Annotated in this window: 193 protein-coding genes, 1 tRNA gene and 10 pseudogenes (2 of these 204 only partly in view); 109 read left to right on the forward strand and 95 right to left on the reverse strand. The window is 58.3% G+C overall.

The window, feature by feature from the left end; all coding sequences use genetic code 11:
* The 6 genes from J3D54_RS25450 to pedF form a co-directional block, all read right to left on the reverse strand.
* Positions 1–503, reverse strand: partial view of an aldehyde dehydrogenase family protein gene (locus J3D54_RS25450; RefSeq protein ID WP_019579394.1) — the start only. The gene continues 1,018 nt to the left of window position 1, outside the view; 503 of the gene's 1,521 nt are visible here — the first part of the coding sequence; its start codon is at positions 501–503; its stop codon lies beyond the left edge, outside the window.
* Between the two features lie 248 nt (positions 504–751).
* Complete coding sequence (locus tag J3D54_RS25455) at positions 752–2,527, reverse strand: PQQ-dependent methanol/ethanol family dehydrogenase (protein WP_253424290.1); 1,776 nt, start codon at positions 2,525–2,527, stop codon at positions 752–754.
* A gap of 273 nt (positions 2,528–2,800) precedes the next feature.
* Positions 2,801–3,739: a quinoprotein relay system zinc metallohydrolase 1 gene (locus J3D54_RS25460; RefSeq protein WP_253424292.1), complete on the reverse strand. Its 939-nt coding sequence runs from the start codon at positions 3,737–3,739 to the stop codon at positions 2,801–2,803.
* A 15-nt stretch (positions 3,740–3,754) separates the two neighbouring features.
* Positions 3,755–4,504: a quinoprotein dehydrogenase-associated SoxYZ-like carrier gene (locus J3D54_RS25465; RefSeq protein WP_253424294.1), complete on the reverse strand. Its 750-nt coding sequence runs from the start codon at positions 4,502–4,504 to the stop codon at positions 3,755–3,757.
* Complete coding sequence (locus J3D54_RS25470) at positions 4,501–5,379, reverse strand: ABC transporter substrate-binding protein (RefSeq protein ID WP_253424297.1); 879 nt, start codon at positions 5,377–5,379, stop codon at positions 4,501–4,503. Before J3D54_RS25470 ends, J3D54_RS25465 begins: the two co-directional genes overlap by 4 nt.
* Positions 5,380–5,382: 3 nt before the next feature.
* Positions 5,383–5,844 carry a cytochrome c-550 PedF gene (pedF, locus tag J3D54_RS25475; protein ID WP_018929707.1) on the reverse strand — a complete coding sequence of 154 codons (462 nt, stop codon included), beginning with the start codon at positions 5,842–5,844 and terminating at the stop codon, positions 5,383–5,385.
* 250 nt (positions 5,845–6,094) lie between these two features.
* On the opposite strand from pedF, the gene J3D54_RS25480 reads away from it, so the two are divergent.
* The 6 genes from J3D54_RS25480 to J3D54_RS25505 all read left to right on the forward strand — a co-directional run bounded on the left by J3D54_RS25480 (position 6,095) and on the right by J3D54_RS25505 (position 11,321).
* On the forward strand, positions 6,095–7,279 hold the full coding sequence (locus J3D54_RS25480; protein WP_253424300.1) for an ABC transporter substrate-binding protein: 1,185 nt from the start codon (positions 6,095–6,097) through the stop codon (positions 7,277–7,279).
* A gap of 33 nt (positions 7,280–7,312) precedes the next feature.
* The gene (locus J3D54_RS25485) at positions 7,313–8,272 is read left to right on the forward strand and encodes a YVTN family beta-propeller repeat protein (protein WP_253424303.1); all 960 of its coding nucleotides are present in this window, start codon (positions 7,313–7,315) and stop codon (positions 8,270–8,272) included.
* On the forward strand, positions 8,269–9,012 hold the full coding sequence (locus J3D54_RS25490; protein ID WP_253424305.1) for an ABC transporter ATP-binding protein: 744 nt from the start codon (positions 8,269–8,271) through the stop codon (positions 9,010–9,012). Before J3D54_RS25485 ends, J3D54_RS25490 begins: the two co-directional genes overlap by 4 nt.
* Positions 9,009–9,800 carry an ABC transporter permease gene (locus J3D54_RS25495; RefSeq protein ID WP_253424309.1) on the forward strand — a complete coding sequence of 264 codons (792 nt, stop codon included), beginning with the start codon at positions 9,009–9,011 and terminating at the stop codon, positions 9,798–9,800. The genes J3D54_RS25490 and J3D54_RS25495 overlap by 4 nt, the downstream gene beginning before the upstream one ends.
* A gap of 238 nt (positions 9,801–10,038) precedes the next feature.
* The gene (locus J3D54_RS25500; protein WP_253424312.1) at positions 10,039–10,596 is read left to right on the forward strand and encodes a PQQ-dependent catabolism-associated CXXCW motif protein; all 558 of its coding nucleotides are present in this window, start codon (positions 10,039–10,041) and stop codon (positions 10,594–10,596) included.
* Positions 10,597–10,655: 59 nt separating this feature from the next.
* A complete protein-coding gene (locus J3D54_RS25505) occupies positions 10,656–11,321 on the forward strand; it encodes a response regulator transcription factor (RefSeq protein WP_253424316.1) in 666 nt (221 codons plus the stop codon).
* Positions 11,322–11,483: 162 nt separating this feature from the next.
* On the opposite strand, the gene nahK is transcribed toward J3D54_RS25505, so the two are convergent.
* The 3 genes from nahK to J3D54_RS25520 form a co-directional block, all read right to left on the reverse strand.
* A complete protein-coding gene (gene nahK, locus J3D54_RS25510; protein WP_253424320.1) occupies positions 11,484–14,117 on the reverse strand; it encodes a hybrid sensor histidine kinase/response regulator NahK/ErcS' in 2,634 nt (877 codons plus the stop codon).
* Positions 14,047–15,210 (reverse strand): nitric oxide-sensing protein NosP, encoded by a 1,164-nt coding sequence (nosP, locus tag J3D54_RS25515; RefSeq protein ID WP_253426766.1) that lies wholly within the window; start codon positions 15,208–15,210, stop codon positions 14,047–14,049. The genes nahK and nosP overlap by 71 nt, the downstream gene beginning before the upstream one ends.
* A gap of 152 nt (positions 15,211–15,362) precedes the next feature.
* A complete protein-coding gene (locus J3D54_RS25520; RefSeq protein ID WP_253424323.1) occupies positions 15,363–16,547 on the reverse strand; it encodes a porin in 1,185 nt (394 codons plus the stop codon).
* Positions 16,548–16,954: 407 nt separating this feature from the next.
* Between J3D54_RS25520 and proS the strand changes: the two genes are divergently transcribed.
* On the forward strand, positions 16,955–18,445 hold the full coding sequence (gene proS / locus J3D54_RS25525; protein ID WP_253424326.1) for a proline--tRNA ligase: 1,491 nt from the start codon (positions 16,955–16,957) through the stop codon (positions 18,443–18,445).
* Here the strand turns inward: proS and J3D54_RS25530 are convergent.
* From J3D54_RS25530 to J3D54_RS25570, 9 genes are all read right to left on the reverse strand, one after another.
* The gene (locus J3D54_RS25530) at positions 18,437–19,684 is read right to left on the reverse strand and encodes an MFS transporter (RefSeq protein WP_253424329.1); all 1,248 of its coding nucleotides are present in this window, start codon (positions 19,682–19,684) and stop codon (positions 18,437–18,439) included. The genes proS and J3D54_RS25530 overlap by 9 nt on opposite strands.
* Positions 19,671–20,429: a class I SAM-dependent methyltransferase gene (locus J3D54_RS25535; RefSeq protein WP_253424332.1), complete on the reverse strand. Its 759-nt coding sequence runs from the start codon at positions 20,427–20,429 to the stop codon at positions 19,671–19,673. The genes J3D54_RS25530 and J3D54_RS25535 overlap by 14 nt, the downstream gene beginning before the upstream one ends.
* A gap of 1 nt (position 20,430) precedes the next feature.
* Positions 20,431–21,348 carry a serine hydrolase gene (locus J3D54_RS25540; RefSeq protein WP_253424335.1) on the reverse strand — a complete coding sequence of 306 codons (918 nt, stop codon included), beginning with the start codon at positions 21,346–21,348 and terminating at the stop codon, positions 20,431–20,433.
* Complete coding sequence (locus J3D54_RS25545) at positions 21,338–22,066, reverse strand: thioesterase II family protein (protein ID WP_253424338.1); 729 nt, start codon at positions 22,064–22,066, stop codon at positions 21,338–21,340. The genes J3D54_RS25540 and J3D54_RS25545 overlap by 11 nt, the downstream gene beginning before the upstream one ends.
* Positions 22,056–27,821 carry a type I polyketide synthase gene (locus J3D54_RS25550; protein WP_253424341.1) on the reverse strand — a complete coding sequence of 1,922 codons (5,766 nt, stop codon included), beginning with the start codon at positions 27,819–27,821 and terminating at the stop codon, positions 22,056–22,058. Before J3D54_RS25550 ends, J3D54_RS25545 begins: the two co-directional genes overlap by 11 nt.
* A 1-nt stretch (position 27,822) precedes the next feature.
* Positions 27,823–29,679 (reverse strand): non-ribosomal peptide synthetase, encoded by a 1,857-nt coding sequence (locus J3D54_RS25555; RefSeq protein WP_253424344.1) that lies wholly within the window; start codon positions 29,677–29,679, stop codon positions 27,823–27,825.
* Positions 29,680–29,683: 4 nt separating this feature from the next.
* Positions 29,684–30,262: a zinc-binding dehydrogenase gene (locus J3D54_RS25560; protein WP_253424347.1), complete on the reverse strand. Its 579-nt coding sequence runs from the start codon at positions 30,260–30,262 to the stop codon at positions 29,684–29,686.
* Positions 30,214–30,891 (reverse strand): alcohol dehydrogenase catalytic domain-containing protein, encoded by a 678-nt coding sequence (locus tag J3D54_RS25565; protein WP_253424350.1) that lies wholly within the window; start codon positions 30,889–30,891, stop codon positions 30,214–30,216. The genes J3D54_RS25560 and J3D54_RS25565 overlap by 49 nt, the downstream gene beginning before the upstream one ends.
* Positions 30,892–31,476: 585 nt before the next feature.
* Entirely contained in the window at positions 31,477–32,277 is an 801-nt protein-coding gene (locus J3D54_RS25570) for a sulfite exporter TauE/SafE family protein (protein WP_253424353.1), read from the reverse strand.
* Between the two features lie 163 nt (positions 32,278–32,440).
* Between J3D54_RS25570 and J3D54_RS25575 the strand changes: the two genes are divergently transcribed.
* On the forward strand, positions 32,441–33,304 hold the full coding sequence (locus tag J3D54_RS25575; RefSeq protein ID WP_253424355.1) for an MBL fold metallo-hydrolase: 864 nt from the start codon (positions 32,441–32,443) through the stop codon (positions 33,302–33,304).
* 34 nt (positions 33,305–33,338) lie between these two features.
* On the opposite strand, the gene bkdR is transcribed toward J3D54_RS25575, so the two are convergent.
* Positions 33,339–33,827 (reverse strand): Bkd operon transcriptional regulator BkdR, encoded by a 489-nt coding sequence (gene bkdR / locus J3D54_RS25580; protein WP_017339472.1) that lies wholly within the window; start codon positions 33,825–33,827, stop codon positions 33,339–33,341.
* Between the two features lie 185 nt (positions 33,828–34,012).
* Here bkdR and J3D54_RS25585 point away from each other — a divergent pair, with 185 nt between their 5' ends.
* The 5 genes from J3D54_RS25585 to J3D54_RS25605 all read left to right on the forward strand — a co-directional run bounded on the left by J3D54_RS25585 (position 34,013) and on the right by J3D54_RS25605 (position 40,243).
* Positions 34,013–35,248, forward strand: a complete 1,236-nt coding sequence (locus tag J3D54_RS25585; RefSeq protein ID WP_253424357.1) for a 3-methyl-2-oxobutanoate dehydrogenase (2-methylpropanoyl-transferring) subunit alpha — start codon at positions 34,013–34,015, stop codon at positions 35,246–35,248.
* Between the two features lies 1 nt (position 35,249).
* The gene (locus J3D54_RS25590; protein WP_018929724.1) at positions 35,250–36,308 is read left to right on the forward strand and encodes an alpha-ketoacid dehydrogenase subunit beta; all 1,059 of its coding nucleotides are present in this window, start codon (positions 35,250–35,252) and stop codon (positions 36,306–36,308) included.
* Positions 36,309–37,580 (forward strand): dihydrolipoamide acetyltransferase family protein, encoded by a 1,272-nt coding sequence (locus J3D54_RS25595; RefSeq protein WP_253424360.1) that lies wholly within the window; start codon positions 36,309–36,311, stop codon positions 37,578–37,580.
* A gap of 3 nt (positions 37,581–37,583) precedes the next feature.
* Complete coding sequence (gene lpdA, locus J3D54_RS25600) at positions 37,584–38,969, forward strand: dihydrolipoyl dehydrogenase (RefSeq protein WP_253424363.1); 1,386 nt, start codon at positions 37,584–37,586, stop codon at positions 38,967–38,969.
* Positions 38,970–39,223: 254 nt separating this feature from the next.
* Entirely contained in the window at positions 39,224–40,243 is a 1,020-nt protein-coding gene (locus J3D54_RS25605; RefSeq protein ID WP_253424366.1) for a branched-chain amino acid aminotransferase, read from the forward strand.
* 213 nt (positions 40,244–40,456) lie between these two features.
* Here the strand turns inward: J3D54_RS25605 and J3D54_RS25610 are convergent, their stop codons facing one another.
* Positions 40,457–41,383: a LysR substrate-binding domain-containing protein gene (locus J3D54_RS25610; protein ID WP_253424368.1), complete on the reverse strand. Its 927-nt coding sequence runs from the start codon at positions 41,381–41,383 to the stop codon at positions 40,457–40,459.
* A 105-nt stretch (positions 41,384–41,488) separates the two neighbouring features.
* Between J3D54_RS25610 and J3D54_RS25615 the strand changes: the two genes are divergently transcribed.
* On the forward strand, positions 41,489–42,097 hold the full coding sequence (locus J3D54_RS25615; RefSeq protein ID WP_253424371.1) for a LysE family translocator: 609 nt from the start codon (positions 41,489–41,491) through the stop codon (positions 42,095–42,097).
* Here the strand turns inward: J3D54_RS25615 and J3D54_RS25620 are convergent.
* Entirely contained in the window at positions 42,094–42,858 is a 765-nt protein-coding gene (locus tag J3D54_RS25620) for a helix-turn-helix transcriptional regulator (RefSeq protein WP_253424374.1), read from the reverse strand. The two genes, J3D54_RS25615 and J3D54_RS25620, sit on opposite strands and share 4 nt — an antisense overlap.
* Positions 42,859–42,939: 81 nt before the next feature.
* Between J3D54_RS25620 and J3D54_RS25625 the strand changes: the two genes are divergently transcribed.
* Positions 42,940–44,046, forward strand: coding sequence for a cytochrome P450 (locus J3D54_RS25625; protein WP_253424377.1), 1,107 nt, complete (start codon positions 42,940–42,942; stop codon positions 44,044–44,046).
* An 8-nt stretch (positions 44,047–44,054) separates the two neighbouring features.
* Here the strand turns inward: J3D54_RS25625 and dmeF are convergent, their stop codons facing one another.
* Together dmeF and J3D54_RS25635 are read right to left on the reverse strand one after the other, a co-directional pair.
* Positions 44,055–44,981, reverse strand: coding sequence for a CDF family Co(II)/Ni(II) efflux transporter DmeF (gene dmeF, locus J3D54_RS25630; protein ID WP_253424381.1), 927 nt, complete (start codon positions 44,979–44,981; stop codon positions 44,055–44,057).
* An 11-nt stretch (positions 44,982–44,992) separates the two neighbouring features.
* Positions 44,993–45,268 (reverse strand): metal/formaldehyde-sensitive transcriptional repressor, encoded by a 276-nt coding sequence (locus J3D54_RS25635; RefSeq protein WP_230172454.1) that lies wholly within the window; start codon positions 45,266–45,268, stop codon positions 44,993–44,995.
* Between the two features lie 264 nt (positions 45,269–45,532).
* Here J3D54_RS25635 and J3D54_RS25640 point away from each other — a divergent pair, with 264 nt between their 5' ends.
* From J3D54_RS25640 to J3D54_RS25650, 3 genes are read left to right on the forward strand one after another with little or no spacing between them, the layout of a single operon-like run.
* A complete protein-coding gene (locus J3D54_RS25640; RefSeq protein WP_253424384.1) occupies positions 45,533–46,750 on the forward strand; it encodes a colicin E3/pyocin S6 family cytotoxin in 1,218 nt (405 codons plus the stop codon).
* Positions 46,751–46,765: 15 nt separating this feature from the next.
* Positions 46,766–47,005 (forward strand): pyocin S6 family toxin immunity protein, encoded by a 240-nt coding sequence (locus J3D54_RS25645; RefSeq protein WP_253424387.1) that lies wholly within the window; start codon positions 46,766–46,768, stop codon positions 47,003–47,005.
* Between the two features lie 52 nt (positions 47,006–47,057).
* Entirely contained in the window at positions 47,058–47,366 is a 309-nt protein-coding gene (locus tag J3D54_RS25650) for a hypothetical protein (RefSeq protein ID WP_253424390.1), read from the forward strand.
* 264 nt (positions 47,367–47,630) lie between these two features.
* On the opposite strand, the gene J3D54_RS25655 is transcribed toward J3D54_RS25650, so the two are convergent.
* Positions 47,631–47,969, reverse strand: coding sequence for an FKBP-type peptidyl-prolyl cis-trans isomerase (locus J3D54_RS25655; RefSeq protein WP_253424393.1), 339 nt, complete (start codon positions 47,967–47,969; stop codon positions 47,631–47,633).
* Between the two features lie 272 nt (positions 47,970–48,241).
* Between J3D54_RS25655 and J3D54_RS25660 the strand changes: the two genes are divergently transcribed.
* The 4 genes from J3D54_RS25660 (at position 48,242) to J3D54_RS25675 (ending at position 52,265) form a co-directional block, all read left to right on the forward strand.
* Positions 48,242–48,703, forward strand: coding sequence for a hypothetical protein (locus J3D54_RS25660; RefSeq protein WP_007895102.1), 462 nt, complete (start codon positions 48,242–48,244; stop codon positions 48,701–48,703).
* Positions 48,704–48,918: 215 nt separating this feature from the next.
* Positions 48,919–49,992 (forward strand): sensor domain-containing diguanylate cyclase, encoded by a 1,074-nt coding sequence (locus tag J3D54_RS25665; protein ID WP_253424396.1) that lies wholly within the window; start codon positions 48,919–48,921, stop codon positions 49,990–49,992.
* A gap of 171 nt (positions 49,993–50,163) precedes the next feature.
* On the forward strand, positions 50,164–51,456 hold the full coding sequence (locus tag J3D54_RS25670) for an MFS transporter (protein ID WP_253424399.1): 1,293 nt from the start codon (positions 50,164–50,166) through the stop codon (positions 51,454–51,456).
* 32 nt (positions 51,457–51,488) lie between these two features.
* Positions 51,489–52,265, forward strand: coding sequence for a substrate-binding domain-containing protein (locus J3D54_RS25675; RefSeq protein ID WP_253424402.1), 777 nt, complete (start codon positions 51,489–51,491; stop codon positions 52,263–52,265).
* On the opposite strand, the gene J3D54_RS25680 is transcribed toward J3D54_RS25675, so the two are convergent.
* Positions 52,255–53,169, reverse strand: coding sequence for a LysR family transcriptional regulator (locus J3D54_RS25680; RefSeq protein ID WP_253424405.1), 915 nt, complete (start codon positions 53,167–53,169; stop codon positions 52,255–52,257). The two genes, J3D54_RS25675 and J3D54_RS25680, sit on opposite strands and share 11 nt — an antisense overlap.
* A gap of 278 nt (positions 53,170–53,447) precedes the next feature.
* On the opposite strand from J3D54_RS25680, the gene J3D54_RS25685 reads away from it, so the two are divergent.
* On the forward strand, positions 53,448–55,256 hold the full coding sequence (locus J3D54_RS25685; protein WP_253424408.1) for a monovalent cation:proton antiporter-2 (CPA2) family protein: 1,809 nt from the start codon (positions 53,448–53,450) through the stop codon (positions 55,254–55,256).
* 155 nt (positions 55,257–55,411) lie between these two features.
* Here the strand turns inward: J3D54_RS25685 and J3D54_RS25690 are convergent, their stop codons facing one another.
* Positions 55,412–55,984 (reverse strand): cytochrome b, encoded by a 573-nt coding sequence (locus J3D54_RS25690; RefSeq protein ID WP_253424411.1) that lies wholly within the window; start codon positions 55,982–55,984, stop codon positions 55,412–55,414.
* A 186-nt stretch (positions 55,985–56,170) separates the two neighbouring features.
* On the opposite strand from J3D54_RS25690, the gene J3D54_RS25695 reads away from it, so the two are divergent.
* The 10 genes from J3D54_RS25695 to J3D54_RS25740 all read left to right on the forward strand — a co-directional run bounded on the left by J3D54_RS25695 (position 56,171) and on the right by J3D54_RS25740 (position 65,866).
* Entirely contained in the window at positions 56,171–56,848 is a 678-nt protein-coding gene (locus J3D54_RS25695) for a thermostable hemolysin (RefSeq protein ID WP_253424414.1), read from the forward strand.
* Positions 56,838–58,319, forward strand: a complete 1,482-nt coding sequence (locus J3D54_RS25700) for an AMP-binding protein (RefSeq protein ID WP_253424417.1) — start codon at positions 56,838–56,840, stop codon at positions 58,317–58,319. Before J3D54_RS25695 ends, J3D54_RS25700 begins: the two co-directional genes overlap by 11 nt.
* On the forward strand, positions 58,316–58,987 hold the full coding sequence (locus tag J3D54_RS25705) for a TenA family transcriptional regulator (RefSeq protein ID WP_253424420.1): 672 nt from the start codon (positions 58,316–58,318) through the stop codon (positions 58,985–58,987). The genes J3D54_RS25700 and J3D54_RS25705 overlap by 4 nt, the downstream gene beginning before the upstream one ends.
* Complete coding sequence (locus J3D54_RS25710; RefSeq protein WP_253424422.1) at positions 58,974–59,783, forward strand: SDR family oxidoreductase; 810 nt, start codon at positions 58,974–58,976, stop codon at positions 59,781–59,783. The genes J3D54_RS25705 and J3D54_RS25710 overlap by 14 nt, the downstream gene beginning before the upstream one ends.
* Positions 59,780–60,424 (forward strand): tetratricopeptide repeat protein, encoded by a 645-nt coding sequence (locus J3D54_RS25715; protein WP_253424426.1) that lies wholly within the window; start codon positions 59,780–59,782, stop codon positions 60,422–60,424. The genes J3D54_RS25710 and J3D54_RS25715 overlap by 4 nt, the downstream gene beginning before the upstream one ends.
* An 11-nt stretch (positions 60,425–60,435) precedes the next feature.
* Positions 60,436–61,098 (forward strand): response regulator, encoded by a 663-nt coding sequence (locus J3D54_RS25720; RefSeq protein WP_253424428.1) that lies wholly within the window; start codon positions 60,436–60,438, stop codon positions 61,096–61,098.
* The gene (locus tag J3D54_RS25725; protein ID WP_253424431.1) at positions 61,095–62,513 is read left to right on the forward strand and encodes an ATP-binding protein; all 1,419 of its coding nucleotides are present in this window, start codon (positions 61,095–61,097) and stop codon (positions 62,511–62,513) included. Before J3D54_RS25720 ends, J3D54_RS25725 begins: the two co-directional genes overlap by 4 nt.
* 144 nt (positions 62,514–62,657) lie before the next feature.
* Complete coding sequence (locus J3D54_RS25730; RefSeq protein WP_007941771.1) at positions 62,658–63,521, forward strand: LysR family transcriptional regulator; 864 nt, start codon at positions 62,658–62,660, stop codon at positions 63,519–63,521.
* A gap of 114 nt (positions 63,522–63,635) precedes the next feature.
* Entirely contained in the window at positions 63,636–64,781 is a 1,146-nt protein-coding gene (locus J3D54_RS25735) for an SRPBCC family protein (protein WP_253424434.1), read from the forward strand.
* Entirely contained in the window at positions 64,778–65,866 is a 1,089-nt protein-coding gene (locus J3D54_RS25740) for an SMP-30/gluconolactonase/LRE family protein (RefSeq protein ID WP_253424437.1), read from the forward strand. The genes J3D54_RS25735 and J3D54_RS25740 overlap by 4 nt, the downstream gene beginning before the upstream one ends.
* A 244-nt stretch (positions 65,867–66,110) precedes the next feature.
* Here J3D54_RS25740 and J3D54_RS25745 read toward each other — a convergent pair whose 3' ends face one another.
* A complete protein-coding gene (locus J3D54_RS25745) occupies positions 66,111–66,353 on the reverse strand; it encodes a hypothetical protein (RefSeq protein WP_253424440.1) in 243 nt (80 codons plus the stop codon).
* 218 nt (positions 66,354–66,571) lie between these two features.
* On the opposite strand from J3D54_RS25745, the gene J3D54_RS25750 reads away from it, so the two are divergent.
* Positions 66,572–67,093 carry a DUF4142 domain-containing protein gene (locus J3D54_RS25750; protein ID WP_253424443.1) on the forward strand — a complete coding sequence of 174 codons (522 nt, stop codon included), beginning with the start codon at positions 66,572–66,574 and terminating at the stop codon, positions 67,091–67,093.
* Positions 67,094–67,288: 195 nt separating this feature from the next.
* Here the strand turns inward: J3D54_RS25750 and J3D54_RS25755 are convergent, their stop codons facing one another.
* From J3D54_RS25755 to J3D54_RS25780, 6 genes are all read right to left on the reverse strand, one after another.
* Positions 67,289–69,400, reverse strand: coding sequence for a PAS domain-containing sensor histidine kinase (locus tag J3D54_RS25755; protein ID WP_253424446.1), 2,112 nt, complete (start codon positions 69,398–69,400; stop codon positions 67,289–67,291).
* Positions 69,401–69,595: 195 nt separating this feature from the next.
* Positions 69,596–72,673, reverse strand: a complete 3,078-nt coding sequence (locus J3D54_RS25760) for an error-prone DNA polymerase (RefSeq protein ID WP_253424449.1) — start codon at positions 72,671–72,673, stop codon at positions 69,596–69,598.
* On the reverse strand, positions 72,670–74,085 hold the full coding sequence (locus J3D54_RS25765) for a DNA polymerase Y family protein (RefSeq protein WP_253424452.1): 1,416 nt from the start codon (positions 74,083–74,085) through the stop codon (positions 72,670–72,672). The genes J3D54_RS25760 and J3D54_RS25765 overlap by 4 nt, the downstream gene beginning before the upstream one ends.
* A gap of 7 nt (positions 74,086–74,092) precedes the next feature.
* The gene (gene imuA, locus J3D54_RS25770; RefSeq protein WP_253424455.1) at positions 74,093–74,710 is read right to left on the reverse strand and encodes a translesion DNA synthesis-associated protein ImuA; all 618 of its coding nucleotides are present in this window, start codon (positions 74,708–74,710) and stop codon (positions 74,093–74,095) included.
* The gene (lexA, locus tag J3D54_RS25775) at positions 74,710–75,327 is read right to left on the reverse strand and encodes a transcriptional repressor LexA (RefSeq protein ID WP_253424458.1); all 618 of its coding nucleotides are present in this window, start codon (positions 75,325–75,327) and stop codon (positions 74,710–74,712) included. The genes imuA and lexA overlap by 1 nt, the downstream gene beginning before the upstream one ends.
* 86 nt (positions 75,328–75,413) lie before the next feature.
* Entirely contained in the window at positions 75,414–76,301 is an 888-nt protein-coding gene (locus tag J3D54_RS25780) for a Dyp-type peroxidase (protein ID WP_253424461.1), read from the reverse strand.
* A gap of 214 nt (positions 76,302–76,515) precedes the next feature.
* On the opposite strand from J3D54_RS25780, the gene J3D54_RS25785 reads away from it, so the two are divergent.
* Both J3D54_RS25785 and J3D54_RS25790 read left to right on the forward strand, forming a co-directional pair.
* Positions 76,516–78,141: an NADP-dependent glyceraldehyde-3-phosphate dehydrogenase gene (locus tag J3D54_RS25785; protein WP_253424464.1), complete on the forward strand. Its 1,626-nt coding sequence runs from the start codon at positions 76,516–76,518 to the stop codon at positions 78,139–78,141.
* Positions 78,142–78,209: 68 nt separating this feature from the next.
* Entirely contained in the window at positions 78,210–79,229 is a 1,020-nt protein-coding gene (locus J3D54_RS25790; RefSeq protein ID WP_253426768.1) for an FUSC family protein, read from the forward strand.
* A gap of 9 nt (positions 79,230–79,238) precedes the next feature.
* Here the strand turns inward: J3D54_RS25790 and J3D54_RS25795 are convergent, their stop codons facing one another.
* Complete coding sequence (locus J3D54_RS25795; protein WP_253424467.1) at positions 79,239–80,132, reverse strand: DMT family transporter; 894 nt, start codon at positions 80,130–80,132, stop codon at positions 79,239–79,241.
* A gap of 135 nt (positions 80,133–80,267) precedes the next feature.
* Here J3D54_RS25795 and J3D54_RS25800 point away from each other — a divergent pair, with 135 nt between their 5' ends.
* Together J3D54_RS25800 and J3D54_RS25805 are read left to right on the forward strand one after the other, a co-directional pair.
* On the forward strand, positions 80,268–80,705 hold the full coding sequence (locus J3D54_RS25800; RefSeq protein WP_253424470.1) for an Lrp/AsnC family transcriptional regulator: 438 nt from the start codon (positions 80,268–80,270) through the stop codon (positions 80,703–80,705).
* A 57-nt stretch (positions 80,706–80,762) separates the two neighbouring features.
* Entirely contained in the window at positions 80,763–81,095 is a 333-nt protein-coding gene (locus tag J3D54_RS25805; RefSeq protein WP_253424473.1) for a YceK/YidQ family lipoprotein, read from the forward strand.
* Positions 81,096–81,162: 67 nt separating this feature from the next.
* Here J3D54_RS25805 and J3D54_RS25810 read toward each other — a convergent pair whose 3' ends face one another.
* Positions 81,163–81,834 (reverse strand): Bax inhibitor-1/YccA family protein, encoded by a 672-nt coding sequence (locus J3D54_RS25810; RefSeq protein ID WP_018927616.1) that lies wholly within the window; start codon positions 81,832–81,834, stop codon positions 81,163–81,165.
* A 123-nt stretch (positions 81,835–81,957) separates the two neighbouring features.
* Between J3D54_RS25810 and J3D54_RS25815 the strand changes: the two genes are divergently transcribed.
* Together J3D54_RS25815 and J3D54_RS25820 are read left to right on the forward strand one after the other, a co-directional pair.
* Positions 81,958–82,045 (forward strand) — tRNA-Ser (locus J3D54_RS25815).
* Between the two features lie 276 nt (positions 82,046–82,321).
* The gene (locus J3D54_RS25820; protein WP_253424476.1) at positions 82,322–83,752 is read left to right on the forward strand and encodes an IS1182 family transposase; all 1,431 of its coding nucleotides are present in this window, start codon (positions 82,322–82,324) and stop codon (positions 83,750–83,752) included.
* A 260-nt stretch (positions 83,753–84,012) separates the two neighbouring features.
* On the opposite strand, the gene J3D54_RS25825 is transcribed toward J3D54_RS25820, so the two are convergent.
* Positions 84,013–84,867: an SDR family oxidoreductase gene (locus J3D54_RS25825; RefSeq protein ID WP_253424478.1), complete on the reverse strand. Its 855-nt coding sequence runs from the start codon at positions 84,865–84,867 to the stop codon at positions 84,013–84,015.
* Positions 84,868–84,954: 87 nt separating this feature from the next.
* Here J3D54_RS25825 and J3D54_RS25830 point away from each other — a divergent pair, with 87 nt between their 5' ends.
* Positions 84,955–85,362, forward strand: coding sequence for a helix-turn-helix domain-containing protein (locus tag J3D54_RS25830; RefSeq protein ID WP_253424481.1), 408 nt, complete (start codon positions 84,955–84,957; stop codon positions 85,360–85,362).
* Between the two features lie 108 nt (positions 85,363–85,470).
* Here the strand turns inward: J3D54_RS25830 and J3D54_RS30440 are convergent.
* Positions 85,471–85,584: pseudogene (locus tag J3D54_RS30440) on the reverse strand (N-acetyltransferase); the annotation flags it as partial.
* A gap of 194 nt (positions 85,585–85,778) precedes the next feature.
* Positions 85,779–86,291 carry a MarR family winged helix-turn-helix transcriptional regulator gene (locus tag J3D54_RS25835; protein WP_253424485.1) on the reverse strand — a complete coding sequence of 171 codons (513 nt, stop codon included), beginning with the start codon at positions 86,289–86,291 and terminating at the stop codon, positions 85,779–85,781.
* An 80-nt stretch (positions 86,292–86,371) separates the two neighbouring features.
* On the opposite strand from J3D54_RS25835, the gene J3D54_RS25840 reads away from it, so the two are divergent.
* Together J3D54_RS25840 and J3D54_RS25845 are read left to right on the forward strand one after the other, a co-directional pair.
* Positions 86,372–87,307, forward strand: coding sequence for an EamA family transporter (locus J3D54_RS25840; RefSeq protein ID WP_253424488.1), 936 nt, complete (start codon positions 86,372–86,374; stop codon positions 87,305–87,307).
* The gene (locus J3D54_RS25845; protein WP_253424491.1) at positions 87,304–87,921 is read left to right on the forward strand and encodes a nitroreductase family protein; all 618 of its coding nucleotides are present in this window, start codon (positions 87,304–87,306) and stop codon (positions 87,919–87,921) included. Before J3D54_RS25840 ends, J3D54_RS25845 begins: the two co-directional genes overlap by 4 nt.
* Here the strand turns inward: J3D54_RS25845 and J3D54_RS25850 are convergent.
* The 8 genes and pseudogenes from J3D54_RS25850 to J3D54_RS25885 all read right to left on the reverse strand — a co-directional run.
* Positions 87,918–88,260: pseudogene (locus J3D54_RS25850) on the reverse strand (transposase); the annotation flags it as partial. The gene J3D54_RS25845 and the pseudogene J3D54_RS25850 sit on opposite strands and share 4 nt — an antisense overlap.
* A pseudogene (locus tag J3D54_RS25855) lies at positions 88,252–88,602 on the reverse strand (transposase); the annotation flags it as partial. The pseudogenes J3D54_RS25850 and J3D54_RS25855, both read right to left, overlap by 9 nt.
* Positions 88,603–88,784: 182 nt before the next feature.
* Entirely contained in the window at positions 88,785–89,543 is a 759-nt protein-coding gene (locus J3D54_RS25860; RefSeq protein ID WP_253424494.1) for a hypothetical protein, read from the reverse strand.
* A 602-nt stretch (positions 89,544–90,145) separates the two neighbouring features.
* Positions 90,146–90,430 (reverse strand): hypothetical protein, encoded by a 285-nt coding sequence (locus J3D54_RS25865; RefSeq protein ID WP_253424497.1) that lies wholly within the window; start codon positions 90,428–90,430, stop codon positions 90,146–90,148.
* A gap of 1,120 nt (positions 90,431–91,550) precedes the next feature.
* On the reverse strand, positions 91,551–92,975 hold the full coding sequence (locus J3D54_RS25870) for an IS1182 family transposase (protein ID WP_253426770.1): 1,425 nt from the start codon (positions 92,973–92,975) through the stop codon (positions 91,551–91,553).
* Positions 92,976–93,157: 182 nt separating this feature from the next.
* Complete coding sequence (locus J3D54_RS25875) at positions 93,158–93,493, reverse strand: YegP family protein (protein WP_253424500.1); 336 nt, start codon at positions 93,491–93,493, stop codon at positions 93,158–93,160.
* Positions 93,494–93,901: 408 nt separating this feature from the next.
* Entirely contained in the window at positions 93,902–94,309 is a 408-nt protein-coding gene (locus tag J3D54_RS25880) for a hypothetical protein (protein ID WP_253424503.1), read from the reverse strand.
* A 128-nt stretch (positions 94,310–94,437) separates the two neighbouring features.
* Positions 94,438–96,045, reverse strand: coding sequence for a tyrosinase family protein (locus tag J3D54_RS25885; protein ID WP_253424505.1), 1,608 nt, complete (start codon positions 96,043–96,045; stop codon positions 94,438–94,440).
* A 505-nt stretch (positions 96,046–96,550) separates the two neighbouring features.
* Here J3D54_RS25885 and J3D54_RS25890 point away from each other — a divergent pair.
* From J3D54_RS25890 to J3D54_RS25910, 5 genes are all read left to right on the forward strand, one after another.
* Positions 96,551–97,300 carry a DJ-1/PfpI family protein gene (locus tag J3D54_RS25890; RefSeq protein ID WP_253424508.1) on the forward strand — a complete coding sequence of 250 codons (750 nt, stop codon included), beginning with the start codon at positions 96,551–96,553 and terminating at the stop codon, positions 97,298–97,300.
* A 113-nt stretch (positions 97,301–97,413) separates the two neighbouring features.
* On the forward strand, positions 97,414–99,594 hold the full coding sequence (locus J3D54_RS25895) for a multicopper oxidase family protein (protein ID WP_253424511.1): 2,181 nt from the start codon (positions 97,414–97,416) through the stop codon (positions 99,592–99,594).
* A 16-nt stretch (positions 99,595–99,610) separates the two neighbouring features.
* On the forward strand, positions 99,611–100,036 hold the full coding sequence (locus J3D54_RS25900) for a hypothetical protein (protein ID WP_253424514.1): 426 nt from the start codon (positions 99,611–99,613) through the stop codon (positions 100,034–100,036).
* 133 nt (positions 100,037–100,169) lie between these two features.
* Complete coding sequence (locus J3D54_RS25905; RefSeq protein ID WP_253424517.1) at positions 100,170–100,436, forward strand: hypothetical protein; 267 nt, start codon at positions 100,170–100,172, stop codon at positions 100,434–100,436.
* Positions 100,427–101,203: a DUF2182 domain-containing protein gene (locus J3D54_RS25910; protein WP_301293485.1), complete on the forward strand. Its 777-nt coding sequence runs from the start codon at positions 100,427–100,429 to the stop codon at positions 101,201–101,203. The genes J3D54_RS25905 and J3D54_RS25910 overlap by 10 nt, the downstream gene beginning before the upstream one ends.
* Before the next feature lie 195 nt (positions 101,204–101,398).
* Here J3D54_RS25910 and J3D54_RS30445 read toward each other — a convergent pair whose 3' ends face one another.
* The 3 genes and pseudogenes from J3D54_RS30445 to J3D54_RS30455 all read right to left on the reverse strand — a co-directional run bounded on the left by J3D54_RS30445 (position 101,399) and on the right by J3D54_RS30455 (position 102,948).
* Positions 101,399–101,461, reverse strand: a complete 63-nt coding sequence (locus tag J3D54_RS30445) for a hypothetical protein (protein WP_367399654.1) — start codon at positions 101,459–101,461, stop codon at positions 101,399–101,401.
* 445 nt (positions 101,462–101,906) lie between these two features.
* Positions 101,907–102,050, reverse strand: a pseudogene (locus tag J3D54_RS30450) (ATP-binding domain-containing protein); the annotation flags it as partial.
* 721 nt (positions 102,051–102,771) lie between these two features.
* On the reverse strand, positions 102,772–102,948 hold the full coding sequence (locus J3D54_RS30455; RefSeq protein WP_367399655.1) for a LysR family transcriptional regulator: 177 nt from the start codon (positions 102,946–102,948) through the stop codon (positions 102,772–102,774).
* 556 nt (positions 102,949–103,504) lie between these two features.
* Between J3D54_RS30455 and J3D54_RS25920 the strand changes: the two genes are divergently transcribed.
* Positions 103,505–105,076 carry a methyl-accepting chemotaxis protein gene (locus J3D54_RS25920; protein WP_253424523.1) on the forward strand — a complete coding sequence of 524 codons (1,572 nt, stop codon included), beginning with the start codon at positions 103,505–103,507 and terminating at the stop codon, positions 105,074–105,076.
* A 141-nt stretch (positions 105,077–105,217) separates the two neighbouring features.
* Entirely contained in the window at positions 105,218–107,482 is a 2,265-nt protein-coding gene (locus tag J3D54_RS25925) for a bifunctional diguanylate cyclase/phosphodiesterase (RefSeq protein ID WP_253424527.1), read from the forward strand.
* A 168-nt stretch (positions 107,483–107,650) separates the two neighbouring features.
* On the opposite strand, the gene J3D54_RS25930 is transcribed toward J3D54_RS25925, so the two are convergent.
* The gene (locus J3D54_RS25930) at positions 107,651–109,234 is read right to left on the reverse strand and encodes a sensor domain-containing diguanylate cyclase (protein ID WP_253424531.1); all 1,584 of its coding nucleotides are present in this window, start codon (positions 109,232–109,234) and stop codon (positions 107,651–107,653) included.
* Positions 109,235–109,865: 631 nt separating this feature from the next.
* Between J3D54_RS25930 and bcsR the strand changes: the two genes are divergently transcribed.
* The 5 genes from bcsR to J3D54_RS25950 all read left to right on the forward strand — a co-directional run bounded on the left by bcsR (position 109,866) and on the right by J3D54_RS25950 (position 118,930).
* Positions 109,866–110,072, forward strand: a complete 207-nt coding sequence (gene bcsR / locus J3D54_RS30460; protein WP_367399633.1) for a BcsR/BcsP family cellulose biosynthesis protein — start codon at positions 109,866–109,868, stop codon at positions 110,070–110,072.
* A 121-nt stretch (positions 110,073–110,193) separates the two neighbouring features.
* On the forward strand, positions 110,194–112,383 hold the full coding sequence (gene bcsA, locus J3D54_RS25935) for a UDP-forming cellulose synthase catalytic subunit (protein ID WP_301293486.1): 2,190 nt from the start codon (positions 110,194–110,196) through the stop codon (positions 112,381–112,383).
* A complete protein-coding gene (bcsB, locus tag J3D54_RS25940) occupies positions 112,380–114,641 on the forward strand; it encodes a cellulose biosynthesis cyclic di-GMP-binding regulatory protein BcsB (protein ID WP_253424534.1) in 2,262 nt (753 codons plus the stop codon). The genes bcsA and bcsB overlap by 4 nt, the downstream gene beginning before the upstream one ends.
* A gap of 93 nt (positions 114,642–114,734) precedes the next feature.
* Positions 114,735–115,883 (forward strand): cellulose synthase complex periplasmic endoglucanase BcsZ, encoded by a 1,149-nt coding sequence (bcsZ, locus tag J3D54_RS25945; RefSeq protein ID WP_253424537.1) that lies wholly within the window; start codon positions 114,735–114,737, stop codon positions 115,881–115,883.
* The gene (locus tag J3D54_RS25950) at positions 115,859–118,930 is read left to right on the forward strand and encodes a cellulose biosynthesis protein BcsC (RefSeq protein WP_253424540.1); all 3,072 of its coding nucleotides are present in this window, start codon (positions 115,859–115,861) and stop codon (positions 118,928–118,930) included. Before bcsZ ends, J3D54_RS25950 begins: the two co-directional genes overlap by 25 nt.
* Positions 118,931–119,101: 171 nt before the next feature.
* Here the strand turns inward: J3D54_RS25950 and J3D54_RS25955 are convergent, their stop codons facing one another.
* The 5 genes from J3D54_RS25955 to J3D54_RS25980 form a co-directional block, all read right to left on the reverse strand.
* Entirely contained in the window at positions 119,102–119,326 is a 225-nt protein-coding gene (locus J3D54_RS25955) for a hypothetical protein (RefSeq protein ID WP_253424543.1), read from the reverse strand.
* 379 nt (positions 119,327–119,705) lie between these two features.
* Positions 119,706–121,295 carry an EAL domain-containing protein gene (locus J3D54_RS30465; RefSeq protein WP_367399634.1) on the reverse strand — a complete coding sequence of 530 codons (1,590 nt, stop codon included), beginning with the start codon at positions 121,293–121,295 and terminating at the stop codon, positions 119,706–119,708.
* Between the two features lie 211 nt (positions 121,296–121,506).
* Positions 121,507–121,728: a hypothetical protein gene (locus J3D54_RS25970; protein ID WP_253424546.1), complete on the reverse strand. Its 222-nt coding sequence runs from the start codon at positions 121,726–121,728 to the stop codon at positions 121,507–121,509.
* An 18-nt stretch (positions 121,729–121,746) separates the two neighbouring features.
* Complete coding sequence (locus tag J3D54_RS25975) at positions 121,747–122,676, reverse strand: FecR domain-containing protein (protein ID WP_253426778.1); 930 nt, start codon at positions 122,674–122,676, stop codon at positions 121,747–121,749.
* A gap of 826 nt (positions 122,677–123,502) precedes the next feature.
* Positions 123,503–140,212: an Ig-like domain-containing protein gene (locus tag J3D54_RS25980; protein WP_253424549.1), complete on the reverse strand. Its 16,710-nt coding sequence runs from the start codon at positions 140,210–140,212 to the stop codon at positions 123,503–123,505.
* 812 nt (positions 140,213–141,024) lie between these two features.
* On the opposite strand from J3D54_RS25980, the gene J3D54_RS25985 reads away from it, so the two are divergent.
* The 4 genes from J3D54_RS25985 (at position 141,025) to J3D54_RS30370 (ending at position 145,984) form a co-directional block, all read left to right on the forward strand.
* Positions 141,025–142,341, forward strand: a complete 1,317-nt coding sequence (locus tag J3D54_RS25985) for a TolC family outer membrane protein (RefSeq protein ID WP_253424553.1) — start codon at positions 141,025–141,027, stop codon at positions 142,339–142,341.
* Positions 142,338–144,449: a type I secretion system permease/ATPase gene (locus J3D54_RS25990; RefSeq protein ID WP_253424557.1), complete on the forward strand. Its 2,112-nt coding sequence runs from the start codon at positions 142,338–142,340 to the stop codon at positions 144,447–144,449. Before J3D54_RS25985 ends, J3D54_RS25990 begins: the two co-directional genes overlap by 4 nt.
* Positions 144,450–144,499: 50 nt before the next feature.
* Positions 144,500–145,738, forward strand: coding sequence for an HlyD family efflux transporter periplasmic adaptor subunit (locus J3D54_RS25995; RefSeq protein ID WP_253424560.1), 1,239 nt, complete (start codon positions 144,500–144,502; stop codon positions 145,736–145,738).
* Between the two features lie 117 nt (positions 145,739–145,855).
* A complete protein-coding gene (locus J3D54_RS30370; protein WP_301293488.1) occupies positions 145,856–145,984 on the forward strand; it encodes a hypothetical protein in 129 nt (42 codons plus the stop codon).
* 19 nt (positions 145,985–146,003) lie between these two features.
* Here the strand turns inward: J3D54_RS30370 and J3D54_RS26000 are convergent, their stop codons facing one another.
* Positions 146,004–146,732, reverse strand: a complete 729-nt coding sequence (locus J3D54_RS26000) for a response regulator transcription factor (RefSeq protein ID WP_253424563.1) — start codon at positions 146,730–146,732, stop codon at positions 146,004–146,006.
* A 262-nt stretch (positions 146,733–146,994) separates the two neighbouring features.
* Between J3D54_RS26000 and J3D54_RS26005 the strand changes: the two genes are divergently transcribed.
* On the forward strand, positions 146,995–147,486 hold the full coding sequence (locus tag J3D54_RS26005) for a hypothetical protein (RefSeq protein WP_253424566.1): 492 nt from the start codon (positions 146,995–146,997) through the stop codon (positions 147,484–147,486).
* Between the two features lie 61 nt (positions 147,487–147,547).
* Here J3D54_RS26005 and J3D54_RS26010 read toward each other — a convergent pair whose 3' ends face one another.
* Positions 147,548–149,914 carry a CHASE2 domain-containing protein gene (locus J3D54_RS26010; protein WP_253424569.1) on the reverse strand — a complete coding sequence of 789 codons (2,367 nt, stop codon included), beginning with the start codon at positions 149,912–149,914 and terminating at the stop codon, positions 147,548–147,550.
* A 501-nt stretch (positions 149,915–150,415) separates the two neighbouring features.
* Here J3D54_RS26010 and J3D54_RS26015 point away from each other — a divergent pair.
* The gene (locus J3D54_RS26015; protein ID WP_301293489.1) at positions 150,416–151,315 is read left to right on the forward strand and encodes a LysR family transcriptional regulator; all 900 of its coding nucleotides are present in this window, start codon (positions 150,416–150,418) and stop codon (positions 151,313–151,315) included.
* Between the two features lie 196 nt (positions 151,316–151,511).
* Here the strand turns inward: J3D54_RS26015 and aqpZ are convergent, their stop codons facing one another.
* Positions 151,512–152,201 (reverse strand): aquaporin Z, encoded by a 690-nt coding sequence (aqpZ, locus tag J3D54_RS26020; RefSeq protein WP_253424575.1) that lies wholly within the window; start codon positions 152,199–152,201, stop codon positions 151,512–151,514.
* A gap of 1,111 nt (positions 152,202–153,312) precedes the next feature.
* Here aqpZ and J3D54_RS26025 point away from each other — a divergent pair.
* A pseudogene (locus tag J3D54_RS26025) lies at positions 153,313–153,601 on the forward strand (transposase domain-containing protein); the annotation flags it as partial.
* Between the two features lie 126 nt (positions 153,602–153,727).
* Here the strand turns inward: J3D54_RS26025 and J3D54_RS26030 are convergent.
* Positions 153,728–153,985 carry a hypothetical protein gene (locus J3D54_RS26030; RefSeq protein ID WP_253424578.1) on the reverse strand — a complete coding sequence of 86 codons (258 nt, stop codon included), beginning with the start codon at positions 153,983–153,985 and terminating at the stop codon, positions 153,728–153,730.
* Between the two features lie 674 nt (positions 153,986–154,659).
* Positions 154,660–154,995: a YegP family protein gene (locus J3D54_RS26035; RefSeq protein ID WP_253424581.1), complete on the reverse strand. Its 336-nt coding sequence runs from the start codon at positions 154,993–154,995 to the stop codon at positions 154,660–154,662.
* A 460-nt stretch (positions 154,996–155,455) separates the two neighbouring features.
* Between J3D54_RS26035 and J3D54_RS26040 the strand changes: the two genes are divergently transcribed.
* The gene (locus J3D54_RS26040) at positions 155,456–155,761 is read left to right on the forward strand and encodes a hypothetical protein (RefSeq protein ID WP_253424585.1); all 306 of its coding nucleotides are present in this window, start codon (positions 155,456–155,458) and stop codon (positions 155,759–155,761) included.
* A 9-nt stretch (positions 155,762–155,770) separates the two neighbouring features.
* On the opposite strand, the gene J3D54_RS26045 is transcribed toward J3D54_RS26040, so the two are convergent.
* The 30 genes and pseudogenes from J3D54_RS26045 to J3D54_RS26185 form a co-directional block, all read right to left on the reverse strand.
* The gene (locus J3D54_RS26045) at positions 155,771–156,211 is read right to left on the reverse strand and encodes a hypothetical protein (RefSeq protein ID WP_253424588.1); all 441 of its coding nucleotides are present in this window, start codon (positions 156,209–156,211) and stop codon (positions 155,771–155,773) included.
* Positions 156,199–157,053, reverse strand: coding sequence for a type VI secretion system ImpA family N-terminal domain-containing protein (locus J3D54_RS26050; protein ID WP_253426781.1), 855 nt, complete (start codon positions 157,051–157,053; stop codon positions 156,199–156,201). The genes J3D54_RS26045 and J3D54_RS26050 overlap by 13 nt, the downstream gene beginning before the upstream one ends.
* Positions 157,054–157,093: 40 nt before the next feature.
* A complete protein-coding gene (tssE, locus tag J3D54_RS26055) occupies positions 157,094–157,534 on the reverse strand; it encodes a type VI secretion system baseplate subunit TssE (RefSeq protein ID WP_253424591.1) in 441 nt (146 codons plus the stop codon).
* A 3-nt stretch (positions 157,535–157,537) separates the two neighbouring features.
* Entirely contained in the window at positions 157,538–158,074 is a 537-nt protein-coding gene (gene tssJ / locus J3D54_RS26060; protein WP_253424594.1) for a type VI secretion system lipoprotein TssJ, read from the reverse strand.
* Positions 158,055–159,152 (reverse strand): type VI secretion system baseplate subunit TssG, encoded by a 1,098-nt coding sequence (gene tssG, locus J3D54_RS26065; RefSeq protein ID WP_253424597.1) that lies wholly within the window; start codon positions 159,150–159,152, stop codon positions 158,055–158,057. The genes tssJ and tssG overlap by 20 nt, the downstream gene beginning before the upstream one ends.
* The gene (gene tssF / locus J3D54_RS26070) at positions 159,116–160,885 is read right to left on the reverse strand and encodes a type VI secretion system baseplate subunit TssF (RefSeq protein ID WP_253424601.1); all 1,770 of its coding nucleotides are present in this window, start codon (positions 160,883–160,885) and stop codon (positions 159,116–159,118) included. Before tssF ends, tssG begins: the two co-directional genes overlap by 37 nt.
* Positions 160,886–160,909: 24 nt before the next feature.
* A complete protein-coding gene (gene tssA / locus J3D54_RS26075) occupies positions 160,910–162,496 on the reverse strand; it encodes a type VI secretion system protein TssA (RefSeq protein ID WP_253424604.1) in 1,587 nt (528 codons plus the stop codon).
* Positions 162,493–165,795: an ImcF-related family protein gene (locus J3D54_RS26080; RefSeq protein WP_253424609.1), complete on the reverse strand. Its 3,303-nt coding sequence runs from the start codon at positions 165,793–165,795 to the stop codon at positions 162,493–162,495. Before J3D54_RS26080 ends, tssA begins: the two co-directional genes overlap by 4 nt.
* A gap of 56 nt (positions 165,796–165,851) precedes the next feature.
* Positions 165,852–167,012, reverse strand: a complete 1,161-nt coding sequence (locus tag J3D54_RS26085; protein ID WP_253424613.1) for a hypothetical protein — start codon at positions 167,010–167,012, stop codon at positions 165,852–165,854.
* Positions 167,013–167,015: 3 nt separating this feature from the next.
* Positions 167,016–167,282, reverse strand: coding sequence for a PAAR domain-containing protein (locus J3D54_RS26090; protein ID WP_253424616.1), 267 nt, complete (start codon positions 167,280–167,282; stop codon positions 167,016–167,018).
* A 112-nt stretch (positions 167,283–167,394) separates the two neighbouring features.
* Positions 167,395–168,165: a hypothetical protein gene (locus tag J3D54_RS26095; RefSeq protein ID WP_253424618.1), complete on the reverse strand. Its 771-nt coding sequence runs from the start codon at positions 168,163–168,165 to the stop codon at positions 167,395–167,397.
* Positions 168,162–168,935 carry a hypothetical protein gene (locus tag J3D54_RS26100; RefSeq protein ID WP_253424620.1) on the reverse strand — a complete coding sequence of 258 codons (774 nt, stop codon included), beginning with the start codon at positions 168,933–168,935 and terminating at the stop codon, positions 168,162–168,164. Before J3D54_RS26100 ends, J3D54_RS26095 begins: the two co-directional genes overlap by 4 nt.
* 28 nt (positions 168,936–168,963) lie before the next feature.
* On the reverse strand, positions 168,964–171,006 hold the full coding sequence (locus tag J3D54_RS26105) for a lipase family protein (protein ID WP_253424622.1): 2,043 nt from the start codon (positions 171,004–171,006) through the stop codon (positions 168,964–168,966).
* A 620-nt stretch (positions 171,007–171,626) separates the two neighbouring features.
* A complete protein-coding gene (locus tag J3D54_RS26110; protein ID WP_253424624.1) occupies positions 171,627–172,400 on the reverse strand; it encodes a hypothetical protein in 774 nt (257 codons plus the stop codon).
* Positions 172,401–172,403: 3 nt separating this feature from the next.
* Positions 172,404–175,136 carry a type VI secretion system Vgr family protein gene (locus tag J3D54_RS26115; protein WP_253424627.1) on the reverse strand — a complete coding sequence of 911 codons (2,733 nt, stop codon included), beginning with the start codon at positions 175,134–175,136 and terminating at the stop codon, positions 172,404–172,406.
* A 2-nt stretch (positions 175,137–175,138) separates the two neighbouring features.
* Positions 175,139–177,799: a type VI secretion system ATPase TssH gene (tssH, locus tag J3D54_RS26120; protein ID WP_253424630.1), complete on the reverse strand. Its 2,661-nt coding sequence runs from the start codon at positions 177,797–177,799 to the stop codon at positions 175,139–175,141.
* Between the two features lie 155 nt (positions 177,800–177,954).
* Complete coding sequence (locus tag J3D54_RS26125) at positions 177,955–178,446, reverse strand: Hcp family type VI secretion system effector (RefSeq protein WP_253424633.1); 492 nt, start codon at positions 178,444–178,446, stop codon at positions 177,955–177,957.
* Between the two features lie 15 nt (positions 178,447–178,461).
* Complete coding sequence (locus J3D54_RS26130) at positions 178,462–180,198, reverse strand: OmpA family protein (RefSeq protein ID WP_253424636.1); 1,737 nt, start codon at positions 180,196–180,198, stop codon at positions 178,462–178,464.
* Between the two features lie 10 nt (positions 180,199–180,208).
* Positions 180,209–180,892 (reverse strand): type VI secretion system protein TssL, short form, encoded by a 684-nt coding sequence (gene tssL, locus J3D54_RS26135; protein WP_253424639.1) that lies wholly within the window; start codon positions 180,890–180,892, stop codon positions 180,209–180,211.
* Complete coding sequence (gene tssK, locus J3D54_RS26140) at positions 180,889–182,244, reverse strand: type VI secretion system baseplate subunit TssK (RefSeq protein WP_253424642.1); 1,356 nt, start codon at positions 182,242–182,244, stop codon at positions 180,889–180,891. Before tssK ends, tssL begins: the two co-directional genes overlap by 4 nt.
* Positions 182,245–182,267: 23 nt before the next feature.
* Entirely contained in the window at positions 182,268–183,806 is a 1,539-nt protein-coding gene (gene tssC / locus J3D54_RS26145; protein ID WP_253424646.1) for a type VI secretion system contractile sheath large subunit, read from the reverse strand.
* A gap of 33 nt (positions 183,807–183,839) precedes the next feature.
* Positions 183,840–184,343 (reverse strand): type VI secretion system contractile sheath small subunit, encoded by a 504-nt coding sequence (gene tssB / locus J3D54_RS26150; RefSeq protein ID WP_253424649.1) that lies wholly within the window; start codon positions 184,341–184,343, stop codon positions 183,840–183,842.
* A 1,321-nt stretch (positions 184,344–185,664) separates the two neighbouring features.
* Positions 185,665–185,915: pseudogene (locus tag J3D54_RS26155) on the reverse strand (integrase core domain-containing protein); the annotation flags it as partial.
* Between the two features lie 83 nt (positions 185,916–185,998).
* Positions 185,999–186,259, reverse strand: coding sequence for a transposase (locus tag J3D54_RS30470; protein ID WP_367399635.1), 261 nt, complete (start codon positions 186,257–186,259; stop codon positions 185,999–186,001).
* Between the two features lie 152 nt (positions 186,260–186,411).
* Positions 186,412–186,990: an IS110 family transposase gene (locus J3D54_RS26160; RefSeq protein ID WP_253424651.1), complete on the reverse strand. Its 579-nt coding sequence runs from the start codon at positions 186,988–186,990 to the stop codon at positions 186,412–186,414.
* A 214-nt stretch (positions 186,991–187,204) separates the two neighbouring features.
* Positions 187,205–187,405, reverse strand: a pseudogene (locus J3D54_RS26165) (DDE-type integrase/transposase/recombinase); the annotation flags it as partial.
* A 3-nt stretch (positions 187,406–187,408) separates the two neighbouring features.
* Entirely contained in the window at positions 187,409–188,362 is a 954-nt protein-coding gene (locus tag J3D54_RS26170; RefSeq protein WP_253424654.1) for a diguanylate cyclase, read from the reverse strand.
* Positions 188,363–188,365: 3 nt separating this feature from the next.
* Positions 188,366–189,364 (reverse strand): response regulator, encoded by a 999-nt coding sequence (locus J3D54_RS26175; RefSeq protein ID WP_367399636.1) that lies wholly within the window; start codon positions 189,362–189,364, stop codon positions 188,366–188,368.
* Between the two features lie 552 nt (positions 189,365–189,916).
* On the reverse strand, positions 189,917–190,690 hold the full coding sequence (locus J3D54_RS26180) for a YkgJ family cysteine cluster protein (RefSeq protein WP_253424661.1): 774 nt from the start codon (positions 190,688–190,690) through the stop codon (positions 189,917–189,919).
* A gap of 519 nt (positions 190,691–191,209) precedes the next feature.
* On the reverse strand, positions 191,210–192,328 hold the full coding sequence (locus J3D54_RS26185) for an NADH:flavin oxidoreductase (protein ID WP_253424663.1): 1,119 nt from the start codon (positions 192,326–192,328) through the stop codon (positions 191,210–191,212).
* A gap of 102 nt (positions 192,329–192,430) precedes the next feature.
* Here J3D54_RS26185 and J3D54_RS26190 point away from each other — a divergent pair, with 102 nt between their 5' ends.
* From J3D54_RS26190 to J3D54_RS26255, 15 genes are all read left to right on the forward strand, one after another.
* Entirely contained in the window at positions 192,431–192,814 is a 384-nt protein-coding gene (locus tag J3D54_RS26190; protein WP_253424666.1) for a helix-turn-helix domain-containing protein, read from the forward strand.
* A 269-nt stretch (positions 192,815–193,083) separates the two neighbouring features.
* A complete protein-coding gene (locus J3D54_RS26195) occupies positions 193,084–194,511 on the forward strand; it encodes an aldehyde dehydrogenase family protein (protein ID WP_253424669.1) in 1,428 nt (475 codons plus the stop codon).
* A 487-nt stretch (positions 194,512–194,998) separates the two neighbouring features.
* Complete coding sequence (locus tag J3D54_RS26200) at positions 194,999–195,463, forward strand: MFS transporter (RefSeq protein ID WP_253424672.1); 465 nt, start codon at positions 194,999–195,001, stop codon at positions 195,461–195,463.
* A gap of 329 nt (positions 195,464–195,792) precedes the next feature.
* Entirely contained in the window at positions 195,793–196,719 is a 927-nt protein-coding gene (locus tag J3D54_RS26205) for a shikimate dehydrogenase (RefSeq protein ID WP_253424675.1), read from the forward strand.
* A 158-nt stretch (positions 196,720–196,877) separates the two neighbouring features.
* The gene (locus J3D54_RS26210; protein ID WP_253424677.1) at positions 196,878–197,897 is read left to right on the forward strand and encodes a Gfo/Idh/MocA family protein; all 1,020 of its coding nucleotides are present in this window, start codon (positions 196,878–196,880) and stop codon (positions 197,895–197,897) included.
* A gap of 696 nt (positions 197,898–198,593) precedes the next feature.
* Positions 198,594–199,349 (forward strand): hypothetical protein, encoded by a 756-nt coding sequence (locus J3D54_RS26215; RefSeq protein WP_253424680.1) that lies wholly within the window; start codon positions 198,594–198,596, stop codon positions 199,347–199,349.
* A gap of 110 nt (positions 199,350–199,459) precedes the next feature.
* Positions 199,460–199,690, forward strand: coding sequence for an AlpA family phage regulatory protein (locus J3D54_RS26220; RefSeq protein WP_253424683.1), 231 nt, complete (start codon positions 199,460–199,462; stop codon positions 199,688–199,690).
* A 4-nt stretch (positions 199,691–199,694) separates the two neighbouring features.
* Complete coding sequence (locus J3D54_RS26225) at positions 199,695–200,537, forward strand: ParA family protein (RefSeq protein ID WP_253424686.1); 843 nt, start codon at positions 199,695–199,697, stop codon at positions 200,535–200,537.
* A gap of 85 nt (positions 200,538–200,622) precedes the next feature.
* Positions 200,623–200,832 (forward strand): hypothetical protein, encoded by a 210-nt coding sequence (locus J3D54_RS30475; protein ID WP_367399637.1) that lies wholly within the window; start codon positions 200,623–200,625, stop codon positions 200,830–200,832.
* A 14-nt stretch (positions 200,833–200,846) separates the two neighbouring features.
* On the forward strand, positions 200,847–202,433 hold the full coding sequence (locus J3D54_RS26230) for a ParB family protein (RefSeq protein WP_253424689.1): 1,587 nt from the start codon (positions 200,847–200,849) through the stop codon (positions 202,431–202,433).
* Positions 202,430–202,978 carry a DUF2857 domain-containing protein gene (locus J3D54_RS26235; RefSeq protein WP_253424693.1) on the forward strand — a complete coding sequence of 183 codons (549 nt, stop codon included), beginning with the start codon at positions 202,430–202,432 and terminating at the stop codon, positions 202,976–202,978. Before J3D54_RS26230 ends, J3D54_RS26235 begins: the two co-directional genes overlap by 4 nt.
* Positions 202,975–204,165 (forward strand): STY4528 family pathogenicity island replication protein, encoded by a 1,191-nt coding sequence (locus tag J3D54_RS26240; protein ID WP_253424696.1) that lies wholly within the window; start codon positions 202,975–202,977, stop codon positions 204,163–204,165. Before J3D54_RS26235 ends, J3D54_RS26240 begins: the two co-directional genes overlap by 4 nt.
* A gap of 236 nt (positions 204,166–204,401) precedes the next feature.
* Complete coding sequence (locus tag J3D54_RS26245; RefSeq protein ID WP_253424699.1) at positions 204,402–205,157, forward strand: PFL_4669 family integrating conjugative element protein; 756 nt, start codon at positions 204,402–204,404, stop codon at positions 205,155–205,157.
* Positions 205,154–205,669, forward strand: coding sequence for a DUF3158 family protein (locus tag J3D54_RS26250; protein WP_253424701.1), 516 nt, complete (start codon positions 205,154–205,156; stop codon positions 205,667–205,669). Before J3D54_RS26245 ends, J3D54_RS26250 begins: the two co-directional genes overlap by 4 nt.
* Positions 205,669–206,139: a single-stranded DNA-binding protein gene (locus tag J3D54_RS26255; RefSeq protein WP_253424704.1), complete on the forward strand. Its 471-nt coding sequence runs from the start codon at positions 205,669–205,671 to the stop codon at positions 206,137–206,139. The genes J3D54_RS26250 and J3D54_RS26255 overlap by 1 nt, the downstream gene beginning before the upstream one ends.
* A gap of 341 nt (positions 206,140–206,480) precedes the next feature.
* Here J3D54_RS26255 and J3D54_RS26260 read toward each other — a convergent pair.
* A pseudogene (locus J3D54_RS26260) lies at positions 206,481–206,665 on the reverse strand (DUF2274 domain-containing protein); the annotation flags it as partial.
* Between the two features lie 145 nt (positions 206,666–206,810).
* The gene (locus tag J3D54_RS26265) at positions 206,811–207,296 is read right to left on the reverse strand and encodes a helix-turn-helix domain-containing protein (RefSeq protein WP_253424707.1); all 486 of its coding nucleotides are present in this window, start codon (positions 207,294–207,296) and stop codon (positions 206,811–206,813) included.
* Positions 207,297–207,602: 306 nt separating this feature from the next.
* Here J3D54_RS26265 and J3D54_RS26270 point away from each other — a divergent pair, with 306 nt between their 5' ends.
* The 6 genes from J3D54_RS26270 to J3D54_RS30380 all read left to right on the forward strand — a co-directional run bounded on the left by J3D54_RS26270 (position 207,603) and on the right by J3D54_RS30380 (position 211,030).
* The gene (locus J3D54_RS26270) at positions 207,603–207,998 is read left to right on the forward strand and encodes a nuclear transport factor 2 family protein (protein WP_192343066.1); all 396 of its coding nucleotides are present in this window, start codon (positions 207,603–207,605) and stop codon (positions 207,996–207,998) included.
* A gap of 54 nt (positions 207,999–208,052) precedes the next feature.
* The gene (locus tag J3D54_RS26275) at positions 208,053–208,520 is read left to right on the forward strand and encodes a nuclear transport factor 2 family protein (protein ID WP_253424709.1); all 468 of its coding nucleotides are present in this window, start codon (positions 208,053–208,055) and stop codon (positions 208,518–208,520) included.
* An 87-nt stretch (positions 208,521–208,607) separates the two neighbouring features.
* Positions 208,608–209,021: a tautomerase family protein gene (locus J3D54_RS26280; RefSeq protein ID WP_123585015.1), complete on the forward strand. Its 414-nt coding sequence runs from the start codon at positions 208,608–208,610 to the stop codon at positions 209,019–209,021.
* A gap of 231 nt (positions 209,022–209,252) precedes the next feature.
* A complete protein-coding gene (locus J3D54_RS26285; protein ID WP_253424712.1) occupies positions 209,253–209,873 on the forward strand; it encodes a flavin reductase family protein in 621 nt (206 codons plus the stop codon).
* 101 nt (positions 209,874–209,974) lie between these two features.
* Positions 209,975–210,871, forward strand: a complete 897-nt coding sequence (locus tag J3D54_RS26290; RefSeq protein ID WP_123585013.1) for an alpha/beta hydrolase — start codon at positions 209,975–209,977, stop codon at positions 210,869–210,871.
* 30 nt (positions 210,872–210,901) lie between these two features.
* Positions 210,902–211,030 (forward strand): hypothetical protein, encoded by a 129-nt coding sequence (locus J3D54_RS30380; protein WP_301293490.1) that lies wholly within the window; start codon positions 210,902–210,904, stop codon positions 211,028–211,030.
* A gap of 56 nt (positions 211,031–211,086) precedes the next feature.
* On the opposite strand, the gene J3D54_RS26295 is transcribed toward J3D54_RS30380, so the two are convergent.
* Positions 211,087–211,281, reverse strand: a complete 195-nt coding sequence (locus J3D54_RS26295) for a hypothetical protein (RefSeq protein WP_253424715.1) — start codon at positions 211,279–211,281, stop codon at positions 211,087–211,089.
* Between J3D54_RS26295 and J3D54_RS30480 the strand changes: the two genes are divergently transcribed.
* The 3 genes and pseudogenes from J3D54_RS30480 to J3D54_RS26305 all read left to right on the forward strand — a co-directional run bounded on the left by J3D54_RS30480 (position 211,192) and on the right by J3D54_RS26305 (position 214,222).
* Entirely contained in the window at positions 211,192–211,446 is a 255-nt protein-coding gene (locus J3D54_RS30480) for a hypothetical protein (RefSeq protein WP_367399656.1), read from the forward strand. The two genes, J3D54_RS26295 and J3D54_RS30480, sit on opposite strands and share 90 nt — an antisense overlap.
* Positions 211,328–211,690 (forward strand): annotated as a pseudogene (locus J3D54_RS26300) (enoyl-CoA hydratase/isomerase family protein); the annotation flags it as partial. The gene J3D54_RS30480 and the pseudogene J3D54_RS26300, both read left to right, overlap by 119 nt.
* A gap of 564 nt (positions 211,691–212,254) precedes the next feature.
* Positions 212,255–214,222 carry a DNA topoisomerase III gene (locus J3D54_RS26305; protein WP_253424720.1) on the forward strand — a complete coding sequence of 656 codons (1,968 nt, stop codon included), beginning with the start codon at positions 212,255–212,257 and terminating at the stop codon, positions 214,220–214,222.
* Between the two features lie 44 nt (positions 214,223–214,266).
* Here the strand turns inward: J3D54_RS26305 and J3D54_RS26310 are convergent, their stop codons facing one another.
* Positions 214,267–214,524, reverse strand: coding sequence for a hypothetical protein (locus J3D54_RS26310; RefSeq protein WP_253424723.1), 258 nt, complete (start codon positions 214,522–214,524; stop codon positions 214,267–214,269).
* 209 nt (positions 214,525–214,733) lie between these two features.
* On the opposite strand from J3D54_RS26310, the gene J3D54_RS26315 reads away from it, so the two are divergent.
* The 13 genes and pseudogenes from J3D54_RS26315 (at position 214,734) to J3D54_RS26375 (ending at position 224,299) form a co-directional block, all read left to right on the forward strand.
* Positions 214,734–215,075 (forward strand): helix-turn-helix domain-containing protein, encoded by a 342-nt coding sequence (locus tag J3D54_RS26315; protein ID WP_253424726.1) that lies wholly within the window; start codon positions 214,734–214,736, stop codon positions 215,073–215,075.
* 905 nt (positions 215,076–215,980) lie between these two features.
* On the forward strand, positions 215,981–216,562 hold the full coding sequence (locus tag J3D54_RS26320; protein ID WP_253424730.1) for an STY4534 family ICE replication protein: 582 nt from the start codon (positions 215,981–215,983) through the stop codon (positions 216,560–216,562).
* 71 nt (positions 216,563–216,633) lie between these two features.
* The gene (locus J3D54_RS26325) at positions 216,634–216,891 is read left to right on the forward strand and encodes a hypothetical protein (RefSeq protein ID WP_253424733.1); all 258 of its coding nucleotides are present in this window, start codon (positions 216,634–216,636) and stop codon (positions 216,889–216,891) included.
* A 100-nt stretch (positions 216,892–216,991) separates the two neighbouring features.
* Positions 216,992–217,168, forward strand: a complete 177-nt coding sequence (locus tag J3D54_RS26330) for a hypothetical protein (protein WP_253424736.1) — start codon at positions 216,992–216,994, stop codon at positions 217,166–217,168.
* Positions 217,158–217,475, forward strand: a pseudogene (locus tag J3D54_RS26335) (JAB domain-containing protein); the annotation flags it as partial. The gene J3D54_RS26330 and the pseudogene J3D54_RS26335, both read left to right, overlap by 11 nt.
* Before the next feature lie 52 nt (positions 217,476–217,527).
* The gene (locus tag J3D54_RS26340; protein ID WP_253424740.1) at positions 217,528–218,274 is read left to right on the forward strand and encodes an ABC transporter substrate-binding protein; all 747 of its coding nucleotides are present in this window, start codon (positions 217,528–217,530) and stop codon (positions 218,272–218,274) included.
* Positions 218,275–218,380: 106 nt separating this feature from the next.
* Positions 218,381–218,923: a PilL N-terminal domain-containing protein gene (locus J3D54_RS26345; RefSeq protein WP_253424744.1), complete on the forward strand. Its 543-nt coding sequence runs from the start codon at positions 218,381–218,383 to the stop codon at positions 218,921–218,923.
* The gene (locus J3D54_RS26350; RefSeq protein WP_253424747.1) at positions 218,920–219,591 is read left to right on the forward strand and encodes a chemotaxis protein; all 672 of its coding nucleotides are present in this window, start codon (positions 218,920–218,922) and stop codon (positions 219,589–219,591) included. The genes J3D54_RS26345 and J3D54_RS26350 overlap by 4 nt, the downstream gene beginning before the upstream one ends.
* A gap of 9 nt (positions 219,592–219,600) precedes the next feature.
* On the forward strand, positions 219,601–220,320 hold the full coding sequence (locus J3D54_RS26355; protein WP_253424750.1) for a TIGR03759 family integrating conjugative element protein: 720 nt from the start codon (positions 219,601–219,603) through the stop codon (positions 220,318–220,320).
* On the forward strand, positions 220,302–220,850 hold the full coding sequence (locus J3D54_RS26360) for a lytic transglycosylase (RefSeq protein WP_253424753.1): 549 nt from the start codon (positions 220,302–220,304) through the stop codon (positions 220,848–220,850). The genes J3D54_RS26355 and J3D54_RS26360 overlap by 19 nt, the downstream gene beginning before the upstream one ends.
* On the forward strand, positions 220,847–221,362 hold the full coding sequence (locus J3D54_RS26365) for an integrating conjugative element protein (RefSeq protein WP_253424757.1): 516 nt from the start codon (positions 220,847–220,849) through the stop codon (positions 221,360–221,362). Before J3D54_RS26360 ends, J3D54_RS26365 begins: the two co-directional genes overlap by 4 nt.
* A gap of 9 nt (positions 221,363–221,371) precedes the next feature.
* On the forward strand, positions 221,372–223,477 hold the full coding sequence (gene traD, locus J3D54_RS26370; protein WP_253424759.1) for a type IV conjugative transfer system coupling protein TraD: 2,106 nt from the start codon (positions 221,372–221,374) through the stop codon (positions 223,475–223,477).
* Between the two features lie 90 nt (positions 223,478–223,567).
* A complete protein-coding gene (locus tag J3D54_RS26375) occupies positions 223,568–224,299 on the forward strand; it encodes a TIGR03747 family integrating conjugative element membrane protein (protein WP_253424762.1) in 732 nt (243 codons plus the stop codon).
* 270 nt (positions 224,300–224,569) lie between these two features.
* Here the strand turns inward: J3D54_RS26375 and J3D54_RS26380 are convergent, their stop codons facing one another.
* Entirely contained in the window at positions 224,570–224,941 is a 372-nt protein-coding gene (locus tag J3D54_RS26380) for a histone-like nucleoid-structuring protein, MvaT/MvaU family (protein WP_253424766.1), read from the reverse strand.
* Between the two features lie 304 nt (positions 224,942–225,245).
* Here J3D54_RS26380 and J3D54_RS26385 point away from each other — a divergent pair, with 304 nt between their 5' ends.
* The 9 genes in view from J3D54_RS26385 to J3D54_RS26425 are tightly spaced (at most 17 nt apart) and all read left to right on the forward strand, a layout consistent with a single transcriptional unit that may run on beyond the window.
* Complete coding sequence (locus J3D54_RS26385; RefSeq protein WP_253424770.1) at positions 225,246–225,578, forward strand: RAQPRD family integrative conjugative element protein; 333 nt, start codon at positions 225,246–225,248, stop codon at positions 225,576–225,578.
* Positions 225,575–225,814: a TIGR03758 family integrating conjugative element protein gene (locus J3D54_RS26390; RefSeq protein WP_012723194.1), complete on the forward strand. Its 240-nt coding sequence runs from the start codon at positions 225,575–225,577 to the stop codon at positions 225,812–225,814. The genes J3D54_RS26385 and J3D54_RS26390 overlap by 4 nt, the downstream gene beginning before the upstream one ends.
* A 17-nt stretch (positions 225,815–225,831) precedes the next feature.
* Positions 225,832–226,203, forward strand: coding sequence for a TIGR03745 family integrating conjugative element membrane protein (locus J3D54_RS26395; RefSeq protein ID WP_095973829.1), 372 nt, complete (start codon positions 225,832–225,834; stop codon positions 226,201–226,203).
* A gap of 7 nt (positions 226,204–226,210) precedes the next feature.
* Positions 226,211–226,624, forward strand: a complete 414-nt coding sequence (locus J3D54_RS26400) for a TIGR03750 family conjugal transfer protein (RefSeq protein ID WP_253424773.1) — start codon at positions 226,211–226,213, stop codon at positions 226,622–226,624.
* Positions 226,621–227,262, forward strand: coding sequence for a PFL_4703 family integrating conjugative element protein (locus J3D54_RS26405; protein WP_253424777.1), 642 nt, complete (start codon positions 226,621–226,623; stop codon positions 227,260–227,262). The genes J3D54_RS26400 and J3D54_RS26405 overlap by 4 nt, the downstream gene beginning before the upstream one ends.
* Positions 227,259–228,071, forward strand: a complete 813-nt coding sequence (locus tag J3D54_RS26410) for a TIGR03749 family integrating conjugative element protein (protein ID WP_253424780.1) — start codon at positions 227,259–227,261, stop codon at positions 228,069–228,071. Before J3D54_RS26405 ends, J3D54_RS26410 begins: the two co-directional genes overlap by 4 nt.
* Positions 228,061–229,578: a TIGR03752 family integrating conjugative element protein gene (locus J3D54_RS26415; protein WP_253424784.1), complete on the forward strand. Its 1,518-nt coding sequence runs from the start codon at positions 228,061–228,063 to the stop codon at positions 229,576–229,578. The genes J3D54_RS26410 and J3D54_RS26415 overlap by 11 nt, the downstream gene beginning before the upstream one ends.
* Complete coding sequence (locus tag J3D54_RS26420) at positions 229,541–229,957, forward strand: TIGR03751 family conjugal transfer lipoprotein (protein ID WP_253424787.1); 417 nt, start codon at positions 229,541–229,543, stop codon at positions 229,955–229,957. Before J3D54_RS26415 ends, J3D54_RS26420 begins: the two co-directional genes overlap by 38 nt.
* On the forward strand, positions 229,957–230,686 hold the beginning of the coding sequence (locus J3D54_RS26425) for a conjugative transfer ATPase (RefSeq protein WP_253424790.1). It continues 2,024 nt past the right edge of the window; the window shows 730 of its 2,754 coding nt (coding positions 1–730); its start codon is at positions 229,957–229,959; its stop codon lies beyond the right edge, outside the window. The genes J3D54_RS26420 and J3D54_RS26425 overlap by 1 nt, the downstream gene beginning before the upstream one ends.

A 230,686-nucleotide genomic window follows, 5' to 3' on the forward strand; every position in this document is an offset into this window, starting at 1 on the left:
AGCGGGAAGTTCCACGGAATGATCTGCCCGACCACGCCCAGCGGCTCGTGGAAATGATAGGCGGTGGTCAGTTCGTTGATCTCGGCGGCGCCGCCTTCCTGGGCGCGGATGCAACCGGCGAAGTAACGGAAGTGGTCGGCGGCCAGCGGCACGTCGGCATTCAGGGTTTCGCGCACGGCTTTGCCGTTGTCCCAGGTTTCGGTGACGGCGAGGATTTCCAGGTTCTGTTCGATGCGGTCGGCGATTTTCAGCAGCACCAGCGAACGGTCCTGCGCCGAGGTTTTGCCCCAGGCATCGGCGGCGGCATGGGCGGCGTCGAGGGCCTTGTCGATGTCGGCGGCGCTGGAGCGCGGGAACTCGGCGATCACTTCACCGGTGACCGGTGAGGTGTTGGTGAAGTACTCGCCATTGACTGGGGCGACGAACTCGCCGCCGATAAAATTGCCGTAGCGCGGTTTGAAGGAAACGATGGCGCCGGGTGTTCCAGGTTGTGCGTAGATCATGATGGGCCTCTGTCTGGGTCGATGCCTGTCAGGCCAACAGGCGATGAACCGATAGTAGAGAGCCCCGCGTGCCAGACGAATGCGCCGTTGGCAGGGGGGACTCTCGTTATTTGGTAGTAGGTTTCACACAAACCAATGTGGGAGCGAGCCTGCTCGCGATGGCGCCAGTACATTCAACAATGATGTTAACTGTCAGGCCGCTATCGCGAGCAGGCTCGCTCCCACAGGGTTATGCGGTGGATTTTGAGTTAGTGCTTGGCAACGAGATCCTTCGGCAGCTTGAAGGTCCACAGCATGCCGCCCTGGTTGAAGTCCTTGATGCGCTTGGCCACTTCGCCGCCCCAGAGCGGTACCGCGCCGCCCCAGCCGGAGAGCACCGAGACGTATTGTTCGCCGTCCATTTCCCAGGTGATGGGCGAGCCGAGCACGCCGGAGCCGGTCTGGAATTCCCAGACTTTCTCGCCGGTCTTGGCATTGAACGCCTGCAGGAAGCCTTCCGGCGTACCGGTGAACACCAGGTTGCCCTTGGTGGTCAGCACCCCGCCCCACAGCGGCGCGAAGTTCTTGTGGCGCCAGACTTCCTTGCCGGTTTTCGGGTCGATGGCGCGCAGCACGCCGATGTAGTCTTCGTTCAACGGTTTGATGGTGAAACCGGCGCCGAGGAACGCCGCGCCTTTCTTGTAGGCAATGCCTTCGTTCCAGATGTCCATGCCCCACTCGTTGGACGGCACATAGAACAGCCCGGTGTCGCGGTTGTAGGCCATCGGCATCCAGTTTTTCGCCCCCAGGAACGCGGGCGCTACAAACACCGAACTGCCTTTGGCCTCGGAGCCCGGTGCACCCGGACGGCTGTCTTCGTTGTAGATCGGCCGACCGTTTTTATCCAGGCCGCTGGCCCAGGTGATCTTGTCCACGAACGGGAAGCCGCGGATGAATTTGCCGTTGGTGCGATCCAGCACGTAGAAGAAACCGTTACGGTCCGCGGTGGCCGCGGCTTTGATTTCCTTGCCGCCTTCGTTGTAGTTGAACGACACCAGTTCGTTCACACCGTCATAGTCCCAGCCATCGTGCGGGGTGCTCTGGAAGTGCCACTTGATCGTGCCGTCATCCGGGTTCAGCGCCAGGCGCGAGGACGAGTAAAGGTTGTCGCCCGGGCGCAGGTGCGAGTTCCACGGTGCCGGGTTGCCGGTGCCGAACAGCAGCAGATTGGTTTCCGGGTCGTAGTAGCCGCCCAGCCAAGGCGCCGCACCGCCGGTTTTCCACAGATCGCCCGGCCAGGTCTTGCCCGCTTCGCCACCGGAGATGCCGTTCTCTACCGCCTTGCCGTCCTTGTAGACGTAGCCCATGTGGCCTTCGACCGTTGGCCGGGTCCACAGCAGGTCGCCGTTTTTCGGGTCGTAGGCTTCGATCTTGCCCACCACCCCGAACTCGCCACCGGCCACGCCGGTGATCAGTTTGCCGTTGATGACCAATGGCGCGGCGCTGATGGAATAGCCTTCCTTGTGGTCGGCGACTTTCTTGCTCCACACCACTTTGCCGGTGTCCTTGTTCAGGGCCACAAGCTTGGCGTCGAGGGTGCCGAAGATCACCAGGTCGCCATATAGCGCGACACCACGGTTGATCACGTCGCAGCACGGACGGATGTCATCGGGCAGACGTGCGTCGTATTGCCAGAGCTTGCGGCCGGTGCGCGCATCCACGGCGAACACCCGCGAGTAAGAGCCGGTCATGTACATCACGCCGTCCTTGATCATCGGCTGCGCCTGTTGACCGCGCTGCTTTTCACCGCCGAACGAAAAGGCCCAGACCGGGCGCAGGTCCTTCACGTTGTCGACATTGAGGGTGTCCAGCGGGCTGTAGCGCTGACCCTGGACGCCCAGACCGTTGGTGACGACCTGCTCCGGGTTCTTGGGGTCCTGGAGAATGTCTTGATCGGTGACACCGGCCAGTGCGGTGCCTGACAACAGCATGGCACTGAGCAGCACGCTCAAGACGAAGGGTTGGCGACGTGCGGGTTGGGTCATGACGGCTACCTCTGCGGTTTTTGTTATACCCGGGAAATTTTCCCGGTCTGGTGCAGATTCTTGGGCGCCGCCGCCCTCGCAACAATTGCCCGCAATGCGGAGATTTCTAGTTCCTTGGTACAGGGTCGAATGAGAAAGTCACCGGATTTCATGATCGATGCTGCCCCCTGTGGGAGCGGGCTTGCCCGCGATGGGGCCAGAACATTCAACATTGATGTCGGCTGTCAGACTGCTATCGCGGGCAAGCCCGCTCCCACAGGGGGCCGGTGTTGCTCACAAATCTTTGGCGGAATCGACTCGGGTCATCTGCGCGCGCTCATAGCGCGGGTACAAATGGCTGACGCTGCGGATCAGCTCATAACGGCTCAGGTTGATCCCGGCGAAACGTTCAGGAATGGGACTGCGGATCATCTCGGCCATGTCGCTGCCGTTCGCCGCACCGTCGCGCATGAGTTGATCGAGCCAGGAGAGGTAATCGCGCATCTGCTCGAAGGGTTTGCTGTCCGTGGCCACCGGCCCATGGCCGGGGACGATCAGCGTCCACGGCAACCCCTGAAGCGTGGCGATATCCGCCAGCCACACCGACAACCCCGGGCTGTTCGGGGTGGTCAGGGCCCGCTGATAAAACACCAGATCCCCGGCAAACAGCACGCCGGTTTTCTGGTCGAGAATAGCCAGATCCGCGCCGGTGTGCCCACCCAGACTCAGCAGCCGCAAATCGTGGTTCCCAAAACTTTGCACGCCAGGCGTCAGCGTCTGCGTCGGCAACACCACTTCGGTGCCGCGCATCCAGTCGCCCACCAGCCGATACATGTTTTCCGCCATCGCATTACCCTGTTGATGCAACAGCTCAGTGGTGCCGGCCAGAGCACCGATCGGCACGTCGATGAAGGCCTGATTACCCAGCACATGGTCGGGATGGTGATGGGTCAGCAGCACCTGAATCACCGGTTTATCGGTGGTTGCGGCAATCGCTTTACGCAGGGCCTCGCCGTAGCGCTTCGATGGCCCGGTGTCGATCACCACCACCCCTTGCCCGGTGACGATGAATGCAGTGTTGACGATGTTGCCGCCGTTGTTCTTGGCGAAGTTATCGGTGCTGCCCTCCAGCAGCCAGGTGTCTTCGGCAATCTGCCGGGGCTTGAGGGCGTAATCGGGATCGGCCAGGGACGGCAGGCTCACACAGATGAACAACAACAGCATCCAGCGCATCACACGCTCCTTGGGTCAGGGTATGGCCGCATCGAATTGATTGCCGCTGTTATCGCGCAGCATTAGGCGCGTCTGCCCTGCGCCTTCGATGTCAAAGGCCAGGTTGGGGTTTTCGCTGACCGCCGGGAACAACTCCAGACGCGCCAGCAACTGATCGTTTTGATCCCGCAGCTCGGCCTGGTTGATGAAGAATTCCGGGATGCCACTGACCATGCCGTTGTCCATCGGATGCGCCACTTGCAAACGCACGCGGCTGAATTCGCCACGGGGATAACGACCGCCAAGCACTTCGCCGATGTGTTCTTCCCAACCCGGCTGGGTGCGCACTACGCTTGGCGCCGTGCAGCCACCGCCCGCCGCGTCGATCAGGGTCGAGCCGACATGCCACAGCCCGTCGCGGGTCAACACCGCCGCACGCAATGGTGTGGCCTGTTCGACGCGGATGCGGATCGACAGCCAGGGCAGTACACCGGTCAAGGGCTTGAAGTCGACGATTTTCGGCAGCGGATTGAGTTCGGCCCAGGCGAGGATTCGCACCACTTCGCCCTTGAACGCCCGGGCATCGATTTCCAGCGGCACTTGCCGGGCGTCTTCGGCGAACGGCGGTGCCAGCAGCTTGACCCGCTCGTCAAACACGAACGGCGCGTCGCCAAGCATCTGCTTGTGATAGAACGCCCACATCACCGAGGGCACCGGATCGACCTCAACCGCCTGCGCGGCCAAGGGCAACCAACAGGCCAACAGCCAACGCGCGCGCCAGTTCATTGTTGATACATCTCGGGTACGTCATAGCGCAGGCCGTAATGGGCATAAATGTTTTTGACCGTGCCCTCGCGAATCAACGCTTCCAGCGCCTCTTCCACGGCATAGGCCAGTTGCCGGTTGCTTTCATGCACCGCCATGCCGATCTCCCAGCGTTGCTTGCCCATGTTCGGGTAGGCGTTTTCCGCCAGCGCCACTTGCGGGTCGCCGGCCTGATGAACCTGCCAGTCGATCTCGCCGCGCATGGCCATCACCGCGTCGACTTCACCGGCCTTCATCGCGGCAAATGCCTGGGGCACGCCGGGGTAATGGTGGGTGTTGGCGGCAAGCATGCCGTTGAACACCGAGGTCAGGTAAAACGACGGCACGCTGTCGACTTCGACGCCGATCGGGTGCTGCTGGAACACCGCGACGCTGGCCACCGAATCCAGCCGGCGACGGTCATAAGCCACTTGCCATTGTTCGGTCTGGTACGGCCCGAACATCACCACGTGGCCGTTTTCCAGTTCGCCCAGTTCATTGCGTTTTTGTGAGTAATCGCGGTCGTAGGGCACGCGCATCATCAGGTCGGCCAGTTGCTGATTGTGCAACTGACTGGCCCGCCAGATGTAATCGCGCAGGTCATCGTCGAGCTTCTCCCCGGCGGGTGCCCAGATCAGTTTCAGGCGTACCCCCATGGTTTTGGCCAGAGCCTCGGCCAATTCGACATCGACCCCGCGAGGCTGGCCGGCGTCTTCGAAACTGTAGGGGGCGAAATCCTTGTAGACCGCGACTTTCAGCTCGGCGGCGGCGATCATTTCGTCATAGGTCCGGACCTGTGCCTGCGCTGCCTGGCAGCACAACCACACAGCGCTGATCAACACCGCGAGCAGGCGCATGGGTCACTCCTCGACGTGCACGGAGTCCAGGTAGGTACGTACCGCCCACAAGGCTTCCTGACTCAAGTAGTCGGCCATCTTCGGCATGTACACCCGGCCATCACGCACGGCGCCATGGCGCACCCGTTCGACGAACCACTCGTCACCGGCTTCGGCGACGTCGAGCTTGCGCAAGTCAGGGGCAATGCCGCCGGACTTGGCTTCCAGGCCATGACAGGCCGCGCAGTTCTGGTTGTAGGCCGAAGAACCGATTTCCAACGCTTTATCGTGCTCCGGGGAGGAACGATACGGGTTCACCGCCGCCCAACCATCGGCATCTACCTGCACACCGGCATCCTTGATCGGGGTCAGCCCCTTGGTTTCGACGGCCTGGGGTACCACGTTGCCGTGAGCCCAGACGGAACCTGCGCTGATGAAACCGGCCAGCAGTCCGGCAACGAGCAAGGCGTTGCGTTTTGTTGTCATTGTTATGCCCTCAAGATTGCACGCAAAACCTCTTTGAAGAGGCTATGGCAGCCATCTTAGGAACGGCTTTGCAGCAACCCCATGCTGCTTTGGTGGCCGCGGCCTACTCCCTTGGTAGTAGGGCTTGTGGTGAGCCGCCCAGGTATTTCGCTCGCTGTTACTACCTTGGTACTGGCCCATCGATACTTTCTGCATATTTCCCCACCCGTCCAGGGTTCCTATGCTGACGCAACCTGTGATGGAGTGCCTTATGCGCCAGCTCGCCCCTTATGCCTTGATCTACCTGCTGGCGATTGCCTGCGCCGCCGGGGTGGCGACCCAGAGTCAGGCGGCGGATGCGCCGTTGCAGGTGCGCATCGGCTACCTGGGGTATCGACCCGATCCCGGACCATTGCTGTCGAACGTTATTCCTGAACCGACCGATGCCGGCCTGCGGGGTGCTGAACTGGCGATCATCGACAGCAACAGCACCGGGCGTTTCCTCAATCACAGCTACAGCCTGGTCAGCGCCAACGTCGACAATCCGGAGGCGCTGATCGAAGCGGCCAAAGCCCAACACGAACAAGGCCTGCGCCTGTTTGTGGTGAATGCACCGGTGCAAACCCTGCGCCGACTCAGCGCCGTGCTGCCCGACAGCCTGCTGTTCAATGCCGGCAGCCCCGATGACAGTCTGCGCACTACCGACTGCCTGCCGAACGTGCTGCACAGCCTGCCAAGCCGCGCGATGCTGGCCGATGCGCTGGCGCAATTTCTGGTGCTGCGCAAATGGCAACGGGCGCTGCTGATCGTCGGCCCCACCGCCGACGATCAAGCCTATGCCGCCGCCCTGCGGCGGGCGGCGAAACGCTTCGGCCTGCAACTGTTGGCGGAAAAAACCTGGAGCTTCGATAACGATCAACGGCGCAGCGCCCAGGCCGACATGCCGCTGTTCACCCAGACCGCCGAATACGACGTGGTGCTGGTGGCCGATGAACGCGGCGACTTTGGCGAGTACGTGCCCTACCAGACCTGGTACCCACGCCCGGTCGCCGGCACTCAGGGCCTGACCCCGGTGGGCTGGCACAAGACCGTGGAAACCTACGGCGCCGCGCAGTTGCAAAAACGCTTCGAAGCCCTGGCCGGGCGCTGGATGAACGATCGGGATTTCGCCGCGTGGATGGCCGTACGCAGCATCGCCAGCGCGGTGGGCAAACTGCGTCAGGTCGATGCGATGGCGATCCGTACGCTTGAAATCAGCGATCAATTGCCGCTGGACGGCTTCAAGGGTCGCAAGCTCAGTTATCGGCCGTGGAACGGTCAGTTGCGCCAACCGATCCCCATCGTACAGCCCCGGGCGTTGGTCAGTACGTCGCCGCAAGACGGTTTCTTGCACCCCTTCAACGAAATGGACAGCTTGGGTTACGACAAAGCCGAGGTCAGCTGCCGCTTTCCCTGAAAGCTCTACCACCACAACAATAAGGAATCTGCCATGCGCCGCACCCTGCTTTCATGCGCTCTACTGCTCGCCGCCGGGCATGCGGCGGCCAGCACTGCCTGGGTCTCCAACGAAAAGGACAACAGCCTGAGCCTGATCGACATGCAGACCCTGCAAGTCACCGACACCCTGCCCGTCGGCCAGCGCCCGCGCGGCCTGTTGCTGTCCCACGACAACAAGCTGCTGTACATCTGCGCCAGCGATTCGGACCGGGTCCAGGTGATGGACGTCGCCACGCGCAAGATCATCAAGGAACTGCCCTCGGGCAAAGACCCCGAACAATTCGCCCTGCACCCCAATAATCGCTGGTTGTACGTCTCCAACGAGGACGATGCACTGGTGACGGTGATCGACACTGAAACCTCCAAAGTGCTCGGCCAGATCAACGTCGGTGTCGAACCCGAAGGCATGGCCGTCAGCCCCGACGGTAAATGGGCGGTGAACACCAGCGAAACCACCAACATGCTGCACTGGATCGACACCGGCACCCAGACCCTGGCCGACAATACGCTGGTGGATCAGCGGCCGCGTTTTGTCGAGTTCAATCCCGATGGCTCGCAGCTCTGGGCCTCGGCGGAGATCGGCGGCACGGTGACGATTCTCGATGTCGCCAGCCGCAAGATCCTCAAGACCCTGAGTTTCCAGATCAAAGGCGTGCACCCGGACAAAGTCCAGCCTGTCGGCATCAAACTCAGCGCCGACGGCAAGTACGGCTTCGTCGCCCTCGGCCCGGCCAACCATGTGGCGGTGATCGACGCCAAGACCTTCGACATTGTTGATTACCTGCTGGTGGGCCGACGGGTCTGGCAGATGGCATTCACCCCGGATCAACGGCAATTGTTGGCCACCAACGGCGTCAGTGGCGACGTGTCGGTGATCGATGTCGATACCCTCAAGGTCAGCAAATCGGTGAAGGTCGGGCGCTATCCGTGGGGCGTGGTGGTGACGCCATGAACGCCCTTGAAGTCAGCAACCTGAGTTTCGCTTACGGCCCGCGCGAGGCCTTGCGCCAGGTGGGTTTCAGCCTGGCACCGGGGCGTTTTGCGGCGTTGCTGGGGCCCAACGGCGCGGGCAAATCAACTCTGATCGCCCTGCTCACCCGACTCTATGATCTGCAACGCGGCGATATCCGGGTCGGCGGCCATTCCTTGCACAACGCGGCACGCCCGGCGTTAAAGCAGTTGGGGGTGGTGTTTCAGCAAAGCACCCTGGATCTGGACCTCAGCGTCGAGCAGAACCTGCGCTATCACGCCGCGCTGCATGGTCTGTCCCGACGCCAGACCGGGTTGCGGGTCGACGCGGAGCTGGCACGGCAGGCCTTGACCGAGCGCCGGCGCGAGCGGGTCCGCGAACTCAATGGCGGCCATCGCCGGCGGGTGGAAATCGCCCGTGCGTTGCTGCATGAACCACGCCTGCTGCTGCTCGACGAGGCCAGCGTCGGTCTCGACCCGGCCAGTCGCCTGGCGCTCAATCAGCACATCCGCAGCCTATGCCGCGAGCAAACCATCAGCGTGCTCTGGACCACTCATTTGCTGGATGAAGTGCAGCCCAGCGATGACTTGCTGATCCTGCATCAAGGCCGTTTGGTCGCCAGCGGACAGGCTGATGCGCTGAGCCTGGAACATGGCGGCGACCTCGGTTCGGCCTTCGCCCGCCTGACCACCTCGGCCCCTTCAGGAGCAATCGCCGGATGAACGCTTACTGGCAATGTTTCAGCGGTATCGTGCTGCGTGAATGGCTGCGCTTCGTGTTGCAGCGCACACGGTTTCTCAGTGCGCTGGTGCGGCCGTTGCTGTGGCTGCTGGTGTTCGCTGCCGGTTTTCGCGCGGCACTGGGCATCGCCATCATCGAGCCCTACGACACCTACATTCCCTATGAGGTTTACATCATCCCGGGCCTTGCCTGCATGATCTTGCTGTTCAACGGCATGCAAGGTTCGCTGTCGATGGTGTATGACCGGGAGATGGGCAGCATGCGCGTGCTGCTGACCAGCCCCCTGCCCCGCACCTTTCTGCTGTGCAGCAAATTGCTGGCGACGTCGCTGATTTCGCTGTTGCAGGTGTACCCCTTCCTGGCGATTGCCTGGCTGTACGGCGTACAACCGCCGGCCATGGGCCTGTTGCTGGCGTTGCCGGCGTTGCTGCTGGTGGCGTTGATGCTCAGTGCGCTGGGCCTGTTGCTGTCCAACGCCATCCGCCAACTGGAGAACTTTGCCGGGGTGATGAATTTTGTGATCTTCCCGCTGTTTTTCCTGTCGTCGGCGCTGTATCCGTTGTGGAAAATGCGCGATTCCAGCGAGTGGTTGTATTGGCTGTGCGCCTTGAATCCGTTCACCCATGCGGTGGAACTGGTGCGGTTTGCGCTGTACGAACGCTTCAACCCGTTGGCGCTGGCGGTGTGCGTGGGGCTGACGCTGGTGTTCGCCCTGCTTGCCGTGTTCACCTTTAACCCGCAACACGCGGCCCTGCGCAAAACCAGCTAACACCACTAATCCCTGTGGGAGCGGCGGTGCGGCGATCCGACTTGCCCGCGATGGCGATGTGTCAGTCAATATCAATGCTGGTGTGATAGCCCCATCGCGGGCAAGCCCGCTCCCACAGGAGATTTGTGTTGAACAGGACAAAATTACTACTTTGGTACTGGTTTACCTGTCTATCGTCGCATTCACAACGCACCGCTACTGGCATGTAATGGGTTCACAACTATAAGGACTGAACCCCATGCCGCGTGCCCGACGTGTTTTGCTGCGCCCTTCTCTCGCCGCGCTGTCGCTGAGCTTGGTGCTGGTCGCTGCGCAAGCCGAAACTGCGCTGTTCTCCACCGAAGGTTATCGCATCGGCCTGTACCGCAGCCCGACCCCGACTCAGCTCCAGGACGCGAGCATCATCGACACCCCCGCCCTGCAAAACCTGCTCAAGCAGACGCCCCATCCACTGCTGATCGATGTCTATCGTCGGCAATGGCTGCAAGGACGTTTCATCGAAGACCAGCCCCACGAAAACCTGCCCGGCAGCCATTGGCTGGCCAATACCGGAGACGGTGACCTGACGCCCCCGTGGCAGGACTATTTCGCGCATCATCTGCGGCAATTGACGGCGGGCGATTTGACTCGACCGTTGGTCTTCTACTGCCGCTCCGATTGCTGGTTGAGCTGGAACGCGGTAAAACGCGCTGCTTCCATGGGCTATAAAACACTGTATTGGTACCGCGACGGTCTGGATGCCTGGCAAGCGGCGAATCTGCCTGTGATACCGGCCCAGCCCGAGCCCTTTCCCTGACCCGAACGCCTGCGTGTTGTTGCCACACCCTGATCAAAAAAATAATGAGGTGAAAGGCCATGTACAAAATTCTGATTGCCGACGATCACCCGCTGTTTCGCGAAGCCATTCATAACGTCATCAGCGACGGTTTCCCCGGCAGCGAGGTCATGGAAACCGCCGACCTCGACAGCGCCCTGGCCCTGACCCAGGAACACGATGACCTGGACCTGATCCTGCTCGACCTGAACATGCCCGGCATGCACGGCCTCAATGGCCTGATCAACCTGCGCAACGAGGCACCGACCATTCCGGTGGTGATCGTCTCGGCCGAACAGGACAAGCAGATCGTGCTGCAAGCCATCACCTATGGCGCAGTGGGGTTCATCACCAAGTCGTCGCCACGGGTGCAGATGACCGAGGCCATCCAGCAGATTCTCAATGGCAATGTGTACCTGCCGCCGGACATCATCCGCACGCAAAAAAGCGGCGCAAGCCGGCGCATGAACGAGACCCCCAGCTTCCCGCCAGAGCTGCTCCAGGCGCTGACCCGCAAACAGTTGCTGGTGCTGGAGCGCATGACCAAGGGCGAATCGAACAAACAGATCGCCTACACCCTGGAAATCGCCGAAACCACGGTCAAGGCCCACGTCTCGGCGATCTTGCGCAAACTCAATGTGCACAACCGGGTGCAGGCGATCTTGAGTGCCGGGGATATTGATTTCGGGTCGTATCTTCGGCGCTGACTCTGGAGGCAACAGTTAGACCGAATCGCCCCTATCGCGGGCAAGCCCGCTCCCACAGTATTAATGGTGCTCACAGACTTTGTGTACGACACCGACACTGTGGGAGCGGCGGTGCGGCGATCCGACTTGCCCGCGATGGCGCCAGTGACTACACCGGAAGACTCAAGGCCGGCCAAGCAAATGACTCATCGCCGTCTTGAGCTTCATCGGCCGCACCGGTTTGTGCATCAGCGTATGGCCCAGTTCGCGGATTTGCTGTTTGAGTTCATTGCTGTAGTTGGCGGTGATCATCATCGCCGGAATCGCCGAGGCGCGACGGGCGTTGATACGGGCCACGGCGTCGACACCGTTCTGCTCGTCATCCAGGTGATAGTCGGCGATCAGCAGGTCGGCTTCGGCGTGATAGTTGTCCACTTGCCGCGCCAGGTCTTCCTCCGACAGCGCCGTGACCACCCGGCACCCCCAACCTTCGAGCAAGGTGCGCATCCCGGCGCAAATCGCCGCGTCGTTGTCCAGCACCCACACTCGTGCACCGCGCAGGCGCTCGAGCATCGGTTCACTCATCAACAAATTCGGCAACGCCTTAGGCGCCGTGGCGCTCAATGGCACTTCGACGGAAAACATCGAGCCCTTGCCCGGCCATGAACGCACATGAATGCGGTGGCCAAGAATACGGGCGATTTTCTCCACAATCGCCAGGCCCAATCCCAAGCCGCGGTCCTGATCCGGGCGTTGCACGTCGCCGCGTTTGAACTCCTGAAAAATCTCCTCCAGGCGGTTTTCGGCAATGCCCATGCCGCTGTCCCAGACTTCAATGGTCAGCCGCTGATGATGACGTCGGCAGCCGAGCACCACCCGCCCGCTGTAGGTGTAACGAATGGCATTGCTTAGCAGGTTACGCAGGATTCGCGCGAGCAATTGAATGTCGCTGCGTACCAGCGCCGAACACGGAACGAAATGCAGCTCAAGGCCTTCACTGCGGGCCACCTGGGTGTATTCGGCGGCAAGGTTTTCCAGCAGTTCGCTGAGGGCGAACGGCGCAATGTCGGCCTTGATCACCCCGGCATCCAGTTTGGAAATGTCCACCAGCGTGCCCAGCAGGTTTTCCACGTCTTCCAGGGAATTGCTGACGTTGCGCACCAGATTTTCGTTGGCCACTGGCTCCCGGCGCTCCAGCAACGCGCTGGTAAACAGTCGCGCGGCGTTGAGCGGTTGCAGCAGATCGTGACTGACGGCGGCGAGAAATTTGGTCTTCGACAGGTTGGCCTGCTCGGCCTCGAGCTTGGCCTCGCGCAAGCGTGATTCCACGCGGCGGCGCTCGTCGATTTCGCGCAGCAATTGGTCATTGAGGGTGGTCAGTTCGGTGGTGCGTTCACGCACCCGCAACTCAAGGTTCTGATAGGCCTGATGCAGCGCCTCGGCGGTGCGGCGGCGCTCGGTGATGTCGCGGATCAACACGAAAATCCCCACCACTTCCCCGCTGGCCAGGCGATTGGGCACGTAGGAGCGCAGCATGTAGCGCTCCTGATTGTTGATGTTGGTTTCGGCGAACTCGAACGTCACGCTTTCGCCAGCCAGGGCACGGGCCACGTAGGCCTCCAGGCGCTGATAGTGCTGTTCGCTGTGCACTTCGCGCAGGCTCTGCCCGAGCATTACGCCCCGGGGCCAGCAGTACCATTCTTCGTAGACTTTGTTGGTGAATTCGTAGACCAGATCGGCATTCAGGTAGGCGATCAGCGCCGGCACATGGTCGGTAATCAAGCGAATCCAGCGCTCGCTTTCGCTGAGGGCTTCGGCGTGCTGGTAGCGTTCGGTGATGTCGGTGAAGGTGTTGACGAAACCGCCGGTGGGCAATGGATGGGTGCGGATTTCCAGGACCCGGCCATCGTAGAGACGTTGCTCGCATTCCTGCACGTACCGCCCGTTGGCATCGCGACTGGCTGGAGTCAGCAGGTTCAGTTCGCTGTCGGCGATCACTTCAGCGAACGGCCGATGAGCCGCCACCGGGGCCAAGCCACTGAGTTCCAGGAAGCGCCGGTTCCACAACTCCAGAATGCCCTCGGCGTTGACCATCGCCACCCCTTGGGACAGGTTGTCGACCGCCCGTTGCAACAGGTGCGATTTCTGCGCCACCGCCTGCTCGCGGCGCAGGGTTTCGCTGAGTTTGACGTCGGTAATGTCGGTGAACAGGATCACCCGCCCGCCTTCCTGGGTCGGCCGTTCACTGACTTGCAGCCAGCGGCCATTGTGCAGGCGATAAAGCAGGCTTTCGTCGACATGCGACCGGGGTTCTTCGCTGAACAGCCCGGTCGAGGTCATCAACCGCTTGACCTCGCGCAGGCGCATCCCGGCGTTGATCCGCACCCGGCTGTTGCTCCAGAACGCCTTGAAACGGCTGTTGAACAGCACAATCCGCTGCTCGGCATCGAACAGCACAAAGGCGTCGGAGATGCTTTCGATGGCGTCGATCAAGTGTTGATGGGCGGTTTCGGCCCGTAGCCGCGCTTCGCTGAGTAAATGGTTGCCAGCCTTGAGTTCGGCCATGGCCTGGTTCAGGGCGTCGGTGCGCTCACGCACCTGTTCGGCCAGCACTACCGAATGCTGGAACGCCGCATACGGGTCGTTGCCCCGGGTGATGCCGGACTCGATGCGCTCGATCAGCGCGCCATTGATGCGCTGCAGTTTGTGGTTTTCGTGGCGCAGGCTGGCGATCTGCGCCTGAAGGTCAGCGCTGTCCAGGGGCGCGGCCTCGGGCAATGGCAACCCCGGTGAAGGTCTGGTTGATGTGCATGCCATTGAACTGTTCTCCGTAGGTATTGAAACCCATCACCCGTTGCTCCCGCAGGAACGCGCCGATCTGCTCGAGACTGCCGGCATCTTCCAGTTCCAGGCGCCGGAGAAAACAGTCGCAGCCGATGGTCAGCAACAAGTCCCCGAGACGTTCCTGCAAACCGTCGAACAGGTTTTGCAGGTTCGGCAGCATGGGGCCGGGGCGCATCACGGTAAGGACGATGCCGTTTTCCACCGCGCAGTAGAAACTCAGGCTCAGGTCCGGATGAACCTGCTGGATCGCCCGCACGTAATACTGATCGTTGATCCGCACCGCCAACGGGTGCGCGGCAAAGACTCGGTAATCGAGGTCTGCCACCGCCACCCCGATGTGCCGGGCGTACTCTTCGGCGGCCGGTTCGGCGTTGAGTTCGAACACCCGGCGCGAGGCGCTGTCGGCGGCGGTGACCACCAGCTTTTCGGCCCTGGGCAGGATGTGGTGGGTGGTGAACACTTCGAAGTCCAGCCAGGTATTGACCAGCACCACCACCGCCGCGCCGCTGTGAAACTCGCCGCCGAAATACACGTGGGTGTGGGTCAGGTAGTTGTCGTCGCCGGCCGAACCGCCGAAGTGCGGAATGTCGCCCAATGCCGCGCTCAAGGCGGCGAGCACCATCTCCTCACGGCTGGACAAACCATCGAGCAAAGTCAGAGCAAAGCTGTTGCCCTTGATCGGCGCCAGGGTGTTACTGCGACAACCGCTGACCAGGCGCTCGACCATTTGCTGGGCATCGATCAGGCTGAAATGCTCCATCTCATCGATCAGTTCGATGGCGATGGAAAAGTGCCGATGATCGAAGCCCACCGCCGTCACGCAGCTGCGGCCATAACCTTGAGGGGTGATTTCGCCGGCGCTGGTGCAGCCCACCAGCCGAATCCCGCCGAAGCTCTGTTGCAACGCCCGTCCCAGCGCCTGCAAGTCGTACTCGGCGGAACAGAAGAACAGCACGAAGCCCAAATGCGGGTGCAAGAGTTGTCGCGCCAGGTCCTGGGCCGCTTGCTGGGCATCGGTGGCCTGGGACATGGCACTGACCACACCGTCGTTGTGAACCTGCTGCATCATTGCCCCCGCCGGTGCGCCTGTTATGAGGCTCGAGTGTACGAAGTCAGCGGGTTGCGACGAATGCTACTTGGGTAGCGGGTGGGTGGTTCGATGGGATGAGAATGGCTTTGCACAATTGCGTGGCTGGAGCTTTTGTGGTTAGTCAGCCCCTACCAGGTCAGCACCGCCCCCACCGCAAACGTATCGGTGTTTTCATTCTGGGCGCTGGTGTCGTGGCCATTGATTTCGAACTGGTTGTACTCGGCCACCAATTTCAGGTTGTCGTTGACGTCATGGAACAGCGCAATCCCGCGAGTCTCGTAATCGGCACCGCTGCCCACCACGCCGTTGCCGTCGTCCTTGGTCTTGCCATAGGACAAGGCCAGACGGTTCTTGCCCAGTTTGTAGGAGCCCTGCAACAGGTAGCCGTCGCTGTCGACATTGCGCAGGGTCGGCTCGCCGGCGTTGTTGGTAAAGAATGGGTTGATGCCCTTGGCCTGGAAACCGGAACCGGTCAGCGACAGCCCGCCCATCTTCGCCTGCACACCGTAGCCGACGCCTTTGGAGGTGACGGACCCGACGCTGGAGTCGGTATTGTCCGACGTCTGGTAGCTGCCGTTGAGCCAGCTGTAAATCTTCGCCCCGCCGAGGTCGAACTGATAAGTGATTTCGCTCTCGGTGCGCGGGTTCTTCTGGTATGCCTTGCCGGTTGCGCTGCTGTCGTTGGTGTCAACCGGGTCCATGATCCCCACCGCCACCCGCAAGCCGTCCATCATCGGGGTGCGATAGGTAATCTGCGAGGTCGGGAACGGGTACGGATAACCGCTGCCGATGTTGCCGAACGACACACCGCCGCCGTCCACCAGGCCCAACGTATCGCTGACCTGACCATAACCAGAGAGCAGTTCGTCGAGCAGGATGTTGGAACGGGCAAACAGGCCGAAGTCCTTGCCGATCAGCACCTCGCCCCACTCCGGGTTGGCCACCGTGCCGTAGAACTGCCGCACGTCGATGGCGGTGTTGGTGCCGTTGGTTTCGCTGTCGTTGATGGTCACCCAGAACGAGGCCCGGGCGCCGAGCTTGAGGTCATCGACCTGCTTGCCCATGTTGAAGCCCAGGTAATTGGGCAGAAACCCCATCTTCACCCGCGCCTGGCGCCGGTCGTACTGATCGCCGGCCCGGTCCACGTTGCTGTTGACGTAGAAGGCGTTGATGTAGCCATCGGTGGAGAATGTGGTCTGGTCCTTGTCGTACAGCATGATCTCGGCCTGGGCCATTGAGCTCAGGCCCAGGGATGACAGACTCACGATGAAAGCCGGCAAGAAACGATGCTTGAAATTCTTATTGTTGTGCATGACGCGCTCCGCTACGGGGACTTGATGTCGGAGGCGATTATCGAAAGCGGACCGGCGGCGTCATACGCTGCCTTGGGGGCGGTTGTCAGGTGCTTTGGGCTGGCCGGTAGCGCGCGGCAAATTCGGTGTAAGACTGGCCGTCGGCCAAGCCCGGAACTTAGGGTGTAAGCCTGTGGGCTACACAGGCGTCCACAGGAACCGGTGCGCGCTAGGCGAGCGCTCTAAACAGCATGTAAGCGGCGAGAAAACGAAAAAACGTTACAAAAAAACAGATCTGCCTGAAAGAATTTTCCGAAAGATCAAATAAGAAATATGAGTTCTTGAAATTCCAAACCTCAAAAAATATACATACACCTACACAACACCAATCTCAAAATCACACGCTGTCTTTTTAAAGCTGGGGCATTATGAAAAACGCAATATCACCTACAAGAAGTGAAAACTTTTCCGAATGGTTTCAACAAGTCATCAGCCAGTCCGAACTGGCTGAAAACTCTCCCGTTAGAGGTTGCATGGTCATCCGCCCTTGGGGCTATGGCATATGGGAGCAAATTCAACGAGAGCTCGATCAAAAATTCAAGGATACAGACCATGTGAACGCATATTTCCCGCTTTTGATCCCATTATCCTTTCTTCAAAAAGAAGCAGAACATGTCGATGGTTTTGCCAAGGAGTGCGCAGTCGTAACCCATCACCGTCTGGAACAGACAGCAGATGGAAAACTCACTCCCGCAGGCGAACTGGAAGAGCCTTTGATCATCAGGCCTACCAGCGAAACGGTGATTGGTGCCTCCTTTTCACGATGGGTGCAAAGTTATCGGGATTTGCCGCTACTCATCAACCAGTGGGCCAACGTCCTGCGCTGGGAAATGCGTCCAAGGATCTTCCTGCGCACCTCAGAGTTCCTGTGGCAGGAAGGCCACACCGTTCACGGCTCCAGTGAAGAGGCCTTGGACGAGACGCTGAAGATGCTGGATATCTATGAGCGGTTTGCTGTCGAGCACCTGGCCATACCAGTAATCAAGGGCGAAAAGTGCTCATGGGAACGTTTCCCGGGCGCCGTCAGCACCTACACCATCGAGGCAATGATGCAGGACGGCAAGGCCCTGCAGGCGGGAACTTCACACTTTCTGGGACAGAACTTTGCCCAAGCTTCAGACATTCGCTTCGTGAACAAAGAAGGGGTAAAAGAGCTGGCCTGGACCACTTCATGGGGGGTTTCCACGCGTTTGATTGGTGCCATGATCATGGCCCATGGCGATGATGACGGATTGGTGATCCCACCGCTGGTGGCACCGACGCAAGTCATCATTGTTCCGATCGTACGCAGTGAACAGGATGCCGAAGCCATCCACGCCTACTGCGATAAGTTGCAAAGGCAGATCTCCCGGAAAAGACTGAAGGGGCAAAACCTGCGTGCCAGCGTTGATAAGCGGGACATGAATGGCGGCGAAAAAAAGTGGTATCACATCAAGCGCGGTGTGCCTGTTCGGGTCGAAGTCGGGATAAAGGAATTGGAACAGAACATGGTTTCTTATTCCTGCAGAGACAACAGCAAGAACACGTTAAAAATAGAGATGAATAGCTTCGTTAAAGACTTGCCAAAAACCCTGCAGGCTATTCAGACAGGCATGCTTGAAAATGCCCGAAAAAAACTGTCGAGCAACACCAAAACAGTTACTACGCTTGAGAACTTCAAACAAGCCTTTCAACACAAGGACAAACTCAATACATTCGTTATCGCCCCCTTCATTGATGACGAGAATGTTGAGAAAACCATTAGCGAACTGGGTGTAACCGTTCGATGCATTCCACTCGCTCAACCCAAGGTTGCAGCCACTTGTTTATTTACAGGGCAACCCACCCAATCCTGGGCACTGTATGCAAAGTCATATTGATCCCTGATCACCAACAGCCCCGTTTACCAGGGGCTTTTTTGTTTCCGGCTGGATTAACTTTCCTCCTTCTACATAGAGAATCACCCCACCCACCATCAGCAACACCAGCAAGTACAACAAAAAATACAGGGGATTGAAGCCGGCGAGAATGAAACCACACACCACCGGCGTCGACGCTGCCCCCAGATAAGTGAGGTTTTGCGAACTGTAGTAAGCCCCTGCCATGTGCGCCGGTGCTATCCGGGTGATGTAGAAAAACTCAAGTGGCTGAATGATGATTTCCCCCACAGTAAAAATGGCAGTGAAGAAGACCCAAGCATAGAAGGTGCTGGAGAACGCAAACCCTATCAACCCGATCATGAACGCCACAATGCAGGCACAGATCCAATATCTGAAGCGTTCAGCTGCCACCCTTCGGCCGATCAGGTATTGCAACAGGATCGAGGTCAGCGCATTGGTGACAAACACCACATTGATGATCTCGTACATTTGCGCGGTGGAATGGGTCGTGATCAGGTATTGGCCCACGTACATGTGAAACTGACCGAACACACCGGCCAACAATACACTGGCCACCGAGAACTTCAGCAGATTGCGATCCTTGGCCATGATTGCCAGCGAACCGAACCACCCTTCGCCTTCGACGTTTTGCCGATCGACCACGCTCGGCAATGTAAACGGACTGACGATAACCACAATAAAGATCAACGCCGAAACGCTGCAGAACAGCAATGGTGAAACGCCTTGGCGATTCAGCCAAAGTCCGATCAGCGGACCCAATGCATACGCGGCATTGGTGAAGGTGTATTTGAGCGACAGCACCGACGCGGTTTCCTGGGGGGCAAACAATCGAGCGATGCACATGCGCACAGCCGTCTCCAGGGACAGGTAGGCCAGATTGAGCAACAGACACAGGATAAAGACCAGGGCCAATGAGTTGAACATGAACAAGCTCAGGTACACCGCCGACTGGATGATGGACGAGGTCAGCATCAAGGCCTTGATACTCAGCCTGTCGAGCACCGAGCCGAAGACCAGGCTGGACACTGAGCTCAGGAGAATAAACCCGCCGACAAACAGCCCGATCTGATCCACCGAAAGGTCGAAGCGCTCCTTCAGAAAAATCAGGAAGTAGGACAGAAAAGCCGCCCGTGCCAATGTCGGGAAAAACGACAAAGGAACCACTAGAGCCGAGCCGCTGAACAGCCGACTCATGCCCATACGGTTAAATACGTCCATAGACCACGCGCGTTTGATAGTTGAGTGAGACAAAACCGTTTTGTTGGTATTGCTGATGCAAGTTGTTCAAAGCGTAACTGGCCTCACGATATTCGAGTGTTCCTGGATGCGCCGCATAGGAACAGGACATGGTTCTTTCTAGCAGGCCCGACGCGCTCAATTGCTGACTGTTGTGAAAAATGCGCTCCTCGAAGGGGCCGGTAAAAAACTGCTGGATCCGGCTTTCCAGGGCTTCGTCGATCTGCAACGTTTCTGCATAACGCTCGAAGACGTCATTTAGCAGTTGTTCGTAAGCACGGTGAAAAACGTTGCAGTCGGGGCTACGAATATTCCAGATGAGGATCACTGGATTATCGGTCGCCAGCACTCGTCGGAATTCAGCCTGGGTCTTGCCTGGTTCGAACCAGTGAAAAGACTGCCCGCACACCAGCGCCGCTATCGAGCGCGGCGCAGCACCCAGTTGCTCGGCCGTTCCGGAACGGTAGTTCGCGTTTGGCTGCCCGGTGTTTGCTCTGGCCTTGGCCAGCATGTTTGCGTCAGGTTCTATTCCAATCATAGGCATGCCGGTAGCCGCCAATTGCCGGGTCAGTATCCCGGTTCCCGATCCGACATCCAGCACTGGCAATCCCAGCGATAAATCGAGCTGACGCTGGATGAACAGGATGGCCTCTTGCGGATAGGAAGGTCTGGCACTGTCATAAATTTCGGATTTGTTGGCGTAGGCGGCAGACAGGGGACGGGCCATATCAAAGCTCCTTGGAGGGGTATTCAAGCCTGGTGTAGTCATTCAGCAAACGGGAAAACAGGGCGATGAAATCCCTGGCGTGAGCGAAGGCCGGCATGGGGCTTTCAATGCGATGCAGGTCGTCAACGATGATCGAAAAAATGATTCTTACAGCGCCGCCATGGGCCAGGTATGCGACGTTGTTGTAGTTGCGATAGCCGATGCCGTGTTTGTCGCCTACCTGGTCCAGATCGGTCAGCCAGCTCCTGACCGCAGTGGTATCTTGCTGCGCGCGCATGCTGTTCAGGCCGAACTCGCACAACTCCCGGCGGATAAAAGCCCCGCCCGCAGGCAAGCGATTGTTTGCACCTTCGACCAATATCGACAGGGCCGTCACCAGGTCCGACGCCGTAGTGGTATTGACTGCGCTCAACGGGTGATTGGCAGTCAACGCCTGACTCGGCACCGCCGATAAATGCCAAGTCCCGGCCAACCCAAGTACAGTCGACAACGTATTCAAGCGTTCAAGACGGAGCATATCCACAAGATAGAAGGTGGCGACGTTGTCGCTTAGTCCCATCATCAACTTGAGCAGTTCCGCCACGGTGAATACCCGGGGGCTGTCCAGCAACCAAAGACCGCCACAGGTTTGAACGCCTGCTTTCTGGTTATCCACCACGACGCTGTCGCTCAGTGCCAGCTCCCCATGTTCAATCAGCAGCAGCACCGCCACCAGGATGTAAAGCTTGCGGGTACTTGAGGCGGGAACACGGGCGTGCTCATTGAACGCATGACGAGTGCCGCGAACCACATCGTATATGCACCAGCGGTAGGAGCAGGCCGGCTCATGCTGTGCCCGTTCGATCATCCGCTGCCCGATAACATGCAATGGCCAACCACCGCTGTCCAACCAATCCTGTACCTCAGGTTCAACCCTCATTCAATACAAACTCCTGCAGTTTTTCCCCCACCAGCCTGGCGACCGATATTGCTTGGGAACGAATAAAAAAATGATCCCCCTCAATGACTGACACCTGGCATCCACAGGAGGTATGACGTGTCCAGCCTGGATAGTCTTCGAAGAGTCTGGTGACCTTGTCCCGGCTGCCCAGCAACAGATCGATAGGCACGGAAACAGGAGTGACGGCGCTTTTCGAAAGGTCGATAGCCAGCTGAAAATCGGCCCTGATCATAGGTAGTGCCACGTCCATCAGTGCCGGATTGGCCATCAATTCCGGTGGTGTTCCCCCCAGATCTGCCAGCACCCGCAATAAGGTTAAATCGCTCAGATCCCGCTCGCGGATACGCATGGCTTCGGCAAACCGTTCAGGTGCCAGGCATCCGCTTACGAACAACCGCACAGCTTTGAGCCCCCGCGTTTGTTCCAGCACCCACTGGAACTCAAACGCGATACGCCCGCCCAGACTGTGTCCGAAGAGTGCAAAGGGAGGGACGCACCATCGAGCGTAGTGGGTTAGCAAGTAGTCGATCAGTCCGTCGCGGGTGACCAACGCAGATGTGTCCTGTGCCCGACCCCGTCCCGGAATGTCGACCGGAATTACCCTGACGTGCGGCAACACACGACGCCAGCGCGCGTAGAACCCAGCGCTGCCACCCGCGTACGAGAAGCACAGCAGCGTCAGCGGTTCAGCACTCATCGGTTGTCCTCGCAAGGCTAAGTAGTTGCTTCAGGTGCTGCACCATGCGATACCCCCAGCCTTCAACTTCGGCGGTCGAGAAACGCTGGGTGTGGAACCAGAAGTTGAAGCGCAAATCATCGCCGTTGATTTCGACCACCAGATGCAGGCCCGGTACTCGCCGCATGTCTTCGACGTTGGCCCCTGACAGCAACCCCTCCGATACAGGACCGAGGATCTCCACTCCTTCGATCCGAACCTTTCCCGGGGCCTCAGCGGTGTGGCGATAGTTGAGGAAGTTGATGCCCACGTCCGAAAAGTAGGTGTCATGTGCCATCCCGGAAAACGCCGACACTTCACCGATCAACATGGACGGGTGCATGAGTGGATAACCCTGAATGGCCTCCAGCGTGCGTGCGACCATTGAGATGCCACTCAACCAGTCGTGATGCACCGTGATCGGTACCGGCAACGGAGAGGTGAACGGACCGATCACGTTGTTGACTTCACTCAATCCACGCCCGCTGTTGATCGCACTGATAATCAGCTGATTGCAACCGATGACGTCGGCCATAGTCGTCGCATAAACATACAAAATTGCATTGAACACGCTAAACCCGTGGCGCTCGGCCAGCTCGCTCAAAATTCGGTTAACACCGGCGACTTCGACGCTATACCGGGATGACGAACAAGCGGAAATAGATGTGAAACCCGGGTGTGCGGGCAAAACGGTAGGGCCTTCAAAGGCGTTGTATAGTCCCTTGAAGAAGCCGGCATCGGTAGCCCATTGCTGGTTCAGGTACTGCTGTTGGAGTCGTGCATAGTCGGCATAGTCAACGTCGTGATCGATACAAGTCAGCAGCTGATGCTCAGCGAGGCGATGCAGGCACTCGCCAAACCGATCAAACAACAGGGTCAGGGATTTGCCGTCGAACTCCAGATGTTGAACCCCTAGCAGCGCGATGAAAAATGGCTCCCCGACATCGATAAAGTGTATCGCCCAGGTCACATTATCCTCAGGCTTGGGCAACGCCTGCGCCATGGCCTGCACACGGGCCGCAATATGCTGCGTTTTGTCCGCAGCCGTTTGTGAAGACAAATCCGTAAACAGCGCCCCAAAGTCCTGGAGGACCTCAGCAGTGGTTCTGACTGTTGGCCGCCCTTGCGGGAAAAACGTTCGCAACAACCGATGCTCATCCACCACCTGGAACAACGCCTTCCGGCAGTGCTCAGCGTTGAAGCGACAGTAAATCAAATAGGGAATGACGCGCAGACCATAGTCCTTGCCAATAAGCGAAATCCACCGCATCTGTTGCAATGAAACCGCTGTGCCCTGCATATCCATATCAACAGAACCGTAGCGCTCTCTATGGGCTGCACGCCATGCCGGCTGACTGACGTGAGACACAAGGGCAGCATGCAGCTCACTTAACGCCTGTATGGAGTTAAAGTGTTTGACGGTCCACTGCAGGTCAAACTGCGTGACAAGTGCATTCTTCAGTTGCACCAACGCCAATGAGTCAAAGCCCAAGGCCTTGAAGCCAGACTCTTTGATCATGTCGTAGCGTCCACAGCTCGACACCTCCAGACCGACCAGCGAATCAATCGTTGCTACGAGCCAGGTCTCAAGCACGCTACCCACCTGGGTTTCATCGGCACACTCGAGAAGGCGAGCCGAAACGCTGACTGGTCTGGTCCTGTCTTTATTGCAGTCATCAGTCACCAACTGCTCAAGGAACTGTGCACAAACCCAAGATCTGTCGCACAGGACCTTGGCGTCAATGTTCATGAACCCAACAATACGGGATGGACCGACTAGTAACTGACGGATAAAAAGCAAGCCCTGTTCACTGCTGTGGCTGTTCAAGCCACTGGCTTTGAGCACCTGCATTCGCTGGTAGTTATCGCGCAGTTTTCCGGCATCACCCCACACCCCCCAATTTACTGTCAGTACCCTGGACGCTAAGGGAAACAATGCCTCATGGGCGGCGTCAAGAAAGGCACTGGCCGCACCATAGGTCGACTGTCCGCCATTACCCAGAATCGAAGTGGCCGAAGAGAAATTGAAAACACAATCGATCGCCCGTCCCTGGTCACATAACAGTTGGTAAAGGGTCAGGACACTCGTACATTTGGCCTCGAACGAACGCTGCAGATCCGCAATCTGAACCTCGCTGGATAACTGGTCATGGAGATCGACGGCCAGATTGAAAATGGTGACCTTGCCAATCGCTGCACTTTGCAGCCACTTCGCACACTCGTCGCGCCCCAGATCGGACGAAAGGTCAAACCCCAGATACCGGACGCTCGGGTAACGTATCATCAGGGCTTGCATCGCTTCACCAGGCAGTGCCGAGCGTCCGATAACATGAATGCAGCGGATCTGATCAGCGCAAAGGCTTTCGATCAACTGCCTGCCGATGCCGCCAGCACCGCCGATCAGAAGGTAACTGTGATCGGCAGGGAAGCTGAAGCGGGCGTCATGGCTGTCCATTGTCCTTTCCAGCCGGGGCACGAAGGCTTGCGCCTGTCTGACTGTGACGACGAGCTCGTCGGTTAACGGCAACAACACGATCGGGCTGGCATCCTCGATACCCGTTGGCGACTGCTCTCTGATGAAGTTGAGGACAGTCACCTTCCAGTCAGGCTCTTCGATCAACACCGAGCGAAGCATGCCCACGACGCTATTTGCCACCGGGTTGAGGCTCATGCCCTCATCGCGGTTGGCCGCCGTGGCAAACAACAGACAAAATTGTGGTCGCCGGTCATAACCGTCAGGTACGGAGCGCAACAGGTTCAAGACTCGCGCACAGATGCTGACTGCCGTGGATGCGTCATTTTTCCGCAACCACCGCAGGTCGAGATACACCCTGTCTACGCCGTCGGCGTACTCCTTCCACATCCCGTCAAAATCCTGCGCTGCAATGACATCCAGAGCTTCACGAGACGATGCGTCAATGCCCATGAAGCAATTCAACGCAACGCAGTGAAACTGGCCGAAGGTGTTTTCCAGGTATCGGGTTTCAGCCTCGCTGACTACCTCCTTCGGCGCGAGAAACAAAGCTTTTTGTCCGGAAGCCGAGTGGCTGTCCATCCGCTCTACCGTCAAAGACTGCCAGACCGTTTTATAGGTGTGTTCGGCCAGGGCGTGAACCGGCTCAGACGTTTCAATCCAACAGCGAACGCGCTGAAAAGGATAAGTCGGCAAACCTGCCAGTACCGGCACTCGCCCTTGTTGGACGGGGATGTAAACATCGGCGCCCGCCTGGAACAACTCACCCAACACCGTCAAATACTGTCGATGATCCTTTGGCCCGCCCCGCGCCATGGGCAGCATACTCAAACGGTCTCCGGCCTCACCGAGCACCAGACCTGACAGCGTGGCTTTCGGCCCGATCTCGACCAGGTGAGTGCAACCCAGTTCAAGTGCAGCGGCAACGCTCGCTCGGAAATTCACGGCTTCACGCAACTGACGACGCCAATAATGCGAGGTCGCCACCTCATCGCCAGCCAGTCTTCCCGTTACAGTGGAAATGAACGGACGAACAGGTGGGCTCAGTTCGACGCTGTCCAGATAGGCTTCAAATCGGCCCAGTAACGGGTCTAACAAAGAGGAGTGCCCAGGGCGTGAAATCTTCAATCGCGTTGCGCTCACCCCGGCGGCGTCCGCGTTTTTTAGGAGCAGCTCAACCGCTTCCAGCGTTCCAGATACCGCAGTGTTATTTACCGCGTTCAAAGCGGCAATCGACAGCGCGCCTGGCGTTCTCTCAATCAATCTCAACGCGCACTCGTGATCGCCCCCAAGGACTACCATGGCCCCGATGTCTCCCAGCGAATCCAGCAATCGGCTGCGCTGCACAAGCATCCGGAAACCCTGCTCGGCAGTGAACACACCCGCGACGCAGGCTGCCGCATACTCACCCAGGCTGTGCCCGAATAGTTTCACGGGGCCGATGCCACTACTGAGGAACAGGCGTGCCATCGCCACTTGCAGTGCAAATGTCATGGGCTGCGAGCGAGCAATATCCTCCTCGATTTCCCCGTTGATTAGAGGATCGAATAACAGATCTGCGGCAGAGGCACCGAAGACGTCCTGGCAGATCGGGTCGAACGCATCCAGTTCGGCTTTGAACAGCGCTTCATGGGTATAGAGCTCTCGCCCCATGTCCCGATGTTCGCCGCCTTGACCGGAAAACATCAGGCCAACCCGTGGCACGGTCGCCGCCGGCGGCCGAGCGTCGAAGGTCAACCCAGTCAGTTCGTCGATGGCTTCCCTGCGATGGCTGGCGATGACGTACGTGCGCTGCTCGAACAATGATCTGGAATGCAGAAGATTGGAGACGAATAGCGGGAAACTGTCGTCCGTTTGAGCCTCGAGAAACTGTCGGTACCCGGCGCACAGCTGCTGTAGGCCGTCGCGTTCTCTGGCCGAGACGGGAATCAGGCATAACCGCTCATGATCGATTGATGAACTGTCAACCTTCGGTGCCGGCGCTGTCTCGACAATCAAGTGCGAGTTATTGCCACCCAGGCCGAAACTGCTGACCCCGACGATGACATGAGGCGTCGTGATGACCACTTGTTGCCGGTTGACGGTAAAGGGGGTTTCCTCAATGTACAGCTGCGGGTTGTACTGTTCGAAGTTGAGGGTCGGCGGAATAACCTTGTGCCGAGCGATCAGGACTGCCTTGATCAGACCGGCCATCCCGGCCGCCCATCCCAAGTGCCCGATATTGCCTTTGACACTCCCCAGGTAACAGGTGTGTTCGCGGTCACGGTCGGCAAAGGCATTGGCCAGGGCCTTGATTTCGATGGGGTCGCCAATGGGGGTCGCAGTGCCATGGGCCTCGACGTAGCTGATCTGCTCGGGACCGACACCGGCGATATCGAGTGCCTCGCGAATGACCCGAGCCTGCCCGGCCACAGAAGGCGCCGACATGCCCGCTCGATGAGCACCATCGTTGTTGGTGGCAACCGAGCGAATCACCGCATGGATCTGATCACCGTCGGCCAGAGCGTCACCGAGCCTCTTCAGTCCAACTACCGCTGCACCCGAACCGAACACTGTTCCGCTGGCCTTGACATCGAACTGACGACAATGCCCATCGGCGCTGAATGGCATGCCGGGCTCGAAATAGTAGGGGATTGATTGCGGAACAGAGACCGCGGCGGCACCGACCAGTGCCGCATCGCACTCCCTCAGCAATAGCGCCTGAATGGCGGCCTGAATACCGAACATCGACGTCGCACAGGCAGCCTGAACGTTTACTGCTGGACCGCAACAGTTGAGTTTGTAAGCGATGCGACTGGCGAGGAACTCTTTGTCCGAGGCCATGAACTGCGCCAGAGCCTCGGAGGATTGATACAAGCCGCAGGCGCTGTCGCGGGCACGCAGACCGTGAACGTTGTTGATGAAATAGGAACTGGGGCCAGCACCGCAGAACACGCCAACAGAACCAGTCTGCGCGTGCAACGATGCATCCTCCAGCACCTCCCACGCGCACTCGAGCAAGACCCTGTGCTGGGGATCCAGCAACTGGGCCTCCTTGTAGCTGAACCCAAAAAAACCGTAATCGAAGTCTTCTATACCCGGAAGTTCGGCGCGGGCCAGAATTTGCCCGTCCGCGTAGGTCTCGATATGAATGCTTTCAACACCGTTCAACAGGTTTTGCCAGTATTGGTGAATCGATGTTGCCCCTGGAAAACGGCAAGACATACCGACAATCGCGATGCCACTCTCATCCGACGGTCGTTGATACTCCTCATGATCGTGCATGTCAGCCCCCCTTTCTTTCATGAAAACGTTGAATGGCGGCCAATCTCTTTTTTCGGCTGCAGGTAGGTGCAACCGCCGGGGCAACCTGTTGCGTCGTATCCAGCGAGCACTGGTAAAAAGCACACAACAGCCTGGGCGTCGGGTACTCGAACAGATCAGTCTGGCGAAAGGCATGGGCCAGCACGTAACGCAGTTCGGCCAACAGGGAAATCAGGGTGATAGAGTTCGCACCGACGTCCATGAAGTTATCGTTGGCACCGAGCCGGTCCAAACCAAAACAGGACGCCGCCAGCTCGCACACCATCGTTTCAAGCTCACCATGCGGCTCAAAGTAACTCGTTGAAATGTGAGATCGCAGCCCACCGACTTGAGGCAGTTTTTGCAGATCGACCTTGCCGTTTTGCGTCAATGGAATGGCCGTAATTTTTTTGTAGAAGGACGGCAGCATGTAATCGGGCAGTCTTGCCGCCAGATGCGTATGCAGTCTCATACTGAGATCTTGATCACGTTCCTGCGCCGTGAAGTACAGGACCAGCGTCGTAGTCCGGCCGGACTGTCGGGCCACGACGAGGCAATCGTCGACCAGCTCGGAATCAGTGGCGACAGTCTCGATTTCTTTCAACTCGACCCGGTAGCCGCGAACCTTGTACTGCCGGTCGCGCCGCCCCTTGTACTCGAACAACGCCTGTTCGTTCAGGACGCAGATGTCGCCGGTGTTGTACATCCGCTCGAGTGTCTGGGGATGCGTCACGAACTTCTCTGCCGTTTGCGCGGACATACCGTAGTAACCCAGCGCCAGAGAGCGTCCGGCAATGTAGAGCTGTCCATTGGTACCCGGTATGACTGGCTGCAACTGGTCATCGAGCAGGTAAGCGGTGCTGGCCTGGGTGACTTGGCCGATGGGCGGCAGATCCGGCCAATCTTCTGGCTCGCCACCGAGTCGATGCTCCATTACCACATGCGTTTCGGCCGGACCGTAGTGATTGATCAGCAGACATTGGGGATGAGCCTTGAACCATTGCCTGACAACAGGGCTAATCTTCAACTGCTCACCGGCACAGATCACTTCCTGCAGATCAGCCAACACTTGCGAGTCGTGAAGATTGAATGTAACGAAAGGGATCAGCATTGAGGTCGGCAGAAACAGGCGCGTGACGGCCGCAGAAACCATCTCTTGAGTGAGCGCGTGCAAATCTTTCTTTTGCTCGTCCGTAATGACCAGCAGACGATCCCCTTGGCACAACGAGCTATAGATCTCCTGAAATGAGACATCAAAACCCTGGGCCGCGTACAACAACGTGGTGCCAGCCTGACCCGGAGCTTTCACCATCCAGTCGATCAGGGTGCTCAGCGATCGATACGGCACCATGACCGGTTTGGGCTGCCCGGTAGTCCCGGAAGTAAAAACCACGTAAGCCGGCACTTCATCCAGTGTCTCGGGCGTAATCTCGATACTGCCGACACCTACCGATGGCGCGGTGGGTTCATCAATACGCAGCGAGCGAGTCCGCTCGTCCAGCATCACGGTCAACTCGACGCTCCCCTGCTCATTCAGCAGGCATAGCGACAAGTCGATGAAAGTGATCATTTGTCGTAATCGCTCAACCGGGTAACTCCTGTCCAGTGGTACGACTGTTCGCCCCAATAAATGAATAGCCAGTATCGAAACGATGTAATCGACACTTTTCTCCATCAACACACCGATCATCGAGCCCGAACTTGTCGAAGCGATAACCTCGGCCAAAGGTTGCGCCCGATCATACAACTCGCCGTATGAAAGCTTCGACGACACATCAACAATGGCCGGCACTTCGGGGAGCGCACGAGCACAATCGACAAACTTTTGAATAAACAACATTCGCTCAATCCTCCCGACGACTATCGATTCGAATGGCAAAGTTACCCAAAAGCTCCCTGTTCTCGAACATGATCTGATGCGCTTCCGGCAAATCTTTAAAATCGAAAACCCTAGTTAACCAAGGATTTACCAGCCCCTGACAAACCAACTTATTGAATTCGCTGCATTGAGCCAGATTGGCGAAGTGAGAGCCCTGAAATCTTTTTTGTCGCATCCACTGATAGCGAATATCGAAGGTGCCCTTGTATCCACTGGTGCCGGCACAAATAACCACCATTCCGCCGGGCGCGCACACAAAGGAGGATGTCGGAAATGTATCTTCGCCAGGATGTTCAATGACAATACTGGGGTTCTTCTTATCCCCTACCAAACGCCATATTTCATGCTGAAAACGCCTGGCCTCACTCAGCCATTGGGCATATTCAACCGGATTTTCTATATCGTCGAGTACGCCCCAATGTGCATACTTCTGACGATTGATCGTGCCTTTGGCACCAATCTGTCGACAGTAATCCGCTTTTTCGTCGCTGCTCACTACAGCAATGGGGATAGCTCCAGCGGCGTTGACCAATTGAATAGCCATTGAGCCCATTCCGCCGCTGCCCCCCATATAAGGACCACATCACCCGGTTTAACCGTATGCGGGGCAAAGCCATGCAGCATGCGGTAGGCCGTCGCCCCGCAGAGCATGTAAGACGCAGCCTGCTCCCAGTTCAAGTGCGCGGGCTTGGGCAGAATCGCCTGCCGCTTGACCCGTGTGTACTCCGCGAAGGCTCCAAAGTTGATTTCGTAACCCCAGATTTTTGCCGATTTATCCATGATCTCATCGGCCACTGCATCGCAATCCCACCAACCACAGTGCAGCACCACTTCATCACCGATAGCGATGTCGTGCACATCCTTGCCTACCGCTACGACGATTCCGGAAGCATCGGATCCGGCAATATGAAAGTCATGTTTCTCACCGCGGGACCTTTGAAGATCAATGACATCGACTGGATATCCTCGTGCAGCCCAAACGCCATTGTGATTGACACCAGCAGCCATGACCTTGACTAAGCACTCATCGGATTGAAAGCAAGGCACGGGTACCGATTCAAGAGCAAATGCGCTCAAAGGCTGGCCATACCTTTCAGATCTAATAGTTTGCGCCAACATCATCTCAGGAACATTGAGATTTGTAGGATCAAGCATCACGCCTACTGTGTTCATATCTTGAGCATCCTTGTACTTTTGATTACTTAAGTTAGAAATCCTTCCTCTACACACTTCACTACCAGCCACCGCGAACAGCAGGCCAATCACTCAAAAAAAACACGACAAAGCAGACCGACAGATCAATTAATTACAGATCGCCAGCAAACCGAAACTAGTACAATTAAAAAATTCACGCAAAGGAAACACCTAAATTTCAGATGTTACTTACAACCAGCGAACTACCATTCCCAATTCAACCTCAGAAATCTCTCGAAACAGCGTAACCTTTTTCCTACAACCACAAAAAACATACAAACATCGCCTTATTAGCTGTGTGCAAGACCCGGTATTAACCGAAACATTCCGAGCAAGACATTTTTTCTTGTTATGAAAAGTACGCAATTCGGAGGAAAAACTATCCAAGGCGCATCACCTGTGACTCAAAATTTTGGGTCAAAAAAACCCGCAGCTTTCGCAGCGGGGCTATGGGTATTAGCGCTTGGGGCTTGCCCACTCGCCACAAATATTTTCAGCTCTTCCACCTCAAGCAGGAACTGGATTTGAGCCTGCGCTACCAGCCGCTGTAACCGCCTCTCGAGCTTATGCCCTGAGCAACATATAACCCGCCACTACCATGCAAATACTGGCAAAGCCGATCTGCAGCCCTCGGGCCGGCACCCGCGAGCAGAGTTTTCGGCCGAGGATCATTCCGACGATGCTGGCGACAATGAACGACAGGCCCAAACCATCGATCCGCACCCCGGCGTGCAACGCGCCAATCACCCCGATGATCGAAATCAGACTGATCACCATCAACGACGTGGCGACGATGCCGCGCATCTGCACATCGGTCAGTTGCTTAAAGGCAGGCACTATCAGAAAACCGCCACCGACCCCCAGCAGCCCCGAAACGACGCCGGTCACCGCGCCGAGCGCGGCAAGAGTCGCGGTGCATTTGGCGGTCCAGGAAAAACGCCCGGTCTGGTGATCGAGCATGCAGTTTTTCTGGCCCCAGTTGGCATGGCCGTGATCGCTGGGGCCGTCATCGTGCTTTTCCGGGCGCAGCATCCGCCAGGCCACCATGACCATCAGCAGGCTGAACAGAATCATCAAGATCTTTTCCGGCAACTGATGGGCGAAGTAGATACCCACCGGCGAAAACACCGCGCCGAGCAAAGCAATCAACAACGCCGCGCGATAGCGCACCAGGCCATGGCGCAAACCGTCGATCGCCCCGACCGCCGCTGCGCTGCCCACCGCGAACAAGGCGACGGGCGCCGCTTGGGTCATGGTCAGACCCAGCCCCAGCACCAGGGCCGGCACCGCAAGAATACCGCCACCGGCGCCAGTCAAGCCGAGCACCAGGCCCATGACCAGGCCAAAAAAACTTGCCAACAACATAAAACACTCATGATCCGCGAAAAAAGGCCGGGGACGCCCGGTATCGATTGAGTGACAGGATAGAGCCCGCACAGTTTTTTTCATTAATTGAATTGATGCGGGGCTGGTCAACGCAGGGAAAATGAAACTACCCTCAAGGCTTGTCCAAACAGAAACGGCCACCATGCCCGCCTTGATTGAAGCCTTCCTCGACCCCGCATCGTCGACCTACAGCTACGTGATCTACGAGCACGATGGCGGGGACTGCGCGATTGTCGACCCGGTGCTCGATTACAACGCCGCCGCCGGGCGTACCTCGACCGTCCAGGCCGACAAGATCATCGCCTTCGTTCGCCAACACCAGTTGCAGGTGCAATGGCTGCTGGAAACCCATGCCCATGCCGATCATCTGTCGGCCGCGCCGTATCTGCGTCGGGAACTGGGGGGCAAGATTGCGATAGGTGAGTCGATCAGTAAGGTTCAGGGGGTGTTCAAGGCACTGTTCAACCTCGAACCGGGCTTTAGCGTCAATGGTTCACAGTTCGATCACCTGTTCGCCCCGGACGAGTCATTCCGCATTGGCAACCTCAAGGCCACGGCCCTGCATGTGCCCGGGCATACCCCGGCGGACATGGCTTATTTGATCGACGGCGATGTGATTCTGGTGGGCGATACGCTGTTCATGCCGGACGTCGGCACCGCGCGCTGCGACTTCCCCGGCGGCAACGCCCACCAGATGTTTGCCTCGATCCGCAAACTGCTGGCCTTCCCCGCCAGCGTGCGCCTCTTCGTCTGCCACGATTACCCGCCCGAGGGCCGTGCCCCGCAATGCCAGAGTACGGTTGGCGAGCAGCGTAAAAGCAACATTCATATTCACGACGGCGTCGACGAAGCCTCTTTCGTGGCCATGCGCACCCAACGTGACGCCGGTTTGTGCATGCCGACGCTGTTGCTACCGGCGATTCAGGTGAATGTGCGGGCGGGGAATTTTCCGCCGGCGGAAGATAATGGCGTGACTTACCTGAAGATTCCCCTGAACCAACTCTGATCTTTGATCGTTCCCATGTTCCGCGTGGGAACGATCAGTTGGCCAGGGTCAAGCCGTTGGCCGGCAACGGCAGCGCCGTCTTGTAGCGCACTTGCTTGAGCGCAAAGCTTGAACGAATGTTCGCCACCCCCGGCACCTTGGTCAGGAAGTCCATCATGAAGCGCTCCAGCGACTGGATGGTCGGCACCAACACACGGATCAAATAGTCCGGGTCGCCGGCCATCAAATAGCACTCCATCACTTCAGGGCGATCCGAAATCGCCTCTTCGAAATGCTGCAACGCCTCTTCCACCTGTTTCTCCAGGCTGACGTGAATGAACACATTCACATGCAACCCCAACAGATCGGCATCCAGCAGGGTCACCTGCTCACGAATCAGTCCTAATTCTTCCATCGCCTTGACCCGATTGAAGCACGGCGTCGGCGACAAGTTCACCGAGCGTGCGAGGTCGGCGTTGGTGATGCGCGCGTTCTCCTGAAGGCTGTTGAGAATGCCGATGTCGGTACGGTCCAGTTTGCGCATGAGACAAAACCACCTGTTTTTTATGTTTATGCAGATTTTTTATCCTCAAATGACCTCCAGCGCAACGAAACACAGAGAAATATTCTTCTTGGCCCGGCCTATGATTGTTGTAGGACAAGAATTCTTTTACCGAAGAATGATTGCCAGCTCACTACAAGAAATTCACAAGATCGAGCGTAGAAGCCATGAACCAAGCGTACGAACCGCTGCGCCTGCACGTTCCCGAACCCTCGGGCCGCCCGGGGTGCAAAACCGACTTCTCCTACCTGCATCTGACTGACGCAGGCTTGGTGCGCAAACCCCCAATCGACGTAGAACCGGCTGACACCGCTGATCTGGCCAGAGGCCTGATTCGCGTGCTCGACGACCAGGGCAATGCCCTGGGCCCATGGGCTGAAGGCGTACCCGTCGAGATCCTGCGTAAAGGCATGCGCGCCATGCTCAAGACGCGGATCTACGACAACCGCATGGTGGTCGCCCAGCGCCAGAAAAAAATGTCGTTCTACATGCAGAGCCTCGGCGAAGAAGCCATCGGCAGTGCCCAGGCCCTGGCCTTGAACATCGACGACATGTGCTTTCCCACCTACCGTCAGCAAAGCATCCTGATGGCCCGCGAAGTGCCGCTGGTGGACCTGATCTGCCAACTGCTGTCCAACGAGCGCGATCCGCTCAAGGGCCGTCAGTTGCCGATCATGTACTCGGTCAAGGAGGCCGGTTTCTTCACCATTTCCGGCAACCTGGCCACCCAATTCATCCAGGCGGTGGGCTGGGGCATGGCCTCGGCGATCAAAGGCGACACCAAAATCGCCTCGGCCTGGATCGGCGACGGTGCCACGGCTGAATCGGACTTCCACACTGCCCTCACCTTCGCCCACGTGTACCGTGCGCCGGTGATCCTCAATGTGGTCAACAACCAGTGGGCGATCTCGACATTCCAGGCGATTGCCGGCGGTGAAGCCACCACCTTTGCCGGACGCGGCGTCGGTTGCGGCATCGCCTCCCTGCGGGTCGATGGCAACGATTTCATCGCGGTGTATGCCGCCTCTGCCTGGGCTGCCGAACGCGCGCGCCGCAACCTCGGCCCGACCATGATCGAATGGGTCACCTACCGCGCCGGCCCGCACTCGACCTCCGATGACCCGTCCAAATACCGTCCTGCCGACGACTGGAGTCACTTCCCGTTGGGCGACCCGATTGTGCGGCTCAAGCAGCACCTGATCAAAATCGGTCAGTGGTCCGAAGAGGAACACGCCACTGTCAGTGCCGAACTGGAAGCCGAAGTGATCGCCGCGCAGAAAGAAGCCGAGCAGTACGGCACCCTCGCCGGCGGCCAGATTCCGAGCGCCGCGACCATGTTCGAAGACGTCTACAAAGAGATGCCGGAGCACTTGAAGCGCCAGCGTCAGGAGTTGGGGATCTGACATGAACGATCACAACAATAATATTCAGTTGGAAACCGCCATGACCACGACCACCATGACCATGATCCAGGCCCTGCGCTCGGCCATGGATGTGATGCTTGAGCGTGACGACAACGTCGTGGTGTTCGGCCAGGACGTGGGCTACTTCGGCGGCGTATTCCGTTGCACCGAAGGCCTGCAGAACAAGTACGGCACCTCCCGGGTGTTCGATGCACCGATTTCCGAAAGCGGCATCGTCGGTGTCGCCGTGGGCATGGGCGCTTACGGTTTGCGGCCAGTGGCCGAGATCCAGTTCGCCGACTACGTGTACCCGGCGTCGGACCAGATCATTTCCGAAGCCGCCCGCCTGCGCTATCGCTCGGCCGGCGAGTTCACCGCGCCGATGACCTTGCGCATGCCTTGCGGCGGCGGCATCTACGGCGGCCAGACCCACAGCCAGAGCATCGAGGCGATGTTCACCCAGGTCTGCGGTTTGCGCACCGTCATGCCGTCCAACCCTTACGACGCCAAAGGCCTGTTGATCGCCTCCATCGAAAACGATGACCCGGTGATCTTCCTCGAGCCGAAACGCCTGTACAACGGCCCGTTCGACGGTCACCACGAGCGCCCGGTAACCCCATGGTCCAAGCACCCGGCCGCGCAAGTACCGGACGGTTACTACACCGTGCCGCTGGACGTGGCCGCCATCACCCGCCCGGGCAAGGACGTGACCATCCTGACCTACGGCACCACGGTTTATGTGTCGCAAGTCGCCGCTGAAGAAACCGGCATCGACGCCGAAGTCATCGATCTGCGCAGCCTGTGGCCACTGGACCTGGAAACCATCGTCAAGTCGGTAAAGAAAACCGGACGCTGCGTGGTTGTTCACGAAGCGACCCGCACCTGCGGTTTCGGCGCCGAGCTGGTCGCACTGGTGCAAGAGCATTGCTTCCACTACCTGGAAGCGCCGATCGAGCGCGTCACTGGCTGGGACACTCCCTACCCGCACGCGCAAGAGTGGGCGTATTTCCCTGGTCCGTCCCGTGTGGGCGCGGCTTTGCATCGGGTTATGGAGGTCTGAATGGGCACGCACGTTATTAAAATGCCGGACATTGGCGAAGGCATTGCAGAAGTTGAATTGTCGGTGTGGCACGTCAAGGTCGGCGACATGGTCGTCGAAGATCAGGTACTCGCCGATGTGATGACCGACAAGGCGATGGTCGATATTCCATCCCCGGTGCACGGCAAGGTGATTGCGCTGGGCGGTCAGCCGGGCGAAGTCATGGCGGTAGGCAGCGAGTTGATCCGCATTGAAGTCGAAGGCTCGGGCAACGTTAAAGAGTCGGCTGAGCCGGTGGTTGCCGTGAAAGAAGCGCCGGTGGCGCCTGCAAAAGTTGAAACCGTTGTTGAAAGCAAACCGGCTGCGACTCCGCGTCCGGCCGCCGTTTGCCAAGGCCCAATGGTCGCCCGCGAAGCCGATGAACGTCCGCTGGCCTCCCCGGCCGTGCGCAAGCATGCGCTGGACCTCGGCATTCAATTGCGTCTGGTGCGTGGCACTGGCCCTGCCGGGCGCATTTTGCACGAAGACCTCGACGCCTGGCTGGCTCAGGGTCAGTCGAACGCATCGACTGCCACCGCCGCTTACGCCCAGCGCAACGACGAACAGCAAATCCCGGTGATCGGCATGCGCCGCAAGATCGCCCAGCGCATGCAGGACGCCACCCAGCGTGCCGCCCACTTCAGTTACGTCGAAGAAGTTGACGTTACCGCCGTGGAAGAACTGCGCGCACACCTGAACGAAAAACACGGCGCGACCCGCGGCAAGCTGACGTTACTGCCGTTCCTGGTGCGCGCTCTGGTCGTGGCCCTGCGCGACTTCCCGCAGATCAACGCCCGTTACGACGACGAAGCCCAAATCATCACCCGCCTCGGCGCGGTGCATGTGGGCGTCGCCACGCAAGCCGACATCGGTTTGATGGTGCCGGTGGTGCGTCATGCCGAAGCCCGCAGCCTGTGGGACAACGCTGCGGAAATCTCCCGTTTGGCCACGGCTGCACGCACTGGCAAGGCCAGCCGTGATGAATTGTCCGGCTCGACCATCACCCTGACCAGCCTCGGCGCCTTGGGCGGCATTGTCAGCACGCCAGTGCTGAACCTGCCGGAAGTGGCGATCGTCGGCGTGAACAAAATCGTCGAACGGCCAATGGTAGTCAAAGGCCAGATCGTGATCCGCAAGATGATGAACCTCTCCAGTTCCTTCGATCACCGCGTGGTCGATGGCATGGACGCGGCGCTCTTCATCCAGGCCCTGCGCAGCCTGCTCGAACAACCCGCTACCCTGTTTGTGGAGTAGGTCATGAAACAGACTCTGAACACCACGCTGCTCATCATCGGCGGTGGCCCTGGCGGCTATGTGACGGCGATCCGTGCCGGTCAGTTGGGCATTTCGACCATTCTGGTGGAAGGCCAATCGCTGGGTGGCACCTGCCTGAACATCGGCTGCATTCCGTCCAAGGCGTTGATCCACGTCGCCGAACAGTTCCATCAGACACAACACCACAGCCAATACTCGGCGCTGGGTATCAGCGTGTCGGCGCCGACCCTGGACATCGGCAAGAGCGTCGAGTGGAAGGACGCCATTGTTGATCGCCTGACCACCGGCGTCTCGGCACTGTTGAAGAAACACAAGGTCCAGGTCATTCAAGGCTGGGCGAAAGTGATCGACGGCAAAACCGTGGAAGTCGGCGACACGCGGATTCAGTGCGAGCACCTGGTGCTGGCCACCGGTTCGAAAAGCGTCAACCTGCCGATGTTGCCGATTGGCGGGCCGATCATTTCCTCCACCGAAGCCCTGGCGCCGAAAAGCGTGCCGAAACGGCTGGTCGTGGTCGGTGGCGGTTACATCGGCCTGGAGCTGGGGATTGCTTATCGTAAGCTCGGCGCCGAGGTCAGCGTGGTCGAGGCGCAGGATCGTATTCTGCCGGCTTACGATGCCGAACTGACCCATCCGGTGCACGAAGCACTCAAACAACTCGACGTGAAGCTTTACTTGAAGCACAGCGTTGAAGGCTTTGATTCACAAAGAAATTCTTTGCAAGTTCGCGACCCGAATGGCGACATCCTGAATCTTGCAACCGATCAGGTGCTGGTGGCCGTCGGTCGCAAGCCAAACACCCAGGGCTGGAACCTAGAAGCCTTGAATCTGGACATGAACGGTTCGGCGATCAAGATCGATAACCGTTGCCAGACCAGCATGCGTAACGTCTACGCCATCGGCGACCTGAGCGGCGAACCGATGCTCGCCCACCGTGCCATGGCTCAGGGCGAGATGGTCGCCGAACTGATCAGCGGCAAACACCGCGAGTTCAACCCGACCGCCATCGCCGCCGTGTGCTTCACTGACCCGGAACTGGTGGTGGTCGGCAAGACCCCGGACGAGGCCAAGGCTGCGGGGCTGGACTGCATTGTTTCCAGCTTCCCGTTCGCCGCCAATGGCCGAGCGATGACGCTGGAGTCGAAAAGCGGCTTCGTACGCGTTGTAGCGCGGCGTGACAATCATGTGATTGTTGGCTGGCAAGCGGTCGGTGTGGGCGTATCGGAGTTGTCGACGGCGTTCGGTCAAAGCCTGGAAATGGGCGCCCGGCTGGAAGACATCGCCGGCACCATCCACGCGCATCCGACGCTCGGCGAGGCGGTGCAGGAAGCAGCGCTGCGCGCCTTGGGCCATGCCCTGCATTTGTAACCGCTCAACTGTGGCGAGGGAGCTTGCTCCGGTTTTACCAGTGCTGCGCACTGGAACGGGAGCAAGCTCCCTCGCCACAGGGTTTCGAATTATGAAGGATCGGCGGCAAGTTTCATGAGCAGGCTAAGAAATCTGCCAATCACCCGATAGTCCGGGCTGCGAAATGGGCCAGGAATGAAGTATTGTTGTCCCCATCCAGAAAAATGTCAGAAGCCTTGAACCGCTTCGGCGGTTGTTAAGTGATAGAGGGTGTCATGGGTAACGAAAGCATCAATTGGGACAAGCTGGGTTTTGACTACATCAAGACAGACAAGCGCTATCTGTCGCACTGGCGTAATGGCGAGTGGGACAAAGGCACCCTGACCGAAGATAACGTGCTGCACATCAGCGAAGGCTCCACTGCCCTTCACTATGGCCAGCAGTGCTTCGAAGGCCTGAAGGCCTACCGTTGCAAGGACGGTTCGATCAACCTGTTCCGCCCGGACCAGAACGCCGCACGCATGCAACGCAGCTGCGCGCGCCTGCTGATGCCGCAGGTGTCCACCGAACAGTTCATCGAAGCGTGCAAAGACGTGGTCCGCGCCAACGAGCGTTTCATCCCGCCTTACGGCACCGGCGGCGCGCTGTACCTGCGCCCGTTCGTGATCGGCGTGGGTGACAACATCGGCGTGCGTACCGCGCCCGAGTTCATCTTCTCGATCTTCGCCATCCCGGTCGGCGCCTACTTCAAGGGCGGCCTGACCCCGCACAATTTCCTGATCTCCAGCTACGACCGTGCCGCCCCACAAGGCACCGGTGCGGCCAAGGTCGGTGGCAACTACGCCGCCAGCCTGATGCCAGGCTCCCAGGCCAAGAAGGCGCACTTCGCCGACTGCATCTACCTGGACCCGATGACCCACACCAAAATCGAAGAAGTCGGCTCGGCCAACTTCTTCGGGATCACCCACGACAACAAGTTCGTCACCCCGAATTCCCCTTCGGTGTTGCCGGGCATCACCCGTCTGTCGTTGATCGAACTGGCCAAGACCCGTCTGGGCCTGGAAGTGGTCGAAGGTGACGTGTTCATCGACAAGCTGTCCGACTTCAAGGAAGCCGGTGCTTGCGGTACTGCTGCGGTGATCACCCCGATCGGCGGCATCAGCTACAACGACAAGCTGCACGTGTTCCACAGCGAAACCGAAGTCGGCCCGGTCACCCAGAAGCTCTACAAAGAGCTGACCGGTGTACAGACCGGCGAGATCGAAGCGCCAGCGGGCTGGATCGTCAAGGTCTGATCTGACGCGACTGTCCGTTTGAACAAAAAAGCCCGGTCTTCACGTTGAAGACCGGGCTTTTTTTCGTCCGCGTTTCGCGCAAAACGTCACTAGACTTGCCACGTGCAACCCCAATCAACAGGTGCCGGCTGGAGTATCACAGGGCATTCCAGATCATCCTGGGTCTGGTTTACCTGGTGCTAGCGGTGCGGGTGGTGGAGATCGTCTGGGATTTCAGGGCGTAGCGGTCACGGCACGAGGTGTGTGCCAACTCAACTCATCCTGAGCAATCCGGGCAAACAACCACTCCACAAAGATCCGTGTGTGCGTCGTCACGTCCGGCGCAACACCGTAGTAATAGCGCGGCAACGGCATGCGCAACTCGGGCAACGGGCAGATCAGGTGCCCGCTCGAAAGATGGGTGCCCAGCAAAGAGGTCGGGCACAAGGCAATGCCCTGCCCCTCCACGGCGGCCTGAAGCACCAGGTGCATGTGATCAAACTGCCGGGTGACCTGAGTGGCTGACTGGCTTTGACCAAAGAGCATGGCCCAATGGTGCCAGTCTTCGCGGCGTGCCTTGGCGGTCAGCAACGTGTGTCGGCGCAGGGAAGCGAGGTCTTCAAGCGGCAGGCGCTCGATCAGCGATGGCGCCGCGACCAGCAATAGTTCGTCTTCGAACAGCACTCGCGCCTCAATCGCCGCTGCCCAATCGTCACGACCGCGGCGAATGACGATGTCGAACCCGTCGCGTGCCTGATCGGGTGCCTGGGTTTGAGTGATCACCTGCGGCTTGATACCTGGGTGCTGCGCAACGAAATCCGCCAGCCTGGGCGTCAGCCAAAGCATGGCAAAGGACGGACGCACATTGATTTTCACGGTCGGCAGCGCGGCATGTTGCTTGAGCGCAGTGGCAGCATTGGCGATCTGCGCCAGCCCGGCGCTGACCTGCTCATAAAAGCGCTGGCCGGCCGGCGTCAGCACCGATTGACGGACACGCCGCTCGAACAGCAGCACCCCCAGGTATTCCTCAAGCAATTTGACGTGCCGGCTGACGGCACTGTGGCTGACATGCAGCTCTTCGGCGGCCAGGCTGAAACTCTGATGACGAGCAGCAACGGCGAAGGCGCGAACAGCATTAAGCGGTGGTAGTGGATTTATCATGCGTCTAATTTAGTCACCTATGCGCGGTAATTAAAGCGTTTGTCACACTCCCGTCATCACGCCAATCTGCCAGCACGCAGCCAATGCCACCCGACGGAGCACGCCATGAACAGCTACGGACTCTTTGTACTTTTCGCCACCCTGACCATTTTGAGCCCGGGGCCTGGCGTGGTCCTGACCCTGTCCAACGCGGTACGCCACGGCTGGACGGGGGCCGTGCCGGGCATTCTGGGGATCGCCTCGGGGGCGTTTGTCGTCGCCGCCGTCAGCGCCACCAGTGTCGGCCTGATACTCAGCACCTCCGCGAACGCCTTTACCGCATTGAAATACGCAGGGGCCGCCTATTTGCTGTACCTGGGCTACAAAAGCTGGCGCTCGGATCGTTTCAGCGCGCTGCTTGAAACGCGGCCCTCAAGCCCCGGCTATCGCTTCCTTGAAGCGGCTTCGTTGCAGTTTCTGAACCCCAAGGCGGTGTTTTTCTTTCTTGCGGTGTTCCCGCAATTCATCGACACCTCGGCGCACTTCTACGCCCAGTTCTTCAAACTGGTCGCCTCTTACGCCATTCTGGTGATTCTGGTACATGGCAGCTATGCCTTGCTCGCCAATGCCGCCAAAGGCTGGTTGTCGAGCCCCAAGGGTTCCTGGCTGGCCGCGAAAGTTTCGGGTGTGACCTTCGCCGGCTTTGGCGTGCTCATGGCCTCGGCCAGTCGCTAAGTCGCAGGACTGGCAATCGCGCGGCGCCTGTTCTCGGTGGACGTGAGTGGCGCTGTCGTTCCCTGAATCGGCAGTTCAACGGCGAACCGGCGACCGAGCTCCTTTCGCCCCACTGCCGTCAACGCCAACGCCCGACTGTCCAGGTCCTGCGTCACCCATTGGCGTTTGATCGCCGTTTGCAGCAATGCCGCGCCCAAGGCACCGCCCAAGTGCGGCCGGCGCATGCTCCAGTCCAGGCACGGGCAGGCGAAACGGCGGCGTAAGGTGCCGAGGTCTTTGACATCGATGCCCAACCCTTCGAACAACGCTTCACCGCTGTCGCTCAGTCGATAAGCCTGCGCATCGGTTTCCAGCAACCACCCCTCTTCGATCATCCGGTCATGCAGCACCACTGCCAGCGTGCCGGCCATGTGGTCGTAGCAGGTGCGGGCGAATTGCAGGCGGTCCGGGGTGCGCGGGTTGAACGTCGGCGCGGCGTTCTGGCCGATCACCATCAGTGCTTCGAGGGCCTGGGCCACACGCTTGTCCGCGAGGCTGTAATAGCGGTGGCGGCCCTGAACGTGCAAACGCACCAGCGCCAACTCCTTGAGTTTTGCCAAGTGCGCGCTGGCGGTCGAGGCGCTGACTTCGGCAACCGCCGCCAGCTCGGTGCTGGTGCGGGCGTGACCGTCCATCAGCGAGCAGAGGATTTTCGTCCGCGCAGTCTCGGCAATCGCTGCGGCCACTTGAGAGACGCCGACGTCGTGTTGTTCTGCGTTCATATTTCGCTCCCGGACGAATCAAGGCCCTTTCGGACTAGAGATAGTAGCAACACTTTTCAACCACCGATAAGGCTGCGACCCATGGACCCGATCATCGCTGCGACTCACGCTGATCCTTACCCCTACTACGCGCAATTGCGCGCCGAGGGTGGAATGGTTTTTCATCAGGGACTGAAACTGTGGGTAGCCAGTAGCGCCCGAGCTGTCGCCGCCGTGCTGGCGCATCCGCACTGTCATGTGCGACCGGCGCATGAGCCGGTGCCCAAGGCGATTGCTCAAGGCATGGCCGGCAAGGTGTTCGGTCAGTTGATGCGGATGAATGAAGGCGAGCGGCAGCGTTGCCCGAGAGCGGCGATTGAGCCAGGGCTGGCGTTGATTGATGTGAACGAGGTCAACTCACTGGTCAGCGCTCGATTGATTACCCCAGGGGCCGACGGGTTGTACACGGCGATGTTTCGAGGGCCGGTCTGCGTGGTGGCGGCGTTGTTGGGGTTTTCTCCGGCTCAGGGCCGGGCTATCAGCGAGCTGACCGCCGACTTCGTCGCCTGCCTGTCGCCCCTCAGCGATCAGACGCAACTGGAAGCCGCCCATGTCGCGGCGGAACAGTTGAAGGGTTACGTCATCGAGCTTCTGGACGACCCGAGCAACCGAAGCGCCCTACTCGCCGGTATCCGGCAGCGCTTCGCGGCCGCATCGACCGACCCTGAAATCTTGATCGCCAACTTGATCGGTCTGTTCTCCCAAACCTATGAAGCCACTGCCGGGATGATCGGCAATGCGCTACTGGCGTTGAATCGCACCCCACAGATCGACTCAACTCAAGTTAACGACTTGATCGCAGAAGTGCAGCGCTTCGATCCGTCGGTACAAAACACCCGCCGCTTCGTCGCCGCCCCGTGTGAAATCGATGGCGTGAACCTTAACCCCGGCGACGTCATCCTGGTGCTGCTGGCCTCGGCCAATCGCGATCCGCAGCTTAATGATGATCCCGATGCATTCCTGCTCGACCGCCCGAACCGTCGCAGCTTCACCTTCGGCGCCGGCCGTCATCAATGCCCGGGGCAGGTGTTGGCCATGAGCATTGCCCGCGCAACGCTGGCTGAGATTCTGGTGATGAAACCTGCTTTGGACCTTTTGGCCTGGCACTATCGCCCGTCCCTTAACGGGCGCATTGCGCTCTTTGTCTGAAAGACGCCTCAGGCGTGGCGATGCTCGACCGTCAGATGAGATAACTCATGAACCGGCGCCAGACGTTCGCGGATGGCGTCGGCACTGACGCTCGCCACGGCTACGACACTGACAATCGCTGCTCGCGCCTGGGGCCCGACTTGCCAGACGTGAAGGTCACTGATGCGAACATCATCCGTCGATTCAAGCAGCTCACGAATTTCGGCGGCGACGTGCTCGTCAGTGGTATCGAGCAACACCGCGGCGCTGTCACGCATCAAGCCAAAAGCCCATTTCGCGATCACGAGGGCACCGACAATGCCGATCACCGGGTCCAGCCAGACCCAGCCCAGGTAGCGCCCGGCCAACAACGCTGCGATGGCCAATACCGAGGTCAGCGCATCGGCTAGCACATGGACATACGCCGAGCGCAGGTTGTTGTCGTGATGATGGTGACCGTGGTTATGGTTGTGATGATCATGGCCGTGATCCACATGGTTGCCCGCCAGCAGCAATGCGCTGACGACATTCACCGCCAGTCCCACCACCGCAATCACCGTCGCTTCGGTGAAGGCCACGGTGATCGGTTGAAACAGCCGCAGGATCGATTCGCCGGCGATGCCGATCGACACCAGGCCCAACACCATGGCAGAAGCAAAAGCCGCCAGGTCCCCGACCTTGCCGGTACCGAAGCTGAAGCGCGCATTGTTGGCGTGTCGTCTGGCAAAACTGTAGGCCGCCGCGGCAATGCCCAGGGCCACGGCGTGGGTCGCCATATGAAAGCCGTCCGCCAGCAACGCCATGGAGCCGGTGATGTAACCGGCGGCAATCTCGCCAATCATCATCACGAAGGTCAGCGCCACCACCCACAACGTGCGGCGAGCATTTTCATCGTGGGCGGCCCCCAGAAACAGGTGATCGTGGGTAAAGCGCGAAGCCTGAGGTGTCAGTGTCATGGGTCGGGCCTCTATTTCGAGTAACGGCGGATGGCTTGCAACAAGTCTTCCACGCCTTCGGCGCGCGCTTCGTCGCTGAGGCCGGGACGCGCCACATGCTCACGGGCGTGGGCGTCGATGAACTGGTCCATCAGGCCGTTGACCGCACCGCGGATTGCCGCGACCAGATGTAGGGTTTTGGCGCAATCAGCGTCGGATTCCAGCGCCCGCTCCACCGCCTGGACCTGACCGGCAATACGCCGGACACGGTTGAGCAAATCGTCTTTGTGTTCGTGGATGTGTGACATACCTATACCCCCTACCCCTATATAGGTCGACATGGTTACCGATATTGCCGGGGCTGGCAAGTCGGGTTGACCGCGTCATGGCTCAACAAAATAAAAAAACGCCATATCTGTAAGAAGAGATGGCGGGTTTTTCCGACTGAGCCAAGTGCATAGCGACAAGCAGCTTTTGTAACAACGGCCAGAGTTTCAGACCAGTCCTACATCTATCAAATGCCCTTTGATATAGCGTCCGCATCGCTTTCAAAAAATGAAACAAGGACGCTCATGGCTCGCAAAACAGACATACCTCGGGTTCAAAACCCACCGTCGGGCGACGGGCACCACATCACCAGCCGCTACATGACCGCCACTGAACTGGCAGAGCGCGAAGCCAGACAAAAATCCTATGACGACATGTTGGCCCGACAGCAGGCATATGAAGACCGCTTTATCAGGCAGCCTCAACAGCTGGGTCAATCCAACTCCATAGGTTGTGTGTTCGCCAAAAGCTGCAACCTCCCCGACGGCGTAATCAACCACGACAACCCAGCCGGGTTTGTCCCTGTCGAGAAACTGACCGACTACGGAAAGTTTTCCCTGCTGGGTGGCCGCGAAAGGGATGCGGCGGGAAACATCCCACTCAAAAAAATCAGTGGCAGCGCGTTACCTGCTGCAATGGGGACACTTCTACTGGGCGGAGTTGGTACTGCTGGCACCGGGACGGGTATTGCTGGCGCAGGCATGACGGCTGGTGTTGCAACTGGAGCCTTGACCGGAATGGTTGCATTGCTGTGGCCGTCGAGCTTGGGCGACAGCTCCCTGTACACAGAAGAACAGCTCAAATCGCTCAAGGAAGGCCGTACACGGGTTCGACTGCATGTCGAGCAACAAGCTGATGGCACCTTGAAGGGTTATGGGTACAACACCCAGAAGCGCCGTGACTGGGAAATGATTCCTGTCGTCCGGTTCAAGAGTCAGGGTTCTCAGCAGGTGGCTGACTTTGGTGATGGGATAACCCTGATATGGACACCAGCCGTTGCCCCATTCAGCACCTCAGGGATTCCCCCGCTAGAGGCGGGACCACAAGCGCCTCAGATCTGGATTTATCCGCCTACCGAACAGGCAGATAACATCATCGTCAACCCGATCTACCCGCCTGAGTACAAGGACTTCATCCTTGTTTTCCCAGCTGATTCCGGTGTGCAGCCGTTATATGTTGTGGTTTCAAGAGCTGCTGGCGGCGGTGATATAAAGTACCACAGGCCGCCGTTGACATTACCTGCATTCCCAGATGCCCTTCCTGTTAAATCAAAAAGCAGTGTTCAGGGTGGAGGAAGTAAACGCAGCCGATGGAAAGACCGAAAGGGGCGAATATATGAATGGGATAGCAAGACAGGCGCAATAGAGATGTATGACAAGCAAGGTAAGCATCTTGGCGAGTTCAACCACGAAACAGGTGAACAGATCGATCCCGCTAAACCCGGCAGAACCACCACGAAATAAATTAAGAGGCTATTTATGTTTTTATGGATTAGTGGTTTTTTAAAAGGTGATGACAAGGATGACTCCTTAAAATACGACCTTACAGTTCGACCTGAGCTTGAAATCGCGGTAATGGGTGTTCTTGGCTGGAAAAGTCTTGATGAAAGCGCGGATGGAGAATGGTTACTAACCGGCGAGCAAGTCCAACAAATCGCCAAAATTCTCAATGAGCAGTTACCGACTGAACTGGACATCTTCATAGGTGTGCGGGAGTAGGTACAACTGAGGCGGGAGTTAAAAAGCGAGCCTTCTCTACCAAGATCCAACAATGAGCCACGAGGAAGCGACGAGACTTCTAGCTAGCGGCGTAGAAACCAACGTTGCCGCCGCATTGATTTCTATCGGCCTGAATGAGCAAGACAAGACCTGGGCTCAGAACACCTGCCTGAAATACCTCGAGAGTGAGTCCGAATCGGTCGCAGCAGCTGCCATCACCGCGCTCGGTCACATAGCCCGCAGACAGGGTGGTCTGGACTTGGGTGCTGTACGCCCGGCCCTTGAGAAGGTGAAGGAAAAATTTCCCTCCCTGGAAGGGATTGTGGCGGACACCCTTGATGATATTGAGGCATTCACCTGATTCGCCGTTTAGGCAAAAGAACATTTTTTCCGCGAACCGAACACTGAACTGTGGCAAGGGAGCTTGATCCCGCTCGGGTGCGCAGCAGTCGTAGAATCAGCGTATGTGGGTAGCTTGAGAAACCGCGATGACCGGACTGGGGTCGCGGCGCAACCCAACGGGGGCAAGCCCCCTCGCCACAGCAAGCTCCCTCGCCACAGATAGCAAAAACCCGCTCTCTCCTCACAGAGACAGCGGGTTTTGTCATTTCAGCTCACACAACCATCAATCATCCCGCGTCAACACTTCCAGCAATTCAATCTCGAAAATCAGATTCGAATTCGGCGTAATCGCCCCCATCGAGCGCTCGCCATAGGCCAGGTGCGCCGGCACCAGCAGCTTGCGTTTACCGCCGACCTGCATGCCCATGATTCCCTGGTCCCAGCCCTTGATTACCCGCCCCGTGCCAATCACACACTGGAAAGGTTTACCCCGGCTGTAGGAAGAATCGAATTCGGTGCCGTTTTCCAGCCAACCGCGATATTGGGTGGTGATCAGCGCGCCTTTGACGGCGGCTTTGCCGTCGCCCACTTCAAGGTCGATTACCTGCAATTCATCATTCATGACATTCACTCTATCTGTGCGCGTGCCCGAACGGGCTTGATGGGCGCCGTTTTCCCAGAAATGCAGGCTATTGGCAACCGTTTCGCTCTGTCTCCGGCAGTGGTCGTAAACTAGGCTCTGTACGAAAACTGCCGGATCGCCACTCGGCGACTTTTCGTACAGCCCCTAATTGACACAACAGGACTTATGTAACCCGACAATACGCCGATACCGTGCAGCGGCACGGAAGCACCGAAACAGCACTTACTCCATAGAAGGCAGGAACAGGAACAATGTTTGAACACATCTGGCGCAGCATCCATTCCCCGGGCTACTTCCCCAACGTACTGGAGTGGATGATCAATATTCTCCTCAACCCGTTCATGGTGATTATGAGCCTGATGGTCGGAGCGCTGGCCGGTAAATGGTGGAGAGCCATCCCCTACGGCAGCCTCATTTGTTATGTGGTGTTCCTGAGCCGGTCGTCATTCTATCGGTGGGGAAGCATTTTCCCCGAAGCCGGCCTGCCTGCACTGTTGATTGATGGCGCACTGCTGGCCCTCCTCGGCTTCTATTTGAAAGGCGTACTCAGAACCCGCTCAGAAGCAAAACCCGAAGGCCATTGGTTGCGCTGGCTTTATCAAAGCCTGAAGGTCGTCATGCTGACAGTCATGGTAATGTTCTGGGTACTCGTCGTGCTGTTTGTCGTGACCTTCACCGTCTCGGTCGCTACCCAACCGTCAGTGGCGCACTGACCCACCTCCTGCTTGCCAGGGTCTGTACGAACAGTCGCCGAGTGGCGATCAGGCAAGGCAAATACAGGCGAAGAAGCGGAGTTTACGGCTTGTAAATGAGCATTCCGAGCCTGTTTTTAACGCAGCATGATCGACACGCAGGCAGTATTCGTACAGAGCCTTAATATACCCGCCACCTCCCCCACGGTTCGATACGCCATGAGCGCAATTCCTCAATGAGTCAGCTCTGGATCGATATCACCATCGGCGCTCTGACCTTTGCGCTGATCATCGCGCTGATCTGGCGCGATCGTTCGCTGCAAAAGCAGTTGGCCGAGTGCCGTGCGCTGATCGACAGCCTCACCGAGGGACAAAGCATCCACCAGGAAGGCGACGCCGAACGCTTCAAACGCAGCCAATACTTCGCCCGCATCGGCACCTGGGACTGGGAGGTCGATACCGACAAACTCTATTGGTCGGACGCGATCTACGGCATGTTCGGGTTCAATATCGGCGAGGTGACGCCCTCCTACGCCCTGTTCTGTTCCTGCGTACACCCGGACGACCGGGCCAAGGTCCGCGCCGGTGAACTGCGTTGTCTGGAAACCGGCGAAAATCACGACGAGGAATACCGCGTAGTCTGGCCGGATGGCAGTATCCGCTGGCTACGGGAAACCGGCAATGTGGTCAAGAATGAGCATGACGCAACGATCAAGATGATGGGCGTGGTCCGCGACATCACCGAAGAAAAAGCCTCCGCCAGTTACCTGCAACACCTGGCCCATTACGACCCGCTGACCGGTCTGCCCAATCGCCTGGTGCTCGAAGAGCGCCTGTCCGCTGCCCTGGAACACGCCCGCCTCAGCGCCACGCGGGTGGCACTGGTGTTTGTCGACCTCAATGGGTTCAAGGCGATCAACGACCACTACGGCCATGCCGCCGGCGACCGCGTACTGATCACCACCGCTACACGCCTGAAGAAAATCCTGCGTTCAACCGACACCGTCGCCCGGATCGGTGGCGACGAGTTCGTGGTCATCCTCCAAGGCCTTCCCCAAGGCAACAGCCTGCAAGACGAAGCCCGCAGCATCTGCCAGAAAATCTTCATCGAACTCGCCCCGCCGATGACCATCGGCAACGACCAGCGCCACATCGGCAGCAGCCTTGGGGTTGCAGTGTTCCCAGACCATGCGCCGAGCATGGACCGGTTGATTCACATTGCTGATCTGGCGATGTATGAGGCTAAACGCAGTGGGAATAATCAGTATCGATTGGGGAGCATCAGCCCGATACGCGTTCACAGCGATTAGCCTTGGGCAAACGCCGAGTCTCTGGGTCGGCAACATTGATCCGCTTCATGCATCAATACATACCAACTATGCAATTAACATATCGATGCCCCTGTTCCACTATCCACCCCAATAAGAACCGTGCACCGCGTCCAGGCAGTGCACGTCATAAAAGCGGTGGAGTACACGTCAATGACAGCATCAATCCATTCCGGTCGCTCCCGGGCCAGTGCGATTTTCCGGGTGACCTCGGGCAACTTCCTCGAACAATTCGATTTCTTCCTTTTCGGCTTCTATGCCACGCAGATCGCTGCCGTGTTTTTCCCGGCCAGCAGCGAGTTCGCGTCCCTGATGATGACGTTCGCGGTGTTCGGCGCTGGCTTCCTGATGCGTCCGTTGGGCGCCGTGATACTGGGCGCTTACATCGATGATGTGGGGCGCCGCAAAGGGCTGATCGTCACCCTGTCGATCATGGCCAGCGGTACGATTCTGATTGTGCTGGTGCCCGGATACGAAACCATCGGGCTGTTCGCCCCGGCCATCGTGCTGATCGGCCGATTGTTGCAAGGCTTCTCGGCCGGTGCGGAACTGGGCGGTGTATCGGTGTACCTCGCGGAGATCGCCACGCCCGGCAACAAAGGTTTTTTCACCAGTTGGCAATCAGCGAGCCAGCAAGTGGCGATCATCATCGCGGCGGCTTTGGGCTATGGTCTGAACCAATGGATGGCGCCGACGATGATTGCCGATTGGGGATGGCGGATTCCGTTTTTCGTCGGCTGCATGATCGTGCCTTTCATCTTCTTCCTGCGCCGTAACCTGGAAGAAACCGAAGAGTTCGCCGCCCGTAAACACCGGCCAAGCATGGGCGACGTGTTCCGCACCCTGGGGCAGAACTGGGTCATCGTGTTCGCCGGGATGATGATGGTCGCCCTGACCACTACCGCGTTCTATCTGATCACCGTGTACGCGCCGACCTTCGGCAAAACCGTGCTGCACCTGAATACCTCCGATGCGCTGTTGGTGACCTTGCTGGTGGGCGTTTCGAATTTTTTCTGGTTGCCGATTGGCGGCGCGCTTTCGGATCGCATCGGTCGTCGCCCGGTACTGATCGCCATGGCGTTGCTGACGTTAGCCACGGCCTACCCCGCGCTGACCTATCTGGTGCAAGCACCGAGTTTCATCAACATGCTGTTGGTGCTGCTGTGGCTGTCGTTCATTTATGGCTTGTACAACGGCGCGATGATCGCCGCGCTGACGGAAATCATGCCGGTCGAGGTTCGGGTCGCCGGTTTCTCTTTGGCTTATAGCCTGGCGACGGCGGTGTTCGGCGGTTTCACACCGGCCATATCGACCTTCCTGATCCAGTACACCGGCGATAAGGCTGCACCCGGTTACTGGATGAGTTTCGCCGCGCTCTGTGCCCTGTGCGCGACGCTGTTTCTCTATCGCCGTGCCTCTGGCCGCCTGCAACCGACCGTGTCGTGAACCACCCAACCTCTAACTGCGAGAGCTATTTGATGAAAAGGTTTTTCAACTTCACTGCCCTGGCCCTGGTGGCCAGTCTCGGTCTGAGTGCGATCGCCCAGGCCGAAGAAATCCGTGTAATGACGTCCGGTGGTTTCACAGCGGCCTACAAAATCCTCGGTCCGAAATTCGCCGAGTCTAGCGGCAACACCCTGGACACCGCCCTCGGTCCCTCCATGGGAAAAGCCCCGGAAGCGATTCCCAATCGTCTGGCCCGCGGTGAGAAAGCCGACGTGGTCATCATGGTCGGCTATGCCCTCGACGACCTGATCAAGCAAGGCAAAGTCGATCCCGCTTCACGGGTCGAACTGGCGGATTCGCGGATCGGCATGGTGGTGCGTGAAGGTGCGCCGAAGCCGGACATCAGCTCGGTGGAAGGCCTGAAAAAAACCCTGCTCGACGCCAAGTCAGTCGCCTACTCCGACAGTGCCAGCGGCGTGTATATCGAGGATCAACTGTTCAAGCGCCTGGGCATCGAAAACCAGCTCAAACCCAAATCGAAGATGATCCCGAAAATCCCGGTGGGCTCGGTGGTTGCCACCGGCGATTATCAACTGGGCTTCCAGCAGGTCAGCGAATTGCTACCGGTGCCTGGGGTGAGTTTTGTGGCGAAAATTCCGGAATCGGTGCAATCGGTCACCCGTTTCGCCGCTGGTATTCCGGTCGATGCACAACACCCGGCAGAGGCCAAGGCGTTGCTTGAGTACCTGGCCTCCACCGCAGCTCAGCCGGACGTAAAAGCGACGGGGCTGGACTCAGTCAGCCACTGACCGAGGGTTGCTGGACTTTCATTTCCACCACCAGGCGCTCCAACGCCAATGCCGCCGGGGTTAACGTACGACCCCGGCGCTTGATCAAACCAACACTGCGCATTACCTGCGGATCGGTCAACGGTACCCGCGTCAGAATTGGGTGGTCCGCCGCCGGCATCGCCATCAACGGCACGGCAGCCACGCCCAACCCGGCCTCCACCAGACCGATCATGGTCGTCACATGACGGGTTTCGCAAATGCTCGGCCGCTGCGGCACCACGCCTGCCAGCGCTTGATCCAACAAAAAGCGATTGCCCGAAGTCTTGTCCAGCGAAATGTAATCCTGCTGATAAAACTCATCCCACGTCACGCTGCTGCGTCCCGCAAGGGGGTGATCTCGTCTGCACGCCACCACATAACCTTCCTGCACCAGCGGCTCGAAATCGACTTCGGCCTCCAGGGTGCCCATGAAGCTCAGGCCAAAGTCCGCTTCACCGTTGACCACGGCACTCAATACCTCGTGAGCACTGGAGTCGAGCACCTTGACCTTGATCCGCGGAAATTGCCGATGGTAGTGGGCGATCACGCGCGGCATGAAGTAGTACGCCGCCGACGGCACACAGGCGACGGTGACATGCCCGAGCCGGGTCGAGGCGACTTCGCTGATGCCCAGTAGCGCCACGTCCAGGTCATCCAGCAGGCGCTCGACGCTGGGCATGAAACCACGCCCGGCCTGAGTCAGGCTGACCCGGCGAGTCGTGCGCTCGAACAATTTCACGCCCAGAGCGTCTTCGAGCTTTTCGATCCGCCGGCTGAGGGCTGGTTGGGAGATGCGTACGGTGTCCGCGGCTTTGCGAAAGCTTCCCTGTTCCACCACGGCGCGAAAGGCTTGCAGATCGTTAAGGTCGAAGTTGATGGCCATGGTGCGCACTCGGGAACGAACAGATTGATCAGCTTATCCTATGAATGTCACTAATTGATGCTAAATGTAACGACATCTTGGGTGCCTGCAAAACTGCCATCGCGAGCAATCTCGCTCCCGCATTTGTGCATCGTCGTGATCCGTGTGAGATCAATTGCGGGGCCGAGCTTTCTTGCGATGCCGGTGTGTCGGCCCATAACGTTTTCGTTCAAGGCTGACGCATCCGGCTCCAGCCTTTATCCTTGTCGCCCCGCCGTATCGAGTCCCAGGAGTTTCGCATGCCCCACGAAGGCAACCTGTTACAAGCCGCTGTCGTCTTTTTGTTCGCGGCAGTGCTCGCCGTTCCCTTAGCCAAGCGCCTGCAACTGGGGGCGGTGCTCGGCTATCTGTTTGCCGGGGTGATCATCGGGCCGTCGGTGCTGGGTTTGATCGGTAATCCGCAAAGCGTCAGCCACATCTCCGAACTCGGGGTGGTGCTGTTGCTGTTCATCATCGGCCTTGAGCTGTCACCGCGACGCTTGTGGGTGATGCGCAAATCGGTGTTCGGCGTGGGCCTGGCGCAGGTGCTGTTGACCGGTTCGGTGATTGGCGTGCTGGCGTTGTTCGTGTTCGGCCAGCCCCTGAACAGCGCCATCGTGTTGGGCCTGGGCCTGGCGTTGTCGTCCACCGCGTTTGGCTTGCAAAGCCTGGCCGAGCGCAAGGAACTGACCAGCCCCCACGGGCGGTTGGCGTTCGCGATTTTGCTGTTCCAGGACATTGCCGCGATCCCGTTGATCGCGATGGTGCCGTTGCTGGCCGGCGGCGATCACACCAGCAGTGCCGCCGAAGATTTGAACCATGGCTTGCGGGTGCTGGGCAGCATCGCGGTGGTGGTGATTGGTGGACGTTATTTGTTGCGCCCGGTGTTTCGTGTGGTGGCCAAGACCGGTCTGCCGGAGGTGTCCACCGCCACCGCATTGCTGGTGGTGATCGGCACGGCGTGGCTGATGGATCTGGTCGGTGTGTCCATGGCACTCGGTGCGTTCCTCGCCGGCTTGCTGCTGGCGGACTCCGAATACCGTCACGAATTGGAAGCACAGATCGAACCGTTCAAGGGCCTGCTGCTGGGGCTGTTTTTCATCAGCGTCGGTATGGGCGCCAACTTGAGTCTGCTGCTCAGTGCGCCGGTCGTGGTGCTGGGGCTGACCCTGCTGCTGATCGCCATCAAGCTGCCGTTGCTGTTTGTGGTCGGTCGACTGGCCGGGGGGTTGGGCAAGGTCAATGCGATTCGTTTGGGGATCGTGCTGGCGGCCGGTGGTGAATTTGCCTTTGTGGTGTTCAAGATCGGCCGGGATCAGGGTTTGTTCGAGCCGCGCTTGTATGACTTGCTGGTGCTGACCATCACCCTGTCGATGGCGCTGACGCCACTGTTGCTACTGGCCTGCGCAAGACTGGTCAAACCCAAAGTGCAACCGGTGGAGGTGCCGCAGAAGTTCCGCGAAATCGACGCCGACACGCCCCGCGTGGTCATTGCCGGCATGGGCCGTATGGGGCAGATCGTGGCGCGGATTCTGCGGGCGCAGAACATCAAGTTCATCGCCCTCGACACCTCGGTGGAAACCATCGAACTGTCCCGCAGCTTCGGTGGCGTGCCAGTGTTCTACGGCGACCCGATGCGCCCGGAAATCCTCAGTGCGGCCAAGGTCGAGCAAGCGGAGTTCTTCGTGATCGCCACCGATGATCCAGACACCAACATCAAGACGGCCGAGGTGGTACACAAGCTTTATCCGCACATCAAAATCATCGCCCGCGCCCGTAACCGTCAGCATGTGCACCGCTTGGTGGATGTCGGGGCGCAGGCCGTGCGGGAAACCTATTACTCCAGCCTGGAAATGACCCGGCGTACCCTGGTTGGACTTGGGCTGACACAAGCCCAGGCGGATGCGCGGATCCAGCGCTTTACCCATCATGATGAACAGGTGCTGGAGGCTCAGCACGCGGTATATGACGATGCGGCCAAGGTGATGCAGACGGCACAGGAAGCGCGGGCGGAGCTGGCGAAGTTGTTTGAGTCGGATCAGCTGGAAGAGCAAGCGGGTAAGGTTTGAGGTGACGGTGATGGCCTCATCGCGAGCAGGCTCGCTCCCACATAGAGTCTTTGTCAGCCGCAAATCTTGTGACTGATGCGGTCAAGGTGGGAGCGAGCCTGCTCGCGATGAACGATAACGCGGAGTTCGAGGCAACCCCGAACTTCCAGGGAGACTTATCGCTGACGCTCGTTGGCACCCGCACCAAAGCCCTTGGGCAGCATGCGCGTGAGCGTGTTGTCGCGAACCCAGTAGTGATGGACCAACCCCGCCGCCGCGTGCAAACCGATCAACCAGTAGCCGGCGCTGCCGAGCCACTCATGCCAATGTTTGAATTGCTTGGCCAACACGGGATCAACGGCCACCGGCGCCGGCAGGAAAAACTCGAAATACGGCATCGGTTTGCCACCGGCGGCCAGCATCAACCAGGCCAATAGCGGCGTTGCAATCATCAGCACATACAGCGCCAGGTGCATGAAGTGCGAGGCGCCGGTCTGCCAGGTTGACAGGGCCGGGGTAATCGGTGGCCGGGGTGTGAGGCGCCCGAGCAAGCGAACCCAGACCAAGGCAAAAATGCTCAATCCGAATAAGCCGTGAAGCCCCAGAAAAAGCCCCCTCAAATCACTTCCACGGGGCAGTAGCCCTTTGATCTCGATGCAGCCATAAACGCCAACAAACAGAGCCAGCATCAGCCAGTGCAAGGTGATCGAGAGTTTTCCATACCGGTGTACTGTTGAATCTCGGGTCATACAGAGCCTCTTGAAGATCGGTGGCGGCTGCCGACTCATTTCGTACAGCCTGGATCCGGTTGCGTCGAACCGACCGGCGCCACCCTGCCCGTTCAGCCTTAAGACAATCTGAAGATGACCTTCAGACTTCGTTAAGAATCGCCTTTGATACTCCTCCCAAACTGACTCGGGGAGGCGTTCTTGCCCATGCACGATTTCGACTGGAACATCCCTCTGCCCCTGCACTTCGGTCAAGCCGAAACCCCGCAGATGAGTCTGGCCAGGGCCTTGCCAGACGATGCCCAGCGACCCGTCTTCGAAGCTTTTATCCAGCAGCGTTTTCGCAAGGCCCATGGCGCCGATATCCGCCATTTCATGCCGCAACTGTTCGGCCTGAGTGATGAATCCGGCACGCTGTGTGCGGTGGCCGGCTTACGACTGGCCAGTACCGAGCCCTTGTTTCTGGAGCGTTACCTGGACGAGGCGATCGACCCGCTGATCAGCGCCGCTGCCGGCCAACCGGTGGAGCGGGTCGGGATTGTCGAGGTCGGCAACCTCGCCGCCAGCGATACCGGCAGCGCGCGGCTGAGCATCATCGCCATCACCTACCTGTTGGCCATGGGCGGGCTGGAATGGGTGGCGTTCACCGGCAACATCGGGCTGGTAAACAGTTTTCATCGCCTGGGTTTGAAGCCGGTGACGCTGTGCGCCGCCGATCCCGAGCGGCTGGGCGACGACCGTCACCACTGGGGCAGTTATTACGAGAGTCAGCCATGGGTGCATGTCGGCAACATCCGCGCCGGCTTCATTCATTTGCGCAACATCGGCCTGTTCAATCGCCTGGGGCTGCCAACGTCCCTTGAGGAGTCAAGCCATGTCGCCTGAAATGGAGCGTTTCAAACAAACCCTGCGCCATCACGCCGAACATAAAAGCAGCGCGATTGCCTTATGGGGCGATCAGTTGAAACTGGACTACGCCGCGCTGTATGCCGAGGTCATGGATCGCCAACAGCGTCTGCGCGATGAGCACGTCAAGGTGGTCGCGCTGGCCCTGGACAACGGCACCGAGGCGATGCTTTGGGATCTGGCCATCCTGTTCGAAGGCCTGTCCTGCCTGACATTGCCGCCCTTTTTCAGCCCGGCACAGCGCATCCATTGCCTGCAACAGAGCCAGGCCGAGTGGGTGATCGCCGAACCGGAACTGAAAGCCGAGCTGCAAGGTGCCGGCTACGAATACGCTGGCGAATTCTGGCACCGTCCCTTCAACGGCCCGAACCGAATACCCGAAGGCACCGCCAAACTGACCTTCACCTCCGGCACCACCGGCACGCCCAAAGGCGTGTGCCTGAGCGCCGAAAGCCTTTTACGGGTAGCTCGTGAACTGGATCAGGCAAGCAAGCCCACCCATCCGCGGCATCACCTGGCGCTGCTGCCCTTGGCGATCCTGCTGGAAAACCTCGGTTGTTATGCCGCGTTGTATGCCGGCGCGACCCTCAGCGTGCCGAGTCAGAAAACCCTGGGTATTCAGGGTGCCAGCGGTGTCGATGTGCCGCGATTGCTGGGGTGTCTGGCCTCCCGCGCGCCCGAGAGTTTGATCCTGGTGCCACAGTTGTTGCTGATGCTGGTCAGCGCCGCCGAGCAAAAAGCATTCAACCCCCAATCGTTGCGGTTTGCCGCCGTGGGCGGTGCGCGGGTTTGCGAAGAACTGCTGCATCGTGCCCAACGCATCGGCATGCCGGTGTACGAGGGTTACGGGTTGTCGGAATGCGCGTCGGTGGTGTGCCTCAATCGCCCCGGAGCACACCGCCCCGGCAGTGTCGGCCGACCCCTGCCCCATGTCGAAATTCGCCTGGCCGACGATGGCGAAGTGCTGGTCAAGGGTTCGACCCTGCTCGGCTATCTGGGGCAAGCGCCCTACCACGCTGAATGGTGGCCGACCGGCGATCTCGGCGAGTTCGACCCGGAAGGTTTTCTCTACCTCAACGGGCGCAAGAAGCATCAGTTCATCACCAGTTTCGGTCGCAACGTCAACCCGGAATGGGTTGAGGCCGAACTCACCCAGCGTCGCCACATCGCTCAGGCGTTCGTCTATGGCGAAGCGATGCCGAGCAACCATGCCCTGCTCTGGCCCCATCGGCCGGACTGCACCGATGAAGAGCTGGCCACCGCCGTGGCCCAGGCCAATGAGGCCTTGCCCGATTACGCTCAGGTTCATCACTGGACCCGCCTCGATCAACCGTTCACTCCCGCCAACGGCTTGCTGACCGCCAATGGCCGACCGCGCCGCGACGCCATCGTCGAACGTTACCGGGCGCTGCTCACTGAATCCGTTATTTCCGAGGAATCTGCACCATGAGTTTTTTCGACACCCTGCAAGAAGCCACCCATCAGGAACGCCACGAGCTGTTCAATCTGCCGATCATCCGCGATGCCCTTGAGGGTAACGTCAGCCTGGACAGCTACCGCGCCTTCCTCACCCAGGCTTACTACCATGTGCGTCATACCGTGCCGATGATGGCGTGTGGCGCACGTCTGCCACAGCGCCTGGAATGGCTGCGCAAAGCAGTATGTGAGTACATCGAGGACGAATACGGTCACGAACAGTGGGTACTCGACGACATCGCGTCCTGTGGCGGCGACACAGACGCGGTGCGTGACGGTCGTCCCTCGCTGCCGATCGAGTTGATGGTCAGCTTCCTCTACGACCTGATTGCCCGGGACAACCCGGTAGGCCTGTTCGGCATGGTCAACGTGCTGGAAGGCACCAGCATTGCCCTGGCCACCCACGCGGCCGGCAGCATCCGCGAACGCCTGGCGCTGCCGGAAACCGCCTTCAGCTACCTCAGTTCCCACGGCTCGCTGGATATCGAACACATGCAGACCTACCGCCGGCTGATGAACACGCTCGAAGACCCGGCCGATCAGGCCGCGGTGATTCATGCCTCGAAGGTCGTGTACAAGCTCTACACCGACATGTTCCGCGGCCTGCCGCGTGATGGGGAGAATCTGCATGCGCCCGTCTGAGGCTCGCGTGGTATTGACCGGAGCGAGTGGCGGCATCGGCCTGGCCATCGCCGGCACCCTGTGTGCCAGTGGCGCGCATGTATTGGCCGTGGCCCGGCACCGGGCGTCGCTGGAGCCCTTGCTCGAACGCTACCCGGAGCAACTGCGCTGGGTCGGTGCGGACCTGACCTTGCCCGACGACCGGCGCAACGTGCTGGCCGCGGCCGAGGCCATCGGCGGCATCAACCTGCTGATCAATGCCGCAGGCGTCAATCACTTCGCGATGCTCGAACAGCTCGATGACAGCGAGGTCAACGCCATGCTGGCAGTGAACGTCGGCGCACCAATCTGCCTGACCAAGTTGTTGCTGCCGCTGCTCAAGCAGGCCGAGAGTGCCATGGTGGTGAACGTCGGTTCGACCTACGGCTCCATCGGCTACCCCGGTTACGCCAGCTATTGCGCCACCAAGTTTGCCCTGCGCGGTTTCTCCGAAGCCCTGCGCCGGGAACTGGCCGATACCCGGATCAACGTGCTCTACGTCGCCCCCCGGGCAACCCATACCAGCATGAACAGCGCGGCGGCCCAAGCGCTGAACGATGCGCTCAAAGCCAATGTCGACGACCCGCAAACCGTCGCTTCGGCGGTCATCCACGCCATTGCCGGCGACCGTCGCGATTTGTACCTGGGCTGGCCGGAACGCTTTTTCGTGCGCCTGAACAGTCTGTTGCCGCATCTGGTAGACCGTGGCTTGCGCAAGCAGTTGCCGCTGATCCGTCGCCTGAGTCAGAAGACCGATAACGAGAACCTCAAACCATGAAGAAAATCCTCACCTGCTTGCTGCTCGGGGTGCTGAGCCAAAGCGTCTGGGCGCTGGACGCCGCCGATCAACAGCGCCTCAATACCATTCAACAAAGCTTGGCGCATATCCAATACGAATTGCCGGCCGAACAGCGCACCGCCGCCTTCGAAAAACTCGCAGCCCAGACCTCGGCGTTCACCCGGGAACGCCAATCCCTGGCCGAAGCGTGGATCTGGTCGGGTATCGTCAACAGCAGTTGGGCCGGAGCCCAGGGTGGTCTCGGTGCCCTGAGCAAGGCCAAGGCCGCCAAAGTCGATCTGGAAAAAGCCCTGGCCATTGATCCCAAGGCCCTGCAAGGCTCGGCCTACACCAGCCTCGCGGCGTTGTATGATCGAGTGCCCGGCTGGCCTATCGGTTTCGGCGATGCCGACAAGGCCGAAAAACTGTTGAAGCAGGCCTTGGACCTGAACCCGACCGGCATCGACAGCCTGTACTTCTGGGGCGATCACCTTTACCGTCAAAAGCGCTATGGTGAAGCCCGGGACGCCCTGCAAAGAGCCCTGCACGCCGCGCCCCGTCCTGGCCGGGAAAGCGCCGACGCCGGGCGTCGCAAAGAGGTCGAAGCATTACTGGGTGACGTGAACAAGAAACTCGACTGACAGGAGTCCATGTGCGCTTATTACTGATCGAGGATGACGTGGCCCTTGGCGAGGGCATTCATCAGGCCCTGGGCCGTGAGGGTTACACCGTCGACTGGTTGCAGGACGGCAGCAACGCCTTGCATTCACTGCTCAGCGAAACGTTCGATGTGGCCGTGCTCGACCTCGGCCTGCCGCGCATGGACGGTCTGGAAGTATTGCGCCGCTTGCGTGACAGCGGTTCGAACCTGCCGGTGCTGATCCTCACCGCCCGGGATGCCACCGAAGACCGCATCGCCGGGCTGGATGCCGGCGCCGACGATTACCTGGTCAAACCCTTCGACCTGGCCGAACTCAAGGCTCGCCTGCGGGCCTTGTTGCGCCGCAGTGCCGGTCGCGCCCAAGTGCTGATCGAACACGCCGGCATCAGCCTGAACCCCGGCACCCAGCAAGTCAGTTATCAGGGCGAGCCGGTGGCGTTGACGCCCAAGGAATATCAACTGCTCCATGAATTGCTCTCGCCTCCGGGCCGGGTCATGACCCGCGACCACCTGATGCAACTGCTTTACGGCTGGAACGAAGAAGCCGAAAGCAACACCCTGGAAGTGCACATCCATCACCTGCGCAAGAAGTTCTCCACCGACCTGATCCGCACCATTCGTGGGGTGGGTTATCTGGTGGAGGAACGTCGATGACTTCGATCCGGCGTCGTACCCTGACGCTGATCATCGGCCTGATGCTGACGGGGTTGGCAATCCTCAGCGTGTTCAACCTGCACGACAGCAATCACGAAATCGCCGAAGTCTACGACGCCCAACTGGCGCAGAACGCCCGGCTGCTGCAGGGTGTGATGCGCATGCCGCTGGCCAGCCATGAACACGCCGAACTGTATCAAGCGTTCAACAAGGCTTTGAGTGAAGCGGTGCCGGGAGTCGATGGTCACCCCTATGAAAGCAAAATTGCCTTTCAGGTGTGGAATCGCAAGGGCGAAGTGCTGGTGCACACCGCCAGCGCCCCCTCCTTCACCGCGCCGCCGATAACACACGGTTTCAGCGATGTGATGGATTTGAACAACCGCCATTGGCGGGTGTTCATGCTCGAAGATAAACAGAATGACCTGCGCATCTGGGTCGGTGAACGGAACGACGTGCGTGCGGACCTGGTCGACCGGATCGTGCGTCACACGCTGTGGCCCAATGTGTTGGGCAGCCTGATTCTGGCGGCCATGGTCTGGCTGGCCATTGGCTGGGGGCTCAAACCGCTGGCCGATATGGCGGCAACCTTGCGGGCGCGGCACAGTGGTTCCCTGGAGCCGTTGCAACTGACCCCGTTGCCGAGCGAACTGGAACCGATGCAAGCAGCGCTCAATCGGATGCTCGCGCACATTCAAGAGGTGCTTGGCCGTGAGCGGCGCTTCATCGCCGACGCCGCCCACGAATTACGCACGCCGCTGGCCGTGTTGCGGGTGCATGCGCAAAACCTGCTGGAAGCCGGCACGGAACAGGAACGTCGTGAGTCCCTGGCGTTTCTGATTGCCGGGGTCGATCGCGCCAGCCGTCTGGTCAATCAGTTGCTGACCATGGCGCGTCTCGAACCCAAGGCCGTGACGCCGGTGCTGCACAGCATCGACTTGAGTGAAACCGTGCGCGCCAGCCTGGCCCAGCTCACACCCTGGCTACTGAGCAGGAACCTGGAGCTGGCTTTCGACGCCGAAGACCGGCCTTTTAAAGTCCTCGCCGATGCCGGCGCCATCGACATCGCCCTGAACAACCTGGTCACCAACGCAGCAAATTTTTCGCCGAAGCATGGCGTCATCACCGTGCAATTGAGCCAGGACGACGGGTTCTACAACTTAAGCGTCCAGGACCAGGGACCGGGCATCGACGAAGCGGATCGCGCACGGTTGTTCGAACGCTTCTACAGCCGTGGAAACACCGGGGGCGCAGGCTTGGGGCTGGCCATCGTCAACACCATCGCGACGCGGCTGGGCGGGCGGATTACCTTGGTCAATCCACCGGAAAGCGGGTTGCGGGCGACCCTGTCGATTCCTGTTGACCAGCACCACAACCCTCTGCAACGGACCAGCCGAGAGCTGCCGCCCAATAGCTGAGTGGCTGATTTTTGCCCCGCAGGTCCCGCTGTGAACTGATCGAATACGCGGACAGAGGCTTGGGCGCTTGCTCCCTCGCCATAGACGGTATCGGAAGACCATGGCTGCTCTTACAATGCCCGCACCTCCCACATCGGCCTGCCCATGGACATCGACCTCGCCCGCACCTTTCTGGAAATCGTCCGCCACGGCAGCCTGGCCGCAGCGGCTGAAAAACTGCACGTCACCCAGACCGCGATCACCGCCCGGGTGCAGAAGCTCGAAAGTCAGCTGGGCAGCACGCTGTTCGTGCGCAACCGCGCCGGTGCGCGCCTGACGCCGAACGGTGAGGCTTTTGTGGTTTACGCCAATCAACTGGTGCAAACCTGGGAAGCCGCGCGCCGGGACTTGCCGCTGCCCGAGGGCTACCGCGACGTGCTGCACATCGGTGGCGAGGTCAGCCTGTGCAACCCGTTGATGCTCAGTTGGGCCGGAGAGCTGCGCGAGAAGATTCCCAGCCACGCCCTGCGCATGGAAATCCGCGACGGTGAAAACCTGCTGCGCCAACTGGAATTGGGGGTGCTGGATGCGGCGCTGGTCTATCAGCCCGAATACTGGCCACGCCTGCAAGTCGAGCAGGTGCTGGAAGAAAAACTCATCCTGGTACGCTTGGCCGGAAAACCCGATCCTTACGTGTATATCGACTGGGGGCCGGACTTCCGTCGCCAGCACGATGCGGCGCTGCCTGAAAAAGCCAAGGCAGCCCTGAGCTTCAACCTGGGACCGCTGGCCTTGCAATACATCCTGGAAAACGGCGGCAGCGGCTATTTCCGCACCCGCGTGGTCCAGAGTTACCTGGAAAACGGCTTGCTGGAACAAGTGCCCAAAGCACCGGAGTTCAGCTATCCAACCTATCTGGTTTACTCCCGGGACCGCGATTCGGCGACCCTGCAACGGGCGTTCGACCTGCTGCGTGAAGTGATCAAGACGGACGACGACTGGTCCCAGCGCTGGAACCCGCTGACCTGACGCCAAACGGGCGTCTTGCACCGGAGCATGACGCTTGTGTCCTCAAGGTTCGGCCTGCCTGTACGGCGGGATCGGCTAATCTGCTGGTTATAACAATAACCACAGGTGAACTCAGTGAGGAAGACCACCGAAGCGTTCCGCGCGCGCTACCGTGCCGACATTCATCCGCTCTACAACCCTTGGTTGCACGGCGTCTTTGTGCTGCTGTTCGGGTTGCTGGCCATCGGCGGGTTCTGGAGCACGGTGCATCAGGTGCAACCGCTGGAATGGCTGGCGGTGCCGCTGACCCTGTTGTTTTTCAACTTCGGCGTGTACGTCGTGCATCGACATCTGGGGCATCATAAAAAGCGCCTGGCGCGGATGTTCTACGCCCGTCACGCGGGTGACCATCACAGCTTTTTCACCCCCGGCCACATGACTTATGACAGCGCCCGGGACTGGCGGGTGATTCTGTTTCCGGCCTGGCTGATCGTGCTGCATACCCTCGTCATCACGGGGCCTGCCTGGTGGCTGCTGGCTCAGCTCGATACCAACGTCGCGGGGCTGTTTGGCGGTTGCATGGTGCTCGGTTACCTGACCTATGAGGTGTTTCATGCCTGCGAACATCTACCGCCCGACAACCCGGTGACGCGTTTGCCGTGGATCCGCCAGATGCGCCGCCTGCACGAACTGCATCACCGCCGTGAGCTGATGCAGGAGCGCAATTTCAATATCGTGTTACCACTGATGGACTACCTGTTCGGCACCCTGTACTGGGAACCGGAGCAAGCGCCCCCGCACCTGACGAGAACGCCCATGACCCGTTTGCAGCATGTGATCGATATCGCTGGAAACCCAGTGGCCGTGCTCGCCTACGCCAGCACCGCGACCCATTGGCCGCAGTGGCATCCGTCTTCCCTCAAGGTCGACGGGCAGAGCGGGCCGCTGTATGCCGGGGCGCGGTTCGAGGAAGACATTCGGGCCGGCGGGCGTGAGGGGCATTTGAGCTGGGAAGTCGACCAATACCTGCCCGGACGCCGCTGGAGGGCTCGGGCCTGGGGCGATCATGGGCTGTCGTTGGTGGTGACTTACGAGTGTGAGATTGAGGGCGATGGCACACGGTTTATCCGCACCCTGGAATATCACTTCAGCGGCCTGGGGATGCGCCTCGCCAATCGTCTGTTGCTCAAGCGACGCATCGACCGCGAATCGACGGAGTCGATGCTGGCGTTACGCGAGATGGCGCAAAAACATCTGGCCCTGGCAGGAGTCAGCGCATGAAAAACCCCCTCAAGTTTCGTCATTTGTTGCTGCTGATCATCGTGATTAGCGCCTTGCTGTTGTTATTGCCGACCAAGGTTCAACCCGTCGCCTGGACACCGCCACCGGCGCCCTCCCTCGCCGATGGCATCTACGCCGACAATCAGCGACTCAAAGGCGTGGAACGTGTCGGTGCCGCTGACATCGACGGCCCGGAGGCGTTGCTGCTGGAGAAAGACGTCCTCATCACCGGCCTGCATGACGGCCGGTTGATTCGTACCAGCCTCGACGGCAAAACCACCCAGGTACTGGCCGTTACCGGCGGCAGGCCGTTGGGCCTGGCGCGGCATCCCAATGGTCTGCTGGTGATCGCCGACGGGGTCAAGGGGTTGCTGTCGCTCGACGCTCAGGGCCGGTTGATTCCATTGACCACCACGGCCAACAACCTGCCCTTCGGTTTTACCAATGACGTGGCCATCGACAAGTCCGGGCATTACGCTTATTTCAGCGACGCCTCCAGCCGTTGGGGCTACGGCAAGGATGGCGAGGCGATCATCGAGCACGGCGGCGACGGCCGTTTGCTGCGTTATGACTTCCAGACCGGTAAAACGGCGGTCCTGCTGGAGAAACTGGAGTTCGCCAACGGCGTGACACTGGGGCCTGACGACGCATTTGTGCTGGTCAATGAAACCGGCGCCTATCGCATCAGCCGCTATTGGCTGACCGGGCCGAAAGCCGGCACTCACGATCTGTTCATCGACAATTTGCCCGGGCTGCCGGACAACCTGGCATTCAATGGCCGCGACCGTTTCTGGGTGGCGCTGTATGCACCGCGCAATGCACTGCTCGACGCCACGGCACCCTACCCTCTGGTACGCAAAATGATCGTGCGGGCGATGACTATCCTGCCCAAACCCTTGGAGAAACGCGCCTTCGTGCTGGGACTGGACCTCGACGGCAAAGTGATTGCCAATCTGCAGGACGCCAGCAGCGGCAACTACTCCCCCATCACCACCGTGCGCGAGTATGGGGACTGGTTGTATCTGGGATCGCTGAAAGCACGGCACATGGCACGGTTACCGTTGAGTGCAGCATTGCAGCCGTGACAGTGATCAAACTGTGGGAGCGAGCGTGCTCGCGAAGGCGGTTTGACAGTCAACTTTGATGCTGGCTGGCATGGCCTCATTCGCGAGCAAGCCCGCTTGTGTCTTGCGCAGGAACCAGACGGAGGGTGGGGCATGGGGCACCCCGCATGGAGCCATAACATCGGACTCTGATCGCTCGAGGTGCTGGTATTGATCCCCGTTCCAATTTTGCAGTCACCGATCGTCGGTGACTCTGCATAGCGTCTCAGGACGGCGTCTGCAGTCGCTCAACGATCTTATTCTTGACCTCTACACGCTTCTGCTTGAGCTTCTTCAGTACCTCATCGCTGGGCGCATCCGATTGTGCGGACTCGGCCTTCAACACCTCCGCGTCCGCCTGGGAGTACTTGTTGAGCAGTGAATCCAGTAACGGATCCTTGGTGCGTTTTTGCAGGATCTCTTCCTTCGTGCAGCGCAAGTCCTGATAAAGGTCATGGGTCACCGGCATGGAACACCTCCGTTTGTTAATCGGTGGCAAACGTGATCGATGGCGTTCGCCAAGTATCAGAATGGCCTTGCTTACCCGGTTCTGTCGACCGTCTATCAGACCAGCGGTGTCCGTTCGTCGTCCTGTCGCAAATGCGATAAAACCTTTGTCCGAGCCCCTGCCTCCATTGAATAACGATCATCTGGATCGCCCATAAAAACCTGAGTGGAGAACGATCAATGGACGGATTCACCCTGCGCCACCTCGCCTTGGCCGTAGCCTTGAGCACCGGTATGGGCACGGCTTTTGCCGCCACCTCCAACGACTTTGTCGATGACGCAGCCGCAGGTGGCATTGCGGAAGTCGAGACCAGCAAACTGGCCCTGGAAAAAAGCTCATCGGCCGACATCAAGGCGTTTGCCAAGATGATGGTCACCGATCATTCCAAGGCCAACGAGGAACTGGCGGCACTGGCGAAAAAGCATGACATCAAGGTGCCGGACACGACGACGCTGGTCAAACAGGCCAAGGAGAAAATTCTTGATCTGCGCGATAAGTCCTTCGACACGGCTTATGCCAACAATCAAGTGAAGGCCCACGAAGAAACCATTGAACGGTTCAAGAAAGAAGCCAATACGGTGACCGACGACAGAGTCAAAGGCGCCACTGAGTTCAAGGCGTTCGCGCAAAAAATGTTGCCGACGCTGGAAAAGCACCTGGACATGGCGAAAAAACTCCAGGCGGCTCATCCCGATAAATAAGTAGCCCCAAGCCTTGAGGCCAGTCAGTCAAGGCGTGCGATCTTGTGGGAACGAGCCTGTGGCGAGGGGGCTTGCCCCCGTTGGGCCGTGCAGCGGACCCAGGACCTGCGAGCGCTGCGCACTCGAACGGGGGCAAGCCCCCTCGCCACACAAGCCCGCTCCCACATGAATTGCCCAGTCAATGCAAATCCAGAATCAGCCACCCAGCACGCTGCGGATCATGCGCAACAGTGCTTCAGGACCATAAGGTTTACTCAGCAGATAAGTATCGGGGCTGAGTTGGTGATTGCGCGAAATGATGTCCCGGGTATGGCCGGAGGTGAACAGCACGGCCACAGGAGGATTCTGCACCTTGGCCCAGGCGGCCAGGTCCGAGCTTTTGATCAAGCCGGGCATGACCACGTCGGTGAAGATCAGGTCCACCGCTACGCCGTCCAGCAACATCTGCATCGCCAGGTCACCGTTGGCCGCGGTCAGGGCCTGATAGCCCTCTTCGCGCAATAAGTCCACGACCGAACTGCGCACCGCTTCGTCGTCCTCGACCATCAGAACGGTTTCATGCCCGCCCCGGTGCTGCGGAGCATGGCGCATTGTTTCATCAGGCAACGGGCGCAAGCTGCGAGGGAAATACAGCTGCACCCGGGTGCCTTGCCCGACGACGCTTGCAATCTCGATATGCCCGCCGCTCTGTTTGACGAAGCCGAACACCATGCTCAACCCAAGGCCGGTGCCCTGGCCGTCAGCCTTGGTGGTGAAAAACGGTTCGAAGGCCTGCGCAACCACTTGCGGCGGCATGCCGACGCCCGAGTCAGCCACCGTCACGCAGACATAATCGCCCGCGACGATCCCCTTGCCGGCGCAAAACTTGCGGTCGAGGACGATGTTCTCGGCACTCAGGGCAATGGTCCCCTCGCCTTTCATGGCATCCCGGGCGTTGATCGTGAGGTTGAGAATGGCGTTTTCCAGTTGATTGCAGTCCACAAAGAGGTGCCATGGATCGTCAGGTGCGGACACCTTGATCTGGATCATCTCTCCCAGCGCTCGCTGCAATAATTCCCCGAGGTTTTCGAAGATCTGCCGTGGGTCGCATACGGCCGGCGACAAGGGCTGACGACGGGCAAAGGCGAGCAATTGCGAAGACAATTTGGCCCCGCGCTCGACTGCGGCAATCGAGGCGCCGACCCGGCGTTGCACGTTGGCGTTGTCCGGTTCGTGACGCGCCAGCAAATGCAGGTTGCCGGCAATCACCTGCAACAGGTTGTTGAAGTCATGGGCCACGCCCCCGGTAAGACCGCCGATGGCTTCGAGCTTCTGTGATTGACGCAATTGTTCTTCTGCAGCTAGCCGCGCGTCGACTTCATCAGCGACTCGCTGCTCCAGGTTGCGGGTGAACTTGAGCAAGGACTCTTCGGCAATCTTGCGTTCATGGATGTCGATCAACACCCCGGGAAAGCGGAAGGGTTCACCTTGCCTGTTGAACTCGCAACAGCCGCTGGCGAGCACCCACAAGTAACTGCCATCGGGACGCAGAACCCGGTATTCGGCGTTATAGGGCATGCCGGTTTCCACCGATTGGTTGATTCGCTCCTGAACCCAGCTGCGATCGTCGGGATGAATCTGCATTTGGGCGATGGCCGGTGACAGGTTGGCCAGGTCCTGATCGGGCGGGTAGGAAAACGTGCGGGCGAATCGTTCGTCGGCAGACAACACATCAGCCTTGATGTCCCAGACGAACGAGCCGAGCAAAGCCCCGGCATTGAGGGCCAGGCGAACCCTTTCATTGTCGGCGCGGTAGGCGTTTTCGGCTTCCTGGCGTCGGCGTTCGGAAATCACATGGTCAGTGGTTTCAACCACCATCGCCATGACCCCGGCGGGACACCCGTCATCATTGGCGACCGGGCTGTAGTAAAGGTCCATCCAGACGTCTTCGGGCACGCCATCGCGCAGCAGCACCAGTGCTTTGTTGTGATAGGACAAGGTGCCGCCCGCAAGGCAGGTGTCCACCACATGCCGATTGAATTCGGCGACCTCCGGCCAGCCCAGTTCCACCGGGGAACCCAGCAGGTAAGGATGACGCCCACCGGCAAATCTTGAGTAGGCGTCGTTATAGATCATGTAACCGGGGCGCCCCCACAGCATCACCATCGGCAGCGGTGAAGCGAGCAGTAACTGCACCGCGCTGCACAGGCTCCCGGGCCAGGTGTCGATGCGCCCAAGCTCGGTCAGGTTCCAGTCGAACGCACGAATGCGTTCGGCCATTTCGCCGCTCCAGCCGGTACATCCGTGGCTATTGTCTAGAAACTGCATCGACTGGCCTATGTCCTGTGAATGACATGTTTTCAGGCAGTGCAACAGCATGAGGAGACGCTGCCTGCCCGTCTGTTTCGAGCACTGCCAACGCCAATGGTTTCATAGAGGTATAGCTGATTCTCAACCGGCGCTTGTCGGGGCCGTATTTCGGCAAACGTGGTTGCCTCCTACGTACGTATCAATGTCGCAGGGTCAGCGGAAATCCCGGCTGCGCACATGGATACCGTCGAGCAATGAACTCAGGTCGCTCAAGCGTCCGGCAATCAGGTGCCGCACCTCGCCCACCTTTTCCCAGCGCCCATCGATCTTGAGCAATTGCGAGCCGACCAATACCTGTCGTTGCCGTTCGGCCAGATCGCGCCAGACCACCACGTTGACGTTGCCGAACTCGTCTTCAAGCGTCACGAAGGTCACACCGCTGGCGGTTCCCGGACGCTGCCGACCGGTGACCAGCCCGGCAACGCTGACCGGACGCCCATGCTCGACCGCCAGCAATTCCCTGGAGCTGCGACAGCGTCGGGCTTTGAGTTCCGCCCGCAGCAACGCCAGTGGATGTGGGCCGAGAGTGGTGCCGACACTGGCGTAATCGGCTTGCAAGTCTTCGCCCACAGTAGGTTTGGGCAGATCCACCGCCGGCTCTTCCTGACTCGGCAGACCGGCAAACAAACCGAGCTGCTTCTGCACCCCCGCCACCTCCCAGCGCGCCCGATGCCGATCACCGGCCAGCCCACGCAGTGCACCGGCATCGGCCAGTTGTTCCTGGGCGCGGGCATCGAGTCGTGCCCGCTCGCCAAGGTCAGCGATGTCGGCAAACGCCCCTTTCGATCTTGCCATCTCGATGCGCCGGGCATCATCTTCGCGAAAGCCCTTGATCATCCGCAGCCCCATGCGAATCGCCGGCTGCGCGCCGGTGATCGGTTCCAGGCTGCAATCCCAGTCGCTGGCCCGCACATCCACGGGGCGAATCTGCAAATGATGGCGGCGGGCGTCCTGGAGAATCTGGTCCGGGCTGTAGAAACCCATGGGCCAGCTGTTGATCAGCGCACAGGCAAAAGCCGCCGGCTCGTGGCATTTCAACCAGCAACTGGCGTAGGTCAGCAAGGCGAAACTGGCGGCGTGGGACTCGGGAAAACCGTAATCGCCGAAACCTTTGATCTGCTCGAAGATCTGCGCGGCAAACTCCGCCGTGTAGCCGTTTTTCCTCATGCCGTCCGCCAGGCGTTCCTTGTGTGGCTCCAGTCCGCCATGGCGTTTCCACGCGGCCATGGAACGGCGTAATTGATCGGCCTCGCCGGGGCTGTAGTCGGCGGCAACAATCGCAATCTGCATCACCTGCTCCTGGAACAGCGGCACGCCCAGGGTGCGCTTGAGCACCGCTTCAAGCTCTTTCGACGGGTATTTCACCTCTTCTTCGCCCTTACGCCGCCGCAGATAGGGATGCACCATCCCGCCCTGAATCGGCCCCGGACGAACGATCGCCACCTCGATCACCAAATCGTAGAAGTTCTTGGGTTTGAGCCTGGGCAACATCGACATCTGTGCCCTGGACTCGATCTGGAACACCCCAATGGTGTCCGCATGGCCGATCATCTCGTAGGTTTGCGGGTCTTCGGCCGGCACCGTCGCCAGGCTCAGGTCACGGCCCCGGTGCCGACGCAGCAGATCGAAACAACGGCGAATCGCGCTGAGCATGCCCAGCGCCAGAATATCGACCTTGAGCAGCCCGACCGCATCCAGATCGTCCTTGTCCCACTGGATGATGGTGCGCTCGGCCATGGCGGCATTTTCCACCGGCACCAGGCTGTCCAGAGGCTGCTCGGAAATCACAAAACCGCCTGGGTGCTGGGACAGGTGCCGGGGAAAACCGATCAACTGTTGGGTCAGGCTCAGCACTCGGCGCAACACCGGGCTATCGGGATCGAAACCACCTTCACGCAGACGCTCGACGGGCGGCGCCTGATCACTCCAGTGGCCGCAACAGTCGGCCAGAGCGTTGACCTGATCCGGCGGCAAACCCAACGCCTTGGCCACGTCGCGTACTGCGCCGGCACCGTGGTAAGTGCTGACCACCGCCGTCAGCGCCGCACGAGCCCGGCCATAACGCTGAAACACATACTGCAGGACTTCTTCGCGCCGCTCGTGCTCGAAATCCACGTCGATATCCGGCGGTTCGTTGCGCTCCCTGGAGAGAAAGCGTTCGAACAGCAGCGTGCTCCGATCCGGGTCGATCTCGGTGATCCCCAGCACGAAGCACACCGCCGAATTGGCGGCAGAACCGCGGCCCTGACAAAGAATGTGTTGCTGGTGGGCGAAATTCACAATGTCGTGAACCGTCAGGAAATAACTCTCGTACCCCAGCTCGGCTATCAGCTCCAGTTCCTTGTCGATCTGCGCCAACACCTCGGCCTTGGGGCTTTTTTTCCAGCGCCACTGAATGCCTTTTTCAGCCAACGCCCGCAGCCAGGACGCGGCCGTGTGACCGTCGGGAACCAGCTCCCGGGGATATTGATAGCGCAACTGACTGAGGTCGAAAGTACAGCGTCGGGCGATGTTCAGGGTCTCGTCGAGCAATGTCTGCGGGTAGAGATCGCGCAAATCGTCGAAGCTGCGCAAATGCCGTTCACCATTAGGGTGCAAACGCAACCCGGCCTCGGCCACCGGCAGGTGATGGCGGATCGCGGTCATGGTGTCCTGCAAGGCGCGCCGGCCCCGGGTGTGCATGTGCACATCGCCGCTGGCCACCGCCGGGATTCGCAGCTCCCGCGCCAGGGTCAGCAGCGCCTCCAGTCGCCGAGTGTCGTCCTGCCCGCGATGTAACTGAACGCTCAGCCACAGGCGCTCGGCGAAGGTCTGCTTCAGCCAGTGGCCCTGCGCAAAGTCATCAACGGCGTCAGGCGCCCACAACACCAACAGCCCCGGCAACGGCTCGCTGAAGTCCTCCCGCAGCACTTGATACTGGCCTTTCTGCGTGCGGCGTCTGGCGCGGGTGATCAGTCGGCACAGGGTTTGGTAACCCTCGAGGTTTTCCACCAGCAGTACCAGTTTCGGGCCGCCTTCGATGCGCATTTCGCTGCCGATGATCAGCGGCAGCTCCACGGCCTTGGATGCCTGCCAGGCACGGACGATACCCGCCAGCGTGCATTCGTCGGTGATTGCCAGCGCTTGATAGCCCTGCTTTTTCGCCCGTTGAAAAAGCTCAAGCGCACTGGAAGCACCGCGCTGAAAACTGAAGTTCGACAGGCAATGCAGCTCGGCATAGTCGACGCTCATGCGAACCAGCCTTGCAGCCACAACGGGCCATATTCACCCACCGCCCGGTAGGCCCAGCCCTGCTGGCCGGAACGGGTCTCGATCAGGTAGTAATCGCGGCGCACGTCGTCGCCGTCCCACCAGCCGGACTCGATGCGCTCCGGCCCCATGAGAATGCGCGTCGAGCCTTCGTGTACCGCCTGCGGTTCAGTCAGCAACCAGCCCGGACGTTGCACCGCAGGCAGCCCCCCGCAGGCCTGGCTGTCGACAGTGGTCTGCCACGCGCATTCCGGCCGGTGATCGGCCTGGAAGCGCAAGCCCTGTACCGCGTCATCCCCCAGCCGTGCGCGCAAGCGTTCGCGCAGTTGCTCCCAGGGCAAGGATTGCTGCGGACGGTCGTCGAACAGTTCCTGACGCTGGGGCACGAAGGCTGGTAGATCTTCAGCGCGCAGACGAAAACCGCGCACCGGCGCCTCGACCTTGACTTGTTCCAGACGTCCTCGGGCCAGTTCGAACAGCATCGCCGGATCGCGCTCGGCGCTGAGAAGGCCGACCTTGATCACGGTGTCCGGCAACCCCGCGTGCTCCAGGTGCAAATCGAAACGTTGCACACCGCTGTCTCGGCCGCAGAGGAACGCCGACAGATCGCCAGTCAATCGTCTTAAAGGAAACAACAATGCCTGATGGGATTGCACATCGAAGTTGAGCTCGATGCGCACATCGAAACGGTCCGGTGGCAGGTAAAACGCCAGCGCCAGCCGCCGTTCACCGAACAGGCTGTCCAGATGCTTGAGCACCTGGGCCTCGAAACGCCGGGCCAGACTATGCCGGGGCAACGCCTGCACCTGACTCAAGGTGCGCAGCCCCATGCGCGATAACGTTGTGGCAACGCTGGGCTCCAGGGCGATCCGGTCGACGGGCAACTGCCCCAGGTGATGCTGCAAGGCGTCATTGTCCGGCACCACCAGACCGTCATAAACGTTGGCCAGCACCCGCGCCGCCACCGGGTTGGGCGCGGCGACAATCCGATGGCGAAACCCCAGCTCAGTGAGCTCGGCGCGCAGCCGCGCCTCGAACTGCGGCCAGGGCCCGAACAAGCCCAGACTGGATTCGATTTCAAACACCACGGCGCGCGGGTAATGCACGCTGACCTGGGAGCTGAACCGATAGGCCCAGGCGGCCAGGAACTGCTGCCAATGTTCGATTTCGGCGGCATCGTATTCGGCGGTGACGAACCCTTTGCTCAGCGCCTGGGCGGCAGTCATCGACTGACCGGGTCGCAAACCCAGCGCCCGCGCCGAGCCGTTGACCGCCTGCAGCACCCGACGCTGGGCCGGGCCGGTCAGCAGCGCCAGCGGCTCCTCGGGGTCGGGGCGCTGACGCAGTACCGCGTCCAGCGCCAATTGCGGGAAGACAATGCAAACCCAGCGCATGGCAACCTCAATGCCCCACGGCAAAGGCAATCGGCGCCGAACGGGCCAGCCCGCCCCGGCACTTGAGCACTCGCAACTGAGCAGGCTTGGCATCGATGGCGATGCGCAGGGCCGCTGGCGACGGGTTGATGGCTTCACTGAGCGAGCGATAGGCGAACGCCAGGGTCTGGCCGGTTTCGGCCGCCACCTGCAAACGTCGCAACGCCCGGTCGTCGGCCTTGTGCGGCCAACACAACACCGCCCCGCAACTGCCCGAACGCAGGCATTGTTCCGCCGCCCACAGCGCATCGCGCTCGCTGGCCTGGATGATCGACAACTGGCGCAGATCGACCCCGGCGTTCTGCCAGGCCTGGGGATACGGCACGTAAGGCGGCGCCACCAGCACGATGCGCTCGCCCGCCGCCGACAACCGCGCCAGCGTCGGCCATACCAGTTGCAACTCACCCACGCCCTGCCCCGCCAGGAGGATTTCACTCAGCGCCGCTTCCGGCCAGCCACCGCTCGGCAAGGCCGCATCCAGTGCTGCATGCCCCGTGGGTTGCGGGCTGACGGTCGGTGACGCAGGCCGGCCCTTCCAGACCTGGCCGCCATTGAACAGCGTATCCAGCGCAACGACGGCGCCCATCACCCTTGCCTCACCAAGCCGCAGAACACGCCTTCGATGGCCAGGTCCTGATCAGCTCGAACAATGATCGGCTGGTAAGCCGGATTGCGCGGTAACAGGCGAACAGCATCGCCGACCCGCTCGAAACGCTTGATGGTGACTTCGCCGTCGAGCCTCGCCACCACGATCTGGCCGTTGAGCGCTTCGGGATTGCGCCGCACACCCACCAGATCGCCGTCGAGGATGCCGTCCTCGATCATCGAATCACCCTGGACCCGCAGCATGTAATCCGGCGCTCGCGAGAAGATCGACGGATCGAGCAGCAAACGGCTGTGGACCTCGGCATCGGCACCGATCGGCGCACCGGCCGCCACGCGGCCCAGTACCGGAACGTCCAGCAGCTCGGGCCGCGGCGGCTGGTTCAATAAGCGGATGCCACGTGCCTGATGCGGATTGACCTCGATGAAACCCGCCTCGGTCAGCGCCAGCACGTGCTTGCGCGCCACGCTACGGGAGGCGAAACCGAAGGCCTCGCTGATTTCAGCGAGGCTCGGGGGCTGACCGTGTTCGGCGATGCGATCGCGGATGAAGGTCAAGATGGCGGTACGGCGGGGAGTTAAAGTCGTCATGGAGTACATTTGTACTCCTCCGGCTTTTTCCTGGCAAGGACTTGCTCGACATCTGCCCTGTACGTGATGCCTTGCCGAAGGCTGCGGTCCGATATTTAGCCGATGCGCAATGCGCGCAGGTCAAGGCAGCCGTCCTGGAGCGGCGGGCACCAGTAGTAGCCACCAGTGATCGGTCGGCTGATGCGGTACAAGCCGTCGGTAATGCCGTCTTCCAGACCGCTCATGCGCCGCAGTTGGGCTTCGAATGCATCGAGGGAAAAACCGAACGCCAGGAACATCAGGCCGGCGCGATCGCCTTCGATCCACGGCATTGAGCGACGGACCACAAAGGCTTCAGGTGCGAAGCTTTCCTGGGCGGTGCGTTTGACGTGGGCGGAGATCGGAGCGTCGTCGAGCTCTTCGTTGTCGCTCAGGCGCCGGCCCATGATGTTGTCCTTCTCGTGGGACGGCATCGCGTGGAAACCTTTCAAATCATGCTGCCACTGCTGGATCGCGGCGAAGCTGCCACCGACCAGCCCCTCAGCGCCCTCGCCCAGTAGCGCAGCGGCTACAGCGGCTTCGTCGTGAGGGTTTTCGGTGCCGTCTTCGTAACCGGTCAGGTCGTGGCCGGTCATGTGCCGGAAGGTTTCGTTCATCTGCACCAGACGCAGGGCCGGTGCCAGCGCGGCTTCGATCGCGTGGCTGCGATTGAGCAATTCGCCACGGTCAACACCGTGCAGCCAGCACCAGAGCGCGTGTTGGGTCGACGGGTTGTCGACACCGACACCGACCAGCGCAGGAAAGGCGCGCAAGCCGTCGATCTGCGCGTGCAGCGCCTTGACCAGGGATTCGCCGAAACCGACCACCGCCGATTTTCCGTCCACCAGGCGCGTCAGGTTATCCAGCGCCGCCGGCAGTGCCTCGGCGGATTCGAGGGCGAAGAACATATGACGAGCTTGAGGCGGAACTGGGGTGGCGAGGATGCCCGGCTGGTAGTAACTCATATGAACTCCTTTAGAAAGAGCGTGAAGTTTAACCGGGGGATCATTACTTGTGTGTTCTCACAGGCAAAAGATCGGCTTTCATGAGTGGATGAGACGACAAATACGCGATCCACAACATCGAGCCAAAAAACCATAAGATGAGTCATGACAAGCCAGGCCGAGGTCTGCTAAAACGATTCATCAGTGCATCACCCAATCCAGACGGGGTAGCGACATGACCACAGCATCGATCCTTGGCAACCTGTTTCCCACCGCCGACAGCATCCCGGAAAAGTACCGCCTCAACGGCCAGACCGAACAGCGTGAATATCTGGTCGACGGCGAACTGAAGACCTGGTCCGGCCCCCTCGCCCAAGTCCGCAGCCCGGTGTACCTGAGCGGCGCGAATGGCGACGAACAAGTGATCCTCGGCAGCACGCCGCTGCTCGATGCCGACACCGCACTGACCGCGCTCGACGCGGCTGTCCGCGCCTATGACCGGGGCCAGGGTCTCTGGCCGACTATGCGCGTGGCCGAGCGTATCCAGCATGTCGAAACCTTCCTCGGTCGTATGCGTGAACAGCGCGAGGCCGTGGTCAAGTTGCTGATGTGGGAGATCGGCAAGAACCTCAAGGACTCGGAGAAAGAGTTCGACCGCACCTGCGACTACATCGTCGACACCATCAACGCCCTCAAGGAACTCGACCGCCGCTCCAGCCGCTTCGAACTGGAACAGGACACCCTCGGCCAGATCCGCCGCGTTCCGCTGGGCGTGGCGTTGTGCATGGGGCCTTATAACTACCCACTGAATGAAACCTTCACCACGCTGATTCCGGCGCTGATCATGGGCAACACCGTGGTGTTCAAGCCGGCCAAGCTTGGGGTGCTGTTGATTCGCCCGCTGCTGGAAGCCTTTCGCGACAGTTTCCCGGCCGGGGTGATCAACGTCATTTACGGCAGTGGTCGCGAGACCGTCAGCGCCCTGATGGCCAGCGGCAAGATCGATATCTTTGCGTTTATCGGCACCAACAAGGCCGCCAGCGACCTGAAAAAGCTCCACCCAAGGCCTCACCGCTTGCGCGCGGCACTGGGCCTGGATGCGAAGAACCCCGGCATCGTTCTGCCGGAGGTCGATCTGGACAACGCGGTCAGCGAAGCCGTTACCGGCTCCCTGTCGTTCAACGGTCAGCGCTGCACCGCGCTGAAAATCCTTTTCGTCCACGAAGACGTGGTCGAGGCATTCATCGAGAAATTCAACGCCAAACTCGCGAGCCTCAAACCCGGCATGCCGTGGGACAGTGGCGTGGCCCTGACGCCATTGCCGGAATCAGGCAAGGTCGATTACCTGCACACCCTGATGGCAGATGCCGCCAGCAAAGGCGCCGCCGTGGTCAACCCCAATGGTGGTGAGTCCCGGGCATCGTTCTTCTACCCGGCCGTGTTGTTCCCGGTGACCCCGCAAATGCGCGTCTACCAGGAAGAACAGTTCGGTCCGGTGGTGCCGATCGTGCCTTACCGTCATCTGGACACGGTGATCGATTACGTCCTGGAATCGGACTTCGGCCAGCAATTGAGCATCTTCGGTACCAACCCGGTGGCAGTCGGCAGGCTGGTGGATACCTTCGCCAACCAGGTCGGCCGGATCAACCTCAACGCCCAGTGCCAGCGCGGCCCGGACACTTATCCGTTCAACGGTCGCAAGAACTCCGCCGAGGGCACGCTGTCGGTGCACGATGCGCTGCGGGTGTTTTCGATCCGGACCCTGGTGGCGACCAAGTTCCAGGAAAGCAGCAAGGAGCTTCTCAGCGAGATCATCAGCGGCCGGAACTCGAGCTTCCTGACCACCGACTATATTTTCTGAGGACACCAAACCTGAGCATCATCAAAGGCCTTCGACTGCCACCGCTGTTGCGCCGAATACTGCGTCCATTGCTGGACCCGTACCGGCGCTACCGCCACGCCAAACTGATCCATGCGGTGCGGGTTTCGCTGGGATTGCTGGCGACGATCCTGCTGACCACCGGCATCCATCTGCCCCACGGCGAATGGGCGTCGGTGACCATGCTGGTGGTGATCGGCGGCTTGCAGCACCACGGCAATATCGGCAAAAAAGCCGCCGAGCGAGCCATCGGCACCTTGATCGGGGCCGGTGTCGGCTTGTTGCTGGTGGCGCAACAGGCCTGGCTCGGGATGCCGTGGCTGACCTATTTCGCAATGTCGGTGGTGTGCGGATTTTTCTCGTACCACGCCATCGGCAAGGGTGGTTATACCGCGCTGCTGTCGGCGATCACCGTATTTATCGTTGCGGGGCACGGTGACAACCCGGTCACCGATGGCCTGTGGCGCGGGGTGGATATTCTGATCGGCATCGCCCTGGCACTGGCCTTCTCCTTCGCCCTGCCGCTATACGCGGTGTACTCCTGGCGCTACAACCTGGCCGATGCGTTGCGTGACTGCGCGGCAATCTACGGCCGTATCATCAACGGCGAATCCGTCACCGCTGACGAGCACCTGAAGCTCATGAATCGCTTGAACGCAGTCATGGTGCAACTGCGCTCACTGATGCCCTCGGTGTCCAAGGAAGTGCGGGTTTCCATGACCGAACTCGATGCGATTCAGCGCAATCTGCGGATGTGCGTCAGCATCCTGGAAATCCTCGGCAATAGCCGGCCGAATGCCGATGACTCTGAGGCAATGGCCCATCTGCAATCGACATTGAAAACCGAGCACCGACAGATCCGGGTGCAACTGATCGGTATGGCTCGGGCATTGAAATCGGGCGTTTCACAACGGCTCGACCGGCCAGCCGAACCGCCATTGGACTCCACGCTCGATGCGCCGGTCTACAGTCCGCTGGATGGCTACCGATTGTTGACCCGACAATTGACCGCGAACATCGGCGAGATGCGCCAGCGCCTGGCGAGGACCGCACCGCGCTGGAACATCTGAGAGGTCCGTTTATTGCGTAGCCACCCGCCGCAGCTTCAGTCCCCAACCCTGTTGCATACCGGCGGCAGCCAACAGAATCGCGACAACACCGATCCATTGCAGCGGCTCCAGACGATGGCCGAAGGCGAACCAGTCGACGAAAATCGCCGCAATCGGGTAGATGAATGAAAGCGCGCCGGTCAGGGCCGTCGGCAGCTTTTGAATCGCGCCGTAGAGCAGCACATACATCAAACCGGTATGCACGATGCCCAGGGTCACCAGGCTGGCCCAGGCACTGGGCGCTTGCGGCAGCGCCGAAAAATGCGCAAAAGGTGCGAGCAATAGCACGCCGGTGCACACCTGGACCAACGCGATCAGATGCGGTGGCGTGCCGGTCAGACGCTTGATGATCAACGCGGCAATCGCGTACAGGAAGGCAGCACCCAGCGCCAGAGCAATCCCCATCAGGTAATCGTTGCCACCCTCGCCTTGCTCGCCATGCGCACTGACAATCGCCAACATCCCGAGAAACGAAATGCCCAGACAGAACAGCTTTTGCAGGGTGATCTTCTCCCCCAGAAACAGTGCAGCCAGCCCCACCAGCATGAACGGCTGGACGTTATAAATCGCTGTGCCGATGGCAATCGAGGCGCGAGAGTAGGACGCGAATAACAACACCCAGTTACCGACAATCGCCACACCGCTCAGTACGGCCAGCAAGAACGTGGTGGACGTCAAAATGCCAGGGCGCAGAAAGCCGAACGCCGCGCAGATCAGCAACAAGGTGGCGGCACCGAACACGCAGCGCCAGAACACCACGTCCAGCACCGGTTGCCCGGACACCAGCACGAACCAGCCAATGGTCCCGGAAATCAGCATGGCGGCGGTCATCTCGAATGAGCCGCGACGTAGTGTTTTGTCCATCATCAACCTCCTGTGTTTGAGGCCAAAGTATGCCAATCCACCGGGGGGCTTCTCCAGCGCAAAAAGCAGGCTAAACTCGGCATCTGCCTTTTTTATCAAGGCTTATCCAGCCGATTGCCTAACAGGGGGTTCGCTATGACCGATGACATCGACCAAGTGTTGATCAGCGCATTGATGGAAGACTCCCGCCGCTCGCTCAAGGCCCTGGCACAGATCAGCGGCCTGTCCTCGCCCAGCGTTGCCGAGCGCCTGCGCCGCCTCGAAGAACGCGGCGTACTCAAGGGCTACACCGTCGAAGTCGACCCCAAATGCTTCGGCTATCAACTCCAGGCCATCGTCCGCATCCGCCCGTTGCCAGGCCAGTTGCAGGAGGTGGAGCGGCAGATTCAGGCGATCCCCGAATTTACCGAGTGCGACAAAGTCACCGGCGACGACTGCTTCATCGCCCGCCTGCATGTGCGCTCAATGGAACAACTGGACACCCTTCTTGACCGCCTCAATGCCCACGCCGAAACCAGCACCGCCATCGTCAAGAAGACCCCGGTCAAGCGCCGGCTACCACCGATGACGTGAGTGCCGTTTTGTTCGCAAAGGCGTAGATTGGTGTTTTTCCGGCGAAGGATTGGCGGTATGAAAACTGAGGCCATGTTACTGGCGGCGGCGGTGATGCTTGCAGGTTGCGGTACGTTCCAAACAGTGGTGCGTAGTGACGAAGCAGCGGCAAAGAGCCTCAAGGAACAAAAAACCTACTGCGGTGCGGTTCCACGGATCTATAGCGGCGTGACTTATGACTTTTGCCGCCTGCATGCGACTCCAGGCCCTGGCATCGATGAGTACAAGTACAACAATGGCACGCCCTTTGTGCTGATCGACGTAGTCATTTCCGGCGCTCTCGACACCATGCTCCTGCCCTACACCATTTATCGGCAGCAGGCCGATGGCAGCATTGTCATTACCGAATAACCTTGGGCGCCCTGATTCCCAGACAAAAAAAACCCGCCGAAGCGGGTTTTTTACTCAAGGCTGGCGATCAATCATCGCGGCCCATGATGCCGAACAGTTGCAGCAAGCTGATGAACAGGTTGTAGATCGATACATACAGGCTGATGGTCGCCATGATGTAGTTGCGCTCGCCGCCGTGAATGATGGCGCTGGTCTGGAACAAAATGCAGACCGAGGAGAACAGCACGAAACCTGCGCTGATCGCCAGTTGCAGACCGCTGATCTTGAAGAAGAAGCTCGCCAGCGTCGCACCCAGCAGCACGAAGAAACCGGCTGTGATGAAACCGCCCAGGAAGCTCATGTCCTTACGGGTGATCAGCACATAAGCCGACAGGCCGCCGAACACCAGCGCGGTCATCGCGAAGGCCGAACTGACCACTTCCGCGCCGCCCTGCATGCCCAGGTAGCGGTTGAGGATCGGGCCGAGCAGGAACCCCATGAAACCGGTCAGCGCGAACGCAGAAACCAGGCCCCATGCCGAGTCACGGAGTTTGTTGGTGAGGAAGAAAAGGCCGTAGAAACCGATCAGCACCACGAAGACATTCGGGTAGCCGACACGCATCTGCTGTGCGACAAACGCCATCACGCCGCTGAATGCGAGGGTGAGGGCGAGTAGGCCGTAAGTGTTGCGCAGGACGCGGCTAACCTCTAGCTGCTCAGCCTGCACGCTGTTATTAACTGCGTAATCCTGTTCGCGCATGGCGACACTCCTGTTGGTTTGAAACGTTCAGTCGCAAAGATCATAACAGACGCTCTGTAACAAGCCATGCAGAGAGTTTGACAGTGTGTTTCATTCAGGTATTATGGCGCCCGCAACGCAAACGGAGGTGTGGCCGAGTGGTTTAAGGCAACGGTCTTGAAAACCGTCGACTGTAACAGGTCCATGAGTTCGAATCCCATCGCCTCCGCCATCTTATGTACGATAAAGCCCTGATTATTCAGGGCTTTGTCGTTTATGGCATTCGGGAAATTGGCTCCTCTCACTATCGATCGTTTCCGCATCTTTTCGGCCATTTCCGCAACCCTGCCCTTCTGACACCGTTACGTTCACGCTAATCAAATCACATAAGCAGAGCGCGTTGGTTGCATTGACTGCGGGCATTAGGCAGCTTCCGGCCCAGAGTGTGTAAAAACGCCTTCGTGAACCCTTGCTATGATTTCTGAGGATTTCATCGCAGGGATCGCCCATGAAGCGCTTTATCCAAGGTGAACATCGAGGCCAAGGCACCTTACTTCCCGAGAGTCTCGACGACTACGTCAGCGATACCAACCCGGTGCGCGTAGTCGACGTCTTCGTCGATGAACTTGACCTGGTCAAACTGGGTTTTGACGGTGCCATTCCAGCCGACACTGGCCGACCTGCTTACCATCCCTCGGTCTTGTTGAAGATCTACATCTACGGTTATCTCAACCGCATCCAGTCGAGCCGACGCCTGGAGCGAGAAGCCCAACGCAACGTCGAACTGATGTGGTTGACCGGGCGTTTGATGCCGGACTTCAAGACCATCGCCAACTTCCGAAAAGACAACAGCAAAGCCATCCGAGGCGTCTGCCGCCAGTTCGTCGTGTTGTGTCAGCAGTTGGGAGTGTTCGGAGAACATCTGGTCGCCATCGATGGCAGCAAATTTAAAGCCGTCAACAACCGCGACCGCAATTTCACCAGCGCCAAACTGAAGCGGCGAATGGAAGAAATTGAATCGAGCATCAACCGTTACCTGACGGCACTCGATGCTGCTGATCGGCAAGAACCAACAGCTATCCAGCCCAGCGCCGTACGGCTGGAAGAGAAAATTGCCAAGCTCAAAATTCAAATGAAAGAGCTTCAGGCGATCGAAATTCAGCTCAATGAATCACCGGATAAACAGGTCTCACTGACCGATCCAGACAGCCGATCCATGATGACGCGCGGCACAGGAATTGTTGGCTATAACGTGCAGACAGCGGTCGATACGCAGCACCATTTGATCGTTGCGCATGAGGTGACCAACGTTGGTTCCGACCGCGATCAACTCAGCTCGATGGCTAAGCAAGCCCGCGAGGCGATGGCGTCAGATGCGTTGTCGGTAGTGGCTGACCGAGGTTACTTCAAAAGCGAACAAATCCTCGCTTGTCACGATGCCGGTATCACCGCCTATGTGTCCAAACCGATGACCTCTGGAGCCAAGGCTGACGGGCGTTTCAATAACGATGCCTTCATCTATGACGCGGCAAAAAACGAATACATTTGCCCCGCTGGCGAGGCGCTAATATGGCACTACTCCTACGTTGAAAAAGGCCTGAATTTGCATCGTTACTGGAGTTCGAAATGCCAGGGCTGCGCGTTGAAGTCGCAATGCACCCCGAGCACGGAACGACGAGTTCGACGCTGGGAGCATGAAGCTGTATTGGAGGAAATGCAGCTTCGGCTGAGCAAAGTACCAGAGATGATGCGCGTCCGAAAACGGACGGTTGAGCATCCCTTCGGGACGCTCAAACAATGGATGGGGGCGACGCACTTCCTGACGCGAAAACTGGCCGGAGTGAGTGCGGAGATGAGCTTGAATGTTCTCGCCTACAACTTGAAACGGGTCATGAAAATCATTGGTGCCAACGGTTTGATGAAAGCGCTGACGGCCTGAAAAAGGCTGATTTTGGCCCATTCCAGAGGCTGTAAAAACAGCGTTGGCGTGTTCCAGGCTACGACTGATATGGCCCGTGACATGACCGTGCGATCGTTCAGTCAACGAATGTCACTGCTCCACGACGATGAAGTCCATGAGCGTTTTTACACACTCTGGGCCAGAAGCAGACGGTCAACCCGGTCCTCGATGGTTGGCGTGGATGGCTTTGCTCAATGCGGCTTGGAAGCATTAAGCAAAGCTGCTGCTGCTGGCTAGTTTTAGTGCTTAAGCGCCGCGCTAACGGATTGAGTAATCGGGGTCGTTGGACGTCCCAACAACTCACTCAGTTGGCGAGAGTCATCAAACAGATCGCCTTTAGCTGCTGCGGCATCAGAATCAGCCAGCAGCCCTGCGAACTCTGCCGGCAGGCCCAATCCAATGAGTACTGCCTTGTATTGCTCTTGTGGAAGACCGTTGTAAACAACGGTCTTACCGGATTGTTTGGCGACTTCCGTGGCCAGTTCGGATAACGAGTAACTCTCATCACCTGCCAATTCGTATACCTTGCCTGCCTGACCTTCGCTGGTCAGTACAACGGCTGCCGCGTCAGCATAATCTTTTCGCGCTGCGGAGGAGATTCGACCCTCTTGCGCACTACCCAGAATGGCTCCGTGCTCGACCGCAGGCGACACGCTGGCAGTGTAGTTCTCGCTGTACCAACCATTACGCAGCAGTACGTAATTTAATCCAGACTCTACCAACGCCCGTTCGGTATCCCGGTGCTCGACAGCCAGGCCCAGTGTCGACTTGTCTGCATGCAGCATGCTGGTGTACGCCAGAAGTTGAACGCCCGAAGATTTGGCCGCCTCAATGACGGCACGATGTTGTGCCGTACGCTGGCCGACTTCGCTTGACGAAATCAGCAGCAGACGCTGAACACCGACCAAGGCGCTAACGAGGGTTTCAGGCTGGTTGTAATCTGCTTGGCGGACGTTAACGCCTTTCGCGCCAAGATCCTGCGCCTTGAGTGGATCGCGCACCAACGCGACGATTTCGTGTGGGTTGACGGTTTTAAGCAGCGAATCGATAACGAGACGGCCCAATTGGCCGGTAGCACCTGTGACGGCAATCATAATGAAGCACCTTGATTCCAAAGGGAGGAGTGATCATCCTATGGCACAGGCTAACTAATAGTAAGTACGTACAAAAAGGTAAGTATCATGAGCCGCCAAGATTATATCCCTCACCTTGTTTCCGAAAAAATACGTCGCGGCGAACTTATGCATGCTGATTGCCCTTCGCGAGAGGTCCTCAAGCATATGACCAGCCGCTGGGGCGTCCTGGTGCTAGTTGTTTTATTGGGGGGCACGCATCGTTTTAGTGAGCTGCGTCGGAAAATCGGTGGAGTGAGTGAGAAAATGCTTTCACAGACACTCCAGGGATTGGAGGGCGATGGGCTCGTCAACCGGCTCTCTCGACCGATAGTGCCACCCTATGTGGAATACACGTTGACTCCCCTGGGAGAGGCAGCAGCGGCCAAGGTAGAAGCAATGGTCGACTGGATTGAAAACAACCTGCCCGAGATTATGCAGTTCAGGAGTGAAAACGCGGACGCAGAAAAGAGCTGACCTCCGCGAAGGGCCGCTTTGGGTCCAGGCTGTGTGAAAACGCAGACGTCACGTCAGAGTTTTGCTGCTTATGAAAAACCAGCGGCGGAAATGTGAAATCGGCTTTGACTATAAACTCCGTGACATGAGGCAATGCTCTTTCCCCCAAGCCTCAAAGCGCTCCAACACCTCCCAGCCAAGCTTGGTGTAATAATTACTCTGGCTGTGGGTGTGCAAGTACAGCCGCGCACTCTGACGTGGTTCATGCCGCTAAACAGCCGACGGTCACCTCGCTCTTAGAACCTGTTTACGATCTCGCGAGCTAGAGCGAGAAGGCACCGAAGAGGCGCAGTTTACGGGCTGTAAATGAGCATTCTGAGGCTGTTTTTAACGCGGTATCGCCGACGCGCAGCAGGTCATAAACAGGTTTTTAGAAATCACTCGGTCGCCGGTTCCAAGACCGCCAACAGCTCCGATAGTCGCTCATCCAACTGCGCCAGCTGTGCCGCCGCTATAGGCGCCAGAATCCGCGCCTCGTTGGCGACATGGGCGGTCACCGCGCGGTCGATCAGCTCCAGCCCGGCCGGGGTCAATTGCACCAGCAGGCTGCGCGCGTCACTGGGGTTGGGCGTGCGGCTGACCCAGCCGGCGGCCTCCAGCTGCTGCAGCTGCCGGGTCATGGTGCCGGAGGTGATCATCAAGGATAAGAACAGCGCGGTCGGCGCCAGGCAGTGAGGCGCGCCGGCGCGACGCAGGGTGGCCAGCACATCGAACTCCCAGGCGCTCAGGCCGAAAGCGCTGAAGACCTTATCCAGTTCACGCTGCAGCAGCGCCGAGCAGCGCTTGACCCGGCCAATGGTGCCCATGGGGCTGATGTCCAGATCCGGACGCTCGCGGCGCCACTGTCGAAGAATCATGTCGACCGCATCGGCCTGTTGTTCGGTTGTCATGTTCTACCCCTCAAGATTTATCTTGAACTCAAGACAAAATACTACTAGCCTCCATTTTATCTTGAATGCAAGGTAAATACATGGACAAGTTAAGCACCCGCAGTTCCTGGCTGGACGTCCTGAGCACGGCGCTGGCCCCGGCCATCTGGGGCTCGACCTATATAGTCACCACCGAACTCTTGCCAGCGGATCGGCCCTTTACCGCCGCCTTGCTGCGCGCGTTGCCGGCCGGTCTGTTGCTGGTACTGTACAGCCGGCATCTGCCCAAACGCGCCGAATGGCTGCGCCTGCTGATACTGGCGGCGCTGAATATCGGCTTCTTCCAGGCCCTGCTGTTTGTCGCCGCCTACCGCTTGCCCGGCGGCCTGGCTGCCGTGGTCGGGGCCATCCAGCCGCTGCTGGTGATGGGCCTGGTATGGACACTGGACCGTCAACGCCCGGCTTATCTGGCGGTCGGCGCCAGCGTGGTGGGGATAGTCGGGATGGCCGCGCTGCTGCTGGCGCCGGGCGCCTCCTGGGACCCGGTCGGCATAACCGCGGCCTTTATCGGCACCGCCTGCATGGCGGCCGGCACCTACCTGACACGGCGCTGGCAGCCGGCGATACCGCTGCTGGCCTTTACTGGCTGGCAGCTGCTGGTGGGCGGCCTGTTGCTGCTGCCGCTGGCCTGGCTGGTCGATCCGCCCCTGCCGAGCCTAAGCCTCAGCCAGTGGTTGGGTTACGCCTACCTGTCGTTGTTCGGCGCGCTGTTGGCCTATGTGCTGTGGTTTCGCGGGATTGCCCGGTTGGCGCCGGTGGCGGTGTCATCCCTGGGCTTGCTCAGCCCGCTGGTGGCCGTACTGCTGGGTTGGGCGCTGCTGGGACAGAGCATCACCGGCCTGGCGCTGCTAGGGCTGATCACAGTGCTGGGCAGCATCCTGGCGGTGCAATGGGCATCGACCTCAGGCTCGCCGGCCAGCCAAAAGCACACTGATTTATCCACTCTAGAAAACCCTGTGCAACGGAGAATGCTATGAACACTGCCATCAAGGACCTTATCGAGTCGCGAGTTTCCACCACCCGTTATCAGGCCGGTCGCGATCTGCCCGAGTCGGTCATCCGCGAGTTGGTGCAGCTGGCCACCCGCGCGCCCTCGGCCTACAACCTGCAGAACTGGAAATTTATCGCGGTGCGCTCGGCCGCAGCCAAGGCCCGCCTGCATGCCGTGGCTTACCAGCAGCGCCAAGTGCTGGACGCCCCCGTGACCTTTATCATCTGCGGCACCCTGGCGGCCCACGAGACGCTGCCGCAGATGCTGCAGCCCTCGGTCGACGCCGGCATTCTGCCGGCCGCCACCCTCCAGGGCTGGGCGGCCATGGCCAGCGAATCGCACGCGGGCAATCCGCAGCTGCAACGCGACGAGGCGCTGCGTTCGGCCTCCCTCACCGCCATGACGCTGATGTTGGCGGCGCAAGGCATTGGCCTGGCCAGCGGGGCCATGAGCGGCTTCGATGCCGAGGGCGTGGCGCGGGAGTTCGACCTGGAGGCCAATGAACTGCCGGTCATGCTGGTCACCGCCGGCTACCCGGCCGCCGGCAACTGGCCGCAAAAAGTGCGTCGGCCTTTGCATGAGGTGCTGGCATTCGCCTAAGAGCCTGTTTGCGACCTTTTGAGCAGTAAAACGAGAAAGGGCCAAATGGATGAACTGCAAGCTGGTGTTGAGTTTACGCTCGCAGTTTTTCCACAATCGCCTGCACTTCTCCAGCCAAGCAAAGGAGCGCTCCACCACCCAGCGCTGCGGCATTATGGCGATGGTATGTAGCTCGCTACGTTTGGCAATCTGCACCTCGGCACCAATCAGCTCCTTTACCGCCTCGGCAAATGGCTGGCCGACATAGCCGCTATCAGCCAAAATGCTTTGTGCCTCCTTCAAACTTTTGGCGCAGCGTTTGAGCGCCAACAGCGCCCCTTTGCGGTCGGTGGCCTTGCTGTTGTCTTTTCGGAAGTTGGCGATGGTCTTGAAGTCCGGCACCAAACGCCCAGTCAAACACATCAGCTCGACGTTGCGTTGGGTTTCTTGTTCCAAACGTCGGCTCGACTGGATGCGGTTGAGATAGCCGTAGATGTAGATCTTCAGCAAGATCGCGGGGTGGTAAGCAGGCCGGCCAGTATCGGCTGGAATGGCACCTTCAAAACCCAGATTGACCAGGTTCAGTTCGTCGACGAAGACGTCGGCTACGCGCACCGGATTGGTATCGCTGACGTAGTCGTCGAGGCTCTCTGGAAGTAAGGTGCCTTGGCCTCGATGTTCACCTTGGATAAAGCGCTTCATGGGCGATACCTGCGATGAAATCCTCAGAAATCATAGCAAGTGTTAGCGAAGGCGTTTTTACACACTCTGGGTTGCTTCCTGCATTCCTGAATGACCGCTTTTGGCCGATTTCTGCCTATCACTAGTGGCCGAAAACGACCGTCCGATACGAAGGTGATCGTGATGCGGCGGGGTCATCGGTGTTACTGAACAGCTTTCTTGCCTGGCCCTCTGATCAACTCCCTAGAGTGATCGTCCTTCAGCATCCTTGCCACCCTCGCTGAGTCTTCACGGCAGCCGTGTTCGAACGCCGAGTTCAGAAAGCTCACTATCTGCGCATCGGAGGTCCCACCCATTGCTAGGACGTAATAGCCTTCCGCGCGAAAATTCTCAGAGCTCAATGCCTGGGGGCGGGCATTATCAACCACCCATTGAAGAGCGTCCTCCCCAGGCTGTAGAGCGGGCTTGTGCTTGGGAAAACAAAAAGGAAAGGCGGTTAACAATGGATATTCCGATTGATAGAAGTCCTGGCCTTCGACCGTCGTTTGAAGAATGGATAAGCGCCTTGAGTACTCTGTTGTGGGTGGGTAGAACGGCAAGCATTTAGCGTACTCTACCGCTCCCGCCATCAGGCCTTGTTCAGCCGCCCGCCCGTAGAGTTCACAGGCAGGTTCCTTATTTTTGATAATCGATGCCGCAAGCAACAACTTGGCTTTCTGGTACATGGCGACGGCATGTCCAGCAGCAATTGCATTGTCCAGATGAACGTTGAGACGATTGTTGGTTTGCTCTACCTCAGAGACCAGCCCATCTCGCAGGACAGGGTCCACGGGTTGCCCTGTTTTTACAATCTCGGTCATGCGGTTATACACGCGCTGTCCATCGCTGATGGCTTGGACGGCGGCATGATATTCGGTGACAGCTTCAGGTGTGGGGCTCGCTGCAAATGTGCTCAGCGACATAAGGCAAAGCCCGAAAACGCATAGACAGCGGTAGGTCAAACGAAACTCCTTATTGCCCGCAGTCTCCCATTCCATCTGGCCTGAGACTTGCCGCTGACATTGATTTTGGTATCTCACCGTATCGTCCACGACTGGCTGAACTTTAAAGCAGCGGCTCGAACCCTCATTGCTTATGCGTCGCGAGCGGCCGCTTCTGGCCCAGGCTGTGTGAAAACGTTTTAGAGCAGGTTTGACAATCAGGACTGGAACGAAAATCGCGCTCCTAAGCAAATTCCCGGCCTGCTGATTAACCAAACGCTGGCAGATTTTACGTAGCAACGCCGACTTCAAAATGGCGCATGCGTTTTCACACAGCCTGGGTCGATTGCTGTCTGTCACGACGGGCAGCTACCGGCCAAAAATAGTCATTTACTGTTGGCATAACTGGGGGCGATTCAGCCATCGGTAAAGTTTGAAAACGTTAAGCAGCTAGCTTGTAGCGTGGCTAGGAAATCCGGGGCGATTCAACACCAACACCAACCTGACAGAGCCAAAGCAACCGCGAGCACAAAGACGCTAACTCGAACCCATGGGAATGGCTTGCATTACATTGAATCTCTGGATCAAAGGCCTTTCAGTGCTTCGCTAAGGCCATTCTTGGTTGGAATATCTTTTACGCACAGCGGTTGGCCGCTAGGGTCTTGCGGACGAAACACTTTCAGGCCCTGGTTATCCTCCACCACCGACCAAGCGCACCCCTTGGCATCCGTCAGGGTCAAGCCTTTGCCAACCGGGATAGGGTCGGCCACTGTCCAGACCCGAGCTTCCTGAGAGGGGTGAGCGGAGTTTTCAATAGCTTGAGCATTGCTGACAGCCAGCAGCAGCGCCGTCATAAAAATCGCTTTCATCGTGTCCCTCATACTAGACGTAGTGCCGATAGCCGACCCATCAACACAAGATGTTCGTCGCAGACACAAACCGCATCCGTTTATTGCCGGAGCGGAGTTGCGGCAGAAACCTTAACGTGTCTATCGGCTGAATCGCTTGGGTCTTTATAGTGCCGCTGCTTTTCCGTGATCAGCTCATCGGAATGGCAAAACCTTCGCTGTGATTTGGATGCGTCCGGCGCGGTATGAATCGGCCCTAGATTTGGTAGAAACCTTCGAGCGGCCACTTCTGGCCCAGGCTGTGTGAAAACGCATGCGCCATTTTGAAGTCGGCGTTGCTACGTAAAATCTGCCAGCGTTTGGTTAATCAGCAGGCCGGGAATTTGCTTAGGAGCGCGATTTTCGTTCCAGTCCTGATTGTCAAACCTGCTCTAAAACGTTTTCACACAGCCTGGGCCGTTTTCTGCCTGTGACGACTGACCAGGTTGGCTGCAAAAATCCCACTTCAGATGAAAGTCGCTTTCCATCAAGCGCAGTCTCTCGGTTGCAGCTATGAAATTTAGGGCGATCATGAGCCCACCCAGAACGCCAAATAACCGGCCAAATTCGTTTCCGCAAATAAGTTCCCACCCCTTGATTTCAGAGGCCTCCAGAGCATTAATGAATACTGCCTAGCGGAAACGAATACAACTTAAGGTATTGAAATATAAGGATTAATCTTCGGACTTGAAAACCGTCGACTGTAACAGGTCCATGAGTTCGAATCCCATCGCCTCCGCCATCTTTATACGACAAAGCCCTGATTATTCAGGGCTTTGTCGTTTCTGGCGTTTGGAAAAACCTGCCAGCCCACACTTCAGCCCACACCCTGGATGAAGTATTGTTTTGCGACCAGCGGCTAATTTTTCGAATGGTCTCTTGCCCAGGGCCTCAAGAACGGGTATAGCGGCAGCTTCCGCAGGAAGCGCCGGAACGAAAACAGAGGTTGTGATCTCTCTTCGACGCTGCCCAACAAACTACACGCAAACAAAAACGCCGCTCAGTGCAGACCGTGTGAAAACGCGGTCTGCCAAGATCAAAAACAAATGCCCCGACTTGTCGGGGCATTTGTTTTTCTGAAATCGGAAAAATAAAGGGCCTCTCAGCCCATCAGCGCTATCAACTTTTGTGCTCCCAGCACCTTGATCGCTCTTTTCAAATTGTAGGCCTGCACCGCCAGTGCCATTTCAGCTCTGGCGCCTTTCAGCTGTCGCAGCAAGAACCGGCCATTGCCAAACAGCCATTGCTTGAGATTGCCGAAGGGGTGTTCGACGATGGATCGCCGACGGGTCATCATCTCGGGATGGGTCCGCATTCGTTGCTCCATTCGCTCAAAGGCGGTCTCTTGAGCGTGGCGCGTGAGGTAGCGGCGGCTCGCTTTGGTACAGCGGCTTTTTAACGGACAAACGCTGCAATCGGCGATAGCCGCCTGATAAATCCGGTCGCCTTTGTTCATCTGCTTGAGCGTTAGCCACTGGCCGGCAGGGCATTGATAACTGTCGCTGTCCTCCTCGTATTTGAAGTCCGTACGATCGAAAAACTCAGTGCCGCCACCTTGATTGTTAACCGACCGATTAGGGGGCACAAAAGCCGTGATGCCGGCATCTTCACAGGCCTGAAACTGCTCGCCATTAGAGTAACCAGCATCGGCGGTCACGCTGAGTTGCGGTTGCTCTAATTCAGCTTGGGCGGCCTTTGCCATTGGCTCAAGCTGCTGCCGGTCTGCGCCGTCCTGAGTCACCTCATGGTGCAAAATCAGGCAATGCTCAGCATCTACAGCGCTTTGGATGTTGTACACCACGAACTTGCCGGAAGGTGTCCGCATTTTCTGGGCTTCGGACTCGCCCACAATGTGTTGAACCAGACCTTGAGCTTCCATCAGCCCTTGACAGGTCTGGTTATTGGCCTTTTTTACCTGAAATTCACGAAGCGCCACCTGCACCGCTGAGCGCTCAATGGGTTCGCTTTCTTCGCTGTGATCCGCCTCTTCCAGCTGCGCCAAATAGCGAGCGATCCGCTTCTCAAGCGCCGCCTCCTGGTGTTTGAGCTTTTTCGGCGTCATGTGCTTGCGATTAGACGCCACCGCCTGAAACTTGCTGCCGTCGATAGCCACCAACTCACCGGCAACCAGGCCGGCGTGTCGGCAAAACTGAACGAAGGCACGGCACGTCGCGGTAAACGCTGCACTGTTGTCGCGACGAAAGTCAGCGATGGTTTTAAAGTCCGGCGCCAGTCGGCCCAGCAGCCACATGACTTCGACATTGCGCTGGCACTCGGCCTCGAGCCGCCGTGACGAGCGAATGCGCTGGAAATAACCGTACAGGTAGAGTTTGAGCAGATCCGCGGGATCGTACGAAGGGCGCCCCGTGGCCTTGGGTCTGGCTTTGTCGAAGCCCAGCCGCTCAAGATCCAGAAGGGAAATATAGGCCTCGATCACCCGAACCAGATGGTCATCGGGGATAAGTTCGTCCAGCGACAGTGGAAACAGTGCGCTCTGGGAGCGGTTTTCACCTTGGATATAGCGCATAAGAAAAATGCCCGCATCTTGCGATACGGGCATTTTCTTTAACCGGCCAGCAGATTGCTAGGTTTTCACACGGTCTGCAGTGAGCGGCGTTTTCTGCGTTTTGGGAGAGGGAAACGAGACTCGCATCCAGCGTCCGACCCATTGAAATCGAAGGGGTTTCTTTTTGTTCTCACCGCTGAAAATCAGACAGTTTGGTCTTTAATGGTGGAGCTTGGACCGTTGATCTTGACGCTTTCAATCCCTGCGGCGCGCGCAGCTTCAGACGAGTAACGCTGGCTGTTGCCAATGACCTGATGGTTCGCTGCTTTGAGGTTGAAATAAGGCTTACCGTCCATAGCCACTTCCTTGGCATAGCGTGCGTCAACGGGGCTATTGGCCTGTACCGAAGCAATGCCATTTTCGGCTGTGCTGCGAGTGGTATACCGCTCACTGGTTAAAATGATTTCAGCGTTGCCGGCCTTGAGGACGAAATGAAATTGCCCGTCCGTACTTTTGCTCAACTCGTACCAACCTGCCATGGAGTAACTCCTTATAGTGTCCGAAATTTCTGTTAGAGCTAAGCGACGAAGGTGGCGCCGTCCATAAATACCCTGAGCAGGTATTCCGCGATCTTTGGCGTTCTACCGATGGTGACTGGGACGCCAACCCTTGGGTCTGGATCGTCGAGTTCAAGAAAGTGAAGCCGTGCTCCTGAAGGTCATGCCCGTAAGCACCTGCATCTGGGGCGTCATCTTCCTCACTGTCGAGGAAGATCAAAAATAGGAGCTCACCCAACTAGGGCCTAGCAATCCGTGCTCGGTAAAGAGCCAAACCTGAGTGAGCGGTGATCACTCTATCCAGCATCGCGGCATACGTCCCGAACACAATTCTGAACAAATTTGAAGAGCCTGCCGGTGAACGGCGGACAAGGAATTCGCATGCCCGAATTACAGCGCATCACGGTGCTCTTTCCCAGCTTTCACTCGCGACGCCGGGATGGTCCGTATCCCTGCAACGAGATCAATCTCCGCCCACGTAGATAGGAGCACTTCGCTGAATCGGCAAGCGGTCAATACGGTGAATTGCGGGGGTTTAGAGATCAGATCTTTTGCCTCTTCAAACGTCGCCACAAACGCGGGAAGTTCGATCCATGGGATGGCTGCGTGATGTTTTACAGCGCGCACTTTTTGGCAAGAAGGAAACAGTTTGTCCAAGTGCCCCCACCATTGAGAGGGGGTTTCACCAGTGCGTAGCCCTCTGGCCTTTGCTGCATCGAGCACAAATTCGATTCGGTTTCGCAAACGGCTGGCGGTTTCGGGCTTTTTTGTCCAAATCGGCTTGCGGATCTTCAGCACATGCTCAATGCCTATTTCCTGCGTGGGAAGATCGCCCAGGTACCGAGGGAGATACGGGGTTGCTTAGGCGCAGCGACCGAAGATTGCCTTCGGCCGCCGCGCCAGAAGTGGGCAAAGCCCGCTGTGGATCAATAGGTTTCCAGCTTAAACGGCGTGTCCGCAGTGGCGGCGTTGCCGGTGCTGAGCAGACCTGCCGTATTTGGTCGCTTCAGGACCGTGTCACGGGTCTGTATTTCCACCTCGATACTATCGTCGTCAATCGCTGAGTTATCAGCGTTGAGTGGCAGCTTGAAGGTGGCCTTGGCTTCCAGGTGCGTCTGGCAGTTCATGCAACCTTCGACGTGCCAACGGCTGAGGATCGGCCTAGTACCCAGGTACTCGCGCTTGCCGTCGACATTGGCGTAGGCCGAGATCAGGAACGAACCACGGATTTTCGCTCGGTTGATACGGCTAACCCGCAGGGTCTTGCCGGTTGGCTGCGGTGCCTCGGCCTTGAACAGCAACTGCTTCGCGGGTTGGGCATAGGCATCCAGCGAACCGGCGCCATAAACATAGCCCAGTTGCTTCTCGATGTTGATGCAGTCACGGGTGGTGAAGGGTTTGCCGTCGGCCTTGACGAAGGGGTCTAGGGTGGTGTCCAGGCTCAGTATAGCGTTCGGGTCCAGGCCCGCGGCGCCCGCAGGGGGTTGCACGCCGTCGGGTTTATAGTAAGTGGCTCCGGGATCCTTGGGGTCGATGCTGAATTCATCGGTGGCCCCTTGCCGGCGCTGCCAGGTCCAGAACACATAGTCGATAAAGCAGTGGTGGAAGAAGAAAACCGGGTCCAGGCCGGCGGTTTCATTCTCGCCCATATCACCATTGGCCCCGGGAATCGCCGAATTGTCGCCCTGGCCCGGGTAGTCGAAACCGCCGACCGCCAAGTGCATGAAGTTGTGGGGCTCCTCCAGCGGCACATAGTGAGGCCCCTCCGGGTCGGCGTCGTTCTTCGCCCCGGCGGAGGTGGTATTGGAGAACAGCGTGTAGCTCGGAGAATCGAGGCTGGCTTCGAAGCGACTGAACACCTCGCCGCGCCACTTGCCACCAATCTTGATCTTGCCGCTCAGCCAGGTGCTGACGTTCTCATTGAGATAGGTGATGTTCTTCGCCGAGTCCTTGAACTGCGCGTTGTGTGCCGCCGTGGCTACGCGGTCCGGTTCAGTGCCCAGCAGCCCGGACAGCGGATAGCGCACGGTCTCGTAGCCTTCGGGCTTGCTGTAGATGATCGGGGTGCCCGTGACCTCATCGGTGATGGCTTGCGGGAATACGAAAGAGCGCAGCGGGTTTTCGATCTTCTGACCGTCGATCACGAAGGATTCCTGGGTCAGAGCCGAAGGCAGGCCATTTTCTCGTGACTCGTCGCTACATTCATCCCAGAACGGCAGGGTGACGTTTTCACATTTGGGGATACTGCGCAACGCCTCTTCCAGGCGCCAGAGATAGGCGCGGTGCCAGCTCGGAAAGAGCACCGTGCCGTGCTGGCAGTAGCCGCCCCACCAGTTGGGGTCGGTCTTGCCTTCACCACGGAATGGCTCGCCATGCAGACCACCGATGGAGAAGAAAGAGTTGGGGTTGTTAGCGGGAAGATCCTTGATGCCTTTCCAGGCGCGGATCAGTGCTTCAAGTTCATCTTTCTTACCGTGGTCATAGTCGTACTGAACATCACTGAGAGAACGGCGTACACGAGGGGCGGATGACATGGTGACCTCCTTGTTGCCAGAAGTCCCGAAAGGCTCGGGGGGGGGTACTGCTCCATCGTCAGCATATATGGGATCTAGCAACGTGCCAGTACGAACCCCAATACAGCACAGACCGTCGGTCTCCTATTGGTCTAAAACAGATGAGCGACACCTGACGATTTCAGCCTTCGGGTCGCAAACCTCCGGTTACCCGTATAGGTTTTCGGCCTGAAACGGTCCTGCAGCGACCGCGAAAAATACCGCCTGAACTCCCCTCCTCGCTAATCACTCCCCCACACCTCCATAGATATCCCCAGCGTCGATCAATACCACTCAGCACCTGCCTAAGAAAACGCCTTGCAGGTGGAAGGGCGCCGACTATGCTCCCCAGAAGCTGCCCTTGGGCATTGGTTTCAGGCAGCAGGACCTCCGGTTTTGCCGTCCGGGCATCGCAACGCTGATTAGCAGGACGCTACACACCTGACGACGCAAGTGCGTTCGCCGAGGTGTTCCCCAGGAGGGAGCCATGCCCGTACCAGGACAGTACTTGATTGCAATCCCGGTCTACGATGGCGTGGACTTGCTTGACGTCAGCGCCCCTTACGAGCTGTTCAACTGGATGGCTCAGATTGAATCCCAGCACAACCCCGCTGCGCCACCCCGGGTAGTTCGGCTGATTTCCCTTGATGGGCCGTCCATCACCACCCGGGACGGCCTGACGTTTGGAGGCGATTTACCGATTTTCAATCAACACTCTGAATACATCAGTCTGCTGTGGATTCCCGGCGGCGAACCTGATGACTTACAGCGCCTGATGGGCGATCCACAGCGTATGACCTGGCTGTTGCGACAAGGCGAGACAGCGAAATTTTCCGCCTCCGTCTGCGAGGGTGCATTGCTGGCTGCCGCGGCCGGTTTGCTGGACGGTTACGATGTCACGACTCATTGGGCCTTCATCGCCTGCCTGAAACTGTTTCCCCAGATCAATGTGGTGGAAGGCTATCCGCGCTTCGTCGTCGACGGACAACGCATCACCGGTGGCGGCATTTCGTCAGGGCTGGATGAAGCACTGAAAATCATCGCCATGATCTCCAGCGATATCGTTGCCCAAAAGGTGCAACTGGCCATCCAGTACAACCCCGCCCCTCCTTTCACCAGCGGCGATCCTTCCGTCGCCCAGCCTCCGGTCTACACCCCAGGCGCCGGCAGCACGTGCGAATTTTCCGGCATGGCCGCGACCATCGCCAATGTGCTCAAGCGCAAGGGTTCTACCTAGGAATCGTGCAACCACCGCAGGGTCGATGCCGGCCTCCACGTAAGTCAGTTGATCAAAGGACACACGGCCGAAGGCTGTCGCATACATTCGCGCAATGGCGCAGGGAGAACCACATGACTTCGCTTCGTATAGTCCTGGCCGGGTTGATGGTCTGCACAACCTCCTCGGCAGCGCTCGCCGAACTCATGGCTCAGCCTTTTCTCGCACCGCCCAGACTTCTTGAAAAAGGACCACCGGGAACGCTGAAGGCGACCGAACTGGCCCTTCCCGAAACAGGATGCAACCCGGCGGGCGACATCACCCGAGACGGTCAAACCGTTGAACTCAACCTGCAAGTGCAGAAGCGCGAGAACTACATCTACAACCCGGGCAATCCCGACGGTGCCAAGGACAAGGTCAAGCTGCGTTCCTATGGCGGTTGCCTGTCGGGGCCGCTCATCGATGTGCAGCCGGGCAACACCCTGCGGGTGCACCTGGACAACCAACTGGAGAAAAACGATCCCAGTTGCCCAGGGGGAAGCGATCCGGTGAATGGCAAGCCGGGCTGCTTCAACACGATCAATCTTCATTACCACGGGATGCACGTCTCGCCGGCGGGCAACAGTGACAACGTGCTGCTGAATATCGCTCCGCAAACCGAATTCGAATACGAAATCAACATCCCCACCGACCACCCTTCGGGCACCTTCTGGTACCACGCGCACCGGCATGGTTCCACCGCGCTACAGGTCGCCAGCGGCGCCGCAGGCGCACTGATTGTGCGCGGCAACCGGCCCTACACCGGTGGCAAGCCAGGAGACATCGACACCATACTCAAGGACGCAACCGGGAAACCGTTTACCGAACAGGTTTTTCTGTTCCAGCAAATTCCCTACGCCTGTTTCGATGACGATGGCACCATCATCACGCAAAAGGATCGCACCTGGACGTGCCCCAGCAGCAAGACTGGCGTGGTTGAGAATTTCGACAAGCAGCTCTCTTCGGCCACGGTCTGGGATGAGAGCGGCCGGTTCACCAGCATCAACGGCGTAGTGCAACCGACACTGCAAGGCATCGCTGCGGGGGAAATCCAACGCTGGCGCTTCATTCACGGGGGGATCCACGACACGGTGAACCTACAGATCGTACCCATGAACACGGCCAGTCCCAAAGCCAGTCTCGCTCTAAAAGGTGTGCTCGGCGGTACACCAAAGGAACAGGCTGCGATGCTCACTGACCTGTGCCCGGTGACCGTGCCCGATTCCAGCAAACCGGTCGAGCTTGTCCCTCAATTCGAGATCGCCGCCGACGGACTCACACGCACCGCAATTCGCCCCGTCGGCGTGAACAAAAAAAGCGTCAGCGGCGGCATCGGCAGCAACTTCCTGCAACCTGGTTATCGCAGTGATGTGTTGCTGATGTTCCCCCGCGACGGCACCTACTGTGTGCTGAACCAGGCGGCCACGCCCGCAGAACGCGCCAATGCCGGCCCCCATGGCGGCCCGGGCGGCCAGGGCCCGAACGAAACCCAATTGCTGGCGACGGTGATCGTCTCTGGCGGCAAGGTCGTGACCGAGGATCCGCAAAGCTATATCCAACAGGCGCTCTACGACGTCAACAAAACCGACCCATCGCTGCCCGCTGCGGCCCTCGAAGGATTGCGTACCGGCAATCTGAACCCTTGGCGCGGGATGGACAACCTCAAGGATGCGGTGGTCAACAACGACATCCAGAAGGCTGACTTCTTCATCGGCAACCCGCCATTCCCGCCCTCACCGCCTGCCACCCCGCCGAAAAAACCGGGAGATCCGTGGACAGGCGAGTTCGGCTTCTTCATCAACTACAAGTCCTATGACCCGGACCGCATCGACTTCACTCGCCAGGTCAACACCACCGACGACTGGGTGCTGACCTCGCAGGTTGAACCCCACATCTTTCATATACACGTCAACCCGTTCCAGGTGATGGACGTGCTCTACGCCAAGCCCGGCGAAAAACCCAAAAGTATCTTCGGTCCCAATGGCGAGTGCCTGGTGCCAGCCGACGAACTGGGACTGCAAAACCAATACTGCGGGATGTGGCACGAGTTCAAAGACACCATCTTCGTGCAGAACGACTACCAGGTGCTGGTGCGTACGCACTACGACCGCTACATCGGCGAGTTCGTCATCCACTGCCACATCCTCGACCACGAAGACGGCGGCATGATGACCAATATCCAGATCGTTCCAGACATCAATGCCATCGGCGGCGGCATTGGCATGGCAGGTATGAAGCACGCATCGCATCAACACTCAGATTCCAAGCAACACTGATAAGGAGATGTCAGTAATGAGCAATCCCTTTGCAGGAAAATGGACTTATAGGAGCTTTCTCAACAACCCTGCGTTGACAGACGGTGACCCGGAAAAACTGGCGGCCCTGTTGTTCGCGGAAGGCGTGTGGACAGTGGAGGACTCCGCCAACGGGACGTTCATCGGAGAACTCGGTTTCGGGTCGAACGCTCTCATGGACTTGAAGGGGGTCATCACCCCCGCCCACAACGGTGTTCCGGACCACGTACACATTGAGGGCAGCGGGCGGCCCGGGACCTCGACACAAGACTACTTCTACGATTATGACGGGTCACTGACGGAGCACTGGCCAAACGGCGTAAATCAGGTTTCGGCCATCACTGGATCGGTCATCCGCATGAAGCCTCACAACGGCGCGCCAGCTGGACTGGTCGCCTCGTTCATCGCCGTCAAGGCAACCTAGGCGCTGCTTGTCTGGATACTACCGGGTCGCCAGGGCATTTCGAGCAAGACGCATGCGTTTGAGCACGAGCATGCTGGCGACCAGGATTCGGTCCACTGGAACTTTTTTTGTTATTAACGACAAGGAGTCGGGCATGACAATAACCTCCACCACAGCGCCTATCACCAACCCAACCTGGTATGGGCAGATCCGCGATATGTTCACTTCCGAAGACCGGGAGCATATGGCCAGGCAAGGCCTCGACCTGGCCAGCTACGACACGGTGATGAAACTCGCCGGCAACATCTACCAACAAGTGGCGACGGGCAACATACCGCTGCGACCCTGCTCCCCTGACTGGGTGGGTAAGCGTTCTCATGCGATGTGGTGTCGTGAGTTGAGAGCGACATCATGCGGCTAGGCCCAGTTCTACGCAGTTGTACTTACGCCCCCTGGCCATTGCTTTTGGCCACGGCGGGACTCGGCCTGGCCCTTTCCGTTTACAACGAGGTGAACACAGAAGGTCCCGCGTTTTGCGTGACCGCGAATGGGCTATCGATCATCACGAGTTGGCCCGCAGCGCTGCAAGCGGAACTCGCACTGAACCCTCTCCACCGAATCCTGGCGGGTTGGGCCCTGATGCTTTTGGCCATGATGCCGCCCCTTCTGGCGATGCCACTCATGCATGTCTGGCGCTCTAGCCTGCCAAGCAGGCGAATACGAGCGTCAGTCGGGTTCCTGCTCGGTTACTGTGCGCTGTGGATGGCAGTGGGTCCCATTCTGACAGCCCTAGCGTTGTTGCTACAGATTGCTGTCATAAAAAACGCCCTCGCCGTGGCGCTGCTGATCGCGATGCTATGGAGCGCAAGCCCGTGGCACCGTGCAGCACTCAATCGGGGCCATCTACTGCGCCGAATAGGTATGTTCGGCTGGGCTGCCGACAGGGATTGTCTGATATTTGGCATGACGCATGGCGTCTTTTGTATCGTTTCGTGCTGGGCCTGGATGCTCGTGCCGCTTGTTAGCGGGGCATGGCACATTCCGATGATGCTGCTCGCAGGCATCATCATGCTGGTTGAACGGCTCACCCCACCTGGGCCGCCGCGTTGGTGCTGGCACCCGCTTTTTTCACCGGTTTACCTTTACACCCTCCTCACTAAGCGCAATACGGAGCGTCCCCATAGTTAGGCGTGTTTGTCTGGCATGTCTTGGGGTGGCCAGGCGATTGCGGTCTTGTCTCTCACTGACTCGTAACACCGATCGACATTCGAGATCGCAAAGTACAGCGTTCCCTAGAACGTTACAGGACTTCCCCAAATATCCTGCCGGGTGAAGGTGAGGCTGCAATCTTCCAGTCGCACAGTAATTGTCGACTCGAGTGAGTCAGCCACTGTTGCGGAAACTGCCGGGGGTGACGCCCACTACTTTTTTGAAGGCTCGGGTCATGTGACTTTGATCGAGGCATACCCGACACCCTCGGGATCACAACTTCCCATGCTTCCACCTTTAGTGAAGCATGAAATTGTGGATCACCTTCCGCTGCGTACCTCACCACAATGCCCTCAACATGACACTGATCAACCGCGATGTCCGGCACAAAGCTTTTGGCAGTACGACCTACGATTCGCCTCAGCGCATCCAGCAGCAAATAACGATCGCCGTGGTACTTGAAGGTTAGCGGATCACTGACTTGGAGTTCGGCGACAGCTCTGTGGAGTGGTTGTGAGGCGGTACTGCTGCCTGCGAACCCTATGTCGATTTCTCCAAGCGTTAACTGAATGTAGCATCGTGCCAGTCGGGGATCGAATTCCCCATCGTGCCTTTCCGACGGTACATCGCGCGAAAGCTGGCGACTGAACGGATTGCCCGAATCGAACTCACAGAGCGTTAGTGTTTCTTCTGCCCGCGTCATGCCGACATAGTACAAACGTCGTTCGGCATCGAGACTCAGGGCCTCAGTACTCCAGCCGCCATCCAGTAATCCAACGTGGTGAAACTCGAGTCCCTTTGCCGAATGCACGGTGCCAAGGTACAACCCCTTAAAACCCTGCTTACGAAGCGCTCGGGGGTATTCATAGAGCCAGCTGACAATCGCCTATCTCTTGCCTGAGACAGAGAAAAGCGCTCTCGAAGAACTCCAGCCAGAGGGCGTCCTGCAGATGAGGCTGCAATATCGACATCACCTCTCCCGTTGGCGTTGGCGCTCCAACGGAACGCAAAAACTCAATCGCCTTCAAGAATCCGCGCTGTCGAATCAGGGTATCGAGTCCTCCTTCTCTGAGGAAAAAAAATAAGGCCCCCCGTTGAGCTCGCACCATGCCTGAACCGGTTTAAGAAACGCATGGGTTCGCCCCAAAATCGCACAACCGTCCCATGCACCGTTTTCTTCCAATGCAATCAACCGCGCCAACTCTGCCACCACGGCTTGCGCTTGTAGGTTACCGTTGCTCCGATCACTGGAGGATATTTGAATCCTCAGAACCTTAGGCCTTGATGCTGAGGGCACTCAAGGCATGACCCCAAGCGCATGCGATGGCAAAAGCTGCCACAGCGAACGATACGAAGGCGAGGACAGCGATGGGAGATTGAAACTGGAAGAGGATGCCATTCTTCAGTCCCGCCAGCGCACTCAAACCAGCAACCAGCACCGAAACTGCGGTGAAGAGTTTCGCGCTCTACCCAGCACTTTCAAGTCAGAAATCCTACGGGCCGTTGGAAGCTCACCGGCTGAATACACCGACAAGAAATCGATGTTTCTAAAAAATATGTGATTCTATCGTCGCGCGAAGTGTATCGACACTTTTGACACTCTGATTGTATAGCTGCTCGCCCGCAGGGGTACAACGAAGGGCTCGGGTCGAACGAAAAAGAAGAGGTGTTCCCAGGAGTTGTTCCAGATTGGCCAAGCGACGACCAAGGGTATTGGCTGACACGCCCAGTTTTACTGGCCTTTGAAATACTTCCGCTTCGGACGATTTGAACAAACACAGCTAAGCATCGAACATGACTGCCCTTCACACCCAAACAGACTGCCCCAAAAAAATCAATTACCACTTTCGAGTGGCAGGCACACTGACACATTGAAAATGTATCGAATGCCATCTGCTTTTGAATTATTGGCACGCTCATTAAATCAGTCTTTGTTGACCGCGCCGACCTTATCAATAACCGCCCGAACAACAAATATACAAAAACGGATTTCAGACATCCATTTTTGGATTTGCGGTGGTTTATTCCTTCTTAGGAAGAGCAATGCTATGCTGTGATGGCACTTCAACACTACCCTCAAGACACCAAAATAGTGCGCACTTCAAGTAACCAGACACCCCCCTGTCGGGTATCAATAACCCTGCCGAACGCAATATTCAAAAAGTGGACTGATGTTTTTTCTTGTTCGAAAAAAGCACACTCTACGGTTGTTTATCGAAATATTTCGAAGATACGGCATCAATATGCCCTGAACAAACTGGAATAACGAGGTTGTCGTCTATGTCGAACGGATTTGCATTAGAGCATCTGACCGTCACCAAAAAACTGGGGTTGGGATTTGGATTGTTATTGGCTTTGGCCGTATTACTCGCCTTGACCGGTTTGTATGGACTGCGTAGCGATGGGCAATCCTTGAAGCGGATCAATCGACTCGGCAATCTGTTCGACCAAACGGTCTTCTCTCGCGACGCCAATTTCGTCTATGCCTTGACCGCAGACTCAGAGCAGCTTGCCAAACACGATGCCAACCTGAAAAACATGCAACAGATGCTCTCCAGCGTATTGGATGATATTCGCACCGGTGGTTGGCCGCTGGAGGATCGGGATTCAATAATGCGCCTGGACGAAAAATTGCGCGCCTATATCGTTACGCACCAGCAGACTCAGGCCGGAGCAGATGTAACGCAAGCAGCGATCAAACTGAATGAATCGCTATCTTCCTTACAAGGCGAGATCAATGAGTTGTATGCTGCCGAAGAGACTCGCGCCAAGACAAGTGTGGATCTTGTTGTCGCGATCCTTGGGGGCGTCACATTGTTTGCGCTGGTACTGGGGGGGCTGATTGCCTGGATTATCGGCCGCCAGATTGTTGTCCCGTTGCAACAGGCTTTGCGGGCTTCGGAGCGCATTGCCAACGGCGATCTGACCGTGGAACTGCACAGCGACCGCGCTGACGAATTGGGCCAGCTTCTGCGGTCGATCAACAACATGACTCAACGCTTGCGCGACGTTATCTCGCAGATCGGCGGCAGCTCGCATCGGCTTGCGGCATCCGCCAGTCAGTTGGCGACTATCACGACACAAACTCAGGCCGGTATCGACAGCCAGAAGAGCGAAACCGACTCGGTAGCGACTGCAATGAATGAAATGACGGCCACCGTACTGGAGGTGGCTAGCAACTCGGAAGAGGCAGCGAGTGCGGCAAAAAAAGCCGACCACGAGGCCAGCAATGCACTGGATGTATCGCAGCAAGCGGTGACCCAGATAGAAACACTTGCCCGCGAGGTAGGCATGTCAGCCCAATCGATGACCCGCCTTCATCAGGAAAGCGAGCGTATCGGTGGCGTGCTTGATGTTATCAAAACGGTCGCTGGGCAAACCAATCTACTAGCGCTCAACGCGGCTATTGAAGCGGCGCGCGCTGGAGAGGCCGGTCGCGGTTTTGCTGTGGTCGCGGACGAAGTGCGCAGCCTGGCGCAGCGTACTCAACAGTCATCGGAAGAAATCGAAAGTCTGATCGAAGGCTTGCAGCATATCGCCCAGGAAAGCTCGCGAATGATGCAAGCGAGCGTGCAGCAGACTCAATCGACCGTCACCGGCGTGCGCAACACCGGGAACGCCTTGGCAACGATCACGCAACAGGTATCCGATATCCAGCAAATGAGCATGTTGATTGCCACTGCTGCGGAGGAGCAGACCGCGGTGGCCGAGGAAATCAACCGTAGCGTTCTAAATGTGCGTGAAACCGCCGACCAGTCGGCGACAGCCAGCGCCGAGATCGCTGCCTCCAGTGTTGAGCTGGCTCAACTCGGGGGAGAACTGCAAAGTCTGGTTAGACGCTTCAAGGTGTAAGGCGTCGAGCAACTCTTGTGCAATTCCTTTAAGCCATATAAGGCCTGTGCCCGGGCTGGACTGATCGTGAGTCTGGCTCCGCCATTAATTTGGGCTTAGCAATCCGGACCCACCATCCACCACCCCCCCTCATCGAACCCAATGATTTACGCATTCACGTTCCACATCACAGTCAATCTAATAGTCGGTCTAGCGCTCTGGCTGGTCTGGATGCGCGTGCCTCGGCAGGGCTTCACCCGTTTGCTAGGTATCAACTTCGTGGCACAGACCTTTGGTGGGGTCGCCTATTTTCTGTGGCACCAGCCGGAGTTCCTAGTCCATTCGGTCGGGGTCGCCTTGGTGCTCAGCATTGCGGTGTTGAGCCAGGTCACGATGGCTGCGGGCTTGCGGGAGCTGATCGGTCGGCCCTTGAGTCGTGTTCAATGCCTGGGCATCGGCCTGGCGCTGACGCCGGCCTTCCTGGCCACCATACTGGGCTTCGGGCTCGAAACCACTCAGGGCTTTTTTGCCTGCTGCAATGTTGTGCTAGGCCTTTCGGCATTACGGTGGCTGTGGAATCAAGGCCGCACCGAGCGCTTGGTCGGCGTGCTGCTCGTGCTGCTGGGGTTGAACCAGTTCACCTATGCAGTCGGTGGTGAGGCCCTGCTGGCGCAGCAAGCCTGTGTGGCCGCGGGCTTGCGCCTTGTGCTGGGTATCGGCCTGCTGCATGCAGCACTGTACCGCGCCAGCATCGAGTCGAGCCGGCTGCGCGAGCAACTGCACTACCTAACCGAGCATTCCCATCAGGGCGTGGCCGTCATCCGCGGCAACCATGTGTTGTATGCCAACGAGGCCCTGCTGCGTATCTATGGCGTGTCGCATACGAGCGCTTTCGAGGCCTTCCGGAAGGAGATGCCGCCGACGCTGCGGGAGATCGTCGACATAAGGCACCGGGCCTTGCTCGACGGCAGCCTGCAGTATGATCAATGGGAGGGCGAGCGCCAGCGTAGCGATGGCACGCTGGTGCGACTTATGTTTTCCTCCTGGTGTGTCAGCTGGGAGGGCCGGCCAGCCGAGCATCTGGTGGTCAGCGACGATACCGAGCGCTTCAACGCCGCCAAGACCTTGCTGCACCAGGCCACGCATGACCCGGTAACCGGCCTGCCCAACCGCGGCGCGCTGCTGCAGCGTCTGCACGAGCTCTGTGCCGGCACCCAGCCGGTAGCTTTGGTCTGGCTAGACCTGGACCGCTTCACCCAACTCACCGAAGCCTATGGTCATGCCATCGGCGACAATGTGCTGCGGGCCTTTGCCGCCCTGCTTCGCGCCGAGTTCGAACCGCAGACCAAAATCACCTATCTGGGAGAGAATGGGTTCGTCTTGCTGCTGACGCAAAACGTAGACCTGCCGGCGCTGCGCGAGCTGACTCAGCGCCTGCGCGACCGCATGACCCGCGCAATAACCATCGGCGAGCAAGAAATCTATATGGACGCGTCCATCGGCGTGGCGCGCTTCCCCGACACCGCGGCCAACGCCGACAGCCTGTTACGCGAGGCCAGCATGGCCATGCACGAGGCCAAGCAGGATCCTGGCACGTCGGTGCGCTGGGCCAAGGCAGGGATGGAGCGCAACAGCGCCATCATGCTGACCGAACAGGCTATGCGGGCCGGGTTGAACAACGCTGAGTTCCAGTTGGTCTACCAGCCCAAGGTAGCAGCTCATGGCGGCGCCCTCCAGAGCTTTGAAGCTCTGGCGCGCTGGCACCGACCGGGTTATGGGGTGATCAGTCCGGACGACTTCATTCCGGTGGCTGAGCGCACCGGTCTGATCATTCCGCTGGGCGCCTTACTGCTGGAGAAGGCCTGCCGCCAGCAGAGCATCTGGCTACGGGGCGGTAGCCGCGCCGTGCCGGTGGCCGTCAATGTCTCGCCCTTGCAGCTGCAGGACCCGAGCTTCCCCGACTTTGTTGTGCGCACCTTGCAGACCTTCGCCCTACCAGCGGCCCTACTGACTCTGGAGGTGACCGAGACCGTTGCAGTACGTGATGCCGAGCAGGCGCACGAGCGTATCACCCGACTCAAGGACCTGGGCATCAAGGTAGCGCTGGACGACTTCGGCACCGGCTTTTCCTCGCTGAATCTGCTACGCAGCATGCCGCTGGACGCGATCAAGATCGACCGCAGCCTGATCGAGGCCATACCCCAGCATACCGCCAGCGCGGTGGTGCGGGCGATCTGCCAGTTGGCTGCCGCGCTGGAACTTAAGGTGGTGGCCGAGGGTGTTGAGACGGAGGCCCAGGCCGAGGGGGCGCGCGCTGCCGGCTGCCATGAACTACAAGGCTATCTATTCAGCCGCCCACTCTCGCCAGCCCTGGCCGCTGAGTGGCTGGAGCGCTCTGCCAAAGTCATCGAGGTCGATCAGATCTAAGCAACTCGCCGGCTTTCTCGACCTTCTGCTGTAAGAGACAACTGCTGTTCTAAAAGATTCTGGAGCTTGCCCTGGTTAAACTACCTTCGATGGCGTCCTGTAAACTTGGTATACGTCATGTCTGCAACTGGCGGGATCAGTCGAACGCATGATTGCCACCGCCCATTTTTACTGAAAATCCACATGAACACGATTACGCCCTGCCTGCTTGGCGCTATAGGTGGCTTCATCTGCCAGGCGCAACAGCGCCTGCCCATCCAGCCTTTTTTGCCAACAAGCGACACCAAAACTTGCCGTCACCGGGCCTATCGAGGCAATGACATGACTGGCCACCGACTGGCGCAAGGACTCGGCCAGACTTGCGGCCTGCTCGGTCTGGGTGGAGGGACAGAGAATTGCGAACTCCTCGCCACCGATGCGACAGAACACATCGCTGCTGCGTAAGCGCTGGCCAATCAGACGACAGGTTTCCTTAAGCACCCGATCGCCGCCTTCATGCCCCCAGCGATCATTGATCGACTTGAAGTGATCGAGATCCAACACGATCAGCGAAAACGAGGAGCCGTATCGGTGTGCCAGATCAACCTGTTGTTGGAGGCTAGCCATAAAGTAACGTCGATTGTAAATGCCCGTTAGTTCGTCCGTGATAGCCTGCACTCGTAATGCCGTCTCACGGCCTTTCAGCTCAGTGATATCGGTGAACGAGCCATACCAGACGAGCGTCTCATCGACCTGTCGTTCTGCATAAGACTCGCCGCGCAACCAACGAGTGCCCTTCTTCGGCAGGTTGACCCGAAAATCACATGCCCAGGGTTCGCCCGTTTCGGCGGACTTCATGGTTGCCGCGTGAATCAGCGCAAGGTCTTCCTCGTGGACTCGTCTGAACACGGGGTTTTGGTTGAAACCGATATTGAGAACCTCTTCAGGTTTGAGCTCAAAAACGTGTTCAAGACTCGGACTGCAGTAGGAAAAATAACTCTCGCCCTCCTCTCGTAGATGGTACTGATAGAGCACGTTAGGAATGCGTTGAGTGAGTCGTTTCAAGAAGGCGTTGCCTTCACTGATTTTGTTCAGCAGGGCGATCCGCTCGCTGACATCGATGATGACGTTGATATGCTCAACTTGTCCGGAGTCTGCATCAATGATCTCCGCACGTCGCAACTCACCGATAAAGTGACTGCCATCCTTGCGGCGGTAGGTCCGCTCGACGCTTAAGCTCGAGCCATCATACTTGGACAGTGAATGGAGTAGCTGCGTGTCGGTTAGCGGGAGATGAATCGGATTGCCTGGAGCGAGGCCACCGCCAACAATTTTTCCCTGTGCATATAATATATCGATATGATCGAGCCCCAGCATTTCTTCGCGACTGAAACCAAACATCTTTTCAGCACCATCGCTGAACAGTAAAGTGCGCCCGAGAGAGTCCGTAGTAACAACGGCCACTTGGGCCACCGCGTTTATCAGATTACGTAAGCGTGCATTCAGGGCTTTGATATTACTTTTGCGCTCAGTCAGCTCCTCAAGGTGCCTTTTAGAATATATTTGGCGAAGACGTAACGAAAAATGCAGCAGGCAGAGCACTAGCGCCTGAACGATCAGGGCAAACCCGCTCAGCCCACGTAAATACCCGCTGCTATCGGGAAGCCACAGCCCCCCGGCAATGACGACACTCATGAGCAAACAGAAGAACATGCCAAAAGAATGGATGTGCTTGTTCAGTCGCTCAAAGAGACGCCGTATCGAACCAGTCATATAACACCGGAGAGTAGAGTACTTGGCTGGGTAAACAATTAGCGGCCAGGTTACTCAGGGGGCTGATGGGATCGTGCTTATGATCGGAATGACGACTTTACCCGATCGGACATAAGGTGCAGATAAATGAATGGGGCTGTACACCGCTGGTTATCCGCATCCGAATGGACGGTCAATTGCAATCTATGTGTCAGGGCGTACCCGCCGACATTGCAGAAAACCTACATCCGAACCAAAACAGGAAAAATCTGCTTACGGCCATTAGAGATATTTGGGCTGAGCAGGAAGCACGCTATCAGAGGGCTTCGATGGACGGGATGCCCTCTTCGCCTTCCATAGGTACTTCCCTGTAATCCTGTCACCATTGAGCCCACCAAGGCCGAGTTCAATATTCACTCAAACGTACTGACCAAGAGAATCTTGGACTTATTACTCATCCAAAAATAGATATCTAAAGTCCATTTTTGGATTTATGTATTTTTTAGAAATGTACTACAACATCAAACCACAAAAGTCTATTATACAGACACCCGCACACGCCAACAATCATCTGGCTTTGTTCGCACTAGCCTGTGTTGACTTGTAATAGGCAAGGCTTAGCACCTGAACTTCACCTGAGTAACAACCCGCGATGCATAGCGTTGATGACGACATTAAAAATCTGTTCAGTCGATTCGGCGCAAGCCCCGACAGGTACTGGGACATTGGTGCGAATCACGAACTCACCGATGAAGCTAAAGCCGTGCAGTCCACCTCCTCCAATGTGACGCAAAAACCAGAGAACCACCGTTCCCCCATCCCCCCCCCGCCCTTAACACTTAGCCAACGCGAGCACTAAAGGAGCAGCACCTAAGAATACCTGGTTTAAACATCAGATCTTTCTGACTGCCTGACAAAACAACCGATTAGATATTCGCTTTCGTCTCTTTGACATAGCGCACCACAGAGCATCAATACCCATGGAAGGCACTCCTGTGTGGCTCGAAAAATCCAGGACTTGCCTGACCGCCTGGCCTCGCCCCGTGCGTCTGGCACTTTGTGTTTCGACCTGCGCAATTGGTTTCCTGCTGATGGCCCTCGTCGTAACAGTGCCATTGGACTTCGAACAACAGTGCGCTTTTGCTTTTATCTGCCTGGCTGCCACCCTGTTGATCAGAGTCGCCACAGGCAGGCTTCCAATCCTTGCGATGATAGCCCTGTCACTGATCGCTTCATTGCGCTACCTGTACTGGCGACTGACGTCCACGCTTGGCTTCGACGGCTGGCTGGACTGCTTCTTCGGCTATGGTCTGGTGGCCACTGAACTCTACGCCATGCTGATCATGCTGCTCGGCTACCTGCAGACCGCATGGCCACTAGGTCGCCAACCTGCCCTGCTGCAAACCGATCCCGGCGAATGGCCAACCGTTGATGTGTTCATCCCCACTTACAACGAGCCCTTGGACATCGTAAAGCTGACAGTACTGGCCGCCAGGGCTATCGACTGGCCCAAGGACAAACTCCGAGTCTATGTCCTGGATGACGGACGACGAGAGGAGTTCCGCACTTTTTGCCAGCAAGCTGGCGTTGGTTACATCACCCGCGACAATAACCACCATGCGAAGGCTGGCAACCTGAACGAAGCACTCAAGGTTACCGATGGCCAATACATTGCCTTTTTCGATGCCGACCACATACCTACTCGCGCCTTCTTGCAGGTGTGTATGGGCTGGTTTCTAAAAAACCCGAAGCTGGCACTGCTACAAACCCCCCACTTCTTTTTCTCACCCGATCCATTCGAGAAAAATCTGCGTACTTTCCGCTCCGTGCCCAACGAGGGAGAGCTTTTCTACGGACTCATCCAGGACGGAAACGATCTCTGGAATGCGAGTTTCTTCTGCGGTTCGTGTGCGGTCATCCGTCGTCCCCCGCTACTCGAAATCGGTGGCATAGCCGTTGAAACCGTCACCGAGGACGCGCACACAGCACTCAAGCTCAATCGTTGTGGTTATGACACTGCCTACCTTGCCATTCCTCAGGCGGCGGGCCTGGCAACAGAAAGCCTGTCCCGCCACATCAATCAACGCATTCGCTGGGCTCGGGGAATGACCCAGATTTTCCGCACCGACAATCCGTTACTCGGCAAAGGCTTAAACCTCGGTCAGCGGTTGTGTTATCTGAACGCCATGCTGCATTTTTTCTACAGCCTCCCGCGCCTGGTTTTTCTCACAGCACCACTGGCTTACCTGATGTTTGATGCCCATATATTCCATGCTTCCGCATCAATGATCAGCGCCTTTGTGTTCCCCCACATTATTCTGTCCACGCTGACCAACTCCCGTATCCAGGGTCGGTTTCGACACTCGTTCTGGAATGAGATCTACGAAACAGTATTGGCATGGCACATTTTACGCCCGGTACTTATGGCTCTCATCAACCCAAAAGCCGGCGGTTTTAACGTAACCGATAAAGGCGGGGTGATTGAAAAGACGTTTTTTGACTGGCAACAGGCCCGCCCCTGCATCGTGCTGTTGGTCCTTAATCTGGTGGGGCTGATCTTCGGTGTCGTCGGGCTTATGACCCAAAGCAGTACTCCCAGCACACTACTGGTGAATCTGGCCTGGACGCTCTACAACCTTGTGATTATCAGCGCCGCGCTGGGCGTCGCCAGCGAAACCCGGCAGGTTCGCTCAAAACCAAGAGTAGACGCGGCCTTACCAGTGCAAATCCATCGTGCCGATGGAACTCGAATTGCTAGCGTTACTCGGGACTTTTCAGAAAGTGGCTTAGGCTTCACCTTGCCGGCAGGAACAACGCTTGCTCCGGGAGAGCAGATACAAATAGCACTAGCGCGCAAGACTAAATCCAGCCTCTTCCCGGCCACCGTCATGTTCAGCCAGGGATCGACCGTTGGCGCACAGTTCAATGAACTCGACTTGCGCCAACAGAGCGAACTGGTTCGCCTGACCTTTTCAAGAGCGGACATATGGGTCTCAACCTGGGGGCATAGTCGAGAGGACAAACCTCTAGTAGCGTTGGGTAGCGTCTGCCTGGCGGGCCTTAAAGGCATAGTGGGGCTACTCAGTGCGGTTACCAAGGAAACGACCAGTTTCCTGAAGGTCAGTCGCAAGCAATCAAAATCACTCGAAAGCTCGGCGAGCGCCGCATGACACGGAAGTATTTTGCTCGCAACGAGAGGCACTTCAGCCGCGACGCACTCACAGCGCTCGCCTTGTCGGTGCTGTGCCTTGGCGCAAGTTTCCCCGCCTTCGCGGCGACCCAAACGGCAACCAGCCAAATTGCCAACACCGGATATCACCTGCCCCTGAATCAACCGGGAAACGCTCATTGGGTAAATCTGAACAGGGCCACCCCCAGCGATACCATGAGATTCAATATTCGGGCCGATGAAGTTGTGTCTCAAGCACGCCTGACATTGCACTACAGCTATTCATCCGCCGGGGTCGGCACTCCACCGCAGATCAACGTGTTGATGAACAATCAAGTGGTCACCAGCCTTCCGCTCGCTGGCGATAGCAGCCGTAATCAACACACTCAGGTCATCGATCTTCCAGCGCAATTCATCACCGACTACAACCAACTCACACTGCAACTCATTGAGCACGACATCCCCCAGAGCGATCCATCACAGCCCACCCACTTGTGGGCCAGGATCATCAACACCAGTTATCTGGACTTGAATGTGATGCCGATCACGCTGCCGGATGACCTCGCCATCCTTCCCGAGCCGTTCTTCGATCGCCGTGATACCCGAAGGTTAGTGCTGCCTTTTGTATTTGCTACAGCTGCGGATCAAACCACCCTGGAAGCTGCGGGCGCAATATCATCCTGGTTCGGCGCACAAGCCGGCTCTCGCGAAGCGATGTTCCCGAGCAGCTTCAACGAGCTACCGAAACAAGGCAATGCCATTGTTCTGGTCAATGGTAGTAACGCTCCGATACTGAGCGACTTGAAGGTACCCCACCCCAAAAACGCGACCCTGTCACTGATCACCAATCCAAACGATCCGTACGGCAAGTTACTGATCATCGCCGGGCGCAATGCTGAGGAGCTCAAGCGCGCAACGATGGCATTGGTCATCGGCAGTCAGACCTTGTCTGGCAATCGCGCCACTATCGCTCACCTTGATCCTGCACCCTCGCGTCAGCCGTTTGATGCGCCCAACTGGATACCTAGCGACCGCCCGGTCAGACTCGACGAATTGGTTAATCCGAAGATGCTCAAAGCCTCGGCCCATAATCAAGGGAGCATTGATGTTGCACTGCGCCGTGCGCCAGACCTGTTCGGCTGGCGTCAAAGCGGTGTGCCGCTCAACTTGAAATATCGCTACTCGGCACCGTCGATCCCGCGCAATGCGTCAATAAACGTGAGCCTTAACGACACCTATATAACCTCAGTCCCCATTACACCAAATATCGAAATGGGCATTCTCGATCACCTGTATGCCTTGCTGAAAAACAACAAAAACCAGACCGTAAATAGCCACATCCTCCTACCCCTGGATGCCATTCCAACGCACTCGAGTCTTAAACTGCATTTCTCGTGTGACGATCTCATCCAGATTGAGTGCCGGAACTTCACTTTCGATAACGCACAAGCTGCAGTCGAGCCGGACTCAACCCTTGACTTCAGCCACTACGAACACTTTATTGCAATGCCCGACCTGGGTGTATTCAAGGGCAGCGGCTTTCCCTTCACCCAAATGGCCGACCTGTCCGAGAGCGCGATTGTCCTGCCCGACAAGTTCGGGACAGCGGAAGTCAGTGCGTACCTGAACGTACTCGGTCACTTTGGCAGAATCACAGGATATCCCGCACTTGCCGTGACAGTGGTTCAAGCACAGCAGATCGACAAGCTATACGACAAGGACCTGCTGATACTCGCCTCCGGTGCCAACCAACCTTTGCTTGAGCATTGGGCCGACCTGCTGCCGAGCGACCAGGTGCAGACTGCGCCACAATTTGAGTTCTCCAGCTTACTCTCAACCCTGCGCAACTGGATCAACTTTCGCTCCACCCGCTATATCAACCTTGAGCACCTCGAAACGGACGGTTGTACTTACCTGAGCGGATTCGAGTCGCCGCTTAGCCGCGGGCGCAGTGCTGTCGTTATCTCCGGGTGCCATCAAGACGCCCTGGCCGAGGCAACAGCAACGCTGATTACCGGCGAGCTCAATGATCAGTCTATCCAAGGCAGCCTGGTGGCAATCAAAGAAAGGCACGCTCAGGTAATGGCGACAAAACAAACCTACTACGCAGGGCACCTGCCGCCTTTCAAGCTCGCACAACGGTTTCTTTCACTGCATCTGGGCTGGCTGCTGCTGATTACCACCCTCGCCACTCTGCTGTTCAGCGTATTGACTTATTTGTCGTTAAGCGCCCGTGCCCAACAGCGTCTTGGCAACTGACCGGAATCAACCTCCATGAACACACTTCATCTGCCTGGCGATAGACCTCGGCGAACACTTGGAAGACAGATCCCGAGTCTTTTGCTACTTACAATGCTGACCTCTTTAACAGCGTTCGCGAGCGCCTGCGATCAAACCGCATGGCCGCTCTGGACGCAATATTCCCAGCAGTTCATTCAGGCCGATGGCCGGGTCTTGAACTCCAGCCTGAAAGCGCAGCACAGCACTTCGGAAGGACAGTCCTATGCAATGTTCTTCGCCCTGGTCGCCAACGACCAGCCCCTGTTCGACAAGTTATGGCGATGGACGATATCCAACATGGCCTCGGGACAGATTGACAAGCACCTTCCCGGCTGGCTTTGGGGACAAGGCGACGATCACAAATGGGCTATACAGGATGCAAACTCGGCAACCGATGCCGATCTCTGGTTCGCCTACGTGCTGCTTGAGGCCGCCCGACTGTGGCATCGCCCCGACTACCAGAGTGATGCCGAACACTTGCTCGCCAATATCGCATCGCACCAGACCGTGACACTCCCGGGGTTTGGAAGAATGCTGCTGCCCGGACCCGAGGGGTTCATTATGAGTGATCATCTCTGGCGGCTGAACCCAAGCTATTTGCCCATCCCTGTCCTCCGACGCCTGACAAAGGAGGCACCTGCCGGCCCGTGGAAGGAAATCACCGAGAATACCGCCCGGTTATTGCACGAGGTCAGCCACAACGGTTTTATCGCTGATTGGGTCGGCTACCGTGGCACCGCGGCCAAAAAGGGACTGTTTGTAACCGATCCTGTCGCAGGACCGCTCGGTAGCTACGACGCCATACGTGTCTACTTATGGGCCGGCATGACCGCCAAAACCGACCCACTGGCCGCCCCCATTCTGGCCAGCCTCAACGGTATGGCGATGGCGACCGCCTCAACCGGTGTCCCTCCTGAAAAGGTTCAAGTGAGCAACGGCAGTACGCAAGGTGTCGGCCCGTTCGGTTTTTCTGCCGCACTCATCCCCTACTTTCAAGCCAAGGGCCAGCCATGGCTGGCTGAACTGCAACAACACAGGGTCGAGCAGTCCCTGGAACAAGCCCAGGACCCGCTCAATAAGCAGACAGCGCAGCTGCGTTACTACGACTACATGCTCAGCCTGTTCGCCCTGGGATGGACGGAAAACCGCTATCAATTCCTCGACGACGGCACACTACAGCTGCCTTGGGAGAATGCATGCTCGCCCGCCTCAACACACTAGGCATCGGGTTACTCGTTGCAATGGTGCATCTCGACGGCCAGGCCGAAAATAGCGATGTGGCGGCCTTGCTCATTGAGCAAGGGTACTACTGGCAGGAGCATGAAGACTCCCGACGAGCCGCGCAGACCTGGACAAAACTCCTGCGCCTTGCTCCTGGACAAGCTGACGCCTTGTACGGCCTCGGCGTAGCAGAGATTCACCAGAAACAGCTGGAAAAAGCACGCCAGTATCTATCAAAGTTAAAGACCGTCCACTCACAACTGGCGCTCCAGCTTGAGCAAGACATTGACCTGGCCAATGACGCTAGCCGGCAACGTATAACAGAGGCTCGTCGCCTGACTGACGCCGGTGAACAGAAAAAAGCAGCCGACTTGTACCGCTCACTGTTCAACGGACGGCTACCGCAGGGCCAGATCGCTCGCGAGTACTACAACACCCTGGCTTTCACGGATGATGGCTGGCCCGAAGCACGCCAGGGCCTGGAACGCCTGCTTCGGTTGAGACCCGATGATTCGGCGCTCTTGCTATTGCTGGCGAAACATCTGATTCGCCATGAAGACAGTCGCGTTGAAGGCATACATAAACTTGCGCTTCTTTCCTCACGCTCGGCCACCCACGCCGATGCGGACAACAGCTGGCGCCTGGCGCTGACCTGGATGGGACCGCCTCCAGCCTCCCACACCCCACTCTTCGAAGCCTTCCTCAAAGCACATCCGGACGACGCGCAGATTCAGATGCAGTTGGATAAAGGACGTGCGCTGGCCAGCAAGGAGAAACCATCCAGCCAGAAACCCCATCTGACAGCCGCACTAATAGCGCTCGATCATGACGATCGAATTAGCGCAGAACGAGAACTGTTGGCACACCTCAAGGACCACCCCAATGACGCCGACGCCCTCGGAGGAATAGGCGTCCTGCGCCAGCGACAACAGCGCTTGAGCGAAGCTGAAACGCTACTGACGCAAGCCGTCCGACAGCCCAACGGAAAATACTGGAAAACCGCCCTGAACAATGTGCGGTATTGGTCAATACTTGGACAAGCCCGTACCGCACAGGACCTTGGCCGACGGGAGCAAGCTCGGGCCTTGCTCGATCAAGCCATACGCCTTGACCCAGAGGAGCCGACCGGCCAACTGGCGTTGGCCGCTCTCGAGGTTCAGGACAGAAAGCTTGACGCCGCAGAGACCCTTTACCGGCACATACTCACCCGGCATCCTGAGCACATCGATGCACGAAAAGGCCTGATAAACGTTCTATCGCAAACCGGCAAGACCGATGAAGCCTTGACGCTGATCGACACACTCACCCCAGCCGAGCAGACACAGATTGACCGCGTAGGTCCTCTGCGAGCCATACGGGCGACTCAACTGGCCACGATTGCAAAGCAGCGAGGGGATTTGCCTACTGCAAAACGCTACTTTGAAGAGGCCGCACGCAATGACCCGGCCAATCCGTGGACACACTATGCACTGGCACATCTGTTACTTGAAACAGGCGAGCGCCCGGCAGCACACGCTGTCCTGGACCGGCTCCTGGCATCCCCAACCAGGCAACCTGACACACTCTATAGCAGCGCGCTGTTATTAACAGAGTTCGACGAATGGGAAAAAGCCCAGACGACGCTAGAGCAAATCCCTACCGCGCAACGTAGCGATAACATGAGCGATCTGGGCATGAACATCGCCATGCATCTGCAATTAAAAAAGGCCATTGAACTGGCAAGAAGCGGCCAGAAACATGAAAGCCGGCGCGTATTAGCACATGGCGAGTCACTGGCAGGACAGCAACCTGAAAGGCTCGCTCAAGTAGCTGACGCCTATTTGGACATCGGCGATCCGGCACGCGCCCAAGACGTTCTGGCCAGGCTGGAAAGCCAACCGCTGAATGCAGCGGATCGTCAGCACTATAATGAGACTCGGCAATCCTTGAAGAGGATTAATGAAGAACGTAGCGCTTATGTGGTACAGGCTCTGGATATCCGGAGTAACAACAGTGAGTCCGGACTCGGTAAACTGACCGACATAGAATCGCCTTTCGAAGCGAACATTCCACTCAATGACTTTCGGTTAGGCCTGCATATCACACCCGTCTGGCTGGACGCGGGCAGCGTCAGTGAAAGCGCAGCCAATCGCTTTGGAAGCGGCGGCGCTGCTTCGACTAAAGACCTGAATGCCATTGGTGTGCAGCAGGCGCAGGGAACTGGTATTTCTGCTTCCTTCGAGGACTCTGCACAAGGTTTAAAAGCCGATCTGGGAACCACGCCCATCGGTTTTCTCTATAGCACCGCGGCTGGCGGCATCAGTTTTGATCGCCCCCTGAGTGTCGATCCACAAGCCCACTACACCCTCAATATCTCCCGGCGACCTGTAACCGACAGCTTGCTGTCTTTCGCTGGCGCGCAAGACTCGCGTAGCGGCCTGCGTTGGGGCGGCGTGACTGCCAATGGTGCCCGAACACAACTGGGTTACGACAACGGCGACGTCGGCATCTACGGCTATGGGGCATGGCACAAGCTATTGGGGAACCACGTTGAATCCAATACTCGTAGCGAATTGGGTGGGGGTATCTACTGGTACCTGAACAAGACCAGTAGCAGCTCTTTGACGGCGGGATTGAACCTCACAAGCCTGTTCTACGACAACAATCAAAACTACTTTACTTACGGCAATGGCGGCTACTTCAGCCCACAGAGCTTTTACTCTGGCAGCGTCCCCATTGAATGGACACTCCGTCAAGGGTCGGTCAGCTACCGACTCAAAGGTTCAGTGGGCGTCCAACACTTTGAGCAGGACCGCGCCGATTTCTACCCCACCGACAGCGCACTTCAAGCCGCTGCTGGCGCTTCGGCCCGTTACGAGAAGCAAAGCAAAACCGGTATCGCCTACAACGTGGCGGCTAAAGCCGAATACCAATTTGGCAAACACCTGTTCATGGGAGGCAACCTTGGAGTGGACAACGCGCAGGACTACACGCAATTGATCGCAGGTCTGCACCTACGCTACGCGTTTGAGGACATGACCGGTCCAATTCCCATACCATCGCCCTAAGCGTTGGGACCAGAAAGGTGTGTTGGCTGGACGCTTACTGAAATCGGCGCCAAATCATTAGCCTTCGAAACAACCCATGATGCGCTGACTCATTTATTGGAAACACACGGCCAATCCCTGCTTCTGGTTGTTGATCAAAGTTTGCCTGGAACCAATGGCCGCCTTTGGACCTTATCTATGTATGGCCTGCGCGATCTCGGCTGCATGAGATTGAATTCGGGCTTCATCACTTTGAAAGATTGTTATCATGCGATAAATGGCCTGAGCATCGGGTTCATTGCCGGCCAAGCTCAATCGCTCGGCAATTCGCATCAACTCTACTGCAGACCACTTAAGGTCCGAGGCGATGCCCAAGAGGTCACGCTTCAAACCCTGTGTAAGTTTGCTGAGGTCCATAGTGCACTCCTGAAAACCCAAGATATAGTTCCACTCTCTGCTGCGGGGAGGGAAACGAGACTCGTATCTGGTGTCCGACTCATTGAAATTTAAGGGGTTTCTTATTCCTGAAACAGGAATTAACTTGATTCTGGACTTGTTTGCAGGGTGTATCAAGAGCAAAAAAATAGTGAAGTCACGCTAGTGGACTCTACCTATAGCCATTGACGTTTTTTGCGCCTACATGACCAGCTTTAAACTTGGTGTCATCGAGATTGGCTGCATGGTTCATGCTAGGCGCAAGTTCTTCGATGAAACCGTAGGTAATGCAGGACCACCGCTCTACGTATGGGTTACGAAGTGGAGATCGTTGACATACGCGATCTTTTCAAGCACGGATCTAGAGTTTTTTTTGCAAAAGTGGCCAATACCCGCTACAGGCATTCAACCATACGAAAAAATCGACGACCGGCATTGGTTTGGCAATGAGGTAGCCCTGCACCTCGTGACAACCAAAGCTCTCCAACAACTCACATACCGCCGGATCTTCTACCCCTTCGGCAACGAGCCGCAATTTTAGAATCAGACCAAGCTGGACTATGGTTTTAACGATTTCCTGTTGCTTGGGGTCATGCAGTTGAGTGATGAAAGAGCGATCAATCTTCAGTGCGTCGACCGGCAACTTCGATAGATAGGAAAGCGATGAATAGCCTGTGCCAAAGTCATCGATTGCCAGTGCAAAACCAATCTGGCGCAACCGTAACATCGATGTCAGACACTGCTCTGGATTGTGCATGGCGCTAGTCTCTGTAATTTCCATGCAAAACTCAGTGGCTTGCGCCCCGGTCTGCTTGAGCAAAGCCTCTACCAATTGGGGGAAGTTCGGTGACTCCAGATCCTGCATACTCAGATTGACGCTGATTCGGATTCTCCGAGTCGGTGCTTGAGCCCGACTCAACAACATGCACTCGCGCAATAGCCAGAGACTGAGTACGCCGATTTTTCCACCCATTTCAATGACCGGTAGAAAAGCGTCCGGAGCCAACAATCCGAAGTGTGGGTGCAACCAGCGCACCAACGCTTCGGCAGCGACGATTTTACCGTTGGCGAGCGTGACTAGGGGCTGTAAAAAAATCCTTAACTGCCCCTCAGCGATAGCTGCATCGAAATCCTCCAAAAGAGCCCTCGCCTGCTGACGCAGACGTTCCTGTTCTGGGTCGTAGAGCACGGGACGAAGGGTCTGTCTACGCGTCACATCCAGCGCAACCTCTGCATAGCCAAACAACTCTTGACTCACAGAACCATGCTTCGGGTATTCAAATACCACTTTCTCGTTATCAATCAGTGCGCCGGGGGTGAACCGCTGAGTAGCGACCTGCTTGACCTGTGCCACCACAGCCCCGACTGCGCCGGGCGCAGTCTGACTGTAGGCGGTACGCTGCACCCTATTTTTCAAGCGGCGGGAGATCGGCAGCAACAACGGTGCGTCGTCACCCAAGTGCTCGGTGCACGCGGCGTCGAGGCCTTCAAGATGCGCCACCAGACGGCGGAACAATGGCAGCTGCTTTTTGATCGTGACGTTTTCGTTCAGCACCTGCTCAAGACGCAGCACCAACCAGTTGATAGCCGCGGAACGTGTCCGGGCCTTGTCCGGATGAATCTCTGCCCAGTGGTTTTCGCACAGGTAATGCAGCAGACCGAGACCGGCCAGCAATCCCTGAAAAGACTCGCGCTGATACAGCGCCCAAGTCAGCCATGCGCACACACGTAAATCCTTGGACTGGGTACGTAGTAGGGTTTCACTGTTTTCGAGGATTTTCTGCCAGTCGACCTGATCGCCTTCGTGTATGGATTTCGCTTTGCCCAGTTCGCTTTCCAACGCCTTATATTCGCTCGAAAAGCGAACGTCCTCGCCCGAGAAATTCTCTTCGCAAACAGAGCGCTTGGCGAGTTCAAGGTAATGCACAGAGAGTTTGTTTGAGTAGGACATCCACAGCACTCATTTGGATCGCTATGATGGCCACTGACAAGTCTCTAATTACAATGATCTTGTCTTTATTGTGCGCCAGAGGCTTTCTTATATCAGACAAGGGACGCCCCTGAGTTTGAACAATATTGAACAGCCCCGACCTCTCTTCCAACACCAAAAAGCTGGAGCCATTACCACCTCCTGAAAACAAATCAGAAGGTGTAAACCTTATTCAGGACGGGAGCCTCGGCCCTGATCGGCGATCTCGCACAACAGCCAGCCCTAGGCAGGGTTCAGCGTCTTCGTCGAGGTCATGCAGCAATTGAATGTTCTTCAGATGAGCGATGTTCGAGGCCTGGTCGAAGGTATCGAGCAATAACATTGCGAACATGCTCGGCTGAAACTGATAGGCCTGGGTCGGCTCGCGACCGTCCTTCCTTGGCTGGCCCTTCATCGGTCGTCGGCCGGGGTGCTATTGGACACGCGAGGTCCTGGGGTAATACAAAATGTCATACCGCCCGGACTCTCCCTCTAACCCATGAGTGTCATACGCCGACAGGCGAACATGGTAGAAAAACGCTTTCAGCCCGCTGAATTTGACCTCTGGCGTGCTGGAAAACTGCTCTTGCTTGATGTCTAAAAAAGCTGCATCGGTGGCCACTTGCGCCCGATAACGCGCGGCCCCTTCGACGGGCTCCATGATCAATTGCCAGACGGGCACGTTACCCGTCTGGCCGGCCTGCCCCAACAAGCGCGGGGCGGGTAACAAGTCGATTGGCGTCAACGTGCCTTGTCTCTGAATACGCAAACCCTGACGGGCCATGACCTGTACCTCGTCAGCTTCAGCTTCCTTAGGGCGTTTGGCGGCGGACCGGGCAGTGCGAGAGGCAGACGGTTCCTCATCACGATTGACCGCCACTTTCCCGTTCAGCACTTCCAGTAGAGCCTGGCCACCATCATCGTTGCGCGCCCGGAAGTGCGTACCCCGTACGCCCAGTACACCGACCGGCGTGACGATCTGGAAACGATCATGGTCGCTGGCACGTTTGATTACATACGACTCGACCTGCCCCTGCTCGAGGATGACCTGAGGGATCGAATGTTCTTCATTGAGATGCAGAGTGATCTGGGACCTGGAGGGCAGTACCACCCGCGAGCCATCACCCAGGGACAGACTGACAAACGCCGAAGGTGAGGTCTTGACGCCTTCTTGCTCGTCAATCGACATACCTTCCTGCAATGGTGTCTGCTTGCCTTTGGCATCCAGCTTCCAGGCTTCGCCAGTCAGATGCTCGACAGTCGCCGGCAGCGGTTGGCCACGGCATTGTTGGTTTTCATCGATATAGGGTAGACGTTTTGCCGAGGCGACAGCCGCCGATGCACTCTCGGTGAGCAATCCCATCAGGCCGGCAATCAGTAAAAGACAGACGCCAGAACGGCGTGGAAGCAATAAGGTCATGGGGTTCATAGATGGCTTTTTATGCTCTTATAGAAATCATGCCGGGAACGCACGCGCTTGGCGCACGATACCTGATCGGACGCCCTGGCAGATAGCCATCAGAGCAGATGAGATGACACATCCTTGTGTCAGAACCGAGCAGGCACTCCGTGTGTTTTCCCCGAACTGCAGGACTGTCGAAAACCGGCGATCGGCAGTCCTGCCAAATTGGCGTTGACGCTCCCTGCGTCGGGACACATCCCAATGTCCCTGTACCGCTCAGCGACAACGAATTTACCGACATGGGAGCCTTGTGAGGCAATTCTCAATATTTGTTCAGAATTGGCCGAGGGCTAAAACACCCAACGTTGTTGTGCTGAATGAATGTCACGCTGTGCCGCTTCTAACTCTGGGAAATGCACCGGAGCAAAGCCTGGCGAGTCACCTATAAACATGTTTGTCTCTATTGGACCGAAGTAACGCGGTACACCCCTTGCTCGGCAGCTGGAATCGACTGGACCGTTGTGCATCCCACAACATCAACGCTGCCAGCTTTGCGAACCCATTAGAAAGAATTTTTCGACGCATCTTTCCCACTGTCCCTTTTGAGCATTCTACCGATGACTAAACGCCTACCGGCGAAGTGATATCAGCCTAGCCATCCTTGGGAAATTCGCAGCAATTCGCCACAATTGTTCAGATTCAATCAGTCAGCCTAAACTCATAAAAAAAGAGGGTGATTTCTCACCCCCTTTTTTACTTCACGTTCAGTGGCGAACCTGCTTCAGGTTCAGACCACCGTCAATTGGCTATTAGCCAACAAAGTGGCCAGATCGGTGTTCACGTTCTGCAATGTCACCAACGCTGTGGTGAAGCTGGCTGCACCGCTGGTGTCGACCGAGATAACGGTGTCGCTAGCACTCGTCGTGACCTGCAAATAGTTACTCAGCGACGCCGAGGCGCCATCGAGCACATAGCTGCCAGTGGTCGCGTCCTTGTACACATGGGCTGTGCCGGTATAGCCATGCAGCAACCCTCTCAGGTCGATGATGTCCGCATCAGTGCTAGTGCTGCTGGCAAGATCGCCAACAGTGAAACCCGTCACCGTGTCGCTGCCATTACCACCTGCGGCGGTATCTGAAGCAGTGATGACGTTGTAGATCAACCGATCATTACCGCCGTTGGTCAGCACAAAGGTGTCGTTGCCACCACGGCCCTCGATGATGTTGTCTGCGGTGCTGCCGGTAATGACGTCGGCCAGCGAGCTACCGCGAACGCCTTCGACATTGCTCACCGAGGTCAGGGTGCCCCAACCCGAAATACTGCCGGTGTTCAGGTTCACCGTCAGCCCGCTGGTGGCACTGTTGAAGTCTACGATGTCCATGCCGCCGGTTGCGCTCCAGGTCTTGGTGTCACCAGACAGCACCGGTTCGCTCCAGCCCCCGCCACCGCTGTAGCTGGTGGTACCGCCAATGACATTGGCGACCATATAAGTGTCGTCGTAACCGGTGCCGGTCAAGGTAGTCGCAGCGGCTGCCGTGACACCGCTGGTCGTCAGGACGTAAGCAGAGGTCGCATCGTCCGGGGTGACGTTCCACGAGTAGGTCACGGACGAAGTGCCAGAGCTGGCGAGTAGCGAAACGGTATAGATTTGTGATGAATCCAGCCCGTAAATGTTGACCAGGCTGGAGCTGTCGTTGCTCCAGACAGACTGTGCATTGATGATCTGCGTCGCTACCAACACACCCGACGCGTCGTGCACCTGCACCGTATTGCCGTAATAAACGTTGAAGCCTTCGGCATTCAGGATCCGTAGGTGCAACGACGTACCATCCTGGACCTGGTTGGTGTTGGTAATGAGCCGGGTCGCCGAAGCGGCATTTTGTCCGATCAGCAGATCGACGTCGCCATCCCAGTCGTAATCGGCGGCGGTCAGCGAAGCCAGGACATTGTCCACACCGATGGCGGCCGTGATCATCGTACTGGTGCTCCAACTGCCTGCTGTGACGGAGCCGCTGTTGGTGTAGAGGTTGACCTGCCCCGTGGAGTAGTCAGCTTCGATAACGTCCATCTTGCCGTCACCATTCCAGTCCACGGCCACCGATGCTTCACCCGCTAGCGTGTCACCGGCGATGGCAATCGCCGTCGATGCCAACGTGCCCGCATTGTTCAGGTAGATTTTGCTATTGGCCGTGGTGGCGACGCCGCTCTGGTTGACGTACAGATCGAGCGAGCCATCACCGTTGAAGTCCGCCCAGGTCAGCGACTCAGGATCCGTAGCGGTGTCAGAGAGAGAGTTGAAGACATTATCGATCGCTTGCGCCTCGGTCCAGTTAGCCCCCGTAGTGCTGCTGGCGCCACTATTGGTCAGTACCGTCAACGTGTAATCATTGTCACTAAGGGTGGTGGTGGCGTTGGTGTGCAACACAAGGTCAACCTTGCCGTCGTTGTTGATGTCAACGCCTGAAACCTCTCGGTCGGTTTGCAGGCCGTTAATACTGGCAGCCGTGGTGCCACTGCCATTACCGTAAGGCGTCCAGGATATACCGCTGTTGTTCTTGAGGAAGGTCGCCGAGTCGTCACCGGAATCCCCCAGGACCACATCCAGATAGCCATCACCGTCCATATCGATCACCGCAGGGTTGCCGTAGTAAATCGTGGTGCCGACGCCCGTCGCTGCCGAGGTATACCCTGACACGCTACCGGTCCACAGCGGGGAGGTACTACCGCCAAAGTTGGTGTCGGTGGCCCATATGTCAATGTAACCATCAAGGTTGTAGTCCAGGAACGCATAGCCGGTGATAGTGCCCGAGCCCGTGGCTGGTTGAGTCAATGCAGTGGTGGTGTAAGTGCCGATGGCTGTGCTGCTGTAAACAGCCTGATCACCAACAAAGGTCCACAGACCGGCCGAGTTGAGCATCATGCTGCCGCCGTAGCCGCTGGTCGCGTTGGTACCAAATGCGCTGTTGGTCGCAGCCAAATAGTTCAGGGTGCTGACCACGTCCACCTGGGTGGTCGCGGTCAGATTCGAGCGGTTGCCCGCCGCATCCCACAGTACGTAGCCCAAATGGTACTCACCCACCGCCAGCGTCGGAGACAGCGACCAGGCACCCGGCGCCGAAACAGTGGCTGACACCAAAATGGTGTCGACGCCTTCCGTGTAGACACCATCATTGTTGACGTCGTTGATCAAAGCGATGGTGACACCTGCCTCGGCGGTCCCATCGACGGTGCTGCTGAAGGTCGGCGCGGCACTAGCGAGGATGACTCCGTCGCCATCGGAATCGACGGTAGCTGCGTTCGAGAAATCCGGAGCTGTCAGGCTCAGCGACGGCGCCGTCAGGTCGATGGTGTAGTTGGTGGTGGTGGTAGAGCCATGGGTGGAGCTGACCGTATTAAGGAGGCGAACCATACCGGACACTGCCGTGGTGGTGGTGTATGTCAGGTTGTAGCTCCAGGTCGTTGCCCCGTCGGTACTTTCCACGTCAATCCAGGTGCTGCCACCATCGAGGCTGATCTGCACCACTTCATCAGCCAGCAAGGCACGACTGACGGTGCCGCTCAACACCGGGATGTTGTCACGGGTAATCAGGTCGGTATTCACTGCGTCATCGATGGTCGAGTGGCTGCCACTGAGTGCACTGGCGGTATCGGTCGTGACGACCGTCAGTGTCGCCGTAGCATCCACGGACAGTGTGAAGTTAGCCGAAGCAGTGCCTTCGTTGCCAGCCGCATCGGCTACTACGGCGGTATAGGCGTGACTAGTTCCGATGTACAAGGTAGACGTCGCAAACGTCCAGGTAGTGCCACTCACCGTCGCGGTGCCCAGCAAGGTGCTGGTGTTGTCGTCGTAGATCCGTACCACATCACCGGAACCAAGCGCGGCGCTGAGGGTGCCATTGAGTACCGGCGTGCTGTCGTCGGTGATAGTGCCGCTGACAAAGTTGCCCTGGGAGGCGCCGATATTGTCACTGTAGGTGGTAATGCTGGTGGTTTGCGTGGGCGCCGTGGTATCCACCGTCAAGGTGAAACCCGACGAGAACGTGCCCTGGTTGCCAGCGGCATCGGCCACCACGGCGGTGTAGGTATGGCTGATGCCATCGACCAGGGTCGCTGTGGCGAAGGTCCAGGTGGTGCCACTCACCGTGGCGGTACCGAGCAAGGTATTGCTCTCGTCGTAGATGCGTACCACATCACCGGAACCGAGTGCGGCGCTGAGGGTGCCGTTGAGTACCGGTGTGGTGTCGTCGGTGCTGCTGCCGCTGGCGTAGTTCCCTTGGTTGGTACCCTGATTGTCACTGTAGGTGGTAATGCTGGTGGTTTGCGTGGGCGCCGTGGTATCCACCGTCAAGGTGAAACCCGACGAGAACGTGCCCTGGTTGCCAGCGGCATCGGCCACCACGGCGGTGTAGGTATGGCTGCTGCCATCGACCAGGGTCGCTGTGGCGAAGGTCCAGGTGGTGCCACTCACCGTGGCGGTACCGAGCAAGGTATTGCTCTCGTCGTAGATGCGTACCACATCACCGGAACCGAGTGCGGCGCTGAGGGTGCCGTTGAGTACCGGCGTGGTGTCGTCGGTGCTGCTGCCGCTGGCGTAGTTCCCTTGGTTGGTACCCTGATTGTCACTGTAGGTGGTAATGCTGGTGGTTTGCGTGGGCGCCGTGGTATCCACCGTCAAGGTGAAACCCGACGAGAACGTGCCCTGGTTGCCGGCGGCATCGGCCACCACGGCGGTGTAGGTATGGCTGCTGCCATCGACCAGGGTCGCTGTGGCGAAGGTCCAGGTGGTGCCACTCACCGTGGCGGTACCGAGCAAGGTATTGCTCTCGTCGTAGATGCGTACCACATCACCGGAACCGAGTGCGGCGCTGAGGGTGCCGTTGAGTACCGGTGTGGTGTCGTCGGTGCTGCTGCCGCTGGCGTAGTTCCCTTGGTTGGTACCCTGATTGTCACTGTAGGTGGTAATGCTGGTGGTTTGCGTGGGCGCCGTGGTATCCACCGTCAAGGTGAAACCCGACGAGAACGTGCCCTGGTTGCCAGCGGCATCGGCCACCACGGCGGTGTAGGTGTGGCTGCTCCCATCGACCAGGGTCGCTGTGGCGAAGGTCCAGGTGGTGCCACTCACCGTGGCGGTACCGAGCAAGGTATTGCTCTCGTCGTAGATGCGTACCACCTCCCCTGCGCTCAGCGCGGCGCTGAGGCTACCGTTGAGCACCGGCGTGGTGTCGTCGGTAGTAGTACCACTGAGGAAGTCACCCACGTCAGTGCCCACATCATCGGTGTAGCTGACGATGCTGGTGGTCACGCTCGGCGCGGTGGTATCGATCGTCAGCGTAAAGCCGGACGATGCGGTCCCTTCGTTACCGGCGGCATCGGCCACCACGGCGGTGTAGGTGTGGCTGCTGCCATCGACCAGGGTCGGGGTGGCAAAAGTCCAGGTGGTGCCGGTCACGGTGGCGGTACCGAGCAAGGTGCTGCCCTCGTAGATCCGCACCACATCACCGGCACCGAGTGCCGCGCTGAGGGTACCGTTGAGCACCGGCGTGCTGTCGTCGGTGCTGCTGCCACTGGCGAAGTCACCCACGTCGGTGCCCACATCATCGGTGTAGCTGACGATGCTGGTGGTCACGCTCGGCGCGGTGGTATCGATCGTCAGCGTAAAGCCGGACGATACGGTCCCTTCGTTACCGGCGGCATCGGCCACCACGGCGGTGTAGGTGTGGCTGCTGCCATCGACCAGGGTCGGGGTGGCAAAAGTCCAGGTGGTGCCGCTCACCGTGGCGGTACCGAGCAAGGTGCTGCCCTCGTAGATCCGCACCACATCACCGGCACCGAGTGCCGCGCTGAGGCTGCCGTTGAGCACCGGCGTGCTGTCGTCGGTGCTGCTGCCACTGGCGAAGTCACCCACGTCAGTGCCCACATCATCGGTGTAGCTGACGATGCTGGTGGTCACGCTCGGCGCGGTGGTGTCGATCGTCAGCGTAAAGCCGGACGATGCGGTCCCTTCGTTACCGGCGGCATCGGCCACCACGGCGGTGTAGGTGTGGCTGCTGCCATCGACCAGCGTCGGGGTGGCGAAGGTCCAGGTGGTGCCACTCACCGTGGCGGTGCCGAGCAAGGTGTTGCTCTCGTCGTAGATGCGTACCACCTCCCCTGCGCTCAGCGCAGCGCTGAGGCTGCCGTTGAGTACCGGTGTGCTGTCGTCGGTGCTGCTGCCACTGGCGAAGTCACCCACGTCGGTGCCCACATCATCGGTGTAGCTGACGATGCTGGTGGTCACGCTCGGCGCGGTGGTATCGATCGTCAGCGTAAAGCCGGACGATACGGTCCCTTCGTTACCGGCGGCATCGGCCACCACGGCGGTGTAGGTGTGGCTGCTGCCATCGACCAGGGTCGGGGTGGCAAAGGTCCAGGTGGTGCCGGTCACGGTGGCAGTGCCGAGCAAGGTGCTGCCCTCGTAGATCCGTACCACATCACCGGCACCGAGTGCCGCGCTGAGGGTACCGTTGAGCACCGGCGTGCTGTCGTCGGTGCTGCTGCCACTGGCGAAGTCACCCACGTCGGTGCCCACATCATCGGTGTAGCTGACGATGCTGGTGGTCACGCTCGGCGCGGTGGTATCGATCGTCAGCGTAAAGCCGGACGATACGGTCCCTTCGTTACCGGCGGCATCGGCCACCACGGCGGTGTAGGTGTGGCTGCTGCCATCGACCAGCGTCGGGGTGGCAAAGGTCCAGGTGGTGCCGCTCACCGTGGCGGTACCGAGCAAGGTGCTGCCCTCGTAGATCCGCACCACATCACCGGCACCGAGTGCCGCGCTGAGGCTGCCGTTGAGTACCGGTGTGCTGTCGTCGGTGCTGCTGCCACTGGCGAAGTCACCCACGTCAGTGCCCACATCATCGGTGTAGCTGACGATGCTGGTGGTCACGCTCGGCGCGGTGGTGTCGATCGTCAGCGTAAAGCCGGACGATGCGGTCCCTTCGTTACCGGCGGCATCGGCCACCACGGCGGTGTAGGTGTGGCTGCTGCCATCGACCAGGGTCGGGGTGGCAAAAGTCCAGGTGGTGCCGGTCACGGTGGCAGTGCCGAGCAAGGTGCTGCCCTCGTAGATCCGCACCACATCACCGGCACCGAGTGCCGCGCTGAGGCTGCCGTTGAGCACCGGTGTGCTGTCGTCGGTGCTGCTGCCACTGGCGAAGTCACCCACGTCAGTGCCCACATCATCGGTGTAGCTGACGATGCTGGTGGTCACGCTCGGCGCGGTGGTGTCGATCGTCAGCGTAAAGCCGGACGATGCGGTCCCTTCGTTACCGGCGGCATCGGCCACCACGGCGGTGTAGGTGTGGCTGCTGCCATCGACCAGGGTCGGGGTGGCAAAAGTCCAGGTGGTGCCGCTCACCGTGGCGGTACCGAGCAAGGTGCTGCCCTCGTAGATCCGCACCACATCACCGGCACCGAGTGCCGCGCTGAGGCTGCCGTTGAGCACCGGTGTGCTGTCGTCGGTGCTGCTGCCACTGGCGAAGTCACCCACGTCAGTGCCCACATCATCGGTGTAGCTGACGATGCTGGTGGTCACGCTCGGCGCGGTGGTATCGATCGTCAGCGTAAAGCCGGACGATGCGGTCCCTTCGTTACCGGCGGCATCGGCCACCACGGCGGTGTAGGTGTGGCTGCTGCCATCGACCAGGGTCGGGGTGGCAAAAGTCCAGGTGGTGCCGCTCACCGTGGCGGTACCGAGCAAGGTGCTGCCCTCGTAGATCCGCACCACATCACCGGCACCGAGTGCCGCGCTGAGGCTGCCGTTGAGTACCGGTGTGCTGTCGTCGGTGCTGCTGCCACTGGCGAAGTCACCCACGTCAGTGCCCACATCATCGGTGTAGCTGACGATGCTGGTGGTCACGCTCGGCGCGGTGGTGTCGATCGTCAGCGTAAAGCCGGACGATGCGGTCCCTTCGTTACCGGCGGCATCGGCCACCACGGCGGTGTAGGTGTGGCTGCTGCCATCGACCAGGGTCGGGGTGGCAAAAGTCCAGGTGGTGCCGGTCACGGTGGCAGTGCCGAGCAAGGTGCTGCCCTCGTAGATCCGCACCACATCACCGGCACCGAGTGCCGCGCTGAGGCTGCCGTTGAGCACCGGTGTGCTGTCGTCGGTGCTGCTGCCACTGGCGAAGTCACCCACGTCAGTGCCCACATCATCGGTGTAGCTGACGATGCTGGTGGTCACGCTCGGCGCGGTGGTATCGATCGTCAGCGTAAAGCCGGACGATGCGGTCCCTTCGTTACCGGCGGCATCGGCCACCACGGCGGTGTAGGTGTGGCTGCTGCCATCGACCAGGGTCGGGGTGGCAAAAGTCCAGGTGGTGCCGCTCACCGTGGCGGTACCGAGCAAGGTGCTGCCCTCGTAGATCCGCACCACATCACCGGCACCGAGTGCCGCGCTGAGGCTGCCGTTGAGTACCGGTGTGCTGTCGTCGGTGCTGCTGCCACTGGCGAAGTCACCCACGTCAGTGCCCACATCATCGGTGTAGCTGACGATGCTGGTGGTCACGCTCGGCGCGGTGGTGTCGATCGTCAGCGTAAAGCCGGACGATACGGTCCCTTCGTTACCCGCAGCATCGGCCACCACGGCGGTGTAGGTGTGGCTGCTGCCATCGACCAGGGTCGGGGTGGCAAAAGTCCAGGTGGTGCCGGTCACGGTGGCAGTGCCGAGCAAGGTGCTGCCCTCGTAGATCCGCACCACATCACCGGCACCGAGTGCCGCGCTGAGGGTACCGTTGAGCACCGGCGTGCTGTCGTCGGTGCTGCTGCCACTGGCGAAGTCACCCTGGATGGAGCCCTGGTTGTCGGTGTAGCTGGTGATGCTGGTGGTCATCGTCGGTGCGGTGGTGTCGCTGTACGCCACCACGGTGTCCGCCCCCACGTTGCCCGCGGCATCGGTGGCATGGACGGTGACATCGCCGGTCGGTTGATTGACGGGCGAAGTGAGGGTGTAGGAACCATCGGCCGCCGCTACGACGCTCGCAGTGCTGCCGTCCGGGTAGGTGACCGTGATCGTGTTGCCTGGCTCGGTCGAGCCGGTCACGGTGACGCTGCCATCGGCGTTGGTGACCACGCTGGTCGTCGGTGCTGCCGGCGCCGTGGTGTCGCTGTACGCCACCACGGTGTCCGGACCCACATTGCCCGCGGCATCGGTGGCATGGACGGTGACATCGCCGGTCGGTTGATTGACGGGCGAAGTGAGGGTGTAGGAACCGTCGGCCGCCGCCACGACGCTGCCGGTAGAACCGTCGGGATAAGTGACGGTGATCGTGTTGCCTGGCTCGGTCGAGCCGGTCACGGTGACGCTGCCATCGGCGTTGGTGACCACGCTGGTCGTCGGTGCTGCCGGCGCCGTGGTGTCGCTGTACGCCACCACGGTGTCCGGACCCACATTGCCCGCGGCATCGGTGGCATGGACGGTGACATCGCCGGTCGGTTGATTGACGGGCGAAGTGAGGGTGTAGGAACCGTCGGCCGCCGCTACGACGCTCGCAGTGCTGCCGTCCGGGTAGGTGACCGTGATCGTGTTGCCTGGCTCGGTCGAGCCGGTCACGGTGACGCTGCCATCGGCGTTGGTGACCACGCTGGTCGTCGGTGCTGCCGGCGCCGTGGTGTCGCTGTACGCCACCACGGTGTCCGGACCCACATTGCCCGCGGCATCGGTGGCATGGACGGTGACATCGCCGGTCGGTTGATTGACGGGCGAAGTGAGGGTGTAGGAACCGTCGGCCGCCGCCACGACGCTGCCGGTAGAACCGTCGGGATAAGTGACGGTGATCGTGTTGCCTGGCTCGGTCGAGCCGGTCACGGTGACGCTGCCATCGGCGTTGGTGACCACGCTGGTCGTCGGTGCTGCCGGCGCCGTGGTGTCGCTGTACGCCACCACGGTGTCCGGACCCACGTTGCCCGCGGCATCGGTGGCATGGACGGTGACATCGCCGGTCGGTTGATTGACGGGCGAAGTGAGGGTGTAGGAACCGTCGGCCGCCGCTACGACGCTCGCAGTGCTGCCGTCCGGGTAGGTGACGGTGACCGTGTTGCCTGGCTCGGTCGAGCCGGTCACGGTGACGCTGCCATCGGGGTTGGTGACCACGCTGGTCGTCGGTGCTGCCGGCGCGGTGGTGTCGCTGTACGCCACCACGGTGTCCGGACCCACGTTGCCCGCGGCATCGGTGGCATGGACGGTGACATCGCCGGTCGGTTGATTGACGGGCGAAGTGAGGGTGTAGGAACCGTCGGCCGCCGCCACGACGCTGCCGGTAGAACCGTCGGGATAAGTGACGGTGATCGTGTTGCCTGGCTCGGTCGAGCCGGTCACGGTGACGCTGCCATCGGCGTTGGTGACCACGCTGGTCGTCGGTGCTGCCGGCGCCGTGGTGTCGCTGTACGCCACCACGGTGTCCGGACCCACATTGCCCGCGGCATCGGTGGCATGGACGGTGACATCGCCGGTCGGTTGATTGACGGGCGAAGTGAGGGTGTAGGAACCGTCGGCCGCCGCCACCACGCTGCCGGTAGAACCGTCGGGATAAGTGACGGTGACCGTGTTGCCTGGCTCGGTCGAGCCGGTCACGGTGACGCTGCCATCGGCGTTGGTGACCACGCTGGTCGTCGGTGCTGCCGGCGCGGTGGTGTCGCTGTACGCCACCACGGTGTCCGGACCCACGTTGCCCGCGGCATCGGTGGCATGGACGGTGACATCGCCGGTCGGTTGATTGACGGGCGAAGTGAGGGTGTAGGAACCGTCGGCCGCCGCTACGACGCTCGCAGTGCTGCCGTCCGGGTAGGTGACGGTGACCGTGTTGCCTGGCTCGGTCGAGCCGGTCACGGTGACGCTGCCATCGGGGTTGGTGACCACGCTGGTCGTCGGTGCTGCCGGCGCGGTGGTGTCGCTGTACGCCACCACGGTGTCCGGACCCACGTTGCCCGCGGCATCGGTGGCATGGACGGTGACATCGCCGGTCGGTTGATTGACGGGCGAAGTGAGGGTGTAGGAACCGTCGGCCGCCGCCACGACGCTGCCGGTAGAACCGTCGGGATAAGTGACGGTGATCGTGTTGCCTGGCTCGGTCGAGCCGGTCACGGTGACGCTGCCATCGGCGTTGGTGACCACGCTGGTCGTCGGTGCTGCCGGCGCCGTGGTGTCGCTGTACGCCACCACGGTGTCCGGACCCACATTGCCCGCGGCATCGGTGGCATGGACGGTGACATCGCCGGTCGGTTGATTGACGGGCGAAGTGAGGGTGTAGGAACCGTCGGCCGCCGCCACCACGCTGCCGGTAGAACCGTCGGGATAAGTGACGGTGACCGTGTTGCCTGGCTCGGTCGAACCGGTCACGGTGACGCTGCCATCGGCGTTGGTGACCACGCTGGTCGTCGGTGCTGCCGGCGCGGTGGTGTCGCTGTACGCCACCACGGTGTCCGGACCCACGTTGCCCGCGGCATCGGTGGCATGGACGGTGACATCGCCGGTCGGTTGATTGACGGGCGAAGTGAGGGTGTAGGAACCGTCGGCCGCCGCCACCACGCTGCCGGTAGAACCGTCGGGATAAGTGACGGTGACCGTGTTGCCTGGCTCGGTCGAGCCGGTCACGGTGACGCTGCCATCGGCGTTGGTGACCACGCTGGTCGTCGGTGCTGCCGGCGCGGTGGTGTCGCTGTACGCCACCACGGTGTCCGGACCCACGTTGCCCGCGGCATCGGTGGCATGGACGGTGACATCGCCGGTCGGTTGATTGACGGGCGAAGTGAGGGTGTAGGAACCGTCGGCCGCCGCTACGACGCTCGCAGTGCTGCCGTCCGGGTAGGTGACGGTGACCGTGTTGCCTGGCTCGGTCGAGCCGGTCACGGTGACGCTGCCATCGGGGTTGGTGACCACGCTGGTCGTCGGTGCTGCCGGCGCGGTGGTGTCGCTGTACGCCACCACGGTGTCCGGACCCACGTTGCCCGCGGCATCGGTGGCATGGACGGTGACATCGCCGGTCGGTTGATTGACGGGCGAAGTGAGGGTGTAGGAACCGTCGGCCGCCGCCACGACGCTGCCGGTAGAACCGTCGGGATAAGTGACGGTGATCGTGTTGCCTGGCTCGGTCGAGCCGGTCACGGTGACGCTGCCATCGGCGTTGGTGACCACGCTGGTCGTCGGTGCTGCCGGCGCCGTGGTGTCGCTGTACGCCACCACGGTGTCCGGACCCACATTGCCCGCGGCATCGGTGGCATGGACGGTGACATCGCCGGTCGGTTGATTGACGGGCGAAGTGAGGGTGTAGGAACCGTCGGCCGCCGCCACCACGCTGCCGGTAGAACCGTCGGGATAAGTGACGGTGACCGTGTTGCCTGGCTCGGTCGAGCCGGTCACGGTGACGCTGCCATCGGCGTTGGTGACCACGCTGGTCGTCGGTGCTGCCGGCGCGGTGGTGTCGCTGTACGCCACCACGGTGTCCGGACCCACGTTGCCCGCGGCATCGGTGGCATGGACGGTGACATCGCCGGTCGGTTGATTGACGGGCGAAGTGAGGGTGTAGGAACCGTCGGCCGCCGCTACGACGCTCGCAGTGCTGCCGTCCGGGTAGGTGACGGTGACCGTGTTGCCTGGCTCGGTCGAGCCGGTCACGGTGACGCTGCCATCGGGGTTGGTGACCACGCTGGTCGTCGGTGCTGCCGGCGCGGTGGTGTCGCTGTACGCCACCACGGTGTCCGGACCCACGTTGCCCGCGGCATCGGTGGCATGGACGGTGACATCGCCGGTCGGTTGATTGACGGGCGAAGTGAGGGTGTAGGAACCGTCGGCCGCCGCCACGACGCTGCCGGTAGAACCGTCGGGATAAGTGACGGTGATCGTGTTGCCTGGCTCGGTCGAGCCGGTCACGGTGACGCTGCCATCGGCGTTGGTGACCACGCTGGTCGTCGGTGCTGCCGGCGCGGTGGTGTCGCTGTACGCCACCACGGTGTCCGGACCCACGTTGCCCGCGGCATCGGTGGCATGGACGGTGACATCGCCGGTCGGTTGATTCACGGGCGAAGTGAGGGTGTAGGAACCGTCGGCCGCCGCCACCACGCTGCCGGTAGAACCGTCGGGATAAGTGACGGTGACCGTGTTGCCTGGCTCGGTCGAACCGGTCACGGTGACGCTGCCATCGGCGTTGGTGACCACGCTGGTCGTCGGTGCTGCCGGCGCCGTGGTGTCGCTGTACGCCACCACGGTGTCCGGACCCACATTGCCCGCGGCATCGGTGGCATGGACGGTGACATCGCCGGTCGGTTGATTGACGGGCGAAGTGAGGGTGTAGGAACCGTCGGCCGCCGCCACCACGCTGCCGGTAGAACCGTCGGGATAAGTGACGGTGACCGTGTTGCCTGGCTCGGTCGAACCGGTCACGGTGACGCTGCCATCGGCGTTGGTGACCACGCTGGTCGTCGGTGCTGCCGGCGCGGTGGTGTCGCTGTACGCCACCACGGTGTCCGGACCCACGTTGCCCGCGGCATCGGTGGCATGGACGGTGACATCGCCGGTCGGTTGATTGACGGGCGAAGTGAGGGTGTAGGAACCGTCGGCCGCCGCCACCACGCTGCCGGTAGAACCGTCGGGATAAGTGACGGTGACCGTGTTGCCTGGCTCGGTCGAGCCGGTCACGGTGACGCTGCCATCGGCGTTGGTGACCACGCTGGTCGTCGGTGCTGCCGGCGCGGTGGTGTCGCTGTACGCCACCACGGTGTCCGGACCCACGTTGCCCGCGGCATCGGTGGCATGGACGGTGACATCGCCGGTCGGTTGATTGACGGGCGAAGTGAGGGTGTAGGAACCGTCGGCCGCCGCCACGACGCTGCCGGTAGAACCGTCGGGATAAGTGACGGTGATCGTGTTGCCTGGCTCGGTCGAGCCGGTCACGGTGACGCTGCCATCGGCGTTGGTGACCACGCTGGTCGTCGGTGCTGCCGGCGCGGTGGTGTCGCTGTACGCCACCACGGTGTCCGGACCCACGTTGCCCGCGGCATCGGTGGCATGGACGGTGACATCGCCGGTCGGTTGATTGACGGGCGAAGTGAGGGTGTAGGAACCGTCGGCCGCCGCCACGACGCTGCCGGTAGAACCGTCGGGATAAGTGACGGTGATCGTGTTGCCTGGCTCGGTCGAGCCGGTCACGGTGACGCTGCCATCGGCGTTGGTGACCACGCTGGTCGTCGGTGCTGCCGGCGCCGTGGTGTCGCTGTACGCCACCACGGTGTCCGGACCCACGTTGCCCGCGGCATCGGTGGCATGGACGGTGACATCGCCGGTCGGTTGATTGACGGGCGAAGTGAGGGTGTAGGAACCGTCGGCCGCCGCCACGACGCTGCCGGTAGAACCGTCGGGATAAGTGACGGTGATCGTGTTGCCTGGCTCGGTCGAGCCGGTCACGGTGACGCTGCCATCGGCGTTGGTGACCACGCTGGTCGTCGGTGCTGCCGGCGCGGTGGTGTCGCTGTACGCCACCACGGTGTCCGGACCCACGTTGCCCGCGGCATCGGTGGCATGGACGGTGACATCGCCGGTCGGTTGATTCACGGGCGAAGTGAGGGTGTAGGAACCGTCGGCCGCCGCCACCACGCTGCCGGTAGAACCGTCGGGATAAGTGACGGTGACCGTGTTGCCTGGCTCGGTCGAACCGGTCACGGTGACGCTGCCATCGGCGTTGGTGACCACGCTGGTCGTCGGTGCTGCCGGCGCCGTGGTGTCGCTGTACGCCACCACGGTGTCCGGACCCACATTGCCCGCGGCATCGGTGGCATGGACGGTGACATCGCCGGTCGGTTGATTGACGGGCGAAGTGAGGGTGTAGGAACCGTCGGCCGCCGCCACCACGCTGCCGGTAGAACCGTCGGGATAAGTGACGGTGACCGTGTTGCCTGGCTCGGTCGAACCGGTCACGGTGACGCTGCCATCGGCGTTGGTGACCACGCTGGTCGTCGGTGCTGCCGGCGCGGTGGTGTCGCTGTACGCCACCACGGTGTCCGGACCCACGTTGCCCGCGGCATCGGTGGCATGGACGGTGACATCGCCGGTCGGTTGATTGACGGGCGAAGTGAGGGTGTAGGAACCGTCGGCCGCCGCCACGACGCTGCCGGTAGAACCGTCGGGATAAGTGACGGTGATCGTGTTGCCTGGCTCGGTCGAGCCGGTCACGGTGACGCTGCCATCGGCGTTGGTGACCACGCTGGTCGTCGGTGCTGCCGGCGCGGTGGTGTCGCTGTACGCCACCACGGTGTCCGGACCCACGTTGCCCGCGGCATCGGTGGCATGGACGGTGACATCGCCGGTCGGTTGATTGACGGGCGAAGTGAGGGTGTAGGAACCGTCGGCCGCCGCCACGACGCTGCCGGTAGAACCGTCGGGATAAGTGACGGTGATCGTGTTGCCTGGCTCGGTCGAGCCGGTCACGGTGACGCTGCCATCGGCGTTGGTGACCACGCTGGTCGTCGGTGCTGCCGGCGCCGTGGTGTCGCTGTACGCCACCACGGTGTCCGGACCCACGTTGCCCGCGGCATCGGTGGCATGGACGGTGACATCGCCGGTCGGTTGATTCACGGGCGAAGTGAGGGTGTAGGAACCGTCGGCCGCCGCCACCACGCTGCCGGTAGAACCGTCGGGATAAGTGACGGTGACCGTGTTGCCTGGCTCGGTCGAGCCGGTCACGGTGACGCTGCCATCGGCGTTGGTGACCACGCTGGTCGTCGGTGCTGCCGGCGCCGTGGTGTCGCTGTACGCCACCACGGTGTCCGGACCCACGTTGCCCGCGGCATCGGTGGCATGGACGGTGACATCGCCGGTCGGTTGATTGACGGGCGAAGTGAGGGTGTAGGAACCGTCGGCCGCCGCCACCACGCTGCCGGTAGAACCGTCGGGATAAGTGACGGTGACCGTGTTGCCGGGCTCGGTCGAACCGGTCACGGTGACGCTGCCATCGGCGTTGGTGACCACGCTGGTCGTCGGTGCTGCCGGCGCCGTGGTGTCGCTGTACGCCACCACGGTGTCCGGACCCACATTGCCCGCGGCATCGGTGGCATGGACGGTGACATCGCCGGTCGGTTGATTGACGGGCGAAGTGAGGGTGTAGGAACCGTCGGCCGCCGCCACGACGCTGCCGGTAGAACCGTCGGGATAAGTGACGGTGACCGTGTTGCCTGGCTCGGTCGAACCGGTCACGGTGACGCTGCCATCGGCGTTGGTGACCACGCTGGTCGTCGGTGCTGCCGGCGCGGTGGTGTCGCTGTACGCCACCACGGTGTCCGGACCCACGTTGCCCGCGGCATCGGTGGCATGGACGGTGACATCGCCGGTCGGTTGATTGACGGGCGAAGTGAGGGTGTAGGAACCGTCGGCCGCCGCCACGACGCTGCCGGTAGAACCGTCGGGATAAGTGACGGTGATCGTGTTGCCTGGCTCGGTCGAGCCGGTCACGGTGACGCTGCCATCGGGGTTGGTGACCACGCTGGTCGTCGGTGCTGCCGGCGCCGTGGTGTCGCTGTACGCCACCACGGTGTCCGGACCCACGTTGCCCGCGGCATCGGTGGCATGGACGGTGACATCGCCGGTCGGTTGATTGACGGGCGAAGTGAGGGTGTAGGAACCGTCGGCCGCCGCCACCACGCTGCCGGTAGAACCGTCGGGATAAGTGACGGTGATCGTATTGCCCGGCTCGGTCGAACCGGTCACAGTGACACTGCCATCGGGGTTGGTGACCACGCTAGCCGTCGGTGCCGATGGTGCGGTGGTGTCGCTGTACGCCACCACGGTATCCGCCCCCACGTTGCCCGCGGCATCGGTGGCATGGACGGTGACATCGCCGGTCGGTTGATTGACGGGCGAAGTGAGGGTGTAGGAACCGTCGGCCGCCGCCACGACGCTCGCAGTGCTGCCGTCCGGGAAGGTGATGGAGACGGTGTTGCCGGGCTCCGTCGCGCCCGTCACGGTGACGCTGCCATCCGCGTTGTTCACCACATTGACGGTCGGTGCCGATGGCGCAGTGGTGTCTTGAGGCGCACCACCACCACCACCACCACCACCACCACCACCACCACCACCACTAGCCGCCCCGGCCAGTGCTAAACCACCGAGTACCCATGCCAGCGTGGAAAGATCGAAGGATTCGTGGACCAGTAACGGTTCAATGGAGTCGATCGACACAAACTGATCGAGCATCGAGCTGTTCTCGGAGGGCTCCATCAACCAGAGTTGATCAGCATCCTGCAAAACCAGGTCGCTCTGCTGAGGCCCTTGATCTGGGAAAAAACCGTGAATCTTGATGACCGCGCCTGATGCAAGAGTGACAGTGAGCAGATCTCCCTGCCGCTCGATGTTTTTTATATCGGAACGCTTGACCGATAAACGGACGACCGACGGAGCTTGCAAAGTAAGCTCAAGACTCGGGGCGGTCATTTCCTTATGAGTGGTTTTATTAACAACTGAAATCAAGCTTTCCATGAGTAGATCCTCGAATATCTAATGCAGACAGGCAGCAAATTTAAAACTTCCAGAAAATATCAATATCACCACCCACCAAATCCAAGATCATCACGTCAAAATTGTTCACAAGCGGCAAACGTAAAAAAAGATGAAAAACCAAGTAAAACTTACAAATAGCCCCGCCACACGCAGAAAAGTCGTGCTCCCGCCGACCCAAAAAACCATTATTTTAATAATCAGGTAACGCCCAATGTTTTTTCCAACCTCTAGATAACACTGATTTTTTTGACGCCCGCCCTCGTCACAACAAACCAGAAACCAAGATAGAGACAAAGGCCTCGAAAAAAAATCAATGACCATTCGCGACGCACACAACGAAGCGAACAGTGAAAATGTCAACAATTGACACGCAAGTTAAAAATCACCCTTCTGGAGTGATAGCTTTCATAAAACCGGCATGCAATCAAACATGCGAACCCCGTTTAAGCAGCATCGAAGATGATCGAGACATCGACACGCATACGATTTTATTAATTATAAAAATCCAGAGAGCTCAGCCACTAACAGCACATCACACCAACCAATAACAACCTCAAGCTGGCACTACCCCCTCCGAAAATCTCATCTGACTTCTATCACGGATACGAAACCTTCCTCTGTTCGCGGAACGCCTTGGCCTCGGACATTGACTTTTATAATCAGGAGCGTTTAAACACATGTTCAGATCACACAGTTTGTTATTTGGCATGTTGATACTCCCAACATTTAGCCCCCCTACCCTGGCCCGAGAACTGAATTTACCTTGGCTTTCAGGAGAGAGACCGGCACTGGTGCAAGGGCTGAGTTCGCAACGCCTGGCCGATGAACTGAGAGGCGAACCCGGTCCTGACACATCCATCGCAAATGCTCCTCTGCACGAAAAAGCTCTGGAGCTGCGCAAGGCGGTGCTCATCGCAGTCAATCGTCATCCGTCGATCATTTCGGCGGCGTCAGCCATCGCCGAGCAGGAGGGTCGGGTCGATGTCGCCAAGGCTGGCTACTACCCGAAAATCAGCGCCGGGGTGAACTCCGGGCGCGTAAGCACCTACGGAAATGGCCAGGTAGCAACACTTTCGGTGTCGCAGATGCTGCATGATTTCGGCAAGGTCAGCGGCTCGGTTACCCAGGCCGAAGGCCAGGTGTTCAAGCAACAGGCGCTTCTGCTCAAACAGATCGACGTGATTGCCGAGCGAACCGCCGAGACCATGCTGGAGGTTCACCGCCAGCAAAGCCTGCTGAAAATCGCCAGGGATCAGGTCAAGGCGGTACAGGATGTTCTGGCAATGGTGAAGATGCGTGCCGACTCCGGCCTGACAACGCAATCGGACTATATTCAAGCCAGCACCCGACTGCAGAGCGCACAAGCCAATGCTCAACAGGTGGCGACGCTGCTGAAACAATGGCGCGCACGGTTATCGACACTGGTTGGCAATCCTCTGCCAGCCGCAGTGGCCGACCTACCTGCGGATCTGGAGCGCTCGGCGCGCCTGGACAGCGTTCCCGATTACGCGATCCTACCCGACGTCCTGGCCGCCGAAGCCGATCGCAGATCCGCCTTTGGGCAACTGGAAAACGCCAAGGCTCAACGCTATCCGACCATAGCTCTGGAGGCCTCGGCAAACCAGGCAATCACTGGCACCAACCCGAGCAACGGCGAAGAACACGGCCACTACAACACCCTGATGCTCACGGGCTCCATGCAGCTCTACCAGGGGGGCGCCGTTTCGGCACAGATCCGTGCTGCCACCGCTGCAATCGACCGCGCCGAGTCAAGCATCAACGAAGCACAACTGTCGGCTGAAGACATCCTGCTGCGCGCTCGCGAACAGGCCATCGGCGCTCGTATGCGTCTGGGCATTCTGGGCCAGCGCATGGCGACCATGACCGAAACCCGGGCACTCTACAGAGACCAGTACAGCGTAGGTACCCGCTCGGTACTCGATCTACTCAACGCCGAGCAGGAGGTGTACCAAGCCGCCGCAGACCAGGAAGCCACGCGTCACGACTTCTGGCTGGGCCTGATCACCTTCATCAATGCCGCCGGATACAGTCGCGACGCCTACGGATTGAACAACACCCCCATTCAACAGGTAGAGATTCAGCCATGACGATTGCCGCCCAGTATCAGCCCTGGCTAGAGGCAATGCTCAGCATTGCAAAGCACTACCGGATGGGTGTCTCCGAAGAGACGATCCGGGTATCCCTGGCTTGGGAACGTGGCAGTACCCCTGATGCGGTCCTGAAGCGCATGGCCGCCCAAATGGGCCTGATGCTGCGTTTCGAGACGTTTTCCGACATAGCACTCGACCCCTGGCGTTTACCGTTGGCAGTGGAGCTCTATGACGGTCAAGTCGCAATCGTCGACAAGGCCGATGCCGCCGGCAACCTGAGCGTGCTCAAAAGCGGCGATCAAGGCCTGTTTATCAGTCTGACCGTCGCCCAACTCCGTGAGCGCGCCGTGCGGGTTGCGATACTGCGACCGGAATCGTCGGTCCCCGACGCACGGGTTGACGACTACATCAAGCCCTATCAGCGCAACTGGTTCTGGCGCATTGCCCTGCGCGACTGGAAACGCTACGGCGACGTGGCACTGGCAGCGGCAGTCGCCAACATCCTGGCCCTGTCCGGCGTGATTTTTTCCATGCAGGTCTATGACCGTGTCGTACCGGCCCAATCGGAATCCACCCTATGGGTGCTGTTTCTGGGCGTGCTGTTGGCAATCGGTTTCGAGTTCATCCTGCGCATGTCGCGCTCGCGCATCGCCGACTTGATCGGAAAACGCGCCGACCTGAAGATCACCGATCTGGTCTTTGGTCATGCCTTGCGCTTGCGCAATGATGCGCGATCCAAATCCACCGGCACCTTCATCTCGCAAATCCGCGAGCTTGAACAAGTGCGCGAGCTGATTACCTCGACCACCATCAGCGCAATCACCGACCTACCGTTTGTGCTGTTGTTTCTGGTCATCCTGTACATGACCGGCGGGCCGTTGGTGTATATCGCTCTGGGCGCCCTGCCCTTGATGATCCTACCGGGCATTCTGGCTCAGAGGCCGTTAGCCCGGCTGTCGAACGAGGGCATGCGCGAGTCGGCGTTGCGCAACGCGTTGCTGGTGGAGGCCGTGCAAGGCATCGAAGACATCAAGCTGCTGCGCGCCGAGCCACGCTTCCAGAACCAGTGGAACCAGTTACATGCCGTCTCGGCGGATATTTCCATCAAGCAACGCCACATCACCAACCTGCTGATGACCTGGACCCAGGAATTACAAGGCCTGGTATATGCCGCCGTACTACTAGGCGGTTGCTATCTGGTCATGAGCGGTGACATGACGACCGGCGCGCTGGTGGCCTCCTCGATTCTTGCTTCGCGGATGATGGCGCCACTGGCGCAGATATCGAGTGTATTCGCCCGCTGGCAACAGGCTAAGGTCGCGCGTAAGGGGCTGGACGAGTTGATGAAGCGCCCGGTGGATCAACCCGAGCACTCCAAGCTGTTGAACCGTCCACTGATCCACGGTCAGTTCACTTTGAGCGGCGTGCAATTTCAATACGGCGAGAAAGACAAGGCTCCGGCGCTGGACATCAAGCACCTGAACATTCAGCCCGGTGAACGCATCGCGATCCTTGGTCGCAATGGCGCGGGTAAATCCACCTTGCTCCAACTGTTGGCGGGTATGCACATGCCCCTGCGCGGCTCGATCAAACTGGACGGGCTGGAGATGGGATTGATCGACCCGGCGGACGTGCGGCGGGACGTCGGCTTACTGACCCAGAACTCGCGACTGTTCTTCGGCTCCATCCGTGACAACCTGACCCTTGGCCGGCCGATGGCGACCGATGACGAAATCCTCCAAGCGCTGTCCTTGAGCGGCGCTCTTGCTCTGGTCCAGGCTCAGGAGGGGGGCCTGGACTACATGATCATGGAAGGTGGCATCGGGCTTTCCGGCGGTCAGAAGCAGGCGCTGCTGCTGGCCCGAACCATCATCCGCCAACCCAATACAGTTTTGCTGGACGAGCCGACGGCCTCACTGGACGAAATCAGCGAACAGCAAGTCTTGAATCAACTGGCCCCTTGGCTGGAAGGCCGCACTTTGTTGGTGGCAACGCACCGGCTTTCGGTTCTGAAGTGGGTCGAGCGCGTTCTGGTGATCGATGGCGGACGCGTCGTCATGGACGGCACCAAAGAACAGGTGCTCTCGCAACTCGGCCACAAATAGGCCCGGATAACAGCGATCCCTTCCCCTATTACTTTGAAAGCGAACTGACCATGAACCAACCCATAATAGCTCCCCCCCCGGCCTCCAAATCTCCCGGGAAGCCGCCATATAAGTCTGATGCCTTACAGGTTGACGGCTTCGGCCTGTCCGAAAAAGAACTACCCGGCGCCTCCCGTCTAGTCTGGTGCCTGGCCCTTGCGGTCTGTGCTTTCACCACCTGGGCCTGGTACTTCAAACTCGACGAAGTCTCTACCGGCACTGGCAAGGTGATCGCCTCCTCCAAGGAGCAAGTGATCAAATCCCTGGAAGGCGGAGTCCTGGCCAGCTTGCATGTTCAGGAGGGCGATATTGTCGAAAAGGGAGAAGTACTGGCTCAGCTGGATCCGACCCGCATCGAGTCGGCCGTTGAGGAAAGCGCCTCACGCGTCCGCGCCGCCCAGGCGACGTCCGCCCGTTTGATGGCCGAGGTCAACAACACGCCCCTGCAATTTCCCGAAGAGGTCCTGAAGGAGCCGGAGCTGGTCGAAGCCGAAACAGCGCTCTTTCATTCCCGCCGCGAAAGCCTTGAAAAGTCCCTCTCCGGCCTGGGCGAAGCCATGCAGCTAATCCGCAGTGAACTGCAGCTGACCACGCCTTTGGTGGCCCGTGGTGCCGCCAGCACCGTGGAAGTGCTGCGCCTGAAGCGCCAGCTCAATGAACTGCAAAACAGGTACACCGACACCCAAACCCAATACCTGGTCAAGGCTCGGGAGGAACTGGCCAAGGCCAATACCGAGATCGAAGCCCAGCAATCGGTGACCCGAGGACGCAATGACTCGCTAACGCGCCTGACCTTCACCTCACCGGTACGTGGCGTGATCAAGGACATCGAAGTCAACACAGTCGGCGGAGTGATCCCGCCCAACGGCCAACTGATGCGCATCGTTCCGCTAGACGAACGCCTGCAAGTCGAAGCACGAATCGCCCCAAGGGACATCGCCTACATCCACCCCGGGCAAGCGGCCACAGTGAAGATATCGGCCTATGACTATTCCATATATGGTGGTCTGCCCGGAAAAGTCGCCCTCATCTCCCCCGACACACTTCAGGACGATGTCCACCGGGACGTTTATTACTATCGGGTTTATATACTGACCGATTCCGACTCATTATTGAATAAAACGGGCGCACGACTTCCTATTGTGCCGGGCATGATTGCAACGGTCGACATTCATACCGGTGAAAAGACTGTGCTTTCTTACTTAGTGAAACCACTAAACAAAGGCCGGGAAGCTCTTCGAGAACGCTGATGAGTTCAAACTTGTTCAGATTTAAAGTTCGAAACATCACTAATTAATGAAAAACTGGCGCCGGGTCACGCGGAGGTAGTTGCTGTAATACTCAAACGGTCAGGTATCCGTCCAGACATGATCAAAGTCCAGGGTAAAGGCAGCACTGAATCCGTAGTCGATTGCCCCGGCGACAACATCACACCGGAGCTGATTCACTGCCTGCAACCCAATCGCCGAGTCAACGTTCAAGTGATCGGTAACTGAGTAACACTCTCCCCCACTGTCACGGCTCGACTGTCGCTCCTGGGTCCAGCGCCTCCAGACGATAGCCGTAGCCGTAAACCGTTGTCAGAACCCAGCCGTGCTCGGAAGTCAGCTTCAACTTGTTGCGAATGCGATAAATATGGGTATCCAGAGTCCGCGAAGAAAGCACTTCATCCCGAGTCCATAAGTGCTCGTACAAGTAGCTGCGAGACAGAGGACGCCCCTGATTCTTGAACAGCAGCAACGCCAGATTGAACTCGCGAAGCGTCAGTGCAACGGGTACATCCGCTACATAGACCCGTGCCTCTTGAATGTCGAATCGAATGTTGCCAAAGGTTACCACTCCATCAGCTCGGCCCGTCTCCGTCTGGCGCTGACGCAACACGTTATTCAGACGCGCCAACAGTTCAGCCTGACGGAATGGCTTGCTGATGTATTCATCAGCTCCGGCATTAAGGGCCTTTACCACATCATGCTCGGCAGTGCGCGAGGTCAGCATAATCACTGGCGGCTCCGGTTTGAGGTGCTCCTTAATCCATAGCAGCATCTGCAACCCACTGATCTCGGACACTTGCCAGTCAAGGATAATCAGATCGAAGGTTTCCCGCTTGAGCCGACGTAATAGTTCCGGACTACTGGAGAAGGCCGTGCATATGGGAGAACTACCGTCAGGCAACCGGTAAAAACCAAGCGCTTCTTGCAAGAGTTCAAGCGCCATGGGTTCATCATCAAGAATAGCAATGCGCATAGGGGGACTGCTCCTGATCACCTAGTCGCCTGATCCGTGGTCAACAGGGGTGATATCAACTTCCGGCTTCAATGCCGAAAATGCACTAACACATTGTGAACAACTGTCACTTAAACGCTAGACCACTGCGTACCTTAATTAAGATGCATTATCTGGAGGCATTCTTCCAGAGTTTTTTTATTTTAAGCTCGTTCGTTTACCCGAGGACCTCCGACACTCGACAAGGTGAAGTATTCCTAACTTTAAGGAGAGTATTTTTATCATGCCCAGTCATTTTTTTAGTGAAGACTTTGAACCGTCGGACATTGAAAAAAACAGTATTCGCATCCTAGTTGTCGACAACTGGTCATTTCAGCTGATGGAGACACTAAGCACACTTGGCCATGTCGGATACTTCAATACCTTCCCAGCACTTAGCGGCCCCGATGCCTTGAGTGCCCTATGCACCACCCAAACGCCCTACGATGTGATCCTATGTAGCGCCGAGATGAATATCGCAGAGCTACGCATACTCCTCCTCGCTGCCTCGAAACACAGATTGGCCCCCTACTTCTCCCTGATCGGTGACAAACAGTCGATCTACCAACGCCTTGAATTTCTTTACGAAGCCAGCGGCCCTGACTTTCGCTTTCTGGGTGTACTGACCAAGCCGCTTTCCCCCCCCCTCCTGGCCTCGACCCTCTCGTGGGTCGATACGCGCGCGCGCCACAAAACCAAAACTCTTCCGTCCAGCTTCGACGGAGAAATGTCCTAGTCCGCAATATACCTTCCCGGCCGAGCCCAACAAGTGATCAGGCTCATAGATCAAACCTGAATTAAATAGCCTGAAAAACTAAAGTGAAGGTGGTACCTACATCAATCTGGCTGGCGCATGCGATGCGAGCGTCATGGCGTTGCATGATCTTGCTGACGAAGGCCATGCCCAGACCATAGCCGTCACCTCGTTGGTTACCCGTGCCGAACTGGCGGAACTCGTCGAACAGATGCGGTAAGTCCTCTTCGCCAATGCCTCGCCCCTCATCACGGAGAGTCAGAACGATTTCCGTGTCCTTTCGCATGAGTTCGATGTGAGCGATGGTGTCTGACGGACTGTATTTCACAGCGTTTTCCAGCAAGTTGAAGATGGCTCGTGTCAGCAATTCCCGAGAGCCGTTCGTTACACAGGTTTCATCATCGATGAACAGGTGCTCGATTCGAATGCCTTTGTGTTGAGCCAGAGGCCAGACCTGATCGATTGCATCAAGCACGATTGCGCCAATGAACAGTGGCTCGAATGTCACGGGCTTGGACTTGGCCTCCTCCAGCAGCATGAAGCTATCGGCCAGACCCAGGGTGCGTCGAACCTGTTGTTCAATATGCCGGCGAAGCTCGTCGACGGACATTGGTTCTTTAACCAGTTCCTGCATTTCCAGGAGCGCCAGAATGGCCGACTGTGGAGCACGCAGATCATGGGAAAGAAAACGCAGCATGCAGTCGCGCTGCTCCTGGGCCAGGCGTTCCACCGTGAATTCAAGCAAGCCGACCAGCCAACCCTTGGGTTCGCCGCTCTCCGTATCCAGTGACGCCAATTGTATTTTGAAGCTGCGTTCAGAGAGGGTATGAATAAATTGCCCTGCAAGCCGCTCCAGAGAGATTTCACCCGGCGCCCAGGCAGACATGCGCAACGGTGCAGAGGGATCGGTGGTGGAGTCGATACTGCGCAGTATCTGAAAGATGTTTCTGCCAACCAGGGATTGAGGATTGTCACTGCCATTTCCCTCTAGAGCGACTGCACTGAGGTTGACCAACAATACCTTACCCTGCAGGTCTGTGACGAAGATCGCCGATGGCAGGCTGTCCAGGCACTGGGCGATAAAGCGCCGCGAACTGTGCATGTGCTCAATCATCGAGTCCAGAGCCAAGGCTCGCCCCACTAGTTTGTCACCGCGAAAGACCGACTCGGATTGTGCCGGCTGCTCCTTGAGTTCGTGCTTCATGCGATCAAGCTCAACGCCAAAAAACACCACTAGCGCATTCAGGCGCCGCCAGCTCCAGAACATATACGCCGCAAGGATACCTACCAGGCTGGCACCGGGAGGCGACCACCAACCCAGCACCAGAAGCACCAACGAGAGCGTCAGGTGGACAATGACCAAACCCAGGCAGACAAGGAAGGTGTTACGTAGCCGGAAAGTCGAGAACAGGGTTAGTACGATCAGCACCGAGAGGATCGACTGACTGATGTTTACCCACATCGGTGTTGGTGTAATCAGCTGCTGGTGAAGCAAGCCGTTAAGCAAATGTGCATTGACGACTACTCCAGGGGTGGCGCCGCCCGACACAGAAATCGGGGTCGGATAACGATCACCCAAGCCTGAAGCGGTGACGCCGACTAGGATGATTCGGTTGCGCAGCAGCTCATCCGGCACCTCTCCATTCAGCACGCTGATAAATGAAACAGCGGGCACCTGCGAGTGATTTTCGCCGAAAGGGATGAGGACTTCATTCCAGGCAAACCACGATCCGCCCTGACTCCTTGCACAGCACCTGTCAGGTAGCTTCGGTTGCTGATCGGCAGTGAAAGTTGCGGCGTAGGCCTCCCAGGCCAGTTGGTTGAGCTGTCCGTTGGCGTTGCCTTCCTTCAGGTAGACCTGGCGCACGACACTGTCGACTCCGGCCCGGACGTAGATGTGGCCGATGGCCTTGGCTCCTTCGGCCACCGGTTTGATCGGAGACAGGTAGCGCGGAGCCTGGCCTGGCGCAGGCTCAGCTTCGCGCAAAGTTGGAACAACAACTCGGCCGACCTTGGCCATTGCGGCTCCCAGACGCCGGTCTATTTCGGGGCTAGGGTCGCGCTCGGTGAAGATTAAATCGTAGAGCACGGCCTTTGGCGTCAATGGGGCTAGTCTTTCCAGGAGCAGGCTATGGAAATCCCGAGACCAGGGCCAGCGACCAATGGCAGAAATACTGGCATCGTCGATGGTGATCAGCATGATGCGCGGATCCATCGGTGGTGAGACCAAGGGCATCAACTTGTCGTAGATAAGCCGATCCAGTTGCCATTGGGGAACGGCGGCCAGGAAGCCCACGGCGGGAAGTAGGACCAATGTGATGATGATCCCTTCCCGAAGCATTTTGTGAAAAGGCAACTGCACGCTGAGCATAAAAATGGGCTGTCTTGATCGATGATTGAGCGTCAACACTAAAGCAAGATTCCGGACTCCAGCGGCTCGGGTCAGGAGCGCTGCAACCTCGGCATTCAAATTTACTTAGAAAGTACTGCTCCTCACTCAAAACATTTCCGACCTAGCAGGCTATTGCAGCATGCTTTTTTGATACACCCTGAAAGACCGAGCCACACTAGCGACCTAGGCGATGAATCTTGAATTCCGGAAGAAGAGACATCCAGCGAAATAAACAAGCTTCACCTGATGTTCATAAAGTTAAAACTAAACTATACCCCAGAATATCATCGCCTTACCGAAGAAGGAATATGCCACAAAAAATCCAAATATGGATGTGTGAAATCCAAATTTTGACATTCCGTATTTCGGTGAATACGGCTAAAATTGTGACACTCAAAAAAGTTGCTTCGTCGAGCAAACCAACATGCTCTCCGTAGAAATCGTCCGCAACTAGATACAACAAAAAATCTACTATTTCACTCTTGCCAGATTCGATCCACGTGAACACTAGAGGTAATGATGCTCGATGATATAGCTATATTTGTTCAAATCGTCCGAAGTGGAAGTCTCTCAATGGCTAGCAAAAAACTGGGCGTGCCAGCCAATACCCTTGGTCGTCGCTTGGCCAATCTGGAACAACTCCTGGGAACACCTCTTCTTTTTCGTTCGACCCGAGCCCTTCGTTGCACACCCTCGGGCGAGCAGCTATACAATCAGAGTGTCAAAAGTGTCGATACACTTCGCGCGACGATAGAATCACTCAGGCACTTGGAAGGACAACCTTATGGCAAAGCACGCGTTCAGGTATCCACCAGTTTTTTTGAGCACTCCACAAGCAACTTTCTGCAGATTTTCTTTAACCAATACCCCCATATAGACCTAGAGTTGATCTTGGCCGATGTTGAGCCCGACTTGACCGCGGCCGGCATCGACCTGCTTCTACGCGTCGGCAAACCAAAAAAGAACAGTTATGTCACACACAAACTATGTGACGTTACTCTAGGACTGTATGCGAGCAGAGAATACCTGAGCGAACATGGATTACCTGAAACCATAGACGATCTTATGAGGCATGAGCACCTCCATTTTCTGGGTCAAACACCCAACAACACCTTAACACTCAAGAGGCTTGATGAGTTCTATAATGTGCCCGTTAGCGGAAGGTTCTCGTCGGACTCAATACTGGGCTTAATCAATGCCGCCACCCAGGGACTTGGGATTGCGCTATTAAACAATATGATGGTTCAGTTTAACAGAAGAGCGCTGGTTCATGTTCTTCCAGAGTACTTTCTCCCCACCGACGGATTTTATGCCGTCTATCCGCATCAAAAATCCCTATCGGCGGCGACCCGCACCTTTCTCGACTATGTTATTAATAGTACAAAACATTGCACCCAACAAATCAATAGCCCATTTTGAAAACTTTGCACACTATATCGATCCTGCTCCACCTCAACAAACCCGTTGATAGCGTCTATTTACCACCATTCAATACCTGAACCTGCGACAAGAGGGTTTTTCTGGCAACCTGCGAACAACCAAAAATGATGGACTTTTTAAATGAACATGGCGCCTCAGAAGGCGCCATGTGACTTTGTTATTAGCACACAGAGTTTTAAGCCGACTTGTCACCAAGCGCCCGAGCGACTAACCCACCAAAAATACCACCGACAATTGGGGCGAACCAAAACAACCACAATTGAGCGACATAAGCCTCTCCTGCAAAAAGGGCTGGCCCCGTACTTCGCGCAGGATTGACTGACGTGTTAGTGACAGGAATTGCGACCAAATGGATAAGAGTCAATGTCAATCCAATAGCAATCGGCGCAAATCCAGAAGGTGCATTCGCCCCAGTGACGCGCATGATGATAAACAGAAAAAAGAACGTAGCGACAAACTCAACGATAAAGCTCGATACCAAACCATAGTGACCTGGGCTTAACTCGCCGTATCCGTTGGAAGCGAAGCCTCCAACCTCAAATCCCGGCTTTCCGCTCGCGATCAGATAGAGAACCCCTGCTGCAACAACTGCACCTGACACCTGTGCAAGGATGTAGGGAAGAATGTCTTTGGCAGGGATTCGCCCCCCCGCCCATAAACCAAAAGTCACTGCAGGATTGAAGTGCCCACCTGAGATAGAGCCGACCGCATAAGCCATTGCCAACACAGTAAGACCAAATGCTATGGATACTCCCGCAAAACCAATCCCCAACTCTGGAAATGCTGCAGCGAGAATGGCACTGCCGCAACCACCGAATGTAAGCCAGAACGTACCCAAAAACTCTGCTGTCATTTTTTGAAGCATATCGTTATTCTTCCGTACAAGATTAGTCTATTTATAGAGATGCAATTGCCAAGCTGCTTAGTCAACCTGACATGCTTAACTCTATCCTTACTTTACAACGAATAGTTACACCTCAAAGATATGAAATCCAGTATGACGACCACTCTCAACATCACGAATCCTCTTCGTAAGCGTGAACACCTCTAACGTACACTTGGACCCGTGCGCAGCTTCACCGCCTCAGGAACCTCCGGATAAGAACAGATCCAGGCATGTTTACTCCCCATGTCCTTATAGTACGCAACTGCTCTCGGAATGATTCGCCCAAGACAATAAACCAGTTCATTATCATCCTCATCTGATGAGCTGCCCCCTCCCTCACCACGCCCCCTGCTGACTACCTCTCGCTTTCGAGCAATTATAAATAACTCTTCTCTAAGCCTGAGCTCATCCCGAACCTTCCTGTGAATACGGCAATACAGCAACACCAAATCATCTGGAATACTGGGCTTTAATGAGTATTTCTCTAGTCCTTGGTCGTGAGCGCCATCCGATCCAGGTACAAAACTCTTCAACAAAAGCTCCATGCCCAAGGCTGCGTTCATTTCGGCCTCTGCGCCAAGATCTGAGTAACACATCAAGACGTTCGCTGCCACTGCGTACCGGTGCGCCCCCTTAAGCATTCCCTCGGACATACATACCTCACTTAAGTCGCTCAATAGCTATCCAGTGAGCACTACATAGAGACAAAAACACGGATATCTATTCCAAGCCAAGTCTATATCCTACAAAAGACGCCCCCCAAACCGTTCAGAATTATTCACAATCTCTGAGAATATTAAGAAAGCGTTTAAAAACCAAACAATACGAAGCCGAAACTAATTTATGACGCTAAACAAATCCGATAGTAAACTCGACCGACTAATTGCGAGAACACATCAGAATTAACAGCTGCATTTGATGGACGAAAACTTTCTCGCCTACATGCCCTATCGAGCCAACCAGCTGAAACGAAGCGGTAAGCTGATCAGCGTCCACCAGGGCCTGAAGCCCTGCCCAATTTAACTGGAGCACCTGGTGCCTAGCGTTGGGCTGTGTATAACAGAGATCGGCTGCATGGCCCATGCTTGCCGCTGCACCGATAATCGATGCGCTGCACGCTTGGATGATCGCCCAGCGCGAACCAGGCCCAAAGGGTCAGCCATCGCCAACGCTCTGGATTACAACCTCAAACGCTGAGTAGCGCTGACGCGCTATCTGAATGATGGCGCTGAGGCCCTACGCAGCGGAAAACGTATGGCTACCACCATGAGTTTGACCCAGTCGGCACGGCATGACAGCCATGATCATAGACCTACTTGAAGGACGTATTCACACGTACACCAACGCAGCAGGCGAGTGAAATTAACGAGTTGCTGCCGCAGATGTACGCCCATTTAACCACGCAAGGTTGTTGGGTGGACGCTGTAGAAATTTTCTATGCCAAGAACCGAAACCAAGGGCGATTACAGCGAAACCGACAACTGAATACTGGAGCAATGCACTGATCAATGCGTCATCCACGGTCGCTGATCACTCTCCAAGTCGCTTAGCGGTTGTCCGATTTCACGGGCCAAGGCGATGCCTGTCGCCATCCAGATCTGCCCCAGTTCGTTGAACGCTTTCAGGTGAGCAGGATTTTCATTGAGCCAATGAACAAGAGTGTCGAAGTATTCGGGGTTATCAGGGCAATCATGGATCCGAATGAACAACTCCAGTGTTCGATCCCAGATCTGATCCATGACGTCCTTGCTCTCATCTTCCATGCTCAGATTTCCCTCAGTTTGGTTCTGTCAGACCACTCATTCGCACTGACCACCTCAGCCTCTGATTCCTGAAGGAATAGAAGCCACGTCGTGATGTACAGCTACTGCTCAGGACATAAGCTAACAAGACGGAAAAAGAATTGATCTAAGAAACAGATTAAAAAAGATCCTATCTTTCAATTGTTCAGAATGTTATTTCAGCGAACGACAGGAGATTGAACAGACTAAGCGGATTCAATGGACTGAGCAGGTCCGATGATGAGTCACTTCCAATGGAACCGGATGAGGAGTTGTAGATTTCCTACAGTTCGGTGATACGAATCCACAACAAGCTTTCGCGCATGCGTTATCGCCAGATCGCAGGCGAAACTGACGACCGCCATATTGCAGGCCCTGATCCGAGTGAAACAACTGTCACTACGCCGGCAGGCCGTGGCTTGAAAGGATTATCCAGGCGCCCGAAGCTCAGCGATCCGGAAAACTTTGAATAGCTTGTTTCGCAGGGCTGTTAAGTCGAAATAGTGTTCGCGCAGTGTGGCTTAGCAAGCGCCCTCAGCCCGATAACCAGTGACGACCGCACCTGCCTTTAAAACAAAAAACGCCCGATGCAGTGCATCGGGCATTTGGGTGAAACAGGCGTATACCTATTTCAAGACTAGGCACACTGTAGAAAGTCAGGCGATTTGGTCTTTGATGGTGGTGCTTGGACCGTTGGCCTTAACGCTTTCAATCCCTATGGTGCGCGCCGCTTCAGACGAGTAGCGCTGGCTGGTGCCAATAATCTGGTGGTTCGCCGCCTTGAGGTTGAAATAAGGCTTGCCGTCCTTGGCCATTTCCTTGGCATAACGTGCGTCAACGGGGCTATTGGCCTGTACCGAAGCAATACCGCTTTCAGCTGCGCTGCGAGTGGTATAGCGCTCACTGGTCAAAATGATTTCAGCGTTGCTCGCCTTGAGGACAAAATGAAATTGCCCGTCCGTACTTTTGCTCAACTCGTACCAACCTGCCATGGTGTAACTCCTTAGAGTGCCCGAAATCGCTGTTACAGCTATCGGATTAAAGACTGTCTGTGATGAACAGGTATTCAGGGTGTTTTGTTGCTGAATGCAAGCCTCTTCAAACCGAGAGTTTAAAACTCGGTTCAGCGACGAGCCAGGTCTGCAACCACAACCGAAGCAGGCTCGCAAACTCGACCTCGATCAACCGCTAAAGACGGTTTACCAGTACCGTACGCTGGAGTGCTACGACCCCAAAAACACGGACTAACCGTCAAATCGCAAAGACCTATGGCAATCTACGGAGGTCTCCGTTATGCCCTAACTCAGCAAGCAAACGGCTACCCCATCTACCTATCTCCGCTAAGCACCGGCATGGAGTATCTGTCATTCGCTGAAACCACACTCTGAACAATTGAAAATTCGATCAAGCTTAAGGCCGTTTCCTGGATCAATGCGATTCTCGTCATCCTCAATGCTGGGATTGATCCATGCCACTACCCAAGTGCTTGGTATTGCGCTATTAAACAATGTGATGGTTCAACTCAACGAAAAAGCATTGGCTCACGTTCTTCCGAAGTACTTTCTCCCCACTGATGGTTTTTATGCCATCTACTCGCATCAAAAATCCCTGTCGACTGCAGCCCATACTTCTCTCGATTACATCATTGATAAAACAGGAAACTGTTGTCTAGAATTCCATCATCGTGACTTCGAGGGGAAGATCGCCGCAACCGTTTCACTGATGGGTGAACCAAGCAAGTGCATTCATAGAGCCTAAGCTCTCAGTTTAGTCGCGCAGCAGAAAGCTGGGCAGCTCGCCGCTATGTGTAAGCGAGTAGCCCTCAGCAAGATCCTTAGGGTCGAACAACGCATTTTCAAAACCGCAAGCCAGAACGAAGGAATTTTGAACGTCTGCTTCAATTGCAACGATGTCTATACTTTGAAATGAGCCACTTGATTTTTTAAGTATTCCTGCATAGGCCACTTGGCCATGATCTTCTTCCAGCCCGAGTATTGCCCGCGCACAAATAACAGACTGCCACTGATAGCGCGCGCCCAAGTCCAGCTCGCCCTTGCGAGATCCAATCGACCCAATGTAGCAGCGATGTGTTTCCCCTATTACATAGATCAGTTGCGTTGCGCTCCTATGGCTTTTCCAAAGAGCGAAGAAATTGTCGAAGCGCCTCCACTCGACCGACACCTCATGAAGTTGTATCAAGCTCTCCATTGGGTCGAGCCAGTCTTGAGCTGTGCACTGCCTGCATCGAACGGTGACAGCCTGTCCAGACGCACCGGATCGGGAATCAGCCGTTCCTGTCGTGCGAGGCTCGTGAGGCGGTGCGTACCCTCACTGTCTGGACTTACTGGCCGGTCGCTCCACCAAAACCAACTAACCAGAGCGATCGTAATGACCGTAGCCAATAGCCACAGGGCTATACGAGACCTCTTGGATATCACGTCGGGCATACGTGGCGCATCTGGCAAGATCACAACGGGCGTTACGAGTGCCGGTGTAGGTGCCGGTTCCGGTACATTCACCACCGGCGATACTGTCTCGCCCGAAGAGCTGTTTCGCTCCAGGAGGTAAATCAAGCTGCTGACCTGCTGGCGCAGAGCTTGCAGCGTGACCAGAGGCACCTGCGTCAGACTCTCCAATTGCTGGTTCAAACGCACCAACTCGGTGTCTAGTTGGACGAGTGAAGGCAGACTGTTTGCATTCAGCGCCAGGCCACGCAGCAACGGCTGTAGTTGAGCGAACAACCAGCCCAGGATATCTAGGCGCACAGTTGTCACCGCCGGCCACAAGCGCGGCCATTCGCAGCCAAGCGTCTCTATCAGCGCCACCCCCTGAGCCATGCCCTCCAGGCCATGACGTTGGCTACGAGCCAGCGTGAAAGAAGCCACCGTCAGCAGTTCCGCCCCGTTCTGTTCGAACAATGTCAGACACAACTGTTCCACCTTGGCCCAGTCCACATCCGGACGAGCCGGATGGCTCAGCCTGGTCAGTTCCTTACGTAGCGCCGTAAATTCGCTGAAACCGCGCGGATCACCGCCTACTCGAATACGCATTTCAAACAACGCCCTCATCCAACTTCTTACCGTTACAGGTTCATGACTTCGACAGGTAGTTCTGCCGTTTGAGGTGACGCACTAACACTTTGCCCTCGGGGCCCACGGTAGTACCGAAGGTCACCCGCGCGCCCCCCTTGAGTCGCATGTCGAGGGCATATTCCAGATGGCCCGGCTGAACCTGCGGCAACAGTTCGACACTCACTGCCGCCAGGCGCGGCTCGTACTTGAGCAAGGTGTCGACCATGGTGCCCATCAGCCCATGCGCCGTGGCGGGAAGGCCTTGCAGGATCAGCCCCATATCCGGCAAACCGTAATCCGGCAGATGACTGAGGGTGCCCGCTCGGCTGTTAAGGATGCGTTGCAGGTTGTCCAATACCGACAGAGCGTGCTGGTCCTCTTCGCTGACGCGATACAGCTCCAGTTCGCCATTGAAATTTTGCAGCAGCATTTCGTAGAGCGACGGATTGAGCTCGGTCATTGCTCACTCCTTCGCCAACGGTCGCAGGGTCAGCCGGTTGTCCCCCAGCTCGATCACTCGCGCCTGGTCCGGGTCCAGGTCATCGCGCATCAGCGTCAAACGCCAGGTATTTATCTGGGTATCGGGTGAGCGGAACAGCGCCGCCACCGCGACAAACTGCGCGTCCTTATCCATGGGCACGTTCAATTGGGCCCCCTCCCCTGGCTTCACCACGACTGCCCGCTTGTCCAGCAGATCAGCGCTCAGCACGCTATCGTCATCACTCACCAAACGTTCGTAGGTGGCCTGTTCCAATGCCTTGCTATCGCGCAACTGGTACACCCGCACCAATGTCGGCACCGACAATGCGCTCATGTCCGTCGTGTTGGTGTTCATCGCCACCCGACCACTGAAATCCAGGTGCAGGGTTTTGACCTGCTTGTAGAAAATCGCCCGGGCCGTGGACGTGGTGGCGTCTGTCACGGTCTGAGTCAGCCCACACCCCCCGAGCAGTGCAACGAGCGCAGCCGCCATCAATGATTTATAAACGGTATGCGACATGCTGTATCTCCCTTTTCCTAGGATTGTGCGAAAGCCCCTGGTATCGACCCAGATTGATCGTGATGGTTTCTTGCTCCGCCACCTGCCAGGCGTCGCCACCCAAGCCCAGCACAGCGGTCATGCCCAGCCAAACCGGCGCGCCTCCCAGCGCCGGCTTCGGCAGGCTGCGAACCGGTAGCGACAATTGCAGCTTGGCAGTACAGCGCCAGCCCAGGTACACACGCAGCAGTACCAGCAAGTCACTGTTCAACTGACCGCCCGGCAACCAGCCACTGGCCTCTTCTCGATCCTCGGTGAACAGCGCCAGGTGCAACTGGCTATTGGCGTCGTACCCGGTACTGCCCAGCGGTGTGCCCTGAGACAAGCTCACCGGGCGGCTCGTGGACAGACTGGCCGGCTGCGCCAAGGGCACTTTCAACGGCCAATGTGGCGTTACGCGCGCCTTGGTGTTGGGTGCCAGCAGCTTGACCAGCGCAATAATGCCTTCGGCGTTGCGGGTGGGCAGACGCATCACGCTGAGCAGCGCCAGGAAGCGCGAAATCGGTGTGGCGATCTGCTTAGCGGTACCGGGAATCCCCAGGCCAATCAACCCCAGCAGACACTGGGACGTCGCATCGGTACCGCCCGCCTCGAACGTGGCCGGATACGAGTACTTGCGCCAGATGCGGTAGAACTGGGTGAAGATCCGATGGTTGAAAATATCGAGGAAAGCCTCCAGCGCCTCATGCCCCTCCCGCCGTTGAGCGATATCGTCCAGAAAAGCCGTCGGCATGGGTGAGTCCACACCGTACAGACCGAGCAGGCGGGTACGCACCGTGGCCGGTCGTTCCGGGGCGGCATCAAAGGTTTCAATCGCCCTCAGTTCGCCGGCAGGAAAGCCCATGCCAGGATCGGGTCGAAAGCGTACCGGGTCATCCGCCGGATGCGCGGTGCTACCCAGTGGCGGGTGATTCGGCAATGCCTGTTCCAGCAACTGACAAAAACGGTACAGATTGGCCTCGGCCACCCGCCCCTCCAGCGCCTCCAGCAAACCGCCGGCCTTCAGCCGGGAATACGCTGACTGTGGTTCTCGTTCCATCGCAGGCACTTTCCAGTAGGTTGAAGGATCAGCGTGAGCTGGTTGTACAAATGAATGTCGGCATACAGGCCAAAGAAGCGATTGAGCATCTCGCCGAACAGGCTGATGTCGCCCTCGCCGGAAAAGCCATTGGCGTCCAGGGTGACTTCGATATCCACCCCACGCAGCAGAAAGCCTTTTTCGAAGCGCTGGATTAGGTGGTGGCTCACCTCGACGATCGCCGCCAGGCGACGTCGGTTCAGCTCGCTACCCGTCCAGTCGTACAACGCCAAGGTGCCTCGCAACACCTCGGCGTTGTCGAGCATCGGCAGGAAATTGGAGCCCAGGTGGCTGAGCACTCGCCAATGAAAGCGGTCGCGGTTAGGCGGGTAGCAGGGCAAGGTCGGCGCACACAGGTTGCGCACCCGCAAGCCGGCCTGGGTGGATTGCACCACGGTATCGAGCAATGTGCTTTGCAGCGCCTTGCGCGGCAGTTGGCCGTGGGTGCCGGTCAAGCGCAACGACAGGCTTTCGCTCTCGCGCAGCCGATCCTTGTCAAAGCCCTCGCCACCCAGGATCAGCCAGGTGTCGTGCAAGCCACTGGCACCACGCTTCAAGCGCGTATGGAAGTAACGCTCGGGCGCCTCATCGCGCATCATGCCGCCCTTGTGACGAAAGCTGGTGAACGGCACATAGTCCTGGCGCTCGGCGTTCTTGGAGGCAGTAACCCGATCCACCGAATAGATTTCGGTATGGCCGTCCTGCAGACGCATCGGGCGAAGCAGATAGTCGGTTTGCAAGGGCGCCAGGGTCAGCGGGTCAGCCTCCAACGGGAACAGATTGATCACCGGCACGGCATGCAGGCGCATGTGCTCGGCGCCGAGATCGAACTCATGAGGCCAGGCCTCGCGAAGCACCACGTCCAGCTCGAACCAGGGCGTACCCGGGTTGATGTTCAACTGCTCCAGCCCACAAAGGGTCACGAACATGAACTTCTCGCGGAAGGTGAAATACTCCAGCAGCAATTGATAACCGCTGAAGGCGCTGTCGCCCTTGGGCCACAGGCGATCCTCATCGGCAAAGCCCTTGGGCGAAAAATAGCCATCCAGCGACTGGCGCTCGAGTTGTCCCGGCAGATGCACATACAACGCCTGAGTGTTTACAGTCAGGGCCTGATGCAGCGCACTGGCCATTGGGGCATCGGCATTGAGGTACAGCGGCAGGCGGCTCAGGTCGATCTGGCTCCAGTCCGTCAACGCGCCGCAGGCAAAACGCAGTCGCAGCAGCGAACGACCGTCCGGCTCATGGGCAAGTCGCACAGACTCCAGGGCAAGCGGCTGCAGTGTCAGATTCTGGGTGGTGGTGTAGCGGCAACGGGTGCGTTGCGGCCCGATGGGTTGCGACAGTACTTCGAAACCCTGGCCGATCAACTCGCTGCGCTTCATCTGTTCGAGCTCGGGCACCAGTTCGATGACCGACAGTGATGGAATGGTGCGCAGGTAATGCGGCCACAGCAGGCTGACCAGGCCTTCGGTCAACTCCGGCAGGTCGTCGTCGAGCTTCTCGCGCAACCGCCCCATCAAAAAGGCAAAGCCTTCGAAGAGGCGTTCCACATAGGGATCTTGCGCGCCCGGTTTGTCCAGGTTGAGCTGCGCCGCCCGGTCCGGGAAAGCTTGCGCGAACTCTTTGCCGGCCTCGCGCAGATAGCGCATTTCGGCATCGAAGTAGCGCAGTGTCAGATTGTCCATGCTCAAGGTGAGAATCCTGATAAATGAAGTTTAGCCGCAGAGCACTGCAGCACGTACCGGGTCAAGGGCCACCAGCGCCGCCAGCAATGCCTCCATCCTTCGGGCCAGGGTGGGCTTGTCTGCATCGTTGCGTTGAGCTTTCAGACGCAACAGTTTCAGCAGGCGTGCCTTGACCTCGAAGTTCAGCTCGGGCTCCCACTCGGCCAGGGCCTGACGCTGTGCCGTGGCATCCAGCTCGCCCAGCAGATGGATGGCCAGATCGCTCTTGCCATACTGCTCGGCCACCCGCGCCATCAGCAGGCGCAGCAACCAGCGCTGCCGCCCGGTCTGTACGCCGGGACGCGCAGCCAGCCAGGCCAATGCCTGCTCAACGCCATCGCTGTCGGCCTGTGCCAGGGCCTCGCCTTCCAGCGACAGAATCTCGCCATCGGCGCTTGTCGATGCTGTGGTCGGTGCCGGCAGCCACTGTTGGGGGCGATTGCCGCACACGTGCTGGGTGATCCATTCACGGGTGATCTGATCGGCAAAGGGTGTGCCGTCGTTCCAGAACAGCATCTCCAGGCCCGGCAGACGTTCGAGGAACATGCCCAGATCACGCTTGGCAATATCGGCCCAGCTGTCCTGCGGTGCGGGTAGCTTGCTCAGCGCCTGATACAAATACCATTGCAGGTCCAGCCAGAAATGGTTCACACCCTCGGCATAGATCCGCTCGACCTGATCGAGCAATTCAGTCCAGCTCTGTTGCAGGTACAGGCGCTTGAGTTGCGCCCGATAATCGCCACGCGGCGGCGCCAGGCGTGTGTTGCCGCTGGCTTCCTGGAGGGGCGCCTGGTGCACGGTGTCCCAACGCAGGCTCTTCATCAGCCGATGGGCCGCCAGCCAACCCTGGGGCTGCTCGCGCAGATAACCCGCCAGTGCCCGACCGTTGTCCAACAGGTCGCGCCCGGATTTGATGGCCATGACCGTCGGCCCGGCCGTTTGAACGCTGGACTCATGACTGGCACTGTTCTGCGGCACCAGCGCATCCACTCCGCCGGACTGCGTCAGCCGGGCAGACAACGCGTCATACAAGGCACCCAGGGCGGGACGCTGATCGGACGGCCAGGCATCCAGGCCACGCTCCAGCCAGGCCAGCGCCGCCACCGTGCGCTCGGCCTCGCTCTTCACCACCTCTGGGTACAGCGACAGGCTGTCCAGCACCTTGCTGCTGGCCAGCCACTCCAGGGCCATCTTGCGACTGTTGGGCCGCGCGGGCAGCACCTGGCCGGCGTAACGTTCCACCAGCGCAGCCAGCAGACTCAGACCGTCGGCCAGTCCCGCTTCACCGTCCTTTTGCAAACGCGCCCAGAGATAGTAGGTGGCCACACGCAAGTCCTTGCAGGTGTGGATGAGCAGCTTCTGCGCCAACTGGACCACTTGTTCGGCATCCGCCCCGGACAGTTTGTTGACCTCTTCACGCATGCGCTGGAAGTCATCGTCATAACCCGGGTCTTCGCCAACCGGAGAGTCCGCGCGGATGGGCTGCAACCAGGGTTGCCAGCGTTCTGCCTGTACCCTGGCAACGGACAGGGCATCGCGCCCTCCCAGGCAACCGGCGATCAACGTACGCAGGCTCATTTAAAACTCCCGTTGCGTGCATAAGGTGCTGTGGCCGGGCCTTCGGTGAGGAAGATCTGCGGCGGCAGCGTGAAGCCACGCAGCTTGAGCAAGGCCAGCGGCCCCGCATCCAGTTCGGTGCGCAGGTACCAGGTCAGGTCCAGGCCATCGGGGGCCTTGAGCACTACGCGGTAGCGGCTGTCGCCATCGTCCAGCGGCGTGACCTGGGCTTTCTCCAGCAAGCGGATCACCCCCCAGATACCCTGGTAGTCACCGAACAGGCGCTCGCCGGTATGGATGCTGGTCCAGCTCAGGCTCGCGCCCGGGTAGTCGCTGCGTCCCGGCCAGTTGAAGCGCTGCCAGGTTTCCTGCTGGTTGAAGTACTGGTGTTTCTCGCCATTGAGGATGAAGGTGGTCTGCACCACGTCGCGTGCGGGTTTGCCCTGTAATTCGAAATTCATCCCCATGCCGCCATCGGTGTAGAGCACATCGGCCAAATCGCTCAGCTGGTTGATCGCCTTAAGGAATTGCGGATTGAAGCGCAAGCCCTGGCTGTGACCGGAATCGGCCACCCAGCGGTTGCCTTCCTTGCGCAACACCCCGCCCAGCTGACGTTGCAAAAACTGCTCGATGCGCCCGGAGTCGGCCCGGATCATCTGCCCCAGCATGGGCAGCGAGGCGTCGCTGGCCGTGGCCGCAAACGGGTAGCGGCTGGCGAAGGCATTGTCCCAATCGCTGACGATCGCACGCTGCCACTGACTGTTGAGGCTCGCCGCCGAAGGTTGCAGGACCCGTTCCCAGGCCTGGTCCAGCGGCTGTACAAAGAGGGTCTGACCGATCCCGCCCCACTCCGCCCCGAGGCTGGCGGCGATCAGGCTGCCATAGGCCTGGGTGTCGGTCAGGTCGACGCTCTTGCCGCGGAACACCGTCTGCGCCAGGGCCTGGATCATTTCCTGCGGGTCAGGCGCATTGCTCACTTGCTGCAGCTTCAGGCGCACACGCGTCACCCGGGTCAGGAACGCTTGCAGGCTCAGGCTGTCGTTGCTGCTCTTGCCCTCGGCCCCTTTGCCCAACAACGCCAGCAAGGGCCCAAAGGTGGCGTCCAGCGGACTGCTCGGCCCCTGCGCCTGCTGGTCGATCACCGGCACGTTGTCTTGGGCGATCAGCTTTTGCGCGGACTTCATCAGCGTGTCGCTCAGGGCCTGACTGCGGGTGCCCGCCTGGCCCTGGTAGGCCAGGGTGTTCATCAGGGCAATCAGCGGCGACTGGCGAACATCACTCATCAGGGTCAACTGGTCGATGACGTCGCCCAGGCTATCGGCCTGATGCCAGCGCACGCTGTTGAGGAAGTCCAGCCAGGCGCCGCTGTAATCCAGGAAGTAACGTTCAGTGAGGCGCTCCCGCAGTACGTCCGGGGTCAGCTCGGCGTCGATGTCCGCGCGGTTGTCGCTGAGCACCCAGTCGATTTCCTCGCGGCGCGCCTCGGCAATCTCGTCGATGGCCTGGCGCACCTGGCCCTCCCAGGCTTGGCGGGTGAACACACCCGGTACGTCGGCGTCGGCAGAGAACAGCGCCTGGCCATCGGTATCGCCGACCAACTGTTGCAGGCTCAAATCCGGGTACTGGTTGGCCGCCGCGTCAAGGACTTGCTGGTACAAGCTGGACTCGGCATTGCGCTGGCCCAACTGGCCGAGCAGCACCTGACGGGCCTGAGCGACCAGCGACGGGTCGGGCGTGATGCGCCAGGTCGGATGCGCCGTCAGATGCTCGCCATAAAATTGCCAAAGGTTGGGCGCCAGGCCTTGCCAGAGCCCGCTGGACACCCCCGCACGCGCCGGTTCGGCGCTGCCCAGAGCCTTGACCAGAAACGCCGCGTCGGCTTTCTCCGGGCGGGCCATCATCAAGTAGGCCTTGAGTTGATCGTAGGCGCCAGCAGCACGCGTGGCGCGTTCTGGGCTGTCCGGCGGCAGCTTGATCAGCGCGCTGAGTTGCTGTCGCAGGCTGTTCGCTGCCGGGTCACGCACCAGCCGGTTGTTGGCCAGGACATACCCCGGCCACAGCGCATCGAGCAGCGCCTGACTCTGCTCCAGGCCAAAGCGCTGGTACCACGGCACGCCGTGTTCGGCACGGTAATCCAGACGCGCCAGCTCGCGCACCAGCTCGTTCAGCCCCTGCAATTGTTGGGCAGCGGGCGCCGACGGCTGCACGGATACCAGCGCGGTTTGCACCTGGGCGATTTGCGCACGATTGCTCAGGAACGACAGCAACAGCCCCGCCCCCCACAGCGCGGCCAGGCCCAGCATCAGCCAATAACCGACACGCGCCGTACTCCAGCCCAACCGCCGGCCACGGCCGGCCTGGTCACCGAGCACGCCGTGCCAGGCCGGGCTCATCGGCCAAAGATGGTCCGCACAACTGTTGCCTTCCGGCACCGGCAGGCTGAACCACAGCCCGCGCAACGGCACGCCCCGGGCGAAGTCGCCGAGCAACGGCACCAGCGCCTGGCACCAACGGGCAATGCCCTTGACCTGCAACTCGCGGGACAGGCGCAGCAGGAAGTCATGGTCCTGCGCGGCGTGAATCTGCGCCATCCCCTCACGGCGCAAGGGTTCCACCAAACGCTCCAGACAGTTTTCCAGCGACTGCGCGGTGAAGCGTGCGGGCAGCAGGCAACCGACCGGCTGGGCCTTGTATCGGCGTTGCGACCACTTACTGTCACAGACTTGCCACAGGTGCAGCGGTAACTGCCAGCGCAGATAACGGGCCACGCCCTGCAAGTGACGCACACCCGCCCCCATCGCGGCCTGGTCGGCAATCTGCCCCCTGTTCAATGCCCAGACCACGCCGTCCAGCGCACGCCAACGACTCAGCCCGCGCCACTGTTCGAGCGACGCCTCATCCAGCTTGGCCCGCACACTGCCGCCCCAGAGCAGCACCGTGTCCTGCCCTTCCAGCCAGCGCTTTTCGGCCAGGCCAGGGGCAACGGCCTGGATCTGCGCGGGTTCGCCGACGACGAGCAGCAGGCGGATTTTGCGGCGCCAGAAGAGGCCGTAGTGTTCGCGCAGGTGATCACGTAGCTCTGAGAGATTAAAAGCCGGCTGGCGAGGCAAAACCAAACGCCCGTCTGCCTGGGGATAGACCTTATCCGCCTGCCCCGACTCTCGGTGGCTTTGGCGTTTGAGATGCACCAACAAACGTGGTAACAGAGAACCCACCACCGCAATGGCGATGATCAGTAAAAAAGCGAACAGCTTGTGGTGGTTCTCCACTAACCCTATCCGTTCGCCATACTTCCAGATCACCCATCCCAGTGCGCTCATAAGCGTAATGATCCACACCGCTATACCCGCGTGGCGCCATGAATTACTCCAAGCCTTCATGCCAACTCTCCCGTGGTAACAGTGCTGATCCAATGCCGCGATTCTTCTCGGGTCAACACCAACAGAGACCGCCGCTGATGCCGAGCCATTTCCACCCCAAGTGCCGTCACCAGCCAGTGACCGAGCGGCCCAGGTAGCCCGCACAGACTCTCCTGAATCCACTGCTGCTCCACCTTGAGCGACGCGCCATGAGCACCTCCGGCAGCAAAAATTTTGCCGGTCAGCGGCTGCCAATCCGCGCCGTCGGCCAATAAGCCGATCGCTTGGCAAGCGCTTGTCTGGGTTTGCAGGAATAGCGGCAATTCGCTGTTCAGCGTGTCAATGTCCAATGGCATCGGCCGTAACAAGCCCCCTATCACCGGTAGTTCCAAGGCGAACGCCAGGCTGTCCGGGCATAGCAGTAAGGCCGCAAGCCCGTCGGAGTACGCCGCCTCGCCGTGTACTTGCAGCACCAGGATCAGCTCAACGGCTGCGCTGGCCGTCTTCAGCGTTTCGTCGATCCACTGGTACGACAATTCGGCGGCCAGGGTGACCGTCGCTGGCTGCGGTCGGCGCGTCGCGGCGGCCCAGGTCTGCTGCCAGATATCGCGCAAGGCTTCGTATTGCCTGGGGTCGGCATCGCTCAACAGGGTGACACGCAGTTCCTGCCCCCTCGGCAAAGCTTGCAGTGCCGGCGCCAGTGTCGGGAACAACAATTGCAGTCCGGCCTGCGTGCGCTCCTCCTGCGCTGGCAAGGCCGCAATACGCCGTGCCTGCCCTGTACGGGGAGGTAAGCCGGAGAAGCCTTGAGTCAGCACACTGGCGGACACCTGATCCGGCAGCAGCACGCAACTGGCATGCACCGCCAGATAGCGCTGCGCCCAGTCCTGCCAGGATTGCTGCGCACCTTGCGCCTCCTCCTTGAGAAACTGGTGATGGCTCAGAGCCCCCCCGTAGACATAGGCGCGGGCACCGAACGCCAATACCCAGATCAGCAACGGCGCCCCGGACAATGCCCAGACATTCAACGCCTGCAATAGCGGCACACGCTCGGAGGCATACAGCAAGAACAGCAGCGCACAAGCCAGCACCGCCGCACCTGCCGCCAATACCCAGCGACCCAGCATAATGGGCGCTGGAGCTTCCACCACTTCGGGCGCCTGACGATCCCAGCCCATGACTCAATCCACCACGCAATCGGAAGCGCTGGAAATCACCTGGCAGCCGCACTCACTGCGGCAGCCGTTAACCACCAACGCACGGCGATTCTCGGACCAGTCTGCGCAGCCCTCGACAATGGGGTTGACACCATGCCCCGGCAGCGGACAACGGACCTCGTCGCCCACTAAGGCCACTGGCTTGCCATGAACGATCGTCGTGGATGAGGCCGATATTACTTCTCCACCGTGAGTGGTTTTATCACCTAACAAAACAAATCCTTGGGACATTCGAGGTAGTTCCAATAGTTAAGGCTGGATCAATGACTGGCAGTAGCCATCTGTTAATAAAAAAGAAATGAGTTGAGCGGGAAATATGAGGTGGCGGAAAAAGAGCTCCGTATCATTTACGCTCCGCGCTCAAGCGCAGGGCCTGTAACTTTTGAAAATCAGGCCGGTCGCGTCCACGTGGATCAACCGTGCCGTCGGGATAAGTAACCTTTATGCGGCCGGAGAACTTAGAGTCTTCCATAACTTCGGATTTAACCAAGAAGTCGGAGTGCAGAACCGGCTCAAAATGCACCTGCCGCACCTGTGCTCCTCGACGCACCCAATAAATACTATCCCCTTCCGCGAGGTTGATCTGCTTTCCATGGCCCTTAGGAAAAGACTCACTCAGCCAGGGGTAATAGTCACTTTTAATCGTCAAATCACCCTCTACGGTTATGTACGAGTCATCGTGGTTCGCCTTGTCGGAATCGACAATCAACAAAATATCGCCACCCTCTCCGTAAGTAACGTTCTCCCCCAAAATAGAGGGTTCGCTGTAAACGACGCCAAACAGCACATTGCCCAACCGCCACTGACACGCACCGCCGCCATTCATCGGCACGTTGGCTTCATAGATATCCGTTTGCCCCAGACGTATGGGTTGTATATCAATAAGTTGATTCCTATCCAACTCGAAGTGTCCACCGTAGACATCGAGAGCAGGCTGTTTGCAAATCGACGAGTGGTACATTGCTTTCATGGTTCCGGCTTCAAGTTCCTTGGGTACTTTTACCGTCACGGTGATCTGTTCGCTGTCCGGAGGGGGGGCCAGGCTGTAATCCTTGGCGCAACCACTCAGGCTGACAAATAGGGTGATAAATGCGGCGGAAAGCGTCGGTCTCATTTTTTGCTCTCCGCTGCCAGGCGGATGGCCTGCAATTTGCGGAAATCCGGATCCGAGCGACCGTCGGCCACAACGCTACCGTCGGGATAGGTAAACGCAGTGTGGTTGCCTTTTTTCTTCTCCTTCGGCTGCACGGAGTAAACTGCGAATTCGGAATGCAAGACTGGCTCGAAATACACCTGCCGTGCCTGTAATGCCTGATAGCTGAGATAGATATTGCCCTCGCCTGCCAAACTGACACGCTTGCTGTATCCACCCAAAAAGGTCTCTGTTACCCAAGGGTAATATTCCTTTCTGATCGTCAAATCCCCATCAACTTCTATTCCAGTCCCGCCGCGTGGCGAGTTGTTTTGATCAAATACCACCACGACACCGCCTCCTGCACCGTAACTCACGTTCTCGCCAAAGCGAGTGGGGTTACCGTAGGCGACACCAAATATCACATTGCTCAAATGCCACTGACAGGCACCGCCGCCGCTCATTGCCAGGTTGGCCTGGTAGAGGTCGCTCTGCCCCTGACGTTGCAGTTGCACGTCGATGCTGTGATAACCCTCCAGCTCGATGCGTTGGCCGCTGGCCCCATGGGTGATGCGTTTACAGGTAGCCGAGCGATACATCACCTGCAGGGTCTCTGCTACGAGGTCCTTGGGCACTTTCACCGTCACGGTGATCTGTTCGCTGTCGGGAGGGGGGGCCAGGCTGTAATCCTTGGCGCAACCGCTCAGGCTGGCGAACAGAATGAGTAGCGCGAGGGGCAGCTTCTTGATCATGGTCTAGTCCTTGGCGGTGTTAACCGGCTCAACCGTAAGTTTTTGTGTAATAGGCCAGAGGGTCGGCCACGGCGTCGAAGCGCTGTAACGCCTCCGCACCGCCCTCAGCCTGCCAGGTAACGCTTAAGGCCCGGCCCACTAAGTTCTGCAATCCGAGGAAGACCCGATTGCGGGCCAGTTCATCCTCGGGAATGCTCTCGTAATAGTCTTCCATCTGTTGTTCGAATTTTTTCCGTTCCCGCTGCTCCTTCAGCAACGGCTCGCGCGCAGGGTTGATCGACTCCAGCAACTGGTTGTGCATGTAGGGTTGGTATTCCTTCATGACGTGGTTGCCGATGCCAGTCACCCTGCCCGTCTTGGGGTTGCGATAGGGTGGGAAGTATCTGGCCCGGCTCTCGGGGCTCAACGAGGTGGTGAAGTGCTCCTGTGCTTGCTCGGCCTTTTTATCGGCGGCCCGGCTCAGACTGGGCACCAGGTAGAACTTGGCTTTTTCCGGCAGGCGGCTGGCAATGGAGGTGTAGTAAGGTGCGCCGAGCCCTTCCTTGTTGCGATAGGCGGGGTACTGCGAGCCACGCTGTTGCGTGTGCTGTTCGACCTTGAAGAACATGGCGATTTCGCCGTGATGGCAGAAAGGATCGCCGTGTTTGAACAGCGCACTGCCGGTCAACTGAACGGTCGACCAGGTAAAACCCAGGGTGGTGCCCAATGGGCCATACAGGTCGTACAGGTAGTTATCCAGGGCTGCCTCGGGCGGAATGCTGGGGATGAGGTCAGTGTCGTTCACGTGTCGAAAATGCTGCAACTCGCTCAGACACTGCACAGCCTTGAGGCTGAAGGTGCGTGGCATGCCATAGGTGTATAGCAGTGGATTTAGCTCTTTCAGCGAGGCTGCATGGACCAGTCCTAGGGCACCGCCCAGGCTGTGGCCGCAGATGAATAATTCCTTCTCGAACGCCTTTTCAGGAATCGTCTTGCCCAGATCCTTAGCATAAATCCTTCTGGCTAGTTCGAACGAGTCGCGAAAGCCCAGGTGCATACTGCCCTCCGGGGTCAGGTCGGTGCAGGGCACCTTGGGCTCGCACAAGACCTGTACTTCCGGTTTTACCGGGCGAAAGGTCGCATCGGTGCTAAGGTCGGCGAAACCATCCATCTCAGTGCCCCGCCAAGCCACCAGTATCTGGGAGGCACTGATGGCGTAGAACAGTTGGGTATCTCCTTCCGGCGGCTGAGCCTGAGTGGTGTCCAGTGGCTCGACACTTGTATAGCGATCATTGAAGGGCACATCGCTGACCAAGCACGGCCAATCCTTGCCGCTGTCCCATACCCGTGGTGTACGTGACAGGTCCAGGCATTGCTGTTCGAAAAGCTCTTTGACAGATCCACGTTCCTTCTCTGGCAACTTGCTGTACGCCAGAATACTCATCAGCCCCAGGTTGTAGGCGTTGACCAAGCTGTACTCGGACTGGTGGTGCAACACCAGCGACCAGGCACGGAACGGGCAGACTTCCAGCACATGACGGCGACTCAACTGGTCGCCGCTGACGGTGAAACCGCTGAATGTCCGGTCCGGGAAGTGGAAGGCCGGGAGCTGACTCGGGTCTGCCAAGGGGGGGTCGAAATTCGGCTGGTGATCGCACAACTGGCCGATGCGCAGGTAGTGGTAGGCATGACCTGCCGCGAGGGCCCGCTTCTCGATCGGCGAGAAGCCAGCGCTCTGCGGACCATGAAGTGGGGTGCGGTCAGCCACTCCAGGCCGGGGCGGTTCGGGCCGTTCGGCACGCAGGCGACGAGTTTGTAGTTGCTCGGCCAACGGATCGGCCTGCATTAGCAAGGTGATGGGAAGCGGGTGCAGGCCGTCAATGCGGATCACGCCTTGGGCGTCGCTCTGGCCCGTGTACATGGGTGTGCAGGCCGCGTGGGTGGCGTCGTTCACCGCGCGATATGGCATGTTCGCCAAGGGCTCGCCCTGCTCGTCCAGCAACTGAAACTCGATCCAGTGCTGTTTCTGTTTCCCACAAGTAACGTCCTTGCGCGGGTTGAGCGTGTCGGTACGGTGCTGGGTGTCGTTCATATCAGTCCTTTTAATACTGGTGCTTACTGAGCGATTGATACGTCGTTAATTATTTTTTCACGCATTCAGGCAATGCAGCACAGCCGCACATAACCCTACGAGCTATTTGAAAAGCTTAAACACCACGACAACAACAACCAGCCATACAAACCCACAGACCGTAAGCCCCACAGACCACTTCATGCGCTTTTTTATTGACACAGGCAAACAAGCGAGTTCCTCAGGATCAAGCACCCCATCTCGAATATGCTTATTCGGCCAAACTATGACGCCCGACAACATAGAGGTTAAAGCAAGGCGTTCAACGAACGACCCATTGCCCCACCCCCTCCCATAGGACGTTATGATATAGCTATTCCTGAAATTACTTTGCACCACATCCAGATCACGAGATGCAATATAACAACCCACACCCACACCAACAAGCCCAACCAATAAAGGCCCAACTAACAAAAACATCCTAAACAACACCCATAGCATTGAAATATCCAACCCACCCCCTTTTGCAGACAATCCGCACTTCCTAAAAACATTTACAACCGAACAACAACAACAACAACAACAACAACAACCAACAACCAACAACCAACAACCAACAACACTCTCAACATATTAATCCGCTACCTAACTCCCCACTTAGTGAACTCTTCAATCTCATCATCGAAAAAATCCATACCCCTTGATGCAAACCACCCGCCCGCGAATCCACCAGCGAGCATAAATGCAATCGTGCACACTGGGGCCCCCACCCCACAGACTAATGAAACGGTAGCGCCAGCCGCATAAGTCCCCAGAACGCCACCTCCTATCGTGGCTCCCTGCCTGATCGCCTCATTTTTCTTATTCTCCGCATTAGCAATGTCATATGCGGCATATGCGATAGTGACGACTATGAGCACCTTGCCAGTTACCTTTAATGTTTTATTGAGCACATTGTATGTAGCATGTGGTCTCGCCGAAGATTCAATAATCTCATAATGAATAGCGCTTTTTTGCTGAGAGCTCAACTCGCCAAATTTTCTCCCAAACTTTGCAACCGCCTTCTCATCCATCAATTTCTCCAGACTGGAAGAAACCATTTTTTTATTTTCCGCAACGGCCCGCCCATGCACGGACGTCTTCGCCCTGACCTCTGCCATAATCTTGTTTCGCATTTCATAGCAGAACTCCGCTGCTTCTCTCACCGAAACATTGCCAGACTTCACTTGTGCCAGGACTTCAGCCTTAACCCTCTTGACGTTACGATTGTAGTTATCTCGTTGCTCCGCATCACTGATAAAATCTACAGAAAACTTAAGAGCCGCGCCCTCAAAGTCTTCAAGCGCTCGATCTAGAACCGCATCGTCAACTGGATGAATCTCTTGAGCCAAGTAGTACCGATAAAAAGAATCCATAATTTACGCCCCAAGTTCACTTAGCAATTTCTCAGCACCACTGAGCACACTCTCGTGCTTATCTAAGTTCTCCACCTCGAATTTGACGCAAGATTTCCCTGCAAAAGAATAAAAACTCGCTTTGTTCTCGCTATCGAATTCGCCCTGTAGAACGGTTCCATCATCCATGGTGGCGGTGCACTTTATTCCTTGATAATTCAACTCCTGCGGAGCTGAAAAACTGATCCATTTCTCTGACTCCGGAAACTCAATCTTCAAGCCGCCCGGCACCAAGGTATGAACGCTCATGGTCTGGCCATCCTTGTCTGTCACCCCGTTGAACACCTCCCCCTGCTGGGTGGTGATCCGGTAGCGGGTGAACGGCATTGGCGCCTGGGCCTTGTCCTTCAGGGCATAACCGCCGGAATAACCTGCTGGTAATGGTGATACCGGCGTGTCCAGATTGGAGCTGCCAAGTTTTTGCACATGGGCAGCCTTGAGGTAGATGTTGCCAGGTGCCCCCAGTTCGATATCTCCGCCCTTGATACGAATGTAGGCGCCACCACAGTTGAACACCAGCTCTTGAGAGGCGCTGATTTCTACACGGCCTTCGACGCTTTCGATCTTGACATCGGTCTTTGCCAGGGCATGGAGGTTGCTGCCCTGTGCGTGCAATTCGACTTTGCCTTGAGCCGCTTTGAGTTGCAGGTCGGCTCGTTGTGCGAACACACTGACACCGCCCTCGGCGGCTGCGGTGATGTCGTGTCCGGCGCTGATGTCAATGTTGTGCGCGGCCATGATGCCCACGCTCTCCGCTCCAGAAGACAGGCATACGGCTTTAGGACTGAGTATGCCAATACCCGCCGGAGCATGCAGCAGCACACCGGGTTGAACTAATCCTTTGAGCCGTTCGAACAAACCTTGCTGGCTTTCAGTATCACTGGGGTTCACTTGAGCGCTACGGGCCCCTTGGGCCAGAGAGCGAGCCAGCGATAGCGCGCTTTCCAGTTGCTCAATGGCAGCGGTCATATCGAGTTGCTCACCCGTGGCCTTGGCCTGTTCATCGGCACTGATGAACAGCCCCTTGCCGGCACGAATGGCCCCCCAGCCATCGGTGCGCAGTTCAAAACCTTCGCCGCGCTTTTTCTTCTCGGCATTGACCAGGTGACCGAGGTTCAACTGACTCTTGCCACTGTGCTCAGTACTGAGCTTGATGTGTTCCTGTCCCCGCGTGTCGTCCATGCGCAGCTTGTTGTTCGCCGGGGTGCGCAGCACGTTGCGCTTGTAGTTGCGCAGGGTGACGTGGTCCGGGTGCTGGCTGTCGTGCAGGGCGTGGGCGATGTAGGGGCGATCCGGGTCGCCTTGTTCGAAGGCGATGGCCACTTCCGTGCCGGGGATCAGCGGCAGGTGCAGGCCGTGGGTGTCGCCGGCGTAAGGCCGGGCCATACGTAGCCACAGGCTTTCTTCGCCGGCTTTCCAGCTGTCGCGGTCGAACAGGAAATTGACTTTGTAGCGCCCTTCCAGGTCGATGTGACCGTAGGGGTCGTTGGCCTGCGGGCTGGTCACGCGGGCCGGCACGGTGCCGGCGATTTGCGGCTTGTTATGCAGCGGCGGACGGAAACAGACGGTTTCCGAGTAAGGCATGGCCTGGAAGCTGGCTTCGAAACTGCGGTCGCGCGCAGCACGAGTGGTCAGGCCGACAATCACCGCGCCCGGGACGAAGGCTTGTGGCGCGCCGCCGGACACCTTGAGCACCTGACCGGGGGCCAGCATAGCGCTGCTGCTCACGCCGCTGAGCCGGGCCTGCTCATTCAAGTAGCGTTCATGGCGCAGGCGCGCGTAGAAGTAGCCGCTTTCGCTTTGCAGGTCTTCGTCCTGAGCCTGGGCGTCACCCAGCACGGTGTAGGGCTCGGCGTAGTGGTAGGCCTCGCCGTAGGTAGTGCTCGCACCACGGCTCTGGTCGATGTCACCATCGAGGGGGGCGTTGGCCTCCCGGTGATGATAGGCGCGAATATTGACGTTCTGTTCCACCACCAAGTGCTGGGTCTGCAAGCTCCACACGGCGTCCTGCGCGCTGCTGCTCAACCCGGATTGCGGGCGATAAGGCAGCTCGACGTCGAACTGGTAATGACGCTGGTCGTCGTGGAATTCCACGACGTCGATGCTCAGGCGCTCGTCGCTGGTGAAGCGATACCAGATGCCGACCTCGGCCACCAGGCGAGCGATGAAGGCCAGGTCGCTTTCGCCGTATTGCATGACCTGTTCGCGCTTGGGGTATTCGCGTTGCAGGCTGAAGAGGAAGTCCTGGCCTTCGAAGCCGTGGCGGCTGCGCAGGATGCTCTCGACGATGTCCGGCACCGACTGGTGCTGGTAGATGCGGAACTGCTTACCGCGACCGAGCAGCGCCAGGCGCGGTTCCAGGGTGATTTCGTAGTGGGCTTCGTCGCTGGAGCCAGACAGACGCTTGAAGCCAGTGATCACACCATGCAGCGTGCGCAGTGGTTTGATCTCAGGCACGCGCAGGCCCAGCACAGGCAAGGTTTGCGGCGAAGCATGCAGGCTGAAACTGGCGTCCTGGCCGAGCAGCTGTTCGGCGGCAAGGTCGTCCTCGACACAGGTGAACTCCACGGTGTAGGTGAACGGCTGGCTCAGGCGCTCCTCGCTGTGGAAGGCCAGCACGTCGAGCACGGCGTCGACGTTACGGACGCGAAGTTTGTGCCGGCTGTGGTCGAAGAAGGTGCGCAGCTCGTTGAGCATGTTCAGGCCTCCTTGGCGGCGGGTGGCGCCGCATCCTGGGCGTCGGTGAAGCTCAGAGTGATGCCCTCATCGTCGCTGTAGGCGAGGATCACGCCGTGGGTTTTGCGTCGGGCCGCCTGGCGTTGCAGCAGTTGCTGGCTGAGTACCGGCAAAATCTGCTGGTTGAGCAGGCTGTCGATATTGCGCGCACCGGTGTCGGGCAGCAGGCAAGCAGCAACCAAGGAATCGTTGAGGCGTTCGTCGATCTGGCAGGCCAGGCCATAGTGACGTTGCAGGCGCTTGGCGACCTGGGCGAGTTTGATGGCGACGATGCACTTGAGCGCATCGGCTTGCAGCGGGCGGTAGATCAGGGTTTGGAAGCGTGCCAGCAAGGCCGGCTGGAAATGCTCGCGCAGGATCGGCCGCAGCAACTCGTGCAAGGTGCTGTCCGGCGCTTCCGGTTGCTCCTGCAAACAGGCTTGCAGTACGTCGCTGCCAAGGTTGGAAGTCATGAGAATGACGGTGTTGCGAAAGTCGATTTCGCGCCCTTCGCCATCACGCATGAAGCCGCGATCGAAGACCTGGTAAAACAGGTTGAGCACGTCGCGATGGGCTTTTTCCACTTCGTCGAGCAATACAACACTGTAGGGCCGTTGGCGTACCGCTTCGGTGAGCACCCCGCCCTGGCCGTAACCGACGTAGCCGGGGGGCGAGCCTTTGAGTTGGCTGACAGTGTGGGCTTCCTGGTATTCGGAAAGGTTGATCGTGATCAGCGACTTCTCGCCACCGAACAGGCTGTCGGCCAGGGCCAGGGCGGTTTCGGTCTTGCCGACGCCGCTGGTACCCACCAGCAGGAAGACACCCAGTGGCGCCTTTTCTTCCGTGAGCCCGGTTTTGGCCGCACGCAGACGCTGGGCCAATGCGCCGAGCGCAGGGGCCTGGCCAATGACGCGCTCACCCAATTGCTGTTCAAGCGCCAGCAGGTTGGCTTGCTCGTCCTTGAGCAGGCTGCCCAGCGGCACGCCGGTCCAGTCGGCGATCACTTCGGCCACGCTGCGCGCCTCGACATCGAGCGATAGCAACGGTTGGTTGCCTTGGGCCTCGTTCAGTCGTTGTTGCAGCTGCGCGCAAAGGTCCATTTGTGGCGGTTCGGCCTGGCGCGCTCCGAGCAGTTGCTGGGTCAGGTCGAGTTCGTGCCGGTATTGCTGCTCCAGCTCGACTTGCTGGCGATGCAGCTCGGCGTGTTGTGCAGCGATCGTCGCCAGACGCTCGCTGGCGGCGTGGCCGCACAGTTGCGCGTCTTCTTCCAGAGCCTGGCGTTCCAGCTCCAGGGCAACCTGCCGGACCTTGACGCGAACCAGCGCTTGCGGTTCACAGTCGAGGCTCATGCGCACCCGTGCACTGGCGGTGTCGAGCAGGTCGACAGCTTTGTCCGGCAGTTGGCGACCGGTCAGGTAGCGCCGCGACAGGCTGACCGCAGCCTGTACCGCCGCATCCTGGATATGCACGCCATGGTGGCTGGCGTAGCGCGCCTTGAGGCCGCGCAACATGAGGCTGGCGTTGGCGTCGTCCGGCTCGTCAACCTTGACCATCTGAAAGCGCCGCTCCAAGGCTGCATCGCGCTCGAAGTATTGCTTGTATTCGCTCCAGGTGGTGGCGGCGATGGTGCGCAACTCGCCGCGGGCCAGGGCAGGCTTTAGCAGATTCGCCGCATCGGCACCACCCGCCTGGTTGCCGGCGCCAATCAGAGTATGGGCTTCATCGATAAACAGCAGCACCGGGGTTTCGGATTGCTGCACGGCGTCGATGACGTTTTTCAGGCGTTGTTCGAATTCGCCCTTGACGCCCGCGCCCGCCTGCAACAGTCCCAGGTCGAGGATGCGCACGCTGACCGACTTGAGACTGTCGGGAACATTACCCTGGGCGATACGCAACGCCAGGCCCTCGACCAGGGCGGTTTTGCCGACCCCGGGCTCGCCGACCAGGATCGGGTTGTTCTTGCGTCGACGGCTAAGAATGTCGATGACCTGACGGATTTCATCGTCGCGGCCGAACACGGGATCGATCCGCCCTTCCCCAGCCTTGGCGGTGACGTCGTGGGTAAATTTGTCCAGCACGGCCTGCGAGGCATCGTGCCTGACGGCGCTGGACGGGGTCACCAGGCCTGAAGGCGTTGGCACTTGGGCCAGGGCCGTTTGCTGCTGCACCTGTGGGCGTTCTTCGGAGTATTGATCCAGCAATGCAAACAAACGCTGCAACTGAACATCGCTGAGGCTCAGCAACGGCCAAGCGGCCTCGCACGCCAGCAGGCTGGGAGTGTCCATCAACGCGCCGAGCAGGTGTGCTGAACGCAGGTGATCATTGTTGTCGTCCAGCGATGCACGCAACCAGGCGTCCTTGATCAGTTGCTGCAACTTGTCACACAACTGCGGCTTGCTCTGCACACTGCGCGGCAGGGTCTCGAGATGATCGAGCAGCCCGCGCCAGATAGCGTCCATATCCCAGTCGTAGCGGCGAGCGATGAGGGTCAGGTCGCCCTCACCTTGCTCCAGCAACTTGAGCAGCCAGTGCTCGATGCTGATGTATGAATGGGCACGGCTTTGACACAGCGAAGCCGCCGCACTCAGCGCCTGGGCACAGTAGGGATTGAGACGGCGAAGCAAACGGGAGGAGTTGTGTGCCATGCGGGGTACTTCCCTGTTCTGGGTTCTGGCGAATGGTCGATGAAGAAAACGGCAGGCTTGAGGCTCGATGTGATTGGCTGAACGCCCGCGAACAGACGCTCAACCCAGCACACCGGGGACCAACAGACGGGGCTCCGTCTGCCGGTCCTTTCGTGTCAAGCGCTCTGACGTTCATTCCAGGAGTCGGAGTGGATGATGTTGCCGTCCTTGTAGGTCCAGGTGACCTTCTCGTAGCGCAGCTCAACCTGTTCCAGATGGTTGTGCTTTTCCTTGGTCGGGTCTTTGACGTCGTGCATTTTCGGCGCGACTTTCACTACTTTTACGTTTTCCAACTTGGTGATGAAGTACTCGACTTCTTGGCCCGCGTCGTCGATGCGGTACCACTTGAACTCGGCGCTCTTGAGGGTCTGCCCGGTGGTCACCGCCTTGTACAGATAGGGGCTGGAGGCATCGATTTCCTTGGTAAACAGGAACGGGGTATGAACCCGAGTGCCGGTCAGCTTGCCGGTGTTGTTGTCGGTGGGGATGTATAGGCTGTGGTCCTGGGCGACCACCTCGATGCTACCTTCGCGTTTTTGTACGTCGACTGAACCTTTAATGTCCGCGCCGCCATCATCTTGCAGCCACAGGTAAACGGGAATTGCCATGTGAAGCTCCTTTTCTCAGAAAATAAACGCCGCGGGTGCGACAGGGGGTTGCCTGTCCAGCACCACCGTGGGGAACACACAGGCCCCCACTTCAGGTACCAGACGGATATCGACACGACGATTCATTGCTCGCCCGACCTCGGTGTCATTGCTGGCGATCGGCTGGCTGGCACCGAAGCCCTGCACCGCAAAACAACTTTCGGGGATATCGCCCATGCGTTGCATCCAGTCATGCACCGCCGCTGCCCGGGCACGGGACAACTGCAGGTTCTGCTCGGCATTGCCCGTGGCATCGGTATGCCCGGCGATGACGATCAGCCAGCCCGGCTGGGCCTTGATGTCGACCAGGGCATTGATCAACACCTTGGTCGAGTCAGGCTTGAGATGGGCACTCCCGGTACTGAACAGCGACAGGCTGTCCAGGCGCACCGGCTTTGGAATCTGCACCGGTATCGGGGCCGACGGCTCACGGTGACCGGCAATTGTCGCCAACAGCGGCGCCCGCAGGCGCTCGCCGCGATACAGGCCCAAGCCCAGCGCAAGCGGTTCGCCCTGTCGGTAGTAACTGTCCAGGCGCCCGGCGTCTTGGCGCAGTACCGTCACGGCCTCTTGGCGCAAGGCGAACTCGGGCTGGTCACGACGTTCCGGCACGGCAATGGACAGATAGCGGCGCAGGTCATCACTGACCTGGCGCACCAACAGGGTGTTCTGCCAGGCCGAGCTGGCCAAGGCGACCAGGCCAGCAAGCGCGAACAACCACAGCGCGACCACGCTCGCGCGATGTACCGCGGAGCTCTGGGTGTGGGTCGGGAGCAGGTTTAGCAAGGGATCAGGAAACGGCAACGTCGTGTCAGCCCCGGGTGGAGCCTGCCGAGTGTCAACCAGTGCGATCTTGTTTCGCAGCCATTGTTGCCACAGGTTGCCTTTCACCCTCAGGGGCAGTGCCGGTACCAGGGTAATGGCGCAGGCCACCGCCAGGCCGACAGGACTGCGGGCTTCACGGTTCGCGAAATGCGGGAGTACCGTTGCCTTCAGCCAGGCCGCCACGCTGTTGAGTTTTACGCTCGTGTGCAACCGTTCGGCATGCGCTGTGCCATTTGCGCCCTGCCGCTGCCAATCGACCAGACTGACGCACGCACCGGCCTGACGCACGCAGGGGCTGGTCTGGCCAGACTCCCAACTGAACCAGGGCCCAACGCCTTGCGAGGCTTGCTGGTAGCTCACCAGCAACAGCGGCAGCGCTATGCCGCCCCTGCGGATCAGCGCTACTTGATGGCTGAAGGCACGCACCTGGCCAGCCAGTACTGCGTCGTCGGTATGCTCTCCAGGATTGACAACGAACATGACGCTGAGCTGCGCGCTCCAGTCTGGGCGCATGGCTATCAGGCTGGCACTCACCGCCGATAACTGATCCAGGCCAGGCACCCGCACATAACAACCTTGTTGTGTCTGGCGCAGGGCCAGTTGTTCAGCGGTAATCGCGCCGAAAAGACCGACCAGGCCATCGCCACAGACCAATACCACCGGCTGGCGATAAGCCGCAGGCGGCAATGCCGTATTGTCGGCCAAGACCACGGACTCGCACTGACGCGACACATGTCGCCCCGCCCGGACCCAGGCCACGGCGACGAAGACCACAACGATCAGAACAGCCACCGCCCGTATCCAGGTGGCGAGCGGAATGACAGCAAGCAGCGCCAGAACAAGTGCGCCGGCCCACAGCCAAAGACTTCGTGTCAACTTGAGCGTCATCGGCTGGCCCTCACGACTGACCAGGCAAGAGCGTGGCGATCAGACCCGCCAGCACATGGTCCAGCCCCCACCACGCACCGATGAGCAACAAGCCCACCGCCAGGATATGGGCCAACGGTGATTGCAACCAACGCAGGGGGGTCGCTCGGTGGCGGGCGTCTACTTGTGTGGTTAACGTCTGACTGAGTTCCAGGGGTTCGACCTGCGCGCTCAGGGCGGCCAGCAGTTGTTCACGCGCGGGGTCGTTCACATTGGCGTAACGGCCCCGGAAGCCAAGCATCAGCACCCGATGGAATGCCGTCAGCACCTGGAGATCAGGCGCTGGCTCGCGCAGTACTTCGCGCATGTCTTCATACAGGAACTCACCGGCCTGGTGCCCACCGAAGAACTTGGCTTGCAGGGGCTCGCTTGCCCAGGCGGCGTGGGCGTCACCTTTGGCACAGCTGAGCACGGTTTCATCCAGCAAAGCGCATTGAGCGTGACTGATGTAATTGATGCTGCGCTGGCTCAGGCCGGCACGCTTGAGTTGCTGACTGACGTGCTCGATCTGCTTCGAGCAAAACTTCCACAGGACCTGGCTATTCTGCGCCGAGCCTCCCTGGCGCAGCTCAATGACCAGTAGGTAGCTAACCTGCAGTAGCGAGTCGATATCCACCCCGGTTGCGGTCTGTTTTTTGGTCGCGGTCAGGTTCATGCGCGCAGTACCGCGAACAGTTCCAGCTTCACGTCGGCCAACGTGCTCGGTACGTAGAGGGCACAGACGCCTTCAGCCAGCATGGCCTGTCCCTTGGCATGACTGAGGTCGAGCGCGAAGTACTGATTCTCCAGCCGTAGCGGAATAGCCGCCGGCACATGGCTGAGCGATTGCAATGGAACACCGTCAAGCGCGGCGTTGACCAGGTGATCGACATCATCGGGTGTACCGACTTTGCACAGGCGTGGGAACTGGCTCTGCAACTGTGCTGCCGGCATGCGACAACGCACCGACAAATAGAAATCGGCTCCGTCACGCTCACGCAGGCGAGCATCGTTGAGGGTCACCTGCCAACGATTGGCACCAATCTCCTCCAGCACCAGGGCAATGACCCGCGAAGGCAGGCTGGCCTCCAGCAAAGTGGAGATGGTGCGCATCAGCGGCGCGAACACGGTCTCCAGCTGCTCGTGCCGGTAGGCCGGGATCTTGTCGATATCATGTTCCAAGGAAAAAGTCAGCAGGCTGCCGGCCAGCTTGACCAACTCCAGGTAGACCTGCTCGGGGTGCCGCGCAGGATGGGCCTTGAGGTCAGCCAATACCGGTTGGTAGGTGTTCAACGCATTGAGCAGCCAGAACAACGACACATCGGCCACGGCGAAATCCGCCATACGCTGGTTGCTCTCGCGACGCATACCCATCAGCCGCTGACGCTTGGCGGATAACTGGGTCAACAGATTATCCAGTTGTGTCAGCAGCCCTGGATGAGCGGCGAAAGTGAGCAGCGGTGGTACATAGGCAGGATCGAGGCTCCAGCCCCCCTGCCCATCGCGCACCAGACGCGCGACCGGGCAGGTCAGGTAATCGGCGTTCTCGTCGCCATCCAGGCGCAGGCTCAACACGTGCTCCAGCACGCCAATCGATTGCACCTCGTCTGCGTAGATATCCTGTACCTGACGCCAATCCTGGCGATAGCGTGTCGGCCGATCGGCCCTGCCCCCCTCGAACAGACAGTTGTTGCCGTTGGCCTGCTCCAGTGGCAATGCCAGCAGCACGGTAGCTGCTTGGGTGTCATCGGACAGCTGCCTGGCCAAATCCAGGGCCGGGGGCAACCGATCAACCTGATCCGTATCGATCAAAGTCCCATCGGGCATACGCACGCGCATTTGTGCGGCCTTGAGCTTACCCAGGCGCAGGGCATCCAGATCAAATACCACCGCCTGGACACCCCAGGGATGAACCAATGACAGATGAGCCAGACGCTCATTGGCCCAGGCTTCCCAGCTTGCCTGCTGCTGGAATTGCTGTGGGGATAGCAAAGCCCCCGAGGCCCACAGGGGGCGGTCGATCTTCATGACGTCGTTTCCCTACGAATGAATCAGGTTTTCGCCTTCGGCATTTGCGAAACCAGCGACAGATTTACGTCCATGCCTTCCACTTGGAAGTGCGGCACGGCGTACAACTTGACGCGGAAGAAGCCCGGGTTGTCCTCGATGTCTTCTACGGTGACCTTGGCATCGCGCAACGGGTGTGAAGCCTGCAAGTCGTCGCCCGGATCTGTCATTTCGGTCACCAGCCCACCGACCCACTTGTTCAACTCCAACTCCAGCAAGCGACGGTCCTTGGTCGTACCGATGTTCTCGCGCTGGATCAGCTTCAGATAATGGGCGATGCGTGACAGCAAGAAGATGTATGGCAAGCGAGCATTGATCCGGCTGTTGGCGGTGGCATCGGCCGTGTCATACAACGCCGCCTTCTGCGTAGAGTTAGCCGAAAAGAAACAGGCGTAGTCTCGGTTTTTGTAATACGACAGCGGGATGAAGCCCAGATTGGCGAATTCGAATTCACGGGTCTCGGGAATCATGACTTCGGAGGGAATCTTCACCTGGTTGCCGGTGCCCAGATCGTACAAATGAATTGGCAACTCGGTGACAGCACCGCCCGATTGTGGTCCGCGAATCTGCACGCACCAGCCGTTAGTGATGAAGCTCTTGACCATGTTTGCAGCGAAGGCAAACGAGGCGTTGGTCCATAGATACCTGTCGTGATCAGGCCCCTTGACGCTTTCGATGTAGTTGAAACTGCGCACCGGAATGGTGTCCGGGCCATAGGGCAGACGACCCAGCACGCGCGGCATGGTCAGACCGATGTAACGGGCATCGTCACTGTCGCGGAACGACTTCCATTTGATGTATTCAGCGCGGTCGAAGTAGTTGCCAATGTCCTTGATGGCCGCCACCTCCTCCATCGACTCCTTGCCAAAGAAGGCCGGGCCGACGGAGCCAATGAAGGGCATGTGCGCTGCCGCCGCAACTTTGGAAATACTGCGCAACAGGGCAATATCCTGCGGATTGCGATCGAACTCATAGTTGGAAATCGCCGCGGCAATCGGTTCGCCACCCGGCGTGTCGTATTCCTGGGTATAGGTATGCAGGTACAGGCCGCTCTGGGCGATCTCCGGCACATCTTCGAAATCTTGTATCAAGTGATCCTTACTGATATCCAACAATTCGATACGCACGTTCTGGCGGAAATCGGTCTGATCGATCAGCGATTTAACGCCGCGCCAGGTCGACTCAACCCGCTGAAAATCAGGGTGGTGCATTACCGCATCGAGTTGGCGGCTTATCTGCGCATCCAATGACGCAATGTGCTCATCCAGCAATGTTTTATCCAGACGCTGTACTTTCTGGGACGACTGCTTGAGCAGCTTCAAGAAAACGCTGACAGCGGCAGTTACCCGCTCATCAACGGATGCCTCGGACAGTGCTTCAGCGTTCTGAAAAGCTTCGATACCGCCCAACTCTGCAACCGGGCTGAGGTTGATCTTGGCGAACAAGGCACCATATACGCCTTGATTTTCTTCAGTCAGCACCGCAGTGCCGTACGGTTGTGCGGATGAATGTTCTGTGGACATGGTGAAACTTCCTTTGAAACGAGCCGAAGGGAATCAACGTTCTTCTTGGGGAGCCAGAGCGGCCAGTTCGGCTCGCAGTTCATCACTGAGCGCATCATCCTTTAGGATGCGTTCCAACTCGTGACGGAAGGTCACGTTGTCCAGCAGGTTCGACTTGAGGTCACGCAACAGATTGCGCATGGCCAGCAGGGCCCGTAATTGCGGTATTTGCCGCGCCACCTGCTCCGGCTCGAAGTCCTTCATGTTATGGAAGCTCAACTCGACAGGAGTATCGGCGCAGTCATTGACCAACGTATTTTCTACTGCCAGTTTCAGGGCTGGCGAAAACTCGGCCAACACGCTATCGAAGTTGTTCTTATTAATATCGACCTTGCTTCTTTCAGACAACGGACGCATCTCTTTTCCGTTACTGTAATCCCCCATGACCATCAATTTCAGTGGTAACTCGACTTTTTTCTGCGCGCCGCCGGTATGCAAATCAAGCTTGATATTTACCCGAGCTTTGGGCACTTCATTTTGAAAACTATTTGAAGCCATAAATCCTCCAGTTACCGTTTGCAATGGCCGACGCCATCACGAAAATCAAGCAAGACTGGAATTCACACCCTTAGCCGACCAAGTTGCCAGCCACAGCATATAAATTCCTTGTAAGCCACACTGACAAATCACCTGCGGCATATACAACGCCGCATCTGCAACACATAAACATCTAGGTCGACCACCCCATCCATGGAGTACTAAAGGAAACCCCCTACACCAGTAAGGAATCAAAAACACGGGGTAGTGGATGAAGCCTATTGCATGTACACATGCGGCGTCTCGGAAGCAATTCTGAACAAATAACAAGCACGTCACCCATGCCACCTGCCGACGCCTGATGCACCAGGCATCCCAAGTAGTGGCTGGCCTGCAACTGTTTTACTCTGCTGGTTTGAATACTCTTTAACGTCGTATCCAGATTGATATTTTTCCGGCAGCGGCGGCAGTCGCAGTTCGATGGTCCGTACCTCCGCGTGCAGCAACGCAAACGACAAACCCGGCTGGCATCAGCGCTCATATAGGGAAGCGTGTGTGACGCACAAAGAAAAGTCAGGTTTCGATGTGGCTTTTTTCGACTACGTTTCAACTACCGAGAGGCCATGGATTTCGCCATCCGACTCGAGGAAAAGTCCAACCGTTGGAAGGATGTATCTCGCCCGTTTGTTGCGTTGGTCACACGCGTCTCTGATTGGTTCATAACGTCACTGTGGTTGGTTTTTATTGGCATATATGAAGTCATCGCAGCATATCCTTACGTACACCAAGCCAAACATAAGTCCATGAGCAAGACGTCCAGCGAGGCGACTGCGAGCGCGGACCATCCATCACCGTTAAGGCTCTGGATAACCCCCAACTGTCTTGTGAACACCATTTTTAGCCTTGTAACTAGCATAGTTAGCAAGGCGTGATAGTCGGAAACTCGCGATCAAGGAGATAAGGCTTTCAATCACCTTTATCACATTGCCATTCTTATGCGTTCAAGCTGATCCAACCATGGATACCCATGTAGAGACCAACACCAATGATCAGCGCGCTGAAGATTGAAAAGGGATCGTAGCTTTGTAATCTCCCACTGCCTGCTTTCCTGTCGATTACGGAATCATCCCAGGCATGCCCAATTTGACACGATCGCCATGTTGGAAGAAATTGATGATTCGCCTCTGCTCTTCGACCTGAAATCCTATGGCTGTATCTGCAGCTCATATTTTCGACACGATTGATCGGATGTTCCCCAACCCGCCACTGGCCCAGTCGATTACTGGGTGCCTGGTTTCCTAATAGGAGTGACAAATTGCTGACTCGGCCCGACAAAGACGCGCTACGTGCGATGCTGGAATCCCAAGTTCAAGAGAAGCTGCGGCACGACCCTGTATTGGTCAACCAATCCCGGACACAACGTTAAGTTTTTCTTCGGCGCGAGCCCACCGTTGAATTGATGGGGCCGAATCAGTTGTATCGATGCATCAAGAAATGGCTGATATCCCGCTGGGCTTCTTGAGCAGTTCCGTAGCCCACAGTCGGTATCCATTCAGTTCTCAAGCTGCGGAACACGCGCTCCATCGGCGCGTTGACGCTCCTATGTCAACAAGATCGAGTCGAGTCGGCTAAATCCGCCAGGATCAAAGGGTATAGCTCCCTGACGATATGGCGCTTCAAACAGTGCTGGACTTCTTTGGAAAAAAACCTTTCGCACTACGCCGGGCGACATAGCTTTGGGTTTTGGGATCACCGCGCATACGTACCATCGCAATGGTCCATAGGGCCTTATTCGCAGAACAATTCCCACCTCGGTTTAAACGATGTCGCGCCGTTTTACCCGAGGATGCCGGTAAAGGACTTACCCCACAGAGGGCGACGAGAGCTGCTTCACTTTTTAAACGCTCCAGGTTATCGCCTGCTGTCGAAAGCAGCACGGCTGCTGTTTGAGGGCCAACGCTAAATTGTTCGCGTAAACGGCGAGCATGTTGGCGGGTCAGGTTTTCCAGAATGGCGTCGAGCTTTTCAACTTAGTTTGCCAATGCCCGCCAGTGCTTGGCCAATAGGCACAGAGAGGTCGTTAAGGTGCTCAGGAATGCAGTCGCGCCCAGCGAGCGAAGACGCGCCCCCCCCTTTTGGCGCAGTCGGCAGGTTTGGTTTTCCAGAGCCGCTCACGAATGTCTTGCGGGGCACTGACGAGCAAGGCTCTCAATTGATTGATCGCTTGGGTTTTCGCTCTGACTGCGCTGCGCCGAGCAACCGAAACCACCCGCAGCGCTTCGGCCACACCCGATTGGGTCTTGGCTATCGCTGTGGCGCTTCCCGAAAGAACGGATCGAGCTGCGCTCTCAGCTTCGGTGGGATCGGTTTTTCCCTGGAGCCGGCGTTTGGGGCGATCGGGGCGGTTAACCTCCAGCACCTCGATGCCATGATCACACAGGACACGAGCTAAACCCGCGCCATAGGTTCCGGTGCCTTCCACGCCAGCACGCTTCAACATACCGAAGGAGTTGGCCCAGGTAACGAGCTTGAGATATCCGCTGGTATCGGTCGTTACCGCCAAGCTGCCAAGCAAGTTTCCACTCGTACTGATCAAGACACCTACGTGGGTATCCAGATGTGTATCAACACCCAAGATGACTTCGTTTTCGCCCATGGGATTGTTCATGACTAATGCCTCCAAGGAGAACGCATTACCAACCCCATACGCAGGACAGGACACTCAAGATGCAGAACAAGGCTCCTATCAGGTCACAGACGCTAGGCCCTGCAATGCCAGGGAACGTCAGCGTCCAATCGACAGGTCAACGCAATGGCATTCGATTGGCCAATCCCAGCGCGGGTCAGATTGGGCTGACGCTCTTGAGCATAGTGAACTGAGTGTCCCAGCAATTTCCCCGGCGATTCATGCTCTGGCGCATGCGATAACGCCAGAGCCGCTGGCGAAATAAACGACTCGCATAATGCGACCCTTGATCCGAGTAAAACAGCAGACCCAGAGGTCTTCCACGTTGCTCATAGGCCATGTCCAGTGCGTTGATAACCAGCTCGGCGTCCGGCTTTTCCGACAATGCCCAACCCACTATCTACTCATACACCGTCACCCGATTGCGCCCGGTGTTCTTCGACGTATACAGAGCATGGTCCGCCCAGGCGATCAGGTCGGCGTGGTTAGTCGAGGGCTGGCTCAGGTCGGCAACGCCCAGGCTGATGGTGAAACGGATGCTCCGGCCGTCGTGCAGCACTTCCTGCCCTTCGACCGCCTTACGCAGCCGCTCGGCGAAAAACCGTGCGCCGGCCTTGTCGGTGTCCGAAAGCACCACGCCGAACTCTTCACCTCCATAACGCCCCGCTACATCGCTGTCGCGCACATGCTCGCGGACCAGCCTGGCGACTTGCTCGATGACCTTGTCGCCCGCCTGGTGACCATAGGTGTCGTTGACCCGCTTGAAGTGGTCGATATCGAGCATCACCAGGCTGGTAGCATTGCCATGGCGCTGGTGCCGGGCATAGGCGACTTTCAGGCTCTCTTCCCAATGGCCCCGGTTGTACAGGCCCGTCAGCCGATCGGTACTGGAGAGTTGCCGCAACTGCGCATTGGCGGCCTGGAGCTGATGCCGGTTGGTGGCGACGTCGGTCACGTCATAGATCACCAGGCAGATATGGCGAATTTTGCTGTCGGTGGAGCGCAACGGCAACATCGTGGTGTTCTGGTACATGAAGTCTTCCTGGCCGGTGATCGGCTGGTAGTTCTTGAACCGCACCAGATAAGGGCGTTGCTCCCAGATGGTGAACGCCGGCGTGCCCAGGGTTGCAACGCTGCCCACCTTGCGGCTGAACCATTCGCGGTCGACTTCGGGAAACAGACTGAAGAAAGACTGGTTGTTAGCATCCTTGGGCTGCACCCCGGAGCGGTTCTCCATGAAGGTGTTCCACACCTGCACGCAGTAGTCGCGGTCGAGCACCACCACCCCGACGTCAATGCTCTGGACGATCGCCAGTAACCAGTGAAACTCGTTCAGATCGATAGGAACGTTCATAGCTCAATTCATCAGGTAGGCGAGTTTATGGGTCAACCGCTCGATCGAGTCTTCCGTAAACAGCAACAACAAGTCGAAACGAATATCGTGCCCTTCCAGGCTGTAGCTGATTTCCACCGCCAGGGTCTTTTTCCAGTGCTGCCGGTTGACCCGGATCATCTCGTCGATGGCCGCGTGCTGGCCAAGGATCTGAGGATGGCCTTGGGAAAACATCACGTCGATCTGTTCGGCAATGCTGCTCAGACAGGCTCCAATCAGGACACTGGAGAGGTCCAGCAGCATTTCCAGGTCCGAATACTCGGTGCTCTGGCGTTGCATCAATTGCGCCATGTCGGCGATTTCCGAGTCGTGGAATATCAGTAGGGCTTCGCCGGCGATGCCGCTGCCGATAAACCCCTGGCAGATGGCGGTGAGCTGCTTGGAACGGCTGGCGTCGGTCAACGCCATGTGCAATTCGCCGACTTCGAGGATGTTCACGTTCGGTATCGGCAACTGCACGAATACCCCCAACACCTTGGCGATCAGGGCTGCAGCGCGGCCGATGGCAACGTTGACCGTTTCGCGGAACGCATCGTGAAAACTGATGGCCGTGTTCGCTGCCGGACGACTCCCCAGCGACGCCTGGCCGGGTTCCGTCAGTAGCCCCAGCTGACTGAGTGTCTGGCGCAGCTCGTGTTCGTCGAAGGGCTTTTTCAGGAACGCCAGCGCGCCCAGCTCACGCACCCGGCGCACCGCCTCTTCCTGGACGTCACCGGAGATCACGATAACTTGTGCCTTCAGCCCTTCGGCGCGCAGGGCGCTCAACACCTGGTAACCGTCCATTTCCGGCATGGTCAGATCGAGCAGCACCACCTGCCCCAAGCCCCGGCGTATAGCGTCCATTCCCTGGCGACCATCGTTGGCTTCGGTGATCGAAACCAACCAGTCCGCCGGCAGCGCCCGTAACACCTGCTTACGGGCCATGCTGGAGTCGTCGCACACAAGTAGGGGAATCACGGACACAGATCGGCTCTCATCGTGTTGCGCATAAGGGAAAATACAAGCGGCATAATGCCATAAGTTTTACAAAAGGCACTTAATCAGACTGTGTGAAAACACGCTGAAGGTACTTCAAGCAAACGCCCCGACTTATTCGGGCGTTTTGCTTTGTGCGGGCGGCAGAGAAGAAAAGGCTTTTCAACCCATCAACTTCCCCGCGAGATTCCGCCATGGATGTTTCCAATAACGATTGTTTGCGGCAACACTTTTGTACTCAAACCCTCGCGAGACTGCCTGATCGATAAAACAAGTCTTCTTATCTTCATTCTTTCACCTCAAAAAGATGAGTTAGCCGATTGGGTAGACTCCGACCCATACGAAATTGTGAGCGGCCATAAGGTGATCGCCGAATAGGCCATTACGTTTTTCAACGTTTGTAATGGCGCCGCTAAAGTGCACCAAGATGAAGACCTCTTATACGAAAACGACAGATCAAGCATCTATGACGCTAAACCGTTTCGGCATGAAGCTGTCATTAAGTGACTAATAAGCCAGGCAAATCATTAAGCTCTCCGATTAAATCGAGTGAAAGATATATTCAGTCTGTGCGCGAAGATCCAGTTCAACACCTGCCCCATGCAGACGAGTGTGAAGGTCAGCATCATCGACACGTACTTTCCAAGACACATTTGCCGGTACATCGCCCCCCGCGCGAACGAGACTGATGGCCTGCTGCAATTGCGTACGGTCGGCTAAGTAAACGGCCAGCGCGTTGCCTTTCCAAGCGGCAACACTCATCCCCATCGCCGCGCACACTAAAACTTTAGCCTTGGCGTCGTCACGGTCAGCCTGCCGGGAGCGTTGAATCTGATCCTCCAAGACAGGATCAACTACACGGTCAGAACATAACACCTCTCCCGCCTCCCAGACTTCCGGTGGACAGACCTTTTCTGCGGGGCGCACGGTTAGAAATGGATTGATTTCCATCGGATAGATTCGACAGACCAGCGGTCGATCTTCATAGATCTTGCAGTGGTTATTCTCCCCTAAACTTGGACACTGTGTCAGTGCGTTACCCGCAAAAATGGCTATTACCTGAATACGTGCATCTCCACTGACGACGTCTACCGCGCGTTGCGCGCTGTGGGCGTAGTGCTTTGGCAGCGGGAAGACTGACGTGTCGAAAGCTTCGAGTATGACTGCGATGTTACCGCCGCGATTTAACCATTCCTCGGCCTCTTGAAGAGTCAGAGGGATAAGACGTTCTTTACAGCAAGTTCCGCATCCGTTGCAGGCAAACCTCGTGACATTGTTTTTTATGAGCGTCACTGATTGGCTTATAGGCGTCATGATCAGTCCTGTTCCGCCCCCCAAACTTCAAGTAGAGGCGATGGCTAAAGAAACCAATGATATACATTATATACCTGGCTTCAATTAGGCACCAAATCCCTACTAGGTATACTCAAACACACCTGCACCTGGCCGGTCGCCCCCCCTTTCCGGATCGGCACGTCATTTACGGCGTGGCCCTGAGCGTAGTAGTAAACCTTAGCAACTGACTCAACTGACCATTGACCAATACGGGCGTACCAGTGGGTGCTTTCGTGTGGAAACGTCGGTATTACCCGTGGCGACGCTGTATCACCCGGCCAACGGACATCTACGACTCGCGCGTAGATGCCCGGGACCCACTGTAATTCAATCCGATTCTGACGGATGTTGAGTGGCCGTAACATGGTCAGTCATTGAAACAGTCAAGCCACACTCAACAACAGATTGCGACCTCGATCTCGCAAAATCCGAGGCTAGACCTCTGATTTTTTCAGACTAAACCTTTGTGGTATCGCACTCTCCACTCCGCAACAAGGCTCAAACTAATTCGGCTAAAGATGTCGGATTGAAGCCCTTCAGATCTGCGTAATCGCCCTTTTCCACTTTGGCGACCCAATCCTTGTCACTCAGCAGAACACGCCCTACTGCGATCAGATCAAACTCTTCGCGCTCCATGCGCTCGACGAGCCGATCCAAACTCGCAGGGGTTGATCCCTTGCCGGCGAAGGCATTAGTAACATCATTTTCTAGCCCAACCGAACCAACACTGATGGTCGCGGCCCCGGTTACTTTCTTCGCCCAGCCCGCGCAGTTCAGGCCGTTCTCACCGTCAATCTCGGGGAACTCAGGTTCCCAGAAGCGGCGTTGTGAGCAGTGCAGGACGTCGACACCGGCCTCGACCAGTGGCAGCAGCCAGTCTTCCATCACAGCTGGCGTTTCAGCGACGCGTACTCCGTAATCCTGTTGCTTCCACTGGCTGACACGCATGATGATCGGGAATTCAGGGCCAACAGCATGACGAACAGCAGATACGATCTCGCTGGCAAAGCGCGAGCGTTCCTTGATTGTCGGGCCGCCGTAGCGGTCGGTGCGCAGATTGGTACCAGACCAGAAAAACTGATCGATCAGATAACCATGGGCTCCGTGGATCTCAACGGTATCGAAGCCCAGTCGTTTGGCATCCGCTGCGGCCTTGGCGAACGCTGCTACCGTGTCGGCAATGTCCTCTTCACTCATCGCCACACCACGCAGGTCACCTGGCGAATCAAGGCCCGACGGGCTTTCCACTGGCGCATCAGGCTCCCAGTCGTTGATGTAACGCGTGGCACCGGTGTGCCAGATCTGCGGTGCCATGCGCCCGCCAGCGTTGTGGACCGCATCGATCACGTTTTTCCACCCAGCCAGCGCCGCTTCGCCGTGAAAAAAAGGAATGCCGGAATCATTGCGTGATGCTGGGCGATCAATCACGGTGCCTTCCGACAAAATCAGCCCGACACGTCCCTCTGCCCGCCGCCGGTAGTAGGCGGTGCTCGCTTCACCCGGGATGCCTTCGGGTGAGAACAGACGCGTCATTGGCGCCATGACAATCCGGTTTTTCAGTTCAAGCGACCGGATGGAAAAAGGACGAAATAAAATGCTGGTTTCAGGGTTTGACATCGGATGGACTCCATTTGCTTTTGGAAGCCATATAAGTATATTTTGTAAACCAAATGTCAATTAGGCACCTAAAGTCGCCTAGGTATATGTGAGGAAACTTCGATGCTGGAATTAAAGCCGCAATGTTTTTCGTCGGAGTGCCCAAGCCGGGCGCTGTTCGACCAAATCGCAGACAAGTGGTCGATGATGGTTCTGGCGGTACTTGATGACGGGCCGCACCGTTTTAACGCCATCAGGCGTCGCCTGGAGGGCGTCACTCAGAAAGCACTGACACAGTGCCTGCGTCGACTGGAACGAAATGGACTCGTCTCGCGCCAGGTCATCTCGTTCTCGCCCGTGGCAGTCCAGTATGAGATCACCCAACTTGGTCGAACACTGCAGCAGCCATTCCGCGAATTGCATAAATGGACGCTCGACAAATTGCCTGAGGTTGAAACGGCCCGGTTGAAGTTTGACGAGGCCGCGCAAGTAAGCCTGACGAAGTGATTTTTTATTGACTCCCATTACTTCGTAGGTTTACTCGCGGTATCCCTAAACCTACCAACGCTACATTAAGTGCCTAATTGACTCTAGGTTTATCGCGTATACCTTGTAGTGGTCGACAACGATGGTCTCACTCGATGCCTTATTGCGACCCTTGATCAACGCTTCTCTGCGACTCTCGACGATTGGCCAAGCGCCTTCGATATCGACGCGGCAGCGCTGATCCCAGCGGCCTGACCTTTTTTGGAAAGCCCAATATGACGAGGACTAAAATGCGCAAAAATCTTCAGTTTTACATCGATGGTTCGTGGGTGGAGCCCGCTGGCAATATCGTAATAGATGTAATTAATCCGGCTGACGAAACGGTTGCCGGCCAGGTCGCGCTCGGTGGCGCCATTGACGTCGATAAAGCGGTCGCAGCGGCGAGAGCCGCCTTCCAGACCTTCTCGCAGATATCGGTTGATGAGCGTCTTGCACTATTCGATCGAATCATCGCAGCCTACCAGTTGCGCGCACATGACCTTGCGGTAGCAGTGTCCGACGAAATGGGCGCACCGCTATGGCTTGCCGAGCAATTGCAAGTCACGGCCGGCCTCGCCCACATTCAAATTGCTCGCGCCGCGTTAGCCAAATACAGTTTCGAACACGAGATGGGCACCACCGAAATCGTACGCGAGCCGATTGGCGTCTGTGCGTTAATCACGCCATGGAACTGGCCGCTCAACCAGCTGACCTGCAAGGTGGCCGCAGCGTTGGCGACAGGTTGCACGATGGTGGTGAAGCCTTCTGAAGTGTCGCCCTTCTCGGCGACGATCTTTACCGAGATCATGCATGATGCCGGTGTACCAGCCGGTGTTTTTAATCTGGTACATGGAGACGGCAAAGGTGTTGGCGACGCACTGACTGGTCATCCTGAAGTCGATCTCGTCTCGTTTACTGGATCTACCCCCGCAGGCATCCAGGTAGCGCGCAATGCTGCACTGACGGTGAAACGCGTGCATCAGGAACTTGGCGGAAAGTCGCCGAACATCCTGTTGCCGAGTGCCGATTTCCCTTCCGCCGTGGCGGCGGGCGTGGCTCAAATTATGCTCAACAGCGGTCAATCATGTAATGCGCCGTCACGAATGCTTGTACCCATTACACGAATGGATGAGGCCGCCGATCTTGCACGTACTGCGGCAGCAGAGTGGGTTGTCGGACACCCGGCGAACAATGCCAAAATGGGGCCGGTCGCCTCCGAGGCGCAGTGGAGCAAGATCCAGAACCTGATACAGATCGGCATCGATGAAGGTGCAACACTGATCACAGGGGGGCTCGGCCGACCTGAAGGGCTTGATGCCGGATTCTACGTCCGGCCGACCGTCTTCTCCGACGTGACGAATGACATGACTATCGCCCGCGAGGAAATCTTCGGGCCGGTGCTTGTCATCATCGGTTACATCGATGAAGCCGACGCAGTGGCGATCGCCAATGACACGGTATTCGGTCTTGCCGCTTATGTTCAGGGCGAACATACAGCCGCCGAGGCAGTGGCGCGCAAACTTCGGGCCGGACAAATCACGCTCAATTATGCCGACATGGATTTGGCGGCACCGTTCGGGGGATACAAGCAGTCGGGTAACGGTCGTGAATGGGGAGAAGTTGCGTTCGGCGATTTTCTCGAAACCAAAGCGATTGTTGGCTTTCGCCGGGCCATGTGACGAGCCTGCTGCCGGACAGGTTGCCATGAGCGTCTGAGTAACCGTCAAGCACTAGGCAACTAGTGCTAGGACATCCGGTGACGTTACATAAATCGGAATCTACGCTTAGATGACGGTAACGGTAACGGTATGATCACGTACCGTTACTTATCGCTTTTGAGCACGGAGCAGATTTATCAGATGCTCAGGCGCGCCTGCGGGAAAATCAAATCGCTGAAAAAAGGACGGGCTCGCAAAGACCACCTGCCGGCACTTTGAAGGCGCATCGTGGCTATCTTTAGGCTCAGCTTACACAGAGCGGACGTTTCTCAATGCGTTCATAGCCCGATTTAACACATGAATTTGAACGTCCCATTGATTTTAAACTCGCTGGACCAAAATCGACCTGTCAATGCGGGTATGCCCCGTCTGCGGCTCACTACTGCTGTGACTAGATAAAGCTTGGAAAGACCTACGCTCGCACTGGAGCAATTAAGACGCCTTACCGTTGAAAATACGTGCCTATTTCCAAGCTCTATCCGAGGCTACCGATAATGCGGTTCAACCGGCCTATGGCATCGGTTTCCCTGCTGGCATCTATTTGTGGATTCCTCTGCTGGGTTACATGTGCGCGGTGATCCTAATCCCCTTCGTTGGTAACCTCTCAGACAAGATCGGCCGCAGGCCCCCAGTCATTATTGGCGTTCTCTGCGCAGGACTGCTCTCGTACGCGTACCTGTACGCTATCAGCGTCCACAACCTGTGGCTTTCGCTGGTTCTCTCCGTACTCATGTGGGGCGTCGCCTATCAGGGTTTCAACGGCGTATTCCCGAGCCTCTTTCCCGAATTGTTCCGTACGCGGGTGCGTGTGACCGGTATGGCCATCGGGCAGAACATAGGGACCGCGATGACTGCATTTCTCCCGGCAATCTTCGTCACTGTTGCGCCCCCGGCTCCGAGAATATCCCTCTGAAAATCGGTTCTCTTACATTAGGTATCTGTGTTATCGCTGCGATCGCGGCGTTCACTACACGCGAAACATACCGGATTCGCCTTGAAGATCTCGGCAAGCGCAACGCAGTGCCTATTGCCAAAGAAGAATACGATCGTATGCGGGACGAAGCGATGCGGGGCACAGCTCAGACAGCCGTCCCGAACGACCTGGCTAGCCAACTGCGCTCGTAACGACTTTCGACGATCACACTGGTGCGACCATTAGGTTTTCGCGACCCACACAGGCCCGACGGGCAGAGCAGCATCCTGCGGTCGGCACTTGCCAATGCATAGCCATCGACGCTGTGCATGACCCAAGAAGCCGCCAGGACGCCTCTTCCCGTCAACATCAAATATCAGGCAACCATGGCCTCACATATCACAGGAACAACTCGGCTTTATGGATTGGTCGGCCATCCGCTGGCGGCTGCCAAGTCACCGCAATTATTCAACCGACTCTTTATAGAACAGCAGGCAGACGCGGTTTGTATTCCATTGGAGGTCAAGGCCGATGACCTGTCCGCGTTCGTGAAGGGTGCCAGAGCGCTGAACAATCTCGCCGGCATCCTGGTCACCATGCCTCACAAGCAAAGGATGCTGGATGTTGTCGACGAACTTCATCCGACTGCGCGTCAAGTCGGTGCGATCAACGTCATTCGTTGCGAGACAGACGGACGTTGGGTCGGCGCCGTATTCGATGGCCTCGGCTGTGTTCTTGGCATGCAATGGGAAGGCAACCATCCAGCGAACAAAAACGTTCTTTTGGTCGGTGCTGGAGGCGCAGGCAGAGCGATCGCATTTGCCGTCGCGGCGGCGGGTGCTCGATCGCTGACTATCTCCGATGTCGACGAACACCGAGCTGAGGATCTGGCGAAAGCCGTTGCTGCCGAAACAGGTTGCATCACGCATTCCGGCCCACCCGACCCACATGGCTATGAAATCGTGATCAATGCCACGCCGCTTGGCATGAGCAAAAATGATCCTATGCCTGTGGACCCCGAGCGGCTCGAGCCCGGTACCCTCGTTGTGGATATCATCAATTCGCCAGACTCGACACCGCTTTGCGATGCTGCGCGTAAACGAGGGTGTCGTACCCAGGACGGTGGCCCCATGCACAAAGGTCAGGCGTTGCTTGCACTGCGCTTCCTTGGGTTCGATTACCACCCCGATAACGTAACAGCAGTCGATGCCGAATTATTGTTGCCGCCAGCAAGAGATGCCGGCCATTTGACGTAAAAGCGCTTCAGCGAAAACGGGGAAAACGACCCGTTTTCATCGAAGCGAATAAAGGGAAAGACCATGAATGATTCCAAAGTCGCTGAAACCTATAGCGCGATCATTTTCAACCCGAACATTCCAAATGTCTGCTTGTACCGCGCCAGGAGTGAGTACGTATGAAAGTTGCGTTACTGGAGGTCAGCCATTGGCATGTCCCACTGTATCTGAATGCTCTTGAGGCCAATGGGGTTCAAGTGGTGGCCGTATCGGATTCGGAGCACGTGAAGGGCGAGGCCATTGCCGAGCGATTCAAATGCCCTTTGTATAGCTCATCCTATGAGTTGCTTGAGCGCGAGGAGGTCGATTTTGCTTTCGTGTTCGGCAGGCATTCGCAAATGCCGTCGCTGGCAGAGGCCGTGATCGCACGAAACATCCCCTTTGCCCTGGAGAAACCCTGCGGCATCAACATGGCGCAGGTCACACGACTGCGTGAGCTGGCCGAGCAAGCCAATCTCTACTGTGCTGTGCCGCTGATCTTCCGCATGAGTGAACTGCTTAGCGCTCTGCAAGATGCTGAGGGACGCTTGGCCGCGGACTTCAACTACATGTCTTTCCGCTTCATCGTAGGTCCGCCCGCTCGCTATGAAACTGCAGGCTCAGGCTGGGCCATCGATCCCGCTTTTTCAGGAGGCGGATCGACGATCAACGTGGCTACGCATTTCATAGATCTCTTCAGACTATTGACCGGTAAGGAGGTCTCGCGAGTCTCAGCCATCATGAATTCACTGACACATCGGGGTGCCGTCGAAGACTATTCGTTATTGACCCTGCAGACTGAAGATGGCGTGATCGGTGTTGTGGAAACGGGATACAGTTTCCCCAGTACCGCCGACGAGCAGCGCGAGTTCTCCTTCACCCTTTCATCTGATCACATGTATGCCAAATCCGGTCCCGACCGAATCGAAATAAGGGATCGACAGAACCTTGCGGCCGGCACTCGAAGCCGCAGAATACAACTGGACACAGACGTCTATTACCCACTGTTTGTCAAACAAGTGCTTGCTGAATGCCGTAATGGGGCCAAGCCAATTGCATCATTACGCGATGCCGAGGCAATCATGCAGGTCATGGACGCGGCCTACGCTTCAGCTCGGCAAGGAGGTACGCTTTTGACGCTTACGCCGACTCCTGAATGATTTGAGCCGCCGAGCAGCTCCGAGTGCCTACGGAGCTAACTTCACAGTTCTACTGTGATACGGGGTGGATGCGCACTCGTAACGTTGGTGCACCCCATATGAACTCTCTTCGTAAGGATGAGTTTGAAATACGCTTTCCAGGACTGCTTGACTCCATACTCAATCATTTCACTTCGCCGGGCTATAGCTTGCGATAGCCATTCTGTGAACTGCAAAGAGGCACCCATGACAGATGACAGATGGAAGCGGCTGGGTTCGCAGTTAAGCAAGGCGCGAAATGGCGATTGAAGAGACTGGCTATTTCTCAGCGAAAATTAGCTGCAGACAGAACGACGCCAGACGGCCTGGGGCTTCCTGAGTATACTTGAACCTACCAAGGTTACATTGAGTGCCTACTTGATAGTAGTTCATTTAGGCGTATCATTTTGTCGTTAAAAAATTACAGTATTATCCAACGTCTCGGTACGATTCTTTGGTGACAGACGAAAACAGATTTATCCAGTTCTCTGTCGGCTAGACCCACCGTAATTGGCGGGCAAACGTTAGGGACATCTTATTTTCTCCAGATTAATGGAATTAGGCCGTAAAAACTTGCTATCAACGAGTTTTTGAACAGCAGCCGCACGGATGCTCACCCCTCGCTTTAGACCTTGAGCCAGTAACTTGCGGGCCTGCTCTTCGGAAGAGGAGCCCTCTGTGTACGAAAAGGCAAAATTCAACTCCGCTGAAAAGCTGTTTTATCGACCTCTTGAGGCCGCCATACGCTGGTGCGAATTGGTGGACTATGAGATTCAAATCCTAGCGACAGCATCGGAAAACCCTGGGCGACTCATCACAGTCTTTCCTCAATGGCCATGCTTGCACGCGAATGTCGAAAAAATCCTCGATGCGGTTCGAAATGAAGAGTTACCGTATGGAGCTTTGGGGGTGACGGTCAGCCCCGGGACACCTGTCGACCCCAGACTGCTGACGGTTAGGCACTCAGACTTAAGGCGTTGGATGTATATCTACCATCCAGACCAGTGGCCATCTTTTCTTTTCGGTAATAGCGCACTGATCGGTGAATCAGCTCATCGCAGCACCTATTTGGTTTTACAAGCAGACCGTGATGCCTTGCAGGTGCAATTGAAAGATACTGAAGTGAGGCTTCAGGCATTGCTTGAAGAGCTTAAAGCTGCGGGACTGGAGCGTGACCAGTTGCGCGCGCTTGCCGATAACACACAACAACTCAACGATCAAAGTAAAGCAAGTTACTTAATCGTTATTGGTGCGCTCGTCGATCTCATACTGGGCTCCACCGGAGCAGGACGAAAGCATTCTATCTTTGAAAGCCAGGCATCTATCGTGGACTCGATAACGTCTCATCACGACGGCGTTAAGGGGCTTAGCAAGCGCTCGTTGGATGAAAAATTTGCGGCCGGACGACGCAGTCTTACGCAGGCTAAAAGATGAAGATTGCATTGCAATTGCGTGTGTTGCAATTGCAATGACTCATTTCTTTTTCTGGTATCGAATCGAGGTTACTTCCCATCACGCGCCAGTCGGCGCCAGGAGTGACCAGCATGTACATTCAATCCTCACCCATCGTTGAAGCACCTCAATTGCAAGTAGAACGTCATATCATGCGGCGCGAAGAAGTCGAACGAAAAACCGGCTTCAAACGTGCGCACATCTACAACCTGATGAAGGAAGGCAAATTCCCTCAAGCCAAGCGCATTGGATTGCGTGCGGTGGGCTGGGATTCAATGGAGATCGAGCGGTGGGTCACCGAGCGCTTGGCGCAGCAGAGCTGATGCTATGCGCGTGGTATCGGTGGTTTCCACTAAAGGTGGAGTTGGCAAAACCACGGTCGCCGCCAACCTCGGCGGTCTACTAGCCGATGCTGGCCTGCGCGTCTTGCTACTGGATCTGGATAGCCAACCAACCCTCTCAAGCTACTACTCGTTGAGCCACGAGTCTGCCGCTGGCGCGTACGAGCTCATTGCGCTCAACCTGACAGACCCCGCGCAAATAATTTCCACGACTACAGTTGTCGGGCTCGACCTGATCCTCTCCAACGACGATCAAGGCCGACTGAGCACCATGCTGCTGCATGCCCCTGACGGGCGATTACGGCTGCGTAATTTGCTCGACAATTTCCGCCCCAGTTACGACCTGCTTTTGATCGACACCCAAGGTGCGCGCAGCGTGCTGCTGGAGATGGCCATCCTCGCTTCCGATCTCGCCCTTTCTCCCATCACCCCGGAAATGCTCGCCGCCCGCGAACTGCGACGCGGCACCTTGAAGCTGATGAGTGAGCTCGAACCATTCCGTCATCTGGGCATTCCACCGCCGCCCTTGCGCCTGCTACTGAACCAGGTGAATACCATTCGAGTGGACACACGGATGATCATCCGTGGCCTGCGCGAGACCTTCACTGGGGCTAACAACATCTCGGTTCTAGACACCGTAGTTCCAGACCGAGTGGCTTATCTCAATGCCGCTTCCCTTGGCCTGCCGGTCCACCGAATCGAGGTGCGCCAGTCACGCGAACGACGCTCGCCATCCGCGATGGAAACCATGCAAGCGCTGGCTATTGAGTTATTTCCGGAATGGCACAAAACGATATCTTCGGTGAGCCGATGCGCGGAGGTTCAATGAGACAAATCACCAAGCCCACATTTCTCACCCAGTCATTAGGTTTGATCGACCTTGAGGCCAACAGCATTTGGCTAGGAGTCTGTTGATGTTGGATTTACTGCCTATCATCGTTCCACCCTCCATTCGACCACACCACCCACCTTGCGAGGAGTACTGCACCGTGGTCTTTCGCCTGCAGGGTGGGCGCTCGGCCATGGGTTGGTTCCTCGCAGAGCTCTCCCGACATTTCGAAGGTTCGGGCACTGCCGAGATCGTCAAGTTCGAGGTCGGTGACCATTTGCGCAACCGGCGTTAACCGAGGTTGTTCCGATGAAGAAGCTCAGTCAGGAGCAGATCACCGATAAGCTGCACCAGGACCACGTCCCTCGCGGCCCAGAACTGGAGCGACTGTCTGACCCACTTACTGACACGCCTATGCTGATCACTCTGGAACAGTTGCGGCCCTACGAACACAACCCACGCTTCATTCGTAATCCGCTGTATGACGATATCAAGGCCTCGATCCGCGAGCGTGGGCTAGATCAACCACCGCCGATTACCCGCCGCCCGGGAGAAAGCTTTTTCATCATACGCAACGGCGGTAATACGCGCTTAGCGATTCTCGGCGAACTGTGGCAGGAAACCCGCGACGAGCGTTTCTTCCGCATTCATTGCCTGTTCCGGCCCTGGAGTAATGAAATCACCGCCTTACTCGGCCATCTGGCCGAAAGCGATCTGCACGGTCAACTCACTTTCATCGAACGGGCTTTGGCGGTAGCCAAACTCAAAACCATGCTCGAAGCAGATGGAGCAGTACTCTCGCAACGTGAGCTGGCACGACGTCTTGCCGCTGGAGGCTATCCGATTTCGCAGTCGCACATCAGCCGGATGCTCGACACCCTTGAACACCTACTGCCCGCCATCCCGCAAACCCTATATACCGGATTGGGTAAGCCCCAAATCGAACGGCTGATCGCACTGCGTAGCCAGGCCGAACGAACCTGGAACCGTTATCCAACCGCCACCATTGCGTTCGCCGAATTTTGGCTCGATACACTGGGCTATTTCGATGCCGAACCCGAGTCCTTCGACCTTGAACAAATCCAAGATGAACTGCTCGAACGCATGAGCCGCTTACTCGGACAGTCCTACCGTATGTTGGCCCTGGAATTGAGCGATACCCAACGGGTCATCTCGACGCCTGGCGTTGTCGTCACCACGACCTCGGAGAATATTCATCTGCCGAGCATTGATGAAGCCACGGCAGGACCTCCCTCCTCCGAGGCCCATCCCAAACCAACTGAGACCAGGCCCCAGACCGAACCAACGCGAGAGGAACCGCCCACACCGCCAGAAACGAACGTCGCATCGGCGGTCAGTCCTCCGTCACGCGTTCAACAGATTCGCGAGCAGGTCGATCGCGAGATCGCCACCGAAACAGCACCAAGCGTCGAGGGCTGCACGACCAACGACATCTGGACCATTGCACCAGCACTGGATTGCCCCGAACAACTGCGTTTAGCCATCGCCGGACTGGCACGGGAAATGGCGGCCTATGCCGGACATCCCGAGAGCATCATCGAACAGCAGCTTGGCTTAGGCTTCGTCCTCAACATCGAGCCGCTTGATCTTGCAGCGCCTCGCGCGACCGGCGTTCACCTACTGCTCCTGGCCCTGCTGCGCGCTCAAGACGACGTGAACTGGGAGGATCGCAAGCAACTGCCCTCTGCTCTGTTCGGCCAGCTGTTGCTGGGGGTTTACCAACTTCCGCTCACAGATCGTCCCGCCATGGATGTGGGTCTGGAGCGACTGCCCGACAGTCTGTTAATCAAGCTGTATCGCCTCATCCGACTGGCCCGTCGCCTGATCGACTTAACGCTTACCCCTAAAGATGACTCACCGAAGGAGCTGCCATGAACCTGTCCTTCAATGTGCTCAACCAGGCCATGCTGACTCAGGTACTGCATGAGCTGCGCCTGGGTAATCTGCAACGCTGTAAGGCACTCGGACTGGGTGAAGACGACATCTATCTGTTGCAATCCTTACCGCCCACCACGCTGTCGCGCCTGGCCCATGCCACAGTGTCTTGGGTCGAGGTCAAGATCGACTCGCCGGTGCTGCATCGGTTGATCGAGCAAGCCGAACGCGACGAGCAGAACGAGCGCTTGATCAACCGCGCGCTCAAGCTAGGCGCCAGCAGCACTATCATGTACCAATGCTTCGGCTTGGCGCATTCGGAAACCGCCCTGCGCCGACGGCTACTCAAGATAGAAACCCGTAAGGGCCGCCCTCAGCATTTGAGCGAAGCGCAAGAACATGCGCTCTGGCAACGATGGTGCCAGCTAAGCTCTCAGGACGGTACCGAGGATCAGCTCGACGCCATGATGATGCTGGCGGAGGAGCAACAGATCAGCTTGACCATTGTTTGGCAGCAGATCGACCATTACAGCAACGAAACATGAACACTCCCCCCTCCAGTCGCTGGCAGCGTGTCCTGCAGCAATGCACCCAGCAGCTGAGTGAACGCTGGCCCGCACGCCCTACCACTGAACAACCGTCCAACCAGGCTCTGCAGGCTGGCTTTCTGTTCAGTGGCCAATCACACGAAGTCGTGCCGCGTCGCCTGCTGTTGGATCATCGGCTGACGCCATTGGAACGTAATGCCTGGCAGGTGTTTCGACTCATGCTGCAAGGCCAGGGCGTGGTCACACCGAGCTATGAGGATTTGCAGCCTTACCTGTCGAGCGTGCCCTTCGGCGCGTCAGCCTCACGTGAAACCATCGCTCGCGTCTTGACGATGCTCAGGCTGACGCGCTGGCTTAGCTTGGTGAGTCGCGGGCGCGATCAGCTCAGCGGACGCCTGCATGGTTCTCTGTACGTCCTGCACGATGAGCCGCTAACCCCCGCCGAAGCCATGGAACTGGATCAGGATTACCTCGAGCTGGTCGGACATGCCCTCGGTCATGCGACCAAAGCTGTACGCATTGTCGCTCAGCATGTTCTGGAAGAAGTTCGCCAGGACACTCGTATCGATTTAGGTCAGCTACCCACACGGCTCGACAGTTGGGGCGAACACTGGATGCAGCAAGGATTGGATCAGGCAATCGACGCCAGCATGCACGATTCGGAACTGGGGGAAGATCACCTCGTTCGGAATCGTGTGGGACCTCGTTCGGATTCCGAACCAGGCCTGAACGCCAATGTTTCCGGCACCGTTCGGAATCCGAACGCCGCCTGTACTGTATTAAAAGAAAGTACTTGTACTGTACCGCGCGCGACCCCGGCGGTGGATAACCTGCACTGGCCCGATCCGCTGCACCTGAGTCCAAGCGAGCGTCAGGCCGTCGCCGTGGCGCTGAACAAGCTCAAACCCGCAGATCGTCAGGCGGTGCTCAACGAAGCGGGTGCACGCTGTACGGCAGGAGGTATCCGCAAGCCAGCCGCGTATCTGATGGGCCTGGTCCAGCGCGCACTGAACGGCGACTTTCGTCCTTGGGCAGGTCAGACAGCGCCCTCACCCGTTGCAGAACCGCCCCCCACAGCACCGTCACGTCCGTCCCGAAAACAGGGCGAACCCGCCTCCGCTCTCGCCCAAGCGTGTCTGAATGAGCTACGCCAACTGCGCGGCAAACGCCCTGGACCTCAGTAGATTTGATGCCAGTGGCATCAAATCTACTGAGCTCTACTGTGGGATCGCAAAGGGCCGAATCTGCGCAATCCGCCCCATACAACCATCGCCATCCCTGGAAATGATGCCACCGGCATCACCCACGAACGTCTCCGAATTAACCCTCTCAAACCGAACAGACCGCATTCAGTTTTTTGACTGCCCTTGACCCTCATCTGTCGCAACGTTCCCGTCCAAGCCAATGCGAGGACAACACCGTGGCCGACCACTATCAACTCAATCTGGGTTCATTGCGCAGCAGCATCACCCTGACCCTGCACACTCACCACGCCGCCCGTATCTGGCAAGGTCGGGCCGCACGCGAAGACGTCCACTCGATCATGGGCATGGCTGGCTACATCAGTGTCACCAACCTGATCAAACAAACCGCGGCCCAGGACGATCCCTATGCTGACTGGGCCATCGTGCAACTCGAAGAAAAACTGATGCAGGCCAAGGCTGGGATGCTGGAACTGACCCAGCAGCTGGATCGGATCAGGCAGGACCTGCCGACACAGATCGACATGAGCGACAACCTCAACATCCACCCCGTCACCTTGCCGTTGTACATCGGCAGCCAGCTGGGTTTTCTGGCGGTCTACCTGCTGACCGACTACGACACCTTGGTGCGTCGTACCCTATTGGCCCATCACACCGCCTTGATCGGCCGCATCGACATGGAAGCCTGGATCGACGACGGAGCCCATTTGCTGCGCAGCTTGTTCGGTCAGGCACAGCGCTATCGGCATGCGGGCGTCACGCGTGATGACATGGCGGCGAACAACGCCCGTGCCATTGCGGCCGTTGAGAAACTGGGTTTGCCCCCGACGGACATCCTTGAAGGTATTCGTCGCTCCCAGTTTGCGCCGCCAATTATTCGTCGTGGTGCTGTGGCAGTGGATGACGCTGACGCGTTGGCAGAGGAAGCGGGAGAGCCATCTGCGACAGTGGATGAGCCGGAGGACGAAGTATGAATCCCCTGACCTCGGCTCAACCAATGCCCTTTGCAGCGTTGACAACGGATGCCTATCGACAACTCGAACACGCAGCCTCCCTAAAAGGCCTTTTAAAACCCTTTAAGGGTAAGGGGGAGTTGGAGCACCTGGCGCAGGTGGCGAGGGAAACCGAGGCGCAGCTATGTCACCTGATGGACGCTGTGGTGCAGCAGGCCGGACAGCCCCCTTACTCACTGCTGGATGTCCGATTAGTGCTGCAGAACACCAGCGCTGGCAGCTCCTTTTTGCGTTGGCGCACCCGTGACTTCGCCCGCATGGGGGTTGCGGTCTGGGAACACCAGGTCTGCAACAAAGCCCTGCCGCAGGTCGTACGCGAGGGATTGCACCGTTTCGAATGCGATCGCATTGCACTGAACCTGCAGATGAGCGTGGTGCATTCGCTCTACCGCCAGGCCACAACCTGTGCGATCAAAATGGCCAGTGCCGAACAGCTGCTGCGCCAGTTCACACCAGCAGTGGAGATATCATGATGAGTACTTTTTTCGTCGGCGAAGGCAACATCGGCAGTGCGCCAGAGTTCCAGGAATTTCCATCAGGCAATGACGAGCCACGGCGTTTGCTACGACTGAATGTGTACTTCGACAACCCCGTGCCACGCGATGGCAGCTATGAAGATCGAGGCGGCTATTGGGCGCCAGTTGAGCTCTGGCACCGCGAGGCTGAACACTGGAGTACGCTGTACCAGAAAGGCATGCGTGTGTTGGTCGAAGGCCGCACCGTGCGCGATGAGTGGGAGGACAGCGAAGACAATGCGCGGGTGACTTTCAAGATCGAGGCTCGTAGAGTCGGCATCCTTCCTCACAGGGTACACCGCGTGGATATGCGGATACGCTCCAATGAGCTGGCAGCATCCGCGACACACGCAGGAAATGATCCGGAGCAGACCAGTTCTCCCTCGTCGAAATCCAGGAAACGCAGAGGGCAGCCAGCGTCGGACTGACAGAACTCAGGAAAAAACGTGTCCGCGATCAAGCCGTGAGTGCGGCCGGACAGCAGGATGAAAAGCCGTGTAGGGTAATGAGTTAGGCCTAATTGCAGTCGCCATGGACACTTGGCCTCCATCCACCAAGTGCCACGTAGGCGCATCGCGGCTGCAAGCCTGCGCGCATCGCAGCAGGCAGGCCAGTTGAGAGCTAACTCTCTTCTACCCCAGGCATCATATGCCCCCACACCTTCGTCGGCCCTCCAGATACGATAGCGCAGCCGTTGGCTGCGCTTCATGTGTGGCGGGCGGATTTCATGCAAATGGGTGAGTTTCAGCGCGCCTGGCTTCGGGACGCAGCCTCTTCTGACTCCCTGGCCTCTAACCGTGAACGCCTCCAGCATGTCCGGGATCAGTGCCAATGTACTGACCCTTTCGGCATAGGTCTGTGCGTGTAGCACCGCATCGCGATCACGATCCACCTTGAGGCTTGTCGAGCACGCAATGGTTAGCTTGACGCTCTCAGTTTGGGCAACGGCCCCATCCGCAGCGTGCGTATCGTGCTCGCGAGGCCCCCGATTGAATAACAGCGGTTGCTCAGGCCGCAGCATCACGCACAAGGCTAAAGCCATTCGGGCAGGGATAGCTTTTGCACCACGTGACGTGTGTCATGACACCAAAGATTGGTACTAAGTAGCGATTGCCTGCTCGTCGTCGGCCCGGAGCTCGCCCAATACTGAGCGCACCGGACGAGGTGCACCGAGATGCAGATAACGTAGCTCATCCATAAAGGCACTCCAAAGTGAAGGGCCGCCCTTTTCCAGCACCTCCGCGCGCAAAGACGCTTCCTTGCTCGGATGCGTATGCCGAGCGCCCCAGGCAGCCATATGTGCGAGCAGAGGTACAAGCTGTATTGCCGCTTCCGTGAGGCTGTAAATTCCTTTCTGCTGATGTTTCGGATCCGGACATCGTGTCAGCAGGCCAGACGCGCTCAAGTGCTTCAGCCGACTTGCGAGGATGTTCGTGGCGATGCCTTCCTGGTTTTGCTCCAGCAAGGCGCCATAACTGCGTCTGTTCTCGAACATAACATCGCGGATAACGATCAGGCTCCAGCGGTCGCCGATCTGCTCAAGCGTCAGGTTGATCGGGCAGCCCGATCGTCTTGTTTGCTGCACTGCTATTCCCCTTAAATTTCCACTTGCACTATGCAAGCAGCGCGAATATTATTCAACCACTTGCACTTTGCAAGCGCTAAAAGAATCGAACATCTGGGCTTTTCAACACGGGTAACAGCGACAATTCGGTGCTGCGTATGGCCGAAATGACGTTAACAGCGACATGGCACGATGAGCTGGCGTTTCGCCGAAGATCATTACAGTTGTACGGACCAACATACCCCACCACACAGCCGTGGGAGATAGCGAAATTTAATCCGCCTACCCTCCCCTCAACCCAACAGATAACGAAGAGAGGACAAACCAATGAGCACCGAAGAGAGAAACAGGAATTTCGTGCTGGAAGCGTTTGATACGCTGTTCAACAAGCGCGACTATGCCGCGGCCGAACGCTTCTGGTCGCCCGACTATATCCAGCACAGTGCCTATATCGCGCCCGGTCGCGAAGGCCTGTTTGATCTCGTCAAGGCAGCGCCCGCCGAGTTTCGCTACGAAAATGGGCTGGCCGTGGCCTCGGGCGATTATGTCGTACTTCATGGCCGCTTCTCAGGATTCGGCGCCCCGACAAACTGGATCGTGGTCGACATAGTCCGCATCGAAAACGGCCAGCTCGCCGAACACTGGGATGTTATCCAAGACGAGGCCACGCGCGACGGTTCGAAAAGTGGGCTCCCGATGTTTGGCGACAGCTTTCCGAACTGATCCTACTGCGCCGCCCCTGGCGGCGGCCGCCAATTTTTCCTGAGGAAAATGACCATGACTGATGCAAAAACATTGCTGTTAGACCTTCTTGCCGTTGTCCCCGACGGCAAGAAATGTGCTGAGCTGTTCGCCGAGGACGGCGTGCTGGAACTCCCATTCCTCCATTCGCTCGGTATTCCGACCCGCCATCAGGGGCGCGAAGCCATCGCGAAGCTCTATGATTTTGTCGGCGGCAACCTTTATCCCGGCTTCAGCTTCAAACCCGAAAATACCACGGTGCTGATCGACACGAAGGATCAGGTGTACGCCGAATATCTGGCGGAAGCGCGCGCGGCGTCGACCGGACGTCTCATCCATCACTTGTTCACGGGATACCTCGTTGCCGAGGGCGGCAAAATCAAGTTGCTTCGCGAGTCTCTTAACACGCTGGCCGGGGCACAGGCACTCTACCCAAACGGCGCTGCTGACCTGCCGCCACCGGAGGCGGAGATTTTCTCGGTTCCTCCGGGATATAAAAGCTAGGGTTGCCGAGGCCGCTGAGGCAACGCATACATCGAAACGCACTTCATCGCCTCATTCGACCTGAACGACACGACCGAGGAAACACTCATGCCAATATTCCACGCCCACATTCCGGCCCAAAAATTCTCTAGCGAAGAGAAACGCGCGCTGGCGGATGCCTTGAATCTCGCTCTTCATGAAGCCATGGATACGCCCAAGGATGACCGTTTCGTCATCATCAGTGAGCACAAGGACGATGAGCTTTTCATCCATCCGACTTTTCCTGACATGAAGAGATCTGACAAGCGCATGGTCGTAACGGTGACGATAGGCACGAGCAGGACAGTGGAGCAGAAACGCAAGCTCGCGGAGTTGGTCACCCGTTACGCGGTAGAAAAGGTGGGCGTCAGCCAGGACGATATCAGCCTGATCATGTATGCCGTTCCCTTGGAGAACATGAGCTTCGGCGGTGGCAAGCTGGTCTCTGACATTGACCTCTCCATGCCTTGGGTAAACAAGTAAGAAATACGAAAGCCGCCCCGTTCTTTAGAAACGGCGCAGCAGAATTGACTCGAAACGAATGTCTCGTTCGTTTCTCAGGCGTGGGGCTCATGTGGCTCCGATCCGACACCATGTTCTGGACGGGTATCGGGATGAATGCAGCCATCACTTCGACCATGGTGTTGCGCACGCGCACCGAGCCGGAGGCACTGTAGGCGGCAGTCCTTGCGCTCGTCCCAAAAGAGGTAAGCTATGACCGATTGGCATTTCTACGAACCGGCACAGGGACATTCCCTGCGGCACGATCCGCTCAACGCCATCGTCGCTCCGCGCCCGATCGGCTGGATCAGTACTGTCTCCAGCGACGGCGTACGTAACCTTGCTCCCTACAGCTTTTTTAACCTATTCAGCTACAAGCCGCCAATTATCGGCTTTTGCTCGCTTGGCGCAAAGGACTCGCTCGCCAATGCGCGTGCGACCGGCGAGTTCGTATGGAATCTGGCGACGCGAGAACTCGCCGAGGCGATGAACGCCTCTGCGGCGATGGCGCCAGCGGACGTCGATGAATTCGAGTTGGCCAAGTTGGAGACGCTGCCCTCCGCAAAAGTACGGCCATCGCGCGTTGCGGCTAGCCCGGTGCAGTTCGAGTGCGTGGTCACCCAGATCGTGCAGCTTGAGGCGCAAGGCGGTGCTGCGCTCCCGGCGTGGCTGGTGTTGGGCGAAGTAGTAGCGATCCACATTGACCAGCAACTGATCAAAGACGGCGTGTATCAGACTGCGCAGGCGCGCCCGATCCTGCGCGGAGGTGGGCCGGCCGACTATTTCGAAATCGGCGCGGAGCAGCTCTTCACGCTTGAGCGACCAGGCAATTGACCTGGCATCGAGTGACCGAGGCAAAAGGGTGGAAGGCATGAACTGTCGCTGCGCATAGGGTTTACGGCGCCGCCTGACCTCTTTCTACAAGGAGAACTTTCATGTTTCGACGTACCGATATCGCGTTCGAAGCCGAGGGCGGCGTCACGCTGCGCGGCTGGCTCTATATTCCCACCGGCGGCACCGCCCCCTATCCTGCCATCACGATGGCGCATGGTTATGCCGGCGTGAAGGAGCACGGCCTGGAGCCATTCGCTGAGAAATTTGCCTCCAACGGCTTTGTCGTCCTCCTGCACGATCACCGCAATTTCGGCGCCAGCGAAGGCACGCCGCGCCAGGATATCGACCCATGGTGTCAGATCGCCGATTGGCGGCGCGCGATCAGCTTCCTCGAAGACCAGGACGCCGTCGACGCGAAGCGCATCGGCTTATGGGGCACGAGCTATTCCGGCGGTCACGCACTCGTGCTTGGCGCAACCGAACGCCGCTTGCGTGCGGTCGTCGCGCAGGTGCCGACGATCAGCGGCTTCGAGCAAGGACTGCGCCGCATTCCGCCCGATGCTGTCGCTGCCATCGAGGATGCCTTCACGGCGGACGAGCGCGCGCAAGCACGCGGCGAGCCGCCGCGTAGGCAGGCAATCGTCAGCGCCGATCCGGCCGTCCCTGCTTCGTACCGCACCAAGGAAGCCATCGAGTTCTATCTGCAGCCCGTACCCGACGGCGCCTGGGAGAACAGCGTCACGGTGCGCTCGACGCGCGCTGCGCGCATGTACGAACCGGGCACGTGGATTGCGCGCGTGTCCCCCACGCCGCTGCTGATGGTCGTCGCGCTGCAGGACACGATCACGCTGACCGATCTTGAGCTGGCCGCCTACGAGCGTGCCGTTGAGCCAAAGCGCCTCGTGACGATTCCCGGCGGCCACTTCGATCCGTACATCACCAGATTCGATCAATCAAGTACCGCCGCGCTGGACTGGTTCAAGGAACACCTCTCCTAACCTCAACTTGCGACCACGCAGGAGCCCGACATGTCTCATCTCACCCATACCATCGAGAACGGCATAGCAACGATCATTCTTGATCGCTCGCCGCAAAATCGCATTGACGACCAGATGGTTGACGAACTGGCTACGGCAGTCAGCGATCGAACGCAGTGACGCACGCGTCGTGCTGGTGCGCGCCGAAGGCGAGAGCTTCAGCTTTGGCGGGGACATCACGTCCTGGCCCGATGCCCCCCCCCCGCCAGTTGCGTGCACGCTTCGAGGGTTACATGGACGTCTTCAATCGCTTCGAACGTCTGTCCTTGCCTGTCATCGCCATGGTGCAGGGCTTGTGCGCAGGCGATGGTTTCGAACTGGCGTTGCGTGCCGATGTAATCTTTGCCGCCGAAAGCGCAACATTCTGCCATCCGGAACAATCGCTTGCCTTAAGTCACCCTGTTGGGCGGCATCTACCGCGTCGCCGAACGTGCAGGACGCGTACGAGCCATGGAATGGGCGCTGACTTCCGAGCGTGTCCCCGCCACGACGATGGAGCGCTTCGGCGTAATCAACCGCGTCGTCGCCGATGCTGAACTGTTTGCAACGGCGCATGCGTTCGCCGCGAAGTTTGTGCATGGCCCCACACGCGCCCACGCAGCTCACAAAGCCTTGCTGCGAGCCTGGGCAAACGGCGGTATCCAGGCGGCCGACGATGTGATGTTCAACATTGCCATGCCCTTGTTCGAGACAGAAGACGTGAAGAACGGGCTTGCTTCGGCCATCAAGGCCCTGAAGGCCGGTACGCCGCGTCTAGAGCTCGAATTCAAGGGGCATTGATTTCCGCTACGCAAACCGACTCAAGACGAGGACCATTTACAATTTGCTGGCGCGGGTAGGCGAGGTGCATGAAAGAATCGGTGCGCTAGAAGCGGCATGAAACGCTCAGCGTCACTATCGTTACAGGGGCGCACTACGGGCGCTGAAGGCACTGGTTCATGATGTCAATACGCGTAAAGTTTCTGTGCGCATGCGGGTAGCGGTTGAACCGCTCCAGGTTGAAGTCGTTCAAGAACGCAGGGATGCGCGGTTCCGCTGCATCGTGCCGATTTAGCAACTACACCTCGCTGTTCTACCTGAGGACTCCCTCCTTCATGGCGATGTCCGGCCTCGAACTGACGGAAATCTAGCCATGTAAAGAAAGGTGGCCAAACCTGACGCGGATTGCGAACACGCTTTCCAGGAGCACACCGTAACCCGCAGCAGGATTTCTATTTCTGAGCAGACAGCCTGGTTCGCCGGCATATTCACCGACGAATGTGATGAACCTGCCGTTCAGGTTTTTCATATCTCATCACCGCTACTTTCAACAAATCTGCTCCGAACTCAATCCGGAGCAGTTCTATGCGCCTCTTCCTCTGCGAGAAACCGTCCCAAGGTCGTGACATCGCCAAGGTTCTCGGAGCCACTCGGCGTGGTGATGGTTGCCTGATCGGCACAGAGACAACCGTCACCTGGTGTATCGGCCACCTGCTGGAGACAGCACCGCCTGAAGCTTATGGTGAACAATTCAAGCGTTGGTCGCTGGATCATCTACCGATCATTCCCCCGCAGTGGCAGGTCGAGGTCAAACCCAAGACTGCGGCACAGTTCAAAATCATCAAGCGCCTGCTCAGTGAAGCGGCCACCGTCGTCATCGCCACCGACGCCGATCGCGAAGGTGAAATGATTGCCCGCGAATTGCTGGAGCACTGCAAGTATCGAGGTCCTGTTCAGCGCCTCTGGCTGTCCGCACTCAACGAGGCGTCAATTCGCAGAGCACTGTCCGCGCTGAAGTCTGGTCAGGAGACCTACCCACTCTACCACTCCGCCCTCGCCCGCAGCCGCGCCGACTGGCTGATCGGCATGAACCTCAGTCGTTTGTTTACCCTTCTTGGTCGACGAGCGGGCTACGATGGCGTGTTGTCAGTGGGACGCGTCCAGACACCCACCTTACGTTTGGTGGTCGATCGGGATCGTGCGATTGCCAGCTTTGTCTCGGTGCCCTACTGGGAAGTGGATGTGTACCTGTCTTCTATGGGGCAACCATTTATCGCATCGTGGTTACCACCCAGCTTGGGACGGGTTGATGCCGGTCGTTGCCTGCAGCAGACGCTTGCCCGTCAGGCAGTCCAAACAATCATTGACGGTTGCGCCGCCACAGTACTCTCACTGCAGACTGAGCATTTCCGAGAGCCTCCGCCCCTGCCCTTCGACCTGAGCACCCTGCAGGAGATCTGCTCGCGCAAACTGGGACTCGGCGTTCAGGAAACCCTGAACATCGCCCAAACCCTGTATGAAACCCACAAAGCCACCACCTACCCGCGCAGCGATTGCCGCTATTTGCCAGCAAGTATGTTCGACGAGGTACCCTTGGTATTCGATGCCCTGCTCAAAACGGATCCCGCACTGCGGCACGCACTCGGAGGCCTCGATCGATCATTGCGCTCACGGGCATGGAACGATGCCAAGGTCACCGCGCACCACGGCATCATCCCCACCACCGAGTCGGCCAACCTGGCGCGGATGTCTGAACAAGAGCGCCAAGTCTACGAACTGATCCGTAGCTACTACCTCGCGCAATTTCTTCCGCACCATGAGTTTGAACGGCCCCAGGTCGAACTGGAGTGTGGCGCAGAGCGATTGACCGCTGTTGGCAAACAGATCCTGGTTCAGGGCTGGAAAGGCTTGCTCTACGAAAACACCGAGGAGGATGAGCCCAATCACAAGTCCCAGGTCTTACCCATCTTGCAACAAGGTACGCAGTGCGCAGTGGACGACGTCGAACTCAAGTCCATGCGCACCACCGCCCCCAAACCTCTCACTGAGGGCGATCTGATCAAGGCGATGAAAAATGTGGCCAAGCTGGTCAACGATCCACGCCTGAAACAGAAACTTCGGGACACCACCGGTATCGGTACCGAAGCCACGCGAGCCAGCATCATCAAGGGGTTGATTGATCGCGGTTATTTGCTGAAGAAAAAACGCGCTTTAATGGCCTCGGCGGCGGCCCATACCCTGATCGAAGCGGTACCAACAGCGGTTGCAGATCCGGGTATGACCGCAGTCTGGGAACAGGCTCTGGACGAAATCGAATCGGGACGTCTGACCCTGGATGCATTCGTCGCCAAACAGGCAAACTGGATTGCGCAGTTGGTCGCACACTGCAGTTCACTGACTTTAGCCATGCCTGTCGAAGCCAGCCCGGCCTGCCCCATTTGCAACGCCTCAATGCTCAAGCGAAAGGGGAAATCAGGGCCGTTCTGGTCATGCTCCCACTACCCAAACTGCAAGGGCACTGCCCCGATCAAAAAAGATACGCCTCGCCCATAACGCGCCATTGGAGATCAACATAAGCATTGGGGTCAATGTAGTGGTCAGTGCATCATCAACGGTGACTGATCCCTCTCTAAGTCGCTTAGCGGTTGTCCGATTTCACGGGCCAGGGCGATGCCTGTCGAAATCCATATCTGCCCCAGTTCGTTGAACGCTTTCAGGTGATCAGGATTTTCGTTGAGCCAATGAACAAGGCTGTCGAAGTGTTCGGGGTTATCCGGGCAATTATGGATCTTGATGAACAGCTCCAGTGTTCGATCCCAGATCTGATCCATGACGTTCTCGCTCTTCTCTTCCATGCTCAACCGTTCCTCAGCTTGGCCCTATCAGACCGCTCATTCTCACTGACCACCTCGGACTCTGATTCCTGGAGGAATAGAAGCCACGTCGCATTACACAGCGATTTCAGCCAATATAACAACCTTACAAGTCGATACTCAACCGTTAAGGATGTTCATGTCAACGGGTCTTTGCTCAACCATTCGGGTTGAACTGGAGAACTCATCACTTGGCACATAAACATCCAACCCAAGCCCAAATCGGGCGCATGATCGCGAAGCACCGCAGCGAGCGTAATCTGACTCAGGAAGAGGTGGCTGAACGTTTGGGGATCGGCAGCGAAGCTGTATCGCGTCTAGAGCGAGGTGTGGTGGAGCTTTCCGTGGTCAAGCTGATGCAACTGGCGGATATTTTCGACTGCCGGATGGATGAACTGCTGACGGAATCGAGTAATCGCGCCAATGACCAGGGCCAGATGATCGCGGGTCTGCTGAGTGGACTGAAAGAAAGCGACCGTGCCTTTATCTTGGCAACCGTCGAACAATTAGTCGCTCATCTCGCCAACAAGTAAGTTCATTCACTCGCATCCGATACCGGGGTCTTTGAGGCGGCGCACTCTGCCTTGACGTCGTCCCACCCGCTCTGCTGTAGTGCCTCAGGATCATCGCCAACGGCGACCCAAGACCGATTCGCTCCGGGCAGCTCGGTCAGACTCTTAGAGTTCGGAGCCTTCTCCTCTGCGGGATTTCGTTCCCGTTTTGTGCTCGACCTGATCGTGGTGGCGGATGACCAGTGTTGCCTCTACAAGGCAACAGCGGTCATCCGCCTCGGCGATCGTATTCAGCCCCGGGGCCCGCCGGGGAAACACTGGGCACCCTTTGTACGCGGATGCGTGCCAGCATGTTCCGACCCAAGCCACGACAAGGGTCGGTTGGTGAATCAAGGCGCAGTTAAACCAAGCTTTGCGAGGAGCTTTTCGACTGCGTATGACCGTCAAAGGTGGCTTTTCTATTCCTCGCCTGGTGACCCACCAGGCCAGCTCTTCTTTTTCTCCTTCCAGTGACTGCCACCGTATTCCGGCCATAAAAAATCGGGTTGCAGCGTCTTGACGCTCCCCTGTGACAGGCTTATACAAAGGGCATGGTTCGCTGTCGTTGACAGCCCAGCCCAGGTAGCTTGAACCTTCAAGGCTACGCCACGTTCGTGGTGGTTTACCCAAGTGCGATCAGCGTTCGGAAGCTCGCGCGGTTACCGCTTCAGCGGTAATGAATGCTCACTACTCCATGCCTGCGGATCACCACCGCAGACGATCCTCTGCTGCAAAACTATTCCCCAAGACGCATCGTTCTGATCGTCATCGGCTTGCCGGTGGCGAGTCGTTCATTGCTCACCTGCACCTTATCCACCCCTGACGGGGGCTCACTTCCCCGTCGGGGGATGTGCGTCGCCGTTTTCCCTTGAAACAGGAGAACCACCATGGCCCACGCCAACCAATCCCAAGAAGCGACCACTTACTTCAACCTGCACACCGTCGGTATCGGTTACCTCAACCGTGTTCGTGAAGTACAAGTCCGCCGCGGCCAGCCATTCATGGCCTGCGATATTGCAGCCCTGCACGGTGCCACCGATGCGGTGGAGTACACCCGCTTCGACTGCAAAGTCGCTGGGGGTGAAGCTGAACGCTTGATTCGTTTCTATATGGACGCCGTCAACGCCGAGAAAAAGGTCTTGTTGTCGTTTCGTATCGGCGACCTGTGGATCGATCCATTTCTCTACGAGAAAGGCGAGAAACAAGGCCAACCGGGCGCCAGTCTGAAAGGTCGTTTGCTGTTCATCGACTGGATCAAGGTCAACGGCACGTTCGAATACAAAGCGCCCGCCAGGCAGGAAGCAAGAGCACCTGCTGAGCAAGTGCCAAACAGTGAGTCATCCGCACCATCGGCTGATGCCGAAGCTGAGGATATCGGAAACCCAATAGAGGCTCGGGTTGAACCTGAATCTCCACCCACACCCCGCACGGCCCGCAGTGATGCCACCCGTACCGTTCAGTCCGACTGAACAGTCCACGATGTTCCTCATCAAGGCGCTCCCCCGAGCGCCTTTTCTTCAATCGGCACAGGAGAACCAACATGGAATCCTTCTGGCTTTGCGACGACTGCCTGTTCGCTGCGGCTTACGAGGACTACAGCTCGTTATCGCTCTACTACACGACGGATGAAATTGAGAAACGCATCGCCGGCATCCATCGTGGGCTGGTTCGGTTGATGCCTATCAGTGCCGACTTCGATCCCGAAGCCGGCTGGGGAACAAGCGCCTTTTCTCCATTGCCCTGTGACGGTTGTGGTTCACATCTACACGGTCAACGCCACCGATTCACTCGGCTGTAAACAGCGCGTCATCGGCTAACGCCCACGACTCCACACCCACCTTGGGGATACCACTCCCCTCGGGCGTGTACCCCTGATTGCTCCCTTCGGAGGTACCGCCATGAGCACCCAACTCACACTGATTGAGACCTCGGATTTCGAGGCTGATCGCATTGTCCAAGAAAACCAGCTGATCGACGAAGCGCTGCATATTCTGGATCGTCGGCTGTTCGCCCGCGGCCCTATCCTGACGTCGCCTGACACTGTGGCCTCATACCTATGCGCAACAAGAGCATGAAGTCTTCGGTGTGATCTTTCTCGATGCCAGGCACCGGGTGCTGGCATTCGAAGTCCTCTTTCACGGCAGCATTGATGGCGCCAGCGTTTACCCCCGCCAAGTCGTTAAGCGTTCCCTCGCGCATAACGCTGCGGCCACCATTTTTGTTCACAACCACCCCTCAGGGTGTACGGAACCCAGCCAGGCGGATCGCGTCTTGACTGCACGGCTGAAGGAGGCCTTGGCCTTGATCGAAGTGCGTGTACTGGATCACTTCATCGTGGGTGAAGGTCGTCCTCTCTCCCTTGCCGAACATGGCTGGCTTTAACCCTCACAGGCGTCTTCGGGCGCCTTGTTCATTTTCATCCTGGAGAACCCTCATGAACCTCACACACCAGGCCCCAGCCCTACTGGTGGCCTCAAATCCATTTGCTCGCGGTTACGACAACCTGCATATCGAACGGCTGCTACTGATCACCTACGAAAACGACTGCCCTCCCTGCTTTCGACCCGTGCACGACTCACAGGCCCATCTGCCCGACGATGAACTGCAACTGTTCCCCTGCCTGTTCAATGACGATTTCGCCTTGATCAGCGAAGGTCAATCTATTCCTGAAGAGTTGGATGAACGCTGCCAGTCCACCGGACTGGTGCGCCAAGTGATCTACGCCGTGATGGGCGAGATGTTCAACGAGCAGCATCACGTCGGCGATCTGTACTCCCTGGAAGAAGCCCAAGCCATGGTCCATCACTTGCGCTTCGAAACGGGACACTACAGTCGAGCCTGGGAGATCAGTACCGCACACCTTCCTGAAGCAGCAATGTTCTACCTGGGAGGGTGGGTCAGTCACTCCGCTCCGAGGCAAACCGGCCTTTTGTTCGAACTTTTCGCGTTGCCGGATTGCTGCGGCATCGGTTGCAAGCTGATCGGCACACCATGGACGGACGAGAACTTGCTGAACATTGAGGGCAAACGTTATTCAAGCTTGAGACAAGAGCAACTCGACGCCGGCACACCGGAAGCCCTGGTCACGGTGTTATACCTGGCGGCGTTGGCGGATGTGCGATTGTTGATCTTCGACCCCGACGCCACCGTCTTGGAGGGACTCGCCATTTTTGATGAGTAACAACGCGCTCCGCTTTAACACGACCCGCCTTGAATCAACTTTCTCACTGAGTCGCTCCTTCACCTCATGTCAGGTTCTGCACTGAATCTGACACGAGGTTTTTTCCATGGAGCGTTTTCTCCCGCCTGTCTGCCTGCTGGGTTTGTTGAGCGCCTGCACCGCGCAAATCCCCACCCCATTGCCGACTCATCCAGAAATCGGCAGTGGCTCCAATCGGGCCCAGCACTCGAGGGGCACAACCGAAGAAAGCCGTCCGGCAGAACTTCGTTATGGCCGCTACACGCTGCTCAGCACCGAGCCCACGACGGAACAACGCGATCTTCTAGCCCAAATCATTGAAGTAAACATCCCGTCCAGCCTGAGCCCTTCGGTGCAGGATGCGTTGCAGTACGTACTGCAGCGCTCGGGCTATTCGCTCTGTCCCGATAGCGCGTCGGTGAAGGTGCTTTTTACCCGGCCCTTGCCGGCGGCCCATTACCGGCTTGGTCCAATCCCTTTGCGCAGCGCGCTACAAGTGCTGGCTGGCCCCGCCTGGCAACTTACGACCGATGAAGTCGGCCGTTCGGTCTGCTTCGAACAACAGAAGGCTGATGTCGGCAGCGTGCTGATCACACCAGGCTCGTCCCATCAATCGGAGGCACGTTCATGAAGGCCTCGACGTTTCAAACCCTCATTGTCGGGCTACTTTGCCTTACGGCCGCCGGTCTGTGCGGTGGTATGTATAACCAGTATCAGCGCGTGGCCGAGCTACAGCGTACGAACACCCAATACCGACAAACCCTGGACACCCTGCAACGTGATTCAAGCGCCCTCAAGGACGCCCAGGAGAAGCTTCAGTACGCGCTGAAAGACCTGAAGCAGATGGTCGATACTGGTGAGCAACAGGCCAATACCCTCGATCCGATGTTGGATCAGTGGGCGCAAGAGATACAGGAACTGCGCGACGGTCTGGCAGCCCGCGCCACCGTTGCAGACCTGACAGCGCTACGCGCACGCCTTGAGCAGGTCGAGCAGCAACTCCTGGACCTCAGGACAAAGCCATTCCCTCCCCCGCCGACGCCTTCTGCGACCAAACCGAAAAAGACCGCTCGCCCCAAACCCACCCCGCTTTCGCCACCGTTCTCGGTGTTGGGAGTCGAGTTCCGCGGGGGGGAGCGCTTTCTGGCGGTCGCACCCCATGACAGTCGCTCGCTCATGGATGTCCGGCTGCTACATAGCGGTGAGCAGCTCGGGGCCTGGCACCTAAAAGTGCTGGAGCCGAACTCAGCCGTCTTCGCGGTGACCGCTCAGCCAGATCAGACCGTGCACCTCCCTTGAGAAGCGATCATGAACAGAACGCTACTGCCCACCGTTGTCTGTCTCGCTTCGCTACTGGCCATGGGCGCTGCGGTGGGCAACCCCGTCGCGACACAGTCACGGATCCAGGACACGCAGTCTGCTCCGCTGGGGCGCTCTGACTCTGAACAGGCGGCGAGCTGGGGTCTGACGGAGCAGGAGTGGACGCGCTTCGAACAGATCCAAGCCGGCCCGCGCGGTTTCTGGAGCCCGAACCTCGATCCGTTGACCGCACTCGGGGTCGAAGCCCAGACCGACCAAGAGCGCCAGCGTTATGCCGAATTGCAGGTAGCGCTGGAAGCCAAACGCGCCGAGCGCGAGTTGGCTTACCAAAACGCTTACACCGCGGCCTGGGCCAAGCTGTTTCCCGGGCTGCTGCCGATCCAGGGCATGGCGTCCCCGCCCCCTGCCAGCTCATCGGTCATGCCGCGCCAGGCCTTGTTTGTGGAGGACCACTGTCCAGCGTGCACCGCCGAAGCGCAACGTATGCAAAACAGCGATACGGCGTTCGATATCTACCTGGTGGGCAGCCAAGGCGAGGATGAGCGCGTTCGTGGCTGGGCTCGGCAAGCAGACATCGATCCGGCCAAGGTTCAACGCCAGCAGATCACCCTGAACCATGACCGTGGTCGCTGGTTCAGCCTGGGTGCCCCGGGGCCATTGCCTGCCACATTTCAACAGGTGAGTGGACAATGGCAACGCCTCAACTGAGTGGTATTGCGCTGATGTTGGCCATGCTGGCGGCTCAGGCCGAGGAGCTTCCGCCCCCAGCCTACCAACTGGCGGCGCATAACGCCGACATCCCTTCTACGGTGCTGTTCGCGATTGCCCTGCAGGAGAGCGGTATCCGCGTTCGTGGTCGACTGCTGCCCTGGCCCTGGACCCTGAACATCGCCGGAACACCCTACCGCTTCGCCACTCGCCCGGCTGCCTGTCACGCCTTGCTCCAGGCGCTCGCTCAGTATGACGCCAAGCGGGTCGACGCCGGACTTGGGCAAACCAACCTGGGCTACCACGGACGACGTTTTTCCAGTCCCTGCGATGCCCTCGACCCCTACCGAAATCTCGCCGTGACCGCCGGGCTGCTGCAGGAGCATCACACCGCCACCGGTGACTGGGTGTCAGCTGCCGGCCGCTATCACCGCCCGGCAGGAGGAACGCCGGCCGCGCGTTACCGCGCCGGATTTTCCCGGCAACTCGAACGACTGCTAATTGCCTTCAAACAGGACACACCACCATGAAGCGAATGCCCCTTACCTGCTACTTCATCCTGCTCTTGGCACCTTTCGCCCGGCCGGAGCTGACCGTAGCCGGGGATCAGCCTAGCGACTTCACCCGCCCCCATTTTCAGGTTGCCAGGCCGCTAATAAACAACAAGATCCAGCCTGATCGGGCTATGCATGCGGGCCTGTCCACGTCTGCCAATGAAGACTGGATATTGCCGGTCCGCAGTTCTCGGCTGAGCCCCGGCCAGATCACACCCCGCGCCCTCAACATGCCTGGCTTGAGGCCATTTTTCCTGGTCGGTGACGATCCCCAGTCGCTGACTTGGCTGCGTCAACGCGCTGCTGAACTGCAGGAAATGGGCGCGGCTGGTCTCGCCGTCGAAGTGGCCGACAATGAAGCCCTGGCCCGGATTCGAGCAGCCGCTCCGAGCATCTCCATCCTGCCGGTCAACGGCAACGACATCGCCACCCGCCTGCAGATTGAGCACTATCCCGTCTTGATCACTGCCACCTCACTGGAACAGTGAGTCCAGGTGATGGCCGAGCATGCGATGGAGTCCAAGCTCCGGCCAGCGGTGGAGCTGTACACCGTAGCGATCTGCATCGCTGCCGCGGTGTTGTGCGTGTACTCGCCCTGGGCTGTGGCCCTATCACCCGAGATCGGTCTGGTTGCAGCACTGGCCTATGCCCTGTTCGGCCTTATCCGGCTGCAACAAGCCTGGGAGGTGCTGCGTTATCGGCGCAATATCCGTCGGCTGCCGCGCTACGGGCTGACCAGTCGGCAGATTCCGGTCAGCCGCAAGCGTCTGTTCATGGGCCGAGGCTTTCGCTGGACCCGTCTGCACACCCAGCGTTTGGTTGAGACCCAGGATCCGGCGGTCGCCCACTATGTCGAGCAACCGACCCGTTACCGTCTGGCCCGAGGACTCGAACGCCGCCTAGAACATGCACCGTTTCCGTTCTCGACACTGGCCCGTGCCACCGCCTGGGACAGTGCCTTCAATCCGTTGCGCCCTTTGCCCCCAGTCGGTGGCTCGCCGCTGTTGCATGGGGTCGAGCCCAACGAAACGGAAGTCAGTCTGCCGCTGGGCGAACGGGTCGGACACACCCTGGTGCTGGGCACTACCCGTGTCGGCAAGACGCGACTCGCCGAGGTGTACATCACCCAGGACATTCACCGCGTCGAACATGAAGTGGTGATCGTCTTCGATCCTAAGGGCGATGCCGACTTGCTCAAGCGCATGTACGTCGAAGCCAAACGCGCCGGTCGGGAAAAGGAATTCTATGTGTTCCATCTGGGCTGGCCGGAGATCTCCGCTCGCTACAACGCCGTGGGGCGTTTCGGACGCATCTCGGAAGTGGCGTCACGCATCGCCGGGCAGCTCAGTGGCGAAGGCAACTCGGCGGCCTTTCGTGAGTTCGCCTGGCGCTTCGTCAACATCATTGCCCGCGCCCTGATCGAGCTGGGCCGGCGTCCGGACTACCTGCAAATCCAGCGACATGTGGTCAATATCGACGCACTGTTCATCGAATACGCCCAGCAGTTTTTCGCCAAGACTGATCCGAAAGCGTGGGAAGTGATCGTCCAGCTTGAAGGCAGGCTCACCGAGAAAAACATTCCCCGGCATATGGTAGGACGCGAAAAGCGGGTGGTGGCCATCGAACAGTACCTGGCGGCCAAACGGGTATTTGATCCGGTGCTGGACGGACTGCGTTCGGCGGTGCGTTACGACCGTACTTACTTCGACAAGATTGTCGCCTCGCTGCTACCGCTGCTGGAGAAACTCACCACCGGCAAGACCGCCCAGTTACTGGCCCCCAATTACACCGACCTGGATGACCCGCGGCCGATCTTCGACTGGATGCAGATCATCCGAAAACGCGGCATCGTCTACGTCGGTCTGGATGCGCTGACCGACGCCGAGGTGGCCGCCGCTGTGGGCAACTCCATGTTCGCCGACTTGGTCTCGGTCGCGGGCCACATCTACAAACATGGCATTGACCATGGCCTGCCCCCATCGGGTAACAACAGTGACAAGTTGCCGATTAATCTGCACGCTGATGAATTCAACGAGTTGATGGGTGATGAATTCATCCCGCTGATCAACAAGGGCGGCGGTGCCGGTATCCAGGTAACTGCCTACACCCAGACCCTCAGCGATATCGAAGCACGTATCGGCAACCGCGCCAAAGCTGGCCAGGTTATTGGCAACTTCAATACCCTGCAGATGCTGCGGGTGCGCGAAACCGCCACCGCTGAACTGCTCACTCAGCAATTGCCCAAGGTCAACGTGCTGACCAAGACCCTGGTGTCGGGTGCCACCGACACCTCCGATCCGGAAGCCAATACGGACTTCACTTCGTCCTCACAGGACCGCGTCAGCAGCACCAGCGTGCCGTTGATCGAGCCAGCCCACATCGTCAGTTTACCCAAAGGGCAAATGTTCTCCTTCCAAGCCGGTGGCCAGCTCTGGAAAGTCCGCATGCCGTTGCCAAAACCCTCCAACGACGATGCCATGCCCAAGGACCTGCAGGAGCTCACCCAGCGAATGCGGACCACCTACAACGAGCAAGCGGGGCAATGGTGGAACGCAAGCGGTGGCGGCCCAACAACAAACTTCGATCTGGATCAGGTGGGGTAGTCCGTACCCGCGACAGGTTTCGATTCAGCAGAAAACGATCCAGAAGGCGTTGTGACGACATCAACTTTGCAGCGCGCAATGGAGTGAACAATGGCGACTTCAGCCCAGAACATGCCGCCACAACGGATCCAGCGCCCAGGATTAATCGTCTCGGCGATCAGCCTAATGCTGCGCATCATCGGCTTGCTGATTGCATCGTTGCTGTTCTCGATCCTCATCGAGTTCGCGGGCCTGCTGCTCTTCTGGGGTGATCAGGGCTGGCGGCATAGTCACGCCATGCTAACCAGTGAATTAAGTTGGCTCAGCGAGCACTTCAAATCTTCACTGCTCATCCAACAGCCTGGACCAACGATAGTCCAGAGGCTGGATCTCCTCAATCAGTGGTTGTTGGTCAAGACCGGCTTTGCGGACTTTGCCCAGCAGGCGCGGGTATCGAGCCAGGGCGATGGGTTCTGGGCGTGGATCAACCAGTTTTACGTGAGCATTGAGGATTTCGTGCTGGCGGCGGTGAATGTGACCTTTACCTTCGTGGTGCGCCTGACCATTCTGGTCCTGGCCACACCCTTGTTTCTGCTGGCCTCTCTCACCGGTTTTGTCGATGGCTTGATGCGTCGCGACCTGCGCAAATTTGGTGCTGGACGAGAGAGTAGCTTCGTCTATCACCGCGCTAAACGGGCAGTGATACCGCTATTGCTTGTGCCCTGGATCATTTACCTATCCCTGCCCTTTTCGCTCAATCCTATGGTCGTATTTTTGCCTTGTGCTGTAATGCTTGGCATCACAGTAGCAATGACGGCAACTACATTTAAGAAATATCTCTGACTCGGAAAAATTATATTTTCCCTTTATATATCCCTTGGTATCAGGATCGTTATTCAGCGACTGCAGAACTGACACAGCGCACGTGTTGACCTGCCCGTATTCGACTTCGGCTCCCCACTTCGAGCAGAGCGGTGAATGAAAGGCAAACTTTCACAGTCTGGGGATATGCCTCAAGATTAGTGCAGAAGTGGGACCAAGATTCGCATTCGGGACTCAGCATCCTCACCAACAAAAAAGGGCCCTTGCAGAGCCCTAGTAGTCAAACCGTTCTTACTGAGTACGCCACGACTCGACAACGTCCGCGCCAAACTCGATTTTCCATTCTTTCAACTGCCGATGGTTACCTCCCTTGGTTTCGATCAGCTCACCAGAGTTCGGATTTTTGTAAATTTTTACATCGCGAGCTTTACGGGCTGCCTTTACAGGTGCTGCTATTGGTGCCGAGGTACGACGGCCAGCCTCTGGATCCAGGATGCTAATGATGTTCTTCAAGCTGAAGCCGTACTCGCCAAGTAACGCCCGCAATTTGCTCTCAAATTCCATTTCTTTTTTCAGGCCGGAATCACTTTTCATCGACTCAAGCTCTGCGAGCTGTTCGGCCAGCTGCTGCTCAAGCTTACGAAATTCAGCCAAACGAGACATATGAAACTTCCTTCAGGTTAGAGTAATGAGGAATGAACATTCCAATGCTAAGCGATGATTAGCTCTTCGTCACCCATGCTGCCTCAAGCATGAGCTAATCCACTCATTGCCGCCTGAACAACACATTATTATTGGGCTAGGAGAGCTGTCTGAGCTTTCTTTTTCGCCGAATCGATTGCTGATGTATGTGTGAGTAAACCTATTCGGCGCTCCCAAAAAAAGCGATACATTCCACCTCGCGTTTAATACTGAATAATTCGACCCCTGACTTGATTCTGCTCCCAGATCCATATGAGCCAGCATCATGCCAACTACCGTACCTCGCTGCTTACTGCTCTCACTGGCTATCGTTGATGGCAGCAGCTATGCCGCGTCTGCCCATGAACAAGATCAGTTCAGTCTGATTTTGCAACAACTCGACACTATCGAACGCCTTGTGACACGAGCTAAGACAGCCAGCACAGCTGAATCAGTCGAGCGCTATCGCTTCGACTATCCACGACTGACCCAGGACATTCAGCGCATCCGTCACGGAGTACAGGGCTACCTGTCCCCTTCCCGCGCTCAACCCCGCGATCCCAGTGAATTGGTCGGTGATTACCTCCTCGACACTCCGCTCGCGGAGCCTTCGCCATGAGCATGACTGACGCCCAAACCTCAGCGTTCCAAAACGCCTCCGGTTTCTCACCGCAGAGCAGTTCGACGCTCTGGCTATCCCTGGTTCTCGTTCTGGCTTTGCTTTGGTGCGCCTGGGTGATGTGGACGGCTTACCGGGGATGGGCGACAGGCAGTGTGCGCTTCGGCGCGTTTGGCGGCAGCGCCGCGCGCGTGTTGCTCGCATTGTTGGTCCTGATGTTCTTCACCCTGTCCTAACCCAGGAGATCGCCATCATGCTCAAGTGCCTTATCCCCCTAAAAAACAACCTGCGTGATCGTGCCAGTCAGCGCCTGATCGGTCTGCTGTTGGTACTAGGTCCAAGCCTGGCTTTTGCCGAACTCCCAACCATGGAAGCGCCTTCACGTGGTGAAGGTTCCGGGTTGATCGAGACGATCAAAAACTACGCCTACGACGGCGGTATCCTGCTCGGCTTGCTGATCGCCCTGCTCGCTTTCTTGGGTGTGGCGTGGCATTCCCTGACCGTGTATGCCGACGTGCAGAACCAGCGCAAGACCTGGAAAGACCTCGGCGCCGTGGTTGGCATCGGCGCCCTACTGGTGGTGATCATCATCTGGTTTCTGACCAAGGCCGCCGCGATTTTGTGAGGTTGGCATGAACGACACTATCGAACGCCTTGCCGACGGCACCTTGGTCTTTCTGCCGGAGCGACTCAATCGTGATCCTGCCGTATTGCGTGGTTTGACCAATGATGAGATGTGGGTAGCGCTCGGTGTCGGCGCACTCGTCGGCCTGCTGCTGGGCGTTCCTCTGGCGATCGCCACCGCTTCCATTGCCGTGGCACCGACCAGCATGATCGCGGGTATGGCGATGGTGCTATTCGCCGGTGGCACGCTACTGCGCCGGGCCAAACGAGCCCGCCCCGAGACCTGGTTGTACCGCAAGCTTGAATGGATACTCGCCAGCCGTTGGCGCCTGGGGCGCGGAAGTTTGATTCTGCACTCCGGCGCCTGGACGGTTCGCCGTTCGCGTCGACTGCGCCCTGCCCTGTCCCGGTGGCAGCGATGAGCCGATTTCGGAACAAGGTGGATGCCCAGCAGGCCCATATCTTCAGTCTGCGCCTGGCGGTAATGATCCTGACCCTGCTCTGTGCCGGACTCTGGTACGGCTGGCGCTCGGCACCGACCGATCTGACCGTGCATGTCCCCCCGGATCTGCGCTCGGGCAGCACGCGCAAGTGGTGGGATATCCCCTCAGAGAATGTCTATGCCTTTGCCCTGTACATCTTTGGCCAACTCAACCGCTGGCCCTCGGATGGCGAGCAGGATTATCGCCGCGCCATCTATGGCTTGCAGTCCTACCTGACACCCTCCTGCAAGGCGTTCCTCGATGGCGACTACGAGTACCGCAAGGCCGCCGGCGAACTGCGCCAGCGGGTGCGTGGCGTGTACGAAATTCTGGGCCGAGGCTACAGCGAAGATCCGGAACTCAGGGTCAAGCAACTCGATCGCGACAGCTGGCTGGTCAAGCTCGACCTCAATGCCGATGAATATTACGCCGCCGAACCGGTGAAACGGGTGGTGGTGCGATATCCATTGCGCGTGGTGCGTTTTGACCTGGATCCCGAGCGTAATAAGTGGGGGCTGGCACTCGATTGTTATCAGGGCACTCCGCAAAAAATCTCCCTGCCTGGAGGTGAGCCATGAAGCGGATTTCTACCCTAGGACTCGCCGTCGCACTGACCACATGGGGGGTTGCAGCGCAGGCCGTTGAGCTGATGCACTGGGAACGCCTCCCCCTCGCGGTCCCGCTGGTAATCAATCAGGAACGGGTGGTCTTTGTCGATGAGAATGTCCGAGTCGGCGTGCCCTCAACCCTGACAGGTAAGCTGCGCGTACAATCAACTGGCGGTACGCTGTACCTGCGCGCATCGGAAACCATTGCACCAACCCGCCTGCAACTGCAATCGGTCGCGACGGGCGAGATCATCCTGCTGGATGTCGCGGCCACTCCTGGCGATCAACCGCTGGAGCCCGTGCGTATTCTCAAGAATGCTCAGGAGCAAGCTGCCGAAGATGAATCGAGCACCGTCCCTGTTCCAGAACGTACACCGATCCCGGTCGCTTTGACGCGATACGCCGCGCAAAGCCTGTACGCGCCGCTGCGCACCGTGGAGTCCCTGCCCGGTGTACGCCGCGTCCCGCTCAAGCTACGCACCGAACTACCGACCCTGCTGCCCACCGAAAACGTGTCCAGCACGCCCATCGCAGCCTGGCGACTCGGTGATTGCTGGGTGACGGCAGTGAAGTTGCGCAATCTTGGTCCAGCGACGGTGCAACTCGATCCGCGTCGGCTTCAGGCCAAGCTGTTTGCCGCGGCCTTCCAGCATGCTTTCCTCGGGCCTGTCGGCAGCGCTGAAGACACCACGATTGCCTACCTCGTCACCCGCGGTGCCGGCCTCGAACACGCCGTGTTGCTTCCGCCCGTTGCGCGAGGTTCTGGCAATGAAGGCTAACGCATTGCTCAAATGGCTGGTACCGGCTGCGCTGCTGGCCGTGGTGTTGATCATCCTAAAAAGCTGGGTCGCGGGTGGCAGCACGCCCTCTCCAGAGAACCCAGTTGATCAGGGCAACATTCAGTTATCCACCGAGCAAGCTAAGTCGCTCGGCATTGCTGGCGATACCCCACGCGATACAGTCGCCACCCTGGTCGGACAGGTGAAGGCCATGCGCAGCGACATGCTCGGCCTGAAAAAACACAACGATTCGCTGCAGACGGAAAACAACCGCCTGCGCGAGCGGGAAAACAGTGTCGATTCGCGTATCCAGACCGCGCTTGGCAGCGTAACCCAGCAGGTCGACGAAGGCCGCCGCCAAGCCAACGAGGCCCGACTCAAAGCAGAACAAGACAGTCGTCAGGCTCGCGGTCTGCTGACGCAATTGCAGAACCAGTTGTCGGGGCTGACCGGCAAAAGCACGGACATGCCGATCGGATTGGGGCTTGAGCCCGGCGACGGCGCTCAGTTCGAAGGGCGACACTCTGCCAATGATGCGCTGCAGTGGATTGAACCCTCGGATGCTCCGTCCACCGGCGCTAGAGGCAAAACCAAGACTTCCTCCGCACAGAGTCTGCCTACCGCTTTCAACTCTCTGGAAGGCTTGAAAGAGAACGCGATTGATCGCAGCCAGAAACAGCTACGTGCAGTTACCAAGGGTGAGCGCGACCTGACGCGATCCGTTGATCGTACCGAAGGCGCGAAGCCGGTCTACACGATCCCCGAAAACGCCACGCTGATGGGCTCGGTCGCCATGACTGCGCTGATTGGCCGAGTCCCGGTGGACGGCACAGTGAATGACCCCTATCCCTTCAAGGTGCTGGTCGGTCCGGAGAACCTGACGGCCAACGGCATCGACCTGCCGGACGTCGCGGGAGCCGTGATGAGCGGCACGGCGTCCGGTGACTGGACCCTGTCTTGCGTACGCGGACAGGTCGAGTCGATCACCTTTGTGTTTACCGATGGCACCATCCGCACGGTGCCTCCGCCGAAGGCGGTAGCCAGCCGCAATGCCTCCACCACCCAGAGCTCAAACACCGACAAGATCCGCGGTGGACTCGGTTACCTGTCCGATCCGTATGGCATTCCTTGCATTGCTGGCGAGCGCCGCTCGAACGCCCAGCAGTATCTCGGCAGCCAGAGCCTGATCACTGCGGCCGGCGCGGGTGTCGCTGCCTTGCTCGGGAATGAGCAAAACAACAGCAGCGTGATCAGTTCGGGCGGCAGTACGCTCGGGGTCACTAGTAGCACGGGTAACAGCGCGCTGAATTCAATCCTCAGTGGTGGGGTCAGCGACATCCGCGAGTGGGTGAACAAGCTGTATGGCGAGGCTTTTGCTGCCGTGTACGTGCCACCGGCCGCACAGGTCGCGCTGCACCTCGACCATGAGATCACCATCGACTACGAGCCCAAGGGCCGGAGCGTTCGCCATGAAAAAGACCATGCCTCCCTGCCTGATCTGGATTAGCTTGCTTTGCTTAGTCCTGGCGGGGTGTTCCACCGACAAGGAGACGCTGCTGCCCCATGGCGAGCAAACCATGCTGGACATCTGGAACGGCGCCGGCTCACAAGGCACTCAGCAGCAACTGCTGGATGCTCGGCAACAGTTACGCCGTCCCCTGGACCAGGCAGATTTCTCCGCCCCTCTCCAGGAACCGTACACGCGCACAGCGACGAACGAGATCCGTAACCTGTTCCCTCGCCTGCCCAATCCCGATCTGGTGCTGTACGTGTATCCGCACCTGAGCGGTACCGAGCAGGCACCGGTCCCGGGCTACTCGACCGTTTTTCCATTTTACCAGCGTGTGCAGTACGCATTGCCGGGTGAACGTCAGGAAGACTTGTAGTGCGTACCGGCGATTCGAAGAACCGTACTCCTGCGTGGAAAGCTTGGCGCAATCCATTGCGCCCTCGCGCCACCTTGGCTAATGAAGCCGCACTGTACGCGCACAACCCCAGCTTCACCGATCACCTGCCTTGGGTCGAATACCTCGACACCGAACAGTGTTTTCTGCTCGATGACAATCGCTCGGTGGGTGCGGTGTTCGAGTTACTGCCCATCGGCACTGAAGGGCGCGAACCCGATTGGTTGATGGCTGCCCGCGATGCCCTTGAGGATGCCCTGCAGGATAGCTTTGACGAGCTGGATCAAGCGCCTTGGGTGGCGCAGTTTTTCTGTCAGGACGACAACGACTTCATCCCCTACCTGACCCGGCTCACCGATTATATTCAGGACAGCGCGCGAGGCACGGTCTTCACCGAGACGTATTTGGAACTCAGCCGCCGTCATCTGAAGGCCATCGCCAAGCCGGGAGGTCTGTTCGAGGACAAGGCAGTCACGCGCCTGCCCTGGCGTGGCAACAACCGACGGGGGCGCCTGGTGGTCTATCGCTGGCTTGAGTCTAACGCTGAGGAGACAGGACTCACTCCGGTGCAATCCCTGCAACAGGCTTGCGAACGTATTGCGGCTTCGTTGCAGGCATGCGGCGTGCAATCGGCACGAGTCGATGGCCGCGGTTTGTATGCCTGGTTATTGCCCTGGTTCAATCCGACGCCCAGGCTCATCAATGAAGCAC

This window comes from Pseudomonas sp. GGS8, from assembly GCF_024168645.1.
Lineage (GTDB): Bacteria > Pseudomonadota > Gammaproteobacteria > Pseudomonadales > Pseudomonadaceae > Aquipseudomonas.

Bases quoted from the DNA above. Each gene is read 5' to 3' on its own strand.
- aqpZ (WP_253424575.1), bottom strand. From the start codon at position 152,201: ATGCTTCAAAAAATGACAGCAGAGTTTTTGGGTACGTTCTGGCTTACA.
- J3D54_RS25635 (WP_230172454.1), bottom strand. From the start codon at position 45,268: ATGTCACACATCCACGAACACAAAGACGATTTGCTCAACCGTGTCCGG.
- J3D54_RS26390 (WP_012723194.1), top strand. From the start codon at position 225,575: ATGAGCATGACTGACGCCCAAACCTCAGCGTTCCAAAACGCCTCCGGT.
- J3D54_RS25460 (WP_253424292.1), bottom strand. From the start codon at position 3,739: ATGCGCTGGATGCTGTTGTTGTTCATCTGTGTGAGCCTGCCGTCCCTG.
- J3D54_RS26100 (WP_253424620.1), bottom strand. From the start codon at position 168,935: ATGATCAAGAAGCTGCCCCTCGCGCTACTCATTCTGTTCGCCAGCCTG.
- proS (WP_253424326.1), top strand. From the start codon at position 16,955: ATGAAAAACGCAATATCACCTACAAGAAGTGAAAACTTTTCCGAATGG.
- J3D54_RS25920 (WP_253424523.1), top strand. From the start codon at position 103,505: ATGTCGAACGGATTTGCATTAGAGCATCTGACCGTCACCAAAAAACTG.
- J3D54_RS25530 (WP_253424329.1), bottom strand. From the start codon at position 19,684: ATGGACGTATTTAACCGTATGGGCATGAGTCGGCTGTTCAGCGGCTCG.
- J3D54_RS25690 (WP_253424411.1), bottom strand. From the start codon at position 55,984: ATGACCCGAGATTCAACAGTACACCGGTATGGAAAACTCTCGATCACC.
- J3D54_RS25870 (WP_253426770.1), bottom strand. From the start codon at position 92,975: ATGCGCTATATCCAAGGTGAAAACCGCTCCCAGAGCGCACTGTTTCCA.
- J3D54_RS26330 (WP_253424736.1), top strand. From the start codon at position 216,992: ATGAGCACCCAACTCACACTGATTGAGACCTCGGATTTCGAGGCTGAT.
- J3D54_RS30475 (WP_367399637.1), top strand. From the start codon at position 200,623: ATGTTGGATTTACTGCCTATCATCGTTCCACCCTCCATTCGACCACAC.
- J3D54_RS26240 (WP_253424696.1), top strand. From the start codon at position 202,975: ATGAACACTCCCCCCTCCAGTCGCTGGCAGCGTGTCCTGCAGCAATGC.
- J3D54_RS25535 (WP_253424332.1), bottom strand. From the start codon at position 20,429: ATGGCCCGTCCCCTGTCTGCCGCCTACGCCAACAAATCCGAAATTTAT.
- imuA (WP_253424455.1), bottom strand. From the start codon at position 74,710: ATGGGCGCCGTCGTTGCGCTGGATACGCTGTTCAATGGCGGCCAGGTC.
- J3D54_RS26320 (WP_253424730.1), top strand. From the start codon at position 215,981: ATGGCCCACGCCAACCAATCCCAAGAAGCGACCACTTACTTCAACCTG.
- J3D54_RS25565 (WP_253424350.1), bottom strand. From the start codon at position 30,891: ATGAACACAGTAGGCGTGATGCTTGATCCTACAAATCTCAATGTTCCT.
- J3D54_RS25995 (WP_253424560.1), top strand. From the start codon at position 144,500: ATGAACCAACCCATAATAGCTCCCCCCCCGGCCTCCAAATCTCCCGGG.
- J3D54_RS25750 (WP_253424443.1), top strand. From the start codon at position 66,572: ATGGACGGATTCACCCTGCGCCACCTCGCCTTGGCCGTAGCCTTGAGC.
- J3D54_RS25865 (WP_253424497.1), bottom strand. From the start codon at position 90,430: ATGAAAGCGATTTTTATGACGGCGCTGCTGCTGGCTGTCAGCAATGCT.
- J3D54_RS25890 (WP_253424508.1), top strand. From the start codon at position 96,551: ATGCCCGTACCAGGACAGTACTTGATTGCAATCCCGGTCTACGATGGC.
- J3D54_RS25980 (WP_253424549.1), bottom strand. From the start codon at position 140,212: ATGGAAAGCTTGATTTCAGTTGTTAATAAAACCACTCATAAGGAAATG.
- dmeF (WP_253424381.1), bottom strand. From the start codon at position 44,981: ATGACACTGACACCTCAGGCTTCGCGCTTTACCCACGATCACCTGTTT.
- tssL (WP_253424639.1), bottom strand. From the start codon at position 180,892: ATGAACCTGACCGCGACCAAAAAACAGACCGCAACCGGGGTGGATATC.
- J3D54_RS26185 (WP_253424663.1), bottom strand. From the start codon at position 192,328: ATGTCAAACCCTGAAACCAGCATTTTATTTCGTCCTTTTTCCATCCGG.
- J3D54_RS25470 (WP_253424297.1), bottom strand. From the start codon at position 5,379: ATGCGCCTGCTCGCGGTGTTGATCAGCGCTGTGTGGTTGTGCTGCCAG.
- J3D54_RS26110 (WP_253424624.1), bottom strand. From the start codon at position 172,400: ATGGATTCTTTTTATCGGTACTACTTGGCTCAAGAGATTCATCCAGTT.
- J3D54_RS25495 (WP_253424309.1), top strand. From the start codon at position 9,009: ATGAACGCTTACTGGCAATGTTTCAGCGGTATCGTGCTGCGTGAATGG.
- J3D54_RS26160 (WP_253424651.1), bottom strand. From the start codon at position 186,990: ATGAACAATCCCATGGGCGAAAACGAAGTCATCTTGGGTGTTGATACA.
- J3D54_RS25680 (WP_253424405.1), bottom strand. From the start codon at position 53,169: ATGGCCATCAACTTCGACCTTAACGATCTGCAAGCCTTTCGCGCCGTG.
- J3D54_RS25885 (WP_253424505.1), bottom strand. From the start codon at position 96,045: ATGTCATCCGCCCCTCGTGTACGCCGTTCTCTCAGTGATGTTCAGTAC.
- J3D54_RS26255 (WP_253424704.1), top strand. From the start codon at position 205,669: ATGAGTACTTTTTTCGTCGGCGAAGGCAACATCGGCAGTGCGCCAGAG.
- J3D54_RS25570 (WP_253424353.1), bottom strand. From the start codon at position 32,277: ATGTTGTTGGCAAGTTTTTTTGGCCTGGTCATGGGCCTGGTGCTCGGC.
- J3D54_RS26395 (WP_095973829.1), top strand. From the start codon at position 225,832: ATGCTCAAGTGCCTTATCCCCCTAAAAAACAACCTGCGTGATCGTGCC.
- J3D54_RS26050 (WP_253426781.1), bottom strand. From the start codon at position 157,053: ATGCGTATTCGAGTAGGCGGTGATCCGCGCGGTTTCAGCGAATTTACG.
- J3D54_RS25800 (WP_253424470.1), top strand. From the start codon at position 80,268: ATGACCGATGACATCGACCAAGTGTTGATCAGCGCATTGATGGAAGAC.
- J3D54_RS26235 (WP_253424693.1), top strand. From the start codon at position 202,430: ATGAACCTGTCCTTCAATGTGCTCAACCAGGCCATGCTGACTCAGGTA.
- J3D54_RS26000 (WP_253424563.1), bottom strand. From the start codon at position 146,732: ATGCGCATTGCTATTCTTGATGATGAACCCATGGCGCTTGAACTCTTG.
- J3D54_RS30380 (WP_301293490.1), top strand. From the start codon at position 210,902: ATGTCTCATCTCACCCATACCATCGAGAACGGCATAGCAACGATCATT.
- tssG (WP_253424597.1), bottom strand. From the start codon at position 159,152: ATGGAACGAGAACCACAGTCAGCGTATTCCCGGCTGAAGGCCGGCGGT.
- J3D54_RS25625 (WP_253424377.1), top strand. From the start codon at position 42,940: ATGGACCCGATCATCGCTGCGACTCACGCTGATCCTTACCCCTACTAC.
- J3D54_RS25490 (WP_253424305.1), top strand. From the start codon at position 8,269: ATGAACGCCCTTGAAGTCAGCAACCTGAGTTTCGCTTACGGCCCGCGC.
- J3D54_RS25830 (WP_253424481.1), top strand. From the start codon at position 84,955: ATGAGCCGCCAAGATTATATCCCTCACCTTGTTTCCGAAAAAATACGT.
- J3D54_RS25550 (WP_253424341.1), bottom strand. From the start codon at position 27,821: ATGCACGATCATGAGGAGTATCAACGACCGTCGGATGAGAGTGGCATC.
- J3D54_RS25710 (WP_253424422.1), top strand. From the start codon at position 58,974: ATGCGCCCGTCTGAGGCTCGCGTGGTATTGACCGGAGCGAGTGGCGGC.
- J3D54_RS26085 (WP_253424613.1), bottom strand. From the start codon at position 167,012: ATGGGCTGGGATCGTCAGGCGCCCGAAGTGGTGGAAGCTCCAGCGCCC.
- J3D54_RS26195 (WP_253424669.1), top strand. From the start codon at position 193,084: ATGCGCAAAAATCTTCAGTTTTACATCGATGGTTCGTGGGTGGAGCCC.
- tssB (WP_253424649.1), bottom strand. From the start codon at position 184,343: ATGGCTTCAAATAGTTTTCAAAATGAAGTGCCCAAAGCTCGGGTAAAT.
- J3D54_RS25905 (WP_253424517.1), top strand. From the start codon at position 100,170: ATGACAATAACCTCCACCACAGCGCCTATCACCAACCCAACCTGGTAT.
- J3D54_RS26375 (WP_253424762.1), top strand. From the start codon at position 223,568: ATGGCGACTTCAGCCCAGAACATGCCGCCACAACGGATCCAGCGCCCA.
- J3D54_RS25725 (WP_253424431.1), top strand. From the start codon at position 61,095: ATGACTTCGATCCGGCGTCGTACCCTGACGCTGATCATCGGCCTGATG.
- J3D54_RS25670 (WP_253424399.1), top strand. From the start codon at position 50,164: ATGACAGCATCAATCCATTCCGGTCGCTCCCGGGCCAGTGCGATTTTC.
- J3D54_RS25645 (WP_253424387.1), top strand. From the start codon at position 46,766: ATGTTTTTATGGATTAGTGGTTTTTTAAAAGGTGATGACAAGGATGAC.
- J3D54_RS25925 (WP_253424527.1), top strand. From the start codon at position 105,218: ATGATTTACGCATTCACGTTCCACATCACAGTCAATCTAATAGTCGGT.
- tssH (WP_253424630.1), bottom strand. From the start codon at position 177,799: ATGGCACACAACTCCTCCCGTTTGCTTCGCCGTCTCAATCCCTACTGT.
- J3D54_RS30370 (WP_301293488.1), top strand. From the start codon at position 145,856: ATGATCAAAGTCCAGGGTAAAGGCAGCACTGAATCCGTAGTCGATTGC.
- J3D54_RS25875 (WP_253424500.1), bottom strand. From the start codon at position 93,493: ATGGCAGGTTGGTACGAGTTGAGCAAAAGTACGGACGGGCAATTTCAT.
- J3D54_RS25740 (WP_253424437.1), top strand. From the start codon at position 64,778: ATGAAAAACCCCCTCAAGTTTCGTCATTTGTTGCTGCTGATCATCGTG.
- J3D54_RS26230 (WP_253424689.1), top strand. From the start codon at position 200,847: ATGAAGAAGCTCAGTCAGGAGCAGATCACCGATAAGCTGCACCAGGAC.
- J3D54_RS26205 (WP_253424675.1), top strand. From the start codon at position 195,793: ATGACCCAAGAAGCCGCCAGGACGCCTCTTCCCGTCAACATCAAATAT.
- J3D54_RS25665 (WP_253424396.1), top strand. From the start codon at position 48,919: ATGAGTCAGCTCTGGATCGATATCACCATCGGCGCTCTGACCTTTGCG.
- J3D54_RS25500 (WP_253424312.1), top strand. From the start codon at position 10,039: ATGCCGCGTGCCCGACGTGTTTTGCTGCGCCCTTCTCTCGCCGCGCTG.
- J3D54_RS26360 (WP_253424753.1), top strand. From the start codon at position 220,302: ATGGCAACGCCTCAACTGAGTGGTATTGCGCTGATGTTGGCCATGCTG.
- J3D54_RS26410 (WP_253424780.1), top strand. From the start codon at position 227,259: ATGAAGCGGATTTCTACCCTAGGACTCGCCGTCGCACTGACCACATGG.
- J3D54_RS25990 (WP_253424557.1), top strand. From the start codon at position 142,338: ATGACGATTGCCGCCCAGTATCAGCCCTGGCTAGAGGCAATGCTCAGC.
- bcsA (WP_301293486.1), top strand. From the start codon at position 110,194: ATGGAAGGCACTCCTGTGTGGCTCGAAAAATCCAGGACTTGCCTGACC.
- J3D54_RS26310 (WP_253424723.1), bottom strand. From the start codon at position 214,524: ATGGAAGAGAAGAGCGAGAACGTCATGGATCAGATCTGGGATCGAACA.
- J3D54_RS25540 (WP_253424335.1), bottom strand. From the start codon at position 21,348: ATGAGGGTTGAACCTGAGGTACAGGATTGGTTGGACAGCGGTGGTTGG.
- J3D54_RS26115 (WP_253424627.1), bottom strand. From the start codon at position 175,136: ATGCTCAACGAGCTGCGCACCTTCTTCGACCACAGCCGGCACAAACTT.
- J3D54_RS25640 (WP_253424384.1), top strand. From the start codon at position 45,533: ATGGCTCGCAAAACAGACATACCTCGGGTTCAAAACCCACCGTCGGGC.
- J3D54_RS25810 (WP_018927616.1), bottom strand. From the start codon at position 81,834: ATGCGCGAACAGGATTACGCAGTTAATAACAGCGTGCAGGCTGAGCAG.
- J3D54_RS25660 (WP_007895102.1), top strand. From the start codon at position 48,242: ATGTTTGAACACATCTGGCGCAGCATCCATTCCCCGGGCTACTTCCCC.
- J3D54_RS25795 (WP_253424467.1), bottom strand. From the start codon at position 80,132: ATGGACAAAACACTACGTCGCGGCTCATTCGAGATGACCGCCGCCATG.
- J3D54_RS25685 (WP_253424408.1), top strand. From the start codon at position 53,448: ATGCCCCACGAAGGCAACCTGTTACAAGCCGCTGTCGTCTTTTTGTTC.
- J3D54_RS25505 (WP_253424316.1), top strand. From the start codon at position 10,656: ATGTACAAAATTCTGATTGCCGACGATCACCCGCTGTTTCGCGAAGCC.
- J3D54_RS26030 (WP_253424578.1), bottom strand. From the start codon at position 153,985: ATGGAAGATGAGAGCAAGGACGTCATGGATCAGATCTGGGATCGAACA.
- J3D54_RS25590 (WP_018929724.1), top strand. From the start codon at position 35,250: ATGAACGATCACAACAATAATATTCAGTTGGAAACCGCCATGACCACG.
- J3D54_RS25595 (WP_253424360.1), top strand. From the start codon at position 36,309: ATGGGCACGCACGTTATTAAAATGCCGGACATTGGCGAAGGCATTGCA.
- J3D54_RS26045 (WP_253424588.1), bottom strand. From the start codon at position 156,211: ATGGAGAGCTTGATACAACTTCATGAGGTGTCGGTCGAGTGGAGGCGC.
- J3D54_RS26015 (WP_301293489.1), top strand. From the start codon at position 150,416: ATGCTCGATGATATAGCTATATTTGTTCAAATCGTCCGAAGTGGAAGT.
- traD (WP_253424759.1), top strand. From the start codon at position 221,372: ATGGCCGAGCATGCGATGGAGTCCAAGCTCCGGCCAGCGGTGGAGCTG.
- J3D54_RS25655 (WP_253424393.1), bottom strand. From the start codon at position 47,969: ATGAATGATGAATTGCAGGTAATCGACCTTGAAGTGGGCGACGGCAAA.
- J3D54_RS25840 (WP_253424488.1), top strand. From the start codon at position 86,372: ATGGACAAGTTAAGCACCCGCAGTTCCTGGCTGGACGTCCTGAGCACG.
- J3D54_RS26350 (WP_253424747.1), top strand. From the start codon at position 218,920: ATGAAGGCCTCGACGTTTCAAACCCTCATTGTCGGGCTACTTTGCCTT.
- lexA (WP_253424458.1), bottom strand. From the start codon at position 75,327: ATGTACTCCATGACGACTTTAACTCCCCGCCGTACCGCCATCTTGACC.
- J3D54_RS25715 (WP_253424426.1), top strand. From the start codon at position 59,780: ATGAAGAAAATCCTCACCTGCTTGCTGCTCGGGGTGCTGAGCCAAAGC.
- tssE (WP_253424591.1), bottom strand. From the start codon at position 157,534: ATGACCGAGCTCAATCCGTCGCTCTACGAAATGCTGCTGCAAAATTTC.
- J3D54_RS25835 (WP_253424485.1), bottom strand. From the start codon at position 86,291: ATGACAACCGAACAACAGGCCGATGCGGTCGACATGATTCTTCGACAG.
- tssK (WP_253424642.1), bottom strand. From the start codon at position 182,244: ATGAAGATCGACCGCCCCCTGTGGGCCTCGGGGGCTTTGCTATCCCCA.
- J3D54_RS26380 (WP_253424766.1), bottom strand. From the start codon at position 224,941: ATGTCTCGTTTGGCTGAATTTCGTAAGCTTGAGCAGCAGCTGGCCGAA.
- bcsR (WP_367399633.1), top strand. From the start codon at position 109,866: ATGCATAGCGTTGATGACGACATTAAAAATCTGTTCAGTCGATTCGGC.
- J3D54_RS25975 (WP_253426778.1), bottom strand. From the start codon at position 122,676: ATGGGATTGCTCACCGAGAGTGCATCGGCGGCTGTCGCCTCGGCAAAA.
- J3D54_RS25585 (WP_253424357.1), top strand. From the start codon at position 34,013: ATGAACCAAGCGTACGAACCGCTGCGCCTGCACGTTCCCGAACCCTCG.
- J3D54_RS25575 (WP_253424355.1), top strand. From the start codon at position 32,441: ATGCCCGCCTTGATTGAAGCCTTCCTCGACCCCGCATCGTCGACCTAC.
- J3D54_RS25780 (WP_253424461.1), bottom strand. From the start codon at position 76,301: ATGAGTTACTACCAGCCGGGCATCCTCGCCACCCCAGTTCCGCCTCAA.
- J3D54_RS26105 (WP_253424622.1), bottom strand. From the start codon at position 171,006: ATGAACGACACCCAGCACCGTACCGACACGCTCAACCCGCGCAAGGAC.
- nosP (WP_253426766.1), bottom strand. From the start codon at position 15,210: ATGCAGCAGGTTCACAACGACGGTGTGGTCAGTGCCATGTCCCAGGCC.
- tssJ (WP_253424594.1), bottom strand. From the start codon at position 158,074: ATGTCGCATACCGTTTATAAATCATTGATGGCGGCTGCGCTCGTTGCA.
- pedF (WP_018929707.1), bottom strand. From the start codon at position 5,844: ATGACAACAAAACGCAACGCCTTGCTCGTTGCCGGACTGCTGGCCGGT.
- J3D54_RS25970 (WP_253424546.1), bottom strand. From the start codon at position 121,728: ATGAAGGGCCAGCCAAGGAAGGACGGTCGCGAGCCGACCCAGGCCTAT.
- J3D54_RS25675 (WP_253424402.1), top strand. From the start codon at position 51,489: ATGAAAAGGTTTTTCAACTTCACTGCCCTGGCCCTGGTGGCCAGTCTC.
- J3D54_RS26270 (WP_192343066.1), top strand. From the start codon at position 207,603: ATGAGCACCGAAGAGAGAAACAGGAATTTCGTGCTGGAAGCGTTTGAT.
- J3D54_RS25745 (WP_253424440.1), bottom strand. From the start codon at position 66,353: ATGCCGGTGACCCATGACCTTTATCAGGACTTGCGCTGCACGAAGGAA.
- J3D54_RS26035 (WP_253424581.1), bottom strand. From the start codon at position 154,995: ATGGCAGGTTGGTACGAGTTGAGCAAAAGTACGGACGGGCAATTTCAT.
- J3D54_RS26090 (WP_253424616.1), bottom strand. From the start codon at position 167,282: ATGTCCCAAGGATTTGTTTTGTTAGGTGATAAAACCACTCACGGTGGA.
- J3D54_RS26280 (WP_123585015.1), top strand. From the start codon at position 208,608: ATGCCAATATTCCACGCCCACATTCCGGCCCAAAAATTCTCTAGCGAA.
- J3D54_RS26095 (WP_253424618.1), bottom strand. From the start codon at position 168,165: ATGAGACCGACGCTTTCCGCCGCATTTATCACCCTATTTGTCAGCCTG.
- tssC (WP_253424646.1), bottom strand. From the start codon at position 183,806: ATGTCCACAGAACATTCATCCGCACAACCGTACGGCACTGCGGTGCTG.
- J3D54_RS26295 (WP_253424715.1), bottom strand. From the start codon at position 211,281: ATGGCAGAATGTTGCGCTTTCGGCGGCAAAGATTACATCGGCACGCAA.
- J3D54_RS26180 (WP_253424661.1), bottom strand. From the start codon at position 190,690: ATGACGCCTATAAGCCAATCAGTGACGCTCATAAAAAACAATGTCACG.
- J3D54_RS25825 (WP_253424478.1), bottom strand. From the start codon at position 84,867: ATGATTGCCGTCACAGGTGCTACCGGCCAATTGGGCCGTCTCGTTATC.
- J3D54_RS25955 (WP_253424543.1), bottom strand. From the start codon at position 119,326: ATGGACCTCAGCAAACTTACACAGGGTTTGAAGCGTGACCTCTTGGGC.
- J3D54_RS25900 (WP_253424514.1), top strand. From the start codon at position 99,611: ATGAGCAATCCCTTTGCAGGAAAATGGACTTATAGGAGCTTTCTCAAC.
- J3D54_RS26190 (WP_253424666.1), top strand. From the start codon at position 192,431: ATGCTGGAATTAAAGCCGCAATGTTTTTCGTCGGAGTGCCCAAGCCGG.
- J3D54_RS25605 (WP_253424366.1), top strand. From the start codon at position 39,224: ATGGGTAACGAAAGCATCAATTGGGACAAGCTGGGTTTTGACTACATC.
- J3D54_RS26345 (WP_253424744.1), top strand. From the start codon at position 218,381: ATGGAGCGTTTTCTCCCGCCTGTCTGCCTGCTGGGTTTGTTGAGCGCC.
- J3D54_RS26005 (WP_253424566.1), top strand. From the start codon at position 146,995: ATGCCCAGTCATTTTTTTAGTGAAGACTTTGAACCGTCGGACATTGAA.
- J3D54_RS26210 (WP_253424677.1), top strand. From the start codon at position 196,878: ATGAAAGTTGCGTTACTGGAGGTCAGCCATTGGCATGTCCCACTGTAT.
- J3D54_RS26040 (WP_253424585.1), top strand. From the start codon at position 155,456: ATGCTGGGATTGATCCATGCCACTACCCAAGTGCTTGGTATTGCGCTA.
- J3D54_RS26250 (WP_253424701.1), top strand. From the start codon at position 205,154: ATGAATCCCCTGACCTCGGCTCAACCAATGCCCTTTGCAGCGTTGACA.
- J3D54_RS25560 (WP_253424347.1), bottom strand. From the start codon at position 30,262: ATGGCTATTCAATTGGTCAACGCCGCTGGAGCTATCCCCATTGCTGTA.
- J3D54_RS26220 (WP_253424683.1), top strand. From the start codon at position 199,460: ATGTACATTCAATCCTCACCCATCGTTGAAGCACCTCAATTGCAAGTA.
- J3D54_RS25455 (WP_253424290.1), bottom strand. From the start codon at position 2,527: ATGACCCAACCCGCACGTCGCCAACCCTTCGTCTTGAGCGTGCTGCTC.
- J3D54_RS30465 (WP_367399634.1), bottom strand. From the start codon at position 121,295: ATGTCCTACTCAAACAAACTCTCTGTGCATTACCTTGAACTCGCCAAG.
- J3D54_RS26275 (WP_253424709.1), top strand. From the start codon at position 208,053: ATGACTGATGCAAAAACATTGCTGTTAGACCTTCTTGCCGTTGTCCCC.
- J3D54_RS25700 (WP_253424417.1), top strand. From the start codon at position 56,838: ATGTCGCCTGAAATGGAGCGTTTCAAACAAACCCTGCGCCATCACGCC.
- J3D54_RS25650 (WP_253424390.1), top strand. From the start codon at position 47,058: ATGAGCCACGAGGAAGCGACGAGACTTCTAGCTAGCGGCGTAGAAACC.
- J3D54_RS26365 (WP_253424757.1), top strand. From the start codon at position 220,847: ATGAAGCGAATGCCCCTTACCTGCTACTTCATCCTGCTCTTGGCACCT.
- J3D54_RS25805 (WP_253424473.1), top strand. From the start codon at position 80,763: ATGAAAACTGAGGCCATGTTACTGGCGGCGGCGGTGATGCTTGCAGGT.
- J3D54_RS26340 (WP_253424740.1), top strand. From the start codon at position 217,528: ATGAACCTCACACACCAGGCCCCAGCCCTACTGGTGGCCTCAAATCCA.
- J3D54_RS25785 (WP_253424464.1), top strand. From the start codon at position 76,516: ATGACCACAGCATCGATCCTTGGCAACCTGTTTCCCACCGCCGACAGC.
- J3D54_RS25695 (WP_253424414.1), top strand. From the start codon at position 56,171: ATGCACGATTTCGACTGGAACATCCCTCTGCCCCTGCACTTCGGTCAA.
- J3D54_RS25895 (WP_253424511.1), top strand. From the start codon at position 97,414: ATGACTTCGCTTCGTATAGTCCTGGCCGGGTTGATGGTCTGCACAACC.
- lpdA (WP_253424363.1), top strand. From the start codon at position 37,584: ATGAAACAGACTCTGAACACCACGCTGCTCATCATCGGCGGTGGCCCT.
- J3D54_RS25910 (WP_301293485.1), top strand. From the start codon at position 100,427: ATGCGGCTAGGCCCAGTTCTACGCAGTTGTACTTACGCCCCCTGGCCA.
- J3D54_RS26400 (WP_253424773.1), top strand. From the start codon at position 226,211: ATGAACGACACTATCGAACGCCTTGCCGACGGCACCTTGGTCTTTCTG.
- J3D54_RS26285 (WP_253424712.1), top strand. From the start codon at position 209,253: ATGACCGATTGGCATTTCTACGAACCGGCACAGGGACATTCCCTGCGG.
- J3D54_RS25760 (WP_253424449.1), bottom strand. From the start codon at position 72,673: ATGAGCGTCGACTATGCCGAGCTGCATTGCCTGTCGAACTTCAGTTTT.
- J3D54_RS25610 (WP_253424368.1), bottom strand. From the start codon at position 41,383: ATGATAAATCCACTACCACCGCTTAATGCTGTTCGCGCCTTCGCCGTT.
- J3D54_RS26305 (WP_253424720.1), top strand. From the start codon at position 212,255: ATGCGCCTCTTCCTCTGCGAGAAACCGTCCCAAGGTCGTGACATCGCC.
- J3D54_RS25755 (WP_253424446.1), bottom strand. From the start codon at position 69,400: ATGCAGTTTCTAGACAATAGCCACGGATGTACCGGCTGGAGCGGCGAA.
- J3D54_RS26080 (WP_253424609.1), bottom strand. From the start codon at position 165,795: ATGAGCGCACTGGGATGGGTGATCTGGAAGTATGGCGAACGGATAGGG.
- J3D54_RS25730 (WP_007941771.1), top strand. From the start codon at position 62,658: ATGGACATCGACCTCGCCCGCACCTTTCTGGAAATCGTCCGCCACGGC.
- J3D54_RS25765 (WP_253424452.1), bottom strand. From the start codon at position 74,085: ATGCGCTGGGTTTGCATTGTCTTCCCGCAATTGGCGCTGGACGCGGTA.
- bcsB (WP_253424534.1), top strand. From the start codon at position 112,380: ATGACACGGAAGTATTTTGCTCGCAACGAGAGGCACTTCAGCCGCGAC.
- J3D54_RS26290 (WP_123585013.1), top strand. From the start codon at position 209,975: ATGTTTCGACGTACCGATATCGCGTTCGAAGCCGAGGGCGGCGTCACG.
- J3D54_RS25555 (WP_253424344.1), bottom strand. From the start codon at position 29,679: ATGTTGTTTATTCAAAAGTTTGTCGATTGTGCTCGTGCGCTCCCCGAA.
- J3D54_RS25620 (WP_253424374.1), bottom strand. From the start codon at position 42,858: ATGAACGCAGAACAACACGACGTCGGCGTCTCTCAAGTGGCCGCAGCG.
- J3D54_RS25705 (WP_253424420.1), top strand. From the start codon at position 58,316: ATGAGTTTTTTCGACACCCTGCAAGAAGCCACCCATCAGGAACGCCAC.
- J3D54_RS25860 (WP_253424494.1), bottom strand. From the start codon at position 89,543: ATGTCGCTGAGCACATTTGCAGCGAGCCCCACACCTGAAGCTGTCACC.
- J3D54_RS26405 (WP_253424777.1), top strand. From the start codon at position 226,621: ATGAGCCGATTTCGGAACAAGGTGGATGCCCAGCAGGCCCATATCTTC.
- J3D54_RS26225 (WP_253424686.1), top strand. From the start codon at position 199,695: ATGCGCGTGGTATCGGTGGTTTCCACTAAAGGTGGAGTTGGCAAAACC.
- J3D54_RS26130 (WP_253424636.1), bottom strand. From the start codon at position 180,198: ATGACGCTCAAGTTGACACGAAGTCTTTGGCTGTGGGCCGGCGCACTT.
- J3D54_RS26355 (WP_253424750.1), top strand. From the start codon at position 219,601: ATGAACAGAACGCTACTGCCCACCGTTGTCTGTCTCGCTTCGCTACTG.
- bcsZ (WP_253424537.1), top strand. From the start codon at position 114,735: ATGCTGACCTCTTTAACAGCGTTCGCGAGCGCCTGCGATCAAACCGCA.
- J3D54_RS26325 (WP_253424733.1), top strand. From the start codon at position 216,634: ATGGAATCCTTCTGGCTTTGCGACGACTGCCTGTTCGCTGCGGCTTAC.
- J3D54_RS26170 (WP_253424654.1), bottom strand. From the start codon at position 188,362: ATGAACGTTCCTATCGATCTGAACGAGTTTCACTGGTTACTGGCGATC.
- J3D54_RS25845 (WP_253424491.1), top strand. From the start codon at position 87,304: ATGAACACTGCCATCAAGGACCTTATCGAGTCGCGAGTTTCCACCACC.
- J3D54_RS25930 (WP_253424531.1), bottom strand. From the start codon at position 109,234: ATGACTGGTTCGATACGGCGTCTCTTTGAGCGACTGAACAAGCACATC.
- J3D54_RS25545 (WP_253424338.1), bottom strand. From the start codon at position 22,066: ATGAGTGCTGAACCGCTGACGCTGCTGTGCTTCTCGTACGCGGGTGGC.
- J3D54_RS25950 (WP_253424540.1), top strand. From the start codon at position 115,859: ATGCTCGCCCGCCTCAACACACTAGGCATCGGGTTACTCGTTGCAATG.
- J3D54_RS26385 (WP_253424770.1), top strand. From the start codon at position 225,246: ATGCCAACTACCGTACCTCGCTGCTTACTGCTCTCACTGGCTATCGTT.
- tssA (WP_253424604.1), bottom strand. From the start codon at position 162,496: ATGAGCCTGCGTACGTTGATCGCCGGTTGCCTGGGAGGGCGCGATGCC.
- J3D54_RS25615 (WP_253424371.1), top strand. From the start codon at position 41,489: ATGAACAGCTACGGACTCTTTGTACTTTTCGCCACCCTGACCATTTTG.
- J3D54_RS25465 (WP_253424294.1), bottom strand. From the start codon at position 4,504: ATGAACTGGCGCGCGCGTTGGCTGTTGGCCTGTTGGTTGCCCTTGGCC.
- J3D54_RS26415 (WP_253424784.1), top strand. From the start codon at position 228,061: ATGAAGGCTAACGCATTGCTCAAATGGCTGGTACCGGCTGCGCTGCTG.
- J3D54_RS26125 (WP_253424633.1), bottom strand. From the start codon at position 178,446: ATGGCAATTCCCGTTTACCTGTGGCTGCAAGATGATGGCGGCGCGGAC.
- nahK (WP_253424320.1), bottom strand. From the start codon at position 14,117: ATGGCATGCACATCAACCAGACCTTCACCGGGGTTGCCATTGCCCGAG.
- J3D54_RS25480 (WP_253424300.1), top strand. From the start codon at position 6,095: ATGCGCCAGCTCGCCCCTTATGCCTTGATCTACCTGCTGGCGATTGCC.
- J3D54_RS26420 (WP_253424787.1), top strand. From the start codon at position 229,541: ATGAAAAAGACCATGCCTCCCTGCCTGATCTGGATTAGCTTGCTTTGC.
- J3D54_RS25820 (WP_253424476.1), top strand. From the start codon at position 82,322: ATGAAGCGCTTTATCCAAGGTGAACATCGAGGCCAAGGCACCTTACTT.
- J3D54_RS25520 (WP_253424323.1), bottom strand. From the start codon at position 16,547: ATGCACAACAATAAGAATTTCAAGCATCGTTTCTTGCCGGCTTTCATC.
- bkdR (WP_017339472.1), bottom strand. From the start codon at position 33,827: ATGCGCAAACTGGACCGTACCGACATCGGCATTCTCAACAGCCTTCAG.
- J3D54_RS25485 (WP_253424303.1), top strand. From the start codon at position 7,313: ATGCGCCGCACCCTGCTTTCATGCGCTCTACTGCTCGCCGCCGGGCAT.
- J3D54_RS30480 (WP_367399656.1), top strand. From the start codon at position 211,192: ATGGTGCAGGGCTTGTGCGCAGGCGATGGTTTCGAACTGGCGTTGCGT.